The 230,686-nt window shown below is 67.7% G+C and carries 184 protein-coding genes, 7 tRNA genes, 3 rRNA genes and 1 pseudogene (1 of these 195 only partly in view); 69 read left to right on the top strand and 126 right to left on the bottom strand.

From position 1 onward, the window contains the following. Window positions 1-287: 287 nt before the first annotated feature. The 17 genes from KTR9_RS11180 to rsmD form a co-directional block, all read right to left on the bottom strand. Window positions 288-1,358: an amidohydrolase family protein gene (locus KTR9_RS11180; protein WP_014926456.1), complete on the bottom strand. Its 1,071-nt coding sequence runs from the start codon at window positions 1,356-1,358 to the stop codon at window positions 288-290. Then, the gene (ffh, locus tag KTR9_RS11175) at window positions 1,355-2,917 is read right to left on the bottom strand and encodes a signal recognition particle protein (RefSeq protein WP_014926455.1); all 1,563 of its coding nucleotides are present in this window, start codon (window positions 2,915-2,917) and stop codon (window positions 1,355-1,357) included. Before ffh ends, KTR9_RS11180 begins: the two co-directional genes overlap by 4 nt. Window positions 2,918-2,954: 37 nt before the next feature. After that, window positions 2,955-5,495 (bottom strand): [protein-PII] uridylyltransferase, encoded by a 2,541-nt coding sequence (locus tag KTR9_RS11170; protein WP_010841592.1) that lies wholly within the window; start codon window positions 5,493-5,495, stop codon window positions 2,955-2,957. 110 nt (window positions 5,496-5,605) lie between these two features. Beyond that, window positions 5,606-5,944 (bottom strand): P-II family nitrogen regulator, encoded by a 339-nt coding sequence (locus KTR9_RS11165; RefSeq protein WP_004572306.1) that lies wholly within the window; start codon window positions 5,942-5,944, stop codon window positions 5,606-5,608. A 50-nt stretch (window positions 5,945-5,994) separates the two neighbouring features. Then, window positions 5,995-7,347: an ammonium transporter gene (locus KTR9_RS11160; protein ID WP_014926454.1), complete on the bottom strand. Its 1,353-nt coding sequence runs from the start codon at window positions 7,345-7,347 to the stop codon at window positions 5,995-5,997. 232 nt (window positions 7,348-7,579) lie between these two features. Further along, window positions 7,580-9,160, bottom strand: a complete 1,581-nt coding sequence (gene ftsY / locus KTR9_RS11155; RefSeq protein WP_014926453.1) for a signal recognition particle-docking protein FtsY — start codon at window positions 9,158-9,160, stop codon at window positions 7,580-7,582. Then, window positions 9,157-12,765 (bottom strand): chromosome segregation protein SMC, encoded by a 3,609-nt coding sequence (gene smc / locus KTR9_RS11150; protein WP_014926452.1) that lies wholly within the window; start codon window positions 12,763-12,765, stop codon window positions 9,157-9,159. Before smc ends, ftsY begins: the two co-directional genes overlap by 4 nt. Before the next feature lie 44 nt (window positions 12,766-12,809). Further along, window positions 12,810-13,115 (bottom strand): acylphosphatase, encoded by a 306-nt coding sequence (locus KTR9_RS11145; RefSeq protein WP_010841596.1) that lies wholly within the window; start codon window positions 13,113-13,115, stop codon window positions 12,810-12,812. Window positions 13,116-13,119: 4 nt separating this feature from the next. Continuing rightward, window positions 13,120-13,578, bottom strand: coding sequence for an OsmC family protein (locus tag KTR9_RS11140; protein ID WP_014926451.1), 459 nt, complete (start codon window positions 13,576-13,578; stop codon window positions 13,120-13,122). A 544-nt stretch (window positions 13,579-14,122) separates the two neighbouring features. Further along, on the bottom strand, window positions 14,123-16,891 hold the full coding sequence (locus KTR9_RS11135) for a TrlF family AAA-like ATPase (RefSeq protein ID WP_014926450.1): 2,769 nt from the start codon (window positions 16,889-16,891) through the stop codon (window positions 14,123-14,125). A 274-nt stretch (window positions 16,892-17,165) separates the two neighbouring features. Next, window positions 17,166-18,071, bottom strand: a complete 906-nt coding sequence (locus KTR9_RS11130) for a hypothetical protein (RefSeq protein WP_044507867.1) — start codon at window positions 18,069-18,071, stop codon at window positions 17,166-17,168. A gap of 480 nt (window positions 18,072-18,551) precedes the next feature. Continuing rightward, window positions 18,552-19,457, bottom strand: a complete 906-nt coding sequence (mutM, locus tag KTR9_RS11125; protein ID WP_014926448.1) for a bifunctional DNA-formamidopyrimidine glycosylase/DNA-(apurinic or apyrimidinic site) lyase — start codon at window positions 19,455-19,457, stop codon at window positions 18,552-18,554. Between the two features lie 36 nt (window positions 19,458-19,493). Beyond that, window positions 19,494-20,219 (bottom strand): ribonuclease III, encoded by a 726-nt coding sequence (gene rnc, locus KTR9_RS11120; protein ID WP_014926447.1) that lies wholly within the window; start codon window positions 20,217-20,219, stop codon window positions 19,494-19,496. Continuing rightward, window positions 20,212-20,859: a YceD family protein gene (locus KTR9_RS11115; RefSeq protein ID WP_148281273.1), complete on the bottom strand. Its 648-nt coding sequence runs from the start codon at window positions 20,857-20,859 to the stop codon at window positions 20,212-20,214. The genes rnc and KTR9_RS11115 overlap by 8 nt, the downstream gene beginning before the upstream one ends. 92 nt (window positions 20,860-20,951) lie before the next feature. Then, window positions 20,952-21,803: a DivIVA domain-containing protein gene (locus KTR9_RS11110; protein WP_010841605.1), complete on the bottom strand. Its 852-nt coding sequence runs from the start codon at window positions 21,801-21,803 to the stop codon at window positions 20,952-20,954. A gap of 118 nt (window positions 21,804-21,921) precedes the next feature. Beyond that, the gene (coaD, locus tag KTR9_RS11105) at window positions 21,922-22,410 is read right to left on the bottom strand and encodes a pantetheine-phosphate adenylyltransferase (RefSeq protein ID WP_014926444.1); all 489 of its coding nucleotides are present in this window, start codon (window positions 22,408-22,410) and stop codon (window positions 21,922-21,924) included. Window positions 22,411-22,426: 16 nt separating this feature from the next. Continuing rightward, window positions 22,427-22,978: a 16S rRNA (guanine(966)-N(2))-methyltransferase RsmD gene (rsmD, locus tag KTR9_RS11100; protein ID WP_014926443.1), complete on the bottom strand. Its 552-nt coding sequence runs from the start codon at window positions 22,976-22,978 to the stop codon at window positions 22,427-22,429. Window positions 22,979-23,142: 164 nt separating this feature from the next. On the opposite strand from rsmD, the gene ectA reads away from it, so the two are divergent. The 3 genes from ectA (at window position 23,143) to KTR9_RS11085 (ending at window position 25,602) form a co-directional block, all read left to right on the top strand. Next, window positions 23,143-23,670, top strand: coding sequence for a diaminobutyrate acetyltransferase (gene ectA / locus KTR9_RS11095; protein WP_010841608.1), 528 nt, complete (start codon window positions 23,143-23,145; stop codon window positions 23,668-23,670). 232 nt (window positions 23,671-23,902) lie between these two features. Then, window positions 23,903-25,174, top strand: coding sequence for a diaminobutyrate--2-oxoglutarate transaminase (ectB, locus tag KTR9_RS11090; protein ID WP_010841609.1), 1,272 nt, complete (start codon window positions 23,903-23,905; stop codon window positions 25,172-25,174). Further along, window positions 25,171-25,602, top strand: coding sequence for an ectoine synthase (locus tag KTR9_RS11085; RefSeq protein WP_014926442.1), 432 nt, complete (start codon window positions 25,171-25,173; stop codon window positions 25,600-25,602). The genes ectB and KTR9_RS11085 overlap by 4 nt, the downstream gene beginning before the upstream one ends. A gap of 63 nt (window positions 25,603-25,665) precedes the next feature. Here the strand turns inward: KTR9_RS11085 and KTR9_RS11080 are convergent, their stop codons facing one another. After that, a complete protein-coding gene (locus KTR9_RS11080; protein ID WP_044506472.1) occupies window positions 25,666-26,511 on the bottom strand; it encodes an alpha/beta fold hydrolase in 846 nt (281 codons plus the stop codon). Between the two features lie 92 nt (window positions 26,512-26,603). Here KTR9_RS11080 and KTR9_RS11075 point away from each other — a divergent pair, with 92 nt between their 5' ends. Both KTR9_RS11075 and KTR9_RS11070 read left to right on the top strand, forming a co-directional pair. After that, the gene (locus KTR9_RS11075) at window positions 26,604-27,221 is read left to right on the top strand and encodes a TetR/AcrR family transcriptional regulator (RefSeq protein WP_044506470.1); all 618 of its coding nucleotides are present in this window, start codon (window positions 26,604-26,606) and stop codon (window positions 27,219-27,221) included. 21 nt (window positions 27,222-27,242) lie between these two features. After that, complete coding sequence (locus KTR9_RS11070; RefSeq protein WP_014926439.1) at window positions 27,243-28,121, top strand: Sir2 family NAD-dependent protein deacetylase; 879 nt, start codon at window positions 27,243-27,245, stop codon at window positions 28,119-28,121. A 16-nt stretch (window positions 28,122-28,137) separates the two neighbouring features. Here the strand turns inward: KTR9_RS11070 and proB are convergent, their stop codons facing one another. The 11 genes from proB to mobA all read right to left on the bottom strand — a co-directional run bounded on the left by proB (window position 28,138) and on the right by mobA (window position 42,154). After that, window positions 28,138-29,289 carry a glutamate 5-kinase gene (gene proB / locus KTR9_RS11065; RefSeq protein WP_010841614.1) on the bottom strand — a complete coding sequence of 384 codons (1,152 nt, stop codon included), beginning with the start codon at window positions 29,287-29,289 and terminating at the stop codon, window positions 28,138-28,140. Then, a complete protein-coding gene (gene obgE, locus KTR9_RS11060) occupies window positions 29,286-30,755 on the bottom strand; it encodes a GTPase ObgE (protein ID WP_010841615.1) in 1,470 nt (489 codons plus the stop codon). Before obgE ends, proB begins: the two co-directional genes overlap by 4 nt. A gap of 98 nt (window positions 30,756-30,853) precedes the next feature. Beyond that, window positions 30,854-31,117: a 50S ribosomal protein L27 gene (gene rpmA, locus KTR9_RS11055; RefSeq protein WP_004019626.1), complete on the bottom strand. Its 264-nt coding sequence runs from the start codon at window positions 31,115-31,117 to the stop codon at window positions 30,854-30,856. Between the two features lie 37 nt (window positions 31,118-31,154). Beyond that, window positions 31,155-31,466, bottom strand: coding sequence for a 50S ribosomal protein L21 (gene rplU, locus KTR9_RS11050; protein ID WP_004019625.1), 312 nt, complete (start codon window positions 31,464-31,466; stop codon window positions 31,155-31,157). Window positions 31,467-31,749: 283 nt separating this feature from the next. Continuing rightward, entirely contained in the window at window positions 31,750-35,298 is a 3,549-nt protein-coding gene (locus KTR9_RS11045) for a translation initiation factor IF-2 N-terminal domain-containing protein (RefSeq protein ID WP_044506467.1), read from the bottom strand. 427 nt (window positions 35,299-35,725) lie between these two features. Beyond that, window positions 35,726-36,142: a nucleoside-diphosphate kinase gene (gene ndk / locus KTR9_RS11040; RefSeq protein WP_010841617.1), complete on the bottom strand. Its 417-nt coding sequence runs from the start codon at window positions 36,140-36,142 to the stop codon at window positions 35,726-35,728. A 37-nt stretch (window positions 36,143-36,179) separates the two neighbouring features. After that, window positions 36,180-36,641, bottom strand: a complete 462-nt coding sequence (locus tag KTR9_RS11035; RefSeq protein WP_083888955.1) for a hypothetical protein — start codon at window positions 36,639-36,641, stop codon at window positions 36,180-36,182. Window positions 36,642-36,863: 222 nt separating this feature from the next. Continuing rightward, window positions 36,864-37,253 carry a DUF4233 domain-containing protein gene (locus tag KTR9_RS11030; RefSeq protein WP_010841619.1) on the bottom strand — a complete coding sequence of 130 codons (390 nt, stop codon included), beginning with the start codon at window positions 37,251-37,253 and terminating at the stop codon, window positions 36,864-36,866. Then, the gene (folC, locus tag KTR9_RS11025; protein WP_014926437.1) at window positions 37,250-38,782 is read right to left on the bottom strand and encodes a bifunctional tetrahydrofolate synthase/dihydrofolate synthase; all 1,533 of its coding nucleotides are present in this window, start codon (window positions 38,780-38,782) and stop codon (window positions 37,250-37,252) included. The genes KTR9_RS11030 and folC overlap by 4 nt, the downstream gene beginning before the upstream one ends. Then, on the bottom strand, window positions 38,779-41,469 hold the full coding sequence (locus KTR9_RS11020; RefSeq protein ID WP_014926436.1) for a valine--tRNA ligase: 2,691 nt from the start codon (window positions 41,467-41,469) through the stop codon (window positions 38,779-38,781). Before KTR9_RS11020 ends, folC begins: the two co-directional genes overlap by 4 nt. Window positions 41,470-41,536: 67 nt before the next feature. Then, window positions 41,537-42,154, bottom strand: a complete 618-nt coding sequence (mobA, locus tag KTR9_RS11015; RefSeq protein ID WP_014926435.1) for a molybdenum cofactor guanylyltransferase — start codon at window positions 42,152-42,154, stop codon at window positions 41,537-41,539. Window positions 42,155-42,224: 70 nt separating this feature from the next. Here mobA and KTR9_RS11010 point away from each other — a divergent pair, with 70 nt between their 5' ends. Further along, complete coding sequence (locus tag KTR9_RS11010; protein ID WP_014926434.1) at window positions 42,225-44,549, top strand: FdhF/YdeP family oxidoreductase; 2,325 nt, start codon at window positions 42,225-42,227, stop codon at window positions 44,547-44,549. Between the two features lie 74 nt (window positions 44,550-44,623). Here KTR9_RS11010 and clpX read toward each other — a convergent pair whose 3' ends face one another. The 5 genes from clpX to KTR9_RS10985 all read right to left on the bottom strand — a co-directional run bounded on the left by clpX (window position 44,624) and on the right by KTR9_RS10985 (window position 49,259). Further along, on the bottom strand, window positions 44,624-45,904 hold the full coding sequence (clpX, locus tag KTR9_RS11005; RefSeq protein WP_010841624.1) for an ATP-dependent Clp protease ATP-binding subunit ClpX: 1,281 nt from the start codon (window positions 45,902-45,904) through the stop codon (window positions 44,624-44,626). A 192-nt stretch (window positions 45,905-46,096) separates the two neighbouring features. Further along, window positions 46,097-46,792, bottom strand: a complete 696-nt coding sequence (locus tag KTR9_RS11000; protein ID WP_010841625.1) for an ATP-dependent Clp protease proteolytic subunit — start codon at window positions 46,790-46,792, stop codon at window positions 46,097-46,099. Between the two features lie 49 nt (window positions 46,793-46,841). Beyond that, complete coding sequence (locus KTR9_RS10995) at window positions 46,842-47,453, bottom strand: ATP-dependent Clp protease proteolytic subunit (RefSeq protein WP_014926432.1); 612 nt, start codon at window positions 47,451-47,453, stop codon at window positions 46,842-46,844. 276 nt (window positions 47,454-47,729) lie between these two features. Beyond that, window positions 47,730-49,097, bottom strand: a complete 1,368-nt coding sequence (tig, locus tag KTR9_RS10990; RefSeq protein ID WP_014926431.1) for a trigger factor — start codon at window positions 49,095-49,097, stop codon at window positions 47,730-47,732. 88 nt (window positions 49,098-49,185) lie between these two features. Next, a tRNA-Pro gene (locus KTR9_RS10985) sits at window positions 49,186-49,259 on the bottom strand. Between the two features lie 236 nt (window positions 49,260-49,495). Between KTR9_RS10985 and KTR9_RS10980 the strand changes: the two genes are divergently transcribed. Next, a tRNA-Gly gene (locus tag KTR9_RS10980) sits at window positions 49,496-49,569 on the top strand. 52 nt (window positions 49,570-49,621) lie between these two features. On the opposite strand, the gene KTR9_RS10975 is transcribed toward KTR9_RS10980, so the two are convergent. Further along, window positions 49,622-49,870 (bottom strand): hypothetical protein, encoded by a 249-nt coding sequence (locus tag KTR9_RS10975; RefSeq protein ID WP_044506461.1) that lies wholly within the window; start codon window positions 49,868-49,870, stop codon window positions 49,622-49,624. Window positions 49,871-50,118: 248 nt separating this feature from the next. Between KTR9_RS10975 and KTR9_RS26890 the strand changes: the two genes are divergently transcribed. Continuing rightward, the gene (locus KTR9_RS26890) at window positions 50,119-50,304 is read left to right on the top strand and encodes a hypothetical protein (protein WP_081637187.1); all 186 of its coding nucleotides are present in this window, start codon (window positions 50,119-50,121) and stop codon (window positions 50,302-50,304) included. A gap of 253 nt (window positions 50,305-50,557) precedes the next feature. Beyond that, a complete protein-coding gene (locus KTR9_RS10970) occupies window positions 50,558-51,316 on the top strand; it encodes a L,D-transpeptidase (RefSeq protein ID WP_014926430.1) in 759 nt (252 codons plus the stop codon). A 57-nt stretch (window positions 51,317-51,373) separates the two neighbouring features. Here the strand turns inward: KTR9_RS10970 and KTR9_RS10965 are convergent, their stop codons facing one another. The 4 genes from KTR9_RS10965 to KTR9_RS10950 form a co-directional block, all read right to left on the bottom strand. After that, window positions 51,374-52,303, bottom strand: a complete 930-nt coding sequence (locus KTR9_RS10965) for a PE-PPE domain-containing protein (RefSeq protein ID WP_014926429.1) — start codon at window positions 52,301-52,303, stop codon at window positions 51,374-51,376. Between the two features lie 88 nt (window positions 52,304-52,391). Then, a complete protein-coding gene (locus KTR9_RS10960) occupies window positions 52,392-52,829 on the bottom strand; it encodes a hypothetical protein (protein WP_010841631.1) in 438 nt (145 codons plus the stop codon). A gap of 104 nt (window positions 52,830-52,933) precedes the next feature. Beyond that, window positions 52,934-53,737 (bottom strand): Fpg/Nei family DNA glycosylase, encoded by an 804-nt coding sequence (locus KTR9_RS10955; RefSeq protein WP_014926428.1) that lies wholly within the window; start codon window positions 53,735-53,737, stop codon window positions 52,934-52,936. Between the two features lie 16 nt (window positions 53,738-53,753). Further along, on the bottom strand, window positions 53,754-54,236 hold the full coding sequence (locus tag KTR9_RS10950; RefSeq protein ID WP_010841633.1) for a ribose-5-phosphate isomerase: 483 nt from the start codon (window positions 54,234-54,236) through the stop codon (window positions 53,754-53,756). A 22-nt stretch (window positions 54,237-54,258) separates the two neighbouring features. Between KTR9_RS10950 and KTR9_RS10945 the strand changes: the two genes are divergently transcribed. Then, the gene (locus KTR9_RS10945; protein WP_044506457.1) at window positions 54,259-55,305 is read left to right on the top strand and encodes a M48 family metallopeptidase; all 1,047 of its coding nucleotides are present in this window, start codon (window positions 54,259-54,261) and stop codon (window positions 55,303-55,305) included. A gap of 32 nt (window positions 55,306-55,337) precedes the next feature. Here the strand turns inward: KTR9_RS10945 and KTR9_RS10940 are convergent, their stop codons facing one another. Then, window positions 55,338-55,958, bottom strand: coding sequence for a mycothiol-dependent nitroreductase Rv2466c family protein (locus KTR9_RS10940; RefSeq protein WP_014926425.1), 621 nt, complete (start codon window positions 55,956-55,958; stop codon window positions 55,338-55,340). A gap of 197 nt (window positions 55,959-56,155) precedes the next feature. Here KTR9_RS10940 and KTR9_RS10935 point away from each other — a divergent pair, with 197 nt between their 5' ends. Together KTR9_RS10935 and pepN are read left to right on the top strand one after the other, a co-directional pair. Further along, entirely contained in the window at window positions 56,156-57,445 is a 1,290-nt protein-coding gene (locus tag KTR9_RS10935) for a TetR/AcrR family transcriptional regulator (protein WP_014926424.1), read from the top strand. Beyond that, window positions 57,442-60,045, top strand: coding sequence for an aminopeptidase N (gene pepN / locus KTR9_RS10930; RefSeq protein WP_014926423.1), 2,604 nt, complete (start codon window positions 57,442-57,444; stop codon window positions 60,043-60,045). Before KTR9_RS10935 ends, pepN begins: the two co-directional genes overlap by 4 nt. Before the next feature lie 16 nt (window positions 60,046-60,061). Here the strand turns inward: pepN and KTR9_RS10925 are convergent, their stop codons facing one another. Continuing rightward, entirely contained in the window at window positions 60,062-60,742 is a 681-nt protein-coding gene (locus KTR9_RS10925; RefSeq protein ID WP_010841638.1) for a response regulator, read from the bottom strand. Further along, entirely contained in the window at window positions 60,739-62,298 is a 1,560-nt protein-coding gene (locus KTR9_RS10920) for a sensor histidine kinase (protein WP_014926422.1), read from the bottom strand. The genes KTR9_RS10925 and KTR9_RS10920 overlap by 4 nt, the downstream gene beginning before the upstream one ends. Window positions 62,299-62,413: 115 nt before the next feature. Between KTR9_RS10920 and KTR9_RS10915 the strand changes: the two genes are divergently transcribed. Then, window positions 62,414-63,850, top strand: coding sequence for a C4-dicarboxylate transporter DctA (locus tag KTR9_RS10915; protein ID WP_010841640.1), 1,437 nt, complete (start codon window positions 62,414-62,416; stop codon window positions 63,848-63,850). Between the two features lie 75 nt (window positions 63,851-63,925). On the opposite strand, the gene KTR9_RS10910 is transcribed toward KTR9_RS10915, so the two are convergent. From KTR9_RS10910 to KTR9_RS10900, 3 genes are all read right to left on the bottom strand, one after another. After that, complete coding sequence (locus KTR9_RS10910; protein WP_193363240.1) at window positions 63,926-64,420, bottom strand: DUF5130 family protein; 495 nt, start codon at window positions 64,418-64,420, stop codon at window positions 63,926-63,928. Beyond that, window positions 64,407-64,661, bottom strand: coding sequence for an aa3-type cytochrome oxidase subunit CtaJ (ctaJ, locus tag KTR9_RS10905; RefSeq protein ID WP_004019594.1), 255 nt, complete (start codon window positions 64,659-64,661; stop codon window positions 64,407-64,409). Before ctaJ ends, KTR9_RS10910 begins: the two co-directional genes overlap by 14 nt. A gap of 149 nt (window positions 64,662-64,810) precedes the next feature. Beyond that, window positions 64,811-65,371, bottom strand: a complete 561-nt coding sequence (locus tag KTR9_RS10900; RefSeq protein ID WP_044506454.1) for an HNH endonuclease — start codon at window positions 65,369-65,371, stop codon at window positions 64,811-64,813. A gap of 215 nt (window positions 65,372-65,586) precedes the next feature. Between KTR9_RS10900 and KTR9_RS10895 the strand changes: the two genes are divergently transcribed. Further along, complete coding sequence (locus tag KTR9_RS10895) at window positions 65,587-66,024, top strand: globin (protein WP_010841643.1); 438 nt, start codon at window positions 65,587-65,589, stop codon at window positions 66,022-66,024. 77 nt (window positions 66,025-66,101) lie between these two features. Beyond that, window positions 66,102-67,907, top strand: coding sequence for a glycoside hydrolase family 13 protein (locus KTR9_RS10890; RefSeq protein WP_014926420.1), 1,806 nt, complete (start codon window positions 66,102-66,104; stop codon window positions 67,905-67,907). 16 nt (window positions 67,908-67,923) lie between these two features. Here the strand turns inward: KTR9_RS10890 and KTR9_RS10885 are convergent, their stop codons facing one another. The 5 genes and pseudogenes from KTR9_RS10885 to ettA all read right to left on the bottom strand — a co-directional run bounded on the left by KTR9_RS10885 (window position 67,924) and on the right by ettA (window position 77,947). After that, on the bottom strand, window positions 67,924-68,613 hold the full coding sequence (locus tag KTR9_RS10885) for a hypothetical protein (RefSeq protein WP_014926419.1): 690 nt from the start codon (window positions 68,611-68,613) through the stop codon (window positions 67,924-67,926). Next, entirely contained in the window at window positions 68,613-69,104 is a 492-nt protein-coding gene (locus tag KTR9_RS10880; protein ID WP_010841647.1) for an acyl-CoA thioesterase, read from the bottom strand. The genes KTR9_RS10885 and KTR9_RS10880 overlap by 1 nt, the downstream gene beginning before the upstream one ends. Window positions 69,105-69,178: 74 nt before the next feature. Continuing rightward, window positions 69,179-71,437: pseudogene (locus KTR9_RS10875) on the bottom strand (molybdopterin-dependent oxidoreductase). A gap of 71 nt (window positions 71,438-71,508) precedes the next feature. Next, complete coding sequence (locus KTR9_RS10870; protein ID WP_014926418.1) at window positions 71,509-76,233, bottom strand: NAD-glutamate dehydrogenase; 4,725 nt, start codon at window positions 76,231-76,233, stop codon at window positions 71,509-71,511. Between the two features lie 40 nt (window positions 76,234-76,273). Then, the gene (gene ettA, locus KTR9_RS10865) at window positions 76,274-77,947 is read right to left on the bottom strand and encodes an energy-dependent translational throttle protein EttA (protein ID WP_010841650.1); all 1,674 of its coding nucleotides are present in this window, start codon (window positions 77,945-77,947) and stop codon (window positions 76,274-76,276) included. A 274-nt stretch (window positions 77,948-78,221) separates the two neighbouring features. On the opposite strand from ettA, the gene KTR9_RS10860 reads away from it, so the two are divergent. Genes KTR9_RS10860 through KTR9_RS10840 form a run of 5 tightly spaced genes read left to right on the top strand, consistent with a single transcriptional unit; the run spans window position 78,222 to window position 83,208 of the window. Then, window positions 78,222-79,214, top strand: coding sequence for a glycoside hydrolase family 26 protein (locus KTR9_RS10860; RefSeq protein WP_035717061.1), 993 nt, complete (start codon window positions 78,222-78,224; stop codon window positions 79,212-79,214). Beyond that, window positions 79,211-80,443 (top strand): PP2C family protein-serine/threonine phosphatase, encoded by a 1,233-nt coding sequence (locus tag KTR9_RS10855; protein WP_014926416.1) that lies wholly within the window; start codon window positions 79,211-79,213, stop codon window positions 80,441-80,443. The genes KTR9_RS10860 and KTR9_RS10855 overlap by 4 nt, the downstream gene beginning before the upstream one ends. Continuing rightward, entirely contained in the window at window positions 80,440-82,416 is a 1,977-nt protein-coding gene (locus tag KTR9_RS10850; protein WP_014926415.1) for a glycosyltransferase family 2 protein, read from the top strand. Before KTR9_RS10855 ends, KTR9_RS10850 begins: the two co-directional genes overlap by 4 nt. Then, window positions 82,416-82,754, top strand: a complete 339-nt coding sequence (locus KTR9_RS10845) for an STAS domain-containing protein (RefSeq protein ID WP_004019580.1) — start codon at window positions 82,416-82,418, stop codon at window positions 82,752-82,754. The genes KTR9_RS10850 and KTR9_RS10845 overlap by 1 nt, the downstream gene beginning before the upstream one ends. A 40-nt stretch (window positions 82,755-82,794) precedes the next feature. Continuing rightward, window positions 82,795-83,208, top strand: coding sequence for an ATP-binding protein (locus KTR9_RS10840; protein WP_014926414.1), 414 nt, complete (start codon window positions 82,795-82,797; stop codon window positions 83,206-83,208). 34 nt (window positions 83,209-83,242) lie between these two features. Here the strand turns inward: KTR9_RS10840 and KTR9_RS10835 are convergent, their stop codons facing one another. Then, complete coding sequence (locus KTR9_RS10835; protein WP_010841655.1) at window positions 83,243-83,671, bottom strand: single-stranded DNA-binding protein; 429 nt, start codon at window positions 83,669-83,671, stop codon at window positions 83,243-83,245. Window positions 83,672-83,829: 158 nt separating this feature from the next. On the opposite strand from KTR9_RS10835, the gene KTR9_RS10830 reads away from it, so the two are divergent. After that, the gene (locus KTR9_RS10830; RefSeq protein ID WP_044506448.1) at window positions 83,830-84,414 is read left to right on the top strand and encodes a chorismate mutase; all 585 of its coding nucleotides are present in this window, start codon (window positions 83,830-83,832) and stop codon (window positions 84,412-84,414) included. A gap of 12 nt (window positions 84,415-84,426) precedes the next feature. On the opposite strand, the gene KTR9_RS10825 is transcribed toward KTR9_RS10830, so the two are convergent. After that, window positions 84,427-86,451 (bottom strand): cytochrome c oxidase assembly protein, encoded by a 2,025-nt coding sequence (locus KTR9_RS10825; protein WP_014926412.1) that lies wholly within the window; start codon window positions 86,449-86,451, stop codon window positions 84,427-84,429. 135 nt (window positions 86,452-86,586) lie between these two features. Here KTR9_RS10825 and KTR9_RS10820 point away from each other — a divergent pair. From KTR9_RS10820 to KTR9_RS10810, 3 genes are all read left to right on the top strand, one after another. Continuing rightward, window positions 86,587-86,660: transfer RNA gene (locus tag KTR9_RS10820), tRNA-Arg, on the top strand. 109 nt (window positions 86,661-86,769) lie between these two features. After that, the gene (locus KTR9_RS10815) at window positions 86,770-87,147 is read left to right on the top strand and encodes a hypothetical protein (RefSeq protein ID WP_014926411.1); all 378 of its coding nucleotides are present in this window, start codon (window positions 86,770-86,772) and stop codon (window positions 87,145-87,147) included. Next, window positions 87,147-88,883 carry a hypothetical protein gene (locus KTR9_RS10810; RefSeq protein WP_014926410.1) on the top strand — a complete coding sequence of 579 codons (1,737 nt, stop codon included), beginning with the start codon at window positions 87,147-87,149 and terminating at the stop codon, window positions 88,881-88,883. Before KTR9_RS10815 ends, KTR9_RS10810 begins: the two co-directional genes overlap by 1 nt. On the opposite strand, the gene KTR9_RS10805 is transcribed toward KTR9_RS10810, so the two are convergent. Next, entirely contained in the window at window positions 88,866-90,185 is a 1,320-nt protein-coding gene (locus tag KTR9_RS10805; RefSeq protein WP_010841660.1) for a uracil-xanthine permease family protein, read from the bottom strand. The two genes, KTR9_RS10810 and KTR9_RS10805, sit on opposite strands and share 18 nt — an antisense overlap. A 140-nt stretch (window positions 90,186-90,325) precedes the next feature. On the opposite strand from KTR9_RS10805, the gene KTR9_RS10800 reads away from it, so the two are divergent. The 3 genes from KTR9_RS10800 (at window position 90,326) to cmrA (ending at window position 93,850) form a co-directional block, all read left to right on the top strand. Continuing rightward, a complete protein-coding gene (locus KTR9_RS10800; RefSeq protein WP_014926408.1) occupies window positions 90,326-90,874 on the top strand; it encodes a PadR family transcriptional regulator in 549 nt (182 codons plus the stop codon). A 64-nt stretch (window positions 90,875-90,938) separates the two neighbouring features. Further along, window positions 90,939-93,002, top strand: coding sequence for an NADPH-dependent 2,4-dienoyl-CoA reductase (locus tag KTR9_RS10795; protein WP_014926407.1), 2,064 nt, complete (start codon window positions 90,939-90,941; stop codon window positions 93,000-93,002). A 41-nt stretch (window positions 93,003-93,043) separates the two neighbouring features. Next, a complete protein-coding gene (cmrA, locus tag KTR9_RS10790) occupies window positions 93,044-93,850 on the top strand; it encodes a mycolate reductase (RefSeq protein WP_014926406.1) in 807 nt (268 codons plus the stop codon). 6 nt (window positions 93,851-93,856) lie between these two features. On the opposite strand, the gene KTR9_RS10785 is transcribed toward cmrA, so the two are convergent. Continuing rightward, window positions 93,857-95,452, bottom strand: a complete 1,596-nt coding sequence (locus KTR9_RS10785; RefSeq protein ID WP_044506446.1) for a helicase HerA-like domain-containing protein — start codon at window positions 95,450-95,452, stop codon at window positions 93,857-93,859. A 62-nt stretch (window positions 95,453-95,514) separates the two neighbouring features. Between KTR9_RS10785 and orn the strand changes: the two genes are divergently transcribed. The 8 genes from orn (at window position 95,515) to KTR9_RS10745 (ending at window position 104,538) form a co-directional block, all read left to right on the top strand. Further along, the gene (gene orn / locus KTR9_RS10780) at window positions 95,515-96,114 is read left to right on the top strand and encodes an oligoribonuclease (RefSeq protein WP_044506443.1); all 600 of its coding nucleotides are present in this window, start codon (window positions 95,515-95,517) and stop codon (window positions 96,112-96,114) included. A gap of 102 nt (window positions 96,115-96,216) precedes the next feature. Then, window positions 96,217-96,289: transfer RNA gene (locus KTR9_RS10775), tRNA-His, on the top strand. Between the two features lie 116 nt (window positions 96,290-96,405). After that, a complete protein-coding gene (locus tag KTR9_RS26525) occupies window positions 96,406-97,014 on the top strand; it encodes a hypothetical protein (protein ID WP_014926403.1) in 609 nt (202 codons plus the stop codon). A 566-nt stretch (window positions 97,015-97,580) separates the two neighbouring features. Beyond that, window positions 97,581-98,837: a hypothetical protein gene (locus KTR9_RS10765; RefSeq protein ID WP_044506441.1), complete on the top strand. Its 1,257-nt coding sequence runs from the start codon at window positions 97,581-97,583 to the stop codon at window positions 98,835-98,837. A 191-nt stretch (window positions 98,838-99,028) separates the two neighbouring features. Further along, entirely contained in the window at window positions 99,029-99,373 is a 345-nt protein-coding gene (locus tag KTR9_RS10760) for a YciI family protein (RefSeq protein ID WP_010841666.1), read from the top strand. 3 nt (window positions 99,374-99,376) lie between these two features. Then, window positions 99,377-100,690 (top strand): RNA polymerase sigma factor, encoded by a 1,314-nt coding sequence (locus tag KTR9_RS10755; protein ID WP_044506439.1) that lies wholly within the window; start codon window positions 99,377-99,379, stop codon window positions 100,688-100,690. A gap of 165 nt (window positions 100,691-100,855) precedes the next feature. Beyond that, on the top strand, window positions 100,856-102,154 hold the full coding sequence (locus tag KTR9_RS10750; RefSeq protein WP_014926399.1) for a dicarboxylate/amino acid:cation symporter: 1,299 nt from the start codon (window positions 100,856-100,858) through the stop codon (window positions 102,152-102,154). 332 nt (window positions 102,155-102,486) lie between these two features. Then, entirely contained in the window at window positions 102,487-104,538 is a 2,052-nt protein-coding gene (locus KTR9_RS10745) for a neutral/alkaline ceramidase (protein ID WP_014926398.1), read from the top strand. Between the two features lie 69 nt (window positions 104,539-104,607). Here KTR9_RS10745 and KTR9_RS10740 read toward each other — a convergent pair whose 3' ends face one another. The 3 genes from KTR9_RS10740 to KTR9_RS10730 form a co-directional block, all read right to left on the bottom strand. Further along, entirely contained in the window at window positions 104,608-105,822 is a 1,215-nt protein-coding gene (locus KTR9_RS10740; protein ID WP_014926397.1) for a L,D-transpeptidase, read from the bottom strand. A 297-nt stretch (window positions 105,823-106,119) separates the two neighbouring features. Beyond that, window positions 106,120-106,192, bottom strand: a tRNA-Lys gene (locus tag KTR9_RS10735). A 127-nt stretch (window positions 106,193-106,319) separates the two neighbouring features. Then, complete coding sequence (locus tag KTR9_RS10730; RefSeq protein ID WP_010841672.1) at window positions 106,320-106,544, bottom strand: DUF3618 domain-containing protein; 225 nt, start codon at window positions 106,542-106,544, stop codon at window positions 106,320-106,322. 154 nt (window positions 106,545-106,698) lie between these two features. Here KTR9_RS10730 and bcp point away from each other — a divergent pair, with 154 nt between their 5' ends. Both bcp and KTR9_RS10720 read left to right on the top strand, forming a co-directional pair. Further along, complete coding sequence (bcp, locus tag KTR9_RS10725; protein WP_010841673.1) at window positions 106,699-107,175, top strand: thioredoxin-dependent thiol peroxidase; 477 nt, start codon at window positions 106,699-106,701, stop codon at window positions 107,173-107,175. 10 nt (window positions 107,176-107,185) lie between these two features. Continuing rightward, entirely contained in the window at window positions 107,186-107,812 is a 627-nt protein-coding gene (locus KTR9_RS10720; protein ID WP_010841674.1) for a TetR family transcriptional regulator, read from the top strand. 16 nt (window positions 107,813-107,828) lie between these two features. Here the strand turns inward: KTR9_RS10720 and acpS are convergent, their stop codons facing one another. Next, window positions 107,829-108,221, bottom strand: a complete 393-nt coding sequence (acpS, locus tag KTR9_RS10715; RefSeq protein ID WP_033203568.1) for a holo-ACP synthase AcpS — start codon at window positions 108,219-108,221, stop codon at window positions 107,829-107,831. A 38-nt stretch (window positions 108,222-108,259) separates the two neighbouring features. Further along, window positions 108,260-117,535, bottom strand: a complete 9,276-nt coding sequence (locus KTR9_RS10710; RefSeq protein ID WP_014926394.1) for a type I polyketide synthase — start codon at window positions 117,533-117,535, stop codon at window positions 108,260-108,262. Between the two features lie 566 nt (window positions 117,536-118,101). On the opposite strand from KTR9_RS10710, the gene KTR9_RS10705 reads away from it, so the two are divergent. Together KTR9_RS10705 and KTR9_RS10700 are read left to right on the top strand one after the other, a co-directional pair. Continuing rightward, window positions 118,102-118,527 (top strand): HIT family protein, encoded by a 426-nt coding sequence (locus KTR9_RS10705; RefSeq protein WP_010841677.1) that lies wholly within the window; start codon window positions 118,102-118,104, stop codon window positions 118,525-118,527. Continuing rightward, window positions 118,524-119,333: an SIR2 family NAD-dependent protein deacylase gene (locus KTR9_RS10700; RefSeq protein ID WP_014926393.1), complete on the top strand. Its 810-nt coding sequence runs from the start codon at window positions 118,524-118,526 to the stop codon at window positions 119,331-119,333. Before KTR9_RS10705 ends, KTR9_RS10700 begins: the two co-directional genes overlap by 4 nt. A 35-nt stretch (window positions 119,334-119,368) precedes the next feature. Here KTR9_RS10700 and KTR9_RS10695 read toward each other — a convergent pair whose 3' ends face one another. The 3 genes from KTR9_RS10695 to KTR9_RS10685 form a co-directional block, all read right to left on the bottom strand. Next, window positions 119,369-123,562 (bottom strand): AAA domain-containing protein, encoded by a 4,194-nt coding sequence (locus tag KTR9_RS10695; protein ID WP_014926392.1) that lies wholly within the window; start codon window positions 123,560-123,562, stop codon window positions 119,369-119,371. Window positions 123,563-123,665: 103 nt separating this feature from the next. Next, entirely contained in the window at window positions 123,666-123,998 is a 333-nt protein-coding gene (locus KTR9_RS10690; protein WP_014926391.1) for a rhodanese-like domain-containing protein, read from the bottom strand. A 192-nt stretch (window positions 123,999-124,190) separates the two neighbouring features. After that, the gene (locus KTR9_RS10685; protein ID WP_010841681.1) at window positions 124,191-125,963 is read right to left on the bottom strand and encodes a DEAD/DEAH box helicase; all 1,773 of its coding nucleotides are present in this window, start codon (window positions 125,961-125,963) and stop codon (window positions 124,191-124,193) included. Window positions 125,964-126,199: 236 nt separating this feature from the next. Here KTR9_RS10685 and KTR9_RS10680 point away from each other — a divergent pair, with 236 nt between their 5' ends. The 3 genes from KTR9_RS10680 to KTR9_RS10670 all read left to right on the top strand — a co-directional run bounded on the left by KTR9_RS10680 (window position 126,200) and on the right by KTR9_RS10670 (window position 130,483). Then, window positions 126,200-127,987: an AMP-dependent synthetase/ligase gene (locus KTR9_RS10680; protein ID WP_014926390.1), complete on the top strand. Its 1,788-nt coding sequence runs from the start codon at window positions 126,200-126,202 to the stop codon at window positions 127,985-127,987. Window positions 127,988-128,057: 70 nt separating this feature from the next. After that, a complete protein-coding gene (gene opgC, locus KTR9_RS10675) occupies window positions 128,058-129,314 on the top strand; it encodes an OpgC domain-containing protein (RefSeq protein WP_044506433.1) in 1,257 nt (418 codons plus the stop codon). Between the two features lie 8 nt (window positions 129,315-129,322). Then, the gene (locus KTR9_RS10670) at window positions 129,323-130,483 is read left to right on the top strand and encodes a trans-sulfuration enzyme family protein (protein WP_044507860.1); all 1,161 of its coding nucleotides are present in this window, start codon (window positions 129,323-129,325) and stop codon (window positions 130,481-130,483) included. Window positions 130,484-130,502: 19 nt separating this feature from the next. Here the strand turns inward: KTR9_RS10670 and KTR9_RS10665 are convergent, their stop codons facing one another. Continuing rightward, the gene (locus tag KTR9_RS10665) at window positions 130,503-132,056 is read right to left on the bottom strand and encodes a DUF7782 domain-containing protein (RefSeq protein WP_014926387.1); all 1,554 of its coding nucleotides are present in this window, start codon (window positions 132,054-132,056) and stop codon (window positions 130,503-130,505) included. A gap of 46 nt (window positions 132,057-132,102) precedes the next feature. Further along, complete coding sequence (locus KTR9_RS10660; protein ID WP_148281182.1) at window positions 132,103-132,912, bottom strand: GmrSD restriction endonuclease domain-containing protein; 810 nt, start codon at window positions 132,910-132,912, stop codon at window positions 132,103-132,105. A 193-nt stretch (window positions 132,913-133,105) separates the two neighbouring features. On the opposite strand from KTR9_RS10660, the gene KTR9_RS10655 reads away from it, so the two are divergent. The 3 genes from KTR9_RS10655 (at window position 133,106) to KTR9_RS10645 (ending at window position 135,636) form a co-directional block, all read left to right on the top strand. After that, entirely contained in the window at window positions 133,106-134,728 is a 1,623-nt protein-coding gene (locus KTR9_RS10655; protein ID WP_238554095.1) for a hypothetical protein, read from the top strand. A gap of 112 nt (window positions 134,729-134,840) precedes the next feature. Next, window positions 134,841-135,200, top strand: coding sequence for a histone-like nucleoid-structuring protein Lsr2 (locus KTR9_RS10650; RefSeq protein ID WP_148281181.1), 360 nt, complete (start codon window positions 134,841-134,843; stop codon window positions 135,198-135,200). A gap of 154 nt (window positions 135,201-135,354) precedes the next feature. Continuing rightward, complete coding sequence (locus KTR9_RS10645; protein WP_014926383.1) at window positions 135,355-135,636, top strand: hypothetical protein; 282 nt, start codon at window positions 135,355-135,357, stop codon at window positions 135,634-135,636. A 7-nt stretch (window positions 135,637-135,643) separates the two neighbouring features. Here the strand turns inward: KTR9_RS10645 and KTR9_RS10640 are convergent, their stop codons facing one another. The 3 genes from KTR9_RS10640 to KTR9_RS10630 all read right to left on the bottom strand — a co-directional run bounded on the left by KTR9_RS10640 (window position 135,644) and on the right by KTR9_RS10630 (window position 138,517). Next, window positions 135,644-136,975: an outer membrane protein assembly factor BamB family protein gene (locus KTR9_RS10640; RefSeq protein ID WP_238554093.1), complete on the bottom strand. Its 1,332-nt coding sequence runs from the start codon at window positions 136,973-136,975 to the stop codon at window positions 135,644-135,646. A 54-nt stretch (window positions 136,976-137,029) separates the two neighbouring features. Continuing rightward, window positions 137,030-138,373 carry a hypothetical protein gene (locus tag KTR9_RS10635; protein WP_014926381.1) on the bottom strand — a complete coding sequence of 448 codons (1,344 nt, stop codon included), beginning with the start codon at window positions 138,371-138,373 and terminating at the stop codon, window positions 137,030-137,032. Between the two features lie 62 nt (window positions 138,374-138,435). Further along, window positions 138,436-138,517, bottom strand: a tRNA-Leu gene (locus KTR9_RS10630). Window positions 138,518-138,616: 99 nt separating this feature from the next. On the opposite strand from KTR9_RS10630, the gene KTR9_RS10625 reads away from it, so the two are divergent. From KTR9_RS10625 to KTR9_RS10605, 5 genes are all read left to right on the top strand, one after another. After that, the gene (locus KTR9_RS10625; RefSeq protein WP_014926380.1) at window positions 138,617-139,054 is read left to right on the top strand and encodes a glucitol operon activator; all 438 of its coding nucleotides are present in this window, start codon (window positions 138,617-138,619) and stop codon (window positions 139,052-139,054) included. Next, entirely contained in the window at window positions 139,051-139,401 is a 351-nt protein-coding gene (locus KTR9_RS10620; protein ID WP_010841693.1) for a DUF3817 domain-containing protein, read from the top strand. Before KTR9_RS10625 ends, KTR9_RS10620 begins: the two co-directional genes overlap by 4 nt. Before the next feature lie 49 nt (window positions 139,402-139,450). After that, entirely contained in the window at window positions 139,451-140,557 is a 1,107-nt protein-coding gene (locus KTR9_RS10615) for a glycosyltransferase (RefSeq protein WP_044506431.1), read from the top strand. Between the two features lie 199 nt (window positions 140,558-140,756). Beyond that, window positions 140,757-141,374, top strand: a complete 618-nt coding sequence (locus KTR9_RS10610; RefSeq protein ID WP_014926378.1) for a TetR/AcrR family transcriptional regulator — start codon at window positions 140,757-140,759, stop codon at window positions 141,372-141,374. Continuing rightward, window positions 141,371-142,009, top strand: a complete 639-nt coding sequence (locus tag KTR9_RS10605) for a GNAT family N-acetyltransferase (protein ID WP_014926377.1) — start codon at window positions 141,371-141,373, stop codon at window positions 142,007-142,009. Before KTR9_RS10610 ends, KTR9_RS10605 begins: the two co-directional genes overlap by 4 nt. Before the next feature lie 28 nt (window positions 142,010-142,037). On the opposite strand, the gene rdgB is transcribed toward KTR9_RS10605, so the two are convergent. From rdgB to clpS, 11 genes are all read right to left on the bottom strand, one after another. Next, complete coding sequence (gene rdgB / locus KTR9_RS10600) at window positions 142,038-142,652, bottom strand: RdgB/HAM1 family non-canonical purine NTP pyrophosphatase (protein ID WP_014926376.1); 615 nt, start codon at window positions 142,650-142,652, stop codon at window positions 142,038-142,040. After that, window positions 142,652-143,407 carry a ribonuclease PH gene (rph, locus tag KTR9_RS10595; protein WP_010841698.1) on the bottom strand — a complete coding sequence of 252 codons (756 nt, stop codon included), beginning with the start codon at window positions 143,405-143,407 and terminating at the stop codon, window positions 142,652-142,654. Before rph ends, rdgB begins: the two co-directional genes overlap by 1 nt. A gap of 35 nt (window positions 143,408-143,442) precedes the next feature. Continuing rightward, window positions 143,443-144,207: a cyclic nucleotide-degrading phosphodiesterase gene (locus KTR9_RS10590; RefSeq protein ID WP_010841699.1), complete on the bottom strand. Its 765-nt coding sequence runs from the start codon at window positions 144,205-144,207 to the stop codon at window positions 143,443-143,445. A 78-nt stretch (window positions 144,208-144,285) separates the two neighbouring features. After that, window positions 144,286-145,092: a glutamate racemase gene (murI, locus tag KTR9_RS10585; protein ID WP_193363265.1), complete on the bottom strand. Its 807-nt coding sequence runs from the start codon at window positions 145,090-145,092 to the stop codon at window positions 144,286-144,288. After that, a complete protein-coding gene (locus tag KTR9_RS10580) occupies window positions 145,092-145,721 on the bottom strand; it encodes a rhomboid family intramembrane serine protease (RefSeq protein WP_014926375.1) in 630 nt (209 codons plus the stop codon). The genes murI and KTR9_RS10580 overlap by 1 nt, the downstream gene beginning before the upstream one ends. A gap of 26 nt (window positions 145,722-145,747) precedes the next feature. Beyond that, window positions 145,748-146,719 carry a PLP-dependent cysteine synthase family protein gene (locus KTR9_RS10575; protein ID WP_010841702.1) on the bottom strand — a complete coding sequence of 324 codons (972 nt, stop codon included), beginning with the start codon at window positions 146,717-146,719 and terminating at the stop codon, window positions 145,748-145,750. A 2-nt stretch (window positions 146,720-146,721) separates the two neighbouring features. Then, window positions 146,722-147,009, bottom strand: coding sequence for a MoaD/ThiS family protein (locus tag KTR9_RS10570; RefSeq protein ID WP_014926374.1), 288 nt, complete (start codon window positions 147,007-147,009; stop codon window positions 146,722-146,724). Between the two features lie 2 nt (window positions 147,010-147,011). Next, window positions 147,012-147,419 carry a Mov34/MPN/PAD-1 family protein gene (locus KTR9_RS10565; RefSeq protein ID WP_010841704.1) on the bottom strand — a complete coding sequence of 136 codons (408 nt, stop codon included), beginning with the start codon at window positions 147,417-147,419 and terminating at the stop codon, window positions 147,012-147,014. 149 nt (window positions 147,420-147,568) lie between these two features. Next, entirely contained in the window at window positions 147,569-148,669 is a 1,101-nt protein-coding gene (locus tag KTR9_RS10560; protein ID WP_014926372.1) for a P1 family peptidase, read from the bottom strand. Next, window positions 148,666-149,241 carry an oxidative stress transcriptional regulator AosR gene (aosR, locus tag KTR9_RS10555; protein WP_014926371.1) on the bottom strand — a complete coding sequence of 192 codons (576 nt, stop codon included), beginning with the start codon at window positions 149,239-149,241 and terminating at the stop codon, window positions 148,666-148,668. The genes KTR9_RS10560 and aosR overlap by 4 nt, the downstream gene beginning before the upstream one ends. Window positions 149,242-149,283: 42 nt before the next feature. After that, entirely contained in the window at window positions 149,284-149,607 is a 324-nt protein-coding gene (gene clpS / locus KTR9_RS10550) for an ATP-dependent Clp protease adapter ClpS (RefSeq protein ID WP_010841707.1), read from the bottom strand. A gap of 19 nt (window positions 149,608-149,626) precedes the next feature. Here clpS and KTR9_RS10545 point away from each other — a divergent pair, with 19 nt between their 5' ends. The 5 genes from KTR9_RS10545 (at window position 149,627) to glgB (ending at window position 158,229) form a co-directional block, all read left to right on the top strand. Continuing rightward, a complete protein-coding gene (locus KTR9_RS10545; RefSeq protein WP_014926369.1) occupies window positions 149,627-150,931 on the top strand; it encodes a nicotinate phosphoribosyltransferase in 1,305 nt (434 codons plus the stop codon). Between the two features lie 95 nt (window positions 150,932-151,026). After that, on the top strand, window positions 151,027-151,638 hold the full coding sequence (locus KTR9_RS10540) for an isochorismatase family protein (protein WP_014926368.1): 612 nt from the start codon (window positions 151,027-151,029) through the stop codon (window positions 151,636-151,638). Window positions 151,639-151,756: 118 nt separating this feature from the next. Further along, window positions 151,757-153,835: an ATP-dependent DNA helicase gene (locus KTR9_RS10535; protein WP_014926367.1), complete on the top strand. Its 2,079-nt coding sequence runs from the start codon at window positions 151,757-151,759 to the stop codon at window positions 153,833-153,835. 163 nt (window positions 153,836-153,998) lie between these two features. Beyond that, window positions 153,999-155,999 carry a maltotransferase domain-containing protein gene (locus tag KTR9_RS10530; RefSeq protein ID WP_014926366.1) on the top strand — a complete coding sequence of 667 codons (2,001 nt, stop codon included), beginning with the start codon at window positions 153,999-154,001 and terminating at the stop codon, window positions 155,997-155,999. A gap of 7 nt (window positions 156,000-156,006) precedes the next feature. Beyond that, entirely contained in the window at window positions 156,007-158,229 is a 2,223-nt protein-coding gene (glgB, locus tag KTR9_RS10525) for a 1,4-alpha-glucan branching protein GlgB (protein WP_014926365.1), read from the top strand. 25 nt (window positions 158,230-158,254) lie between these two features. Here the strand turns inward: glgB and KTR9_RS10520 are convergent, their stop codons facing one another. From KTR9_RS10520 to KTR9_RS10505, 4 genes are all read right to left on the bottom strand, one after another. Further along, window positions 158,255-159,199: a tetratricopeptide repeat protein gene (locus KTR9_RS10520; protein ID WP_083888952.1), complete on the bottom strand. Its 945-nt coding sequence runs from the start codon at window positions 159,197-159,199 to the stop codon at window positions 158,255-158,257. A 95-nt stretch (window positions 159,200-159,294) separates the two neighbouring features. After that, complete coding sequence (locus tag KTR9_RS10515; protein WP_014926363.1) at window positions 159,295-160,449, bottom strand: MFS transporter; 1,155 nt, start codon at window positions 160,447-160,449, stop codon at window positions 159,295-159,297. Window positions 160,450-160,541: 92 nt separating this feature from the next. Then, on the bottom strand, window positions 160,542-160,937 hold the full coding sequence (locus KTR9_RS10510; protein WP_014926362.1) for a DUF3817 domain-containing protein: 396 nt from the start codon (window positions 160,935-160,937) through the stop codon (window positions 160,542-160,544). Window positions 160,938-160,998: 61 nt separating this feature from the next. Continuing rightward, window positions 160,999-162,201 carry an acetyl-CoA C-acetyltransferase gene (locus tag KTR9_RS10505; protein ID WP_044506428.1) on the bottom strand — a complete coding sequence of 401 codons (1,203 nt, stop codon included), beginning with the start codon at window positions 162,199-162,201 and terminating at the stop codon, window positions 160,999-161,001. Window positions 162,202-162,285: 84 nt separating this feature from the next. Here KTR9_RS10505 and mce point away from each other — a divergent pair, with 84 nt between their 5' ends. Beyond that, on the top strand, window positions 162,286-162,756 hold the full coding sequence (mce, locus tag KTR9_RS10500) for a methylmalonyl-CoA epimerase (RefSeq protein WP_010841717.1): 471 nt from the start codon (window positions 162,286-162,288) through the stop codon (window positions 162,754-162,756). Window positions 162,757-162,951: 195 nt separating this feature from the next. Then, a complete protein-coding gene (locus KTR9_RS10495) occupies window positions 162,952-163,920 on the top strand; it encodes a hypothetical protein (RefSeq protein ID WP_014926359.1) in 969 nt (322 codons plus the stop codon). A 15-nt stretch (window positions 163,921-163,935) separates the two neighbouring features. Here the strand turns inward: KTR9_RS10495 and nucS are convergent, their stop codons facing one another. After that, window positions 163,936-164,619 (bottom strand): endonuclease NucS, encoded by a 684-nt coding sequence (gene nucS / locus KTR9_RS10490; RefSeq protein WP_010841719.1) that lies wholly within the window; start codon window positions 164,617-164,619, stop codon window positions 163,936-163,938. Between the two features lie 68 nt (window positions 164,620-164,687). Continuing rightward, window positions 164,688-166,121: a glutaminase A gene (gene glsA / locus KTR9_RS10485; RefSeq protein ID WP_014926358.1), complete on the bottom strand. Its 1,434-nt coding sequence runs from the start codon at window positions 166,119-166,121 to the stop codon at window positions 164,688-164,690. A gap of 90 nt (window positions 166,122-166,211) precedes the next feature. On the opposite strand from glsA, the gene KTR9_RS10480 reads away from it, so the two are divergent. After that, entirely contained in the window at window positions 166,212-167,090 is an 879-nt protein-coding gene (locus KTR9_RS10480; protein WP_014926357.1) for a universal stress protein, read from the top strand. Between the two features lie 91 nt (window positions 167,091-167,181). Here KTR9_RS10480 and rrf read toward each other — a convergent pair. The 3 genes from rrf to KTR9_RS10465 all read right to left on the bottom strand — a co-directional run bounded on the left by rrf (window position 167,182) and on the right by KTR9_RS10465 (window position 172,521). Next, window positions 167,182-167,298 (bottom strand): 5S ribosomal RNA (rrf, locus tag KTR9_RS10475). A gap of 120 nt (window positions 167,299-167,418) precedes the next feature. After that, window positions 167,419-170,554 (bottom strand): 23S ribosomal RNA (locus tag KTR9_RS10470). Between the two features lie 444 nt (window positions 170,555-170,998). After that, window positions 170,999-172,521, bottom strand: a 16S ribosomal RNA gene (locus tag KTR9_RS10465). Together the 16S, 23S and 5S rRNA genes form the textbook arrangement of a ribosomal RNA operon. A gap of 730 nt (window positions 172,522-173,251) precedes the next feature. On the opposite strand from KTR9_RS10465, the gene mftM reads away from it, so the two are divergent. Then, complete coding sequence (gene mftM / locus KTR9_RS10460) at window positions 173,252-174,115, top strand: mycofactocin oligosaccharide methyltransferase MftM (protein WP_044506424.1); 864 nt, start codon at window positions 173,252-173,254, stop codon at window positions 174,113-174,115. A gap of 38 nt (window positions 174,116-174,153) precedes the next feature. Here mftM and KTR9_RS10455 read toward each other — a convergent pair whose 3' ends face one another. From KTR9_RS10455 to murA, 7 genes are all read right to left on the bottom strand, one after another. Further along, complete coding sequence (locus KTR9_RS10455; protein WP_010842994.1) at window positions 174,154-174,810, bottom strand: MadR family response regulator transcription factor; 657 nt, start codon at window positions 174,808-174,810, stop codon at window positions 174,154-174,156. After that, a complete protein-coding gene (locus KTR9_RS10450; RefSeq protein WP_014926354.1) occupies window positions 174,807-176,186 on the bottom strand; it encodes a MadS family sensor histidine kinase in 1,380 nt (459 codons plus the stop codon). Before KTR9_RS10450 ends, KTR9_RS10455 begins: the two co-directional genes overlap by 4 nt. Next, on the bottom strand, window positions 176,186-177,361 hold the full coding sequence (locus KTR9_RS10445) for an iron-containing alcohol dehydrogenase (RefSeq protein ID WP_014926353.1): 1,176 nt from the start codon (window positions 177,359-177,361) through the stop codon (window positions 176,186-176,188). Before KTR9_RS10445 ends, KTR9_RS10450 begins: the two co-directional genes overlap by 1 nt. A 64-nt stretch (window positions 177,362-177,425) precedes the next feature. After that, a complete protein-coding gene (madC, locus tag KTR9_RS10440; protein WP_044507852.1) occupies window positions 177,426-178,970 on the bottom strand; it encodes a MadC family VWA domain-containing protein in 1,545 nt (514 codons plus the stop codon). 5 nt (window positions 178,971-178,975) lie between these two features. Further along, a complete protein-coding gene (locus KTR9_RS10435) occupies window positions 178,976-180,079 on the bottom strand; it encodes a MadB family AAA-type ATPase (protein WP_014926351.1) in 1,104 nt (367 codons plus the stop codon). Between the two features lie 77 nt (window positions 180,080-180,156). Next, entirely contained in the window at window positions 180,157-181,428 is a 1,272-nt protein-coding gene (gene mdo, locus KTR9_RS10430; RefSeq protein ID WP_010842989.1) for an NDMA-dependent methanol dehydrogenase, read from the bottom strand. Between the two features lie 138 nt (window positions 181,429-181,566). Continuing rightward, window positions 181,567-182,823 (bottom strand): UDP-N-acetylglucosamine 1-carboxyvinyltransferase, encoded by a 1,257-nt coding sequence (murA, locus tag KTR9_RS10425; protein WP_014926350.1) that lies wholly within the window; start codon window positions 182,821-182,823, stop codon window positions 181,567-181,569. A gap of 96 nt (window positions 182,824-182,919) precedes the next feature. Here murA and KTR9_RS10420 point away from each other — a divergent pair, with 96 nt between their 5' ends. After that, the gene (locus KTR9_RS10420) at window positions 182,920-183,537 is read left to right on the top strand and encodes a cob(I)yrinic acid a,c-diamide adenosyltransferase (RefSeq protein ID WP_010842987.1); all 618 of its coding nucleotides are present in this window, start codon (window positions 182,920-182,922) and stop codon (window positions 183,535-183,537) included. A gap of 46 nt (window positions 183,538-183,583) precedes the next feature. Here KTR9_RS10420 and KTR9_RS10415 read toward each other — a convergent pair whose 3' ends face one another. The 16 genes from KTR9_RS10415 to rpmE form a co-directional block, all read right to left on the bottom strand. Then, window positions 183,584-184,024, bottom strand: coding sequence for a DUF2550 domain-containing protein (locus KTR9_RS10415; RefSeq protein WP_010842986.1), 441 nt, complete (start codon window positions 184,022-184,024; stop codon window positions 183,584-183,586). Between the two features lie 216 nt (window positions 184,025-184,240). Further along, window positions 184,241-184,621 (bottom strand): F0F1 ATP synthase subunit epsilon, encoded by a 381-nt coding sequence (locus KTR9_RS10410; RefSeq protein WP_004021258.1) that lies wholly within the window; start codon window positions 184,619-184,621, stop codon window positions 184,241-184,243. A 9-nt stretch (window positions 184,622-184,630) separates the two neighbouring features. Next, complete coding sequence (gene atpD / locus KTR9_RS10405; RefSeq protein ID WP_010842985.1) at window positions 184,631-186,079, bottom strand: F0F1 ATP synthase subunit beta; 1,449 nt, start codon at window positions 186,077-186,079, stop codon at window positions 184,631-184,633. Between the two features lie 70 nt (window positions 186,080-186,149). After that, window positions 186,150-187,073, bottom strand: coding sequence for a F0F1 ATP synthase subunit gamma (locus tag KTR9_RS10400; RefSeq protein ID WP_014926348.1), 924 nt, complete (start codon window positions 187,071-187,073; stop codon window positions 186,150-186,152). 45 nt (window positions 187,074-187,118) lie between these two features. Then, window positions 187,119-188,747: a F0F1 ATP synthase subunit alpha gene (atpA, locus tag KTR9_RS10395; protein WP_010842983.1), complete on the bottom strand. Its 1,629-nt coding sequence runs from the start codon at window positions 188,745-188,747 to the stop codon at window positions 187,119-187,121. A gap of 91 nt (window positions 188,748-188,838) precedes the next feature. Beyond that, a complete protein-coding gene (locus KTR9_RS10390) occupies window positions 188,839-190,263 on the bottom strand; it encodes a F0F1 ATP synthase subunit B/delta (protein WP_010842982.1) in 1,425 nt (474 codons plus the stop codon). Between the two features lie 2 nt (window positions 190,264-190,265). Continuing rightward, window positions 190,266-190,754 carry a F0F1 ATP synthase subunit B gene (locus KTR9_RS10385; RefSeq protein ID WP_014926347.1) on the bottom strand — a complete coding sequence of 163 codons (489 nt, stop codon included), beginning with the start codon at window positions 190,752-190,754 and terminating at the stop codon, window positions 190,266-190,268. Window positions 190,755-190,801: 47 nt separating this feature from the next. Continuing rightward, entirely contained in the window at window positions 190,802-191,053 is a 252-nt protein-coding gene (locus KTR9_RS10380; RefSeq protein ID WP_004021252.1) for a F0F1 ATP synthase subunit C, read from the bottom strand. Between the two features lie 136 nt (window positions 191,054-191,189). After that, window positions 191,190-191,939 (bottom strand): F0F1 ATP synthase subunit A, encoded by a 750-nt coding sequence (atpB, locus tag KTR9_RS10375; RefSeq protein ID WP_014926346.1) that lies wholly within the window; start codon window positions 191,937-191,939, stop codon window positions 191,190-191,192. Then, window positions 191,936-192,349: a hypothetical protein gene (locus tag KTR9_RS10370; protein WP_010842978.1), complete on the bottom strand. Its 414-nt coding sequence runs from the start codon at window positions 192,347-192,349 to the stop codon at window positions 191,936-191,938. The genes atpB and KTR9_RS10370 overlap by 4 nt, the downstream gene beginning before the upstream one ends. A 285-nt stretch (window positions 192,350-192,634) precedes the next feature. Further along, entirely contained in the window at window positions 192,635-193,831 is a 1,197-nt protein-coding gene (locus KTR9_RS10365; protein ID WP_010842977.1) for a glycosyltransferase family 4 protein, read from the bottom strand. 51 nt (window positions 193,832-193,882) lie between these two features. Then, entirely contained in the window at window positions 193,883-195,127 is a 1,245-nt protein-coding gene (glyA, locus tag KTR9_RS10360) for a serine hydroxymethyltransferase (protein ID WP_014926344.1), read from the bottom strand. Next, window positions 195,124-195,783 (bottom strand): L-threonylcarbamoyladenylate synthase, encoded by a 660-nt coding sequence (locus KTR9_RS10355; protein ID WP_014926343.1) that lies wholly within the window; start codon window positions 195,781-195,783, stop codon window positions 195,124-195,126. The genes glyA and KTR9_RS10355 overlap by 4 nt, the downstream gene beginning before the upstream one ends. Window positions 195,784-195,820: 37 nt before the next feature. Further along, window positions 195,821-196,690, bottom strand: a complete 870-nt coding sequence (locus tag KTR9_RS10350) for a N5-glutamine methyltransferase family protein (RefSeq protein ID WP_014926342.1) — start codon at window positions 196,688-196,690, stop codon at window positions 195,821-195,823. Then, a complete protein-coding gene (gene prfA, locus KTR9_RS10345) occupies window positions 196,687-197,772 on the bottom strand; it encodes a peptide chain release factor 1 (protein WP_010842973.1) in 1,086 nt (361 codons plus the stop codon). The genes KTR9_RS10350 and prfA overlap by 4 nt, the downstream gene beginning before the upstream one ends. Before the next feature lie 120 nt (window positions 197,773-197,892). Beyond that, window positions 197,893-198,105, bottom strand: a complete 213-nt coding sequence (rpmE, locus tag KTR9_RS10340; protein WP_010842972.1) for a 50S ribosomal protein L31 — start codon at window positions 198,103-198,105, stop codon at window positions 197,893-197,895. 315 nt (window positions 198,106-198,420) lie between these two features. On the opposite strand from rpmE, the gene KTR9_RS10335 reads away from it, so the two are divergent. Together KTR9_RS10335 and KTR9_RS10330 are read left to right on the top strand one after the other, a co-directional pair. Beyond that, entirely contained in the window at window positions 198,421-199,629 is a 1,209-nt protein-coding gene (locus tag KTR9_RS10335) for a sulfite reductase subunit alpha (protein WP_014926341.1), read from the top strand. Window position 199,630: 1 nt separating this feature from the next. Then, window positions 199,631-200,563 carry a heme transporter gene (locus tag KTR9_RS10330; RefSeq protein WP_044506420.1) on the top strand — a complete coding sequence of 311 codons (933 nt, stop codon included), beginning with the start codon at window positions 199,631-199,633 and terminating at the stop codon, window positions 200,561-200,563. A 291-nt stretch (window positions 200,564-200,854) separates the two neighbouring features. Here the strand turns inward: KTR9_RS10330 and rho are convergent, their stop codons facing one another. The 6 genes from rho to argS all read right to left on the bottom strand — a co-directional run bounded on the left by rho (window position 200,855) and on the right by argS (window position 209,776). Beyond that, on the bottom strand, window positions 200,855-202,960 hold the full coding sequence (rho, locus tag KTR9_RS10325) for a transcription termination factor Rho (protein WP_014926339.1): 2,106 nt from the start codon (window positions 202,958-202,960) through the stop codon (window positions 200,855-200,857). Window positions 202,961-203,299: 339 nt separating this feature from the next. Beyond that, window positions 203,300-204,310: a homoserine kinase gene (gene thrB, locus KTR9_RS10320; protein WP_044506418.1), complete on the bottom strand. Its 1,011-nt coding sequence runs from the start codon at window positions 204,308-204,310 to the stop codon at window positions 203,300-203,302. Further along, window positions 204,291-205,376 carry a threonine synthase gene (gene thrC, locus KTR9_RS10315; protein WP_010842967.1) on the bottom strand — a complete coding sequence of 362 codons (1,086 nt, stop codon included), beginning with the start codon at window positions 205,374-205,376 and terminating at the stop codon, window positions 204,291-204,293. Before thrC ends, thrB begins: the two co-directional genes overlap by 20 nt. Beyond that, complete coding sequence (locus tag KTR9_RS10310; protein ID WP_014926337.1) at window positions 205,369-206,709, bottom strand: homoserine dehydrogenase; 1,341 nt, start codon at window positions 206,707-206,709, stop codon at window positions 205,369-205,371. The genes thrC and KTR9_RS10310 overlap by 8 nt, the downstream gene beginning before the upstream one ends. Continuing rightward, window positions 206,706-208,127: a diaminopimelate decarboxylase gene (gene lysA / locus KTR9_RS10305; RefSeq protein WP_014926336.1), complete on the bottom strand. Its 1,422-nt coding sequence runs from the start codon at window positions 208,125-208,127 to the stop codon at window positions 206,706-206,708. The genes KTR9_RS10310 and lysA overlap by 4 nt, the downstream gene beginning before the upstream one ends. Further along, window positions 208,124-209,776, bottom strand: a complete 1,653-nt coding sequence (gene argS / locus KTR9_RS10300; protein WP_010842964.1) for an arginine--tRNA ligase — start codon at window positions 209,774-209,776, stop codon at window positions 208,124-208,126. The genes lysA and argS overlap by 4 nt, the downstream gene beginning before the upstream one ends. A gap of 151 nt (window positions 209,777-209,927) precedes the next feature. Between argS and KTR9_RS10295 the strand changes: the two genes are divergently transcribed. From KTR9_RS10295 to KTR9_RS10285, 3 genes are all read left to right on the top strand, one after another. Next, window positions 209,928-210,752: a DUF3105 domain-containing protein gene (locus KTR9_RS10295; protein ID WP_010842963.1), complete on the top strand. Its 825-nt coding sequence runs from the start codon at window positions 209,928-209,930 to the stop codon at window positions 210,750-210,752. A gap of 84 nt (window positions 210,753-210,836) precedes the next feature. Further along, on the top strand, window positions 210,837-211,715 hold the full coding sequence (locus KTR9_RS10290; protein WP_014926335.1) for a DUF305 domain-containing protein: 879 nt from the start codon (window positions 210,837-210,839) through the stop codon (window positions 211,713-211,715). Window positions 211,716-211,728: 13 nt separating this feature from the next. Continuing rightward, window positions 211,729-212,160: an SAM-dependent methyltransferase gene (locus KTR9_RS10285; RefSeq protein WP_044506416.1), complete on the top strand. Its 432-nt coding sequence runs from the start codon at window positions 211,729-211,731 to the stop codon at window positions 212,158-212,160. A 12-nt stretch (window positions 212,161-212,172) separates the two neighbouring features. On the opposite strand, the gene KTR9_RS10280 is transcribed toward KTR9_RS10285, so the two are convergent. The 10 genes from KTR9_RS10280 to KTR9_RS10240 all read right to left on the bottom strand — a co-directional run bounded on the left by KTR9_RS10280 (window position 212,173) and on the right by KTR9_RS10240 (window position 223,380). Then, complete coding sequence (locus KTR9_RS10280; protein WP_044506414.1) at window positions 212,173-213,045, bottom strand: alpha/beta hydrolase; 873 nt, start codon at window positions 213,043-213,045, stop codon at window positions 212,173-212,175. A 455-nt stretch (window positions 213,046-213,500) separates the two neighbouring features. Then, window positions 213,501-214,439, bottom strand: a complete 939-nt coding sequence (locus KTR9_RS10275) for a PA domain-containing protein (protein ID WP_148281180.1) — start codon at window positions 214,437-214,439, stop codon at window positions 213,501-213,503. Window positions 214,440-214,510: 71 nt separating this feature from the next. Further along, window positions 214,511-215,542 (bottom strand): hypothetical protein, encoded by a 1,032-nt coding sequence (locus KTR9_RS27290; RefSeq protein WP_148281179.1) that lies wholly within the window; start codon window positions 215,540-215,542, stop codon window positions 214,511-214,513. Window positions 215,543-215,571: 29 nt separating this feature from the next. Next, complete coding sequence (locus KTR9_RS10265; protein ID WP_014926330.1) at window positions 215,572-216,231, bottom strand: MspA family porin; 660 nt, start codon at window positions 216,229-216,231, stop codon at window positions 215,572-215,574. Window positions 216,232-216,692: 461 nt separating this feature from the next. Next, window positions 216,693-216,854 (bottom strand): HNH endonuclease, encoded by a 162-nt coding sequence (locus KTR9_RS27940; protein ID WP_238554091.1) that lies wholly within the window; start codon window positions 216,852-216,854, stop codon window positions 216,693-216,695. Beyond that, window positions 216,845-217,270 (bottom strand): hypothetical protein, encoded by a 426-nt coding sequence (locus KTR9_RS10260; protein ID WP_014926329.1) that lies wholly within the window; start codon window positions 217,268-217,270, stop codon window positions 216,845-216,847. The genes KTR9_RS27940 and KTR9_RS10260 overlap by 10 nt, the downstream gene beginning before the upstream one ends. Before the next feature lie 203 nt (window positions 217,271-217,473). Further along, window positions 217,474-217,549 (bottom strand) — tRNA-Arg (locus KTR9_RS10255). Between the two features lie 56 nt (window positions 217,550-217,605). Beyond that, window positions 217,606-220,587 (bottom strand): AAA family ATPase, encoded by a 2,982-nt coding sequence (locus tag KTR9_RS10250; RefSeq protein ID WP_014926328.1) that lies wholly within the window; start codon window positions 220,585-220,587, stop codon window positions 217,606-217,608. Continuing rightward, complete coding sequence (locus KTR9_RS10245; protein WP_014926327.1) at window positions 220,584-221,774, bottom strand: exonuclease SbcCD subunit D; 1,191 nt, start codon at window positions 221,772-221,774, stop codon at window positions 220,584-220,586. Before KTR9_RS10245 ends, KTR9_RS10250 begins: the two co-directional genes overlap by 4 nt. A 79-nt stretch (window positions 221,775-221,853) precedes the next feature. Continuing rightward, the gene (locus KTR9_RS10240) at window positions 221,854-223,380 is read right to left on the bottom strand and encodes an MFS transporter (RefSeq protein WP_014926326.1); all 1,527 of its coding nucleotides are present in this window, start codon (window positions 223,378-223,380) and stop codon (window positions 221,854-221,856) included. 104 nt (window positions 223,381-223,484) lie between these two features. Between KTR9_RS10240 and KTR9_RS10235 the strand changes: the two genes are divergently transcribed. The 4 genes from KTR9_RS10235 to KTR9_RS10220 all read left to right on the top strand — a co-directional run. Then, window positions 223,485-224,579, top strand: a complete 1,095-nt coding sequence (locus KTR9_RS10235; RefSeq protein WP_044506411.1) for a glutathione S-transferase family protein — start codon at window positions 223,485-223,487, stop codon at window positions 224,577-224,579. Next, entirely contained in the window at window positions 224,576-225,334 is a 759-nt protein-coding gene (locus KTR9_RS10230; RefSeq protein ID WP_010842952.1) for a hypothetical protein, read from the top strand. The genes KTR9_RS10235 and KTR9_RS10230 overlap by 4 nt, the downstream gene beginning before the upstream one ends. Then, on the top strand, window positions 225,268-229,251 hold the full coding sequence (locus KTR9_RS10225; RefSeq protein ID WP_238554089.1) for an ABC transporter ATP-binding protein: 3,984 nt from the start codon (window positions 225,268-225,270) through the stop codon (window positions 229,249-229,251). Before KTR9_RS10230 ends, KTR9_RS10225 begins: the two co-directional genes overlap by 67 nt. Window positions 229,252-229,434: 183 nt before the next feature. Then, window positions 229,435-230,686 carry the start of a multifunctional oxoglutarate decarboxylase/oxoglutarate dehydrogenase thiamine pyrophosphate-binding subunit/dihydrolipoyllysine-residue succinyltransferase subunit gene (locus tag KTR9_RS10220; RefSeq protein ID WP_044507846.1) on the top strand. It continues 2,576 nt past the right edge of the window, so 1,252 of the gene's 3,828 nt are visible here — the first part of the coding sequence; its start codon is at window positions 229,435-229,437; its stop codon lies beyond the right edge, outside the window.

Genomic DNA, 230,686 nt, shown 5'->3' with positions numbered 1-230,686 from the left:
GTCGGAGGCGCCGATGTACCGGCATGTGGTCACCCACCCCGCGAGGACGACCACATGCCGTACGTCGCTCTTCCGTCACTCATCGGTGTCGGCTCATCGGTGTCCGGGCTCGCGACACCGCCGGAGCCTCCCTCGACCCCTGGCTCCGACGGTTCCGCGTCGCCGAACCCAGGCTGAGAGGATCCGGCGTGGACTGATCCGGTTCGCAAATAGGAGAACCGTTGCAACGCCGTTGCTACGTTACGTGGCGGTAAGAACGCCAACCAGAGGCCGTCGTGTGTCGTTGCTCACACGATGTGGCGCCCCGACGACACCACTGCTAGCGGGTGTCGCAGGACGCCCAGATCGTCGCAGGGGTCGGCCGCATAGACCACGAAGTCGGCGCGATGCCCGTCCTCCAGGACGTCGGCGCCGAGCCAGCGCCGGGCGTTCGTCGAGGCGGCCGCGATCGCGGCCGCGGGACCCAGGCCGATGCCGGACAACGCCTCGATCTCGTCGACGATACGACCGTGCTCGACGAATCCGCCCGCATCGGTCCCGGCGAAGATCTGCACTCCGGCCTCGCGCGCGGCGTCGAACACCTTCGGCGCACCGGCGTGCAGAGCGCGCATGTGCGCGGCATAGGTCGGGAAGCGCTCGGCGCCGTCGGCGATCCCGGGGAAGTTCTCGACCTGGATCATGGTGGGCACGAGGGCAATCGAGCGGTCGACGAGCTGATCGATCAGATCGTCGGTCAACCCGGTGCCGTGCTCGATGCAGTCCACGCCGGCGCCGATCAGGTCGACCAGCGCGTCCGTTCCGAAGACGTGGGCGGTGATCCGCGCGCCGTGCTCGTGCGCCACGGCGACCGCCGACTCGATCTGCGCACGCGTCCACAGCGGGGCCAGGTCGCCGACCTCGCGATCGATCCAGTCCCCGACGATCTTGACCCAGCCGTCGCCGGCCTGCGCCTGCCGGGCCACCTCGGCCGCCAGTTCGTCCGGATCGTCGAGGTCGACGCCGTAGTCGCGCAGGTACCGCTTGGGCCGCGCGATGTGCTTGCCCGAGCGGATGAAACGAGGGCACGCGGGATCGTCGTCGAGCGGGTGGGTGTCCAGCGGCGACCCGACCTCGCGGATCAGCAGCGTGCCCGCCCGGGCATCGGCATAGGCGAACCCGCGGGCCTGCTCGATGTCGACACCGAGGCCGGGTGCGATGCCCACATGATTGTGGGCATCGACGAGGCCCGGCAGGATCCAGCCGCCGTCGACCGCCGTCTCGGCGTCGGGAACCGGTGTGGCACTGATGGTGTCACCGTCGACCCAGAACTCGATGGGCTCGGCGGTCAGCGGGTCGGTGCCGCGATAGTGCCGGGTCACTTCTTCTTTTTGGGCTGCTGGAACTGCGACACGTCGAGACCCTCGAGCCCCGGCGGCAGCTGATCGAGGCCGGCCGGCATGTTCGACAGGTCCGGGAACCCGGCCGGCATGCCCCCGGGCATGCCCGGGAAACCGCCGCGCACCTTCGGCGGCGTGGGGCCGCGGCCCTTGCCCTTCTTGCCCTTGCCCTTCTTGCGGTTGGACTTGCGGTTCATCCCGCCCATGCCCATCCGACCCGACATCTGCGCCATCATCTTCCGGGCCTCGAAGAACCGGTCCACGAGCTGATTGACCTCGCTCACCGTCACACCGGACCCGTTGGCGATACGGATGCGGCGCGAGGCACTGATGATCTTCGGGTTGTCGCGTTCGGCGGGAGTCATGCCGCGGATGATCGCCTGGACCCGGTCGAGTTGTTTGTCGTCGACCTGCGACAGCACGTCCTTCATCTGGCCGGCGCCGGGCAGCATGCCCAGGATGTTGCCGATCGGGCCCATCTTGCGGATCATCAGCATCTGCTCGAGGAAGTCCTCGAGGGTCAGCTCGCCCTGCGTGATCTTGGCGGCCGCCGCTTCGGCCTGCTGCGCATCCCAGTGTTGTTCGGCCTGCTCGATGAGCGACAGCACGTCGCCCATCCCGAGGATGCGGCTGGCCATGCGGTCGGGATGGAAGACGTCGAAGTCCTCGAGCTTCTCGCCCGATGACGCGAACATGATCGGCTGGCCGGTCACCTCGCGCACCGACAGCGCCGCACCACCGCGCGCATCACCGTCGAGCTTGGTCAGCACGACGCCGGTGAAACCCACGCCGTCGGCGAAGGCCTCGGCGGTGGTCACCGCGTCCTGGCCGATCATCGCGTCGACGACGAACAGCACCTCGTCGGGCGAGGTCGCGTCGCGAATGTCGGACGCCTGCTTCATCAGCTCGGCGTCGATGCCCAGACGGCCGGCGGTGTCGATGACCACGACGTCGTAGTGTTTGCTGCGTGCCTCGTCCACACCGGCCTGCGCGACCGAGACCGGATCGCCCGCGGTCACGCCGAGCGTGCCCTCACCGCCCACGCTCGTGCCCGGATGCGGCGCGAACACCGGCACACCGGCGCGTTCACCGACGATCTGCAGCTGCGAGACCGCGCCCGGCCGCTGCAGGTCACAGGCGACGAGCAGCGGCGTGTGCCCCTGCTGCTTGAGCCAGTTGCCCAGCTTTCCGGCGAGCGTCGTCTTACCGGCGCCCTGGAGTCCGGCCAGCATGATGACGGTCGGCGGGTTCTTGGCGAACCGCACTCGCCGGGTCTCGCCGCCGAGAATGCCGACGAGTTCCTCGTTGACGATCTTGACGACCGTCTGCGCCGGATTCAGCGCCCCGGAGACCTCCGCACCCTTGGCGCGCTCCTTGATCCGGGCGATGAAGGACCGGACCACCGCGAGCGAGACGTCCGCCTCGAGCAGCGCGAGCCGGATCTCGCGGCAGGTGCGGTCGATGTCCGCGTCGGACAGCCGCCCCTTGCCACGCAGATCCTTCAGGGCACCGGTCAACCGGTCGGAGAGGGAATCGAACATGGTCCCATCCTTCCATGTGGGTCCCGGGACCGAACATCTAGGAGATGGGCACTCCGGACCGGCCGGTCCCGCCGTAGGACTGCGGCCCGTCGCCGTCTTCCTCGCGCACCGGCCGCGGAGGCGGACAGACCGCGACGACGGCCTCGGCCAGTTCGGCCCGCGCGTCCTCGGTGTCGGTCGCCAGCCGGAGGCCGAAGATGTCCACGCCGGTGGTGCCCAGAGTCGACACCTTGGCCCATCGGATGTCGGCGCCCCGCTGCTCCAGGACCGCGCTGACCCGGCTGAGCAGGCCGATGCGGTCATCCGAGCGGACTTCCAGCACCGCCTCCCCCGCGGGTGCGTCGAGCCACGTCACCCGTGGCGGTGCGACGGCGAACAGCGCGGGCACCGCGTTCTTCGGATGCCCGGCCCCGTCCACCTCGGGATCGGTGCTGCCCGCGCTCGCGCCGATCGTCACGACGGTGCCGGGAATCGTGCTGACCGTCCCGATCGTCGGGATCGGCGAGTCCCGTTCGCGTGCGTCGAGCCGCGCGAGGACGTCGATCTTGCCGTCGACGGCAGCGATGAGCTGCTGACGCAACAGGCCGGCATCGGGCGGACTCCCGAACATCGGGACCACCTGGAAGGAGTTGATCGCCTTGCCGTCGGCACTCTGCGCGGAGGCCGAGTGGGATCGCAACCCACCGAGGGCCAGCACCCCGGCCATCTTCGACAGCAGGCCGGGCTGGTCCGGCGCGACCATCGTGACGCGGTAGGTGTGCTGGCCGTCCGCCCGGACGAGCCGCACCGCGAAGTCCCCCTCGGCCGCCGTCGCGAGCTGTTCGGCGGTCAGCGGTTCCGGCGCGCTGGGCTCCTCCCCGTCGATGAGTCGCATCGATCGGCGGACGAGGTCGAGGATGAGCGAGGCCTTCCACTCCCCCCACACCCCCGGACCGGTGGCCAAGGAGTCCGCCTCGGCAAGTGCGGCGAGGAGTTCCAGGAGCACCCGGTTGTGTCCGAGGGTCTCGACGACGGATTCGGCGGTGGCCGGGTCGTCGAGGTCGCGACGGGTGGCGACCTGCGGGAGCAACAGGTGGTGGCGCACCATGTCGGAGAGGATCGCCACATCCTGCGGCCAGAGTCCGAACCGGTTGCCGACCTGGACCGCCAGATCTGCGCCGACGATGCTGTGATCGGCACCCCGGCCCTTGCCCAGGTCGTGGATGAGCGCACCGAGCACGAGGAGGTCGGGCCGGGACACCCGCGTGGTCATCGCGCTCGCATAAGCGGCCGTCTCCACGAGGTGCCGGTCGACGGTCCAGGTGTGGATGGCGTCGCGGGGCGGGAGGTCGCGGACCGCACCCCATTCCGGCAGCAGCCGTCCCCACAGTCCCGTGCGGTCGAGCGCCTCGATCGGGTCGACCATGTGGTGTCCCGAACTCAGCAGGACGAGCAGGTCGCTGCGCGCCTCGGCGGGCCACGGCTCGCGGAGTTCCGGCGCGTAGTCGGCCAGTCGGCTCAGCGTCGAAGCGCTGATGGGCAGGCCGGTGCGTGCCGACGCCGCCGCCACGCGCAGGATGAGGCCCGGGTCCTTGCTCGGGATCGCGTTGCGCGCCAAGACGATTTCGCCGCTGTGCTCGACCACGCCCTCGTCGAGCGGACGGCGGAGGGGCGAGCGCCGAAGCTTCGCCAGTCCGCGGCGCGGCAGGGCGTTGCCGGCGGTCCGCAGGCCGACGTCGATGGAGTAGCTGACGGTGCGGGCCGAGTCGCTGATGACCCGGGCGAGATCGAACCGGTCCCCGATCCGGAGCGCCGCCCCGATCTCGTCGGCGTCCTGCGCCTGCACGTGCTCGCGGGGACGCCCGGCGATGCGGTGCAGTTCGGTGCGGATGTCGAGGAGCCGGGTGTAGGCGACCTGCGGTCCGGCGCCGGGCGAGTCGGGGCGCAGGCTCGCCATCCCGTGGGTGAGCTGAGCGATCGCCAGTGCTCCCAGGAGCTGCACGTCGCGCAACCCGCCCCGGCCGTTCTTGAGGTCCGGTTCGGCACGGTGCGCGATGTCGCCCGCGCGCCGCCAGCGGTCCTGGGCGTGGGAGACGACCTCGGGGAACCGATTGCGGATGTCGTTGCGCCACTGCTGGCGGACGCCGCTGATCAGCAGGGTGGACAGGTCCTCGTCGCCGGCGATGTGGCGGGCTTCGAGCAAGCCGAGCGCCGCGGTGACGTCGTCACCCGCGACCTGCATCGCCTGCGGCACCGTCCGGACGCTGTGGTCGAGCGGGATGTTGGCGTCCCACAACGGATACCAGAGACCGTCGGCCACCTCGGACACCCGTTCGGCGGGCATGTCGTCGTGCAGCAGGATCAGATCGAGGTCGGAGTACGGGAGCATCTCGCCGCGCCCGAGTCCGCCGACGGCGACGATCGCGAAGCCACTATGCGGCTTGATGCCGAGTTCGGCGCCCTTGCTGGTCAGCCAGAACTCGTGCAGGTCGACGAGCACCTGGCGCAATGCCGGTGCGTCGAGTTTTCCCGAGCGGCCGGATTCGGTGAGTTGCCGTCGGGTCTTGGCCAGGTCTGCGGCGCTTACGACTGCCTCCAAAGTGTGAGGGAGAGAGGATGATTCGCGCTGTCGAATGGTACGGCCCCGCGCCCGACTGGTCGTCGGGCACGGGGCCGTTCACCGGAGTTCGTCAACGCAGCACGGGCTCGCTACAGAGCGTCGCCGCCACGCTCGCCGGTGCGGACGCGGACGACGGACTCGACGGGCGACACCCACACCTTGCCGTCACCGATCTTGCCGGTCCGAGCGGCCTCGACGATCACGTCGACCACCTTGTCCACGGCCGCGTCGTCCACGACGACCTCGACACGGACCTTCGGTACGAAATCGACCGAGTACTCCGCGCCGCGGTAGACCTCGGTGTGGCCCTTCTGGCGTCCGTAGCCCTGGACCTCACTGACGGTCATGCCGAGGATTCCGGCCTGCTCCAGTCCGGCCTTGACATCCTCGAGCGTGAACGGCTTGACAATTGCAGTGATCAGCTTCATTAGTTATCCCTCTCCACAGGAATCAGCGTAGTAGCGATTGGGCTCGAGCGTCATGCCAGCTCATAGGCCGTCTCGGCGTGTTCTGCCTCGTCGATGCCGGTCTTCTCGTCCTCATCGCTGACCCGCCAACCCAGAGGCTTGAGGACGAAGGCGATGATCGCGGTGAGCACACCGGTGAACACGAGTGCGAAGAGGGCGATGACGACCTGGACCACGAGCTGCTTGTAGTCGCCGCCCCAGAACAGGCCCACGTCCTTGCCGATGAGACCGATCGCGACGGTGCCCCACAGGCCGGCGACGAGGTGGACCCCCACGACGTCGAGCGAGTCGTCGTAACCGAACTTGTTCTTCAGCCCGATGGCCGTCGCGGCGAGGGCACCGGCGATGAGGCCCAGGATCAGCGAGCCGACCGGCGTCAGCGAACCACAGGCCGGGGTGATGGCGACCAGACCGGCGACGATGCCCGATGCGGCACCGACGCTCGTCGCGTGCTTGTCGCGGATGACCTCCACGACGAGCCAGCCGATGATCGCGGCGGCCGTTGCCGCCGTGGTGTTGACCCACACCTGTCCGGCGAGGAGGTCGGCGCCCAGCTCGGAGCCGACGTTGAACCCGAACCATCCGAACCAGAGGAGTGCGGCACCCAGCATGACGAACGGGATGTTGTGCGGACGGTATGCGGTACGACCGAACCCGACACGCTTGCCGATGATGAGCACGAGCACCAGCGCAGCGATACCGGCGTTGATGTGGACCACGGTGCCGCCGGCGAAGTCGATGGGTGCGACATTGGCCGACCCCTCCTCGTCGACGCCGAACATCTTGGCGGCCAGACCGTCCTCACCGGCGCCGAGCAGGCCGCCGCCACCGACGAGTCCACCCCACACCATGTGCGACAGCGGGAAGTACACGATCGTCGACCACAGCACGGTGAAGACGAGCCAGGTCGAGAACTTCACCCGCTCGGCGAGCGCACCGCTGATCAGCGCGACGGTGATGACCGCGAAGGTCAGCTGGAATCCCATGAAGACGATGGCGGGGATGCTGAGTCCGCCGGTGACGTACTGCTCGGTGTCACCCTCCCCGATGGTGTTCATGAGCTGATCCGACCCGAACAGCGCGAACGGGTTCGCGAAGATGCCGCCGATGTCGCTGTTGCCGGTGAAACCATCGCTGAACGACATCGAGAAGCCCCAGAGCACGTACACGACGCTCACCGTCGCCAGTGCCCCGAAGGACATCATCATCATGTTCAGGACAGACTTGCCTCGCGCCAACCCCCCGTAGAAGAAGGCGAGACCTGGGGTCATCAGCAACACCATGGCGGCCGACACGAGCATGAATGCCGTGTTGCCCGTGTCTATCGGGCCAAACGATTCGTTTGGCAACTGAGCCAAATCCACTACGAAACCTCCTCAGGATGCGCCGACGGCTCGGCGCCTCCAAAGAGATTGTCCGCAGTCGGTTTCAGCCGTGGTGCCCCGACGTTTCAGGCGCGTAACCCCCTGGCCGGTTTATATTTCGCCCATGTAACGCCCCAGTTCGGCTCTGAGCCGTCTCTCAGGTTCGGCGGGCGACCGCTAACACCAGGTTTCCGATCACAGATCCCGAATTCACAGCAGCACCCGCGGGAATTCACAGGAGGGCGTCGACGAACGCCTCCGGCTCGAAGGGTGCGAGATCGTCGGCGCCTTCGCCGAGCCCGACGAGCTTGACCGGCACCCCGAGCTCCTTCTGCACGTGGAACACGATGCCGCCCTTGGCGGTGCCGTCGAGTTTGGTGAGCACGACGCCGGTGATGTTGACGACCTCGGCGAAGACGCGGGCCTGCATCAGCCCGTTCTGTCCGACGGTCGCGTCGAGCACGAGCAGCACCTCGTCGACAGGCGCCTTCTTCTCGACGACGCGCTTGACCTTGCCCAGCTCGTCCATCAGTCCGGTCTTGGTGTGCAGGCGTCCGGCGGTGTCGATCATGACGACGTCGACGCCGGTCTCGATACCGCGGTCGACCGCGTCGAACGCCACCGCGGCCGGATCGGACTGCTCCTTGCCGCGCACGATCTCGGCACCGACCCGCTCGCCCCAGGTCTGCAGCTGGTCGGCGGCGGCGGCGCGGAAGGTGTCGGCGGCACCGAGCAGGACGCGGCGTCCGTCGGCGACGAGCACCCGCGCCAGTTTGCCGGTCGTGGTGGTCTTGCCGGTTCCGTTGACCCCCACGACGAGCACGACCGCGGGACGGCCGGCGTGCGGAAGCGCCCGGATGGACCGGTCGAGCGTCGGGTCGAGCTGGTCGACCAGGACCCGCTTGAGCAACGCGCGGGCCTCGCCCGCGGTCCGGACCGGATTGGCCGCGAGTTCGGTACGCAGCGTCTCGACGACGACGGCCGTGGTCGAGGCTCCGAGGTCGGCCATCACGAGGGTGTCCTCGATCTCCTCCCAGCTGTCCTCGTCGAGGTCGCCGGCACCGAGGAGTCCGAGTACTCCCTTGCCGATCGCGCCCTGCGACCGGGACAGACGGCCACGCAGGCGACCGATCCGGCCGGCCGTCGGCGCGATGTCGTCCAGCGGTGGCGCCGTGGTCGCCTGCGCGACATCGTCGGGCACCCGCGTCTCGGGTTCGACGGTCTCCGGTTCCGGCTCGGCCGTGACCGGCTCGGGCTCGATGACCTCGGGTTCGGTGACCCCGGGTTCGGTGACCTCGGGTTCGACGACCGCGGGATCGGCCGTCTCCGGCAGTGTGCTCTCGGGCGCCGCCGCCTCGGACTCCCGTGTCCCGGGCGCTGGTGTCTCGGGTTCGGCGATCTCCGGCTCTGCTGTGTCCGGCTCGGGAAGCGACACCTCGGTGACGCCGCGTCGGATCGAGTCGCGCGGGACCGCGGCGTCGTCGCCGACACCCGGCTGGCCGTCCACGTCCGTGCGGTCCCCCGCGGGCCGCACCACCTCGGGCGCGGGCGCCGGGGGTTCCGGTGTCCGGGGTTGCGGCTCGCGTCGGGGCGGTTCGGCGAGCGCGGTCTCCCCGCGGCTGAAGCTGAAGCCCGATCCGGCCTGGTATCCCCCGGACCGGTCGACCTGACGGGTCGTGCCGTCGACGACCTCCGGCTGCCGTTCGTCGGTGAGCGAGATGCGCCGGCGGCGCGACAGCACCAGACCGAGCACGATCAACGCGATCACGACGAGTACCGCGACGACGATGCCGATGATGATTCCGGTGTTCACTGGCTGGTGTCCTCCTGTTGACCGACGGGCATGTTCACTCCGCGCATGCGTTGCGAGATGACCGTCGTGATGCCGTCGCCGCGCATGCTGACGCCGTAGAGCGCGTCCGCGACCTCCATCGTGGGCTTCTGGTGGGTGATGACGATGAGCTGGGACTTCTCTCGCAGTTGCTCGAACAGAGTGATGAGTCGCCGCAGGTTGGTGTCGTCGAGTGCGGCCTCGACCTCGTCCATGACGTAGAACGGGGACGGACGCGCGCGGAAGATCGCCACCAGCATCGCGACCGCGGTCAGCGACTTCTCCCCACCCGACAGCAGCGAGAGCCGCTTGACCTTCTTACCGGGCGGACGCGCCTCGACCTCGATGCCCGTCGTCAGCATGTCGCCGGGTTCGGTGAGGACGAGTCGGCCCTCGCCACCCGGGAACAGTGTCTGGAAGACCTGGGCGAATTCGCGTTCCACGTCGGCATAGGCCTCGGTGAACACCTGCAGGATGCGGGCGTCGACGTCTTCGACGACGTCGAGCAGGTCTTTGCGCGCCGCCTTGACGTCTTCGAGCTGCGACGACAGGAAGTTGTACCGCTCCTCGAGCGCGGCGAACTCCTCGAGTGCGAGCGGGTTGACCTTACCGAGCGTGTTGAGGTCCTTCTGCGCCTTCTTCGCACGGGCTTCCTGGGTCGCCCGGTTGTACGGCATCGGGGCCGGGGCGACGACCTGCTCGCCGCGCTCCCTGGCCTGCTCGTACTCGGCCATCTCCAGTGCCGACGGGGGCATCGGCACGTCGGGACCATACTCGGCGATCAGATCGTCGGGGGCGATCGCGAAGGTCTCGAGGACCTGCTCTTCGAGCTGCTCGATCCGCAGCGCGACCTGGGCCCGCGCCACCTCGTCGCGGTGGACGGTGTCGCGCAGCGAGTTCAGGGTGGTGGTCAGTTCGCCTGCCCGCACCCGCAGCTCGTCCAGGGTCGCGGTGCGCGCGGTGCGGATCTCTTCGAGTTCGTCGCGTCCGGCCTGGGCCGACGCCACCGCGGCGGCGAGGCGTTCACTCACCTGGGCGCCGGCGCGTTCGACGGCCGCCGCGACCCCGGCGGCCTGTCGCCGGATCTCGTCCTGGCGACGGGCCCGCTCGCGTGCCTCCCGCTCGCGCTGTGCGGCGCGGCGCAGCGAGTCCGCCTTGCCCCGGACCGAGGCCAGGCGTTCTTCGGCGGTCCGCAGCGTCAGACGGGCCTCCATCTCCGCGCTGCGCGCCACGCCGACGGCCGCCGACGCGGTGGCGCGTTCGGAGTCGTCGGTCGACATCTCGGTCCCCGCGTCGGACTCGTCCCGGGCGAGCCGGAGTCGCTCGGTGAGTTCCTGCAGGGATTGCAGGGTGTCCGCGCGGCCTTTCTCGAGCAGGTTCCGCTGTCGCGTCAGTTTGTCGGCCTCGGCGCGAGCCGCCCGGATCTCCTGGCCGAGCCGGGCCATCTGTTCGTATGCCGCTCCGACGCTGGCGTCGGACTCGTGGAGGGCGGCGAGCGCCTCCTCGGCCGCCTCCCGGCGCTCGTGCTGTTCGGTCAGCGCCCCGTTGAGCGCCGCCTCCAGTTCTTCGACGCGTCGGCGCGTCGCGGTGAGTTCGGCGGTCGCCGCGTCGATGGCCGACTGGACCTCCAGCGTGGAGGGCCGGCGCGAGGAGCCACCTTCGACCGACGCCGCCGAGATGCGGTCTCCGGCGGGGGTCACCGCGCGTACACCGAGACGGCGGGCGAGCTCGAGCCCTTGCGCGGGATCGTCGACGATCACGGTGTCGGCCAGGACGGTGTCGATGGCGCCGCGGATCTCCGGCCGGGTGTCGACCACCGAGGCGGCCCACCTCGCCCCGTCCGGCAACGCGATCTCGCCCCGCCGATCCGGACCGGTGAGTCCGCCACAGATCAGCGCGGCCCGTCCCCCGTCGCCCGACTTGAGTGCCTCCAACGCCCGCACCGCGGCGACCCCGTCCACGGTGACGATGCCGTCGACCGCAGGTCCGAGCGCCCCGGCGATGGCGGTCTCGTAGCCCGGCTCGACGGTGACCAGCTCCGACATCGGACCGAGGAGACCGTCGGGCGCGTTCTCCAGCAACCACGCGCCACCGTCGCCTCGTTCGAGTCCCATGGCGAGCGCGTCGACTCGCGCCGACAACGAGGCGATGGCGTGCTCGGCCTCGCGGTGTGCGGCCTGCAAGGTGGCCACGCGCTCGTTGGACAGGTTCAGCGCGGCGACGCAGCGTTCGTGGTGTTCGTCGAGCGCACGTTCGGCGGCCTCCAGTTGCGCCAGCTCGCCCGCAGCCGAATCCTGTTGCGTCACAGCAACTTCGGCCCGTTCGACGGCGGTCGAGATCGCGTCGGTGAGGCGCTGGGCGTCGGCGTCGGCCGACTCCGAGCGGGTCCGCAGGTTGTCCACCTGGCCCTCCAGCCGCGCGAGCCCCTCACGCCGGTCGGCGATGGCCCGGACCGCGGCGAGATGGGCGGCCTCGGCCGCTTCCGCGATCGATTCGCGCTCACCGAGCACTTCTCTGGCGGTTTCGAGCTGCTCGGCGGCGATCTCGACGCCCTCGGTCAGTTCGGCTTCGAGTTCGGCCGCCTCGAGGGCTTGCTCGTCGAGCTCGTCGGGGTCGGGCCCAGACGTCTGACCCACCGGCTCACTGAGGTATCGGCTGCGTTCGGCGGCCACCCGGCGGGTCGCGTCGACGCGCTCGGCGAGCGCCGACAACCGGAACCACGCACGGTTCGCAGCAGCGGCGGCCGGTGTGATCTCGGCGAGATGCTGTTCGTGTTCGGCCACTTCCGCGTTCGCGCGGTCCAGCTCGGCGGCCACCTCGTCCTGCCTGCGGCGGACCTCGTCCTCGACGGCGGCGTGTTCGGCCATCTCCATCCGGCGGGTGACGAGGTCGTCGGCGGCCAGACGCAACCGGGCGTCGCGGAGGTCGGCCTGCACGGTCTGGGCACGGCGTGCCACCTCGGCCTGACGACCGAGCGGCTTGAGCTGACGGCGGAGTTCGGCGGTCAGGTCGGTCAGGCGCGCCAGATTGGCCTGCATCGCGTCGAGCTTGCGGACTGCCTTTTCCTTGCGCTTGCGATGTTTGAGGACACCGGCCGCCTCTTCGATGAACGCGCGTCGGTCCTCGGGCCGGGACTCGAGGATCGCCGACAGCCGACCCTGCCCGACGATCACGTGCATCTCGCGGCCGATGCCCGAATCCGACAGCAGCTCCTGCACGTCCATCAGTCGGCACGAACTGCCGTTGATCTCGTATTCGCCGGCCCCGTCGCGGAACATCCGGCGGGTGATCGACACCTCGGAGTACTCGATGGGCAGCGCCCCGTCGGCGTTGTCGATGGTCAGCGTCACCTCGGCGCGGCCCAGTGGCGGGCGGCCGGACGTGCCGGCGAAGATGACGTCCTGCATCTTCCCGCCGCGCAGCGCTTTGGCCCCCTGCTCGCCCATCACCCAGGTCAGGGCGTCGACGACGTTCGACTTACCGGAGCCGTTGGGCCCGACGACGCACGTGATACCCGGCTCGAAGCGCAGGGTCGTCGCCGAGGCGAACGACTTGAAGCCCTTCAGGGTCAGGCTTTTGAGGTGCACGACGGTACAGACTACTCACCATCGCGATGTGTTTCGGGCTCCGCTCACCGTTCGACGAAGCCGTCGAGCTCCCCGCGCGGTTCATCCACACGCTCGACCACCAGGTCCACCTGTCCCGGGGTGGTGCCGGACCGCAATGCGTCGAGCAGGGCGAGCGCCTTGTCTCGTGGCCCCTCGGCCACGACCAGCACCCGACCGTCGGCCTGGTTCGAGGCATAGCCCACCAGACCGAGTTCGAGGGCGCGGGACCGCGTCCACCACCGGAAGCCCACGCCCTGTACGTGTCCGTGGACATGCGCGGTCAGCCGGATGCGGTCGGTGCCGTCGTCGGTCCGGGTCTGGTCTGGCACCGTGTCAGTCCGTCTCGATCCGCAGATCCACCTCGGCACCGGCCTTGACGGTACGTCCGACGGTGCACACCGCGTCGATGGCGCGTTCGACGACGACGAGCAGGCGCGCCGCGGCCTCGGGTTCGAGCTCGGACAGGTCGATCTCGAGGATCTCCTCGATGCGCGGGTAGACCTCGTTCTCGCGGTCCGCGTCGCCACTCACCCGGATCGTCGCGTCGTAGTCGTCACCGAGGCGACGGGCCAGCGGCCGGTCCGACGACATCCCCGTACAGGCGGCCAGTGCGATCTTGAGCAGTTCGCCCGGGGTGAAGACACCCTCGACGTCCTGTGAGCCGATCAGCACCTCGGCGCCGCGAGAGCTTCGTCCGGTGTAACGGCGGGTGCCCGTGCGCTCGACCCAGAGGTCGGTGTGGACCTGGTCGGCAGGGACCCCGGACGTGGGGGCAGTGGCTTCGGTGGTCATCGAAGGCGGGTCCTCTCAGAGTCTCCGGCGGGCGCCGCCGGCATCGCGAACAATAGTAAGAGCTCCGGATCGGGAATTGTTCCCAGTTAGTGATTGCCCCCGCACCGCGTCGCAGCTCCCACACCGGCTCAAAGCCTGGGAAACGCACGATGCCCCTTACGCTGGATCCCCATATCGCCCCTAGAACCACTGCAACGCAAGTCTTCCGAGTTGGGGTCGGTCCTCCAAGAGAGCCGAGCGGCGGCGTCACGCACTGGACGAGAGGTTTAGCTTCGACTAAAGGCTGCGTGATCTGCGCGAGGTCGTCTGTGGCGGCGACGTGCAGGCCCTACGTCCGCAACCGCAACCCGAGGGAAGATGTTGCCCCACCCGCATCTTGATCGTCGCTTGCGACCAGACCGAGCCTGAAGTGGCGCGACCCGACCTCCGGCCTGTTACCACCCGTGGCCGGGTGATCGCGACGCAGCGACAAAGCCAGGCGACGTCCGTACCGCTGACCGCGACGCTCTAGGGGCACGCCTGAGTGGCGGCCGTGTTTGACGGGCTAGTCAAGGGATCCGATCAAGCGCCGATATCGTGTCTTGATGGCGTCTTCGCCACCCTCGAGAATCTCACAGACGTTCTCCCGCACTGCCGCCCGTTGCAACGTCCCCTCTGCCTCAACCACTGGCAACAGATCCCCGTGTTGCAGGACGATGATGTTCTCCGAGCCGGATGTCACGACTACGTTGGCATTGTGCGTCGAGATAATGAGTTGGCGATTCCGCTTTATGGTCTTGAGGGTCTGGACCGCCAAATGGCGGATCAATTTGTTCTCTAAGTCGTCCTCGGGCTGATCTAAAAGCAACGGATCCGTTCCCATTTGGAGGATGACCGTCAATAATGCTGCTGTCTTTTGCCCTGGAGATCCCCGATCGACGGGTACGAAGTTACCCGCGTCACGTAGTCGATAGCGAACCGAAACGAGGTCGTCCGGAAACCACAGCATGATGTCGGTTACAAGATCGAAAGTGTCGATGTTCGCAAACCTGTTGTAGAAACGCGAATCAACCTTGAACCCAGATGCAATCTGCGCACCGACCCCATCTTCAACCAGCTCGACGAGCTTCTCCTTAAAGTTGACGACGTGATCTGCGAATCCCGGGGACTTCGGTTGGTGGCAGTTCAAGAAGGACGCGATGCCATCCTTCGCAAATGCCGAGTCGAACGAGTCGGGACAGTTGAGTAAGTCGCGGAGCGAGCCTTCCAGCCTGCCGATGTCGCCCTGATGGAACACCTCCACCTTTGTGAGGGATCCACCGGAGTAGTTCAGGGCATTGGTAAATGCTTTTCGGCGCTCAAAGAGTTCACGTCGCTTGTCTATGACTAAGGTCAGAATCTCATCAATCACAGACTCTTGTTGTGCCCTGTGCTCATCAGAGTTCTCGACCGAGCGCAACTCCTTCTCCAGCTCGGCTTGTCGCTGGCGATCCAGTCGCGTCTGCTCCGGAGCAACGCGTGAGGGCCCGCCCTGGTCACTCAGCCACGTGTTGAGCTCAGTGACTCGCGCTTGCCATTGCTGATGCGCCGTTCCCGCCTCCCAAGCTGACCTCGCAGTACTCAACTCGCGCGAAGCTTCATCCATGAGGTCCGCCGCGCGGATGAGGGACGCCGCGCGGTCCGAGTATTCAGCCACATTAAGAAACTCGGTCGTAAGTCCGCGCAACATTGTCGCCTGACCACGGGCTTCGCGTTCGATCTTGACCGCCTCCTCCTCGGCGGACACGGACTGCCGAAGTCGGGTCTCGAGCGTCTCGAGCTCCTGATACTCACTACTCGCTTTGACTTCCTCGAGGTGACGCAGTCGGCCCCGCACTTCCTCCAGTTCGCCACGAATCCGATCAGCCTTCTCCGATTCAGCGAGCAGTTGCCGCAGCTTGTTTCTCTCACCTTTAAAACGAAGCTGGAGCGCCTCGTACTCCTCGTCCCACTCTGCTCGCCTAATCTGCGGCATGTCATCAAGGATGGCGAGAAAGCTCTGTGGCTGCGACGCCAACTCGTAGATCTGCTTCTGGCTGAAGACACGGACCGGCGCACGGTCGTACACGCGCCCAGCCTGCACCTCCCATTTAGATCCATCCCACAGTTCGATCTTCGAATGCGTAGGGTCCGACCCAAGCCATGTCACCTTCAGTGGACGTCCATCCTTCGTGTAATTGACAGTTATCCGAGTTCCGGAACCCCACCACTGCTGCTCCGGCTCGCATTGGGGATCGAACCTGACCAGATCGACTGCGATGCCCTGCGGTAATTCGCTGGACCGGCCCAGGGCCAACCGGAGGAGTTCGAGGACTGTCGACTTGCCAACTCCGCGGCCGCCGATGAGGCAGTTCATCCACGGGCCGAATCGATATGTTTCCGTCGCACCTTCGTGGCTGACCTCAAGCGAGTTGATGTGGCCGTGGTCGATGACATTTGGGTCGTCATAGTCCTTGAGGCACCGTCGGATCGACTCTTGCGGATCTGTGAGCGCCAGTCGCAGGCCTTGAAGGTTGAGAGTTTCGGCCTTCACGAGTGTGAGGTGCGTGCCTGGCGCCTTGGCCGAGGCCGGGTCTGGGTGTGAATCGACTGTGAGATGGTGTGCGTCGGACCCTAGCAGCGGCACCCAATTCCAAGGGGCGACAAGGTCGAGCGCATCGTCGTCGATTACCTCGACAGCGTAGATGTAGGGACTCTCGCCAAGGGATGCCAGCTCGCGCGAGTCCATCTTGAGTACGCCGTGCTTCTTATCCGCATGAGCGGGCACGAATAGGCCGCCCAGCTCGTCCACGATCTTAGCGGCGGCCCCAACCGTCACCTCGGCTGTTTGGTCGCTGGCCCCTCGAGTGCCCTTGTATTGGCAGAGCGTTAACGTTTGGTTGACGATCTCGGCCGGGCTTTCTGGGTCGAAGATAGCGAGAGCATGTATCCCGCCGGTCACTGTCAATTCCACGCCGGGGAAGATCACAAGTGTCGAGAACCTTTGGTCCTCGTCGATCAGCTCCGCAAGCGCAGCACGCGCTTGCTCGATCCCCTCGTGCGTGTTGTGATCAGCGACGACGATGCCATTGACGCCTGCGTCGCTATACGCCCGGATCCACTCTTTAAAAGTTGGCTTCGGAGCATCGCTTCGAACATCAGGGAGACCGCCGTAGTCGAACGACGCTGGCGAGTGCGCGTGGATGTCCAGACTCCACCAACGACCACCGACGCCTCGACTCGTTACGGAGAGGTTGGCGGCCCCGTGTTCGTCAGAAGCTTCAGCTGACGATTCGCTCAAATCAAGACTGGTCACGCCGAGTACGCCTTAGGTTGAAAATTCACAGCCCGCTGCGTGTTGATCTTGCGATTCGTCGCCCCTTCGCCTGTTTTGCGGCGCCGAGTCCGAGTAACGATCTTCGACATACACTCCCTTTCGAGACCCGGCGCACCGCAGATAGCGAGCACCTCATTGAGGAGTCATCGTATCGGTGGGTACCGACAGAGCTTGGGAGCCGAGACCGACTGCCTCAGAAACCATGTGGTCACTCAGTGCGTGACCATAGGCTCTGCAAGACCGACGGCGGGTATTAAGCCTGGCAGAGGGCGTATATGAACCCGATCGCGGACTCCACACGAATGCGCAGTGCGTTGAGCTGGGTGATCGTGAACTTTCCGGCGTGCCCGTGAGTGCCGTCGTTGAACTCGCGGAAGAGGCTGAGAACATTGTCCATGTCTTGCTCGACGAGGTCCTCAATGGACTTCTCGTCAATGCCCTTGCGCCGCAGGAGGTAGCCAACCTTGGCCCGTCGGGTCGGCACCCCCCTGTCGGTTCGGCTGCATGACGGATCGGCCTCGGCGACACGGGAGTCGGGAGCAGCGCCGTCGATCATCGCGATCAACACCTCTCGCGCGCTGGTGCAAAAGTGGCGGGCGGCATCGGGGTTGCGCGGGCTCAAGGAGAACAAGGCACCTGTCCACCGGTCAACGAGGTCCGGCCCGAACCTCAAGAGCTCAGTCTGCATACTCGGCCCGCGCAGCTGGTTCTCGGTCGGATCGTCCTCAGGCGCGCCGTCGCCGTGCATCGCATTGAGCAGGTAGGCACTGTTCGCAGCCTCCTCGCTGCCTCGGTCGACGAGCTCGCGTCCTGCTGACGAAATCGTCCGTCCGGAAACGCTCGCTTCGGTCGCCGCGTACGCCTGGGCAAGGGTCTCGACTGACGAGCGGTAGGTGACGAAAGTCGTGGCCGCCGGGCGAGAGTTCAGCCTCTGAATCTCCTGGTTGAGGCGTCGGCGCTGATTCTCGACCCGGGCGTTGTGCGCACGAGCCTTTGCGTTGTAAGTGCGCATGTCGCGGTTATAGAGTTTCACCGTTTTCTTCACCGCTGCGTTGTGACGGCGGACCTCACGATTATGGTTGTCGATCGCCTGCTTCTGTTGGCGTTGTTGCTTGTTCATCGCGGCCCTGAACTGCGCGGGCGTCATCTTCCGGACCATGACTTTGAGTATGTACGAAACCACCGACAGTTTTGATCGACGAGCGATACTCGTTGGATGTGCGCCATCCCGAACCGAGCATCTGCTCAGTCCGACGTCTCCGTGGGAGACGCGACAATGACTTCGATCGCACTTATAAAGGTTCGGTCGGCATCAGAACCTCCAGGCCACCAACGGTTACTTGACTTCGTAACGGGCTATCCCCGACCTTCGCGCCTTGACCGTGACAGGTAGGGGGTCAACGTGCCAGCCCTTGTACGGATGCTGCGCGTCCAGCGGATGCCGGGATCCGACCGCCCGAAGTCCCGCCCATGCTGTACCTGCAGTAGCTGGGGCTGCCGGGACCGATCTTGGCGAAGCGCGAGTGAACATCGAATCCTTCACCGGGCGCTTGCCGCCCGACGCGTAAAGCCCGCGCGAATCCGTGCGATGCCGTATTCGCGCCCGGTTCGACTCAGCCTCTGTACCGTCGCGGCCTTCTCAAGGCCTGCTCCCACTCCCGCGGCTCGGCGGTCGCTGGCAGCGCGGACAGAAGAACGAGCTGCGGTTCATGAACTGCTCCCTGCGCATGATCGCCCCGCACCGGCGGCACGGCTCCCCCGCCCGCCCGTAGGCGTTGAGAGACCGCTCGAAGTACCCGGACTGTCCGTTGACGTTCACGTACAGGGCATCGAACGACGTGCCGCCGACCTTCAGGGCCGACGCCATCACCTCGGTGACGGCGTCGATCAGCTCCCGCAGCTTCTTGCGACTGATCGTCTCGGCGATCCGCGCGCCGTGTAGTCGCGCGCGCCAGAGCGCCTCGTCGGCGTAGATGTTGCCGACCCCGGAGATCACGGTCTGGTCCAGGAGGACCCGTTTGATCTCGGAGTGCTTGGCGCGCATGCGATCCACGACCCGGCCGGCATCGAAGGCGGGGTCGAAGGGATCGGTGGCGATGTGCGCCACCGACATCGGGATGTCGGCGGGCGCTGCGCCGTTCTCGAGCGCATACGCATCCGGGGTGTAGTCGTCGAGATGCCAACCGCCGAAGGTCCGTTGGTCGACGAAGCGGAGTTCGTTCTCGTCGTCGAGGACGGCACGAACCCGCAGATGCGTGTGGTCGGGGGTCCCGGTCCGCGCGATCAGCATCTGGCCGCTCATCCCGAGGTGGACCACCAGCGCCGCCCGGTCGGCGGAGTCGGCGAGATCGATCCACAGGTACTTGCCGCGCCGGCGCACCCCGGTCACCTGTTTGCCGGCGAGCCGCCCGATCAGATCCGGTTCCCCGCCGAGGTGACGACGGATCGCACGCGGATGAAGGACTTCGGTCGACGCCACCACCCGACCGACGAGATGGGTCTCGAGACCGATGCGGACGGTCTCGACCTCGGGTAGTTCAGGCATGCATCGCCACGTGCGAGTCGTTCACGGGGTGGAGGTTCACGAGGCGGAGGCGCGCTCGGTGAGCACTCTCCACGCGTGCGCCGCGGCCTGCTGCTCCGCTTCCTTCTTGGTCCGGCCGACGCCCTCGCCGAGGCTCTCGCCGGCGACCAGCGCGGTGGCGGTGAACTCCTTGTTGTGGTCAGGACCGGTCGCACTGATCTGGTACTGCGGCGGGCCGAACCCGCGTTCGGAACTCAACTCCTGGAGCGAGGTCTTCCAGTCGAGTCCGGCGCCGAGACGACCGGCACGATCGATGCGTTCGTCGAAGAGCCGGAGGATGACCCGCTGTGACGTCTCGAGTCCATGGCTGAGGAAGACCGCACCGAACAGCGATTCCAGACCGTCGGCCAGGATCGAGTCCTTGTCGCGACCGCCCGTCATCTCCTCGCCGCGTCCGAGGAACAGGTACTTGCCCAGTCCGCCCTCGTCGCCGAGCCCGCGCGCGACGTCGGCGAGCGCGTGCATGTTGACGACGCTCGCCCGGATCTTGGCCAGCTCGCCCTCGGGCCGGTCGGGATATCGCAGATAGAGACGTTCGGTGATGACGACGCCGAGCACCGAGTCGCCGAGGAATTCCAGCCGCTCGTTGGTGGGCAGACCACCGTGCTCGTAGGCATAGGACCGGTGGGTCAGCGCCAGGGTGAGGAGGTCGTCGCGAATCTCGGTGTCCAGGGCGTCGAGCAGCGCGGCTCGCGGTCCGCCCTCGCGCACGACCTCAGTCACGATGTCGTTCCCGGTCGGAATCCGCGGTCTCGGCGGTGTCGCCGTCCGATGCCGACACCGAGTCGCCCTCGGCGAGGTCGGCGAACTTGTTCGCGAGGCCCGCCCAGCGGGGGTCGATGACCTCGTGCGAGTGCCCCGGCTCGGCGATGGCGAGCCGGACTCCGCAGACCTGGCACAGACCCTCACAGTCCTCGGAACACAGCGGCGACATCGGCAGTTCGAGTGCGACCGCGTCGATGATCGACTGTTCGAGGTCGATCCGGTCGTCGGCGATGCGATGGACGTCGTCGGCGTCGGTCGTCTGCTCGGTGGCGCTGTCCGGATAGGCGAAGAGCTCGGTGAGGAAGACCGTCACGGTCCCGTCGACCGGCTCGAGGCAGCGCGAGCACTGACCGACCGTCTCACCACACACCGTTCCGGTGACGAGGATTCCCTCGGAGACCGCCTCCAGGCGGAGGTCGAGGTCGACGTCGGAATCCGCCGGGATTCCGACCATCTCGACGCCGAGCCGCTCAGGTGTCCGCACGGTGCGATGCACCTCGGACATGGTTCCCGGGCGACGTCCCAGCGAACGCACATCCAGCACGAACGGCTCGCGCTTCGGAGTCGAACCGGGACCGCGCGACGGCTCTGAAGTCACAGCATGATCAGCCACAGACGCCTACCATACGCTCGCCTCCGGGAATGATCGACCGACGCCGGCGGCGCGTGAGAGCCCGGTCGACAGCCGTGTCACACCGCGAGCGGCGAACCGTGGTCGCGGTCGTAGGTGTGGCGGGCCGATGCCTCGCGCGAGCGCGATCCGTCACCACGACCCTCCGGCCGTGCGGACTCGTCGACGCCCCGGGGGTACTCGACGTAGTCGTGCATTCCGGCACCGGTGCGCAGCTGATGCCGCCCACGGTTCACCGACCGCAGCGTGCCGGTCAGGACCTCTTCGAACTGAGCGAGCTTCTCGTCGACGTAGACGTCGCAGTCACCGCGCAGGCGATCCGCCTCGGCGTGCGCGGCGTCGATGATCCGCTCCGCCTCGGACTTCGCCGCACCGACCACCTCTGTCTCGGAGACGAGTCGCTGCTGCTCGGCGATGCCGTCGGCCACCGACTTGTCGTAGGAGTTGTTGGCCGCGTCGATGGTGCGCTGGGCTTCGGCCCGCGCCCGGCCGGTGACGGCCTCGAATTCCCGCGCCGCGCTCGTCTGCAGGCGATGGGCCTCCTCGGAGGCGTCCTCGACGAGCGAGCTCGAGTGCGCACTGGCCTCGTCGACCATGCGGTCGGCCTGCGCCTTCGCCTCGGAGAGGATGCGGTCCGCCTCGGCGCGCGCGTGGGCGAGGACGGCCTCGGACTCCGAATCCGCCTTCGCCACCGTCGTCTCGGCGTGCTCGCGGGCGTCGCCGATGAGCGTGTCGCGCTGGTCGAGCACGTCCTGCGCGTCGTCGAGCTCGCCGGGGATGGAGTCCTTGATGTCGTCGAGCAGTTCCAGCACGTCGCCGCGCGGGACGACACAGCCTGCGGTCATCGGCACACTCCGTGCCTCTTCGACGATCGCGACCAGCTCGTCGAGAGCCTCAAATACCCGGTACACAGCCACCCCAATCCGGCGCTTGCCTGGTTGCAACAGTTGGTGAATCTGTGACTATTGTGCCGAATGGTGCGCTTGTGACTCGTGAAGCGAGTGGGGTGTGTCGCGATATGTCCCGAGATCAGGCCGACAGTTCGCCTGACAGCCGGCTCATCAGGCGGTCGTGCACATGTCCCGACAGGAATGGCGAGACGTCGCCGCCCAGCTTCGCCACTTCCTTCACCAACGAACTCGAGACGTGAGCGAAACGCGGGTCGGTGAGCAGGAAGATCGTCTCCACGTCGGCGAGCTCGCGGTTCATCTGCGCCATCGGCACCTCGTAGTCGAAGTCGACCGCGGAGCGCAGCCCCTTCACGATCGTGTGGATGGACTCTTGCCGCAGATAGTCGACGAGCAGACCCTCCCACCGATCGACCCGCACGTTCGCCAGGTCCGCGCAGTCCTCCTCGATGAGTCCGATGCGCTCGTCGACGCCGAACATGCCGCGCTTGTTGGGGTTGACCACCACGGTGATCACGACCTCGTCGAAACACGCCGCGGCGCGTTCGACCACGTAACGGTGACCAAGGGTGAAGGGATCGAAGGAACCGGGACACACAGCCGTCGTCATGGTCTGAACCTACCGGTCAGACCAGGCGGGCGATCTCCACCCGGGTGTCGCCGTAAGACTTGTCGACCACCACGTCGTACGACGCCGGCCACACCTCTCCGCGGGAACGGGCCGCCCGTTCGACGACGACCAGCGCGTCGTCGTCCAGGCGTGTGGTCAGGAGAGTGAGGTCTTCGGCTATCCGGTCGGCGGCGACGTCGTAGGGCGGGTCGGAGAACACCACACCGAAGCGCCGTTCCGGCTCGCCCGCGAGGTAGGCGGACACCGCGCGCGTATGTACGGTGGCGTTCGAGGCCACCCCGCACGCCTTCACGTTCGCGGCGATCGTGGCGGCAGCCCGGCGCCCCGAGTCGACGAACGTCGCGCCCGCGGCTCCCCGCGAGATCGCCTCGAGACCCAACGCGCCCGATCCCGCATAGAGATCGAGAACCCAGAGCCCGTCCAGATCGGATCGGGCGGCCAGCATGTTGAACACCGACTCACGAACACGGTCGGACGTGGGTCGGGTGCCTTCGCCCGGAACGCGCAGCCTGCGCCCACCCAGCCGGCCGGCGATGATCCTCGTCATGAGGCCATTCTGCAACCCGTGCAGCCACGCAAACCAATCCTGAATCACGTCTTTGTGAGCCACTTCACATTGCATGCCTGAACAGGGACAAGGTAGTGGTTCTGCAGGCCAATTTCCGCAGGTACATGACTTCCCCGACACGCGTTGTTAACGTCGAATGCGTTATGAGCCCTTCCCAAACAAGAACGGCCCCAACAACCACCCTTGCCGTCGACTACCGGACACCCACGGTCGACGACGGCACCCGACTCTGGGAAATCGCCTCGGACTCAAAGGTTCTCGACGTCAACTCGAGCTACTCCTACGTCCTGTGGTGCCACGATTTCGCCGCCACGTCCATCGTGGCCGAGGTCGACGGCCGTGCAGTCGGTTTCGTCACCGGCTACCGTCGGCAGAGCGACCCCTCCACCCTGATGGTCTGGCAGGTCGCCGTCGACGACGAGGTCCGTGGACACGGCATCGCCGCGACGATGCTCCATGAGCTGTTCGACCGCGCCAACCGCCAGGGCATGGTGGCCATGCACACGACGATCAGCCCGGACAACATTCCGTCGCAGCGCCTGTTCGGATCGGTCGCCAAGGCCCGTGGACTCCGATTCGAGCGCCGAGACTTGTTCCCCGCCAACGCGTTTCCCGACTCCCACGAGCCGGAGGACCTCTACATGCTCGAGCCGGAGATCCCCGAGCCCTGAGGCGAACGCCCCGAGCGCGCTTGCGCCGAACGCAGATCGGCGCCTGACGACCGGGTGCACCAGTGCAGATCGAACCGTCTGCCGACTCCGTGATCGGTTGTCCCGCCGGACTTCTCGAACACAAGCCGACCCCGCCCGTGGGACATATTCCACCTCGGCCATCGCAACGAAGCGCCTCCGAGCCGAGCACATCTGAAAACCCCACGCTGTCACACCAGAAGGAAGCAAAGAAATGCAACTTCTCGACACCCACATGGACGATTCCGTCTTCACCACCCACGAGTCGGAGGTGCGCAGCTACTGCCGTAACTGGCCTGCTGTGTTCACCACCGCGAAGGGTTCCTACATCACCGACCAGGACGGTCGTGAATACCTCGACTTCTTCGCCGGCGCCGGTTCGCTGAACTACGGCCACAACAACCCGATCCTCAAGAAGGCCCTCCTCGAGTACATCGAGGCCGACGGGATCACCCACGGTCTCGACATGGCAACCGTCGCCAAGGGCAACTTCATCCAGAAGTTCACCGATCACATCCTCGAGCCGCGTGGACTGGACTACAAGATCCAGTTCCCCGGACCGACGGGTACCAATGCGGTCGAATCGGCCCTGAAGCTCGCCCGCAAGGTGACCGGTCGCGAGTCGATCATCAGCTTCACCAACGCTTTTCACGGCATGACCCTCGGATCGCTGTCGGTGACCGGCAACTCGATGAAGCGCGCCGGCGCGGGCATCCCGCTCGTCCACGCGACCCCGATGCCGTTCGACAACTACTTCGGCGGGGTCATGGAGGACTTCCACTGGTTCGAGCGAGTGCTCGACGACTCCGGCAGCGGCCTGAACCGGCCGGCCGCGGTCATCGTGGAGACGGTCCAGGGCGAGGGTGGCGTGAACGTCGCCCGCGCCGAGTGGCTGCGTGCGCTGTCGGACCTCTGCGAACGGCGCGACATCCTGCTGATCGTCGACGACGTCCAGATGGGCTGCGGACGCACCGGTGAGTTCTTCTCCTTCGAGGAAGCCGGCATCAAGCCCGACATCGTCACCCTGTCGAAGTCGATCAGCGGTTATGGACTGCCGTTCGCGCTGACCCTGTTCAAGCCGGAGCTCGACGTGTGGACCCCCGGCGAGCACAACGGCACCTTCCGCGGCAACAACCCGGCCTTCGTCACCGCTGCCAAGACCATCGAAACCTACTGGACCGACGACGCGCTGACGCGTGACGTCCACGCCAAGGGTGAGCGAATCCACGAGGTCTTCACCGACCTGTGCAGCCGCTACGACGGCATCTCCACCCGCGGACGCGGCATGGTCCGCGGACTCGCCTTCGACGACCACACCGCCGCGGGCAAGGTCTGCGCCCAGGCCTTCGGCGCGGGACTCCTGGCCGAGACGTCGGGTCCGTCCGACGAGGTCGTGAAGCTGCTTCCGCCGCTGACCATTTCGCGCGAGGACCTCGACCGCGGCCTGTCCATCCTGTCCGATGCAGTCAAGGAGGTGATCGGATGATCGTCCGAACCACAGCCGAGATCACCGGTACCGATCGTGATGTCGCCGACCCCAAGGGCAATTGGGTCTCCAAGCGCATCGTCCTGGGCGGCGATCGGGTGGGCTTCTCGTTCCACGAGACCACCATCAAGGCCGGCTCGGTCAACGAGTTCCACTACGCCAACCACGTCGAGGCCGTCTGGCTCGTCGAGGGGACGGGAACGCTGCTCGACCGTGAGACCGGCGAGACCTATCCCCTCGCGCCGGGCACCATGTATCTGCTGAACGGACATGAGCGCCACACCGTGACCGCCGACACGCAGATGCGCATGCTGTGCGTGTTCAATCCCCCGGTCGTCGGCACCGAGGTGCACGACGAGAACGGCGTCTATCCGCTGGTGACGGTGCCCGCACCAACCGGCAAGCACGCCGAGGAAGCCGTTTCCTGACGGTCTGACCCTTCCGAACGATCGCCACTTCCGGTGTGGATCACCTCTCGCCCCCAGCGCGGGTCAGGTGATCGGCACCGGAAGTGGCGTTTGTCGGGCGTTCGACTCCCACAAGGCCAGAACTGCACCGGCGGTCCGAGCGGGTTGCTCGAGCGCCGGGATCACCCGGGCCTCGTGGACGGTGACCTCACGCGCATCGTGCATGGTGCGCGCCACCTCCCGCGCCTCCTCGGGCGTCCATTCGCCACGGTCATCGGTCGTCACGAACAGCACCGGACACGAGATCTTCTCGGCCGCCCACGCCAGATCCGTGCGGTGGAGAATCGCGGTCTCGATGGCCGGGATCATCGACCTGCCCGAGACGCGGACCGCCTCTCGCACGAGATCGACCGCCTCGGGATCCTCGCGGCGGGTGCGCTCGGTGAACAGCGTGGACACGATGGTCGACCACACCGGGCCGCGGGCTCCGATCATCCGGTACAACGGCAGCAACAGCCTGACCCGGCGCCGCAGAGCGGGCTCGATCGGACCGGTCGGTGCGCTCACCGCGACCAGGGTGTTCACCAGCGCCGGTTCGACGGCGGCCACATGCATACCCACGTGACCTCCCCACGCGTTCCCGACCCAGTCCACCGCAGCGGCACCCGTCAGTTCGCGAACTCTTGCGATCACGTCGAGTGCGGCATCGGCGCACGCCGCGATGTCGGCGGGCCGGGCGGTCTTCTCGCTCTGCCCGCACCACGGGGCGTCGACCAGGAACAGACGCCGCCTCTCCGCCAGTGCGGGTACCACCCGGTCCCAGCTCCGCGAATCGACGAACATGCTGTGCCACAACACAGCCGGCGGGCCGTTGCCCACATCGCGAACACGGAGTCGCCCCAGTCGCGTCGGGACATCGAACTCTTCCATCACTGCTCCCACCGGTGAGTGGTGACGCCCGAGCGGCTCACCGAATATTGACATTACACTGTGTATTTCCAATTTTGTCTAGACTCATCGTCGTGGTCAGGCCCTATTCATCCGAACTGCGGACAGAGCGAGCCCGCGAGAACCGTGCCCTGGTCCTCGCCACCGCCACCGCCATGTTCTGCGAAGACGGGTGGGTGGCGACGACGATGTCCGGGGTCGCGACCCGTGCAGGACTCACCCGTCCCACGGTCTACCGGCAGTTCGACAACAAACTCGACCTGCTCGACGCCTGCATCGTCGCCGCCCTGCGGCGTGACGAGGGCGTCCCGGTCCGCGACGGTGCCGACTACCAGACGATGGGCGAGGGCAGCAGACCTCGACGTATCCGCGCCGCGGCATCGTGGTTGCGCGATGCGCACCTTCGCTCGGCGGTCATCCAGCACGTACTCGACGAGGCCGCCGTCACCGACGACGACGCGGCGACGCTCCGGGATGAACGGGAGCAGACCCGCTGGAACGAGGTCCGGTTCGCACTCTCGCTGATCCTCGGCCGGCCGGCCGACGACGAGACCGTGGACTCGATGTGGATGCTCTCGTCGCGAACACTCTGGCTTCGTCTCGTCCGCGAACGCGGGTGGAGTCCGGACCGGTGGGAGGAGTGGTTCGTCGTACACACCACCGCCACTCTGGACCGGCTCGACGGAGCCTGAGTCGCGCTTATCCTGGGCAGGGTGCGTACTCGTCTCCAGCTCGGCACCACCCCCGCCGAACACACACCGCTCGACGACGACGTCGAGGACCGGATCGCGCTGGCCGCCGACATCCTCGCCGGTCGCCGTGTCGCGGTTCTGACCGGGGCCGGCATCTCCACCGACTCCGGCATCCCCGACTACCGCAGCCCCGGTTCGCCGCCGCGGACACCGATGACCCTCGAGATGTTCCTGTCGTCCGCCGACTTCCGCCGCCACTACTGGGCCCGCAACCACCTCGGCTGGCGGCACATGGACGCCACGGTCCCCAACCGCGCGCACCTCGCCCTGACCGAGCTGCAGCAGCGCGGGTGGATCTCGCGGGTCCTCACGCAGAACGTCGACATGCTGCACACCAAGGCAGGGACGCGCGGAGTCATCGAGCTCCACGGGTGTTACGGCCGGGTCCGTTGCCTGAACTGCGACTGGCGGATCTCGCGGCATCGGCTCGCCGAGCTTCTCGAAGGGGTCAACACCGAGTTCGCCCGCCGCGTCCGCGGGCACGGTGCCATCGAAGTCGCCCCCGACGCCGACGCCACCCTCTCCGACACCTCCGACTTCGTTATGATCGACTGCCCGAACTGCGGCGGGATCCTGAAGCCCGACATCGTCTACTTCGGCGAGACAGTGGCCAGAGACGTTGTGGACGAGGCATTCTCGGCGGTCGACGCTGCCGATGCGCTGGTGGTCGTCGGATCATCGCTCACCGTCATGTCCGGTCTGCGATTCGCCCGGCGCACACACCGGGCGGGCAAGCCGCTGATCATCGTCAACCGCGGAGTCACGCGTGCAGACGACATCGCCACACTGAAGATCGACCACGAGGCCGGGTTCGTACTCCCGGCGCTGGCAACCTTCTGATCACGCGGTCCGCGCCTCAGCGCGAGACGACCACCAGATCGTCGGCGTGGACCACCGGGCGCTGCAGCTCGGGGGGAAGGTCGACGGTCGAGCGGCCGACCATCGAGGTCACGTCGTCGATCCCGTAGGCCGCGACTCCCCGCGCCCGCACCGTGTCGTACTGGTCGACGAGTTCGACAACGTCCCCTTCGAAGAACCTGCCGGTCGCCCCGACGATCCCCGCGGCGAGAAGCGAACGCCGCCTGCGCGACACCGCATCGACCGCTCCGTCGTCGAGCACGATCCGACCGCGTGCGTCGGCGGCATGACGCACCCAGAAGCGTCGGGCGGACAGCCGCTCGGGCCGGGCGGCGAACACCGTCCCCACCGAGGCGTCGGCCAGCGCCTGCGCCGCCGACGAGGCAGCCGCCAGCAGCACGGGCACGCCGGCGTCGGCCGACAACCGGGCGGCGGCCAGCTTGGACGCCATGCCGCCCGTACCCAACGCGCCGCCGGATCCGGCGATCACCCCGTCGAGGTCCTCGGGTCCATGGACCTCCGGGATCAGCCGGGCGCGACGGCCGTCGATCCCGACCTTGCGCGGATCGCCGTCGTAGAGGCCGTCGACATCGGAGAGCAGGATGAGCGCGTCGGCTCCCGACAGGTGCGCGACGAGCGCGGCGAGGCGGTCGTTGTCGCCGAAGCGGATCTCGTTGGTGGCCACGGTGTCGTTCTCGTTCACCACCGCGACGGCACCCAGTGAACGCAGACGGTCAAGTGTCCGTTGGGCGTTCGCGTGATGACTGCGGTTGGAGATGTCGTCGGCGGTGAGCAGGACCTGACCCACCGTGCGGCCGTACCGCGCGAAGGACGTACCCCACGCGTGCGCGAGAGCCAACTGCCCGACGCTGGCCGCCGCCTGCTTGGTGGCCAGATCGGTGGGGCGTCGTTTGAGCCCGAGCGGCGCGATACCGGCGCCGATGGCACCGGAGGACACGACGATCACGTCCGACCCGGCCCTCATCCGTGCTTCGAGGGCGTCGGCCAGGCCGTCGAGCCGGTCGCGGTCGAGCCCCTCGGTGAGGTCGGTCAGCGCCGACGAGCCGATCTTCACGACCACGCTGCGTGCGTGCGCGATCCGGTCGCGCACCGACCCGTCGCGGACGCGATCGACGGACCCGGCGGTCACGGGAGGTCCCGCTCCCCGCCGTCCTCGTCCGGGAGACCGCGACGCAGGCGTCGTGCCTGCTTGCGTTCGGCGGCGCCCACACGATCGGAGCGGTCGAGTCGGATGTCGGTGCCGCGACCGGTGACCGGGACGTCGTCGCCCATCGGCGTCGACGGTTCCCAGTCGAAGGTGACGGGCCCGATCGTGACGGGTGCACCCGGTTCGGCACCGCGACGCACCAGTTCGTCCTCGACGCCGAGACGGTTGAGCCGGTCGGCCAGGTAGCCCACGGCCTCGTCGTTGTCGAACTGGGTCTGCGCGATCCAGCGCTCGGGGCGGGTACCGCGGACGATGAAACCGCCCTCGTTGTCCGGATCGGTCTCGATCGTGAAGCCCGTGTCGTCGACGGCCTTGGGCCGGATGATCGCGCGCCGGGCGACCTTGGGGGGCTGGGCCTCCCGGTACTCCCGCACCATCCGCGCCAGCGCGAAGGTGAGCTCACGCAGACCTTCGTGGGCGACCGCCGAGATCCGGAACACCGGCCAACCGCGTTCGGCGAGTTCGGGTTCGATGAGATCGGCGAGCTCGGCGGCATCGGGAACGTCCAGCTTGTTGAGGATCACCACGCGGGGACGGGACGCGAGGTCGCCGAGTCCGTGGTCGTCGTCGAGTGCCGGGACGTAGGCGGCCAGCTCGGCTTCGAGCGCGTCGATGTCGGAGATCGGGTCGCGGCCGGGTTCCAGTGTGGCGCAGTCGACGACGTGTGCGAGCACCGCGCAGCGCTCGAGGTGACGGAGGAACTCGAGGCCGAGACCGCGGCCGGTCGAGGCGCCCGGGATCAGACCGGGGACGTCGGCGATGGTGAACACGTCACCCGCGGTCTGCACGACTCCGAGGTTCGGGACGAGCGTCGTGAAGGGGTAGTCCGCGATCTTCGGCTTGGCGGCCGAGAGCACCGACACCAGCGAGGACTTGCCGGCCGACGGGAACCCGACGAGACCGACGTCGGCGACGGACTTGAGTTCGAGGACGAGCGAACGCTGTTGCCCCTCCTCCCCCAGCAGCGCGAAGCCGGGGGCCTTGCGAGCCTTCGACGCGAGGGCCGCGTTCCCCAGACCGCCACGACCACCCTGCGCGGCTTCGAAGACCGTGCCCTCGCCCACCAGGTCGGCGAGGATGGTCCCGCGATCGTCCAGGACGACCGTGCCGTCGGGCACCTTGAGGACGAGATCCTCACCGTTCGCGCCGTCGCGGTTGTCGCCCCCTCCGGGCCTGCCGTTGGAGGCTTTGGCATGCGGATGGAAATGGAAGTCGAGGAGGGTGTGCACCTGGGGGTCGACGACGAGTCGCACCGACCCGCCGTTGCCGCCGTTGCCGCCGTCCGGCCCGCCGAGAGGTTTGAACTTCTCCCGATGGACCGACGCGACGCCGTGGCCGCCGTTCCCCGCGGCGACATGGATGGTCACGCGGTCGACGAACCGAGACATCGAGATTCCTTACTTCAGTCAAAAAAGAACAGGGCGGGCGGGGTACGCGATGACCCTGCCCGCCCTGTGTAAAGGCTGTGTCGTGCCGGTTGCTCGGGTCAGACCGAAGCGGTTTCCGGGACGATGTTGACCGTCTTGCGGCCACGCTTGGAGCCGAACTCCACCGCGCCCGCGGCCAGCGCGAACAGGGTGTCGTCGCCACCGCGACCGACGTTGACGCCGGGGTGGAACTTGGTGCCGCGCTGGCGGACCAGGATCTCGCCTGCGCTCACCTGCTGGCCGCCGAAGCGCTTCACACCGAGTCGCTGGGCGTTGGAATCGCGACCGTTGCGCGAGCTGGACGCGCCCTTCTTGTGTGCCATGTGTCAGTCCTCCTGAGGTCTTCTCGAACTGGTCGAACTACTTGATGCCGGTGACCTTGAGGACCGTCAGCTTCTGACGGTGACCCTGGCGCTTGTGGTAGCCGGTCTTGTTCTTGAACTTGTGGATGCGGATCTTGGGACCCTTGACGTGGTCGACGACCTCGCCGGTGACCGAGATCTTGGCCAGCTTGTCGGCATCGGTGGTCAGGTTCGACCCGTCGACGACCAACGCGACCGGCAGACTCACCGTGCTGCCGATCTCTCCGTCGATCTTCTCGACCTTCACAGTGTCGCCCTCAGCGACCTTGTACTGCTTTCCGCCGGTCTTGACGATCGCGTACGTTGCCATCGAAGTTTTCCTCTTACTCGTCTACTCGGACCCTCGGGGCGCTGACGCTCCTGGGGCGTTTGTGTTGTGCGTGCCGGTGCGGGCCGCAGGGTAGCCCGTCACGTGGCCGGGGAAGCTGCGGTTCGCACCAGAGGGCCTCCGACGGGATTCGCACCGTTGCTGTGCCGAAGCGGGCAGAACAGCGCAGACCCTCCGCAGGAGGCGACTTTCCAAGATTACGGGAACGTCGGTGGTCGGGTCAAACTCGCCCACCGCCGGCCCGTGACCAGTTGCCCCACTCCGGTCAGTCCTCGGCCGGCGGCGGTCCCGCCGGACGGCCGGCGCTGCGTTTGCGCGGCCGGCGCCGGACCGCGACGGCCGCCTCACCGGTGCCGGACGACACCGGACCGAAGGTCGTGGTCGGGGTGTCCGGGACCACGTCGACCGCGGTCATCACCACGTTCTCGGGTGCCGTGGTCGTCTGCGCGGGACGCCGGACAACCCGGCGCCGACGCCGTGCGGCCGCCGGAGCCTGACCGTCGGACGACGTACCGGCAGACTCGGCGTCCGCCGATTCCGTCGCCGCCGGCTCCGTGACGGCAGCCTCTGTCGCGGCGGGCTCCGAGACGACGGGCGCTGAGACGACGGGCTCTGGGACGTCGGGCGCGGCGGCCGTGTGGTCCCCGGAGGTGTCTGTCCCGGCCCCCGCGGCCGATTGCTCGGACGCCTCGACCGTCGGCGCCGTGTCACCCTCGGAACGATGCGCAGAGTCGCCGTCGGGGTGTGGTCCGCCGTGGGCTTCATCGTGTTCGTCGTCGTGGGAGTGCGCTGCCATCGCCCGGAACATCGGATGTTCGGCGGGCTTGTGGGCGGGCGCGACGGCCGGTGCGGCCTCGGGCTGTGCGTCGGCCTTCTTCTTGCCCCGGCGTGACCGCTTCGACCCCGAACCCTCCGCGCGTGCGGAGTCGTCGGACTTCACCTCGACGGGATTCGAGTGCACGATGATGCCCCGGCCGCTGCACGCGGTGCAGGTGGTCGAGAACGCTTCGAGCAGACCGGTTCCCAGACGCTTCCGGGTCATCTGGACGAGGCCGAGCGAGGTCACCTCGGACACTTGATGGCGCGTGCGGTCACGGGCGAGGGCCTCGGTCAGCCTGCGCAGCACCAGGTCCCGGTTGGACTCGAGGACCATGTCGATGAAGTCGACGATGATCATGCCGCCGATGTCGCGCAACCGCATCTGCCGCACGATCTCCTCGGCGGCCTCGAGGTTGTTGCGCGTCACGGTCTCCTCGAGGTTGCCGCCCGAGCCGGTGAACTTGCCGGTGTTGACGTCGACGACGGTCATCGCCTCGGTGTGCTCGATGATCAGCGTGCCGCCGGAGGGCAGCCACACCTTCCGGTCGAGGGCCTTCGCGAGTTGCTCGTCGATGCGGTGCACCACGAACGAATCCGGCGCGTCGGCATGCGGCTTCTCGAACTTCTCGACGCGCTCCATCAGATCCGAGGCCACCGAGCCGACGTAACCCTCGACCAGGTTCCAGGCCTTGTCGCCCTCGACGACGAGCTTCTTGAAGTCCTCGTTGAACAGGTCTCGGACCACGCGCACCAGGAGGTCGGGCTCCTCGTACAGCGGCTTCGGGTTCGACGACCCGCCCTTCTTGGCCTGTGTGACCGCCTCGTCGATGGTCTTCCACTGCGACTCGAGACGAGCGATGTCGGCACCGAGTTCCTCGGCGCTGACTCCCTCCGAGGCGGTGCGGATGATGACCCCGGCCTCGTCGGGGACGAGCTTCGCCAGGATCTGCTTGAGACGTTTGCGCTCGACGTCGGGCAGCTTGCGGCTGATCCCCGTCGACGAACCACCCGGCACGTACACCAGGTAGCGGCCGGCCAGCGAGATCTGCGTGGTCAGTCGGGCGCCCTTGTGCCCCACCGGGTCCTTGCTGACCTGCACGAGAACGTTGTCGCCCGGCTTGAGCGCCTGCTCGATCTTGCGCGAACCACCGTCGAGTCCGGCGGCGTCCCAGTTGACCTCACCCGCGTACAGGACACCGTTGCGTCCCCGGCCGATGTCGACGAATGCGGCCTCCATGCCCGGCAGGACGTTCTGGACCCGACCGAGATAGATGTTGCCGACCATCGACGACGATGTCGCGGTGGTCACGAAGTGTTCGACGAGGACGCCGTCCTCGAGGACCGCGACCTGGGTGTAGTCCTCGACCGCGGCGTGTTCGTGCCCGTCGTTTCCGGAGATGCGGCTGTTGGCGCTGCGTTCGCGGACGACCATGACCCGGTCGACCGCCTCGCGCCGCGCCAGGAACTCCGACTCTGTCAGGATCGGTGGCCGACGCCGGCCGGCATCGCGCCCGTCGCGGCGACGCTGACGCTTGGCCTCCAGCCGCGTCGATCCCGAGATCCCCTGGACCTCGTCACGGGCGCGCTTGCTGCGCGGTTCGCGTTCGTGGACGACGGTGTTCGGCGGATCGTCGGGAGACACCTCTTCCGATTCGCCGCCACCCTTGCGACGGCGACGGCGACGACGGCGACGAGTCGACGACGAATCGCCGGAGTCATCGTCACCGGAGGCGTCGTCGTCCGACTCGTCAGTGGTGTCGGAGTCGTCGGTGGCCTCGTCGGCACGGTCGCCCGACGAGCTCGAGGACTCGGCGTCACCCGACTTGTCCGAACCCGACCGGCGGCTGCGGCGCCGTGTGCGCTTGCCCGACGGGCGGCCTTCCTCCGAGCGCGACTCGTCGGACGACTCGTCGTCGGCGGAGGTGTCGTCGGAATCGGTCTCGCCGGCGGTGCTGTCGGACTCGCGGGTCGCCTCGGCGCCCCGCCCGTCGGTGACGGCGGAGTCGTCTGCGTCGTCCGTGTCCGACTCGTCGGCGTCCGAGTCGTCCGTGTCGGACTCGCCGTCCGCGCCCTGGTCTCCCCGACCTCGCCCGCGCCCTCGCCGACCGCGCCGGCGCCGGCGACTCCGACCCGAACCCGAGTCGTCGCCGTTCGAGTCGTCGTTGTTCGAATCGTCGGCAGAGTCGTCGCCGTTCGAATCGTCGGTGTCATCGGGGGTCGAGCTGCCGGCGTTCGAATCGTCGGTCGTCGCCTCGCCCGCTGTCGCCTCGGACGCCGACGCCTCGCGACCCCGCGCGCTGGCGGGTTCATCCCCGGATTCCGGGGTCGCGGCGGCCTCAGGGGCGGCAGTGCCGGCCGATTCGTCCTCGGCGTTCGCGTCGCCGCTGGCGCTCGTTTCGACCTTGGGCTTGGCGCGCCCCGAGCGGGCGGTGCGGGGCTTCTCGGCCGGTGCCTGCGGCTGCAGGAACAGCGGCTGCACGCCGGCAGACGTGTCGGCCTCGCCGGCAGAAGATGCCACGGGCGCGTCGTACTGCGCCGACGCCGCCGAGAACAGTGTCGGGGCCTCGGCCGCCGGCGGTGTCGATGAGGCGTCGTCCGCGGGGGTCTGTGTCGGCTCGTCCGCGGGGGTCGGTGTCGGCTCGACCGCGGTCGGCTCCGGATCGGCCGACGTGATCTCGGCTGATCCGGTCTCGGCCGGTGCGGGCTCCGCCGAGGGCGCCTCGGTCGGGGTGTCGGCCGGCACTGTCTGCGCAGGCGTCTCGGCGTTCTCGTCGACGCCGGCCCGAACTCGTTCCGCCACGGCTTTCGCCAGGTCGCGGTCGACGCTGGATTGTGGGCTGCGGGTCTGCACGCCGAGATTCGCCAGGTGAGCCAGTACCTGTCGACTCGTCAGGCCCAAGAAACGCGCCAGGGCGTGCACACGAAGTTTGCTGGGAAATTCCTCCGCCGATTCCGACGCTGCGTTCGCGTCAGCCGGCGACCCGTTGTCGGTCACTCAGTCTCCTCGAACCCCCGGGCGCGTCGGGCTGACGCGGCCACGCGAGGGTCTGCTCTGTGTCCCGGTCCGTGTCGGACCGGTGTTGTGTGGTCTGCGCGTCGTCACGACGACCCGACCTGCGGATCACCCGACGACGCTCTTGCTGTGTCGATGACCGCGTCCCCGGACGCCTTCCACGCCACCGGGCACAGGCAGAACCTGAGTGTTCGGCTGCTGGCAGCAGTGCGAACTCGGTGGGGTCAGCTGCGGTTCCGTGGCGTCGCGGTGCGTCAGTGCCGCACCGCGACGCGCCGGAACCAGGGCGCGTCATCCGGTTGTCGTCGACAAAGTGTGTCGGCGATAACTGCACAAGTATCCCACACCGCGGTCGGATGACCGCAAAGGATGAGCGTTTGACCGCGCGCGTCGAGCTGGAGACCCCGTTTCAGCCCTCGAGTCCGGGAAACCAGAGGGCGATTTCACGCTGCGCCGATTCGGGCGAATCAGACCCGTGGACCAGGTTGTATTGCGTGTCGAGCGCGAAGTCGGCGCGGATGGTTCCGGGCACGGCCTTCTCCACCGGATCGGTGCCGCCGGCGATCTGCCGGAACGCGGCCACCGCGCGGGGTCCTTCGAGGACTGCCGCGACCAGCGGGCCCGAGGTGATGAACTCGAGCAGCGAGGGATGGAACGGCTTGCCCTCGTGCTCGGCATAGTGTCCGCGGGCGACCTCGTCGCCCGCGGTCTTGAGCTCGAGAGCCACCAGGGTCAAGCCCTTGCGCTCGATGCGGCTGATGATGTCGCCGACGAGGCCGCGTTCGACGCCGTCCGGCTTGATGAGTACGAGAGTGCGTTCAGTCACGCTGACACCCTATCGACCGGCCGTGATTCCGCACCGGTCAGGAGCAGTACTCACCCGCAACCGGGAAGAAACCGTAATTGAAGAGACTCCCGGTGCGGGAGCGCGGATCGACGATCACCTGAACGCATCCGCCCGGTGAGGCGAGTGCGCCGGCCAGCGCGAGGTCGAACTGTTGCGCCAGACCGAGATTCGCGGGCCGGTATTGAGCCGGCACAGGAAGACTGGCGATCGCCTCGGGCGCCTTCATCGAGGCGGCGCGCTCGGTGATCGCGTGTGTGGCGACATAGCTGTACTCCCCCGGCCCGACGGGCACCGGCGCATCGGCGACGGGCGCTCCCGTGAAGTTCGCGATCGCGACCGGGGGCTGCTCGTCCTCCGGAGCCGCGGCGGCCGATGCCGGGACGGCCAGCGCGAGTGCCGCGCCGGCCAGGACAGCCGCGGGGAGCACAGTGCGGCGGGTGCGGTCGAAGATGGCGGTCCGGGAGAGCTGCAACTGCACGTATGTCCTCACATCGGGTGTATCGGAATGGGGTTCGACAAGCTGCGAGGAACGACCTGTCGCCCCCGCGGCTTGGGCCATTGTTGCAGCAAGCACCCCACACCGGCCCGCTTCGGCGATAACGGTCCGGCCACAGGTCTTGCGGCCACCAAACCCCGGCCTGATGAACGCGAACACGGCTGGTCACATGTCCGGGGCCGGCGGCACCGCCCGATTTCCCGGTTACTCGATCGGCTCCTGGCCGGGCAGCATCCCGCGCTCGACACGCTTCTCGACGTCGGCCTTGATGTAGCGGATGTAGAGCCAGACCGACCCGAAGATGATCCCCACCACCGCGATCGACCAGTGGAAGATCCCGCCGACGATCAGGACCACCTGCAGGATGAGATCGAGGGTGATCGCGTACGGCCGTCCCTGGACCCCGGCGGCGAGGATCATCGCGATGACGACCAGCGTGAGGTACCCGCCCGACAACCAGGTCAGACCGTCGCCGAGGCGCCACACGATCGGGAATGCCAGGATCACGACGATGACCTCGAGGATCATCGTGCCGGCCATCACGCCGCGCAACCCCTTCCACGGATCGTTCGTGGGTGGGGTGTACCGGGTCATGAGGGTTCCTTACCGAAGAGGGTTCGCGCGGCACCGGCGGTCACGACGGACCCGGTGATGACCACGCCGGCTCCCGACACGCGCTCCCCGTCGGCCTCTTCGGCCAAGGCGATGGCCGCCTCGACCGCATCGGGCAGGAAGGGTTTGACGACCACGCGGTCCTCGCCGAACACCTCGCGCGCGTATTCCGCGAGCGATTCGGGATCGAGGGCACGGGGAGATCCGTTGTCGGTGACGACGACGGCGTCGAGCACCGGTTCCAGGGCCTCGAGGACCCCACGGGCGTCCTTGTCGCCGAGCACGCCGACCACGCCGACGAGACGACGGAAATCGAATTCCTCGGCCAGGGCCTGCGCGAGCGCGGCCGCGCCGTGCGGATTGTGCGCCGCGTCGGCGAACACCGTCGGCGCGCTGCGCAGCCGTTCGAGCCGCCCCGGGTTCTCGACTGTCGCGAAACCCGCACGGACGGCATCGATGTCGAGTTGCCGGTCGGCACCCGCACCGAAGAACGCCTCCACCGCAGCGAGGGCCAGCGCGGCATTCGCAGCCTGATGCGCGCCGTGCAACGGCACGAATATCTCGTCGTAGACACCGCCGAGACCCTGGATGGTGAGCATCTGCCCGCCGACGGCGATGACCGAATCGAGGACCGCGAACTCCGAACCCTGGCGGGCGACGATGGTGCCCGCGTCCACGGCCGCGCGCAGCAGGACGTCCATGACCTCGGGGCTCTGCTCGGCGATGACCGTGACAGGGTCGACGGTCCCGGCGGCATCGGGTTCGGCGGCCTTGATGATTCCGGCCTTCTCCCCCGCGATCGCGGTCAGCGTGTCGCCGAGATAGTCCGCGTGGTCCATCGCGATCGGCGTGATGACCGAGACCGTGCCGTCGATGACGTTGGTCGCGTCCCAGCGCCCACCCATGCCGGTCTCCACGACCGCCACGTCGACGGGCGCCTCGGCGAACACCGCGTACGCCATCGCGGTCAACACCTCGAACTTGCTCATCCGCGGTCCACCCGCCGTCGTCGACGAATCGTCGACCATGGTGATGTACGGCTCGAGTTCCCGGTAGGTGTCGATGTAGGTGCGGGCGGGGATCGGCCTGCCGTCCACCGAGATCCGCTCGGTGACCCGCTGCAGGTGCGGACTCGTGATCCGGCCGGTGCGCCGGTGCAGCGCGGACAGCAGGGCATCGACCATCCGGGTGACCGACGTCTTGCCGTTGGTTCCGGCGATGTGGATGGCCGGGTAACCGTGCTGCGGAGACCCGAGCAGGTCCATGAGCGTCGCGATCCGGGTCAGCGACGGCTCGATCTTCGTCTCGGGCCACCGGGTGTCGAGCTCCGCCTCGACGTCGGCGAGTTCGGCGAGCTCGTCGGCGCTGTCGGTGACGCGCAACGGCGCCGGCTCGGCATCGCGATCGGGTTCGTCCTCGTCCATGATCGCCGAGAGACCCAGGGGGTCACCCGCCGCATCCATTCCCAGGACGGCGGGGTCCTCTTCGGGGAAACCGTTGTCGTCACTCACGCGCCGGCCAGACTCGCCAGCTTCGCGTTCAGCCGCTCGACCTCTTCGGTCGCGATCCGCTGTCGGTCCCGGATCTTGGCGACCACGTGGTCCGGCGCCTTGGAGAGGAACTGCTCGTTGCCCAGTTTCGCCGACGTCGTCGACAGTTCCTTCTCGGCGACCGCCAGGTCCTTCGTGAGTCGCTTGCGCTCGGCCTCGACGTCGACGGTGCCCGAGGTGTCGATCGCGACGACCACCGTGGCCACGCTCAGGCGGACCTCGATGGTCGCGGTCGCACCGAAGTCCGGTCCGGCCGGATCGAGGCGCGCCAGGGAGGTCACGTACGGCAGCAGCGGTTCGAGCCCGGCTTCGCCGAGTCCGTCGAACTGGACGGAGACACGCTGACCCGGACGCAGGCCCTGATCGCTGCGGAAACGGCGGACCTCGGTGATCAGTCGTTGCAGATCGTCCACGCGGGCCGCCGAATCCGACGACCATTCGCGTCCCGACGTGGTCGGCCACGGTGCGACCACGAGAGATTCGCCCCCGGTGAGGGTCTTCCAGAGCACCTCGGTGACGAACGGCATCACCGGCGACAGCGCCCTCAGCAACGGTTCCAGGACCGCGCCGAGCACGAGCGCGGTGGATTCCGAACGGCTCTCGTCGTTCTGGGCGATCTGCACCTTCGCCAGCTCGAGGTACCAGTCGCACACCTCGTCCCAGGCGAAGTGGTAGAGCGCCTCGCAGGCCTTGGAGAACTCGTAGGACTCGAATCCGGCGTCGACCTCGGCGAGCACCTCATCGAGGCGGCCGAGGATCCACCGGTCGGCGTCGGTCAGCGTCTCCGCGTCGGGCAGCTCACCGACCTTCGCACCGTTCATCAGTGCGAACTTGGTGGCGTTGTAGAGCTTGGTCGCGAAGTTGCGCGACGACTGGGCGTGGTCCTCACCGACCGAGATGTCCGAACCGGGATTGGCGCCGCGGGCAAGCGTGAAACGCAGGGCGTCGGCGCCGAACCGCTCCACCCAGTCCAGCGGGTCGATGCCGTTGCCCTTCGACTTCGACATCTTGCGACCGTGCTCGTCGCGCACCAGCCCGTGCAGGAACAGGTTGTGGAACGGGATCTCGTTGCCCGGCCCCAGATCCTTGCCGACGTAGGTGCCGAACATCATCATCCGGGCCACCCAGAAGAACAAGATGTCGTATCCGGTGACGAGAACCGAAGTGGGATAGAACTTCTCGAGATCCGCGGTCTGGTCGGGCCAGCCCATCGTGGAGAACGGCCACAGCCCGGAGGAGAACCAGGTGTCGAGGACGTCGGTCTCCTGGACGTAACCCTCGGGGGCCTGCTCGTCGGGTCCGACGCAGACCACGTCACCATCGGGTCCGTACCAGATCGGGATGCGGTGACCCCACCACAGCTGACGCGAGATACACCAGTCGTGCATGTCGTCGACCCAGGCGAACCAGCGCGGTTCCATCGACTTCGGATGGATCACCGTCGACCCGTCGCGCACCGCGTCGCCGGCCGCCGCGGCCAGCCTGTCGACCGCCACCCACCACTGCATCGACAGTCGGGGTTCGATCGGCTCGCCGGTCCGCTCCGAGTGACCGACGCTGTGCAGGTACGGACGCACTTCTTTGACGATCCGACCCTGTTCGGCCAGCGCCTCGCGCACCTTGACGCGCGCCTCGAACCGATCCATGCCGTCGAATTCGGTTCCGGTGTCGGCGATCCGGGCCGAGGAGTCCATGATCGTCGGCATCGGCAGATCGTGTCGCTGCCCGAGCGCGAAGTCGTTGGGATCGTGCGCCGGGGTGATCTTCACTGCGCCACTGCCGAATTCCGGGTCGACATAGTCGTCGGCGACGACCGGGATCATCCGGTCGACGAACGGGTGCGGCAGTTCGGTGCCGACCAGGTGCGCATAACGGTCATCGTCGGGATGCACCGCGATCGCGGTGTCGCCGAGCATCGTCTCCAGCCGGGTCGTCGCGACGACGATGTGGGGTTCGGCGTCGTCGAGCGATCCGTAGCGGAAGCTGACGAGCTCGCCCTCCACGTCGGCGTAGCTCACCTCGATGTCGCTGACGGCCGTCTTGAGGACCGGCGACCAGTTGACCAGTCGCTCCGCCTGGTAGATCAACCCGTCGTCGAACATCTTCTTGAACACCGTGTGCACCGCGCGCGACAGACCCTCGTCCATCGTGAATCGCTCGCGGGACCAGTCGACGCTGTCGCCGAGGCGACGCATCTGCTCACCGATGTTGCCGCCGATCTCGGCCTTCTCGGCCCACACGCGGTCGATGAACGCCTCCCGGCCGAGGTCGTCGCGCGTCTTGCCCTCGGCGGCGAGCTTGCGCTCGACCATCGTCTGCATCGCGATCGCCGCGTGGTCCATGCCGGGCAGCCACAGCACCTCGTAGCCCTGCATGCGGCGACGACGCGAGAGCGCGTCCATCAGGACGTGCTCATAGGCATGGCCCATGTGCAGGGAGCCGTTGACATTCGGCGGCGGGATCACGATGGAGAACGGCGGTTTGTCGCTCGCCGCGTCCGCGGTGAAGTACCCGGCGTCCACCCAGCCCTGGTAGAGCGACGCCTCGTGCTCAGCGGGGTCCCAGGACTTGGGCAACCCGGTCTCGGGAACGGCAGTCCGGGACGACGCTGTGTCGGGCAACGCGGATGTCTGGTCGGGTGATGTCACGGGCGCTATTCTATGTTTCCGCCGGGCCGGACCTCGCCCGGGACCCGTCGGTGCACCCGCGCTCCCGCTAACCCGGCGACACGCGCAACCGGTGCAGGTCCTCGGGGGCGTTGACGTTGACGAGCCAGTCCGGTTCGGACACTCCGACGCGATGGGTGTTGAGCGCCTCGATCGCGCCGAGCATGCGTCGTTCGCCGCTCGCGACGAGATCGGCGATCTGCGCGGCCGCGTCCGTGCGGTAGATCCCCGCCATCGGATGATCCCGCTGCGCGTCACGCGCGATGACCGCCTGGGTGGAGCCCGTCATCCCCAGCCGCAGCTCGTCGATCAGCTCCGGGGCGATGAGCGGCATGTCCGTGGCACAGACGAACGCGTACTCGGCGCCCGCCGCGGCAGCCGCGGACAGACCCGCGACGAGACCGCCCAGCGGACCCGTCCCCTCCTGCTCGTCGGTCACCCAGTGCACCTTCGACGAATCGATACCCGGCGCCGCACGGTCGCGGATGTCGTCGACACCGCGGAACGCGGCGGACGTCTCGCCCGCCACGACCAGCACCGGATCGCATCGCTGCGACACCACGCGCACCACCCGGGCGAGCATGGGTTCGCCCTCCCAGTCCAGCGCGGCTTTGTCGCTGCCCATCCGCCGCGAGCGTCCGCCTGCCAGTACCAGAGCGGCGATCACCGATGTGTCCGATCCCGTGTGTTGAGTCACAGTGACCAGTGTGCGCGATGCGGCACACGATGGGGGCAAGATGGACATCATGAGCAACACGCACGACCGGAACTCCTCGACCCACGACGTCGATGACCCGCGCGAGGTCCGGCGCAAGCATCGGAAGTCCTACGCCGCCGGGGTCCCGGCCGTCGCGGTCGCCCTCAAGCGCGGGGTCGAGCAGATGGGCGCGCTCCGGACGGCGCAGACCCTGATCAAGCTCAATCAGCGCGACGGATTCGACTGCCCGGGTTGCGCCTGGCCGGAGACGCCGGGACACCGCAAGCACGCCGAGTTCTGCGAGAACGGCGCCAAGGCGGTCGCCGAGGAGGCCACGCGTCGCGCCGTCAGCCCCGACTTCTTCGCCGCCCACAGCCTCGACGACCTGCGCACGCGCAGCGGCTACTGGCTCTCGCAGCAGGGTCGTCTGGCCCACCCGATGTTCCTCGGTCCGGGTGACACCCACTACCGCCCGATCAGCTGGGACCAGGCCAACGCGGTCATCGCCGACGAACTCGCCGCGATGGACTCGCCCCACGAGGCGGTCTTCTACACCTCGGGACGCACCAGCAACGAGGCCGCCTTCCTGTATCAGCTCTTCGCCCGGAGCCTGGGTACCAACAACCTGCCCGACTGTTCGAACATGTGCCACGAGTCGTCCGGCGCCGCACTCGGCGCGTCGATCGGCATCGGCAAGGGTTCGGTGACCGTCCCCGATCTCGAGGCGGCCGACCTGATCCTCATCGCCGGCCAGAATCCCGGCACCAACCACCCGAGAATGCTCGCCACGCTGGAGAAGGCGAAGCACAACGGCGCCCGGATCGTCGCGATCAACCCGCTCCCCGAGGCCGGCCTGATGCGCTTCAAGGACCCGCAGAAGGTCGGTGGACTCGTCGGCGCGGGTACCAAACTCGCCGACGACTTCCTGCAGGTCCGGCTCGGCTCCGACATGGCACTGTTCCGCGGCGTCGCACGTCTGCTCCGCGATGCCGAACGAGCCGCGCCCGGAACGGTTTTCGACCACGAATTCCTCGACGAGTCGTGTGCCGGGGTCGAGGAGTACCTCGCCCTGCTCGACGACGTCGACCTCGACGAGATCGCCGACGTCACCGGCGTGACTCGCGCGCAGATCGAGGAGCTCGCGCGAACGGTCGCCACCTCGCGCCGCATCGTCTTGTGCTGGGCGATGGGCCTCACCCAGCATCGGCACGGCGTGGCGACGATCGCCGAGGGCACCAACGTGTTGCTCCTGCGCGGCATGATCGGCCGTGTCGGCGCCGGACTGTGCCCGGTTCGCGGGCATTCCAACGTCCAGGGCGACCGCACGATGGGCATCTTCGAGAAGATGCCAGAGTCCTTCCTCGCCGCCCAGGACGCCGAGTTCGGCATCACTTCCCCACGCGAGCACGGGTACGACACCGTCGCCGCCATCACCGCGATGGCCGCCGGAAAAGTCCGCGTCTTCGTCGGGATGGGCGGCAACTTCGTGTCGGCCTCACCCGACACCGAGGCGACCGCCGAGGCTCTCCGGCGCTGCGCACTCACCGTGCACGTGTCCACCAAACTCAACGAGTCCCATCTGGTCACCGGCCGCAGCGCACTCATCCTGCCGACGCTCGGCCGCACCGACCGGGACGTCATAGACGGTGTGGCGCAACGTGTCTCGGTGGAGGACTCGATGTCGGCGGTGCACCTCTCACGCGGGTCGCTGCCGCCGGTGTCCGAGCATCTGCGCAGCGAGGTCGCCATCATCTGCGATCTGGCAACCCGAGTCTTCGGCACCGGCCATCCGGTTCCGTGGCAGGAGCTCAAACGCGACTACGACCGCATCCGCGACCGGATCGAGCGGGTCGTCCCCGGCTTCGACGACTTCAACATCCGCGTCCGACGCAGTGACGGCTTCGTACTGCCGCACCCGCCCCGCGACACCCGGTCGTTCGACACCCCCAACGGCAAGGCCAACTTCGCGCTTCATCCGCTCGAATGGGTGGACATCCCGGCCGACCGCCTGATCCTGCAGACGCTCCGCAGCCACGACCAGTACAACACCACCGTCTACGGCCACGACGACCGTTACCGCGGCATCTCCGGCAACCGCCACATCGTGATGGTCAACCCCGACGACATCACGACCCTCGGTCTGCGCGCCGGACAGCTCGTCGACATCGTCTCCGAGTTCGACGGCGAGGGCGGGGTCGAGGAGCGACGGGTCCGCGGCTTCGAGGTCGTCCCCTACGACACGCCGCGCGGGAACGCAGCCGCATACTATCCGGAGACCAATCCGCTGGTTCCGCTCGGATCGGTGGCCAAGGAGTCGAACACGCCGGTGTCCAAGGCCGTGGTCATCCGCTTGGAACCCGCCTAGCCGTCGAGGACGAACAAGAGAGCCCCGCCCGGATTCGGGCGGGGCTCTCTTGTGTCTGCGAAAGATGTTGTGCGTCAGGCGGTCTTGTCGCGGCGTTCGTCGCTGGAGGCCTTGCGGGGCACGATCGTCGGCAGGACGTTGTCTCGGACGGTCTCGCCCGTCACGACGACCTTCTCGACGTCGTCCCGGCTCGGGATGTCGTACATCACCGGTAGCAGGACCTCTTCCATGATGGCCCGCAGGCCACGGGCACCGGTGCCGCGGTGGATCGCCTGATCGGCGATCGCCTCGAGCGCATCCTTGGTGAACTCGAGTTCCACGTTGTCCATGTCGAACAGGCGCGTGTACTGCTTCACCAATGCGTTCTTCGGCTCCGACAGGATGCTGACCAGCGAATCCTTGTCCAGGTTGGTCACCGAGGCCACGACCGGGAGCCGGCCGATGAACTCGGGGATCAGGCCGAACTTGATCAGGTCCTCCGGCATCACGTCGGCGAACTGATCCGACGTGTCGACCTCGTCCTTGCTCGCCACCTCGTTACCGAAACCGAGGCCGCGCTTGCCGATCCGCTCGGACACGATCTTCTCGAGTCCCGCGAACGCACCGGCGACGATGAAGAGCACGTTCGTCGTGTCGATCTGGATGAACTCCTGGTGCGGGTGCTTGCGTCCGCCCTGCGGCGGCACCGACGCCTGAGTGCCCTCGAGGATCTTCAGAAGCGCCTGCTGGACGCCCTCGCCCGACACATCGCGTGTGATCGACGGATTCTCGCTCTTGCGTGCGATCTTGTCGACCTCGTCGATGTAGATGATGCCGGTCTCGGCACGCTTCACGTCGTAGTCGGCGGCCTGGATCAGCTTCAGCAGGATGTTCTCGACATCCTCGCCGACATAACCCGCCTCGGTGAGCGCGGTCGCATCGGCGATCGCGAACGGCACGTTGAGCATCTTCGCCAGCGTCTGCGCCAGGTACGTCTTGCCGCATCCGGTGGGGCCGAGCATGAGGATGTTCGACTTCATCAGCTCGACGGTCTCACCCGTGCGGGAGTCCTTCTTCTCCCCCGCCTGGATGCGCTTGTAGTGGTTGTACACCGCCACCGCGAGAGTTCGCTTCGCGGTGTCCTGGCCGATCACGTACTTCTCGAGGAAGTCGCGGATCTCGGTCGGCTTGGGCAGCTCGTCGAGCTTGACGTCGCCGTTCTCCGCCAGTTCCTCTTCGATGATCTCGTTGCACAGGTCGATGCACTCATCGCAGATGTACACGCCGGGGCCGGCGATGAGCTTCTTCACCTGCTTCTGGCTCTTGCCGCAAAAAGAGCACTTGAGCAGGTCGCCACCGTCTCCGATTCGTGCCATCTCGCGCTGTACCTACTTCCTCGTTGCCGGACTGTCGTGTCTGGTCCGTCGCGTCGCACGCAGCCGGGCATGGGTCATTTGATCGACACTCGAATGCCAAGTAACCCGACGGTACCCGCGTGCCGCCCGAACTTCGACCGATAAGGCCAAATGTCGCGGCAGAAAATCACCGGGACTTCTGTACTGCCACAACTACTTCTTCATGGACTTCTTGCGATATTCGAAGACCTCGTCGATGATGCCGTACTCCTTGGCCGCCGCGGCGGTCAGGATGTTGTCGCGGTCGGTGTCCTTGCGGATCTTCTCCTTGTCCTGGCCGGTGTGGCCGGACAGGATCTCGTCGAGGCGATCGCGGATGCGCTCGATCTCGGCGGCCTGGATCTCGAGGTCGGACACCTGACCCTGGTACGCACCACCGGTGCGCGGCTGGTGGATCAGGACCGTGGCGTTCGGCAGCGCCGCACGCTTGCCGGGTGTTCCGCCGGCGAGGAGGATCGCTGCGGCCGAGGCCGCCTCCCCGAGGCAGACGGTGACGATGTCGCAGTGCACGTACTGCATCGTGTCGTAGATCGCGAGCATGTCCGGCACGCTGCCGCCCGGCGAGTTGATGTACATCGTGATGTCACGGTCGGGGTCCTGCGACTCGAGCACCAGCAGCTGTGCCATGACGTCGTTGGACACGACCTGGTCGATCGGGGTCCCGACGAACACGATCCGCTCTTCGAAGAGCTTCGCGTACGGGTCGTACTGACGCTGGCCGTTCGGCGTGTGCTCGATGAACTGCGGCAGGATGTACCGCGCCTCGATGTTCTTCAGCGCCAGGGCCGACGCAGGGATTCCGGCGGCGACCTCGGCGGGCAGGCCGTCGAAGGAAAGGGAATTGGTCATGTGATGCTCCAGTGAGTAGAGGTGGCTCGGAGATGGTCGGATCACGCGATCACGGAGTGGATCCCTGGCCCGGTCGCGAGATCACCTTGTCGACGAAGCCGTACTCCCGGGCCTCTTCGGCGGTGAACCACTTGTCGCGGTCGGCGTCGGCCTCGATCTTCTCGAGCGGCTGACCGCTGAACTCGGCGTTGAGCTTGTTCATTTCCTTCTTGGTCAGCGCGAACTGCTCGGCCTGGATCGCGATGTCGGCGGCGGTACCGCCGATGCCTGCGGACGGCTGATGCATCATGATGCGCGCGTGCGGCAGCGCGTGCCGCTTGCCCTTGGTGCCGGCGGCGAGCAGGAACTGCCCCATCGACGCGGCCATGCCCATCGCATAGGTCGCGACGTCGCACTCGGCGAGCTGCATGGTGTCGAAGATCGCCATGCCCGCGGTGACCGAGCCACCGGGCGAGTTGATGTAGAGGTGGATGTCCTTCTGCGGGTCCTCGGCGGCGAGCAGCAGGATCTGCGCGCACAGCCGGTTGGCGATCTCGTCGTCCACCTGGGTGCCCAGGAAGATGATGCGCTCGCGCAGCAGACGCTCGAACACCGAATCGGTCAGGTTCAACCCAGCCATACCCGAACTCATCGAGGGTGTGTGGATGGTCGGCTCACTCACAGGTTCCTACCTTTGCCTTGTTGTCATGACCTGTGCGTCATCTCGGATGACGCACACGCTCATCGAATACTTCTCTGATGACGTCCTCACCGACACTAACCAATCGAGACCCCCGGGCACTCCCGAGGACACGCCACTTCGCTGAGAGCAGAACCACTTCGGCACCGTGAACGGCTCGTGCGCGATGGTGGACCGACGGCAATCGCCGGCCCTCGTGGACGAGGACCGGCGATGTGCGTGATCACAATGCGGCACGCATGGCCGCGGTGGAGCCGATCAGTTGTCGGCGTCGGACTCCTCGGTTGCGGATTCCTCCGCGTCGTCCTTGCCACCGAAGTACTCGGCGGTGTCGACGGTGGTGCCGTTGGTGTCGGTGACGGTCACATCGCCGACGATGGCGGCCAGCGACTTGCCGCGACGGACGTCGGCGTAGACGGCCCCGACCTGGTTGGCCTGAGTCAGCTGCTGGATGAACTCCTGCGGCTGCATGCCGTACCGCTGGGCGGTGAAGATGATCTGCTGGGTCAGCTCGTCCTGGCTGACCTCGGTGTCCTGCTGATCGGCGATGGCGTCGAGAAGCAGCTGCTGCTTGACCGACTTCTCGGCCTCCTCGCGGGACTCGGCATTCCACTCCTCGCGGGTCTTGCCCTGCGCCTCGAGGAACTTGGCGACCTGCTCGTCGTCGTGCCCGAGGGCGTGGATGACCTGGTGCTGCTGGCCTTCGACCTCTTCGTCGACGACCTTCTCGGGCAGCGGGATCTCGACGGTCTCGAGCAGCTTCTCGAGCACTGCGTCGCGGATCTTGTTGGCCTGCTCCAGCTTCGCGGACTGCTCGACGCGCTCGGCGAGGCTGGCACGCAGTTCCTCGACGGTGTCGAACTCGCTGGCCATCTGGGCGAACTCGTCGTCGACCTCGGGCAGCTCGCGCTCCTTGACCGACTGCACGGTCACCTTCACGAGCGCTTCCTCACCGGCGTGATCGCCGGCGACGAGCTTGGTCGTGAACTCCTTGTCCTCGCCGGCCTTCAGACCGATGAGCGCCTCGTCGAGTCCGTCGATGAGCTGACCGGAGCCGACCTCGTGCGACAGGCCCTCGGTGGTGGCCTCCTCGACGGGCTCGCCGTCGACGGTCGCCGCCAGGTCGATCGAGACGAAGTCGCCGTTCTCGATGCCGCGCTCGACACCCTTGAGGGTGCCGAAGCGGGCGCGCAGCCCTTCGAGCTGCTCGTCGACCGCAGCCTCGTCGACCTCGATCGCGTCGACCTCGACCGACAGGGTCGAGTAGTCGGGCAGGGTGATCTCGGGACGGACGTCGACCTCGGCGGTGAAGGACACCGACTCGCCGTACTTCAGCTCGGAGAGGTCGATCTCGGGCTGGCCGATGGCCTTGGTCTCGGTCTCGGCGACGGCCTCGGAGTACTTGGCCGGGATGGCGTCGTTGACGACCTGAGCGAGGATCGAATCGCGACCGACGCGGGCTTCGATCAGCTTGGCGGGCGCCTTGCCCGGACGGAATCCGGGGATCCGGATCTGCTGGGCCAACGACCGGTAGGCCCGGTCGAAGTCTGCCGACAGCTCCTCGAACGGGACCTCGACGTTGAGCTTGACCCGGGTCGGGGTGAGTTGCTCGACAGTGCTCTTCACGCCTGAATACTCCTTATATCTGCGGTGGTGGAAGTTCGGTCGTTCGCGGGCCGTGCACCGGGTGACCGGTCGGGCCACATCGATCAAGTCGGGATGACAGGATTTGAACCTGCGACCCTCCGCTCCCAAAGCGGATGCGCTACCAAGCTGCGCCACATCCCGGGGTCCGAACACGCGAGGAGCACCCCGGAGGGCGACCGCGCATCAGGGCCAACAAGAGATAGTACGTGCCGCCGCTGCCGACCCCGCGCACGGGTGTCCGAAAGCGTCACGGAACCGGGGACGCCCGACGTATGCCGCAGCCGCGATACCGACCCCGATTTTCGGTTCCCGCCCCACTGCCGGTACAGTCACTGATCGCACGCACCACCGGGTTTTCGACGGCCATCGCGAGCAACGCGGGTGTAGCTCAATGGTAGAGCCCTAGTCTTCCAAACTAGCTACGCGGGTTCGATTCCCGTCACCCGCTCCACCGGGTCCGGAGGCATCACGCCTCCGGACCTTCTGCATTTCAGGGCGCCGTGTCAGAGCACCGGGGGCGCGTTCCACGGCAGCGGCAGCGGCACGTACTCGTACTCGATCTCGGGGGCCGGCTCCTCTTCGGGATGTCCGGGCGACGTCGGATCACCGGGGCCGGTCGAGACGATCGGCGGCGGGCAGGGCGCGAACTGGCCGTTGCCGATGGCCATCTTGCAGGGCTCGGCGTTCGCGAGTCCCGCGCCTCCGATGAATGCCGCTGCGGCGAATGTCAGTGTTGCAATGAGTCTGGTCATCGACTTTCCTTACAATGTCTCACCTCTCGTGCCGGAGAGGTTGCGAGATGTAGAAGCGCACTCCTTCCCGGGGCACCGCGTACCGCCCCCGCCATCGACGCTCCTCTGTCGTGCGCGCGTCACACCCGGTTCCGCTCCGGATGTCTCAGATCGCAGCCCGAGTCACCCGACCGGACCACACCCACGCGCACGATCACCGCAACCCGACCATCCTGTGATCCTCACCACACCAGGCGTACCGTTGACCCATGTCCTCCAGCCACACGAAAACCCAGCGCCGGTGCGGCTCCTGCGGCGCCCCCCTGTACGTACGCCGAGACGTCACCGAATCCGAGGCCGGCATCGGCCGCGTCGACGTGATGCTCGTCTGCCGGGACGAAGCATGCTCGCAACCAGCGCGGCATCTCCGGACCGAGCACCCACAACCCGCCTGACCGAAAACCCAACGAAGTCCAAAGCCCAAGTAACACTGGGACAAACGATCCTGTTGACATCGGCGGGACTTCGACGAAGATGAGTCCCAATCGTCGCCGTCCGGACATGCGACACCCCGAATGTGATGACCGTCACACGCAGTGCCCGCAGCTACGCTCACCTTGGGTTTTGCGACGTTGTACTCCCCGTTCGCGATCGCGGGGTCATTCAGCGTGCGCGACTCCTTGGACCCAAGACAACGGTTGTGTAACGATGGTGCAGCGCTCAGGCCGATGCGCGGACAGACCCATCGAACCGAAGGTACGACCTGTGTTGAACTCCCCAACGCCGACCTCGCGCGCCTCGCGCCGCCGCTCGGCTCGACGCCTCACGGCTGTCGTCTTCGGCGTCCTGGCGATGGCCCTCGCCCTTCCCGGTGTCGCGAACGCCGTCCCGGTGACCGTGATCCCCGGCCTGCCGCCGGTCGAGATCCCCGCCGTCCCGGGCCTGCCGACCCCGCCGGCGCCGAGCACTCCCGAGGCTCCGCAGCCGCCGTCGTCGACGACGACCGAGGAGAAGCCCGCCGACCCGGCCATCCCGAACGTGAAGACCGAGACCGGCTACATCGCGCTGGCCGACGACAACACCCACACCATCACCTGGTGGCACAACGGTGAGGTCGTGAAGAAGATGCCGATCTCGATGGGGTCCGACAAGAACCCGACCCCCCACGGCGTCTACTACACCAAGGAGAAGTACCGCGACATGTACATGGATTCGTCCACGTACGGCGTCCCGGTGGACTCCGCCGAGGGCTACCGGACCTACGTCGAGTACGCCACGCGCATGTCGTGGGACGGAATCTTCATCCACGCGGCGCCCTGGTCGGTCAACCAGCAGGGTCGCAGCAACGTCAGCCATGGCTGCATCAACGTGACCACCGAGTACGGCAAGTGGGTGTACGACAACGTCCCCCGCAACACCCCGATCGTGGTCCGCAACACCATCGGACCGAAGTACCAGAACACCTAGGTCAGCAACAGACAGCACAGGGGCCGGTCACCAGTGGTGACCGGCCCCTGTCGCGCGCTACGCGGCGGTGCGGGCGGCGAACGTCGCCTGCACCTGTAGCCATCGCGCGATCACCTGACAGCCGGTGGAGGCGGGATCGGTGACCGAGGCCCGCCGGTAGGGTTCGCTCCCGTAGGACGTGTGCCGACCGCCCGCGGCATTCGACACCCACAGACCGCTGATGCGCATCCGCGCCGGCAGGTAGCACCGGACCTCACGCCACGCAGCCGCCAGACGTCCCAGGTCGCGACGCCACTGCGCCGGCCGGACGGAGGTGCGTCGCGCGTTCTGCAAGTCATTGGCGCGCAGCACATCCCACGCACTCCTGCCCCATCGGCCGAGTCCGGCGAAGGTCATCGACCCGGTGAGGTCGGCGACGTCACGCACGAGTGAGTCCGCACCCGCGTTGCAGATCATGTCCTCGGCCGCGCCCACCCAGTGCACCGGGACCCCTGCGGGCAGGTCGACTCCGGGGCCGGCCACGCCCCATCCGCGACAGCCGGGCACCACACCGGGTGGCTGGTGCGGATCGGCGACCAGACCCACGCCGATCACCCGGTCCAGGGCGGGCGGCGTGTCGGTCGCGCTGCCGGCGGCCAGGTCGGCGAGGGCGGCGCGAATGACCACGGCTCCCTGCGAGTAACCCACCAGGGCAATCGGACCTGTCGAGGCACGGACGGCCGCGCGCAGACTGGATGCGCCGAGGGCAACGCTCTCGACGAAACTCATCCCACCCGGTGCCGGGGCAGGCCCGTAGCTCGCCGGGTATCCGATCCAGCGACAGACTAAGCGGTCGTCGAGTTCGTCCGCCACGCCTGCCAGAAGGCCCGACACGTCGGTCCGGGTGTCGCCCGCGAAGGACTCCCCCGTGCCACCGACCACGAAGACGGTGACCGCCGACGACGCGTCGCCCGGTCGTCCGGGACCGACTCCTCGACTCTGCTGCACCCACCCATCGTGGCGCCGGCATGTGTGAACCGGCCGCAGGGTCGCTGAGGGCTCGCTGAGAGTCCCTCCGCAGGTATGGCGACGCGGGTCAGGACGCCTGGGCAGGCGGCGGTTTCGCGACGTAGTCGGCGGTCTCGATGATCGCGACGAAGAATCCGCTTCCCTCGATCACGTTGGCGCTGTGCACCAGTCCGGCCGGGATGTAGATACTCGCCGGCGCCTCGACCTCGTAGACCTCGTCGCCGAGGGTGATCTCGTAGACGAGGCGGTCAAGGGACAACAGGATGTTAATCTCCGGGCAGTCGTGCACATGCGGCTCGCAGTAGTCACGGGCGGCAGCCGACACGGCGCGCATCTCGTGCGCCACGACACGCTTCTCCGCTTCCGGGAACAGATCGCCGCCGGCCAGCACACGGCGGGTGATCGGCGCATCGGCGGCCCCGTGGAAAGGTACGTCTTTCAGTGGGGACACCTCGCCCCGCGAGATCAATCCGGCATGAGACCGGATGCTTTCGCTGATTGTCACACTGCCCCCTCTGTCATCCCCGACCCTTCGCATGAGTAAGGAACTCACGGTCTTGCACGATGCTACTAAGGTTCGGCTACCCACACCGACCGGGCAGTAACTTGTTAAGTCTGACAGACGGGGCACCAATACAGTTTTCGCGCTTCGAGGTCGGCGACGAGGACGGGGGTTCGGCAGATCCGGCACGGCTCCCCGGCCCGCCGGTACACGTAGGTTCGCGGCCGGTTCGGCGCGTACGCCGGCGCGCCGGAATCGTCCTCGGGACGTATCACGTGGATGCGTCCACGACGTACACCGATCTTCATGAGGTCCATCAGATCGGCCCACAGCGCGTCGAATTCCTCACGGAGAACACGCTTTCCGGGACGCATCGGGTCGATGCCCGCACGAAAGAGGATCTCGGCGCGATACACGTTGCCGATCCCCGCGATGACTTTCTGGTCCATCAGGAGGGCGCCGACGGGGCGCGCGGACCGCGAGATCGCAGCCCATGCCCGTCCGGGGTCGGCGTCGCGTCGGAGTGGATCCGGACCGAGGCGGGCTATCAACGTCTCGAGGTCGGCGGGGTGGTAGATCTCACAGGCCGTCGGTCCGCGAAGATCCGTGGCGGCGGTCTCACTCTCGATTCGGAGTCGAACCTGCCCCACCGGTTCGGGCACGGGCACCGGGAGTTCGGTGAAGGCGCCGTAGAGGCCGAGATGGATGTGCACCAGACGCTCGGTGCGATCATCTCGGTATCGATGCACGAGGTGTTTGCCCCAGGCCTCGGCGGCGTGGAAGGTCAGTCCGTCCACCGCCGCCGCACCGTCGGCGAACCGCCCCTGCGGGCTGCTGACGCGGACCTGCGTGCCGCCGAACAGACGCTGCTGGCGACGCGCGAGCCGATGAAGAGTGTGGCCCTCGGGCACGGGCTGCGCCGGTGGCCTACTGGGCCGGGGCCGCCGGCACCTCGGGAGCCTCACCGGTTCGCTCGTACTCGGCGAGGATGTCGATGCGACGCTGGTGCCGCGCCTCCTCCGACCACGGGGTGGCGAGGAAGGCGTCGACGATGGCGAGCGCCTCGTCGGTGCTGTGCATCCGGCCACCGATTCCGATGAGTTGCGCGTTGTTGTGCTGCCGGGCCAGCTGTGCGGTCTCGACGCTCCAGGCGAGTGCGCAGCGGGCACCGGGGACCTTGTTGGCAGCGATCTGTTCGCCGTTGCCGCTGCCGCCCAGCACGATTCCCAGGCTGCCGGGGTCGGCGACGGTCCGGGACGCGGCGGCGATGCAGAACGCCGGGTAGTCGTCGGCGGGATCCATCACATGGGCTCCGCAGTCCACGACCTCGTGGCCGGTCGCCGCGAGATGATCGGCGATCTGGTTCTTGAGTTCGAATCCGGCATGGTCGGCACCGAGATAGACACGCATGGCGCCACTATAGATTGAGGGCGTGGACACGCCCCTGCCCATCCCCCGCGAGCCGAACGGCGGCGCGCCCGCCTCCGGGGCGCCGATCCCCAACGTGCCCGGTGTCGCCGACCCGCCACCACCTGCTCCCACCGACCCCGCCCGTCGGTGGCTGCGTCCGGCCCACTACGCGGCGAGGCCTCGGCTCCATCCCTGGGAGATCCCCGCACTCGTGGTGGTCATCCTCGCGACGGTGCTGGGATACGCGGCGATCATCGTGCTCGTGGCGCTCGGCATGCTCGACCAGCTCCTGCTGGGTGCGCTGCTGTTCCCGCTCCTGCTCTTCGTGATCCGCGGTCTGACCTACGCGTCTCCACGGGTGAACGGTGTGCAGATGACGCCGACCCAGTTCCCGGACGGGCATCGGATGGTCGTCGAGGCCGCGGCGCGCTTCGGCCTCGAATACGTGCCCGACGCCTACGTCGTCCTCGGCAACGGCGCGATCAACGCGTTCGCCTCCGGGCACGGGTTCCGACGCTTCGTCGTCGTGTACTCCGACCTGTTCGAGGTGGGTGGCGCGGCCCGGGATCCGCAGGCACTCGAGTTCATCATCGGCCACGAGGTCGGCCACATCGCCGCCGGGCACACCTCGTACTGGCGACAGCTCTCGACGATCGTCGGCATGAACATCCCGGTCCTCGGGGCCGCGCTGTGCCGCGCGCAGGAATACAGTGCCGACAACTACGGGTATTACGCCAGACCCGGTGGCGCACCCGGCGCCATCGGAGTCCTGGCCGCGGGCAAATACATGCTCTCGGCGGTGGACTTCGACCAGTTCGCCGACCGGGCGACCCACGAGCGCGGCTTCTTCACCTTCTTGACCAACGCCATGTCGTCGCATCCGGTGCTGACCTGGCGCGCGGCCGCTCTCCGCGACCGGACCCGTGCGGGCGCGATGCTGTTGCGTCCGCGCCGGATCGTCCGCGGTGTCGGCAGCGGGAACGTGGTGGCGGTGCCACCGCCACCACATCCCGCCGCCCTCGCGCCCGGCGGACTTCCCAACGGCATGGAACCCCCGCCACGTTTCTGACGCGGAAGTCCGTTGCGGCACAACCGAACCGGTCAGTCGAACTGCGGGTCCTCGTTCCGTGTGCGCTTGAGCTCGAAGAAGTGGGGGTACGACGCCAGCGCGCGCGCACCGTCCCACACCGTCCCGGCGTCCTCACCGCGCGGGATGCGCGACAGGACCGGACCGAAGAATGCGACGTCGTTGACGTGGATGGTCGGCGTGCCGACATCGTCGCCCACCTTGTCCATGCCGGCGTGATGACTCGCGCGGATGGTGTCGTCGAACTCGGTGCCGTCGGCGGCCTCCGCGAGCGAGGCGTCGAGACCGAGTTCGTCGAGCGCACCGGCGATGACCTCGTCGAGGTCTTTGATGCCCTGGTTGTGGATGCGGGTGCCCATCGCCGTGTACAAGGGCGCGAGGATCTCGTCCCCCTTCTGGGCGGCGGCGGCCGCCACGACGCGGACGGGACGCCAGGCGTGCTTGAGTCCCTCGCGGTACTCCTCGGGAATGTCCTTGCCCTCGTTGAGGACAGCGAGGCTCATGATGTGGAAGTTCACCTCGATCGGCCGGACCTGCTCGGCTTCGAGAATCCAGCGCGAGGTGATCCAGCACCAGGGACACAGCGGGTCGAACCAGAAATCGACGCGGTCGGTGGTCTGGGCCTGCACTGACATCGGAACGTCCTCTCGAGAGTCGGCTGTCTGTCGGGCGCCGGCCGTCCGGCCGGTTCCGCCGTCGGACGCCTCAACATCGCGGTGCGCCGAACTGTTCCCGGGTGCGTCGGACAGCCGGCCGGGGGCTGGGGATACGCACCGCCCGGGCCGCGCGTGATGTGAGATGGTGCATGGACCGCCGAGGAACAGGACCCGGGATGTCGCTGCCACCACCGTCTGATCCGGATCAGCCGATCCGGGCAGATCGGCGCGGCCACCCGGTCGTACCCAGATCCGTCGGGCAGAGATCGGCACAGATCGTCCGGGCCGCCACAAAGCTCTTCCAGGAGGCCGGGTTCCGGAACGTCAGCATCGAGCAGATCGGCGCCGCCGTCGGTCTCACCGGCCCGGCAGTCTATCGGCATTTTCCCGGCAAACACGACATTCTCTCGCAGGCCCTGACCACCCAGGTGGAGCTCGTCGCCCAACTGATGGCCGACGCGAAGAGCCGCGGCCGTTCGCCGGGCGACCAGCTCTCCCTTCTCCTCGACGGGCTCGGCGACCTCACCGCGCATCGAGACGTCTCGACGTTGTGGCGCCGCGAACAACGGCATCTGCAGCACGCCGAACTCGACGTGATGAAAGAGTATTTCGATGAGCTGAGCGAGCATGTCGCCTCGCTCATCGTCGCCACGCGGCCCGACCTCTCGCCGGCGGCCGCGGAGGTGCTGAGTGCGGCACTGCTCAGCGTGTTCTCCAACACCTCCGGCATGCGCGGCTCACTTCCGCCGGCCCGCCTCAAGCAGGTTCAGCGAGCGGTGGCGGACTCGCTCATCACCTGTGAGCTGCCAAGGGCACCCGGTCCGGACACCGGTGACCAGACCCCACCCGCGCGCCGGCGCCCCGCCGCCCGCCGCGAGCGGATACTCGACGCCGCCACCCGACTGTTCTCCGAGCGCGGATTCCCCGACGTGCGTATCGACGAGATCGCGAAGACCGCGGACGTCTCCATCGCGACCCTGTACCAAGAGGTCTCCGGCAAATCCGATTTGCTCCTGGCGGTCCTGTGGCGCGGCGTCCAGGGAATTCTCTATGTCTCCGGCCACGCTCTGGACCGTGTCGTCGCCGGCGATGCACTCGACGCGCTGATCCGGGTGTTCGTCGAGTATTCGCTGGGCGAACACGGTCGCATCATGCCGGTCTTCACCCGCGACCTGATGTACCTTCCCGACGCCGAGCAGACGCGACTGCTGAACGCTCAGGCGGACTATCGGGCCGAATGGATCGACGCGATCCGATCCCGCAACGGACTGCTGACGGCGGCTGACGCGAATGCGCTCGTGCAGGCGCTCTTCGGCTTCACCTGTGAGGTCATCGAGTCGCCACGGTTGCGGTCCAGGCCCCGGGGTCGCGGACGACCTCGAGGCGATCGCCCGGGCGATCCTGAACCCGGCCGGGTTGCGTTGAGCGCCGCCCGCGTCCGCACCTGGATAAGCTGGCCTGCGTGACTGCTCCGAACCTCACCAGAGACCAGGCCCGCGACCGCGCAGCGATTCTCGACGTGTCGAACTACCAGATCGAGCTCGACCTCACCGACGGTTCCGGCGCTCCCGGGACCGAGACGTTCCGATCCACGACGACGGTGCGGTTCACGGCGTCGGAAGGCAGTGAGACGTTCGTCGATCTCGTCGCCCCCACCCTGATCTCGGCCACCCTCAACGGCACCGACCTCGACGTGTCCGGCTTCGACGAGTCGATCGGCATCCCGTTGTCCGGCCTCGCCGCCGACAACACGCTCACCGTGGTCGCCGACTGCGCCTACTCCAACACCGGCGAGGGTCTGCACCGATTCGTCGACCAGTCCGACGACTCGGTCTACCTGTATTCCCAGTTCGAGACCGCCGACGCCAAGCGGATGTTCGCGTGCTTCGATCAGCCCGACCTCAAGGCGACCTACACCGTGACCGTCACCGCTCCCGCGGACTGGAAGGTCATCTCCAACGCGGCGCACGCGGAAGCTCCCGGTGACCCGGATGCCGCCACATCCGCTGTGGTGCATCGCTTTCAGGAGACCGTCCCGATGAGCACCTACCTCGTAGCGCTCATCGCGGGGCCCTACGCGGAGTGGACCGACGTCTACTCCGACGAGCACGGCGACATCCCCCTGGGCATCTACTGCCGCGCATCGCTGGCCGAGTTCATGGATTCGGAGCGACTGTTCACCGAGACCAAACAGGGATTCGGCTTCTACCACAAGAACTTCGGAATCCCCTACCCCTTCGGCAAGTACGACCAGCTGTTCGTCCCCGAGTTCAACGCCGGTGCGATGGAGAACGCGGGCGCCGTCACCTTCCTCGAGGACTACGTCTTCCGGTCCCGCGTGACCAAATACCTCTACGAGCGTCGCGCCGAGACGGTTCTGCACGAGATGGCGCACATGTGGTTCGGCGACCTGGTCACCATGCAGTGGTGGGATGACCTGTGGCTCAACGAGTCCTTCGCGACCTTCGCATCGGTGCTGTGCCAGTCCGAGGCGACCGAGTACACCAGCGCCTGGACGACGTTCGCCAACGTCGAGAAGTCCTGGGCCTACCGCCAGGACCAGCTGCCCTCGACCCACCCGGTCGCCGCGGACATCCCCGACATCGCCGCCGTCGAGGTCAACTTCGACGGCATCACCTACGCGAAGGGCGCATCGGTCCTCAAGCAGCTGGTCGCCTATGTGGGTCTCGAGGACTTCCTCGCCGGGTTGCGCAGCTACTTCGCCGCACACGAGTTCGGCAACGCCACGTTCGCCGATCTCCTGGGCGCACTGGAGAAGTCGTCGGGCCGCGACCTGTCGGACTGGGGCGCCCAATGGCTGCGCACCACCGGCATCAACGTCATCCGACCCGACTTCGAGGTCGACGACTCGGGCGCCTTCACCCGGTTCACCATCGTCCAGGACGGTGCCGCCCCCGGCGCCGGTGAGACCAGGGTCCACCGTCTGCGTGTGGGCGTCTACGCCGACAACGGATCCGGCGCCATCGAGCAGACCCGCAGCGTCGAACTCGACATCGAGGGTGAGCGCACCGATGTCGCCGATCTCGTCGGCGTGCACCGCGGAGATCTGGTGCTGCTCAACGACGGCGACCTGACCTACGCCTCGGTCCGACTCGACCCGGAGTCGCTGGCGACCGCGACCGCACGGATCGGCGACATCAGCGATCCGATGCCACGCACCCTGGTCTGGTCGGCGGCATGGGAGATGACCCGGCAGGCCGAGATGCGGGCCCGCGATTTCGTCGAACTCGTGCGTCGGGGAATCGCCGCCGAGTCGGAAATCGGTGTCGTGCAACGCGTCCTGCTGCAGGCGACGACAGCCATCGAGTCCTACGCCGATCCCGAGTGGGCGGCGACGACGGGCCGCCCGGGGTTCAGCGCTCGCATGCTCGAGCTCGCCCGCGCCGCCGATGCCGGCTCCGACCATCAGCTCGCGTTCGTCAACACGTGGCTGGCCGGCCGGATCAACGACGACGAGACCGAGGTGGCCCGCGCACTGCTCGACGGTGCGGACCCCGCCGAGCACGGCCTCGACGGTCTCGCCGTGGACACCGATCTGCGGTGGAAGCTGGTGACCGCGCTGGCGACCGCTGGGGCCATCGACACCGATCCGGCGTCGACCCCGGTCATCGACGCCGAGGCCGAGCGTGACAACACCGCGACCGGTACGCGGTCGGCGGCACTGGCGCGGGCGGCCCGTCCGCTTGCGGAAGCCAAGGCGGACACCTGGACTCGCGCCGTCGAGGACGACACGCTCTCGAACGTGTACACCCGCACCATGATCGGCGGGTTCGCCCGCCCCGGGCAAGGCGAACTCCTCGAGCCCTATGTAGAGAAGTACTTCGCCGCCGTACCGGAGGTCTGGGCACGCCGGTCCAGCGAGGTCGCGCAGACCGTCGTCGTCGGCCTGTACCCGAGTTGGGCGATGTCGCAGCAGGCCCTCGACCTCGCCGAGGAGTTCTTGTCCGGGGACCATCCGTCCGCGCTCAAGCGACTGATCTCCGAGGGTCGTGACGGCGTGGCACGCTCGCTTCGAGCACGCGCCTTCGACGCACAGGAGGGCTGAGCCGGCAGACGTGCGGTCAGCGTCGTCGCCACCGGTATCGCACCTGCGGGCGGCCCGCCGAGCCGTATTCGGTGTCGCGGTCGAGGACGTGGTCGTCGGCGAGCCGCTCCAGGTAGCGCCATGCGGTGACCCGCGACGATCCGAGGGCGCGGGCGACCTCGGAGGCGGTGAGTCCGTCGGGGCTGTCGCGGACCGCCCGGCTCACCGCGTCCTCGGTCTGCGGCGCGGCACCCTTCTTCGCCGACCGGCGGGTGTCGCTCGTGCGCAATTCGGCGAGCGCACGGTCGACGTCGCGCTGGCTGACCGCGTCGGCGTCACCGGTGAGGGCCTCGCGGTATCGCAGGTACTGCTCGATCTTCTCTCGGAACGCCGCGAAGGTGAACGGTTTCAGCAGGTAGAGCAGCACTCCGCGCGACATGGCGCTCCGGACGGTCGCGAGGTCGCGCTGTGCGGTGATCGCGATGACATCGGGCGCCGGGCGTACACCCGACAGCGCGGAGGCGAGGTCCACCCCGCGGGCGTCCGGTAGGCCCAGGTCGAGCAGGACCAGGTCGACGGGCCCGGCGCCGGCCATCCGCAGCGCCTCCTGCGCCGTGGACACGGCGCCCACGACCTCGAATCCCCCCAGACGGGCGAGGTAGTCCCGGTGCGCCTCGGCGATCACCGGTTCGTCCTCGACGATCAGGACGCGGATCACGGTGTGCCCGCCCGCTCGTCGGCGCGCACGCGCACCGAGATGACCGAGCCGTAGGTGTTCTCGGCGGTCATCGTGCCGTGTCGACGGGCGACGACCTGGGCGACGAGGGCGAGCCCGAGCCCGCGGCCGGCGGCGTCGCCACCCGACTTCGTCGAGTAGCCCCGGGCGGTCGCCCGCGCGAACAGTTCGGCGTCCATGCCGGTTCCGCTGTCGGCGACGATGATGTCGAGCACGCGGTCGTCCCCGACGACGGTCACCTCGACCCATGGGTCGGCCGGGTCGCAGGCGTCCAGTGCGTTGTCGATCAGGTTGCCCACCACCGTGATCATCTCGCCGGGAGTGAGGATGCCGGTGCCGGCGTCGCTGACCTGTGACTCCTCGGTCAACGACAGCGGGATGCCGCGTTCGGCCGCCTGCGCCGTCTTGCCGAGCAGCAGGGCGACCAGCGCGGGCTCGGCCACCGCCTGGGTCATCCGGTCGATGAGCTGTTGGGACAACTCGAACTCGGTGGTCGCCAGGCGGACCGCCTCGTCGGGCCGTCCCATCTCGACGAGCGCGACGATCGTGTGCAATCGGTTGGCGGCCTCGTGCACCTGGGACCGAAGTGCCTCGGCGAACCGCGTCATCGAGTCGAGTTCGCCCATCGCCTCCGCGAGCTCGGTGCGGTCCCAGATGGTCACCACCGACGACCGCCGTCGGCCGGACACCGGGGAACGGCTCACGAGCAGTACCCGGCCGCGGTCGGCATACGTCACGTCTGTCTCCTCGTCGCCGTCGGTGAGGAAGGCCGGCAGTTCGTCGGGCGACGCGTCGGCTTCGATGCCGAGCAGGCGTTGCGCTTCGGAGTTGACGAGGGCAGGTCGCCCGTCCTCCACCACCACCAGCCCCTCCCGCACGGACCGCAGCACGGCGTCGTGATGGTCGTACATCAGTCTCAGCTCCTCGGGCGCGAGGCCACCGGTCTGCCGTAGCAACCGTCGCCGAATCCACCACACGCCGCCGACCGCCGTGAGCAGGGCCGCGAACGCTGCGAGGGCGATCAGTGGCAGCTGGCCACGCCACGCCGATGTCAGCGTGCGTTGCGTGATCCCCGCCGCGACCATCCCCACGACGCGTCCGTCCGGCGTGCGGACGGGGACGATCGTGCGGATGGACGGTCCGAGGGTGCCGGTGTAGTTCTCGGTGATCGTCTGCCCTCGCAGCGCCGCGTCGATGCTCCCGAGATACGGCTCGCCGATCCGCGTGGGGTCGGTGTGGGTGAAGCGGGTCCGGTCCGGCGCGAGCACGGTGATGAAGGCGATCCCGGTCGCCGCGCGGACGCGTTCGGTCACCGGCTGGAGCACCGCACTCGGGTCCGGGGACGTCAGCGCCGCGACGGTCGACGGTGACTCCGCGAGGCTGACCGCCACGGCGGTCACCTCGGCCCGCGCCGCTCGGTCTGCGTCGATGCGGGCATCGACGGCCGCCAGAACGCTCTCGGCGACGACCACCGCCGCGAAGACCGACAGCGCGAGGGCCGCGACCTGTCCGGCGAGCGTTCGCGGGTACCACCGCATCCCTGCCGACCTCGTTCCCTGTCTGAACGTAATGAACACAATCGTGACCCGCGTCACCCCGTCGGGCCACAATCCTAATCACTGTTGTCCGAGGTGTATGAGGAGAGAATCACCGATGAACATTCGAGGCAGGTCCGGCGGCTCACCGGCCGGAGAAGGTTCCGATCCGATCGCGACCACGCCTGACGATACGGCCGGCGCGCCCCCGCGCGGTAAACGGGACCGTACCCACTGGCTCTACATCGGCGTCATCATCGCGGTGGTCGCGGGTGTGGTGGTCGGTCTCGTCGCGCCCGGCGTCGGCAAGGACCTCGGCGTGCTCGGCACCATGTTCGTCAGCCTCATCAAGATGATGATCGCGCCGGTCATCTTCTGCACGATCGTCCTGGGCATCGGATCGGTCCGCAAGGCGGCGACGGTCGGCAAGGTCGGCGGCCTCGCCTTCGTCTACTTCCTGGCGATGTCGACAGTCGCACTGGCCATCGGCCTGGTCGTCGGCAACATCATCCAGCCGGGCGACGGCCTGAACATCGATTCGGTGTCGGGCAAGGGGCAGGAGCTGGCCGACGAGTCACACGAGTCCGGCGGAACGCTCGACTTCATCCAGGGCATCATCCCGGACTCGATGCTGTCCGCGCTGACCGAGGGCAGCGTGCTGCAGGCCCTCTTCGTCGCACTGCTCGTCGGGTTCGCCATCCAGAGCATGGGCCGGACCGGCGAACCGATCCTGACCGCGGTCTCCTACTTCCAGAAGCTCGTCTTCAAGGTGCTGACGATGGTGCTCTGGGTGGCCCCGATCGGTGCGTTCGGCGCCATCGCCAGCGTCGTGGGCCAGACCGGCTGGGCGGCAGTCCAGCAGCTGCTGACGTTGATGCTCGCCTTCTACCTCACCTGCCTGGTGTTCGTGTTCGGCGTGCTCGGCGTGCTGCTGCGGACGGTGTCGGGTGTCTCGATCTTCAAGCTCGTCCGGTACCTCGCCCGCGAGTACCTGCTCATCTTCGCGACCTCGTCGTCGGAGTCCGCGCTGCCCCGCCTGATCGCGAAGATGGAACACCTCGGCGTGGAGAAGACCACGGTCGGCGTCGTGGTGCCGACCGGGTACTCGTTCAACCTCGACGGCACCGCCATCTACCTCACCATGGCGTCGATCTTCATCGCCGATGCGATGGGCGACCCGCTGTCGATCGGTGAGCAGATCGGCCTGCTCGTCTTCATGATCATCGCGTCCAAGGGTGCCGCCGGCGTCAGCGGTGCGGGACTGGCCACCCTCGCCGGTGGACTGCAGGCCCACCGCCCCGAGATGCTCGACGGCGTCGGCCTCATCGTCGGTATCGACCGGTTCATGTCGGAGGCCCGCGCGGTCACCAACTTCTCCGGAAACGCGGTCGCGACCCTGCTCGTCGGTTCGTGGACCAGCACCGTCGACAAGGAGCGCGTCGACGATGTGCTGTCGGGCCGGGACCCGTTCGACGAGACCAACATGGTCGACGACGAACTCGAGTCGGACGCCACCACCGCGCGCGGTGCACACGAGAAGGTCCTCACCCACTGACGCGGACACCACGGCAACGACGAGGCCGCCCCACCGGAAGGTGGGGCGGCCTCGTGGTCTGTGCAGAAGGGCGGGTCAGCCGGCGGCGGCCGCGGTGGCCATCACCCGCAGCGAGGCGATCAGCCCGTCGATCAGGTTGCCCTGACGAAAACCGGTGACCGCGGCGGTGACGCCGAGCGCCGCCACACGATCGTTCACGCGGGTGGAGACCGAACTGCCGGAGACGATGACCACGTCGCGCGAGTTCGGCGACACGGCGATCAGCGTGCCGTACGCGGGCTCGGGCGACTTCGCGAGGATCTCGCGGGCACTGGCCTCCACGTCGCCGTCGAGGTCACCGATGTACACCGAGAAACGGACGAGGGCCTTCTCGCTGGCGGCCTTGAGCGTGTCGTCGAGCGCGATCAGGTCCCGCTTGCTGAAGGGCGGCGTCGTCGGCGAGTCACCGGGGTAGCGAGCCGCGGAGATGCGGCCGCTGTTGGTGAACACCGCGCCCACCGGCAGCTCGGCGGCCGAACGGGCCGCGACCTCGGCGCTCACATTCGCGTGCGTAACCTCACCACTTGCCACTGGCCGAACTCCCGTCAACGTCGCTTGGTTCCGCGTGCCGCGGAAGTGCCATCGGTTCGATGTCGGTGGCACTGAAGAGAAGCGGTGCATGCTCCCACTGCTGGTCGAGGGTGTACTCCTTGACCTTCGGGTACTTGACCCCGGAGGAGAACACCATCGCGACAACACAGAGCAGCACGAAGAGCACCGTCACGATCGTGACTGGCACTCCGATGGGGACGATCAGGCTGTCGACGTCCATGTCACCCTTTCGATGGTCGCGCCGGACCCGCCCGGTTGTCGGCGCAGGTCATCGTTGATCAATCTAACCCACCGAACACCGCCCGGCGCACCGGGGCCTACAGCGCGTCGTAGACGCCCGGGGCGCCCCTGCAAGGCCTCCACGACGCCTCACGCAGCGCCGGAGTCGATGTACTGGAGCCAGGCCGGATCGATGTCCTTGATCGTCGCGAGCAACCGCCAGTGCCTGCCCTTCGGCGCGACCGGAACCGTACGCAGCGCCCACCCGAGCTCCCCGAGGAGTCGGTCCGCCTTGCGGTGATTGCACGACGCACAGCACGCGACGCAGTTCTCCCATGTATGCGTTCCGCCCCGGCTCCGCGGGACCACGTGGTCGATCGTCGTCGCCCGTGCACCGCAGTAGCCGCACCGCGCCCGGTCCCGACGCATCAGTGCGTCCCGGGTCATCGGGACCGTCGCCCGGTAGGGCACGTGGACGTATTTCCGGAGCCGGACCACGGTCGGGATCGGGACCGCGGTACCCACCGAGTGCATCGCACCGCCGTGTTCGTCGGCGTGCACGAGGTCCGCGCGACCGCGCAGCACGAGAACGACGGCACGCCGGACCGTGACGGCCGTCAGCGGTTCGTAGGTGGCATTGAGGAGCAGCACCCGACGACGTGTCCAGGTGCGGGTGCCGGTCGCGTTCTCCTCGGCGTCGACGTCCCGCATCGGTGTCGCACCGCCCGTTGCCCGCGACCTCGCCCTGCCGTGTGTCGCCCTCGCGTGTGATCTGTGCGTCATTTTCGCCTCCCACCACTCCGACGAGCACAAGTCCATCACGGCGGCGGTCTCCGTGGGAACCGTTTCGCGGTGTCGGGCCAGCTCAGAGCCCTGGAACCGGCGCGACGTTGAGAGGTGCGGCCGGGGTGAGGACAATGGCGTAGGTGACTGGCGAACCCAACACATCCCCTCCGACCCCACCGGCGCCGGAAACCCCCGCGCGGACCTTCTACGACGAGGTCGGCGGCGCCGAGACGTTCCGGCGCCTCACCGCTGTGTTCTACACCGAGGTGGCGCGCGACGAGGTGTTGCGCCCGCTGTATCCCGAGGAAGACCTCGCCCCCGCCGAACGCCGGATGCGGATGTTCCTCGAGCAGTACTGGGGCGGTCCGCGGACCTACTCCGACGAGCGGGGCCACCCCCGGCTCCGCATGCGCCACAATCCGTTCCGCGTCGGGCCGATCGAACGGGACGCGTGGCTGCGCTGCATGCACACCGCGATCGCCTCCATCGACGAGGAGACCCTCGACGCCCCGCACCGCCGAGCGTTGATCGACTACATGGAGATGGCGGCGCAATCGATGATGAATTCGCCCATCTGAGAGCGGTTTCCCTCCCGACACGCCGCCCGACTCGCCGACTGACCTGGATTTCTCCGAGAAAACTCAGGTAGGGCACAATGACCACGGTGAGCGACGAGACACCAGATGTTGTCCCCGCCGAGTCATCTGACGTGGGCCAGCCCGAGGACGCGCCGTACGACGACGGCGCGATCGAGTCCGATGTCGATGCGCTCGACGAGCCGACCCCCGATGAGTCGGTCACCGACGCGGCCGTCGTGGCCGCTGACGCACCGGTCACAACGCCCGTTGTCCCGCAGCTGGATCCGTCTGACACCTCGTGGTGGAAGTCCGCGGTGTTCTACCAGATCTACCCGCGCTCCTTCTCCGATCTCGACGGCGACGGGATCGGCGACCTCGCCGGGGTCATCGACAAACTCGGTTACCTCGAACTCCTCGGAATCGATGCCATCTGGCTGAGTCCGATCATGGCCTCCCCCATGGCCGATCACGGTTACGACGTCGCCGACCCCCGCGACATCGATCCCCTCTTCGGCGATCTCGATGTGTTCGACGACCTCATCGCCGAGGCCCACGAGCGCGACATCCGCGTGACGATGGACCTCGTCCCCAACCACACGAGCGACCAGCACGAGTGGTTCCGAGCCGCACTCGAGGCGGCCCCGGGCAGTCCCGAACGGGAGCGGTACATCTTCCGGGACGGCCGCGGCGACAACGGCGACGAGCCGCCGAACAACTGGCACAGCATCTTCGGCGGACCCGCCTGGACACGTGTGACCGAGGCCGACGGCTCGTCCGGCCAGTGGTACCTCCACATCTTCGCGAAGGAACAGCCGGATCTGAACTGGGAGAACCCCGACGTCTTCGCCGATCTGGAGAAGACACTGCGCTTCTGGCTCGATCGGGGTGTCGACGGTTTCCGCATCGACGTCGCGCACGGGATGGCCAAACCCGCCGACCTGCCCGACATGGACCTGTCGGCGACCAAACTCCTGCAGAACTCCGACGACGATCCGCGTTTCAACAACTATGCGGTGCACGAGATCCACCGCAAGATCCGCAAGGTCCTCGACGAGTACCCCGGTGCGGCCAACGTCGGGGAGATCTGGGTCAGCGACAACGAGCGTTTCGCCGAGTACCTGCGGCCCGACGAACTGCACCTCGGTTTCAACTTCCGGCTCGCCAAGGCGCCGTTCGAATCCGGCGCGATCCGCGAGGCGATCGAGAACTCGATCGACGCGGTGCTGTCGGTGTCGGGCACACCCACGTGGACGCTCTCCAACCACGACGTCGCCCGCGAGGTCACCCGCTACGCGGTGGTCGATCCGGATACCGGCGCACTCGACCTCGAACGCGGAACACGGCGCGCACGCGCGATGCTCGTCGTCGAAATGGCTTTGCCTGGAACCATATTCCTCTACAACGGGTCCGAACTGGGACTGCCCAACGTCGACGACCTGCCGGACGACGCGCTGCAGGACCCGGTGTGGGAGCGTTCCGGGCACACCGAACGCGGCCGGGACGGGTGCCGCGTGCCGATCCCCTGGGAGGGAACCGAGCCACCGTTCGGATTCAGCGCGTCGAACGAGACCTGGTTGCCGATCCCGACCTCCTGGCAGGCGCTCACCGTCGAAGCCCAGCTCGAGGACGTGGGATCGATGCTGTCGCTCTACCGCGCCGCCATCGACCTGCGAGTGTCCCGTCCGGAGTTCGCCGGCGAGCACATCGAGTGGTACGGCGCTCCCGAAGGATGCCTGGCGTTCCGTCGTTCCGAGGGGCAGCTGATCTGCGCCCTGAACGCCGGCGAGGTACCGGTACCCCTCCCGCCCGGCGAATTATTGCTCGTCAGTTCGCCTCTCGTCGACGGCCTGCTCGCGCCGGACGCGGCGGCCTGGCTGGTGTGACCGCCCACCTGCCGGGCTAGTTCAGGACCGTCACCGCGAGATCGCGGTGGCGACGTTGGTACACCGACCCGAAGCGGGCGTCGATCCGAATCCACGCCGCGGACATCCGGATTCGAACCGGCTCGTCGGCGGCGATCGCTCCCGTGTCGGAGGTCTCGGTGACCGCCCGTCCGGCCGCGTCGCGGATGAACCCCATACCGGTGAGGGCGAAGACCGACCTCATGCTCACCGCCGCCCGCAGGGCACCTTCCTCGGACGTCACCTCCAGGACGTCCTGATCGAGCAGACCCGTTGCGGGACCGTGCCCACTGCCCTCTTCACGGGCGACCCGTGCGCCCTCGCGGGACAGTTCGACGACGCTGCGCGCGGGGACGTCGTCGATGTGCCGGAAACCGACGGCGGCGGGAAGCGCACCGCGCCAGGCACTGTCGAGCGAGAACCCGGGATCGGCGGCGCCCCCGGGGACGGCGGCCTCGACGGCCGATCGCAACGTCGAGGCGTCACACACGATGTCGGCCGGCGCGACCCGGCCGGTCACCGAACGCGTGGCCAGCACGTCGAATCCGGTGTGCGCCCACAATGCGACCAGACCATCCGAACGCGCGACCACCCGCACGACCGCGGTCTCGTCGAGTCGCACCGCATGCGCGAGAAACGCGAGAGCGTTGGATCGGTCGGACGAGGCGATCTCGATGAACCGCTCCATCAGCTGGGTCCGTCGGCTCGCGTGGCGGGTTCCCCTGTCACACGGCGGAATCCGGCGAGGTACTCCTTCTGTTCCGGCGTGAGCCTGGCGATACGCTGCGCGGCGACGTCGAACGCGACGAGCTGGGTGCTGGCGACGACGGCCGGCTTCGACGCCGGGTCGGCGCCCGCGGCCCGGACCTCGTAGCCGACGGTGAAATCGACGGCACGCAACCGCTCCACGTACATGGTGACCTCGATCGGCCCCTCGGAATGACGCAGTTGCGCTTGATATCTCACATGCAGGTCGGCGACGAGACAGCCGTCGCGCAGGGGTGCGGTGGGCCGGCCGTCGTAGAACAGCCATGGGATGCGCGCCTCTTCGAGCAGCGTCACCATCCGGGCATGGTTGATGTGCGCATAGACATCCATGTCCGACCACCGCACCGGCACCCGGACCAGGTATCCATCGGCGGTCGTGGTCCCGGCGTCCTCGTTGAGCACGTGCGTCATCCCCTGTCAGGTCGGTGTCGTCGAAGCCGGCCCTCGCGGCGGCCTCGGTCCACCCTACGCACCCCTCGACCAGGTCAGGCAGGCGCGATCTCCACCGGAAGACCGTTGAGGACGACGGTTCCCGACAGCGGATCCAGCAACGCGCCGTCGTTCAGCTCGTTCACGTTCACCCCCGGCTCGGTGGCGGCGACGCCCAGCCGGGTGCCCTCGACATCGTGGCCCCAGCCGTGCGGCAGGGAGGCGACGCCCGGCCGGATGTCGGTGGTGATCTCGACGGGAACGGTCAGCGACCCGCCTGCGCCACGGATCTTGGCGGTGTCGGAGATCCCGAGCCGGTCGGCGTCGTCGGGGTGCATCAGGAGTGTGCAGCGATTGGTGCCGCCGGTGAGCGCCGGCAGATTGTGCATCCAGCTGTTGTTGGACCGCAGATGACGGCGGCCGACCAGCAGCAGGTTGCCGTCACCGACGGGAGTCGGGTCGTCGGCGACCACGGCGGCCCACAGGCGCGCGAGGTCGCCGATGAGCGGATCGGGAACGAGTTCGACCTTGCCCGACGCCGTGCGGAGCACCCCGGGCAGCCGCGGTCGCATCGGCCCCAGGTCGATGCCGTGAGGCGCGGCGAGCACATCCGCGAACGTCAGTCCGTCCCGCTCGCCGAAGGCGTCGCCGTACGCGCCGACCCGCAGCAGCATGTCCAGACGGCGCTGGTGTCCCGGTGCGTCGGGCAGCATCGCGACGAGTGAGTCGACCTCGCGACCTGCGACCGGCGAGTGCGGGTCGGTGACCTCCTTGGCCAGAGTCGCCGCGATGACCTGTTCGTCGACGAGCCCGGGGTCGGCGTCGACCCCGGCGCCGGACAGTCCCAGGATCAGCCGGGAGACGATCTCGATCTCGTCGGGACGGCCCGGTGGTAGCGGCAGTACCGGCGGTGAATAGCGAGCGGTGGCCCGGACCGCCAGGTTGTTCAGGATGGCGTCGAAGTGCGGACTCTGCGACGGACGCGGGGGCGGCAGCAGCACGTGCGCGTGCCGTGTCGTCTCGTTCAGGTACGGGTCGACGCAGACCACGAACTGCGCGTCGTCGAGTGCGCGCCCCAGTCGTCCGCCGTTGGGTGCCGACAGCACCGGGTTCCCCGACACCGTCACCAGGGCGCGCAGCTGTCCGTCGCCGGGTGTCTCGAATTCCTCGGCCATCGCGACGGCCGGCAACTCGCCGCCGACCTCGGCGTGGCCGGACACCCGGCTGCGCCAGCGCCCGGTGCGGAATCCGCGTCCGGCGCGGGCCGGACGCGGCGACGGCGCCGTCGGAGCGAGCGGGAACATCACTCCCCCGGGCCGGTCGAAGTTGCCGGTGAGGATGTTGACCACATCGATCAACCAGCTGCCCAGTGTGCCGAATTGTACTGTCGTGGTACCCATTCGGCCGTAGACGGCAGCCGAGGGGGATGCGGCGATCGATCGCGCGAGCGCCCGGATGTCGGCTGCCGCGACACCACAGAACGGCGCGACGCGTTCGGGTGTGAACGGGTCCAGCTCTCGACGCAGCGCGTCGACCCCGGTGACATGTGCGGCTATCCCACCGAGATCGTCGGCGACGAGTTCCTCGTCGAACAGGCACTGCACGACCGCGGCCAGCAGGGCCGCGTCGGTACCGGGCCGCGGCGCGAGGTGGGTGTCGGCGAGCTTGGCCGTCCGGGTGCGTGCCGGGTCGATGACGGTGAGGCGCCCGCCTCGCCGACGCAGTGCGGTGAGTTTTCCGGGGAAGTCCGCGGCCGTGGTGACGCTGCCGTTGGAGACCACCGGATTGGCTCCGATGATCACGAGGTGGTCCGTGCGATCGAGATCCGGGACGGCGAAGGTCCCCGCATGTCCGACCAGATAACCGGTGGCCGCCTACTTCGGCATCTGGTCGAGGGTGCTGGCGCTGAACACGTTGCGGGTGCCGAGGGCCCGGATGAGCAACGGCGCGTACATCGTGCCGGCGACGGTGTGCGCCGACGGATTGCCCAGGTAGAAGCCGATGGACTCGCCGCCGGAGGTCGAGATCACCTCGGCGAGCCCCTCGACGGCGGCCGCGAGCGCTGTGTCCCAATCGGTTTCGACGAACCGGCCGTCACGCCGGACGAGCGGCCGGTCGAGGCGATCGGGATCGTTGTCGAGCTGCGCGAAACTCGCGCCCTTCGGACAGAGGTAGCCGGCGCTGAACACGTCCTCGGCGTCACCGCGTGCCGCGACGACGATCTCGCGGCCGGTCGTGCGGTCCCGGTCGATGCTGAGTGTCAACCCGCAGGTGGCCTCGCAGAGCGGGCAGATGCGCGGTGCGGTTCGGGTCATGGGCCCAGGCTATGCCGACACGACACCCGACGACCGGAAAACGGGCAGGGGCGGATCGGCGGGTGCAGCCGTCAGCGGATCACGCTGCGCAGCTGCCTCGCCGCCACCGACAGGGTGGCCAGGCTCGTCGTCCCGGTCTCCTCGATCTCACGGAGCACGCTGCGCACCCGGCTCAGCCGGTTGGAGTGCGAGGACTCCCACTCGGCGATCTTTTCGGACGGGCTCTCCTCGGGTTCGCTGACCTCGAGGATCTTCAGGGTCAGCGCGCGCAGCGCACCGTGCATGTCGTCGCGCACGGCCAGCCGTGCCAGCGCGTGCCACCGGTCGCCGTAGTCGAGTCCCGACACCGCCGTCAGCAGCTGTTCGAGCCCGAAGTGTTCCATCACCGCGAAGTACAGCTCGCCGACCTCGTTGTCGTCGCGGTCGGCGATCTCGGCGGCGTCGATGATGTCGAGCAGGCAGAACCGGTGCAGGCTCGCCGCGACGGTGTGGGCGAGATCTTCGGGCACACCGTGATCGACGTAGGTCTGGGCGCGCTCGGCGACGTCGCGTCGCGAACTCGGTCCGTACCAGTCGCCGGCGACCGCCGACAACGCCGCCACCCGTTCGCCGTACCGGGTGATCTCGGCGGCCATCGCCAGGGGCTGCGGCCGGAAGGCGAGCAACCACCGCGAGGCCCGGAACAGCAGCCGGCGCGCATAGAGCATCATCTCGTCGACGGCCTCGACCGGCGCGGGCGCGTGCCGGATGCCCTCGAAGACCTCGTTCATGCCGAAGACCTTGTTGGACACCACGTATGCGCGCACCCCCTCTTCGGTGGTGCAGCTGCTCCCCTCGCTCAACCGGAACAGATGGGTCATGCCCGCGTGGTCGATCACGTCGTTGACCAGCGTCGTCGCCACGATCTGGCGGCGGAGCCGATGCCCGCTGATCGCGTCGGGGTATCTCGCACGCACCGCGTCCGGGAAGTAGCGCGCGATGCGGGGCGCGAACACGTCGTTGTCGGGAAGGTCGGTGGCCAGCAGGTCGGATTTGGACTCGAGCTTGACGTGCGCCATCAACGTGGCGAACTCGGGCGAGGTGAGACCACGGTGCAGCTCGCCGTCGACTCGCCTGCGCAGCTCGCGCGGTTCGGGCAGTGCTTCCAGCCGGAGGTCGACGCCCCGCTTGGCCGCGAGGTGTTCGAGCATCCGGGCGTGGACCTCCACGCGTGTCAGCTCGAAGGACCGGCAGAACCCGAGTTCGGAGTTCTGCGAGATGTTGTCGGCGAGAACGAGTTCGGCGACCTCGTCGGTCATCGACTCCAGCAGCGGATCCCGATCGTCGGGGTCGAGCTCGCCCGCGGAGACCGCCGAGTCGAGCAGGATCTTGATGTTGACCTCGTGGTCGGAACAGTCGACACCGGCCGAGTTGTCCAGGGCGTCGGTGTTGATCCGACCTCCGGCGAGGTCGAACTCGATACGTCCCCGCTCGGTGACCCCGAGATTGCCGCCTTCGCCGATCACCTTGGCCCGCACCTCGTTTCCGTCGACGCGGATCGGGTCGTTGGACTTGTCGCCGACGCTCCCGTGCGACTCGGTCGAGGCCTTGACATAGGTGCCGATCCCGCCGTTCCACAACAGGTCCACCGGGGCGAGAAGGATCGCGCGGATCAACTCGGGAGGCGAGAGTTCGTCGACGCCGTCGTCGATGTCCAGCGTCTCGGCCATCTGCGCGCTGATCGGGATCGACTTCCGGTCACGCTCCCACACCCCGCCTCCGTCGCTGATCAGCTCCGGGTCGTAGTCGGCCCACGAGGAGCGCGCCAGTCCGAACAGTCGCGTGCGTTCCGCGAACGACGCCGCCGCCTGCGGAACGGGGTCGACGAAGATGTGCCGGTGGTCGAAGGCGGCGACGAGCCGGATGTGCTCGCTCAGCAACATGCCGTTCCCGAACACGTCGCCGCTCATGTCGCCGATCCCGACGACGGTGAAGTCCTCCGATTGGGTGTCGGTGCCCATTTCGCGGAAGTGACGCTTGACCGACTCCCAGGCCCCGCGGGCGGTGATGCCCATGGCCTTGTGGTCGTAGCCGGCCGACCCACCGGAGGCGAAGGCGTCGCCGAGCCAGAACCCGTACGACTTCGACACCTCGTTGGCGATGTCGGAGAACGAGGCGGTCCCCTTGTCGGCCGCGACCACGAGGTAGGTGTCGTCGGAATCGAGGCGGACGACGCCGCGGGCGGGGATCACCTCTCCGGTCGTGAGGTCGATGTTGTCGGTGACGTCGAGCAGGCCGGCGATGAACTGCCGGTAGCACGCGATCCCCTCGTCCCGCTGCGCCTCCCGGTCCTTCGCGGCGTCACCGGAGGGCGGCGGCGGTCGCTTGACGACGAAACCGCCCTTGGCGCCCAGCGGCACGATCACCGCGTTCTTCACCGCCTGCGCCTTCGCCAGTCCGAGGATCTCGGTTCGGAAGTCCTCCCGCCGGTCGGACCAGCGCAGACCACCACGAGCGACCGAGCCGAATCGGAGGTGCACCCCCTCCACACAAGGTGAGTACACGAAGATCTCATGCAGCGGACGGGGTTTCGGGGTCTGCGGGATGTCGCGCGGGCGGAGCTTGAACGAGATGACCGGACTGTGGTCGGTGCCCGCGGACCGGCCGCCGACGAAGTAGTTCGTGCGGTCGGTCGCGGTGAGGACTGCGGCGAACGCGGAGACGATGCGGTCGGCGTCGAGATTCAGCACGAGTCCGATCTCCTCGTCGAGCTTGTCTCGCACCTGCTCCCGACGTTCCTCGTCGGCGGTGTCGGGGTCGAATGACGCCACGAACAGGTCGACGAGTCCGCGGGTGATGGCGAGATGCCGGCCGAGGACACTGGCGACGTGAGCCGGGCTGTAGGAGAACCCGCACTGGCGCAGGTACTGCCCGTAGGCCCGCAGCATCGCCGCCGACCGCCAGTCCAGGCCTGCCCGGATGACGAGTTCGTTGTAGGCGTCGACGTCCGCGCCGGCGAGCCAGATGCGCCGGAACGCCTCGGTGAACCGTTGCGCGAGATCGTCCGAATGGTCGAGGTCCACGGTCATCCCGGCGGCGAGTTGCACGCTGAATTCGTATGCCCAGCACACAGTTTCATCGAGACGGTGAATCTCGTAGGGATGCTCCTCCAGTACGTCGAGCCCGAGGCTGTGCAGCACCGGGAGGACGTCGGTGAGTGTTGCCGACGCTCCGCAGAGGTAGAGCGTGAAGGTCCACCGGTCCTGCTGTCCGTCACCCTCGGCCGCGTCGAGGGTGACGTCGATCTCGCCCGGTTGCAGGCCCACGACGCGGATGAGGTCGGCGAGCGCGGCGCGCGGTTCGCGGAGTTCCTTGTAGTCCTCCGACAACGAGGACAGGTGGCGCAGCAGCACATCCGGGCCGCCGTCGAGTCCCGGGATCTCGTCGGCGACGGCCAGTTCACGGACCCGTTCGTCCCAGCCGCGGATCGCGGCGACCAGCGCGGCCTGCATCCGTGCGTGCGTCGGCGATCCGGTGTCCAGGGAACCGAGTTCGGCCGCGGTCGCCGGGTCGATGCAGACCAGCACCTGCAGCAACGCCAACGGCATCTCGCTGACCCGCGCCGTGTATTCCAGTGCGGTCCCGCCCACTTCGGCGACCAGCGCGCGTTCGAGGGCAAGCCGGCTGTGGGTGTTGTAGCGGTCACGGGGCAGATAGATGAGCGCGACCGCGGTGCGTCCGTCGAAGTTGGTGCGCACGAACAGCCGCAGGGACCGGGTCGCCACCGCGTCGAGCATCTCGGTGACGCGGCGCTCGAGTTCGTCCTCGGTGGACGAGAACATCTCCACCAGCGGATAGTTCTGCAACAGCTCGATCATCGACTGCCCGGCATAGGAGTCCTCCTCGACGCCCGCCTGCGCGAGGACGGCGTGCACCTTGCCCCGCAGCACCGGGACGTCGAGGACAGCCTGATGGTTGCCCGCCGAGGTGAGCGTGCCCAGGAACCGCTGCTCACCGATGTGTTCGCCGCTCGCGTCGAACGTCGGAACCTGGAGGAGCACAGGGAAATTCGTACGCTGGATGCCGGTCGCAACGAACACCCGGCTGACCCTGGGTACCAGCGGCTGGTCGGTCACCGACGGGAAGTCACGGTCGATGGAGTCGGTTCGCCACACGCCGAGACGTTGGGTGTCGTCGGCGGACCCGTCCACCCCCACCCGCGAATAGCCCAGCGGATGGAAGTGGTTGCCCGCGAACCATTCGAGAAGCGCGGCGTACTCACCGCGATCCGCGTCGGCGGCCCCGGTCCGGCGCAGCGGCGCATCGGCCAACCCGGCGGCACACTCGGTCATGCGGGAGCGCATCTCCGACGCATCGGCATCGACGTCGATGACCCGCGAGACGACCTCTCGCAGGTCGTCGCGCAGCGGTTCCGGATCGATTCCGGGGTGTCGTGCGAGACCGTTGACGACGATCCACGACTCGAAGGTCGTCTCGCCGGTGTCCACAGCGACGAGCGTGCCGTCGGGATCGCGTCGTACCGGCATCACGGGATGATCCATGTGGTCGACGGTGAGATCGTGCGCCTCGACGGTGGCGAGAACGGCTTCGACGAGCATCGGCATGTCGTCGTTGACGACGAGGATCTCGACCGTCCCGCCCTCACCCGCGGTCACCTCGACGAGCGCCTGCCCCCGGCGACGGACCCGCGCGGCGTCGAGGTGTCTGACCACCTGGTCCGCAGCCGCCGCGCCGACCGACCCGTCGGTCCGCGACCTGAAGTAGTGGTTCACCGCGTCCGGCACGAGTGAGGTCACATCTGCCGATGCTAGTCACCCGTGCCGGACGGGGCCGGGATTAATCGCGAGTCAGTTTGCGGTGGGTGACCCGATGGGGGCGGGCGGCATCGGCGCCGAGACGATCGACCTTGTTCGCTTCATAGGCCTCGAAGTTGCCCTCGAACCAGAACCACTTGCCTTCTTCGACGTTGCCCTCCCACGCCAGGATGTGGGTACAGGTCCGGTCGAGGAACCAGCGGTCGTGGCTGATGACCACGGCGCAGCCGGGGAAGTTCTCGAGCGCGTTCTCCAGGGAACCGAGGGTCTCGACGTCCAGGTCGTTGGTCGGCTCGTCGAGCAGGATCAGGTTGCCGCCCTCTTTCAGGGTGAGCGCGAGATTCAGGCGGTTGCGCTCACCGCCGGAGAGGACCTCGGCCTTCTTCTGCTGGTCCGGCCCCTTGAAACCGAAGGCACTGACGTAGGCCCGCGAGGGCATCTCGTTCTGGCCGACCTCGATGTAGTCGAGTCCGTCCGAGACGACCTCCCAGACGTTCTTCTTCGGGTCGATGTTGGCGCGACTCTGGTCGACGTAACTCAGCTTGACCGTCTCGCCGACCTTCACGGTGCCCGAATCGGGCTGCTCGAGCCCGACGATGGTCTTGAACAGCGTCGTCTTGCCGACGCCGTTGGGTCCGATCACACCGACGATGCCATTGCGCGGCAGGGTGAAGGACAGATCCTTGATGAGAACCCGGCCTTCGAAGCCCTTGTCCAGGTGGGAGACCTCGACGACGACGTCGCCCAGACGCGGCGGCGTCGGGATCTGGATCTCCTCGAAGTCGAGCTTGCGCGTCTTCTCGGCCTCGGCGGCCATCTCCTCGTAGCGGGAGAGTCGCGCCTTGTTCTTGGTCTGTCGGGCCTTGGAGCCCGAACGAACCCACGCGAGCTCCTCCTTCAGGCGCCGCTGCAGCTTCTGGTCCTTCTTGCCCTGGACCTCGAGACGCTCGGCCTTCTTCTCCAGGTAGGTCGAGTAGTTGCCCTCGTACGGGTGCAGCTTGCCGCGGTCGACCTCACAGATCCACTGAGCGACGTGGTCGAGGAAGTACCGGTCGTGGGTCACGGCCAGCACGGCGCCCGGGTAGCTCGCGAGGAACTGCTCCAGCCACAGCACCGACTCGGCGTCGAGGTGGTTGGTCGGTTCGTCGAGCAGCAGGAGGTCGGGCTTCTGCAGCAGCAGCTTGCACAGCGCGACGCGGCGCCGCTCACCACCGGAGAGGTGGGTGACCGGGGAGTCGGCCGGCGGGCAGCGCAGGGCATCCATGGCCTGCTCGAGCTGCGAGTCGAGGTCCCAGGCGTCGTTGTTGTCCAGGTCTTCCTGGAGTTTGCCCATCTCCTCCATCAGCTCGTCGGAGTAGTCGGTGGCGAGCAGCTCGGCGATCTCGTTGAAGCGGTCGAGCTTGACCTTGATCTCGCCCATCCCCTCTTCGACGTTCTCCTTGACCGTCTTCTCCTCGTTGAGGGGCGGCTCCTGGAGCAGGATGCCGACGGTGGCGTCGGGGTCGAGGAAGGCCTCACCGTTCGACGGCTGGTCGAGACCCGCCATGATCTTCAGGATCGACGACTTTCCGGCGCCGTTGGGTCCCACGACGCCGATCTTGGCGCCCGGGTAGAAGGACATGGTGACGTCGTCGAGGATGACCTTGTCGCCGTGTGCCTTGCGAACCTTCTTCATCGTGTAGATGAACTCAGCCACGTGAAAACTCCTTAGGACCTGTTCGATGCCGTGTGATTGTCAGCCGCGGAGGCGGGGGGTGGGCGCTGAGAGCGCACACACAATGAATCCAGCCTAGTCGCCGCCGGTTGCCGGGCGGCGGCCCGGTGGGCTGCGACCGGTTCGCTGTGCGCCGACTTTCGCGGGTCGGCGCGCAAGTGAGACGGTTTGCCGGGACAATGTCGTGGGGAAAGAGGGAGGGGCTGGGGTGAGGACGCCGTGCCGGTGCACGGCGTCGAGGAGATGGGAGCGGTCGATGGGTGGGGTACCCAGGTGGACGATCGTGTCCGTGGTTGTGGGCGTGATGGTCGGCTCCATGGGTGTCATCGCCTGCGGCCCGCCGCCACGAGAGTGTCCGACGACGATCTCACCCCTGTCCGGCCCGGCCGGGGACTGCCTGAGGTTCGGAGTCAGCACCCCGAGCGGCCCGCTCCGGCCGGCCGAGGTCGCCGCGGTCACGGAGCTGGTCGGGGTACGGCCGACCGTCAATCTCTTCTTCGAGGACTTCACCGCCATCCCCCCGATCGCCGCCCTCGATGCGGTGGTCGCGGCGGGCGCCGAGCCGGTGGTCACCTGGGAGCCGTGGCGCCATCTCGGCGGCGACGACTACGACCGGGGCGCGTTCTCGATGTCCTCCATCGTCGCCGGGACCCACGACGACTACCTGTACCGCTGGGCCGATGAACTCCGCGCCTGGGGCCAGGTCGTCTACCTGCGGTTCGCGCATGAACCGAACGGCGACTGGTACCCGTGGAGTCCCGCGGGCGGGACGCCCCCCGAGCTCTACATCGCCGCGTGGCGGCATGTGCACGACCTCTTCGCCTCCAAGAACGCGAGCAATGTGAAGTGGGTATGGGCTCCGAACGTCCCCCTCGCCGACGACGCTCCCCTGTCCCGCTGGTATCCGGGAGACGGGTACGTCGACGTCCTGGGGATAGACGGTTACAACTGGGGAGCGGTGCCCGGCCATCGATGGACTCCGCCGGAGGAGCTGTTCTCCGGTTCGCTGGACCAGCTTCGTAACTTGTCGCCGGAGAAACCGATACTCGTCACAGAGGTCGGATCGGCGGAAGCCGGTGGTTCCAAGGCCGAATGGATCGCGGACCTGGTGACCTACCTCGACAAGGCCGACGACGTCACCGGCTTCGTCTGGTTCGACCACGACAAGGAAGCGGACTGGAACTTGGGCAGCACGGCAGCAGCGGGCGCGGCGATGGCGCGCGCACTCGAGGAAGCAGGACTCAGGTGACCGTGATGGACGCACACATCGACGCCGACCTCGAAGAGGCACGCCTGCACTCGATGCAGCAGCTGAACGTTCTCGACTCGCCGCCGGAGGACCGGTTCGCGCAGATCACTCGCATGGCGAAAGCCGTGTTCGGCGTACCGATGTCGACGGTGTCACTGCTCGACCGCGATCGACAGTGGTTCAAGGCGTCCGACGGCATCGACCTGCAAGACCTGCCGCGCGAGCAGACGGTCTGCCAGGTGACCGTGGCCCGCGCCTACGAGCACCCCGAGGACCCGGCCCTCATCATCCCCGACCTCTCGAAGGTCCCGACTTTCGCCGCAATCCCCCAGATCGCCGCCGAGGACGGCATCCGCTTCTACGCGGGGTATCCGCTGTACGGCCCCGGCGGGCACCCCGTCGGGACGTTCTGCCTCTACGACACCCGACCGCGCGAGCTGACCGCCGACCAGCACGCGGCCTTCCGCGAGATGGCCGCGTGGGCACAACGGGAGATCACCAACACCGACGACCTGGAACGCGCCGCGCTCGTGCAGCGCCAGTTGTTGCCGCCGCCCCTCGACGTCGTCCCGGGCTGGTCGATCGCGGCGATGTGCCTGCCCGCCTTCGCCGTCGGCGGAGACTTCTACGACCACTACCCGTGGAGCGGCGGCCTGGTGTTCACCGTCGCCGACGTGATGGGCAAGGGCCTCGGCGCGGCGATTCTCACGGCGACGGTCCGGTCGGCGATCCGCGCGGCATCCCGTGCCCTCGACGCCGCCGCGCGGGACGCGACCGACACCGACCTCGCACAGGTGGTGGGCACGGTCGCCGACCAGCTCGCCGACGACTTCGCCGGCACCGAGACCTTCGCGACCGCGTTCCACGCGCGGCTGAGCACCGACGACGGCCGGCTCGAATACGTGGACGCCGGACACGGCCTGTCGGTCGTCCGCCGGGTCGGCGGCCAGGTGGAGTCACTGAACGGCGGCGGATTGCCGATCGGCATCCTGCGCGACGAGACCTGGGACACTGAGCAGGTCGACCTGGGCCCGGGCGACATGCTGATCATCACCTCCGACGGTCTGCTGGACCTGCTGCCGTCCGGCGACGAGGCGGCGCTGCGCGCGCTCTTCGACGACACCGCCACACCCTCGGAGGTGTGCGCGATGGTGAGCGAGCTCGTGGCCTCGCGACCGACGATCGACGACGTGACCGTCGTGGCCATCCGGCGTGACGAGACCGGATGAGCGAGAGCGTGGAGGAGGCCACCCTCGCACGGACGGCGCCGTCGCCGTGGTTGCGCCTGCTGATCGTCGCCGCCGCGATCCTCGGACTCAACTACATCGTGTGGCGCTGGCTGGCCTCGGTGAACTGGGACGCGTGGTGGATCGCGGTGCCGCTCGTCGTCGCCGAGACGTACAGCCTGATCGACTCGTTGCTGTTCGGTCTGACGATGTGGCGGCTGCAGCACCGCCCCGAACCACCTCCCCCACCCGAGGGCGCCACGGTGGACGTCTTCATCACCACCTACAACGAGCCGCTGGATCTCGTGATGAAGACCGCTGTCGCGGCGAAGGCGATCACGTATCCGCACACGACATGGATCCTCGACGACGGTGACCGGGCCGAGATCGCCGACGCGGCGGAGCGGGCGGGCATCGGGTACATCACCCGGTCGTCGAACTGGTTGGACAAGCCGCGCCATGCCAAGGCCGGCAACCTCAACAACGCGCTGATGCAGACCGACGGTGAGTTCCTGCTCATCCTCGATGCCGACCAGATCCCCGAACCCCAGATCCTGGACCGGACGCTCGGTTACTTCCACGACGAGAAGATGGCCCTCGTCCAGACGCCGCAGTACTTCGTCAACGTCCCGCCCTCGGACCCGCTCGGCAGTCAGGCGCCGCTGTTCTACGGGCCGATCCAGCAGGGCAAGGACGGTTGGAACGCCGCGTTCTTCTGCGGGTCCAACGCGGTGCTGCGCCGGGAGGCGTTGATGCAGCTGGGCATCACCCAGTACGTCTCCGCCGTCGCCGACGGCATCGATCGAGCCCTGCGCACCGCGCGGTCGGTGCTCAAGTCGACGCGCAAACAGGTGGGGCGCGACAACCCCACCGTCACGGCCGCCCTCGATGTCGTCGACGCGGCGGTCAAAGACGCACGCGCACAGCTGAAGAAGAAGGAACCGCTGGCCGACATCACCTACCGGTTCCAGGCCCGCGTCGACGAGGCGGCGCGCGGCCTCGCCGACGCCGATGTCGAGGCGATGCGTGCCGATCTGGAGGCGATCGAGGCGCTCACCGAGCTGAGCGAACAGGAACCGGGCGCCGGCGCGGTCGACTACGACGCGCTCGCGGTCCTCGCCGAGCGCGAGTGGTCTCCGCTGGGTGCCATCGAATCGATCCGCGCCATGGTCGAGGCCGTCGACGTCGGGAGATCCGACGAGGCCCAGCCCATGCTGCCCCTCGCCACCATCTCGGTGACCGAGGACATGGCGACCTGCATGCGTCTGCACGCCCTCGGCTGGAACTCCGCCTACCATCACGAGAACCTCGCCTTCGGCCTGGCGCCCGAGGACCTGAAAACGATGGTGACACAGCGGCTCCGGTGGGCACAGGGCACGATCCAGGTGATGTTGCGGGAGAACCCGCTGGTCCAGAAAGGCCTCACCATCACCCAGCGGCTCATGTACTGGGCGACCATGTGGAGTTATCTCGCCGGGTTCGCGGCCATCGCCTACATCGCGGCACCGGTGGTCTACCTGGTGCTGGGCATCCTGCCCGTGCAGGCCTACAGCTGGGACTTCTTCCTGCGGCTCATCCCGTTCCTGTTGGTCAATCAACTGCTGTTCCTGGTGGTCGCCCGGGGTACGCCGACGTGGCGCGGTCAGCAGTACAGCCTCGCGCTGTTCCCGGTGTGGATCAAGGCCTGTACCACGGCATTCCGCAACGTCTACATGAACCGTCCACTCGGTTTCGCGGTGACCCCGAAGACCAAACAGTCGCAGGATGCGCTCCCGTGGCACATCGTTCGGCCACAGCTGATCGCGATGGCGGTACTCGTGGTGGCGTCGGTGATCGGCATCGTGCAGCTGTACCGGGGCGCCATCTCCGTTCTCGGTGTGGGTGTGAACCTGTTCTGGGTACTGTTCGACCTGGTGATCCTGAGCGTTGTCATCATCGCGGTGCGTTACCGCGGTCCCGATGAGGAAAGGCAGTGATGGCGAATTTCGCAACCCGCAGCGTCGACGGCGGTGCCGTGGTGATCCGACCCGAGGGCCGGCTCAACATGGTTGCCGCCCCACGACTGCGAGACCAGTTGCACGAGTTGGTCGGGTCGGGATCGTCGAGGATCGTCGTCGACCTGTCCGGCACCGACTTCATCGATTCGTCGGGACTGGGCGCGCTCGTCTCCGGTCTCAAGGTGGCGCGTCAGGCCGGCGGCGACCTGCGGATCGCCGCCCCCACACCGCAGGTGGTCACGGTGCTCGAGTTGACCAATCTCAATCGCGTTCTCCGCGTGCACCCGTCCGCCGATTCCGCATTCGACGGGGCCTGACGGGTATCGACCCGCTCACCCAGAGATCGAGGACCCCGCGATGACCGAGAACACCGCGACCCGCACCCTCGAGGAGATCACCTCCCTCGAGACGATGGACCACATCCACGCACTGCTCGCCGACCTCCTCGCCGAGTGCCCCATCGACGACATGGACGCCATGCAGTTCGAACTCGCGGTCGCCGAGATCGGCGCGAACATCGTCGAACACGCCCGTGAGGGCTCCACCGTCACGTTGCGTCTCGAACTCGAGGTCACAGCTGATCGGATCGAGGCCCGCTACTCCGACGACGGGAATCCTGCTCGCGTCGATCTCGACGCGGTCAGCCTGCCCGACGATTTCGCCGAACGCGGTCGAGGACTGGCCATCGCGATCAACGTCCTCGACGAACTCGCCTACCGCCGCGCCGACGGCAAGAATCACTGGCGACTGGTCCGGAACCGTTCGGCCTGAACCGTTTCCGCGTCACCAACCCCGGGCCCAGAGGTCACGCTGCCGACTCCTGGGTTGCTTGGGCGGTCGCCGGGACCGGTGCATCGGCTCCGCGCCCTTGGGCGGGTGTGCCCCGATAGGTGACGACACAGCGACTCAGGTCGAGTCCGACGGCCACCGCGGTCATCTCGAGGTCGGAGCGCCGTGACCCGTCCGGTGACGGGTACTCGTTGGTCTTGATCTGACCGTGCGCCATCACCGGCCTCCCCTTGGCGATCGCCAGGCCGACACCGGTGAGCAGGCGTCGCCAGCAGCTGACCGTGAGATACAGCGTCGGCCCGTCGCTCCACTCGCCGGTGCTCTTGTCGATGCGGCGCGAGGTGCACGCCACGCGGAAGGAGATCACGTCCTCGCCGGTGGTCGTCTGCCGCCGGCGGGGATCGGACACTACGGTTCCGATGACGGTCGTGTACGTCTCAAACATGGTCGTCTCCTACGGGTGTCGGCCACGGGAAGGTGTGGCCGCATCAGCATCACCCCCGACGACCCCGTCAGACGCCGAGCTAGCGCGGCTGTGGAGAACTCGGCGGGTTACCCACAGATCTCGGGTGCACCCGGCGCTCGGCGCCCTAGACTCGCGGAATGCGGATGCGAGTGTTCCTGGTCGGTCTGATCGCGGCGACCATCATGCTGGTTGCGCCGCCCCTCTCGGGTGCGGCCCCGAGTACACAGACTGCGTTGACGGGTCTGACCGAGGCGATCGCCGGCCGACTCGCACTCGCCGACACCGTCGCCGCGACGAAGTGGGCATCCGGCGCGGCGATCGACGACCCGGCACGCGAACAGGTGGTCCTCGACACGGTGTCGCAGTTGGCGCTCGATCGCGACCTCGACCCCGCCTACGTCCGCAGCGTGTTCCGCGACCAGATCGAGGCGAGCAAGACCGTACAGCGCGGGCTGTTCGCCCGGTGGCAGCTACCCGGTCAGACGGCGCCGCCCGCGACACCGGATCTCGGTCCGGTTCGGACGGCGATCAACGAGTTCAACGTCGCCATCGTCGACGAACTGGCGGCCGCGGGCGAACTCGTGACGAGTCTTCGGTGCCCACCGGCGCTGATCGCCGCATCCGCTTCGGCCGCAGACGGTTTCGACTTCGATGCGCTGCACATCAGTGCCCTGATCCAAGCCGGATCGTCGGTCTGCGCGGTGCCGACCGGGTCCGGCTGAGCCTGTCGGCGCTCAGCCGCGCTTGTTGAGTTCCTTGAGCATCTCGTTGTAGCTACCGAGATCAGCGTCGTGGTCGCGTTCCGCGTTGCGGTCGTAGCGTCGCGCCTGCCGGGTGTCGCTGCGCTGCCACTGAACGAAAAGCGCGAGCAGGACCACCACCAGCGGGATCTCGCCTGCGGCCCAGGCGATTCCGCCGCCGACGCGCTGGTCGTCGAAAAGGTCGTAGTTCCACGGGAGATTCAGTCCACGGTAGTAGGCCTCGGCGATGACCGCGGTCGTCATCATGAGCGCGATGCCGAAGAACGCGTGGAACGGTATCGAGGCCATCACGATGCCGAGCTTCGCCACCGGTGACACCTGACGCGGCGCCGGGTCGATGCCGATGACCAGCCAGTAGAACAGGTAGCCGCTGAGCAGGAAGTGGAGGTTCATCAGCAGGTGCGCCGCGTGATACTGGACCACGGCCTCGTACAGACCGCCCAGGTAGAGGACGTAGAAGCTGCCGACGAACATGATCGCGGCGATCAGCGGGTGGGTCAGGATCCGGGACGGCGCCGAGTGCACACCCAGCTGGATCCATTCGCGCGGGCCCGGCGGATTGCCCCGGCCGGCCGGCGGCAGTGCCCGCAGTGCGAGCGTCACCGGGCCGCCGAGCACCAGCAGTACCGGCACCATCATCGACATCAGCATGTGCGCGATCATGTGGATGCTGAACATCGCCGGGGCGTAGCGGCCGAAGCCCGACGACGTCGCCAGCAACAGCAGCAGACACCCGAGGACCCACGCCACGGTACGTCCGACCGGCCAGGCGTCGCCGCGTCGCCTCAGGCGGATCACACCGCGCAGATACACGACGGCGAGCACGATGGCCGCGAGCCCGAAGATCAGGTCGAAGCGCCACTCGGTGAGGAGGCGGACGAACGTCGGCGCGCCGTCGAGGTCGTACCCGATGGCGTTCTCGGTCGCGGAGATCTGCGCGGTGTCGACGACGGGCGGCGGCGTCCGGCCCAGCCCCACGGCGAGACCGAAGGTCGCCGCGAACACCGCGAGTTCGACGAGTCCGAAGCGGACGAACAGCGAGGGCCGTTCGTCGGTGTCCAGCTGCGCGATGGTCACCCGGCGATGCCAGGCGCCCAGCCCGCCGAGCACGACGAGGGCCGCCACCTTGGCCACGACGAGACGACCGTAGGTGTCGGTGAACAGGTCACCCAGCGGCACCCGGACCAGGGCGTTGACGACACCGCTGGCGCCGACGACGAGGATGCACCAGAACGCGACGCGCGAGAAGCGTCGGACCGCCAGGGCACGCCAGTGTCCATCGGCGAGGGCGTACACGACGACCGCCGCGAGGCCGCCGAGCCACAGCGTCGCGCCGACGATGTGCAGGATCAGGCTGTTGGTGGCGACGTCGTGGTTGCCACCCGACGAGGAGTGGCCTGCCAGGGCCGACGGCATCAGGCTGAAGACGGAGAACGCGATCACCGCGATCGTCGGACCCCAGTGCAGCGTCATCCGCGCGATGATGGCCGCGACCAGCGCGAACAGCGCAGTCCAGAACCACGTGCGCACTTCGGCGACCTGGCTGTAGGCGGTGAGCAGGTTGGCGGGTCGGATCGTCTCCGACAGGGGCGCCCCACTGACCTCCGAGGCCGACAGCGGCATGAGCAGCAGCGCACACACCGACCACGTCAGCGCGCTGGCCGCACCGATCCGGATCGCGCGGTATCCCCCGACGTCGAGGACGCCGCTCGCCTGGGGCGGCACGAAGAACGCGGCGAACACGGCCGAGCCGAGTGCGATCGCCGCGGCGAACTCGCCGACCGCAGTGAGCGCCGGCGCCCCGTACGTGGTCAGCGGACCGGGATCGGGCACGCCGGTCAGCCGGAGTGCCGACGCCGCGGAGATCGCGGTGACGGCGACAGCGACGATCGCGGCGAGCCAACCCGATGCCCACAGGATCGCGGTGACGACGCCGCGCGGTTCGTTCATCGCGTCGCGATGCTGCTCCGCGGAGGCGGGCGTCGACGTGCGGGTCATCCCTCAACTGTAGGACCGGCAACTGACGCGATCCCAATTCGACCTGGCCCGCGGTGGCGCACGGCATACCGGCGGCCGTGTCGTAGACTCTCTCTGCCCGACGCCTCGTGTCGCTCGTCACGCGCGCGCCGGTCAGCCTCCGTAGCTCAGGTGGATAGAGCAAGGGCCTTCTAATCCCTAGGTCGCAGGTTCGAGTCCTGCCGGGGGCACCTCACGTGTCTGTCGCGGACCGCGCGCGGCAGAACGGGAACCGTTCAGGCCACTCCGTGCGTCATAGTCCTGCCCCACAGATCGGTGGGTCGCGACCCCTGGAGGATCATGACGCTCCCCGGCCCACTCTCCGGTTTTCCGCCCCTGCCATCCGGTCCGCTGTCAGCGGGCCGACGTGACCAAACCGACTCGGCGACTTCGCTGTTCGGTGTCGATCCCGCCGAGGTCCAGGAGGTCGCCCGCGTCTGGCAGTCTGCCGGGATCGCCATCCACGCCGCTGATGTCGAGGCCATCGGCGCGGTCATCGGCCCGTCGAGCCGGGTCGCTCGGGCACTGTCCGCGACCGCCCACCCCGCGCGCTCGGCGGTCGACTCGATCGGCGAACGCCTAACCGTGATGGGCAGAATGCTGCGGATGTTCGACGCGTCGACGAGTGCCGCCGACGTCCGCTCGGGCGCGCGGTTCCGCGACCTCGAGGACCGCTGATGCGGCCCACCGTCTCGCAGTTGCGCGCGTGGAGTCCGCAGTCGTTCGCCGACGCCGGTTCTGCGGCGTCCGGTGTCGCGGAGTCCCTCGACGCCGGCATCGATACCGCGGTCCGAGCCTTCGACTCGGCGTCGTCGTGGTCGGGTGACACGCATGATGCGGCGCATCAGGTCCTCTGGGCGGAACACGATCATGCCGGCGAGATACGCAACGTGCTGCACATGGTCGCCGACGAGGCGACCGACGCCGGCGCCGACCTCGACCACGCGCGCGACTTCGCGCTGGGCGTCGTCCGAGGGGCAGAAAATCTGGGCTTCACCGTCTTCGACGACGGCACCGTCACCCACCCCGACGCCGGTCTCGCCGGACAGGCCACCCTTCTCGCGGGCTCCGTCTCCGACGCCCTCGACACCGTGGACATCCTCGACGAACGCTATGGCGAACGACTCGAGGGGTTCGCCGCCGATCTCGCGTCGATGAGCACCGGTCAGCCCGATGTCCGGCTGCCGGGCGGTACGGCATCCGATGCCGACGCGGCGGTCCGATTGTTGGAGACTCTGACGCCGACCCAGGTCCGGGACGTCGTGGAACAGATGAGCCCAGCCGATGTGCGCCGCCTGATGCAGGCGAACCCGCATGTCATCGGGAACCTGCCAGGTGTCCCGTTCGCGATCCGTGCCCAGGCCAACGAGATCAACATCCGCAACGCGCTCGCCGACGAGGTCGAGGCCGGCCGCGGACAGGGACGCCGAGCTCGGACTCTGCGGGGGCTGCTCGACCCCCTGCCCGAACCGAGCGCTGAAGCATCCCGCCGCGGCGACGACGGACTCGTCGAGCGGACCTTCATCACCTTCGTCAACACACCTCGGGGCCGCATGGTCGAGATGATCGGATCGCTGCGGTCCGACACCACCAACACCGCGACCTATGTCCCCGGTACCGGCACCACTCTCGACACCGTGGTCGGTCGCAGCCGCACGGCTGCAACCGATCTCGCGGCGCGTACGGGCGGCCCGGTGTTCCTCTACCTCGACGGTGACCTGCCGCCGGACCTGCGCGCGGCGGCGAGCACGAGCTTCGCCGCCGCGATGGCGCACCGTCTGGAGTTGTTCGGTTCCGAACTCGACGCCGAGATCGCTCGTCACGCGCCCGCGGCGACCACCACCTACATCGGCCACAGCTACGGCGGATCGGTCGTGGGCTCGGCCGAACAACTCGGCCTGTCCCCCGACCGGGTCGTCTACGCCTCATCGGCGGGCACCGGCATCTACGCCACCCCGCACCCCGCGGGCGTCGAGCGGTACTCGCTCACCTTTCCCGGCGACCCGATCCACTACGTGCAGTCTTTCCCCGGGAACCCCCACGGCCACGACCCCGACACCGCGCCCGGCGTGATCAGGCTCGACACCGGCACAGTCGACGTAACTGGCCGCCCAGTCGACGAAAACGGGCGCACAGTCGACGGAAATGGACGCACGGTCGATGGGGGTCTCGTCACGCACGGCGCCTACTGGAACGACCCGGAATCAACGGCCTTCCAGAACATGGTGAAGGTCATCACCGGCGCAGACCCCGACCTGTACGTGCCGCGCCGGCCCGACGTCCCCGAACTCCCGCCGCCGCCTCTCGGTGCGCCCGCTCCGCTGTGGTGGCTGTACCTCTTCAACGATCGCGCCGACGGCGACATCGATCTGCCGGGCCCGGTCCCCGACATCCCGTTACGTCTCCCGTGGTGACTGCCCATTTCTGCCGACGTCGACCGTCCCCCGCCATCGACCGATGAGTCGCATGGAGTGATAGATGACCAGCGCCGCGACCGACCCCAGGGAGATTCCGGCGAAGACGAGGTCGCCGACCTGCCAGGTGTAGTCGGCGATGCCGATGATCAGCGGGATCGCGGCGGTGAACTGGTTGATCGGCTTGGAGAAGTCGACCTTGTTGCTCACCCAGATCTGTACGCCGATCACGCCGACCAGACCGTAGAGCGCCGTCGTGACACCGCCGAGCACGCCGGGCGGAATCGCGGCGATCACGGCGCCGACCTTGGGCGACAACCCCAGCAGGATCGCGGCGCCGCCGGCCACCCAGTAGGCCGCGGTCGAGTACACCTTGGTCGCCGACATCACGCCGATGTTCTCGGCATACGTCGTCGTGGCCGAACCGCCGCCACTGCCGGCCAGCATCGTGGCCAGTCCGTCCGCAGCCAGCGCGCGCCCCATGGTGGCGTCGTAGTCCTTGCCGGTCATCATCGACACCGACTTGACGTGACCGATGTTCTCCACGACGAGCACCAGCACGACAGGGAGGAACAACGGCAGGACACCCAGATCGAAGGTGGGTGTCTGGAAGTCGGGCAGACCGATCCACGCCGCATCGCCGATACCGGAGGTGTCTATGAAGTCGTTGTCGCTGTCGATCCGGTCGAGGACCAGCGCGAGGACATATCCCACCACGACGCTCAGGAAGATCGCGAGCCGTCCGAGCAAGCCCCGGAACAGGACCGCGGAGGCGACCAGCAACACCAGCACGATGGTTGCGAGAACGGGGTCCTCGACGAAGTTGTTCTTGGCCGCCGGAGCGAGGTTGAGACCGATCAGAGCGACGATCGCGCCGGTCACCACCGGCGGCATCAGGGTCTCGATCCACCGGACGCCGGCGAAATGGCTGATGAGTCCGATGACCACGAGCATCGCGCCGACCGCCACCAGCCCGCCCAGTGCCGACGACGCACCGTCGGAGGCGACGGCGGCCGTCACCGGCGCGATGATGGCGAAGCTCGAACCCAGGTAGCTGGGCAGGCGGTTGCGGGTGATCAGCAGGAACAGGATCGTGCCGACGCCGGAGAAGAACAGCGTCGTCGACGGCGGGAATCCGGTCAGCACGGGTACCAGGAAGGTCGCGCCGAACATGGCGACCACGTGCTGCAGACCGATGCTGACCGTGCGCGGCCAGGTCAGCCGTTCCTCCGGTGCCACCACCACGTTGTCGGTCAGCTTCCACGACAGCAGATTCCGAGACCTCGTCTCCGGTTCGTCCATGCCGAACAGTCTGCGGCACGGAGGTCATCGTCGCCTCACTTCGGGTTCGGGCCTCCCCCGCGGCCCAGGCCGCGCTGATATGCAACTCGACTCATATACACCTTGTTGCATAGTGCGTTGTTGCACGGTATTTTGCTCTCATGGCGCTCGAACACGCGATTCTGGTGTCGCTGGCCGAGCGACCGGGAACGGGCTATGAGATCGGTCAGCAGTTCGATCGCAGCATCGGCTACTTCTGGTCGGCCACTCACCAGCAGATCTACCGGACGCTCAAGAAGCTCCTGGACGACGACCTGGTCAGCGTCGAATCGATCAGCCAGGACGGCCGCCCGGACAAGAAGGTCTACACGATCTCCGACGCCGGCCGTGACGCTCTCGCCGACTGGGCGATGAGTCCGACACCGCTGCAACCGCTTCGCAGCGACATCGGCGTGAAGCTACGGGCCGCGGAATTCGGTGACCTCGCCGCGATCATCGGCGAGCTGAAGGCGCACCGCGATGAACATCTCGCACAGCTCAAGCTCTACACCGGTTTCCAAGACGACTACTACCCCGATCCCGACGCGCTCACCGGTCGCAAGCTGCACCAGTACCTCGTTCTCCGTGGCGGTATCCGGCAGGAGCAGGGATACATCGAATGGTGCGACGAGGTCATCCACGGACTAGAACGCGAACTGTCCCAGAGCTGAGTTCGCAACGCCCGCAGCCCAACTACACAGCCCACCAAGGTTCACCGAGATGAAAGGTCGCGCCATGTCAGCCCCGACGGCACAACCGAACCAGCACTATCCGCACCTGTTCACGCCGTTGCAGATCGGCGGCATGACCATCGAGAACCGATTGGTCATGGGGTCGATGCACACCGGCCTCGAAGACCGGTTCTGGGACACCGACAAACTGGCCGCCTACTTCGCGGAGCGGGCCAAAGGTGGTGCGGGACTGATCATCACCGGCGGTTTCGGCACGAGCCGGACCGGCCTGCTCGCGTTCGCCGGCGGCAAGATGACCAACGTCGTCGACATGACCCGCCACAAGCGCGTGACCAAAGCCGTGCACGACGAGGGCGGCAAGATCGCCATGCAGCTGATCCACGCCGGGCGTTACGGCTATACCCCGTTCAAGGTCGCGCCCGGCACCGATCCGTCGCCGATCCACCCGTTCAAGCACCTTCGAATGACCGAGCCGATCATCCGCCACGTCATCAAGTCGTTCGGCCAGTCCGCCAAGCTCGCCCGCAGAGCCGGCTACGACGCCATCGAGATCATGGGCGGCGAGGGCTACCTCATCAACCAGTTCCTCTGCCCGCACACCAACGATCGCACCGACAAATGGGGCGGCAACACCGAGAACCGCCAGCGTTTCCTGGTCGAGGTGATCAAGGAGATCCGCCGACAGGTTCCCCGCGACTACCCCGTCATCCTGCGCCAGTCGATCGCCGACCTCATCCGCAAGGGACAGACCTGGGACGAGGTCGCACTGATGGCGCGCAAGGCCGAGCAGTACGGCGTCGACGCGATCAACACCGACATCGGTTGGCACGAGGCCCAGGTCCCCACGATCGTGACCTCGGTGCCCCGCGGCGCATTCGTGAAGTTCACCGAACGTCTCCGCGACGAGGTGTCGATCCCGCTGATCGCGGCCAACCGCATCAACACCCCCGAACTCGGCGAGGAGATCCTCACGAACGGACGCGTCGACGCCATCCAGATGGCCCGCCCGTTCCTCGCCGATCCCCACCTGGCGAACAAGGCCCGCGAGGGTCGGTCCGACGAGATCAACACCTGCATCGGCTGCAATCAGGCCTGCCTCGACCATGCCTTCGTCGGCAAACACGTGTCGTGCCTGGTGAACCCGATCGCGGGTCGCGAGACCACGCTCATCCTGGGTCCGACGCGAAAGGCCAAGCGCGTGGCCGTGATCGGCGCGGGCCCGGCCGGCCTGTCGGCCGCCGTAGCCGGCGCACAACGCGGTCACAAGGTCACCCTGTTCGAGGGCGGCGACGCGATCGGCGGCCAATTCTCCATCGCCTCAAGGATTCCCGGCAAGGAGGAGTTCAAGGAGACAATCCGCTACTTCACCCGCCAGATCGAGGTGCTCGGCATCGAGGTCCGGCTGAACACCCGCGCCGACGCCGACTCCATCATCGCCGAGAAGTTCGACGACGTGATCGTCGCGACCGGCGTCGTGCCGCGCATACCGAGCTTCCCCGGCGTCGACCACCCGATGGCGATGTCCTACGCCGACGCGGTGCTCGGGCATCGGGAGATCGGCAAACGTGTGGCCGTGATCGGTGCCGGCGGAATCGGTTTCGACGTGAGCGAGTTCCTCACGACCGATGAGTCGCCGACCTTGAACCTCAAGGAATGGGAACAGGAATGGGGCGTCACCGAGGACCCGGAGAAGCCCGGCTTCGTCACCAAGCCGCGGCCGCTCCCCCCGGTGCGCCAGGTCTACCTGGTCCAGCGCAAGGCCGGTAAGCAGGGCAAGTCGCTCGGCAAGACCACCGGCTGGGTGCATCGCGCGACGATGAAGATGAAGGGTGTCGAGCAGATCAGCGGCGCCACATACGACAAGATCGACGACAAGGGACTGCATCTGAGCTTCCGCGACGACGAGGGCAACGTCACCGACACCCGCGTCCTCGAGGTCGACAACGTGGTGATCTGCGCGGGCCAGGAATCGGTACGCGATCTCATCGACCCGTTGACGTTGGCCGGTGTCACCACGCACGTCATCGGCGGCGCCGACTACGCGGGCGAGCTCGACGCCAAGCGTGCGATCCGCCAGGGCACCGAGGTCGCCGCGGGTATCGACTGACGGTCGGCCTCGACGTGAGAGGCGGCGGCTACCATTGCGACATGCCGGTACCGCCGCCCTCCGCCACCGCCCGCGCCGTCGTCACCGGGGCCTCGTCCGGGATCGGACGGGAACTCGCACGCGCGTTGGCCGCTCGTGGCCACTCGGTGGTCCTCGTCGCCCGCCGCGGTGAGCTTCTCGAAGAGCTCGCCGGCGAACTGCGCACGGCACATGAGGTCTCGGTCGAGGTCCGTGCCGTCGATCTGTCCGACCCGACGAAGGTAGAGGTGCTGGCCGCCGAGTTCGCCGGTCGCGACATCTCGATCCTCTGCAACAACGCGGGCATCGCGACGTTCGGTCCGGTCGCCGACCTCGACGCCGACTACGAACGCGCGCAGGTCCGGTTGAACGTCAACGCCGTCCACGACCTCACCCTGGCAGTGCTGCCGCAGATGGTGAAACGCGGCTCGGGCGGCATCCTGATGGTCGGCTCGGCGGCCGGGAACATGCCGATCCCCAACAATGCGACGTACGCGGCGTCGAAGGCTTTTGTGAACAGCTTCAGCGAGTCGCTGCGCGGTGAGGTGTCCGGGCAGGGTGTCCACGTCACCCTCCTCGCACCCGGACCGGTACGTACCCACACCCCCACCCCCGACGAGGCGTCGATCGTCGACAAGGTCGTGCCGGACTTTCTGTGGCACTCGTCGGCCAAGGTCGCCGAGATGAGTCTGGATGCATTGGCGCACAACAAGATGCGCATAGTACCCGGCAGCCTGTCGAAGGCGATGTCGGTCGCCGGTGGATACACACCACGCGCAGTGGTGGCGCCGATCGTCGGCGGGTTCTACCGCAAGTTCAGCGCCGAATAACGGCTGTCAGCGCCGCCGGCGACGCCCCGTGCCGAAGATCGCGCGGCTGAACTCACGCCCGGCCGCGCTCGCCGCCGATCGCAGGAAACTCTGCATCGGCTTGCTCGTGAGCACCTCGGTCAGCAGCCCTGGTTCCTCCGGCGCGGGTGTCGGGGCGGCCGCAGGCGGTGGTGCCGGAACCGGCGCCGGCGCGTCGGCGGACTCCCCAGGTCCGAGGGTGTTCGCCGCGAGCATCTCGTAGGCGGACTCCCGATCGACCGGCGTGCCGTACTTCGCATACAGCGGTCCGGATTTCGCGGCCGCCGTGATCGCGTCGGCGCCGATCGCCTCCATTGCCGACCGTGGCGCTCGGATCACCGTCCAGGCGACCGGTGTCGGCGCGCCGCGCTCGGACAGCACCGTCACGATCGCCTCGCCCGTGCCGAGGGAGGTCAGCGCCTGCTCGAGGTCGTAGATCTCCGACACCGGATAAGTCTTGACCGTCGTGCGCAGCGCCTTCTGGTCGTCGGGGGTGAAGGCGCGCAACGCGTGCTGGACCCGTGCACCGAGCTGCGAGAGCACCTCGTTGGGGATGTCGGTCGGCAGCTGAGAGCAGAAGAACACGCCGACGCCCTTCGACCTGATCAGTTTGACCGTCTGGACGACCTGGTCCACAAACGCTTTCGACGCGTCGTCGAAAAGCAGATGCGACTCGTCGAAGATGAAGACGAGCTTGGGTTTGTCGAGGTCGCCGACCTCGGGCAGGAACTCGAAGAGGTCGGCCAGGATCCACATGAGAAAGGTGGAGAACAGGGCGGGTCGGGCCGCCTGGGTGCCGAGCTCGAACAGCGTGATGATTCCGCGCCCATCGGCCGCCGTCCGGATGAGGTCGGCGGGATCGACTTCGGGTTCGCCGAAGAACGTGTCACCGCCGTCGGCCTCGAGATTCGTCAGCGCGCGCAGGATCACGCCCGCGGTCTGTCGCGACACCCCGCCGATCCCTTTCAGTTCGGCCTTGCCCTCGTCGCCGGTGAGGAATGCGATGACCGACCGCAGGTCCTTGAGATCGAGAAGCGGTAGGCCCTTCTTGTCCGCCCAGTGGAAGATCAGGCCCAGCGTCGATTCCTGAGTCGCGTTGAGTCCCAACACCTTGCTGAGCAGAATGGGCCCGAACGAGGTGATGGTCGCGCGGATCGGCACCCCGATCCCCTCCGAACCCAGCGAGACGAACTCGACCGGGTGTGCCGCGGGCTGCCAGTCGTCGCCGGTCTGCTGGGTTCGGTCGATGATCCTGTCGTTGCTCGCACCAGCCCGGCTGAGCCCGGACAGGTCGCCTTTGATGTCGGCCATGACGACGGGCACGCCGTTGCTCGACAATTGCTCGGCGATCAGCTGCAACGTCTTGGTCTTCCCGGTCCCGGTCGCTCCGGCGACGAGTCCGTGCCGGTTCATCATCGACAACGGGATACGCACCTTGGCCTCGGGATCGACCTGCCCCGAGACCGAGACCGCCCCCAGTTCGAGTGTGGGTGTGGTGAACGCGTATCCGGCGGCGACACTCTGTGCTGGACTGCCCTGTGCTGGACTGCCCTCGGCGGGACTGGAGGCTTCGGTCACGAGCACACGATAGCCCGCGGGCGCCGATCTCCCGCGGATCTGCGGATGCGGTTGGCTAAGGTTGTCGGGTGCAGGACAAACTGGTGTGGATCGACTGCGAGATGACCGGACTCCGACTCGAGTCGGACAAACTCATCGAGATCGCGGCCCTCGTGACCGACAGCGACCTCAACATCCTCGGCGACGGTGTGGACGTCGTGATCCACGCCGACGATGCCGCCCTGGCCTCGATGCCGGACGTCGTGACCAAGATGCACGCGGCGTCGGGTCTCACCGAGGAGGTGCGGGCGTCCACGGTCACCCTCGCCGAGGCCGAGAAGCTGGTCCTGGACTACATCCGCGAGCACGTGACCACCGCCGGAGCGGTGCCGCTTGCCGGTAACTCGATCGCCACCGACCGCGGCTTCATCACCCGGGACATGCCCGAACTCGACGCCTACCTGCACTACCGCATGGTCGACGTCAGCTCGATCAAGGAACTGTGCCGACGCTGGTATCCGAAGGTCTACTTCGGTCAGCCGGAGAAGGGCCTCGCGCACCGGGCGCTCGCCGACATCCGCGAGTCGATCCGCGAGCTGCGCTACTACCGCGCGGCGGCGTTCGTACCCGCTCCCGGCCCGGACACCGATGCCCTCGCCGAGATCGTCAAGGACCTCGGCCCCGCGTGAACACGCTGGTCCGGTAACCGATTGGAGTTCTACGGCACCGACCCGCTAGAGTATTGATGGCTCTGAGGCCCGGCGCGTATGCCCAGGTTTCCGACGCCGATGGTGGATGTAGTTCAGTTGGTAGAGCACCAGGTTGTGATCCTGGCTGTCGCGGGTTCGAGTCCCGTCATCCACCCCGACGACAAGCAGCGCCCCACCTGATGAAATGCAGGTGGGGCGCTGTTTATATGCGTTATATGCGCGTCGGTGCAACGAGCTATGCAACAAGGGTCGATTCGGAGGACACCGAACGTGGGCTGGTTCTGGGATTTCTGGCACTGGTGGACCACTGCGCGGGTGGCGGCCACCGCAGCGGCAGCTGCGGGAACCATGGCAGTCGTGACGGGTACAACCGCCGTTCGTTCCCTGCGCCACGGCCGGCAAGCGGCCCAGCGCACCACCCGTCCGATAATGGTCGCCTCTCTGAAACCCAGCGGCACGATGAGCGCAGGCCTTGAGGTCTCCAACGTCGGCCCCTCGATGGCCCGCAACGTCGACGTGACTTTCGACCCACCGTTGCCAACCCACGACACAACCCCGGAGGGCGAGCCGAGTCTGCTCGTGTTCGTACGTCACCGGTTCTCTAGACCGGTCGGTGCCTGGCCTCCCGGCTACGTCGCTCGAAGCCAGTTCCTAATTCTCACAGGTGAGAAGGATGACGACGGCCAACCCGTGAACGAGGACGGCATTCCCCGCGATCAGTCAATTGTCTTCAACTACGCCGATGACGACGGAAACGCCTACAACGACCGGATCTCGCTAGACCCCACGCTGATCGAGGGAGAGAACTGGACCGTTACCAAGCGGCACCGAAACGGGCAGGAGATACTAATCCACGACGGTGCGCCCTGGATTCAGTGAAGGGCAGTCCGTCCTCTAGTTGCCGCGCTGAGAATCAGTAGACCGCGTCATATTCTTGGGCAGCGCCTTAATTTGTGAAGTCCGTTGCAATCGGCCATCATCCGGCCGAGGCGCGTCTGGACCGCAGTCGCCGTTTCCCCCTTGAACAACATCGCCTCGCGAACGCGTCGCGACGGTACCAATTGAAAACGGACTGCAAATTCCGGTCAATCTGTCCACGTGCCCACCTAGAAACCACCGACCATTTTAAGTACGAAGCATCTCGCAGAATCGATCCTGCGAGCGTACGGTCTATCACCCAGCTGATCAGGTTCGGTGTAAGGCTGTCGCGGGCCTGGCCGCGACTCGCCACGAACGTCACCCGACGCCGGCGACCGAAACCTAATTGCGCAGAAATGTGAAGCACCAGCCGAAGGAGCTACAAGCGCATTGCAGGTGGCGCACTCAATCGGCCCCAGCAACACCACCACAGGGGGCGTGAGGTCCGTCCGACCGACGCTGCGTCTGTAGTGCTGGCGCCGTTGCCGCGCGTCCCACGGGTCGGTGGTCGCCTATACGGTCAAGACATGACGGACACGCGGAGGGTGCGCCCCTACGGCTCAGCGCGCGACCTTCCCTCTATCAGAGAGATGGAGCAGCAGATGGCTGCGCTCAAGGCGCTCGGCTTTCTGCTACGGAAACATCAACGGCAACAGTTGCGAGACCTGAGGCGCGAGCACAACCACATTACGACTATGGTAGACACCTTTTACGCGCTCCTCGGGGAGCGGAATTGGGTGTTCACTAGCGACCTCAACCTACGCGCGTTAGAACATGTCGTCAGCGCAGATGACGCGGTCACAGCCGAGAAACGCCTCATCGAGTACTACAAGACGGCCACGAGGATTGAATTTCCGCTGCGCCGCTTGCTGCGCTTCGAAGCGATGCGCCCACGCCTTCCACTGCTACAAAATGCCTTAGACGACTACGAAAACGGCCGCTACTACAGCACGATTCTCGTCCTGTTGTCCGCGATGGACGGCTTCGTGAACGACCTCGAAACTGCGACTCGGCAGGGGTTGCATGCCCGCCCTGCGGAAGACATGGTGGCGTGGGACAGCGTTGCCGGCCACCATATGGGCCTTAGCCACGCTCATCAATCATTCGTCAAAGGCTTCTATAAGACCGACACGGCGGAGATCACCGACCTCTTCCGCAACGGCATCATGCACGGCACCCTCGTCAACTTCGATAACGATGTCGTCGCAACGAAAGCGTGGAACCGTCTGTTCGCCGTGGCCGACTGGGCAGAAGCGCGCGAACGTCAAACGCGGCCGGTCGAGCCGACACCTACAATGCGAGAGTTAATCGGTCGTTGGAAAATAGTCCAAGACCAGAGGGCCAAGATCGAAAAGTGGCATGCTTACCAGTACGAGCCGGGTACTTCGACCGACCATCCGTCCGAAGTTGCCACGGCGTCCGCTGACTTCCTAACGCGGTGGCAGAAGCAACAGTGGGGGCCTGTAGGCGCCCACTTCATGGAACTCAGGCTCAACCGATCCTCAGTTGGCAGGCTTGCGGAGGAGGCCAAAGATCTCTACAAGGGGCTCAGCCTAACCGCCTGGACAATTATCCGCGTGCGCCACGTCGCAGCCGCCGTTGCTCACGCGGACGTAGAACTCGTCGTGAATGGCAACACCTACCGAACAGACCTACGGTGGGTTCGCGTCGATGAAACTGGCGATACCGCAAGCGAATGGCAGCCTGGCCGATGGTTACTGTCCATGTACGGTCCCTCCAACTTCTTGACGCCCGAAGCTATCGTGACGCCCGGTTTCAACTAGTAGGCGTATGCGAGGCCGCGCTCCTGGCCTCTGATACACACGATCGAGTCCTCGGCCGATCGGCGTCTCGAAACTTTTTTCGTCTTGCTGTCGATACCCGTGATCGCCGTACGTCACCATGGTGTCGGACCGATCCGGTTCGGCACCGAGGCCACATCGGCAGAGAAGTGCGGCCGAGAACTGGAGGAACGATGAAGTACGCATTGCTGCTCATGGGACACGTCAACGATCCGGCGTGTGGTGAGGACGGGGGCGCGAGCCCCGAGGAGTTCTTCGCCTTCGACGAGGAGATCACCAAGGCCGGCGTCGTGGTCAATTCGTTCGCTCTGGAGGACGAGCGCGCGGTCGTGCACACCGACGACAGCGGTGAGCGGGTGGTGGCGTCGTCCGGGCCGTTCGCGGAAGTGCGGGAGTTCGTCGGCGGGGTCTATGTCATCGACGTCGCGAACGTCGACGAGGCGATCGAGTGGGCCCGACGCAGCCCCGGCTCGGCGCCGGGCGGTCACGTCGAGATCCGGCCGCTCGCACCGTACTGATCGATGACGAGTCCTCCCCACCGCCCGGCAACCACGGAGTCCGCGGAATCCGTGGCCCGCCGGGCGGTGTCCGCCGTCGACCGAGACGTCCGCGCGCGTGTACTCGCCACTCTCACCAAGAGATTCGGCGACCTCGACCTCGCGGAGGACGCCGTGCAGGATGCGATCGCGCAGGCGCTGACCACCTGGTCCCGAACCGGGCTACCGGACTCACCCGAGGCGTGGCTGACGACGACGGCCAAACGCAAGGCACTCGACGTGATACGCCGCGAATCCGTCCTCGCCGGGAAACTCGCCCGGCTGCACGCCGACACCGAACGCGTACCGGTGCATCCGGATTTCGCGGACCCGGCAGATGCGCCGCCACCGGAACTGCCCGACGAACGACTCGGAATGTTCTTCGCGTGCACCCACCCCGTGCTGCGCGCCGAAGACCGGATCGCACTCACCCTGCGTTTCGTCGCCGGGCTGACCACCGCCGAGGTCGCGCACGCCCTGCTGATTCCGGTCCCGACGGCCCAACAGCGAATCGTGCGCGCCAAGAAACGGATCGGCGCGCTGGGTGTTCCGTTCACCCCACCGCACGAGGACGATCTCCCCGCCAGGCTCGGCGGGGTCCTGCGGGTGGTCTATCTGATGTTCTCCGAGGGTTACGCCCGCTCGGCCGGCGACTCGCACGTGCGCGACGACCTCACCGACGAAGCGATCTCTCTCGCACGAACCCTGCGCTCGCTGCTCCCCCGCGCCGAGACGACCGGGCTGCTGTCGTTGTTGCTGCTCACCCAGTCCCGTCGTCCGGCGCGACTCGACACCGACGGGCGCCCCGTTCCGCTGGGCGACCAGGATCGCGAGCTGTGGGACCGGGACCTCGCCGTCGAGGGCATCACACTCGCCGAAAGCGCTGCGGCACAGCCCGATGCCGGGCCCTACACGATCCAGGCCGCGATCGCCGCGGTGCACGCCGAAGCGCCCACGGCCCCCGAGACCGACTGGACACAGATCGCGGTCCTGTACCGGCTTCTGGAAGCACACGATCCCGGGCCCGTGGTGCGCGTCGGTGGCGCCGTTGCCGTCGGCCGCGCCTACGGGATGGCTCGTGGCATCGAGATGCTCGATCGGTTGCGGTCGGACAAGCAGCTCGACCGCTTCCGGCCCTTCCACATCGCCCGGGCGCTCACGCTCTCCGAACTGGGCGACGACCGGGGCGCGGCCGACGCGTACCGTCGGGCGCTCGAGCTGCCCGGCAATGTCGCCGAGGACGACTATCTCGCCGACGCACTGTCCGGCCTCGTGAACGAGACGCCGTCCGATCGGTGAACTCCCATCAGGAGTCGCATTCTTCCGCCCGCCGACGTGCGACGAAACCCGGCCGTAAAACCGATGACACACCGTCGAAGCGACGTCGCACTAGCGTCTCGCCCACATTCGGCGAGAGGCCGTGACACGCGGCTGTCGGCCGCACCCTGCGTCCGAGGAGAGTCCGTGAAGGCGTTGAAGCATCCCGCGTTACAGATCGGGTTCGGTGCGATCGCCGGCCTGATCTTCGGGTTGGTCGTCGGTGAGTGGGCCGCCAACCTGAAGTTCATCGGCGACATGTTCATCCGCCTGATCCAGATGTCCATCGTGCCGCTCGTTCTCGCGTCGGTGATCGTGGCAACAGCGTCGATGTCGGGCGCGGGCACGGGCCGCATCGCCTTTCGGACCGTCAAGTGGATGCTCGGATTCTCGGTCGTGGCGGCGGTACTGGCATGGGGACTGAGTGTGCTGATCAGACCCGGCGCCGGGATGGTGTTCGACGGCGAGCTCGACCCGACTCTCGAAGACGAGGCCGGTCAGACCACAGGATGGCAGGACACGCTCCTCAATTTCGTGTCCAAGAACGTCTTCGAGGCGATGTCCACGGCCACGATGGTGCCGATCATCATCTTCGCGTTGCTGTTCGGCGTCGCGCTGCGCATGCAGATCACCAAGTCCGGCGACGACCGCGTCCTGACGTTCATCGACCAGATCCAGCAGATCATCCTGACGATGATCCGGCTGGTCATGTACATCGCACCCATCGGTGTGTTCTGCCTTCTCGCCTCACTCGCCGGCGACGTCGGGCTCTCGGTGGTGACCACCGCCGTCAAGTACCTGGGCACCACGGCGCTCGGCGTGGCGATCCTGTTCGTGCTGTTCGTCGTGGTCGTCACCGCCCGGACCCGCCTCAACCCGGCACGGCTGCCGGGAAAACTCGCGGAACAGACCACCATCGCGATCACCACGACGAGCTCGGCCGTCACCTTCCCCACCGTCCTCAAGAACACTGTCGAGAAGATCGGCGTGAGTCAGAAGATCGCCAACTTCACGCTCTCGATCGGCCTCACCATGGGTTCCTACGGCGCGGTTCTCAACTACATGATCGTCGTCATGTTCCTGGCCCAGGCAGGCAACGTCGAGCTCTCCGTCGGCGACATCGCGCTCGGAATGGGCCTCGCGATCCTGCTCAACATGGGCACGATCACTGTCCCCGGCGGATTCCCGGTCATCGCAACATTTCTCGCGACCTCACTCGACCTCCCGCTCGAAGCCGTGGGCATTCTCATCGCCGTGGATTGGTTCGCGGGCATCTTCCGGACATTCCTCAACGTCAACGGGGACACCTTCGTCGCCATGCTCGTGGCCAACGCCGACGACGAGATCGACCGCGACGTCTACAACGACAAGAAGACCGTGGTGTCCGAGGAGATCGATGTCAGCGAGTACTCCGGCGCGTTCGCTCGCGCGGACGACGCCGACTGACGGGGTTCCCGGCGGGACGGCGATTCACGGAGAGTCGACGACCCTCCGGGACCTTCGACCTCAAAAGTCTCCGAAGCCCGGCACATCAGGGTGGTGCGCAGTAACGTCCACTCCATGCCTTCCTACTGGGTCATGCCTGCCGTCGCGCTGATCTCGTGCATCATCATCGGGATCGGGTTCATCGTCGGAATCCCTGGCGGCGGCGACAAGGACTGAGGTCGGACGCTCCGCCGACCTGACCTGGACGGAGCCCACGCGGTCGCACCGTCGCGGTGCTGCCGCGATGACACCGCACGTCTGCCGGTGTCGTCCGACGCCCGGAAGGACGCCTCGTGGAACTCACACGCAGACAGGTGATGGCCGGTGCCGCGGCGACCGCCACCGCCGCGGGCCTCGGAACCGCCCTCACCTCTGGGCGCGCCGGCGCTTCGCCGCCGGGGTCGACGAACTACCTCGTCGGCTGCGGCATCGCCGACGTCACCGGCGCGGTCGCCGGCCACGGCATGATGGGCTACTCCAATCCCGAGCAGGTCGCGGCCGGGCTCCTGCAGCGCTGCTGGGCGCGGGCCTACATCATCGTCGACCGCGCGACCGGTGAACGCGTCGTCTTCCTCACCGCCGACCTCGCCTGTCTGTTCCAATCGCATCACATGGGCCTGATGGCCAAGCTGCGCACCAGGTTCGGGTCTCTCTACACCGAATCGAACGTGAACCTGAACGCGCAGCACACCCACGCCTCGTGCGGCGGCACGTCGTGGGACTACGCGTACTCCCTCGCCGCATTCGGGTTCAAGAAGAACTCCTACGACGCCGAGGTCGACGGCATGTTCGCCGCGATCGTGCGCGCGCACGACGACCTCGCGCCCGGCAGCCTCACCCTCGGCCGGGAGGAACTGCACGACGCCAGCCGCAACAGGTCCCGGGTGGCCTTCGACGCGAATCCGTCGTCGGACACCCGTCATTTCCCGAACGCGATCGACCCCCGGGTCACGGTGCTGCGACTACGGCAGCACGACGGTTCCGGCGGCCGGGATGTCGGCGCCATCACCTGGTTCCCGACCCACGGCACATCCCTCACCGACCGCAACGTCCTCATCGCCGGCGACAACAAGGGGTATGCGAGCCACCTGTGGGAACGTGCACAACCAGGGTTCGTCGCCGCGTTCCCCCAGACCAACTCCGGTGACATGACGCCGAATCTCGCGCTGGCACAGTTCCATCCGAACGGACCGACCTCGAACAACCGACGGAACTGCGAACTCATCGGTGAGCGTCAGTACGTCGCGGGACGGCGGGCCTTCGACAGCGCTCGCCCGATGACGCGCGGCGGCGTCGACTCGATCGTGCGGTACGTCGACATGTCATCGGTCACGATCTCGGGCACCTACACCCCCGACGGCCGGCCGGCTTCCACGACTCCGGCGATGATGGGTGCCGGTGCGGTGGCGACGAGCAGCGAGGACAACTACGAGCAACCGCTCCCCTTCCTCGTCGAGGGCATGACCAACCCTCTCGTCACCGCCCTCGGCGGCGATCGCGTCCCGCCGATCGCACCGTGGATGCGAGACATGCAGGCGCCCAAGCTGATCGCGTTCCCGCTCGGTCTGCTGCCGCCCTCCGGCTGGATCCCGTCGGTGGTACCGCTGCAGCTCATGCGTATCGGCGAGATCGTGCTCGTCGGCGTGCCCGCCGAGGTCACCGTCGTCGCAGGCCTGCGACTTCGACAGGTGGTCGCCGACGAACTGCGGATCGATCTCGACAACGTTCTCGTGCAGGGATTCTCCAACGCCTACACCCAATACGTGACCACGCCCGAGGAATACGACCTGCAGCACTACGAGGGCGGGGAGACCCAGTACGGCCGATACACGCTGTCCGCCTATCTCCAGGAGTTCGCCGCGCTCGCGGCGGCCATGGCATCCGGACGCGGGATCGGCCGGGGTCCCGCGCCGGTCGACAAGTCGGGCCTGCAACCCGATCTGGTGCCACCGGTCCCCGCGGACCGTCCGATACCGGGCCACCGCTACGGCGACGTCCTGTGCCAGCCCGAGGCCAGGTACCGCCCCGGCTCGACGGTGACCGTGCAGTTCGTCGGCGCCCACCCCAACAACGACTTCCGGAACGGGCGGACCTACCTGGAGGTGCAACGGCGCACCGGGTACGGGTGGACGACGGTCGCCGACGACAACGACTGGTCCACAGAGTTCCGGTGGGCGCGACCGGCCGGCAGCCCGGACACGTCGCGGATCACCATCACCTGGCGTCCGCCGGCGGATGCGTCGGGTGAATACCGCATCCGCTACTTCGGGGACCGACGCGATGCGAGCGGGACGACGAGACCCGTCACCGGCATGAGCCGTACGTTCCTCGTCGCGTCGCGCTGATCCTCCGCCCGACGCACGGACGCCACCGACCGCGATGCGGGTTCGGTGGCGTCCGGGAACTGTCTGGCGTCAGGCGTTGTCGGCGTTGCCCTTGCGCCACACCGACCACGGGATGTTCCAGTCACCGAGTCCGTCGGTGCCCGACAGGGTTCCGCCGGTCGTGTTCTTCACGACCACCGGGTCGCCGCGGAGGGTGTTCTCCATGACCCACAGCGCGTTCTCCGGGCTCAGGTTCAGGCAGCCGTGACTCGTGTTGGTGTTGCCCTGCGCCCACACCGACCACGGTGCGGAGTGGAAGAAGATGCCGCTGTAGGACATCCGGGTCGCGTAGTCGACCGGGGTGCGGTAGCCGTTCGACGAGTTGACGGGCACACCGTAGGTCGAAGAGTCCATGATGATGTGGTCGTGCTTGTCCGCGATCAGGTAGACGCCGTTGTCGGTCTCGTCGCCTGCCTTGCCCATCGACGTCGGCATGCTCCGGATGACCTTGCCGTCACGCTCGAAGACGACCTGCTTGGTGTTGTCGTCGGCGGTGATGATCATCGAGCGTCCCACCGTGAAGTTGGTACGCACGTTCTCCTGGCCGAACAGTCCGTCACCGAGGTCGATGCCATAGGTGTTGACCGCGACCCGCACCTTGGTGCCCGGCTTCCAGTACTCCGCCGGCCGCCACCGGACCTCGCTGGGGCTGATCCAGTAGAAGGCGCCCTCCACCGGAGGATCGGTGGTGATCCGGATGGCGCGCTGCGCCGCACGGCGATCCGCGATCGGCTCGTCGAACTTGACCGCGACCGGCTGCCCGATGCCGACGGTCTCGCCGGGGCTCGGGGTCAGGTACGCCTGCGTCAGGTTGTTGGGGCTGCTGGTCGTGAACGTGACCTTCTTGGTGACCGCTCCGCCGATGCCGACCGCGTCGGTCTCCAGCGTGTAGGTGCGGTTGTAGCCGAGGGCCTCGTCGCTGACCCACACCGTGTCGTTGTCCGCGAGGGTGCCCTTGACGGGAGTGCCGTCGGACTTCTTGATCAGCACCCGGCTGATGGTGCCCTCACTGGTCTTCACCTTGATGGGCGCGCCGGGCTGCACACCGACGGCGTTGTCGTTCAGGGGACGTTCGGCCCACTCGGTGATCTCGAGACCCGGCTTGAGCAGGTCGTCGAAAAGACTGGAACTGCTGACGTTGTCGGAGTACGACGCTTCCTGCGTGCACGACGTCACCAGCGCGACGATCGCCAACATCACCCCGCTGATGATCAGCGGCATCCGCCGAGTACGGCCCATCCCCATCTCACTCCCGCCTGTCGGCGTCCCGACCCCGAATCGGCCGGTCACGCTGCCCCGCAACCTGTGAAAACCTGACATCTGAACCCCGAACCGCCGAACACCGACATTCCGAACCCGATGTCGCCGACCAGTGTACGAGAAATCGCACCGATCGCTTCGCCGGTCATCCGTTCGAGTGGCGTGTTGCGCACGCGAAACGCCGGACGTTCACCTGCTGTTCATCAAGCACCCGCGCGCGACCGAAAACCTTCTGAGATGACACAAGACGCCCCGCTGAATGCGAGGCGTCTTGAAACTCTGTGCGCCATCAGGGACTCGAACCCCGAACCCGCTGATTAAGAGTCAGCTGCTCTGCCAATTGAGCTAATGGCGCTTGCCGGTGCGAGATGGAACCTTACAGGACCCGCGCGGCAGAAGTGAAATCGCCTGGTCGGCGCGGTTTCTGCCGCCCGACGGGCCTGCGCGGACGAGTCCCTGTCCCCACCGGCGGGATCACCGGATCACCTGGCGGCGACCTTGCGGACGACGATGAGCACCACCAGCGCACCCAATCCGGCGATCGCGTACTTCACCGCGGGCGTCTGCAGCGTGGCGAGGGCCTTGGACTTGGCGTCGTCGGCGAGCCGCTGCGGGCTGGTGCGTTCGGCCAGCGCGTCGAGCGTGCTGGCGAGGTCCTCACGGGCCTTGGCGATGTCCTGCTCGATACGTTCGGTATCTCCGGCCACGTTGCATCCTTCCGGCGCTTCTCGTTTGTCTTTCCGCTTCCCCGACCGGCCGATCGACCTTTCTCGGGGCCGGGGACGAACCGCCAGATGGCAGCGTCTCGATGCTACGACATCCCGGCATCCGGGCATGTGGCCATGCACTAGCCTGGCTCTCATGGCAGAGACCACCACCCGACTGTCCGTGGGCGACAAGGCCCCGCCGTTCACGCTGCCCGACGCGAACGGCGACCCGGTCTCGCTCTCGGACTACGCCGGACGCAAAGTCGTCGTGTACTTCTATCCCGCGGCTTCCACGCCGGGTTGCACCAAACAGGCCTGCGACTTCCGCGACAACCTGGGCGAGCTGAACGAGGCCGGAATCGCCGTGCTCGGCATCTCCCCCGACAAGCCGGCGAAGCTCGCGAAGTTCGTCGAGGCCGAGGGCCTCACGTTTCCCTTGCTCAGCGACCCGGAGAAGAAGGTGCTCACCGAGTGGGGCGCGTTCGGGGAGAAGAAGATGTACGGCAAGACCGTCACCGGCGTGATCCGGTCGACGTTCCTGGTCGATGCCGAGGGCACGATCGAACTGGCGCAGTACAACGTCCGCGCCACCGGACACGTCGCCAAACTGCGCCGCGACCTGTCCGTCTGAGCCGGCCCCGATGCCCGAGTCCGCCGAACCGCTGGTACCGCGCAAGCGGCCCACCCAGGAGCGCAGCAAACGCAAGTTCCAGGCGATGCTCGAGGCGGCCCGGGAGCTGTTGATCGACGTCGGTTTCGAGTCGCTGACGTGCGAGGAGATAGCGACGCGGGCCGAGGTCCCCATCGGGACCCTCTACCAGTACTTCGCGAACAAGTACGTCATCGTGTGCGAGCTGGATCGCCAGGACACCGTCGACGTGCGCGAGGAACTCACGGCGTTCTCCTCCGAGGTGCCGTCCCTGGAATGGCCGAGCCTGCTGGAGAAGTTCCTCGACCACCTCGCGGCATTGTGGCGTACCGATCCCTCGCGACGCGCGGTGTGGCTGGCCGTCCAGTCGACCCCGGCGACCCGCGCCACCGCGTCGCTGAACGAACGGGTGCTCGCCGAACAGGTCGCACGGATCATCGCGCCGCTCACGCCGTCACAGCGTGAGCGACGCGAGATGATGTCGCAGGTGCTCGTCCACACGGCCTACTCGCTGCTGAGCTTCTCGGTGCAGGACGGCCATGACCACGACGAGACCGTCGCCGAACTCAAGCGGATGCTCGCGGGCTATCTGCTCCTGGAGGAGTCCACGGCGGTCTGAGGCGCCGCCGGTGGGGCTACCTGCCCTCGAGGATGGCCACCGCCGCGGCGGTGTCGCCGTCGTGGGTCAACGACACGTGCACGTTCGTGTCGCGCAGGTGTTCACCGATCTCCCCGGACAGCCTGATCGCCGGCCGTCCCCAGGTGTCGGTCACGACCTCGATGTCGCTGTGCCGGATCAGCGGCAGCAGCGGCGAACGCGAGAAGCGACTCACCGACCACGCCTTCACGACGGCCTCCTTGGCCGCCCAGCGCGCGGCCAGATGCCGGGCGTCGTCGCCGGTCCCGGCCGCCGAGTCCCGACGCTCGCCGACCGTGAACCGGTCGGCGAACGTCGTACCCGGCTGCCGGAGTTGCTCGCCGAACTCCGGGATCGACACGATGTCGATCCCCACACCGAGGACACTCATCCCGCCGGAGTCGCCCGCACCGTTCGACACACCATGCGTCACCGGCTTCCCGCCGCCGTGACGCCGGCGCCGGAGACGTCGGCCCCGTACACGTCGTCACCGTCGAGCCGCGTCTGCGGATCGAGGAGCATGCCGGCCTCGGCGTCGTGCTCGTCGACCGACTCGTCGAAGCGGCGGTTCGGCGGGCGCTGGTAGGCCGGCTCGCCACCGCAGATCGACTGCAGGAACCGCTGGCTGCCCAGGCGGGTGCGCTCGTCGGCGCGCTGCCGATATGCGTCGCGCTCCTCCGGGTTCAGCGAGGCGATGAAGGCCTCCGGGTGCACCACCGCGATGAGTCCGGACACGTGACCGAAGCCCAGGCTGGTCAGCAGGCCGGCCTTGAGCGGGAACCGCTCGCCGAGCTGCAACGTCTCGCGCGGCCACACCAGGTGCGGGTACTCCGCCATCTTGTCGTCGACGCAGTCGAGGCTGCGGTTCGGCGGGATGACGCCGTCACGCAGGATCTGGCACAGGCCGATCAGCTGGAAGGCGGCCGCGCCGCCCTTGGCGTGACCGGTCAGCGACTTCTGCGACACCACGAACAGCGGTGCGCCCTTGCCGCGGCCGATCGCCGTCGCGAGCCGCTCGTGCAGCTCCGACTCGTTGGGATCGTTGGCCTTGGTGGAGGTGTCGTGCTTCGACACGACCGCCACGTCGTCCGCACTGACGCCGAGCGAACCCAGCGCGCGGGCCAGCGGCGAGGACAGCGACCCGCGAGCCGCACCCAGGGCACCGAGACCCGGAGCCGGGATCGAGGTGTGCACGCCGTCGCCGAAGCTCTGCGCCCACGCGACCACACCCAGCACCGGCAGACCCATCTCGGCCGCGACGTCGCCGCGGGCGAGCAGGATCGTGCCGCCGCCGGCCGACTCGACGAACCCGCCGCGTCGACGGTCGTTGGCCCGCGAGAAGCGACGGTCGTCGATGCCGCGCGCGGTCATCTTCGCCGAGTCGGCGGTCGCCGACATCGCGCCGAAGCCCACGATGCCCTCGATGCCGAGGTCGTCGAAGCCGCCGGCCACCGCGAACAGCGCCTTGCCGAGGCGGATCTTGTCGACGCCCTCCTCGACCGACACCGCTGCGGTCGCGCACGCCGCCACCGGATGGATCATCGCACCGTAGCTGCCCACGTACGACTGGACGACGTGTGCCGCAACGATGTTCGGCAGCGCCTCCTGCAGGATGTCGTTGGCGTTGGCCTCCCCGAGCAGGGTGTTGACGTACAGATCGCGCATGGAGGTCATGCCGCCCATACCGGTGCCCTGCGTGTTCGCCACCAGACCCGGGTGCACCCAGCGCATCAGTTCGCTCGGGGTGAAGCCCGACGACAGGAAGGCGTCGACGGTGGCCACCAGGTTCCACAGCGCGACCCGGTCGATCGACTCGACCATGTCGGGGCTGACGCCCCAGCGGGTCGGATCGAATCCGGTCGGGATCTGGCCGCCGACGGTCCGGGTCAGTGCGAACTGACGCGGGACGCGGATCTCGGTGCCCGCCAGACGCGTGACCTGCCAGTCGCCGTCGGCGTTCTGCGCGACCCTGGTCTTCTCCGGGTTGGCACTGGCGAATGCCCGCGCCTCGGCCTCGGAGTTGACCGTGAAGGTCAGATCCTCGTCGACGAAGACCGAGGTCAGCAGCGGCGAGGTGTTGTCGACCATCGCCCCGTCGTCGGCGTAGCGGCGGATACCGCAGCGCGAGACGACCTCGTCGTGGTAGCGCTCGGCGATCTCGCTCTCCGGCACCGGGTCTCCCGACGCGGTGTCGTACCAGCCCGGCTTCGGCGCCGAATCCCAGTGCACCAGTCCGGTGTTCCAGGCTAGCTCGAGAACGCCTGCCGCCGAGAGCTTCTCGTCGACCTCCATCTCGAAACGGGTACGGGCCGAACCGAACGGGCCGAGCTCGCCGGCGCCGACGATGACCACGAGGTCCTCGGGCCGGGCGTCGATCGCAGGCCACTCGGGACGCATCGCCTTCGGGGCGCGCGCCGGAGCCGGCAACGCCGCGACGGTCGTCGCCGGCTCGTCCTCGGTGTCCGCGGACTCCTCGGCGGCCGCCGCCGCGGTGGCGGCGAGGGCCTTGAGATCGGTCGAGCTGTCCAGCCCGCCGGTGAAGTCGGCCAGGACCGGCGCGCTCACCGCGCTCGAACGCTGCTCCGGCGTGCACAGGGTCAGCAGGTTCGCCGCCATCTCCTCGGTGCTCCAGGTGCGCACACCCGCAGCCTCGACCGCGTCGACCATCCCGTCGTTGTGACCCATCAGCCCGGTGCCGCGCACCCAGCCGATCAGCGCATGGGCGAGCGTCGTCTTGGAACCCCAGGACTCCTCGGCCGACCAGCGCTGCACGAGTGCGTCGAGCGAGGCCTTGCTCTCGCCGTAGGCGCCGTCGCCGCCGAACATGCCGCGGTTCGGCGAACCGGGGAGCACGACGTGCACCCGGGCCGCGATGTCGTGGTCGGAATGGACGTCGGCGAGACCGCCGATGAGGCGCTCGACCGACCAGAGGAGCACCTTCATCTCCAGCTCGGCGCGACCACCGGCGTCGGTGAGGTCACCGGCGACCCGCGGTGCGGCGAAGGGGAACAGCAGAGTCGGCTTCATCGCCGGCTTCACCACCGCGGTCGTGCCGCCGAGGTTCTCGGTCTGCTCGGCCGCGATCCACCCGACGAGATCGTCGACGTCGGCGTAGGAGGCCATGTTCGCCGGGGCGATCCACAGTGCGGCACCGGCCCGGGCGTTCTCGCGGTACAGCTTCTTGTAGAACGCCAGACGGTCGGAGTTCAGACGCGACGTCGTCGCGATCACCGTCGCACCACCGGCGAGCAGGCCGGCGACAACGCCCGCGGCGATCGAGCCCTTGCTCGCACCGGTGACGACGGCGATCTCGCGGCTGTACTCACCCTTCTCCGGGTTCTCCGCAGCATGCGCGATCGCGCCGAAGACGCGGCCGTGCACCGCATTTCCGGCGGCCAGTGCCTTGCCCTGCCACCAGGTGGCGTGGTCGGCGACGGTGTCACCGGCTCCGGCGAACCCGCCGACGATCTTGTCGAAGTCGGCGTCGAGATCGTGCTCGTCGGTCAGCCAGAGGCGGACGAGGTCCTCGCGGGCCGTCGCCCACCGGTCGTCGATGAGGACGACCTTGGCGGCGTCGAAGGCGGGAGCAACGGTACGGGCCCAGTCCGAACCGAGTTCGGCACTGACGAGCTCGGCGAGCTCGGCGTTCGGGTCCGCGGCGGTCTCGGCGAGGTCGGCGACCTCGGCGAGTCCGAGCTTGTCCAGCAGGGTGTACGCGGCCGAGGCCAGCGCACCGGAGCGACCGGTGATCTGTTCGGTGAACTCACCGAGCGCCGCGGCGTCGACCGTTGCGCCACCACCGGATTCGGCGGCGGGCTTGCCGACCGGGATGCCCTTGACCGCACCCACCGCGGAGACGGCCTTGTCGATGAGGGCATCGAGCGAGTCGGTGTTCGTCAGCGGACCGTCGAGCAGATTGCCCAGGGCCTCACCGCGGACGGACGCGCCGTCACGGGTGCCCAGCGCCAGCGCCACGGTGGTGTGCAGACCCCAGCCCGGGCCCAGCTGCCAGACGCCAGCGACCCGGTCGGTGATGTAGTTCTGGCGCTTGCCCAGCGGACCGAGCACCTTGCGGACCTGGTCGCTGACCGCGTCGGTCAGCACCGCACCCAGGGGACGATATCCCCGGGCGAGGGTCTCCACCGTCGACGACAGCGCGGTCATGTCGGCTTCGGCGGCACCGTCGATGGCACCGAGTCCGAGCTCACCGCCGATGTCGAGCAGCAGCTGATTACGACGCGAGGACACGCCGTCGCACAGCGCCTCGATCGTGTCCGCGGAACCGATCTGGTCGACGCGCATCTTGGTCCAGAGCGCGATGACGGACTTCACCGCATCCGAGGGGGTGAACGCGATGTCGTCGGGGCGCGGACCGCCCGCGGGAGCCGCGGGAGCGGCCGGGGCAGGCGCGGCCGCGGGTGCCGGGGCGGCATCCGCTGCCGAGGGCGCGGACTCCGCGGGAGCGTCGATCTCGTCCTCGTCGGGCTCGTGACCGGCGTCCTTGGCCAGGATCGTGTCGGAGTCCCGCTCGACGTTGAGGACCTCGGTGGTGGCCGAGGCGTAGTCGTCGAGCTTGAGGGTGTTGGTGGCCAGACCCGTCAGCGTCGGCGCGCCCTTCAGACCGATCTCGACGAAACGCTGGACCGCCAGCCCGTTCCGCTCGGGACCGCTGAACAGCAGTTCCTGGGTCTCGATCCACCGCACCGGGCTCGCGAACTGCCAGGCGAGCAGCTCGATCAGGATCACGCGGGCGAGTTCGCTCGGAGTCGCCTCCCAGGCATCCCAGTCGGCGAGGACCTCGTTCAGCGGATCCGACGGCACGAGTGCCGCGATCTCCTCGACGAAGTCGCGCCCGAGGTTGAACAGGCGCGGCACCAGGTTCGGGATGTAGCGGCCGACCAGGATGTCGATGTCGATGTCGGCCGGGAGCAGCTCGGCGAGCTTGCCGCGGAACTCCGGCACGCCGGCGCGCAGCACGCTGGAGTGGAACGGGACGTCGATACCGGGGATCAGGATGAAGGCGCGCTTGCCGCCGAACTCAACGCGGCGGCGGTCGATCTCGGCTTCGAGGAGTTCGAGGCCACGAACCGTGCCGGCGATCGCGTACTGCGAGCCGAGCAGGTTGAGGTTGACGACCTCGAGGAACTCCCCGGCCTGCTCGCCCACGCCGGACACGAAACCGGTGACCTCGGCGTCGGCCAGACCGAACTGGCTCGGCCGGATGGCCGCCATCCGATAGTCGCTGCGCCCCTTCTCATCTCGCGGGACGAGGTGGTGCATGGCCTCGCCGCGCTGGAACACGACTTCGAGGACGGCCTCGAGCGGGAGGACGCCGGCACACGCGGCGAGCGCGTTGTACTCACCGACCGAGTGACCACAGGTGATGGCGCCCTCGACGAACCCGCCGGACTCCTTGAGTTCGGCGATCTGTGCGACGCCGAGCGTGGCCATGGCCACCTGGGTGAACTGCGTCAGGTAGAGCACGCCGTCCGGGTGGTTGTAGGTGGTCCCGTTGGCGACGAGGGTGGTCGGGTTGTCGCGGACGACGGCCAGGATCGAGAAGCCCAGTGCCGCACGGGTGTGCTTGTCGGCGCGGTCCCAGATCTTGCGCGCGGCCTTCGACCGCGAACGTGCGTCGAGTCCCATGCCCTTGCTCTGGATGCCCTGGCCGGGGAAGGCGTAGACGGTCCGCGGCGCGGCCAGGAGGCCGGTCGCGCTCATCACCAGGTTGTCGCCGACCTTGGCGCTCACCTCGACGACCTCGCGGCCGTTGTCGAGGCCCACGCGGTCGACGCGCACGGTGATGCGATCCCCGAGCCGGACCATGCCGAGATAGCGGGCGGTCCAGCCGATCAGCGGACGAGGCGACGGCGTCGGGTTCTTGGCGTCGGTCGCGGTCACGACCTGCTGGGCGGCCGCGGACAGCCACATCCCGTGCACGATCGGGTCACCGAGCCCGGCGAGCTTCGCCGCGGCCGCATCGGTGTGGATGGGGTTGCGGTCACCGGACACGACGGCGAAGCCGTTCATCCGGTTCGGCGCGGTGATGGTGGCGGTCCGGATCAGCTTGCGGGTGGCCGACTGCTCGGCGACGGGCGCACCGCCGGCCCGGGCCGGGTCGGTGAGCTCGGCCGCGCCCAGGCGTCCACGGATCGCGAAGCGTTCGTCGAGCGTCGCGATCGGGCCGGACGGCCCGGCGATCTCCACCGAGACCTCCACGACCCGACCCACCTCGGCGTCACGGACTGCGCCGGCGCGCGCGGTGACAGTGAGTTCGGCTGCGGTGGAAGGGATCTCGCCGGTCAGTGCGATCGCGTGGTCGAGGTGGACCAGGTCGAGCAGACCCTCGACGACCGGATCACCGGCATCGGTCCGCGCGGCGCCGATGACGCTGAACACGCTCGGCCAGCAGGCGCCGACGAGTGTGTCGGGCACCGCGAAACCGAACGGGGCGGTCGGGGTCGTCGGACGCAGGTGCGGCGGCAGCGAGAAACCGGTGACCGCGGCGTGGTCGGCGACCGAATCGGGCTGCCAGGAGACAGTCGTGACCGACACACCGTCGTTCACCTCGGCCAGGCTTCCGCCGGCGGCCACGGTGAGGATCTCGCGCATCGCGTCCGAGGCGTCGGCGAGGCCGACCAGCGGCGAACCACCGTCGCGCAGGCTCTCACCGGCCAGCAGCGGGATGCGTACGGAGGCGCCCGAGATGGGGACGACGAGGTCGAAACGGGCGGCGTCGGAGTCGGAATCGGCGGCGACCTGCTCGAGGAACGCTCCGCTGACGGCGTGCTCGGCCCGCTCGGGTCCGACCACGGTCCAGGCGTCGCGATCGCCGAGCAGCGCGATCGGGCTCGCCACGATCCGGCCCGCCCAGCTCACGTCGTCGGACTCCAGCACCGCGGTCAGCACACCGGCTTCCTCGGCCAATCCGGCGCGGTGCCGGGAGGCGACGGCAGACGGGCGCTCCCCCGCGGCCTGCAGGTCGGCCGCGACCTGCGCCTCGAAGCGGTCGAGCAGCTCGCCCACGGGCTCGTCGACACGGGTGATGCCCGCGACGGCGACCGGCCCGGGGATGACGCACACGGCGTCGGCGCCGTAGCGCGGGTCGTGCGCCTGCCACAGGGAGTCACTGCGCCACCAGCGGCGCACGTCCTTGTCGATAACCGGCACGAAGTTGACGGGCTTGCCGGGGGTACGGCAGAGCTCGAGGAAGAACGCGACGTCGGCGGGATGCAGGACGTCGGTGTCGATCTCGGGGTACACGCTGCCGAGCGCGTCGATCGCGGCATGCGGATCGGCGGCAGCGGCGACCTCGGCGAACATCGTCGGGATGGGCCCGGAGTCCTGGGGATGCATGCGCGCCTCGGTGCGCTGCAGCATCTCCACGAAGCGTTGCTGCCAGGTGATGTCGGCCCACGGGACCTGCTCACCGCGGGCGTCGCCGACGGCCAGTGCCGCGTACCGGTCGAGCCACTCGCGGTAGGTCATGGCCGCGACGTCGCCGAAGTACGGCTTCGCGGTGTCGGCCATCGCGGCGATGATCTCGTCGCGGCGGGCCGACACGGCCTCGGCGTCACCGGCGACCTCGTCCAGCAACCGGCCGCAGCGCGACGCGGTGTTGTCGACCTCGTGGATGTCGGCGCCGAGCTGGGAACGGCCCGAGGCCATTCCGGCGGTGGCGTGACCGGCACCGATCCACTCGTCGATACCGACGGTGTCGACGAGGAGTTGCTTGACCTCGGGGGTGGTCGTCGCCTCCTTGGCCGCCATCGCCGCGGTGCCGATGAGGATGCCGTCCAGCGGCATGGCCGGGTAGCCGTGGGCAGCCGCCCAGGTGCCGGTGAGGTATTCGCTGGCGCGTTCGGGTGTCCCGATGCCGCCGCCGACGCAGATCACGACGTTGGGGCGGGCGCGGAGCTCACCGTAGGTCGCGATCAGCAGGTCGTCGAGGTCCTCCCACGAGTGGTGGCCACCGGCGCGGCCGCCCTCGATCTGGACGATGATCGGGTGGTGCGGCACTTCGGCCGCGATGCGCACCACGGACCGGATCTGCTCGACGGTGCCGGGCTTGAAGGCGACGAAACGCAGTCCGGCCTCGACGAACTCGTCGACGAGCGCGACGGCGTCCTCGAGCTCGGGGATACCGGCGGAGACGATCACGCCGTCGAGCGGGGCGCCCTGCGCACGCGCCTTCTGCACGATGCGCTTGCCGCCGAGCTGCAGCTTCCACAGATACGGGTCGAGGAACAGCGCGTTGAACTGCGCCTCGCGGCCCGGCTCGAGCAGGTCGGTGAGGGTGGCGATGTTGCGCGCGAAGATCTCCTCGGTGACCTGCCCACCGCCGGCCAGCTCCGCCCAGTGCCCTGCGTTGGCCGCGGCGGCGACGATGGCCGGGTCGACGGTCGTCGGCGTCATGCCGGCGAGCAGCATCGGCGAACGACCCGTGAGGCGGGTGAAGGAGGTCTCGACGACGGCGCGGCCGTCGGGCAGCTCGACGAGGGTCGGTGCGAACTGCGACCACGGGGTGGCGACCTCGGGGACGCCGCCCGGGCTGAACAGGTTGCGCTGTCCGACGCGCAGGGCCGCCGGAACCAGTCCGACGCCCTGTCCGCGGACGAGCGATGCGGTCAGACGGGTGGCGATGTCCCCGGGACCGAAGTCCAGGACCCACTTGGCGCCGCCGGCGACGATCTCGTCGACCGACGCGACCCAGTCGACGTGGCCGACGAGGATGTCATGGGCGTGACGGGTGGCGAGGTCCCGGTCGATGCCGCAGCGATCGGCCCACTGGCCGACCAGCTCGACGGCCTCGGCCATCGCGGGGTGGTGGAACGCGACCGACACCTGCAGCTGGTCGAACTTCGGCGCGAACGGTGCCCCACCGGTGACCTTGCGCTTGCGCTCGTCGGCCTCGGTCGCGGCGATCCGCTCGCAGAGGGCGGCGAACGCGGCGAGGTGCCGCGGCGCGCCGGACAGCACGACCGCGGTGCGGCTGTTCTTGATGGCGACGACCGGCGCGGTCGCCAGATCGTCTTCGTGCAGACCGTCCCGGTACCGGGCCAGGATCTCGTCGACGCGAGCCGGGCTGATGTTGGTCAGGGCGAGCATCGGGGTGCCGTCGGTGGTCACGCCCAGACCGCGGCGACGCGCGATCAGCGAGCCGGCGGCACCGATGAGGTGCGCCACGGCCAGCAGCAGACCCTGACCGGACTCGGCGATCCGGCCCTCGGCGCCGACCGCGTCGGTGGCCAGCGACCCCTGGGAATGCCCGACCACGGCATTCGGCGGGAGCACGGCGGTGTCCAGACCCTGCTTGCGGAGCGCCTCCACGGCGGCGAGCTGGGTGAGCAGCACACCCGGGCCGGAGAGGGTGAAGTCGGCGAGAGCGGCCTCGGCGGGGACGTCGTCTCCCGCGTCGTGCGCGTGGACCCAGGTGAGCGGGTGGAACCCGGACACACGAGCGACGACGAGCTCGTCGGCGACCGGCTCGACGAGCCGTTCGGCGGCATCGACTATTGCGGCGACACGGTGCTCGAGGTCGGCGTCGACGACCAGCTCGGTCAGCGTGGGCAGCCATGCACCGCCCTGCCCGCCGAAGCTGATCGCATAGGGCTCGCCCTGCGTGAGCCGCTCGATGAGCGTGGTGGTGGGGCGCTCTGCGTTGGCGGCGCCCTGCGAGCCGGAGCGGAACTGGTCGACTGTCACGGATACTCCTCTGTGGTGGTCGGTCTCAGAGTGTGGATTTGCGGAGTGTGTAGGTGCGGTAGATGTCGGGGGTGTTGTGCAGTTGGTGTGGATCTCGCGTCGGTCACGAGAAACGCTGTCAGCACCCGGTTTTCGTGCGCTGCCGTGAAAGGACTCGTCGACGGCGCGCGCACGACCGGCCGCCATGGCGACACTGCCGGGCCGAGCTAGCTGGTACAACAAATGAACACGCCTGCTGCACAACAGCATTGACGACAACCGACTCGTCGGGAGCCGGCGTCGGCGTGAACGTGACTCCTATGATGACACACGAAAGTGAGGGAACCCTCATGTTTGGCGGTGACCTGTCGGTATACCGGCCAGTAACCGCGCCGGTAACTTAGGGGACCATGTCAACCGGCATGGGAAGGGTCCGAAAAGCGCCAGGCCAGGCAACATACCCGGCGGTATGCCGATGGCCGAGTCTTCGCTCGGTCAACCGTTATGGAAACGTTATGTGATGTGAAGCACCCGCCGCGCGTCGTGACCCGACATGATCGGACAGCGAGTGACCTAGAGTCGGCCGCATGAGCAGTTGCATCTTCTGCGCCATCGTCGCGGGCACATCCCCGGGGCGCATCGTCTACTCCGACGACGACGTGGTCGGATTTCTCGACATCCGGCCCATCACCCGCGGACACACCCTCCTCGTACCCCGCGTCCACTCCGCCGGCCTCGACGACCTGGACCCGACGATCGGTGCCGCGCTCTTCCGCGCCGGCCAGCGACTGGCGACCGCGATGAAGACCGGGCCGATGTCGGCCGACGGTGTGAACCTGGCGGTGAACGACGGCCGAGCAGCCTTCCAGACCGTATTCCACACCCATCTGCACGTCGTGCCCCGGCACGACGGCGACAAGCTCAGCTTCGCCAAGGGCTTCCTCGTCCGCCGCGACTCCGACCCCGACGAGACCGCCGCCCTGGTCCGCGCCTGCATCGAGTCCGCCGGATGACCTTCGCCGGGCCGCCCGGCGCGGACTCCGGTACACCGATCCCGGCCGCGGTCACCGACCTCGTGCGCCGCGCGGAGTGGATCACGGTGTTCAGCGGCGCGGGCATGTCGGCCGAGAGCGGCATCGCGACCTTCCGGGACGTCCAGACCGGGTTGTGGGAGAAGTTCGACCCGGCCGAACTCGCCACCCCCGAGGCGTGGGCACGTGACCCGGCACTGGTCTGGGGATGGTACCGCTGGCGCGCCCGCGAAGTGCTTGCCGCGCAACCCAATGCCGGCCACCTCGCACTCGCCGAACTCGCCGCCTCACGCACCGTCATGGTCGTGACGCAGAATGTCGACGACCTCCACGAACGGGCCGGTAGCGACGTCGTCAGCCATCTGCACGGCAGTTTGTTCGCCCCCAGGTGTTCGGTCTGCGGGACCCCTTACGACGGACCCGGTGCGCGCCCCGATCCTGCCGACGACCAGCCCGGCGCGGCGTCGGACGACCCCCGTGTGGTCCCGCCCACCTGCCCGCGCTGCGGTGGGGCCGTGCGGCCCGGCATCGTCTGGTTCGGCGAAGCACTGCCCGAATCGGACTGGCAGCGTGCGGATCAGGCGTTTCGCGCGTCGGAGGTGGTGCTCGTGGTGGGTACCAGCGGGATCGTCTACCCAGCGGCCGCATTGCCCGAACGAGCGGTTCGCGCGGGCATCCCGGTCATCGAGTTCAACCCCGCGCCGTCCGCTCTCTCCGACGTCGTGACCCACAGCCTGCGGATGCCGGCCGCGGTCGGCCTGCCCGCGCTGCTCAGATCACTCGGCTGACCGACGGCGTCGGCGGGCCCGGCGGCAGAGGTGCGTCACTCCCCCGCGGTGAGGTCGATCGGTTGCCACCTGACGGCGTCCCGCACCGCGCTGTCCTGACTCTGCACCGCCACGAGCGAACCCGGCTTGCATCCGCGCTCGTCGAGGACGGTCGCGACGTGATCCAGGACGCGATCGGGATCGAGTTCGAACTCCGACTCCCGCACCCGCACGAATTGCCAACCGCAGCGGCGCAATTCACGCTCACGCTCCAGATCCGACCGTGCCTGCTGCCCGGTCCCGGCGAACTCGTCGGCGTCGCATTCGACGGCCATGCGCGCGTCGGCCCCCAACACGACCAGATCGACGACCCGGTTGTTGACCGTGACCTTCGGGCTCACGTGATAGCCGAGTGCCGTCAGACGGTTGAACACCCGCTGCTCGAGGAGGTTGTCGAACGGGGGCACGCGGCGATCGTCGGGGACGTCACTGGGCATCGCCCCGATCGAGGGTCCCTCGTTGGCCGTGACATAGGACAGCAACGAGTAACGAAGATCGTTGTGCCGCAGCTCGTCGAGACCGATCGAGTGGAACAGCCACAGCTGGTCCATGGCACGGGTCGCCGCGACGTTGACTCGGCGTTGGGACTCCGCCCGGCTCAGCGCCGAGATCGCGCCGGCGTCCGAGACGACCATCGACAGGAAGACCACGCGTCGCTCGTCGCCCTGGAAGTCCGGCGGGGACCCGACCCGGATACGCCGCGAACGCCAGGTGTCGGAGTCGATCTCGGCGCGTAGCGCCTTCTCGATCGCCTCGACCTGCTTGACGCCCTGCAACGCGATCACGCCGAAGTCCAGTCCGTCGTAGGCCGGATCGGCCAGACAACCTCGTAAGGCCTCGACGATCGCGGCCACCTCGGCGTCGTTGGTTACACCGTTGCCGGTTCCCGTCGCGGTCCCCTCGACCGCGACCGCCCGCAGCGGTTCGAGCCGGTCGGAACCGTACTGGCGCACCGGGATCAGCGGCGCGGAGCCGTAGAACTGGCGCGACGAGAACTCGATGATCTCCGGCATGGACCGGAAATGCTCGCGCAGACCGACGACGTTGCCGAATCGGCTGCGCAGCAACGAGAACAGACTCGACCGGGGCGTCAGCCCGTCGCGGAGGTAGGTCGGCAGATCGGGCAGCGCGGCATCGAGCTCGGCGAACGCCGAATCGAGTGTGGTGCCGCCCAGACCGGCGGGCGCGCACTGCTTGTCGTCGCCGACCACGATCACCCGCGGCGCCAGCCAGAGGAGGAAGGCACTCGTGATGTCGGCCTGCGACGCCTCGTCGACGATGACCACATCGAAGGAGTTGCGGCGCGGCGGCAGCGTCTCGGCTACCTGACTGATCGACATGATCCAGGCGGGGACGGCGTTCTGCGCCTCCACCATGGCCTCGCGCGCCGCGCGCCGGAAGCGATTGGCGTGCTTGCCCGATCCCTTGCCCAGGTTGATCATGTGGTCGCGATAGGACTGAACGGCCTGCAGCTCGCCGGCGGTGGTGCGCGCCAGCAACTCCCGGATGGCACGCGCGGACGCGAGACGGGTGGTCAGGGACGCGATGTCGACCTCGATCGCGTCGAGCGAGGACTGCAACCGGTCCTCGGCGAACGGATCACTACGGTCCTGTGCCCACGTGTGGGCGAACCGCCATGCCCACGCCGCACCCATGTCCCGAGCGCGCTCGATCCAGATCGGATCCCGCGCGCTCGCCCACATGGTCTTCGCGAGTTCGGGTGCGCGGCTGCGCAGTCGGAGTCCGAGCAACTCGAGGGCGTTCTGCTGCTCGGCCTCGGCCGCGGCGGCCGCGAACGCGCGGCGCGCGTCCCGGATCGCGGACGGGTCGGCCGTGCCGAGTGCCGAGACCAGCGCGTCCCCCTCCGGAGACGGCCCCTTCTCGAGTTCGGTCGTCAGTCCGTACACATGGTCGGCGAGCTCCTGCTCGGCGAGGACCGCGTCGTTGGCAGCGGCGACCGATCGCGCCTGATGAGCGACCTCGGCCACCTCGGCGACGGTGCGCGGCCTCGGCCCGCCAGGACTGACCGCCTCGAGTTCCCGCACCAGGTGTTCGCGCCCGGTGAGCAGCCGCGAGATCCATGTCAGCTGGGTGTCGAGGCGGACGAGGTGGTCGAGCTGTGCCGACCGCGAGCCCGAGGCGTCGACCGGGACGTGCAGGTCCGCGAGGATGCGATGCACCTGGTGGGTCGCGTCGACGACGGTGAGGTGATCGGCGACCCGGCGGAGGTTCGCCTCGTCCCGGGGCGGGCGACCGTCCACCGTGGCCCGCACCGGCGCGTCTTCCAGTGCGCGCTGCTGGGGTGAACGACGCAACCGTCCCCGCCACTGTCCGCCGTCGCGCAGGTAGTCGGCAGCGGCGTCGAACAGTGCGGCGTCCCCGGGCCGGTTCCCGTCGACGACGACGGTGTGCGCACCCAGGTCGCGATCCCGGCGAGCCGCCTCGGCGATGACCGGGGACAACGTCGTCACACGCGACCACAGATGTGCGGCTCGCCCGGCCAGCAGCCGGTCAGCCATGTCGATGATCGGATCCGGGTACGAGGCCACCTCGCCGGAGGCCACCGCCAGGTCATCGCAGATGTCCTTGATCCGGACCAGCCGGGCGCTGTCGACCCCGTCGAGCACGGACATCAGGGTCCCGGCACCGGCCATCGGCTCGCGGGGCCGGGCGGCGATCCGATCACAGATCGCGTCCATCTCCCCCGGCTCGGGCAGGTGGTCGTCCAGGTCGACGAAGCGCTGCGTGAGACGTGAATCGGAGCCCCCGGTGCTCGCGAGCAACTCCGCCAGCCGGACGAACTCGGCCGAGTCCAGCGGCGGAACGGCGCCGTGGACCGGACCCGGCAGCCAGTCGAACGCGGCGGCGTCGGCCCGCACCCGTCGGACGATCTGCGCCGGAGAGCCGCGGTAGTCCCCCGCGACCCATTCGTGGATCTCGGTCTCGTCCGCACGCAGGTCCCACAGTTCGCGCAGCGTCTGATCTCGTTGCCGCAGAGCGTGATCCCGGCGTGCAGCCAGATCCGCTAACTCGGCGTCCGCGACGCCCGGGGTGAACGACGCCTTGCGTTCGGCGAGCTCGGTCACCGCGTCGACAATGCCCTCGGAACTGTCCTGGGAGACATCGGCGATCGACACCGTGAGTGCCCGCAGCGCGGGCGGCAGCATGTCCCGGAGCACGTGGAGCGCGTGAGCCTTCTCGCTCACCACCAGGACGCGCTGACCTTTCGCCAGCAGCGCCGACATCACGTTGGCGATGGTGTGTGTCTTACCGGTGCCGGGCGGCCCCTCGACCACCACGCCGCTGTCGGCGCCGAGCCGGGCGAGCACGTCGCGCTGTTCGACGTTGGACGGCAGCGGGAACAGCGCATCGGCGACCAGCTCCGCGGGCTCGAGAACGCCGGGCGCCCGAAGTGCGGCGAGTCGGTCGGCGGCCTCGATCGGCCGGACGAGCTGCGCCAGTCCGACCGGCACCTCCGAGCTCTCGTCCCGTAGGTCGGCGATGATGGCGTCGTAGAAGGCGAGCGAGCTCTCCACCCCTCGGCGGCGCAGGACAACAGCCGGCCGGGCCTCGACCTCGAGGCTCACCCGTGCCGTGTCGACATCGATCGCCTCGCGCCACTCGGCCACCAGCTCGGTGGTCTTCGGAGACAGCACAGAGGTCTGCGCGGACAATTTGCCGCGGATCTTGACCGCTCCCGCGAGATCGAGTCCGTCCACCGCGGCCAGGAGATGCGTGTCGTGCACGGCCGGCGACGAACCCGCGCCGAGGGACAGCCGGATCGTGTCGTCCTCGTCGCGATCGACGACGAGCGCCTGGGTGAGAAGGTGCTCCCGGACGATCGGCGCGGCGTCGTCGTCCACGGCATCTCGTACCGTGACCAGCGCTGAGGCGACGACGAGCTCGAGCTCCTCGGGATTGTCGACGAGCGCGTCGACGAGGGCGCCGAGCCGGGAAGACGCAGAATCCGGTGACCCGGCGTCGGCCGCCTCGCGCTGGAGCTCCACCACCACCTGGCCTGGAAGGGCATTCGAGCGCACGGGCACCGATGTGGACGGACCGACCCAGACGTGACCGGGATGGTCGGTGATGTCGTGGACGTCACCGGAGCGGGACCGGACGAGGTCGGCCAGGAACGTCATCAGCCGGGTGACCTGATCGCGCAGCATCTCGCGAGCGTCATCCTGCATACCGATGTGTTCCTCTCGTGGCCGGCGACTCCTACGCTACAAGACGCTGGTCAGAGGAACCCGCGCAGTCGCGCGGGACGGCGTCGGATCACCAACCGGCGTCTCAACCGTTGGTGCGGGAACGCAGCGCGCGGTAGCCGCCGTCGACGTAGCGCACGTTGGTGTAGCCGCACTCGGCGATCTGCTCGGCGATCCGCGGAGCCTCCGATCGGACCGACACCACGGCGATCTCGGTGTCGCGGTCACGGATGACCGGGAAGGTGCCCGAGGGTGTGGGGGCGAACCGCGTCGGCACCTCGGTGGGATCGACCACGAGGGCACCCGGCAGGCTGCCCTGATGCCGCATCACCTGCGGACGTGCATCCACGACGACCGCGTTCCCCTCGCGGCTGTGACTCATTGCCTCTGCTGCTGAAATCGCATTCACCACTGACACCGGTGACTCACCAATCCTGTTGCTAGAAATATCCGTGTCTCATCATGCTCGCGTCGACCACCGCGTGATGATCCGCGCTTGGATGACCCCCGCTGACCAGGTTACGGAACGATCTCGGATTGACAAGTTTTCTCACACAGCTCTCAGAACTGCACAATTGTGCGCAACTTCTGGTAGGCGGGCGCCGACGGGTCAGGAATGACGACCGCGGCCGGCCACGCGCGGCGACGGACGCTTGCCCCAGCTGTCACCGCGACGACCGTCTCGTCCGCCTCCGTGACCCCCGGCGCCGCGCTTCGCACCACCACGTGTGCGCGGCGACCCCATGTCCTTGCGGATGTCGATCGGATTCTTGCCGATCTTCGTGTGCCGCAGATTGGACAGGGTCTCGTTGTCGAGGTCGTCGGGCAGTTCGACGAGGCTGAAGTCGTCGCGGATGCTGATGTTGCCGAAGTCGGCGCGGGTCAGGCCGCCCTCGTTGGCGATGGCACCGACGATCGCGCCGGGCGAGACCTTGTGTTTGCGGCCGACGGCGATCCGGTACGTCGCGAAGCTCGCGCCGGGGCGCCGCGGAGCACGCTCACGCTCCGGGCGCTTCTCGGACTGCGGCGGGTCCGGGGTCATCAGGAACCCGCCGTCCCGCGTCTCGAGTGCCAGCGCTGCGGCGATGTCGGCCATCGTGACATCGTTGTCCCGCGCGTAGTTCTCGATCAGCCCGCGGAACAGGTCGAGGTTCTCCGACGACAGGTTCTGCGTGATGGAGTCGGCGAACTTCGCCACCCGCTGGGCGTTGACGTCGTCGACACTGGGCAGGCCGATCTCGGTGAGCGTCTGCCGGGTGGCGCGTTCGATCGCGCGTAGCAGGTGACGCTCGCGCGGCGAGACGAACAGCAGCGCATTGCCCGACCGGCCGGCACGACCGGTGCGGCCGATGCGGTGCACATACGACTCGGTGTCGTGCGGGATGTCGTAGTTGACGACGTGCGAGATGCGGTCCACGTCGAGTCCGCGAGCGGCGACGTCGGTCGCGACGAGGATGTCGATCGAACCGTTCTTGAGCTGGTTGATCGTTCGTTCGCGCTGCGCCTGGGCGAGGTCGCCGTTGATCGCGACCGCGGAGAATCCGCGGGAACGCAGCTTCTCGGCCAGCTCCTCGGTCGCCTGCTTGGTGCGGACGAACACGATCATGGCGTCGAAGGTCTCGACTTCGAGGAACCGCGTCAGCGCGTCCAGCTTGCGCTGGTGGGAGACCTGCAGATAGCGCTGGGTGATGTTCTGCGCGGTCGCGGTCTTCGACTTGACCGTGATCTCCTGCGGAGAGTTCAGGTACTTCTGTGCGAGACGGCGGATGGCACTGGGCATGGTCGCCGAGAACAGCGCGACCTGCTTGGTGTCCGGGGTCTCGGCCAGGATGCGCTCGACGTCCTCGGCGAAGCCCATCGTCAGCATCTCGTCGGCCTCGTCGAGGACGAGGAACTCGAGTCCCGAGATGTCGAGGGTCTTGCGGTCGAGGTGATCGATGACGCGCCCGGGCGTGCCGACGATGACCTGCGCGCCACGACGCAGACCGGCGAGCTGGACGCCGTAGGACTGCCCGCCGTAGATCGGCAGGACCTTCACCTCGGGCATGTGCGCCGAGTAGCGGCCGAAGGCCTCGGAGACCTGCAGGGCCAGTTCTCGTGTCGGCGCCAGGATCAGGGCCTGCGGCGTCCGCGCCGAGGTGTCCAGCCGGGACAGGATGGGGATGGCGAAGGCCGCGGTCTTACCGGTGCCGGTCTGCGCCAGGCCCACCACGTCGCGCCCCGACAGGAGGGTCGGGATGGTGGCCGCCTGGATCGGCGACGGCGTCTCGTAGCCGACATCGGTGACGGCGGCGCGGACCCGCGGATCGATTTCGAGGTCGTCGAACGAGCCGACAGAAGGGTCGGCCGGGGCGTCGTGCTCGCCGTGATCGGAAGTACTCATGCGGCGGAAGTCTCATTCATCGCCCTCAACTGTAGTGGCCCTCCACCAGAAAGTCGGCATCGTGCCCGTGCGAGGTCGCATCGGCCCCGTGAGCAGGGCATGAACCACGATTGTCGACCGGTGTGATGCATCCCACGAATACTGGTACTGTCAGTGCCACTCATCCGGCCATCGGCCCCGGTCACACGCATACCGATGTCCGGAATGTCCATTTGTTCTCCCGTCTCAGGAGTGCCATGCAGCAGCAGTACGCCACCCCGTCCGATCTCACGATCGACGACAAGGCGACGACCGTCGACACGATCCTGCGCTACCGCGCGGAGCGCCCAACGATGCCGCTCTTCCGCAAGCGCTCGCACAACCAATGGGTCAACGTCACCGCCAAGCACTTCACCGACGAGGTGGACGCGGTCGCCAAGGGTCTCATCGCCTCGGGCGTGCAGCCCGGGGACCGCGTCGCGATCCTCTGCTCCACCCGCTACGAGTGGACCGTCCTGGACTACGCGATCTGGCGCGCCGGAGCGTGCACCGTCGCGATCTACGAGACCTCCGCGCCCGACCAGGTCCAGTGGATCCTCGAGGACTCCGGCGCCACGTTGCTGTTCGTCGAGAACCACGAGCACTACACCCGCCACCTCCGGGTCGTCGACGAGACGGCGACCCTCAAGGAAACCCTGGTCATCGACGAGCACGCGCTCCCCACGGTCACCAAGCGCGGCGCGAAGATCGCCGATGCCGACCTCGACCAGCGTCATGCGAACGCGTTGTCGTCCGATGCCGCCACGCTGATCTACACCTCGGGCACCACCGGACGTCCGAAAGGTGTGCTCCTGACCCACGCGAACTTCCTGGCCGAGACCGCCGCGACCCGCGACGCGGTCGGCGCCGGCATGCGCGAGGGCAAGTCGACGCTGCTCTTCCTGCCGTTGGCACACGTCTTCGCCCGCGTCGTCGCGGTCGGTTGTGTGGAGAACGGCGTGGTCCTCGGACACACCAATGATCTGACGAACCTCGTGGCCGACCTCGGCGTGTTCAAGCCGAACTACGTGCTGTCGGTGCCCCGCGTGTTCGAGAAGGTGTACAACTCCGCCAAGCAGAAGGCCTACGACGGCGGCAAGGGGTCGATCTTCGACAAGGCCACCGACACGGCGATCGAGTACAGCAAGGCGATCGAGGCCGGCAAGGTCGGACTCGGCCTGAAGCTCCGCCACGCAGTCTTCGACAAGCTCGTCTACGGCAAGCTGCGCGACGCCCTGGGTGGCCAGTGTGAGGGCGCGATCTCCGGTGGCGCCCCGCTCGGTGCGCGCCTCGGTCACTTCTTCCGCGGCGTGGGCATCCCGGTGTACGAGGGCTACGGACTGTCGGAGACCACGGCTGCGGTGACCGCCAACAACGAGGACAACCAGAAGGTCGGCTCGGTCGGCCGACCGATCCCGGGCGTCACCGTCGCCATCGCCGAGGACGGCGAGGTCCTGCTCAAGGGACCGGTCGTGTTCGGCGGGTACTGGAAGAACCAGGCCGCCACCGACGACGCCATCCGCGACGGCTGGTTCCACACCGGAGACATCGGCACACTCGACGACGGATACCTGTTCATCACGGGCCGCAAGAAGGAACTCATCGTCACCGCCGGCGGCAAGAACGTCTCCCCGGCCCAGCTCGAGGACACCATCCGGGCGCACCCGCTGGTGAGCCAGTGCCTCGTCGTCGGCGACAACAAGCCGTTCATCGCGGCGCTCATCACCATCGATGCCGAGGCCGTGCCCGGCTGGCTGGACCGTCACGGGCTGCCCGCCGACACCCCGATCTCGGGCCTGGTCGAGAACGCCGACCTCAAGGCGGAGATCGACGCCGCGGTGAAGGAGGCGAACACCAAGGTCTCCAACGCCGAGGCGATCAAGAAGTTCTCCATCCTCGACACCGACTTCACCATCGACACCGGTGAGCTCACCCCGACGATGAAGCTCAAGCGCAACGTGATCCACGACGCGCACAAGGAAGCGATCGCCGACCTCTACACCTGAGCAGAACTCATCACGACTCGCCGCGGCCCGGGATGCCCCCGGGCCGCGGTGCTGTCTATCGTGCAAGTCAATGAAACGAGACCTGGCCATCGACGCCACCCGTGGGGTGGCGATCTGGAGCATGATCACTGCGCATTTCGCGCATGAATCGACGCTGGCCACTCCGACTCACGCCTATCCCTACGTCGACGGCATGTCCGCGTTCGTGATGCTGTCGGGAATCGTCCTCGGCCTCGTCTACCAACGGTGGGTCACGCGTCACGGCCTCGCCTTCGCCTACAAGCGACTGGCCAAGCGGATCATCGTGCTCTATCTGTGCCAGCTGGCCATCGCGCTCGTCGCGGTCGCGGCCGCCCTGGCCGGCCACCGCTGGCTGACGCTCCTGCTGCCGGTCGACGGCTGGGGCGACGGCATCTGGCTCGCGCTGACGATGCAGTACCTGCCGAGCGGCGGCAACATCCTGCTGCTCTACATGGTTCTGCTGATCTCCGCGTTCGGACTCTTTCCGCTGTTGCGCCGGGGCTGGTGGGTCTGGGTTCTCGGCGCCTCGCTGGGTCTCTACGTGTTCTCGCTGATCTACTCCCCCGGGTGGTTCTACCTGAGCGCCTATCAGGCCGCCCCGCACATCCAGAACGTCGCCGGCTGGCAGATCATGTTCGTCCCCGCCCTGGTCATCGGCTGGAACTGGTCGCGCTGGCGGGTGCCGGAGTTCGTCGACCGGTGGCTCGTCGCGATCGTCGCCGTCGCCCTCGCGGTGGCGTTGTTCTTCCACTTCGGAATCGACTACGGCCCCTGGGCGCACCTCGAGCCGTACGTCGCCGACAAGCTCGACTTCCGTCCGGCGCGGGCGATCGGCGCGTATCTCGCGATCCCGGCCGTCTACGGGCTTTTCCGGCTATTACTCAAGTGGTGGCATCACGACTGGCTGCGTCCACTCGTCATGACCGGGACCCGCAGCCTCGACTCCTATGTCATCCAGGCCGTCGCTCTCGTCGTGGTCCCCATCCACATCGCGCACCGCCCGTGGGACACGGTCACGATGGACGCCGTCGCGCTGCTGGTGTTCGCCACCTGCTGGGGCTGGGCCGAGTTCCGCTACTTCGCCCACGTCGACAAACTGCACAAGCTCCCGGTTCGGGCGGTTCGCCTGATACGTCCGCACCGACCCGAGATCACCCCGGGACCCGGGCCCGGCGTACCCACCCCGGAGACGTCGGACGCCGGCCGGGGAGCCGGACCGCTCGTCGACGACCAATCGGAGGCGGACCGGACCAGACCGAGTCGAACCGGGGCACGTACCGAGGAACCGATGGGAGTGCATCCGTGACGGGTGAGATGACACGCAGTGTGCATGCCGGGAACGACTCGTCGGGCCCATCGGTGCGGACTCCCATCACGATGGCGAACTCGTATCACCTGCCGCCCGAACCCGAGACGATGAGCTGGTCGGGCACCGAGCAGCTGTTCTACACGCGCAACACCGGCGCCAACCAGGTTGCGTTGCAGGACAAGCTGGCCGCACTCGAAGAAGCCGACGACGCCGTCGTCCTCGCCTCGGGGGTGGCCGCCCTCCACGCCGTGTTCTTCACCTTCCTGTCCGCAGGTGACCACGTCGTCGTATCCGACACGACGTACGAGGCCACCTGGAAACTGTGGTCGGATCTGCTGCCGCGGAAGTACGGGATCGAGGCCACCTTCGTCGATGTCGGGGATCTCGACGCGACCCGCGCCGCCCTGCGCCCCGGAACCCGCATGCTGATCGCCGAGACGATCGCCAACCCGACGACCAAGGTCGCCGACATCGGCGCTCTCGCGCAGATCGCCTCCGACGCCGGCGCGCTGCTGCTCGTCGATTCGACCTTCACCCCACCCGTGCTGTACCGCCCGCTCGCCGACGGCGCCGACCTGGTCGTGCACTCGCTGACCAAGTACATCAACGGCCACGGCGACGCGATGGGTGGTGCCGTGCTCGGCCGGCCGGAACTGATCTCACAGATCCGGGAGCAGGCGATGGTCGACGTCGGCGGCGTGATCTCGCCCTTCAATGCGTGGTTGATCGCCCGCGGCGCGATCACCCTGCCGCTGCGGTTCGCTCAGCACCAACGCAACGCCGAGCGGGTCGCCGCCTTCCTCGACGAGGACCCGCGTATCGCCTATGTGCGCTACCCGGGACTGGCGTCGCACCCCGAACACGACCTCGCGGCACGACAATTCGGCGGTCGCGGCTTCGGGGGCATGATGGCGTTCGCGGTCCGCGGCGATCCGGCCACCCAGAACCGCTTCGTCTCGGCGCTGACGACGATCACCTCGGCGGTGTCACTGGGTCACGACGAGTCGCTCATCGTGCATGTCGGTGCCGACGGGCCGCGGGTCGCCGCCTACCCCCAACCGTTCCGCGAGTGGGGACACTTGCGGTTCTCGGTGGGACTCGAGGATGCCGACGATCTCGTCGCCGACCTCGCCGCGGCACTGGACGCGACCTTCCCGGTTCGTTGAGCCTCCGCCGCAACCACTCTCAGGTCGCCTCGTAGAGAATCCCCCGGCCGATCGCTTCGCGGACCACGGGCAGCGCGGCCTCGGCGAGAGCATCGGCGTCGACGCCGTGGAAGTCGGCGAGGAGTTCGAGCAGGACGCCCAGCGGAACCTGTCCCCGACAGCCGGCGAGCAGCGCGCGCGAGATCTCGTCGACGCCCATCACGGCGCCGGGCCCGCCGGGCCGCCGGACAGCCGCCGATACCTGTTGCCAGCCCTCGTCACCCGGCAGCGAGTGTTCCTCGAGCATGACCGGCGCCACCGACAGACGCCGCGCGAGCAGTTGTTCGTCGGAGGTCTCACGCAGGTAGCGACGTCGCGCCAGGAACGCCTGCGCCTCGTATCCGGTCAGCTCTTCGCCTGCGCCGGTGATCTCCTCGATCACGACGTCGGGGTCGCGGTCTTCTCCCTCCAGCGGGGCCCGGGCGGTGATCGACCCCATCCCGATGGCGACGATGCCGTGGGCGTCGAACCACTCGAGCCACTCCGATCCTCGTCGCGCGGCGGTCGATTCGTCCTCACCGGCATCGGACAGCCACAGGGAGACGTAGCTGATCGGGTCGGCGACCTCCCGCTGCACGACCCACGCATCGAGTCCGGTGCCGGCGAGCCACGAACCGACCCTCTCCTGCCACGCTTCGCCGTCGCGGATCACCCAGTTGGCAAGGATCTGGGCGGTACCACCGGGATTCAGATGCGCGGGCAGGTCGCGGACGAGTTGCTCGCACAGTCCGTCCCCGACGACGCCGGAGTCGCGGTAGATGTAGTCCTGTCCACCCGCGCCGACGACGAACGGCGGATTGGACACTATGAGGTCGAATCGTTCCCCGGCGACGGGTTCGAACATGCTTCCCGCGCGCAGATCCCACGACATCCCGTTGAGGCGGGCGGTCGCGGCGGCCAGCGCCAGCGCCCGCTCGTTGGTGTCGGTGGCCACGATCTGCTCACAGTGGGCGTCGAGATGCAGTGCCTGGATGCCGCATCCGGTACCGATGTCGAGCGCGCGGCGGACGGGTTCGCGGATGACGGCGCGGGCCAGCGAGATCGACGCGCCGCCGATGCCCAGGACATGGTCGCGAGCAACGGGTCCGGGCCTCATCGCGGCGTCCTGATCGGCGACGACGAGGTAGTCGCGGGTGTCGTCGGCGTGCGGGCGGATGTCCAGGCGGGCGCGGAGCCGCGAACCGTCGACCCGTGCCAGCACGCCCTGGGCGACCAGCACGTCCGTCCCGGACGTCGGAAAAGCCGCGGCGACCGCGTCGTCGGGTTCGTCCGAACCCAGCAGGAACAGTCGGACGAGAGTGGCGAGCCGACCGTGCTCGCCGGTGACGTCGCAGGTCACGGCGAGGGCCGGCCACCAGACGCCCCGGACAAGTGCCTCGTGGGCGTCGGTGCCGAGCAGGTCGGTGACGCCGTCGTTCGTGTATCCCGCCGACCGCAGATCGGCACCGAGCGCCGCGACCACGGTGTCGACGGTCAGCGGATGACCGGTCGCGTCGTCGGCGAGTGGCTGGGGTCGTCCCTGATCCGCGGTCACGATCGCCAAGGCTACCGACGAGGCGGCCGCCCGTGGCCGGACGGGTTCAGCACGACGCGAGGACCCGTCGCATGGCGTCGCGTTCGGCTGGGGTCACCCACAGTCCGTAGGACTTCTTGACCTCGATCTGCCGGCCGACGTAGGTACATCGGTACGCTTTGTTCGGCGGGAGCCAGGTGGCGGCGTCGCCGTCGCTCTTCTGCTGGTTCACAGTCCCGGAGACGGCCTGCAGATTTCTCGGATCGTTCGCGAACGCGATGCGCTTGCCCGCAGCCCATGAGGCAGCACCTTTCTGCCAGGCGTCCGACAGTGCGACGACGTGGTCGACCTGCACGAGCGCCGACGTCTCCTGTCCCCGCGTGAACGGGATCGTCGTACCGGTGTACGGGTCGGCCAGCGTGCCGGCGAGGACTCGACAACCGTCGGCGTGGAACGTGATCCCGGTGAGGTCTCGCCGCAGGATGTCCTCCCGGGTCCGGCAACCGTTGCGGCCGAATTGCACGTCGACCGCGTCGTCCCAGGCCCTGCCGAACCGGGTCCGCGCATAACCGGTCTTGAGCGCGCGACCCTTCACGTCAAGCGAGGCGAGGTCGGTCAGCGCACGATCGGCGGCGGGAGCCGAGGTCTGGGGTTGCGGTGACGGTGACGCAGACGAACCGATGGCGGGAGAAGTCGGTGCGGGTGGTCCCGATCCGGGCGCGGTGTCGATACCCGTCCCGGTCACGAACAGAGCGCTCGCCCCCACGGCGACCGACACTGCGGCGATCACCACCGACAACCATGCCGCTCGACGTCTCACCTCGGAATCGTTGCACGACGCACCGACAGTGCCGCCGGTCACCCGGTGCGCGGACATCCGCCGCGCACCTTAAGATTCGTTCGACTAACTTCCCCTTCGCGGACTGCACTGGTCGCGCACGACGCCGCGGTGGCGCACGGGCGTCGCTGTCGCCGGGGTACCAGACGACTATTCGGGTAGTGGGTGCATGAGTTCAGGTCGGGGCAATGCAGCACGGCGGGTACAGCCATGGGTTCTGCGGATCGTTGCCGTGTTCACGTTGACGATGTCGTTGCCCACCCTCGCCGGCGGGACGAGCACGGCCGCGATCCTCGGCAGCACGGCACCGTTCTCCGTGTCGCCGTTGCGCGCGACGCCGGTCCACGAGCTGACTCCGACAGTCGACCCGGAAACCGAGACCTATCGGGAACGGCTCGAGCGCATCGACAGCCTGACCCGCCCGCTGCTGCCGACGCCGAAGTCGCTCGACGGTGCCGAAACACGCTGCGCAAGCGGTGATTTCACAACCCTGTCCGTGGTGTACGACTCGATCTTCGAGTCGGTCTACGACGTCTTGCCGCCCTCCTTGCGGGCGTCGGCGCGCGCCAGCCGCATTGCGGCACACCGTGACATGAGCCGGTTGCACATCTCGACCCTCGCCGTGACCGAGCATCCGCTGACCCTCGGCGCCGACGACGACGATCCCGCACTCGACTACCGCGACCCCATCTCGCAGCTTCTCGTCTCTAACCTCCTCAAGATCCGCGACGGCAGACACGCCGAGGCGATCCCGCTCGGGAACATCACCGTCATCCAGGCCGTGGAAACGGTGTGGCTGTACATGTTCACCACCGTCCTGATCCCCGCACGGCTCCTCGTCGGGTCGGCACCCGACCTCGGCAGCCCGTTCGCCGGCACCGACGCCGACGGCCTGGCACAGTTCGTCACCTACAACTGGCTGATCTCCGCCTTCGTCTTCTCGGCCGAATTCGCCGTGAAGGCCCTCCTGCGCGCCACCGCGAAGACCGTTCTCGACCAGTGCGTCGCACGTGTGACCGAGGAGCAGCGCGCCCAGGCCGGGCGTCCGAGTGACACCGTCCGCTTCGACATCCCGATTCCGCCGATGGTGGCCGAGATCGCCGACCACCTAGCGCTGGCCGATGTCGAGACCTGCACGCCGATCGGCTCTCTCACGCTCGGCCGGCTGGTGCGGTACGTGTCCGAGCAGGCACAGGAGAACAACCCCGCCGATGCGCCGCGGATCCGCGCCGAGACCACCCGGATCCTCGGCGTCATGCGCGGAATCCGCATCCACCACAACCTGATCCCGCTCGACCCGGCAGAAGAACGATCGGTCGGCGAACTGGGCGCGTCATTGTTCGGCTCGCTGATTCCGGTCTTCGGCGGCGCCCCGCTCGACATACTTCTGGGCATCGGACACAACCTCGGCCATGGGGCGGACCCCTGGGAGACCGTCTCCCTCGACGAGCTCACGGTCAGCAAGCCGATCACCGCGGCGCATTACGCCTACAAGCTCGCGCTGCACCTGATCCGCGAGGTCGGCAACGTCATCGAGCCGTCGATCCTCGGTGACAGCCCGCTGCGTCCGACCCGACTGCTCGTGACCGTCCTGGGACTCCCGATGACCTACGGGCTGGTGACCGCGCATCACGTGATCCGGTCGATGTGTCTGCGTGTCGACGACACCTCCGGGAGCGGCTTGGGCGCCGAGGCGAATCGGCGGATGGCGACCGACTCCACCCCCCGTGCCAGTACAACTCGCAATCGCGAATCCCCTCGACCGTCGGCGTCGAGAAGATCAGAACGGCCGCGCGCGACAAGCTCCATTCCGCACCCCGAGCCGCCCCGATTCGGCATTCCCGGCCCGAATTGACGCATTCGATCCGCATTCGGCGGACTCATCTCGCGGCTATTCGACGTGAGTCCCGACACCAGGAATGCGGACGTCCATGATTCCGGCGAGTTGATCGACTACCGTGAACACCGTGTCGAAAATTCAGACGGTGACCTTTGTCGACGACCTTGACGGTCGCGAGCTCGATCCCCAAGACGCGCAAACGGTTTCGTGGTCATGGCTCGGAGTCGACTACGAACTCGACGTGTCCTCCGCCAATCTCGACAAGATCGAACAGGGAAAGGTGACCGTCGCGAAATTACTCAAGGCCTCGACTCGGGTCGGCGGCCGACGGCGGTCGCCATCAGCACGGACGAAGACGAATTCCGGCGGCAGTGGCCCGTCGGTGAATGCCTCCATTCGCGAATGGGCAGCCGACAACGGTTACGAGGTGTCGGCCCGCGGCCGCATTCCGAACGACGTCGTCGAGGCATACAACGCCGCGCACTGATAGAGGTACCTTCAACCTGATCGCCAGGACCCGCGAGGCGCCTGGCGATCGACGTCTTGTCACCGCACCAGCGCCATGCGGTTCACTATCGCAACCTAAATCTTTGTTACTGTGGGAGTTGCGTACGTGACACGGGACTGCGAGGGGGCGACTGATGAGCAAGGCTGACGACAGCGACACCATCGACGACCATGCCGGCGACGGCGGTGGGCCTGTCGCGAAAATCTCCGCGCGCGTACGTGTCACCCTCGACGACGGGTCGGTCCGCGAGGGCGAGATCGTCGACGACTTCGCCGACCTCGCACCCGATGACACCGCCGTCGAGGCCCGAATCGACAACGACCACGTGGCCCGGCTGCGGAGGTGGGCCATATCCACCGATGATCACGACATCGTCTTCGCCGATGACAATGCTGTCGAGGTCATTCCGGCATAGCCGAGGCTCACAGAGGTGCGAGCCTGATCATCTGACGGTCCGACGAGAAGATCCACCCGTCACCGTAGGACTCGAGCGCTCGGCCCGTTGCGAACTTCTCCGGGTCGGCATCGATGGCGAGGAACGGCGCGGTCCACGCGACCTTGCCGGTGGTCACGTCGACAGCCGTCAGTGCGACGCCATCACTGCCGGTCAGCAATCGATCGCGGTACGCGTCTGGAGTCACGGTGGCGTTCGTGTACTCGCCCCACACGTTGTGCCACAAGCGTTTGCCTGTCTGAAGGTCGATGCCACTCTCGCTGCCGCTGTTGCTGTCGAGGAGGTATGCAACGCCGTCGACGACCGCTGTCACCGTTCCCGTTGCGTTGGTGTCACCCGATACAAGATCGCTGTTGGTCCACAGGCGCTCGCCGGTCTCGCGATCGTAGGCGGAGTCGCCGAGTAAGACCGGGTCGGCGGTGGTCACGGACTCCAAGCCCGGTCGTTGCACGGCGGGGTGTGAGTTGGACACGATCACCTTCCCGTCCGGACCTCTCAGCAACTGCTCGGACGCACGACCGGCGGACTCGCAACCGGTGTCGGCGTGGACGAGAAACCCGCCCGCCAGCAGCGACGAGGTTCCGACGCATTGTGTGCGGTTGCTCCACAACTCGGCGCCCGAGTCGGCATCGAATTGGGCGACGTCGCCTCCGGTGCGGATCAGACCGACCCCGTCGATCACGGTGAGGGCCTCACTGCTGTAAACCTCTTCGTAGGATGCGCCGAGGTCGAACTGGCGGGTCCAGTGGGCGGACACATCGTCGAAGGTGCCCGAGTGGACTCGCACGTCGTCTTCTTCGACGCTGCCCTCGGCGACGTACAGGGCGTCCGGCGTGGTTGTGATGGCGAAGATGCTCTCGGCCACCGTGCGCCGTACCGACTTCCCCGAATCGACGTCGTAGGTGACGAGTTCGTACTCCTTGCGCAGTGCGTGGCAGTAGATCTTGCCGTGGAGCGGGACCTCACTGCAGCTGACGAGGTCGTGAGCCGGAGCCTGCCAGCGCACCCCTCCGGTTCTGGCGTCGATGCCGACCATCACGGGATCACCGAGAGTTGTTCCCTCATTGGGGGTTCCGACGACGGTGACGAGTGTGTCACCGGACCGGATGATCCCGGGCTCGCCGGCCGTGAAGGCAGTGCCCTCGCGCGGATCGGCGAACGCGGCGAACGGACGACCGAGGTCGTCGGCGGGATCGAGGGCCCAGGCGACACCTGGCGTATTCGCAGTGGTCCCGGTGATCTTCTTGACCGATGTCGGAGCACGATCCCACCACACCACCGTCGCCGCGGAGACGGTCACGACCGCGACCACCGCAGCGACAACCAGAGCCCGAGTACTTCGGTCCCGCATCTGTCAGAGTTCCAATCCTGGTGTCACAGCGATGTTCTCGAGCTCCTGAATCGACATCGGCTCGCTCGGCGAGGCCGCCGTGGAACTGACCGAGATCCGCGTGCCCGTCGGGCGGGTCACGACCACGGAATGGGTCGTCCGCCGAATGGGTTTCCGCGGGTCGGTCGTCGACGAACCCGATTGCCAGGTGACATCTGTCTGCACCACGGTCCCGTCGGCAAGTGTGCGAGTCTTCTTCTGACTGCCGCGGCCCGGAACCGGGCGTTCTCCAGCTGGGACCGGCTGACCACCGACGATCGTGACATAGATCCCCACATCACCTCCGAGATCCTCGACACCGGTGCACAGCATGCCTTGTGCGGACCGGCCGGCCGGCACCATCGGAGGCAACCGTGCGCCGCCCAGATCGACGGTGGCGAGTATCTCGTCGAGTTCGCGTGCTCGCTCACGTGTCACGGGTGGCCCCTCGTAGGACTCGAACCCAGTGACACAGTCTTCCATCGGCACCGGTGTACCCGGGGCGACCGGAGTGCTGACGCGTAGCCCCGGATCGACGACGATCCGCATCAGGTCGTCGATCGTCAACGGAACCGAGCCGCTGTTGTCCCGCTGGTTCGTACCGGTTGCGTCACTGGCCCACGCGGTGACCCATGATCCGTCCGGCACGTACGCGCGTGCCGTTCGGCTCAGGGCGCGGACTCCGTCCACTTCCTGCCAGGTGTCGTGGACGTCGACCACCACCCCGTCGGGCAGCGTGCGACGCTGGTCGAGTTGACCAGCGACACATGCCGGAACCGCGTCCGACGAGCGCTGGACTTGGACGGACACAGTGCCCCTGACGTCACCACTGACCACTTCTCCCGAGGCGACGGTAGATCCTCGGGGCTCAGGGTCCGGGTCACCGAGAGAGGTGATCGGCTGAAAGATCAGCGGTTGGCTGGGGCCCGCGAAGGCGATCTCGGCGCGGGCCGGGAGCGCTGCTGCGAGCGCGGCGGACATCGCGGTTGCTTTCGGCCCGCTGAACCACGGGAAGTCCGGATTGTCGTACGAAGGATTCCCCATCCCGGTAAACGTCGTGTAGCCAGACGCGTCGGGAACTTCGACGACGTCGCATCCGGGGATGGGCGCGTTCTGGTCAAACGGCTCACTGACCACATCCGGCGTCTCAGGTGCGGCGGTGTCGGTCGGCTGGGACTCAGACGACGGGGGCAGTGCGGTCGTGAGTTCGGGATCGGGTGACGGAAGCACGAGGCCGACAACCACAAACGCGAGAGCGACGACCGACACCAGTACCAACGCGTAAGTCCAGACCCGCTTCGATGGCGACGAACTCGTGTCGTCCACCATGTGCGCGCCCCGCTTTCGCCGACGGTCGCCGTCTCGCCGGGCGGCGCCGAACAAGTACAGAGTGCGCGAGGGGGGACTTGAACCCCCACGTCCTTAGACACTGGAACCTAAATCCAGCGCGTCTGCCAATTCCGCCACTCGCGCGTGGGCGTGACGCCGGCCGAGGCGGCGAGTCACGCAGTGTAACGGCGACCACCCTACCGGCCGCGTTCTGATCACCGCAGGCCAGGTACCGTCGTAGGCATGTCCCCCACCCGTCGCCGCACCCACCGGCCCGCGCTCACGGTCCTGGCCGTCTCGGCCGCCGTGGTGTGTCTGGCGCTCGCGTGGTGGCAATGGTCACGGTACGAGTCCGCCTCCGGTTCCGGTCTCAATCTCGGCTATGCCCTTCAGTGGCCGGCGTTCGCGGCGGCCGTGATCTACGCCTACCGGCGTTTCGTCATCCTGGAGAGCGATCCCGACGAAGCTCGCAAGGTCGGTTCCGGTGACTCGATCGCCGAGATTCCCGAGGGGATTCTCCCCGAGCGCCCGACGACGCCCAGTGCGTCCTCGCTGACGTCGTCGGACCGCGCGAACGACACTGCTCTCGTCGAGTACAACCGCTATCTGGCCGAACTCCGCGCCGCCGACGAACACTCGGCGGACGCCCGATCCGCTCCCTCATCGAAAGGCCCGCAGTGACCGAGACCGAATCCACCACCCCCGCCCTCGCCGCCCCGGTGGAGAAGGTCCGCGGTGCGTTGTTGCGGTATCGCGTCCTGGCCTGGATCACCGGCGTGTGGCTGTTGCTGCTCGTCGTCGAACTCGTCCTGACGTACGGCTTCGACAACCACGCACTGGACTTCGTGCCGTTCGTGCACGGGTGGGTGTACTTCGTCTACCTCATCATGGCGATCGACCTGGCGATCAAGGTCCGCTGGAGTGCGGGCAAGACCATCATCACGGCGATCGCCGGCACGATTCCCTTCTTGTCGTTCTGGTTCGAGCACAAGCGCACCCAGGAAGTGAAGGCGCAGTTCAACCTCTGATCTCCTCGCGCTGGACGTCTGTTCACCCGGGTCCGGCTGACTGGACCCCGTGCGGATCGTCCAGCTCGCGAACTTCTACGGCGGACGCTCCGGCGGTCTGCGCACCGCGGTGGACCGCTGGGGTGCCGGCTACGTCGAAGCAGGTCACGACGTCGTCCTGATCGTTCCGGGGGCCGACTCCGGCGAAGAGGTACTGGCCTCGGGCGTCACCCGGATCACCGTTGCCGCACCACGCATCCCGGCGTCGGGCGGTTACCGCCTGGCCTCGGCCCGACGCGTCGCCGACGTACTCCGCCATCTTCGTCCCGACGCCCTCGAAGTGTCCGACCGCCTGACGCTCCGCGGCTTCGGCCGATGGGCGCGCTCTCGGGACGTCCATTCGACGATGGTCTCCCACGAGCGTCTCGACCGGCTGCTCGGCCAGATCACGCCCGGCCCGACGGCACGCGCGCTCGCCGACCGCGCCAACGCGGCCACCGCCCGGGACTACGACACCGTCGTCTGCACCACCGACTTCGCCGCCGCCGAGTTCGACCGCGTCGCGGCGACCAACGTCGTACGCGCCCCACTGGGTGTCGACCTCGACATCTTCGACCCGCGACACCTCGACCCGGACTTGGGCGCGCGGTGGTCCGACGGCACCCGAGCTCTCATCGCCCACTGTGGACGCCTCTCGGTGGAGAAGCGTGCCGACCGCAGCATCGCCGCGCTGAACAGGCTCCACCGCTCAGGGACGCCCGCGCACCTGGTGATCGCGGGCGACGGGCCGATGCGAGCGCCGCTGCAGCATCTGGCGCGTGGACTCCCGGTGACATTTCTGGGTCACCTCTCGGACCGGAAGCAGGTCGCCGCACTCCTTGCCAGTGCCGACCTCTCCCTCTCCCCCGGACCGCACGAGACGTTCTGCCTGTCCGCACTGGAGTCGCTGGCCGCCGGTACACCGGTCATCGGTTCGCGATCGTCGGCCGTCGCGAGCCTCGTCGACGACACGTGCGGGGCGGCTGCCGAGGACTCCGGGTCGGGCTTCGCGAGTGCGATCCGACAGGTGCTCAGTCTGCCTCGCGTCGATCGCGAACGCGCGGCCCGGCACCGGGCCACCCAGTACCGCTGGCCCGACTCGGTCGCGCGGATGCTGGGTGTGCACGCGGGGAGCTGAATGCCCTCTGCCGCAACCGTGCACAGCGGATGAAATTCGACGCACGGTCGACGAATTACGACGCACAGTCGACGAGATCGAGCGCACAGTCGACGGAGCGGGTGCGTCCACCATCCCCTCCGCATCGGCCTGCTCTTGAAACTGTACCGTCTGGACGGTATAATAAGTCTCAGACGGGACAGATCAGAAGGAGGCCGAGATGGCACGTACGTCCGGGCGCACCGCAGCCGACACGCGACGGCTGATCCTCGACGCCGCCGCTCGTCTCATCGCGCGGCACGGTACCGCCGTGTCCGTCTCCGAGATCGCCGCCGCGGCGGGGGTGTCCAAAGGTGGACTGCTGTATCACTTCCCCGCCAAGGAGGGCCTTCTCGAAGAACTCGCGGCCGACCTGATGGCTCAGTTCAGGTCCGACGTCGACCGGGTCGCCGGCCAGGAGGACGACGCACCGGGACGGCTCACCAGGGCCTACATCCGGGTGAGCTTCGCCGACGCCAGGGACTCGGCCGGACTTCGTGATCAGATCGCCCTGGCGGCGAGCCTGATGTACGAACCAGGTCCCGCCGAGCTCGCTCAGCGAGACGCCGACCACTGGCGGGCCGCCTTGTCCGACGACGGCCTCGACCCCGCGATCACGAGACTGATCATCGCGGCCGCCGACGGCTCGAACACCGCCCCTCTCTGGGGCGCGGTCCTCGACGACACCGACCGCGCCGCGCTCGAAGCAGACCTCCTCGCCCTCACCTACGGCGCGGGGACGTTGTCACCCACCTCATCAGCCACACTCCACGACACACCCGCAAAGAAGGGATCATGACCGACATCACCTATCGCCCATACCGTTCCACCGACGCCGAGGACGTCAAGAAGATCATCGACGAGGCGTTCTACATCCACCGATACGTCCACGGTCGGCGCGTTCTCGACAGCGCGCTCGAGATCTATCTCCGCGAGCAGTTGGTGGCGAGCACCTGGAGTCGCGTCGCGGAGAAGGACGGCCACGTGGTCGGGATCATTCTCGGGCGAGTCGACGGCGAGCCGCACCTCGGCGAGCGGACGAAGAACCGCGCGCTTCTGTGGGCGCACACCGCGCGAGCCGCGTTGCTCGGTCTGCCCCAACGGAAGGCCCTACGTGCCCTCTTCGCCTTCGAAGCCGTGGCGCATCGGCTGGGCGCGCAGACCGGCGAGTCGCTCGACGATGAACTCACCCTGTTCGCCGTCGCCTCCTCGACGCGCGGGCACGGCGTCGGAGCGACGCTCTACCGTGCGTTCCTGGACCATCTGCGAGACCGTGGTCGGTCGGACTTCCACCTGTACACCGACTCGCTGTGCACGTTCGGATTCTATGAGCGGCAGGGGATGTCGCGGGTCGCAGCCGACGACATGGACATCCTGCTCGACGGCGAGCCACACACCTTGGGGGTCTACCTCTACACGGGCACCGCGAGCTGACCGCGGACCGGGACCGACCCGAACGGAGTCACCCCGCGAGTGCTAGCAGCGCCGGCACCAACTGCGCCAGCGCTTTTCCGCGGTGACTGAGACCGTCCTTCTCCCTCGGCGACAGCTCCGCCGCCGACCGGCCGTCGGCGATCTCGTCGTCGGGAGCGAACAGCGGGTCGTACCCGAAGCCGTGCGGCCCGCGTTCCTCCCGCAGGACTCGACCGCGCCACTCGCCGCGCACCACCGTCTCGGTCCCGTCGGGCAACACCAGTGCGCAGGCCGACACGAACGCCGCGCCACGGCGTTCGGCCGGGGTGTCCGACAATTGGGCGAGCAGGAGCGCGTTGTTCGCGGCGTCATCGCCGTGCCGGCCGGACCAGCGCGCCGACAGCACCCCGGGCATGCCGTTCAGGGCATCGACCGCGATGCCGGAATCGTCAGCGAGACAAGGAATTCCGATGGCCTTCGCGCCGGCGCGGGCCTTGATCAGCGCATTGTCCTCGAAGGTGGCGCCCGTTTCGGGTTCCTCCGGGTAGTCGGGTACGGCGTCGAGACCGACGACCTCGACCCCCGTGATGCCCGCGGCATCGACGACGCGCTGGAGTTCGGCGAGCTTCTTGGCGTTGCGGCTCGCGAGCAGGACCGAGGACATCACGCCCGCCCGGGGAGTTCGCCCGGGTACGGTTCGGCCAGTACCGCGCGCTGCGCATCGAACAACTTCTCGGTGCCGATGGCGGCCACGTCGAGCAGCGCGTCGAGCGTCGAGCGCGGGAACGTCGCCCCCTCGCCGGTGCCCTGCACCTCGACGAGGGTGCCGGCGTCGGTGGCCACGACATTCATGTCGACCTCGGCCCGCGAATCCTCCTCGTAGGGAAGGTCGAGCCGGACGCGGCCGTCGACGACACCGACGCTCACCGCGGCGATCGCGCACGAAAGAGGTTGCGGGTCAGACAGTTTGCCCGCCGCACGAAGATAGGTGACCGCATCTGCCAGCGCGACGTAGGCGCCGGTGATGGCCGCGGTTCGGGTACCGCCGTCGGCCTGCAGGACATCACAGTCGACGGCGATGGTGTTCTCGCCCAACGAGCCGAGGTCGATACACGCGCGCAGCGATCGACCGACCAGTCGGCTGATCTCGTGCGTACGCCCGCCGACCCGACCCTTGACCGACTCACGCGACGACCGGTCGTGCGTGGCGGCGGGGAGCATCGCGTACTCCGCGGTCAGCCACCCGAGCCCGGAACCACGACGCCACGGCGGCACCCCGTCGGTGACGCTCGCGGTGCACATCACGCGGGTCTTGCCGAACTCCACCAGGACCGAACCCGCCGGGTGGCTGGTGAAACCGCGGGTGAACGTGATGGGACGGAGTTCGTCGTCGGCTCTGCCGTCAGCTCGTGTGGTCACGGGTCTCACTGTAACGACCGAGGCGAACCCGTCTCCTAGGTGAGGTCGAAGACCTGTCCCTGGCTGACGAGCTCGGTCGGTCCGGAGAACGTACTGCGGGCCTCGGCGAGGATCTCCGCCGAATCCGACCACGGCGCGACGTGTGTGAGCGCGAGCGCACGGACGTTGGCCTTGGTCGCGGCCTCCCCCGCCTCGATCCCCGACATGTGCAGGTCCGGCGGGCGTTCGGAGGGTGCGTGCGTCCAGGACGCCTCGCACAGGAACAGGTCCGCGTCGGCCGCGAGATCGATCAGTTCGTCACACGGTGCGGTGTCCCCGCTGTAGGCGACGACCTGTCCCTCGGGGCCGGTGATCCGCAATCCGAACGTGTCGGGCGGGTGGTTGACGTTCATCGCCCGGATCCGCATCCCGCCCAGCGTGACCTCCTGGTCGTCGCTCCACTCGTGGACGTCGAAGGTGTCGGTGATGTCGTCGAGCTGTCCGGGGAACTCCGACGACCCGTAGCCGATCCGCATGGCGGTGCCGTGCGGGCCGTACAGCGGTGCGCGCTGCCTGGCCGGCTCCGGGGCGTATCGGCGCCAGACGAGCATCGCGGGCAGGTCGAGACAGTGATCGGCGTGGAGGTGACTGAGGACGACGGCGACGTCGTTGGGATCGGTGACCCGCTGCAGTTCGCCGAACACACCCGGGCCGCAGTCCACCAGGACCGGTTGTTCACCGGGGACGGAGAGCAGATAGCCCGAGCACGCTGCTCCCGGCCCGCCCACACTGCCCGAACACCCGAGGACCGTGAGACGCATAGGCCCCACTGTGCCACGATTTCGCACCCGGGCGTCGGCATACGGGTCACAACTGCGCGGCGAAGCGCCGGCGTCTCCTCACACGTGCTGCACGGCTCCGATGACCGGACCGAGGAATCGGTTCGAGAGCTTCGCGAAGAGGTCCGGATCCCCTGTCGCCTGGAAAACGCGGGTGGCGTCGCGGCCCGTGTGCGGATGCAGCAGGTCGGCCTCGGTGAGGACCCGGAAGAGGTCCTTCGCGGTTTCCTCGGCGCTCGACACCAAGGTCACCTCGTCGCCCATCGCGAGCTGGATCACCCCCGACAGCAACGGGTAATGCGTGCAGCCGAGGACCACGGTGTCCACCCCGGCCTGCTGCAGCGGCTCGAGGTAGCCCTGCGCGAGCCCGAGGATCTGCCGGCCGCTGGTGATCCCGCGTTCGACGAAGTCGACGAATCGTGGACACGGCACCGCGGTGATCACCGCGTCACGTGCCGCGGCGAACGAATCCTGGTACGCCCGTGAGGAGATCGTGGCCTCCGTGCCGAGCACGCCGATCCGGCCCGTTTTGGTGGCGACCACCGCGCGGCGGACCGCGGGCAGCACGACCTCGATGACCGGGATGGGCGCGTAACGCTCGCGGGCATCGCGCAGGCAGGCCGCCGACGCGGTGTTGCAGGCGATGACGATGGCCTTCACGCCGCGTTCGGCGAGATCGTCGCCGATCGCGAGGGCGTGCCGGCGGATCTCCGGGATGGTCAGCGGTCCGTACGGCCCGTTGGCCGTGTCGCCGATGTAGACGATGTCCTCGTCCGGCAGTTGATCGATGATGGCGCGCGCCACCGTCAGTCCCCCGACGCCCGAATCGAAGATCCCGATGGGTGCGTCCTGGCCGCCCGCCGCGATTATGGCGCCACCCCCGGTGTGCCGACCGCCGGTCTACGGCGGTCCCGCGCAGCCAGCGCCCACGCGGCGAACACACCGGCGATCGCGCCGAACAGGTGTGCCTGCCAGGAGATCAGCGGATCCGACGGCAAGACCCCCCAGAGGATCGACCCGTACACCAGGAACAGGACGAGCCCGCCGAGGATCTGCCACAGATCGCGGTTGAACAGCCCCCGGACGATGAGGAAGGTGAGCCAGCCGAACACGATGCCCGACGCCCCGACAGTCACCGAGTACGGCGCCGCGAACAGCCAGACCCCGACTCCCGACACCGCCCAGATGATGCCGGTGACGATGAGGAATCGCCGCGTCATGAGCACGAGGAAACACAGCACCGCGCCGGGCATCAGGTTGGCGAAGAGGTGCTGCCAGTCGCCGTGCAGCATCGGCGCCGACAGGATGCCGTCCAGTCCGTCGACCTGCCGTGGCTGGATGCCGTTCTGGTCGAGGTCGTAGCGCGTCGCCGCGTCGATCGCCTCGATGACGAACAGCACCGCGACGATGCACACCGTGATGATCGCCGAACGCAACCACAGCGGGCGCGCTCGCCGCGTGGGCTGCTGCCCGACCGGCGGGGTGTACGAGCTCATGGCCTAGGAGTTCCTCGGTAGCGGGGTCATGCCCAGAGCTGACCTTCGAGAGCCTGCTCCGCGTCGTCGAGACTACCTTCGTAGGCCCCGGTCGACAGATACTTCCATCCGGCGTCGGGGACGACGAACCCGATGTCGGCGCGGGTACCGGCCTTCAGCGCCCGCCTGCCGATGCCGCGGGCCGCCTGCAGGATCGCGCCGGTGGAGATCCCCGCGAAGATGCCCTCGAGTTCGATCAGTTCCCGGACCCGTGCGACCGCGTCGACGCCCGTCACCGAGAAGCGCCGGGTCAGCACCGAGTCGTCGTAGAGCTCGGGGATGAATCCCTCGTCGATGTTGCGCAGACCGTAGACCTCGTCGCCGTACCGGGGTTCGGCGGCGACGATCTCGACGTCGGGGTTGCGTTCGCGCAGGAACCGTCCGACGCCCATCAGGGTCCCGGTCGTCCCGAGGCCGGCGACGAAGTGGGTGATCTCGGGCAGGTCCTCGTACAACTCCGGTCCGGTGCCCTCGTAGTGCGCCGCGACGTTGGCCGCATTGCCGTACTGGTAGAGCATCACCCAGTCGGGGTTCTGCGCGGCGAGTTCCTTGGCCACCGCGACCGCGGTGTTCGAACCGCCCGCGGCGGGCGAGGAGATGACCTGAGCGCCGAACATGCGCAACAGCGAACGGCGTTCCTCCGAGGTGTTCTCGGGCATCACGCAGATCAGTTCGTAGCCCTTGAGTTTCGCCGCCATCGCGAGCGAGATGCCGGTGTTGCCGCTCGTCGGTTCCAGGATGGTCGAGCCCGCCCGCAGCAGGCCGTCGCGTTCGGCCTGCTCGATCATGCGCAGCGCGGGCCGGTCCTTGATGGACCCGGTGGGATTGCGGTCCTCGAGCTTGGCCCACAGCCGGACGTGCGGGCCCTCGTCGGAGTCGTCCCAGCGCGGTGAGAGCCGCTGCAGACCGATGAGCGGTGTGTTGCCGACCGAGTCGATCAGGGAGTCGTAGCGTGCCACGCTCAGCCGCCGGCGACCGCGGGCAGGATGGTCACCTCGTCACCGTCGTCGATCGGGGTGTCGAGGCCGCCGGAGAAGCGCACGTCCTCGTCGTTGACGTAGATGTTGACGAAGCGGTGCAGTTTCGCGGTGCCGTTCTCGTCGGGCGCGACGAGACGTTCCTTCAGGCCGGCGTTGCCCGATTCGAGGTCGTCGATCAGCGCGGCCAGCGTCGAACCCGACCCCTCGACACGCTTCTCCCCGCCGGTGTGGGTACGCAGGATCGTCGGGATGGATACGGTGACAGACATTCTCAGCTCCTGATCTCGATCTCTTCTTCGGTGACCGCACCGTCGACGATGCGATAGCTGCGGATCTCGGTGGCCTCCGGGTCGCGGGTGGACACCAGCACGTAGTGGGCGCCGGGCTCACCCGCATAGGAGATGTCGGTGCGGCTCGGATACGCCTCGGTGGCGGTGTGCGAGTGGTAGATGACCACGGGCTCCTCGTCGCGACGGTCCATCTCCCGCCAGACCGCGAGCTGTTCGGCCGAGTCGAAGCGGTAGAACGTGGGCGACCGCTCGGCGTTGACCATCGCGATGAAGCGCTGCGGATCGTCGGAACCCTCGGGGCCGGCGATCACCCCACAGGCCTCGTCGGGATGATCGGCGCGCGCATGCGCGACCATCGCGTCGACCAGCTTCTGCTCGATCTTGAGCATCGGTGTCCCGTTCTCCTGTTCAGCGATGTCCGCAAGGTCTCTCGCGGTTGTCCCCATTGTGGCCGATCTCCGGAACGCAACATCGGCGCCGCGACACCTATTCCGCCCCGCCTGGTCCGCCCCGACTGTTCTGCCCGACGCGAACGCGGTCAGCGGAACGCCGACGGCGCCGCCTGCGCGTAGGTGGGGATCGATGCGATCGAGTCCGCCGCGAGGACCGCGTCGACGATCGCCCGTTGGACGACGTCGGCCGCGACCCGGCACACCTCGGCGACGACCGCGACATCGGCGTGCATGCCCGCCGGCGCCGGAACAGGCGACGACGACCGGACAGCGCCGGTCGCGATGCCGAAAACGGTGTCGCCGTCCAGCGGCGAGTGCGCCGGCCGGATCGCCCGCCCGAGTCCGTCGTGTCCGGACATCGCCAGTCGCTTGGTCATCGGGGCGTCCAGGACGGCATCGGTCGCCACGACACCGATGGTCGTGTTGAGAACCGTGTGTTTCGCGGCGAGATCGGCGAGGCGGTCGAGGTCGGCGACCGACGGCCTTTGTAAACCGAGTTCGGCGAGTGCGGCCTCGCCCAGGTCCCACGGCAGCCCGGTCTGCGGGTCGATGACCGCACCGACCGGGTTCGCGACCATCAGTGCGCCGACGGTGATCCCGGCCGCTGGCCCGCTGTCGATCGTCACCGACGCCGTCCCGACCCCGCCCTTGAGTGCGCCCGCCCGGGCGCCGACACCCGCGCCCACGCATCCGACGGCGAACTCGGTGTCCGCCGCCCGGACCGCCTCCGCCCCGAAGTCCGCGTCGGGCCTGCGATCCCACGCGCCGACCGGCAGGTCGAAGATCACCGCGGCGGGGACGATCGGCACCACGTGGCCCCGATCATCGAGTGGTAGGCCGACCCCCTCGGCTTCGAGCGCCCGCATGACCCCGTCGGCGGCGGCCAGACCGTAGGCACTGCCTCCGCTCAGCACGATGGCGTGTGCGGTCTGCACGGTGTTCGACGGGTCGAGCAGGTCGGTCTCGCGCGTACCCGGACCGCCGCCGCGGACGTCCACCGCGGCGATCGCGCCGGGCGCCGACACCCGCACGACCGTCGTTCCGGTGGCCCAGCCGTGACCGTCGGGAGCCTCGGCCGAGCCGGCCACGCGCGCGTCGGCGTCGACACGATGCGCATGCCCCACCGAGATGCCGGCGATGTCGGTGATGCGGTTGCCGGCGCGGGCCGGTCGTCCGGCTGTGGTCACATCAGCGCTTCCACGAGAAGGTCCTGCATCACCGTGAGCCAGTGGTAGACGTCGAGATGAGCTGCGTGCGGGTGATCCGGCGGCAGCTGGTCGGGGGTGTCCTCGGAGATCCCGAGCATCGCGCCGAGGGCCAGCCGCACGTCGTTGAGCGCGGTGAGCCAGGCCGAGGCCTGCTCCGGGGTGAGGACGAGGTCCCCGCCACCCGCCGGGAGGGTGTCGAGCAGGATCCGGGCCGCGCCGAGCTTGGCGTCGATGATCTGCGGCTCGTGCACACTGCGCAGCGCCGAGTTCAGCTTTCCGTTGACGACCTCGGCGGAGAGCTGGTCGTCCTGGTCGGGGCGATGGAAATCCGGGAGAAGACGTCCCAGCGTGACGTCGTCGGGGGCCTCGTGGTGACCGACACGGATGCCGGTGAGCGTCGCGAGGTCGTCGCGGGGTGCGGAATCGGCCCGTTCGGTCAGCAGTTCACACATCGAGGTGACCATCGATGCGAGCAGTTCTGCCTCGTGCGCGTCGAGCTGCGATGCGATCCGCAACGTCTCGCCGCGCCCCTTGCGTTTCCAGGTGCGCACGCGTTCAGTGTGCCCGGGTCGTGCGGGAGGCGGACCGGCCGGTCACGAATCCCGCTGCATCGTGGCCCACAGACCGGCGGCGTGCAGCTTCGCGACGTCGGCCTCGACCTTCTCACGGTCGCCGGAGGACACCACGGCCCTGCCCTCGGTGTGGACCTGCATCATCAGTTCATTGGCCCGGGACTCGGAGTAGCCGAAGATCTTCTGGAAGACGAAGGTGACGTACCTCATCAGATTGACCGGGTCGTCCCACACGATCGTCATCCACGGCTTGTCGAGTCCCGGCGCGCCGTCGGCGACCTCGGGTTCGGCAACCGCCGTACCGCCGGGGGTAGCCTCGTGCGCACGAGTTTCGTCAGGCGCCATAGGGACAGGGTAAGCGATTGTGAGCATCGACAACACCGCGCTGCTGACCGATCAGTACGAACTGACGATGGTCGCGGCAGCGCTTCGCAACCCGGTTGCGCACCGCCAGTGCGCATTCGAGGTCTTCGCTCGCCGACTCCCCGACGGCCGTCGCTACGGCGTCGTTGCCGGGACCGGCCGCGTGCTCGACGAACTCGCGGCCTTCCGATTCGGCGACGAGGAGATCGCCGTCGTCGAACGATTCCTCGATTCCGACACGGTGGCCTGGCTGCGGGACTACCGCTTCTCCGGCGACATCGACGGCTATCGGGAGGGTGAACTCTACTTTCCCGGGTCGCCGATCCTCACCGTCCGCGCGACGTTCGCCGAGGCCGTCCTGCTCGAGACCCTCATCCTGTCGATCCTCAACCACGACAGTGCGATCGCCTCGGCCGCGGCTCGCATGGTCAGCGCCGCCGGGTCGCGGCCGATCATCGAGATGGGGTCACGGCGCACCCACGAGCGCGCGGCCGTCGCGAGTGCGCGCGCCGCCTACATCGCGGGCGTCGCGGCCACCTCGAACCTGGAGGCGGCGAGGCGCTTCGGCGTGCCCAGCGCCGGTACCGCCGCCCACGCGTTCACCCTCGGCTTCACCGGACCCGACGGGCCCGACGAGAAGGCCGCGTTCGCCGCGCAGATCGAGGCCCTCGGCGTCGGGACGACGCTGCTGGTCGACACCTACGACATCACCCAGGGCGTGCGCAACGCCATCGAGGTGGCCGGACCCGCCCTCGGTGCCGTGCGGATCGACTCCGGAGACCTCGGCGTGCTGGCCCGCCAGGTACGCGCACAACTCGACGACCTCGGGGCGACGGGGACGAAGATCGTGGTCTCCGGCGATCTCGACGAGTACGCGATCGCCTCACTGCGCGCCGAGCCGGTCGACACCTACGGCGTCGGGACGTCGCTCGTCACCGGTAGCGGAGCACCGACCGCGGGGATGGTCTACAAGCTCGTCGAGGTGGACGGCCTCCCGGTGGCCAAACGGGCGAGCCACAAGGAGTCGCGCGGCGGCGCCAAATCGGCCGTACGCGCCGCCCGGTCCAGCGGCACGATCGTCGAGGAGATCGTCTATCGCGCCGGTGGTACCCGCCCCGCACCGGAGAAACACCACGTGCGGGACCTGCAGATCCCCCTCGTCCGCGGCGGCACGCCCGTCGAGTCGCTGCCGTCGCTCGCCGATGCGCGCGCACATCTCGCGGCCGGGCTGGTCAGTTTGCCGTGGGAGGGTCTCGGCCTGTCCCATGGAGATCCCGCGGTCCCGACCCGCTACGAACTCGGCTGAACCGAACCGCACAGTCCCAACCCATCGACGCCGGCAATCGGCGATGGGCCCCGACGCCAGGAGGAACCGATGCCCCTCGACGACAGGAGAAACGGATGAGCGCCGAACGCAGCGACGGCACCCGGCCCGCCGACGCGCTGATCGTCGTCGACGTGCAGAACGACTTCTGCGAGGGCGGCGCCCTCGGGGTGAACGGCGGCGCCGCGGTCGCGCGGGCGGTCACGTCGATCCTCGACGAGTACCGGACCGTCGTCGCGACCCGCGACTACCACATCGACCCCGGTGACCACTTCTCCGACGACCCCGACTACGTCGACACCTGGCCGCCCCATTGCCGCGTCGGCACCGACGGTGTGGCGTTCCATCGCGAGTTCGACGCCGGCGCGGCGCACGAGATCTTCTCCAAGGGCGAATACAGCGCCGCGTACTCCGGTTTCGAGGGAGCGGCCGACGACGGGTCGACCCTCGCCGTCTGGCTACGCGAGCGGAAGGTCAAGACGGTCGACATCGTCGGCATCGCCACCGACCACTGCGTGCGGGCGACCGCGCTCGACGCGGTGGCAGCCGGATTCACCACGCGGGTCCTTCTCAACTTCACGGCCGGCGTCGCGCCGGAGACCACCTCGAAGGCGCTGTCGGCGCTGCGGGAGGCAGGTGTCGAACTCGTGGGCGACCTGCTCTACGACGGGTCGAGCCACACCGGGTAGCCCGCCGCGATCTCGACATCGAGGGAACCGACCGGGACCGCCATACGTCTGAACACAACACCCCGTACCCGGCCGCGTCTCCACCGCGACCACAGCAAGGACAACCGGAACCCACCTCATGCCCAACACACCCCCGGTGACCGACCTGCTCGACGCGGCGGTCACCGCACTCGGCGGTCGTCGCCGCGACGGCCAGGTCGCGATGGCCTCCGCGGTCGCGCACGCCATCGACACCGGTGAGCATCTCGCCGTCCAGGCAGGCACCGGCACCGGTAAATCGCTGGCCTACCTCGTGCCGGCCATCCGGCACGCGGTCGAGAGCGGCCGGACCGTCGTGGTGTCCACGGCGACGATCGCCCTGCAGCGCCAGCTCATCGAACGCGATCTCCCCCGCCTGGCCAAGGCGCTGAAGAAGCCGATCGGCCGCGAGCCCACCTTCGCGATCCTGAAGGGCCGCGGAAACTACTTGTGCCTGAACAAGATCCACTCCGGCACCGCCGATGAGCCGGACACCGAGCTGTTCGACCCGTTCGAGTTGTCGCGCACCGGCCGCGAGGTGACGCGCCTTCGGGAGTGGAGCAGCGACACCGAGACCGGCGACCGGGACGACCTGGTCCCGGGTGTGTCCGACCGGTCGTGGCGACAGGTCAGTGTCACCGCCCGCGAGTGCCTGGGCGCGGCCAACTGCTCCTACGGCGAGGACTGCTTCGCCGAGCAGTCGCGCCGGCGGTCCGGGAAGGTCGACGTCGTGGTCACCAACCACGCGCTGCTGGCCATCAACGCCACCAGCCCGGCGAACGTCCTGCCCGAACACGACGTCGTCATCATCGACGAGGCCCACGAGCTCGTCGACCGGATGACCTCGGTCGCCACCGACGAGTTGTCGGCTGTCTCGGTGGCGCTCGTCGCGCGCCGGTGCGGGAAGCTCGTCGACGAGGAGACCGCCGATGCCCTCCTGGGCGCCGGTGAACAACTGGGCGACCTGCTCGACGCGGCCCCGATGCGCCAGTGGACCGGTCTGCCGGCCGACGCGACCGCGGTCCTGGTCATGCTCCGGGATCGACTGTGGCAGGCACGCACCGCCATCGGCCCCGTGCGGATGGCCGGCGCCGACGACGGCGCGGCCGCCGCCCGATCCGCCGCGCTCACCTCGCTCGAGGACATGCACGACACCGTCGTCCGGGTTCTCGGTGCGTTCGACGAACCCGACGAGGCCAAACGGCGCGACGTCGTGTGGGCGTCGCTGGACACCTCGCGCCGCGGGACCGAACCCCGGCCGGTTCTGCACATCGCGCCGCTGTCGGTCGGCGGCCTGCTGCGCGCCTCGCTGTTCGCCGACGCCACCGTCGTCCTCACCTCGGCGACGCTCACGATCGGCGGGTCCTTCGACGCCCTCGCCGCCACCTGGGGACTGCCCGCGTCGGGGCGCGGAACCGACCGTCCGGTGACGGACGAGGCGAACGTCTCCGATGTCACCGCGAGCGGCAAGGCGGTTCCGTCCGATTCGGGTTCGGCCCGCTGGACCGGCCTCGACGCCGGTTCGCCGTTCGACTACCCGCGGTCGGCGATCCTCTACGTCGCGCGCCACCTCCCGCGGCCCGACCGCTCGGGCATATCGTCTCGGGCGATGGACGAGATCGCCGAGCTCGTGAACGCCGCCGGCGGTCGCACCCTCGGCCTGTTCTCCTCGATGCGTGCGGCACGCGAAGCGGCCGACGCAATCCGCGACCGCACCGACCACCCGGTGCTGTGCCAGGGCGACGACACCACTTCCACCCTCGTCCGGCGGTTCGCCGACGACCCCGCGACCTGCCTGTTCGGCACGCTGTCCCTCTGGCAGGGGGTGGACGTCCCCGGACCGTCACTGAGCCTGGTCCTCATCGACCGCATCCCTTTCCCTCGTCCCGACGACCCCTTGCTGACAGCCCGGCAGCGTGCGGTCGACGCGCGCGGCGGCAACGGATTCCTCTCCGTCGCGGCCAACCACGCCGCCCTTCTCCTCGCCCAGGGGGCCGGACGGTTGCTGCGCTCGGTCGACGACCGCGGTGTCGTCGCGGTCCTCGACTCCCGGTTGGCGACGGCCGGTTACGGCGGCTATCTACTCGCGTCGTTGCCCCCGATGTGGCGCACCACCGACCCCGCGGTGGTCCGCTCGGCTCTCGCCCGGCTCACCGATCCCGCGCGCTCGGTGGGCTGACCTCGACCGACCCCGGCAGTCCCCGTCCGGCCGACACGGCGCGCGGACCATGACAAGACAATCCCGTCCGCGGGGCACTAGGTTGGGAACCGGTGATACCAACGAAGGCGAGACCGACAGCGCACCCCGGCCAGTCACGGGAGCTGACGACAGGAGGCTCCACGTGATCGGGCGCATGGGTATCGACGACATCGCACCCCTTGTGTCAGCAGGCCAGCAGCCGGCAAAAGCTGTTGTGGGAGAATACTTCCCGGTCAGCACCACAGCCTGGCGTGAAGGACACGACGCCATCGGTGTCACGCTGCACGTCGAGACTCCCCGACGCGAGTCCTTCGACGTCCGGATGGTTCCGGCACCGGAGCCGGACACCTTCAACGCGGCCTTCGTGCCCGACGCCGTCGGATTCTGGACCTACCGCATCGAGGCCTGGAGCGACCCGTACGCCACATGGCGCTCGGCCGTCATCAAGAAACTCGATGCCGGGCAGGGCGCCGCCGACCTCGCCAACGACATCGAGACCGGGGCGCAGGTACTCGACACCGCCGCCGGACTCGTCGCGGGCGAGGACCGAGAGCTCCTGCTCGACGCCGCCCGCCAGCTGCGTGCGCGCCGACGCCGCGTCGAGAACCGGGTGGGCCTGGCGATCTCCGACGAGGTGGTCGAGCTGCTCACCGCGCACCCCGTCCGCGAACTCGTCACCAAGAGCCGTACCCACCGGGTGTGGGTCGACCGCACCCGGGCATTGTTCGGCTCGTGGTACGAGCTGTTCCCGCGTTCCACCGGCGGCTGGGACGGGGAGGGCAACCCCGTCCACGGCACGTTCCTCACCGCCGCCCAGGACCTGCCCCGCGTCGCCGACATGGGCTTCGACGTCGTCTACCTCCCGCCGATCCACCCGATCGGCGAGGTCAACCGCAAGGGTCCCAACAACACTCTCGTCGCGGGTCCCGACGACGTCGGCTCGCCGTGGGCCATCGGGTCCGCGGACGGCGGTCACGATGCGATCCATCCCCTGCTCGGCAGCGAAGAAGACTTCGAGTACTTCGTCGGCCGGGCTCGTGAACTCGGCCTCGAGGTCGCCCTGGATCTTGCGTTGCAGTGCGCGCCGGATCATCCGTGGGCGACCGAACACCCCGAGTGGTTCACCACCCAGCCCGACGGCACCATCGCGTTCGCGGAGAACCCGCCGAAGAAATACCAGGACATCTACCCGCTGAACTTCGACAACGACCGCAACGGCATCTACCGCGCGGTGCTGAAGGTCGTCCTGCACTGGGTCGGGCTCGGCGTCGACATCTTCCGCGTCGACAATCCACACACCAAACCGCCGAACTTCTGGGAGTGGCTGATCAGCGAGGTCAAGAAGCGGCACCCCGATGTGCTGTTCCTGTCCGAGTCCTTCACCCGCCCGGCGCGCCTCTACGGCCTCGCACGGCTCGGCTTCAGCCAGAGCTACACCTACTTCACCTGGAAGACGCTGAAGTGGGAGCTCGAGCAATTCGGCCGGGAGATCGCCGACCACGCCGACGAGGCCCGTCCGAATCTGTTCGTCAACACCCCCGACATCCTGCACGCGAGTCTTCAGCACGGCGGACCTGGCATGTTCGCCCTGCGAGCCGCTCTCGCAGCCACCCTCGCCCCGACGTGGGGCGTCTACAGCGGCTACGAACTGTACGAGCACGTCGCCGTCACCGAGGGCAGCGAGGAGTACCTGAACTCGGAGAAGTACGAGTTGCGGCCCCGTGACTACAAGGCGGCCACGAGCCGTGGCGAGTCTCTCGAGCCGTGGATCACCTCGCTCAACGAGATCCGCCGGCGCCACCCGGCGCTGCAGCAACTGCGCAACATCCACTTCCACCACGTCGACAATCCGGCGCTCATCGCCTACTCGAAGATCGACCCGGTGTCGGGCGACCGCGTCGTCGTCGTGATCAACCTGAACCCGTTCGGCGCCGAGGACTCCACGGTCTGGCTCGACCTGCCGAAGCTCGGCTTCGAGTGGTACGACCACTTCTCCGTCCGCGACGAGGTCACCGGCGAGGAGTACTGGTGGGGCCAGGACAACTACGTCCGCCTCGAGCCCTGGCGCGCGGTGGCGCACATTCTCGCCCTGCCGCCCCTCGACCCTGCCGCCGCACAGCAACTCGCCCTTCGGATCCAGTGAGGTATTCGTGACCGATCACCCCGATCCGCCGGACCTGCCGGACCCGAGCGCCACCGACCACGACCTCCGTCGCCTGGCCGCGCAGACCCATCCCGACCCGCACGCCTTTCTCGGTGCTCACGATGCGCCCGGCGGCACCACAATCCTTCGCACGTTGCGCCCGGACGCGACGTCGGTGTCCGCGGTCATCGGCGGGGTCGATCATCCGATGACCCGCCAGACCGACGACCTGTGGGTGGTCACCGTTGCGATGGCCGACCTCATGGACTACCGGTACCGCGTCGTCTATCCCGACCCCGCGGGCGGCACGTCGGAGTTCGTCGTCGCCGACGGTTATCGGTTCCTGCCGAGTCTGGGCGAGGTCGACATCCACCTGTTCAGCGAGGGCCGCCACGAAGCGCTGTGGAACGTCCTGGGCGCGCACGTGACGTCGTACACCACGACCGACGGCGACGTGCACGGCACCGCCTTCTCCGTGTGGGCACCGAATGCCCACGGCGTCACCGTGATCGGCGACTTCGACAACTGGACCGGACGGGTTGCGCCGATGCGCAAGGTCGGGGTCAGCGGCGTGTGGGAGGTCTTCATCCCCGACGTCGGCGACGGCACCCACTACAAATTCCGCGTCCACGGCGCCGACGGCGTCATCCGCGACAAGGCCGACCCGATGGCCTTCCGCACCAGCACCCCGCCGGCAACCGCCTCGCGGGTCACCGTCTCCGAGCACGTGTGGTCCGACGACGCCTGGATCGCGCGCCGGGAACGGTCCGCTCCCGAGCGCGAGCCGATGAGCGTCTACGAGGTCCACCTTGCATCCTGGCGGCAGGGCCTCGGCTACCGCGAACTCGCGCACGAGCTGGCCGATTACGCCGTCGAGAAGGGCTTCACCCACGTCGAGTTCCTCCCCGTCGCCGAGCACCCGTTCGGCGGCTCGTGGGGCTACCAGGTCACGTCCTACTACGCACCGACGGCCCGCTTCGGGACCCCCGACGACTTCCGCTACCTCGTCGACCATCTCCACTCGCGGGACATCGCCGTGATCGTCGACTGGGTCCCGGCCCACTTCCCCAAGGACGATTGGGCGCTGGCCCGTTTCGACGGCACCCCGCTGTACGAGCACGCCGACCCGATGCGCGGCGAGCAACTCGACTGGGGCACCTACGTCTTCGACTTCGGCAGGCACGAGGTCCGCAACTTCCTGGTCGCGAACGCCCTGTTCTGGTTCGGCGAGTTCCACATCGACGGCCTCCGCGTCGACGCGGTGGCCTCGATGCTCTACCTGGACTACTCGCGGCCGGCCGGGCAGTGGCGTCCCAACGTCCACGGCGGCCGGGAGAACCTGGAGGCGGTGCAGTTCCTCCAGGAGACGAATGCGACCGTCCACAAACACTTTCCGGGCGTGATCACGGTCGCCGAGGAGTCGACCGCGTGGCCGGGTGTGACCCGCATGACCGATCTCGGCGGACTGGGCTTCAGCTTCAAATGGAACATGGGCTGGATGCACGACACCCTCGACTACCTGTCACGCGACCAGGTGCACCGCAGCTTCCACCACCACGAGATCACCTTCTCGCTGGTGTACGCGTGGAGCGAGAACTTCGTGCTGCCCCTGTCCCACGACGAGGTCGTGCACGGCAAGGGCACCCTGTGGACGCGGATGCCAGGCGATTCGTTCGCCAAGGCCGCGGGCGTGCGCGTCTACCTCGCCTACATGTGGTCCCACCCCGGCAAGCAGCTGCTGTTCATGGGGCAGGAGTTCGGGCAGACCGGCGAATGGGCCGACAACCGGAGTCTGGACTGGCACCAGCTGGAGGGCTGGGAAGGCGAACTGCATTCCGGCATCTCGGCTCTCGTCACCGACCTGAACCGGATCTACCGCTCGCGACCCGCGCTGTACACCCAGGACATCGACCCGCTCGGATACGAGTGGATCGACGCCAACGACACCGCCAACAACGTGATCAGCTTCCTGCGGTACGGCACCGACGGCTCGGTCGTCGCATGCCTGTTCAACCTCAGCGGCTCCGATCGCGCCGATTATCAGATCGGGCTCCCGTCAGCGGGCGTCTGGGACGAGATCCTCAACACCGACGCGGCCGCCTACAGCGGCGCCGGACGGGGCAACATGGGGTCGGTGTCCGCGGACGGGCCGTCGTATCACGGCCGTCCCGTCTCCGCGCGGGTCATGCTCCCCGCCAATTCGGCGATCTGGCTCGTGCCGCGGGACTAGCCCCCGCGGCGCGCGCCTCACCCCGTCAGAACAGCGCGCTGGCGAGCTTGCGCCGTGCGCTCACGACGAACTGCTCGGCGGGATCGAAGAGTTCGAACAGCTCGAGCAACCGGGTGCGCGCACGGGTGCGTTCCTCGCCCGCGGTCACCCGGACGACGTCGATGATGCGGTCGAACGCGGCCTCGGGCTGTTGCGAGAGGAGCAGGACATCCGCGGCCGCCAGCTGCGCGTCGACATCACGCGGCGATGCCGTCTCCACGATCGCGGGGTCGTGCGCCTGTGCGCGCAGGATGAACTCGAGATTCCGCGCCGCGGACACGGCTTCGAGATTCTCCGGCTCGGCGTCGGCGATGGCCCGATAGTCCGCGAGGGCGCCGTCGAAGTCGCCGTCGTTCAGCTTCGCCTCGGCCGCGAGCAGCCTCGGGTCCTCGGGTTCCGGTTCGGGGGCCGGCCCGCCGGGGACGCCCGGCAGCACGTCGCCGACCTGGGCGAAGATGTCGTCGATCCACTGGGTGATCTCGGCTTCGGAGCGCACACCGTTGAACGCGGTCACCGGCTGACCCTGCACGATCGCGACGACCATGGGGATCGACTGGACCCGGAAGGCCTGTGCGATACGCGGATTCGCATCGACGTCGACCTTCGCCAGCATCCAGCGTCCGCCGGACTCGGCGGCGAGACGCTCCAGGACCGGCGACAGCTGCTTACACGGACCGCACCATTCCGCCCACAGGTCGATGACCACGAGCTGCTGCATCGACCGGTTGAGCACCTCGGCCTCGAACGTCTCCTCGGTGACATCGAGAACCGCTGCCGGCGCGGGACCCGAACCGGCGGCCGGTGGTTGCCCGCCCGGGACGGGTGCCTGACCGGCGTGGGCAGCCTGCGACTGTGCCCGTTGCGCCTGCGCGCGTTCGGCTTCGGCTCTCTCCTTGAGTCCGCCGAGATCCACTGCGCCGGACATGGCCATGGCTGCTGCCGCTTGCTGTCGGGCCGCGGCTGCGGCCTGCTGACGATTGGTTGGTCGCGTCACCCTTCCAGTGTGTCACGACCCGCGACGCGGAATCAGGTGGCGTCGGGCGAACGGGCGCCGTCCCCTACAGCGGTCGCGCGGGCCCCGTCGGGGCGGACGACCGGTGCGAGTGCGACGGCCAGGACAAGGGCCGCCACCGCGGCGAGCAACCCGGTGTTCAACGACGTCCGGCTGCTGATGAAGCCGACGACCGCGGGGCCGGCGAGCATGCCGAGGTAGCCGCATCCGACGACCGCGGAGATGGTCCGGCCACTCGACTCACTTGACAGATTGCCCGCCGCGGTGAAGATCTGCGGGATCAATCCCGCCAGGCCCAGTCCGAAGACGCCCCATCCCACGATCGCGAGCGCGGGTACGGGCGAGAGCACCGCGATCAGGATGCCGGCGGTGCCGAGCAGACCGCCGTAGCGGACGACGGCGACCGGACCCACCGACCCGACCACCGGGTCGATCACGAACCGTGCCACGGTCATCGTCGCACTGAAGGCGCCGAAGGCGATGGCGCCGACGGCTTCGGCGGAACCGAAGGTCTCGACCACGTGGAGGGCACTCCAGTCGTAGGCGGTGCCCTCGGCCAGCATCAGTGCGAAGGCGACCAGCGCCAGGAGCACGAGGCGGCGCCGATCCACCGTGTGCCACCACTTCGCGGGCGCGCCCCCCGCGGTGGACTCCGCGCGCCGGCTCGCATCGTCGGAGCCGACCTCGCGGTCGGCGAGCCCTCGTGCGTTCCACGCGACGACACCCACACCGGCCACCGCGGCGCAGGCCACCGTGGGGATGACACCGACATCGGCCCACAAGGTCGCGGCCACCACCCCGGATCCCAGCAGGCTGCCCGCCGAGAAGAATCCGTGGAACGACGACATGATCGGTCGGCGGTGGGCCCGTTCGACCACGACCGCCTGGGCGTTCATCGACACGTCCAGGCAACCGTTGGCGAAGCCGAAGGCGACGAGCGCGGCCGCGAGGGTGAGCGCATCGACGGCGAGCACCGGCGCGATGATCACCGCTGACAGCAGCAGCGCGGCCCCGATCGTCACCGGGCGAGAACCAAGGCGGTCGATCAGACGTCCGCAGACCTGCATCCCGATGAATGCCGAGGCGCCGAGAAGGAGGAGCAGGCCGCCGAGCTGATCGTGATCGACTCCGGTGCGCGCACTGATGACCGGGATGTGCGCCACCCACATCGCCGCGAGAAACCCGTTGAGCGCAAAGATCGCCCCGACGCTGCGGCGTGACCGGCGTAGCGTCGGGGCGATCGGAGGCGAGGTCGGGCCGGTCAGGCCGTGGCCTGCCTGGGTGCGCGGTCGGTGGACAGCTCGGCGAGATGACCGTTCCGTCGCGCCCACCACTCGAACACGATCGTGCCGAACGGCGGAATGCTCGACGCCAGCGCGAGCAGGGTCACGATCGGGATTCCGATCCGGCGCGAACCCACCGGCAGCTCCCACTTGACGGAGTTCCACTTGAGCTGCACGGCCGTGAGGAGAGCGACGACCACGAAGAGCACGAAGACGACTCCGTGGATCATTCCCGGCTTGGCGATCGCCTCGTCGTCGTCGTTGACCCGCTTGACGACCATCGCGACCAGCAGGACAGCCCAGGTGATCGCCTCGGCGACGGCGACGAACCGAAAGCGCTTGGCGGGTGTGGTCAGGTCGAAGAAAGACAGCATGGCCCTCATTGTGCCGAATCGGACAGGAAACTACTACGAGATGTCGTAGACATCTCGTTCATCACGCCTTGGGAACCCGGACGATCAGGGCGTCACCCTGGCCGCCGGCACCGCAGAGCGCGGCCGCACCGACGCCGCCACCGCGTCGCTTCAGCTCGAGCGCGAGGTGCAGCGCGATACGCGCACCGGAGGTACCGATCGGGTGGCCGACGGCGATCGCGCCGCCGTTGACGTTGACGATCTCCGGGTCGATCCCCAGCTGCTGGGTCGACGCCAGACCGACGGCGGAGAAGGCCTCGTTGATCTCGATGAGGTCGAGATCCGCGGGCGCGATGCCCTCGCGGTCGCATGCCTTGACGATCGCATTGGCCGGCTGCGCCTGCAGGGTGGAATCCGGACCGGCGACGACGCCGTGGGCACCGATCTCCGCCAGCCAGGTCACTCCGAGTTCTTCCGCCTTGGCCTTGCTCATGACCACGACGGCCGCCGCGCCGTCGGAGATCTGCGACGAGTTGCCCGCGGTGATCGTGCCGTCCTTGCGGAAGGCCGGACGCAGGCCCGACAGCGACTCGGTGGTCGTGTTGGCCCGGATGCCCTCGTCCTCGGCGAACTCGATCGGGTCGCCCTTGCGCTGCGGGATGGACACCGGGATGACCTCGTCGTCGAAGACGCCGTTCTTCCACGCGGCGGCGGCGCGCTGATGGCTGCGCGCTGCGAACTCGTCCTGCTGCTCACGGGTGAATCCGTCGGCGTCGTTGCCCTGCTCGGTCAGCGCCCCCATCGGCTGATCGGTGAAGGCGTCGAACAGTCCGTCGAAGGCCATGTGGTCGACGAGCTCGGTGTTGCCGTACTTGAAACCGCCGCGGCTGCCCGGCAGGAGGTGCGGCGCCTGGGTCATGGACTCCTGGCCGCCGGCGACGACGACGTCGAACTCGCCCGCCCGGATGAGCTGGTCGGCCAGCGCGATCGCGTCGATGCCCGACAGGCACATCTTGTTGATGGTCAGGGTCGGGACGTCCCAGCCGATGCCGGCCTTGATCGCGGCCTGACGAGCAGGCATCTGACCGGCCCCCGCCGTCAGCACCTGGCCCATGATCACGTACTGGACCTCGGACGCGGGAACCCCCGACCGCTCCAGCGCGCCCTTGATCGCGACCGCACCGAGGTCCACTCCGCTGAAGTCCTTCAGCGAGCCCAGCAGGCGGCCGAAGGGTGTGCGTGCACCGGCGACGATGACCGTTGTCGTGTCGGCAGTCGAAGTCATGAAGAGAACCTCCGGGGTGTGAAAAAGGGGGGCCAACCGAGCGCCCGCTCTGTGCGCTCAACACCTCAACGCTACCGTTGTCCCATGTCTTCCTCTGCAACGGACCCCAGCACCACCGCACTCATCTCCGACCTGATCGTCGCCATCGATCACGTGGGCATCGCCGTCCCCGATCTCGACGCCGCCAAAGAGTGGTATGCGACCCACCTCGGGTTCGAGACACTGCACCAGGAGACGAACGCCGAGCAGGGTGTCGAAGAGGCCATGGTCGGACCGGCCGGTGGCACCGGCGCGGTGATCCAGTTGCTCGCACCACTCGACGAGTCGTCCACCATCGCCAAGTTCATCGACCGCAACGGCCCCGGGCTCCAGCAGCTCGCCGTGCGGGTGACCGACGTCGACGCGGTCACCGCACGACTCACCGAAGCCGGCGTCCGCGTCCTCTACCCCGCCGCCAAGCGAGGCACCGCGGACTCGCGGATCAACTTCGTGCACCCCAAGGACGCCGGCGGCGTCCTGCTCGAACTCGTGGAGCCCGCCGCCACCGCGCACTGACCGGTCGCGACTGCCGAAAGTCGCTGCCCCGCTGACCAACTCAGCACGACCGGCCGGACGAACCCAACGACGGTCCGACCGGCCGGCGCATCCACGCGGTCGTCCTCGCGACGACCGCGTGGACTGCGAAGATCGTCGCGCGCGTCGTCGCCGACGCCGAGGAGATCGCGCGCGCTCTCCGATACACTGGCCGCCATGCCAGGTCCCGCACGGCAGTTGCCCTTCGCGATAGTGATGCGCGGTTATGACCGTGAGCAGGTCGCCGACCACCTCCAGCGGCTCGACGCCGATCTGCGCGTCCTCGCCGCCGATCGCGACGCCGCCACCGCCAACGCGCACGAACTCGCCGCGCATCTCGAGGACGCCCGCGAGGAGATCGCCGAACTCCGCCGCGAGATCGACAAGCTCTCGGTCCCGCCGACCACCGCACAGGGCATGAGCGAGCGACTGTCCCGCATGCTGCAACTGGCGTCCGACGAGGCGTCGGAGATGCGCGCCGAGGCCTCGGCCGAGGCTGCCGAGACACTGTCCATCGCCCGCCAGGAGGCCGCCGACATGCGGTCCTCCGCCGCGACCGACGCCGAGCGTGTCCGCGGCGAGGCACGCTCCGCCGCGAAGAAGCTCGTCGACGAGGCCGCTGCCAGGGCGCGGCAGGTCAAGGAGACCGCGGCCGCCAACGAGTCGGAATCCGCCCGCCTCATCGCGGAGCGCACCGCCGCGATGGAGGCCGAACACACCAAGACGATGCAGGCCGCGAAGGACGAAGCCCGTCGTCTCGTGGAGAAGGCCAAGGCCGAGGTCGCCGAGCTGGAGGCCGTGAGCGACGCCGAGCGCCGCGCCGAGCGCGAACGCCACGACGCCGAGCTGGCCGACCAGCGCGAACGCGCCCTGGACGAAGCCGCACACATCCGGCAGACCGCGCTCGACATCGCCACCGAGCGGCTCGACAGGTCTCGCGAACTCGCGCGGGCGGCCGATCAGACGCGTCAGGACATCGCCGCTAATCTCGGTCGGCTCCGCGAGAAGCTCGCCGAGCTACCGGAACTACTCGCCCAGCCCGACGACTCCGAGTACGCCGTCCTGTCCGACGCCGACGACCTCGAGCTCCTCGACCGCAAGCTGTCTCCGGAGGCACGGTCGTCGGAGGTGCGCTCCAACGCCTGACCGGCTCGGCGTGCTCTAGAAGAGCCGGAACTCCGTGCTTTCCGCTCCCCGCAGTTCGTCGTAATCCAGCACCACACAACGGATTCCGCGATCCTCGGCGAGAGTCCGGGCCTGCGGCTTGATCTGCTGGGCGGCGAAGACCCCGGCAACCGGGGCGAGCGTGGTGTCGCGGTTGAGCAGTTCGAGATATCGGGTGAGCTGCTCGACGCCGTCGATCTCACCGCGCCGTTTGATCTCGACGGCCACGGTGGCACCCGACGCGTCTCGACACAGCAGGTCGACCGGCCCGATCGCGGTCATGTACTCGCGACGGATGAGGGTGTGGCCCGGCCCCAGCGTCTCGACGTGCTCGGCGAGCAGTTCCTGCAGATGCGCCTCGACCCCGTCCTTCACGAGCCCGGGGTCGACACCGAGCTCGTGCTGGGAGTCGTGTTCGATCGACGCGATGGTGATGCGGAGTTCTTCACCGGCCTTGTTGGTGACGACCCAGTACGCCTGCGCCTGCGTTCCGTCGGGAACCTGCGCCTCGGTGAGCCAGCACGGCGGGCTCATCCAGTTCAGTGGCTTGTAGGCACGGTCGTCGGCGTGCACGCTCACCGATCCGTCGGACTTGATCAGCAGCAACCGCCGAGCCATCGGCAGATGAGCGGTCAACCGCCCCACGTAATCGACCTGACACTCCGCGATGACGAGACGCACGTGCCCACCCTAGGGCATCGGAATCGAGTTCCCCTCGACCCCCGGCGGTCGCGTCGCCCATGCCGCGGTCACTGGTCGTAATAGTGCTTCAGCAGAAACGTCTCGGCGTCGATGACCGCGTCGTCCATCGTCGAATGCACATGTGGAAGCGCAGGATCGAAGCCCTGGAGTTCCGGCGGCGCATCGAGATCGGGCACCGCCGCATCGTTGCGGTGCCGGTCGACACTGGAACGGACGACGCCGTCGGGGTCGACGAGAGCCGCACGCCGCCCGCTGTCGTCCAGCAGTCGTTTGATGCTCAGCACCATGGTGCGTGCGACGGCGTCGATCACCCCGATCCGCGAGATCTCGACGATGACCACGGTGTAGTCGTCGAGGTCGGCTTCGAGGCGTCGCTGCACGCTCTCGGCGCCCGCGAAGGTCAGGTCACCCTGCAGTTCGTAGACGCGGATCCGGTCGCGACACGTCCGAAGGTAGCTGCGCTCCTGTTCGCCCCACTCGGCGCTGACGGGGGTGTCGGCGAGGTCGTACACCGAGCGGATGGTCACGCGGCTCTCTCGTGTCACGTTGAACATGTGCAGCCCGAGATCTGTCGACAGATGGCGGCAGACATCCACTCCGCGGACGCTGTTGCCGTGGGCGTCGAGCCGTGGCGAGTACACGCCGATGCCGAGCTGGCCCGGGAGCACCGCGAGGATGCCGCCCCCGACGCCGCTCTTGGCCGGCAGTCCGACGGAGGTGACCCAGTCACCCGCGCCGTCGTACATGCCGCACGTCGTCATCACGCTCAGCAACCGCTGCGCGGTTTCATTGGAGAACACCGTCCGGCCCGTACGGGGATTCATCCCGCCGTTCCCGATGGTGGCGCCGATCCCGGCGAGGTCGTCGGTCGTCACCCGGATCGAGCACTGCCGGTAGTAGAGATCGAGCGCCGCGTCCGGACTGGTCTCGAGGGCGCCGAAACTGTCGAGCATGTAAGCGATGGCTCGATTGCGCGAACCCGTCGCGGCCTCTGAGGCGTAGACCTCCTCGTCCATGACGAGATGCCGGCCGGCACATCCCGAGTAGAACTCGAGCACCTCTCGGAAGGCGGCGTCCACCGCGGCGTCGTCGACGTCCCGCGTCGGCGGGAGGAGCATCGACGCGGCGAAGATGGCCCCGGCGTTGATCATCGGATTCTTGGGGCGGCGACGGTCGTCGACGCTGATCTCGTTGAACGCCTCCCCCGACGGCTCCACGCCGATCTTCGCGTCGACCGCCGCGGTGCCGTGCTTCTTCAGGATCATCGCGTAGGTGAGGGGTTTGGAGACCGACTGGATCGTGAACGACGTCGCGGAATCACCCTGCGAGTAGGTGTGCCCGTCGTGCACGCACAGCGACAGTCCGTAGCCCTCGGGGTCGACCGCGGCGAGTTCGGGGATGTAGTCGGCGACGTGCCCGGACCGATCCGAGTGGCATTCGTCCATGATGTGGCTGAGGTATCCGTCGACGAGGGATCGCATGCCCCCATCTAAGCGTGTCCCCCGACGTTGCGTCCCGATGACTAGGCTGGCGACGAACGGGGACCGGGATAGAGACGTTTGGGAGTACGGATGAAGCTGCTCGTCGCCTACATCGCCACCTCGGGGGGCGAGGACGCGGTCGCACTCGGTGCCTGTCTCGCGCGCACCTTCGACGCCGAACTCGAGCTCTGCATCGTCATCCCTCCCGAGCCCGAGAGTGCCGACCCGTCCGAACAGGTGTCGGTGGAACGGCTCTCCGACGCCCTGGACAGCGCCGCCAGACGTTGGCTCGACGCGGCCGCGGAGAAACTGCCCGACGACATCGAACTCACCACGACCATCGCCGAACACCCCAATCCGGGTGAGGGACTCATCGTCCAGGCCCAGCGGACCTCGGCGGACATGTTGGTGATCGGCGGCGCCGGCGGCGGCATCCGCGGGCGGCACACGCTCGGGACCGTCGTCAACGACATCCTGCACTCGGCGCCGGTGCCGGTCGCGGTGGCCCCACCGGGGTTCGCGCATCTCGGTGCCGACGAGGTTCGGGAGATCTCGGTCGCCATCGGCGATCGACCCGGGACCCCACTGCTGTTCGAGACGGCGCTTCGGAGCGGTGTTCGTGCCCACCGACCGATCCGCTTGATCTCGTTGGTGGCCGTCGACGACGTGCAACCATGGCGCACCGAACCGGAGGAGCGGGCACTCGATCATGCTCGCGAGCATGCGCGCCGCAGCCTGGAAGCAGCCAGAGAGCAGCTGCCACAGGACTTCCCGGTCAGCTCAGTGGTTGCCCAGGGATCCACGGTCGAGGAGGCCGTCGGTTCGCTGGACTGGCAGGACGGCGACATCGTCATGGTCGGATCCAGCCGGCTCGCGGCGCCCAACACCCTGTTCCTCGGCACGACTGCGGCGAAGATCCTCCGCGCTGTGTCCGTTCCGATGATCGTCGTCCCCAAGGGCACCGACTGAGTCTGGGGCCGAGTCAGGGGCACAGACCAAAATGATGTGGGTATGAGAAATGCCCCGCAACCTGGGGTTGCGGGGCATTTCTGGATGTTGTGTTCGGCGGTGTCCTACTCTCCCACACTGATTAAGGTGCAGTACCATCGGCGCTGGAGGGCTTAGCTTCCGGGTTCGGAATGGGGCCGGGCGTTTCCCCTCCGCTATAGCCGCCGTAACTTTGTGAAACAACCACACACGATTGCTTATTTATAGCTTTCGTGTGTTGTTTCAGAAGTACATAGTGGATGCGAACACAACCAGAAACCATGAATGGTCTGGTGATGTTGTGGGTGTTGTTGGTAAGTCCTCGGCCGATTAGTACCAGTCACCTGAACACATTGCTGTGCGTACAGTTCTGGCCTATCAACCCCATGGTCTGTAGGGGGCCTTAACCCCGCTGAGGGGGTGAGAAACCTCATCTTGGAACAGGCTTCCCGCTTAGATGCTTTCAGCGGTTATCCCTTCCGAACGTAGCTAACCAGCAGTGCCCCTGGCGGGACAACTGGCACACCAGAGGTTCGTCCGTCCCGGTCCTCTCGTACTAGGGACAGGTTTCCTCAAGTTTCTTACGCGCGCGGCGGATAGAGACCGAACTGTCTCACGACGTTCTAAACCCAGCTCGCGTGCCGCTTTAATGGGCGAACAGCCCAACCCTTGGGACCTACTCCAGCCCCAGGATGCGACGAGCCGACATCGAGGTGCCAAACCATCCCGTCGATATGGACTCTTGGGGAAGATCAGCCTGTTATCCCCGGGGTACCTTTTATCCGTTGAGCGACACCGCTTCCACTTGCCGGTGCCGGATCACTAGTCCCGACTTTCGTCCCTGCTCGACATGTACCTCTCACAGTCAAGCTCCCTTGTGCACTTACACTCAACACCTGATTGCCAACCAGGCTGAGGGAACCTTTGGGCGCCTCCGTTACCTTTTAGGAGGCAACCGCCCCAGTTAAACTACCCACCAGGCACTGTCCCTGAACCCGATCAGGGTCCGAGGTTAGAAGTCCAATACGATCAGAGTGGTATTTCAACAACGACTCCATGAACACTGGCGTGCCCACTTCACAGTCTCCCACCTATCCTACACAAACCGAACCGAACACCAATACCAAGCTATAGTGAAGGTCCCGGGGTCTTTTCGTCCTGCCGCGCGTAACGAGCATCTTTACTCGTACTGCAATTTCGCCGAGTCTGTGGTTGAGACAGCAGAGAAGTCGTTACGCCATTCGTGCAGGTCGGAACTTACCCGACAAGGAATTTCGCTACCTTAGGATGGTTATAGTTACCACCGCCGTTTACTGGGGCTTAAATTCTCAGCTTCGCCACCAAAGTGACTAACCGGTCCTCTTAACCTTCCAGCACCGGGCAGGCGTCAGTCCGTATACATCGTCTTACGACTTCGCACGGACCTGTGTTTTTAGTAAACAGTCGCTTCTCTCTGGTCTCTGCGACCCACACCAGCTCAGACAGTAAATGCCGTCACCAGGATGGGTCCCCCTTCTCCCGAAGTTACGGGGGCATTTTGCCGAGTTCCTTAACCACAGTTCTCTCGATCGCCTTAGTATTCTCTACCTGACCACCTGTGTTGGTTTGGGGTACGGGCCGTGTACCAACTCACTAGAGGCTTTTCTCGGCAGCATAGGATCATGGAATTCACCGCAACGGCTACGCATCACCTCTCAGGCTTAATGAACGACGGATTTGCCTATCGTTCGCCCTACAGGCTTACACCAGTACAACCACTGACTGGCCCCACTACCTTCCTGCGTCACCCCATCGCTTGCCTACTACCAGCCAAGGTCCCATGCATCACCCCAACTCGGCACCCGAAGGCACTCTCGTGAGGATCAGGATGGTTAGTACAACTGATTCAGCATGGGCGCGGATACACGGGTACGGGAATATCAACCCGTTGTCCATCGACTACGCCTGTCGGCCTCGCCTTAGGTCCCGACTCACCCTGGGCGGATTAGCCTGGCCCAGGAACCCTTGGTCATTCGGCGGCAGAGTTTCTCACTCTGCTTTCGCTACTCATGCCTGCATTCTCACTCCCACACCCTCCACCACTAGATCACTCTGTAGCTTCCACGGATGCAGGACGCTCCCCTACCCACCCACACACCTGGCCGGAACCCCGTAAGGCTCCGACGGGCTAAATGTGAGTGCCGCGGCTTCGGCGGTGTACTTGAGCCCCGCTACATTGTCGGCGCAGGATCACTTGACCAGTGAGCTATTACGCACTCTTTCAAGGGTGGCTGCTTCTAAGCCAACCTCCTGGTTGTCTTCGCGACCCCACATCCTTTTCCACTTAGTACACGCTTAGGGGCCTTAGCCGGCGATCTGGGCTGTTTCCCTCTCGACTACGAACCTTATCGCCCGCAGTCTCACTGCCACACTCTCACTTACCGGCATTCGGAGTTTGGCTGACGTCAGTAACCCTGTGGGGCCCATCGGCCATCCAGTAGCTCTACCTCCAGTAAGAAACATGTGACGCTGCACCTAAATGCATTTCGGGGAGAACCAGCTATCACGGAGTTTGATTGGCCTTTCACCCCTACACACAACTCATCCCCTCCATTTTCAACTGAAGTGGGTTCGGGCCTCCACGACGTCTTACCGACGCTTCACCCTGGCCATGGGTAGATCACTCCGCTTCGGGTCTAGACCCGGCGACTCAAACGCCCTATTCAGACTCGCTTTCGCTACGGCTACCCCACACGGGTTAACCTCGCCACCGAGCACTAACTCGCAGGCTCATTCTTCAAAAGGCACGCCATCACCCACCACCACAAGGGTGCGCAGGCTTTGACGGATTGTAAGCGTCCGGTTTCAGGTACTATTTCACTCCCCTCCCGGGGTACTTTTCACCTTTCCCTCACGGTACTAGTCCGCTATCGGTCACCAGGAAGTATTCAGGCTTACCGGGTGGTCCCGGCAGATTCACAGCAGATTCCACGAGCCCGCTGCTACTTGGGGACACCGTCACGCAAGACCATGTGTTTTCAGCTACCGGACTCTCACCGACTACGGCAGACCATTCCAGGCCACTTCACCTAACACACGATTTTCTGACTCACGCTTCCACAGGCAGATGGAAGAAGACGAACCCCACAACCCCACACACACAACCCCTACCCGGTATCACATGCGCATGGTTTAGCCTCATCCGCTTTCGCTCGCCACTACTCACGGAATCACAATTGTTTTCTCTTCACTATGGGTACTGAGATGTTTCACTTCCCCACGTTCCCCCCACACAGCCTATACATTCAGCTGGTGGTAACACGACATCACTCGTGCTGGGTTTCCCCATTCGGACACCCTCGGATCACAGCTCGTTTGACAACTCCCCGAGGACTATCGCGGCCTACCACGTCCTTCATCGGCTCCTGGTACCAAGGCATCCACCGAACGCCCTTACACACTTACAACAACACCTACAAACAACCCCCACCACACAACCCCACAAAGAGAGTTACGCCGCGAGGACCGAATGTAGACATCACCACAACAAACAAATCATTTTCTGCTAAATCACAGACCAACAAAAGTTGGTTTGAAATAAAGATGCTCGCATCCACTATGCACTTCTCAAACAACACACACCCACCCACGAATCCGTGCTCCCGCAACCATCACAGTCACGATCACCACCCGAACCCGCATCATGAGCTAGGTCAGAGACAACACTGGTGTGTTCCCTCAGAACCCCGATAGCGTGACGATGAACCCGCCGGCCCTCACGAGCACTGGCAGTCACCCCGCACCGACACCAGAAAGCGCCGAGCATGGATGTGTCTGATGTTTCACCCTCGAACACACACACGCCGCAGAACAAACGCCTGCTGAAACATGTGTTGTTGTGTGCTCCTTAGAAAGGAGGTGATCCAGCCGCACCTTCCGGTACGGCTACCTTGTTACGACTTCGTCCCAATCGCCGATCCCACCTTCGACAGCTCCCTCCCACAAGGGGTTAGGCCACCGGCTTCGGGTGTTACCGACTTTCATGACGTGACGGGCGGTGTGTACAAGGCCCGGGAACGTATTCACCGCAGCGTTGCTGATCTGCGATTACTAGCGACTCCGACTTCATGGGGTCGAGTTGCAGACCCCAATCCGAACTGAGACTGGCTTTAAGGGATTCGCTCCACCTCACGGTATCGCAGCCCTCTGTACCAGCCATTGTAGCATGTGTGAAGCCCTGGACATAAGGGGCATGATGACTTGACGTCATCCCCACCTTCCTCCGAGTTGACCCCGGCAGTCTCCTGCAAGTCCCCGGCATAACCCGCTGGCAATACAGGACAAGGGTTGCGCTCGTTGCGGGACTTAACCCAACATCTCACGACACGAGCTGACGACAGCCATGCACCACCTGTACACCAACCACAAGGGAACGACTATCTCTAGCCGCGTCTGGTGTATGTCAAACCCAGGTAAGGTTCTTCGCGTTGCATCGAATTAATCCACATGCTCCGCCGCTTGTGCGGGCCCCCGTCAATTCCTTTGAGTTTTAGCCTTGCGGCCGTACTCCCCAGGCGGGGTACTTAATGCGTTAGCTACGGCACGGATCCCGTGAAAAGGAACCCACACCTAGTACCCACCGTTTACGGCGTGGACTACCAGGGTATCTAATCCTGTTCGCTACCCACGCTTTCGCTCCTCAGCGTCAGTTACTACCCAGAGACCCGCCTTCGCCACCGGTGTTCCTCCTGATATCTGCGCATTTCACCGCTACACCAGGAATTCCAGTCTCCCCTGTAGTACTCAAGTCTGCCCGTATCGCCTGCACGCCTACAATTGAGTTGCAGAATTTCACAGACGACGCGACAAACCGCCTACGAGCTCTTTACGCCCAGTAATTCCGGACAACGCTCGCACCCTACGTATTACCGCGGCTGCTGGCACGTAGTTGGCCGGTGCTTCTTCTCCAGGTACCGTCACTCACGCTTCGTCCCTGGTGAAAGAGGTTTACAACCCGAAGGCCGTCATCCCTCACGCGGCGTCGCTGCATCAGGCTTGCGCCCATTGTGCAATATTCCCCACTGCTGCCTCCCGTAGGAGTCTGGGCCGTGTCTCAGTCCCAGTGTGGCCGATCACCCTCTCAGGTCGGCTACCCGTCGTCGCCTTGGTAGGCCATTACCCCACCAACAAGCTGATAGGCCGCGGGCCCATCCCACACCGCAAAAGCTTTCCACCAACCACCATGCGACAGTTGGTCATATCCGGTATTAGACCCAGTTTCCCAGGCTTATCCCAGAGTGCAGGGCAGATCACCCACGTGTTACTCACCCGTTCGCCACTCGAGTACCCAGCAAGCTGGGCCTTTCCGTTCGACTTGCATGTGTTAAGCACGCCGCCAGCGTTCGTCCTGAGCCAGGATCAAACTCTCCATGAAAAAACAGCGAAACAAAACCAACCCCCACAAAAGGGCCAGCGTTTCAACAAAATCAGGAAAGCACAACCTGACCAAAATAAACCTAGCAAAAATGTGACACCCAGACGGGGCCGAGCGCCACACAAAACAAACATCTACATCCACAAAAGATGCACGATGCCAAAAATGGCATCAGACAATTCATCATCACACTATCGAGTTCTCAAAGAACACACACCCACCAGCTACCCACCCAACCAGGGCTCTCACCAGCAGACTTGCATGTCAACCTACCAAGCCACCCCGTCTCCGAGGCAACTCTTCCAACCTACCAGACCCCATCCCCGACCCGCAACTCCGAAGAAATTCCGGACTGAAGGAGATCTGGCAACCCCAACCAACCCAGCCAAGACACAAAGTCCCAACCAGAACAATCAGGGGCGGTCAGCCACAAACCCGATCTCCACTCCCCGAACCAGACCCTTCCAGGCCCTCCGGGGCGGCGCCGTGGCGCGCTGACTTGAAGAAAGTTACGCAACGGGACCGCCAGGGTCAAATCCCCTGTTCGACGCGCGACGGTTGTGCCATATCTGCAGGTCACCGCTCACCCGACGGTACCGAAAAGCTCTGAAGCGCGCAGATTTCCGCGAATCACACCGATGTGACGTGCGTCGCAAACCACCCTTTCGGACAGGTCACCATCCCCAGTCGGCCAGTTATGCGCAGGTCAGGACGCTCCTACGGTCGATTCATGACCGCGACCGATCTGGCAACGACCTCGACGAGTGCGCCTGTCGAACCATCGCCGGCACTCCCGTTCGCACCGCGGGCGCTCCGATCCCCGCTTGTTCCATCGGGCTTCACACGTTGTGGGCTCCTCTCCTGGCGTCGACAGTCAGGCGCCCTGCTCATCGCGCATCCCTTCGACGAACGGAGCATCTCCGACGCGGTCGTCGTCGACGGTCTCGTCGCGCTCGTCGAGGCCGGGGTGTTGGCCGGCCAGGCGCAGTTCGAGTCCGCGGCGACGGGCATCATCCGCACCGCGGCGGACACGCCTGCGGATGCCTGGTCGGCCTTCTATGACAATTCTGTTCGCGAACTGCGCACGGGCGCTTGCGCATTCGCGCCGGTCCACCGGCGGGCACGCAGTCTCATCGCGGGCCGGAGTGTGCTGGAGGTGGGGTCCTGCTTCGGCTTCTTCGACCTCGCCTGCGCGCTGGACGGCCTCGAGGTCTCGGCCTGCGACATCTCGCCGGGTGCGGTGTCGTTGCTCTCCCGGGCCGCACGCCGAGTCGGACTCCCCGTCGTCGCAACTGTCGGGAACGCGACCGCACTCCCTTACGCCGACAACTCGGCGGACACCGTCACCCTCATCCATCTCCTCGAGCACCTCGACCCTGCCGGCGCACGCACCGCGCTCGGCGAGGCGCTCCGGGTCGCGCGAAAGCGCGTGGTCGTCGGGGTGCCGTTCGAGGACGAACCGAGCCCGCACTTCGGCCACCTCGTGCGGCTCACCGAAGACGACCTGTACGACTGGGCACGATCGGTGCCACACGCCGGTGCCGAGATCCTCGTCGACCACGGCGGCTGGCTGGTTCTCACGCCCGAACCCTGAGCCCCTAATGCTGAGCCCAGAAATGCCAAGACGAGGTCTCAGATGAGCCCGCGCTTGCTGGCGATGTAGACCGCGTCGGTCCGCTTCGACACCCCGAGTTTGCGAATGATGTTGCGAATGTGGAACTTCACGGTCGATTCCGAGATGTAGAGCGTCTCGCCGATACGCTTGTTGGACAGTCCGTCCGCGAGGAGTCGCAACACCTCGCGTTCCCGATCACTGAGTGCCTCGGACGTCTCGTTCTCACCTGACACCGCACGCAACACCACGGCCGCACTGCGCGGGTCGAACGCGCTCCCGCCACCCGACACCGCCTGGATCGCGCGCACGAGTTCGGTCGTGTCGACGTCCTTGACCACGTATCCCCGGGCACCCGCCCGAACGGCGCGCACCACGAGGTCGTCGTCGAGAAACGTGGTGAGCACCAGCGCCGCGACCTCCGGGTGGCGCTGCGCGATCTCCTTGATGAGACGTAATCCCTCGTACTCGGTGCCGGCGGACAGCTTGAGGTCGACCACCACCACGTCGGGACGTCGCGCGTTCACCTCGGCGAGCGCAGCGTCGGCCGTCCCCGCCTCGCCGACCACCTCGACGACGTCCTCGCGTTCCAGCAGCGACCGCATGCCCTGCCGCAGCAGAGCGTGGTCGTCGACCAGAAGCGTCCGGATGGGACGTCTGATGTCGTTGTCACTCAATCGAACTCCTTGGTTCCGAGCGGATCGTCGGCGATGGCGGTGTTCGTCGAGCCGACCGGCAGCGCCACCGCGACCCGGATGCCGCCGATCCGCGACCGTCGGATCCGCAGTTCACCCCCCAGCTCGGCGGCGCGATACGACATGTTCGCCAGGCCGCGGTGCCGTCCGGCGGTGAGATCGCCGAGCGAGGCGGTGCGCATCACCCGGCGCAGATGCTCGGGATCGCCCACACCGTCGTCGTCGACCGACAGTGCCACCGTGTCCGCGGAGTAGGTGAGAGTCACCGTGACCTGGTCGGCGCGGGCGTGCACAGCGGCGTTGAACAGGGCCTCGCCGGCGATCCGCAGCAGGGCGTGCTGGACTTCGTCGGTCAGATCCCGCGCCCGGCCCCGCACATGGACAGCCGTCGTCAGGTCCGGTGGCATGTGCAACGAGCACAGTTCGGTCAGGACGTCGCGCACGCTCGGCGACGGTGCGTTCGTCGCGTTGTTGAGCGCGTAGATGAACGACCGCAGCTGTTCGACGGCTTCCTTGGTCAGCCGGCCGGCCATCTCCAGGCGGTCGAGTGCGGGGCCCTCGACGAGGTCGCGGCACAGTTCGATCTGCACGCCCGCCGACAGCACCGACTGGGTGACCGAGTCGTGGAGTTCCCGGGCGATCCGTGCGCGCTCCTCGTTGAGCACGGTCGCACGCATCGCGGCCGACAGCTCCCGCTGGGTTCGTTCGAGCTCGGTGTTGCGCTTCGCCAGTTCGATTGCGTGCCTGTCTGTCTCGGAGAACAACTCCGCGTTGAGCAGCGCGACGATCGCCTGACTGGCCAGGATACGCAGAACGACGAGGTCGGTCGGGTCGACCATACGGCCGACCGGTGTCCAGGCCGAGAGCCCCCCGACGACGTTGCCGTCGAGTTCGACCGGGACATGGACGTGGTCCTCCTGCAGGATCGCGCCGTGCAGGACGGTCTCGTGTCCGCGCAGGATGTCGTTGAGCCGATTGAGGACTTCGTCGGGCAGGTCGTCGGGCGCGTCGGCCCGCTCGGAGCCCTCGAAGGCGTACAGCCGGCCACTTCCCGCGCTGATCAGGTGACGCGGGGCCGATTGCTCCAGCCGCCCATCTGCCAGCGCGAAGACGACCCAGTCCGCGCCCAGATGGTCCCGCGCAGCCTCGACAACCGCGATGACGAGCGCCTCGGGCCCCTCGGCGGTACGGACGAGAGCGCGTGAGATCCGCTCGAGTGCCCCGACCACGCGACTCAACCGCGCCTCGACCCCGCGCAGCGCCGCATAGTGACTGCCCTTGACACTGCGGAGGCCGACCAGGCTGTCGAGGTCGGCCTGTTCGGGGAGCGCGCTTCGCTCGGGCGACGGACCGGTCATCAGAGTGCTTCGGCGTAGAGATCTCGGATGCCCGCGGCCTGTGGTCGCCGCGGGTTGGTGGTCATGCACGAGTCCGCCAGCGCGTGGGTGGTGAGGCGGTCGAGGTCGGCGGTGCGGACGCCCAGCGGTTCGAGCGACGCGGGCATCCCCACCCGGGCACCGAGGGCGGCGATGGCATCGGCGAGCCGGTCCGCGACGGTCCGGGCGTCGCCGGAGGTCTCGACCCCGATGGCGCCGGCCAGGTCGACGAAACCGTCGGCACACACGTGGGCGTTGTAGCGGATCACATGCGGCAGCAGGACCGCGTTGATCGCACCGTGGGGTGCGTCGCAGTGTCCCCCGACCGGGTGACTCATCGCGTGGGTCGCGCCGAGGATCGCATTGGTGAACGCCATCCCGGCGCGCAGCGCGGCCAGTGACATCTCCTCGGCCGCCACCCGGTCCCGCGGATCGTCGACGAGACGCTCGAGATGCGTCCACACCCCGCGGATGGATTCCAGCGCAAGCGAATCCGTGAGCCGCCCGTGCGCGAGCGAGACGTAGGCCTCGACGCAGTGGGTCAGCACATCCATGCCCACCTGCGCGGTGACCTCGGCGGGCGCGGTCATCAGCAGGGTCGGGTCGCTCACGGTCACGTCCGGCACGAGTGATCGCCCGATGATGGTCACCTTCGTACGACGCTCGGCGTCGTTGATGATGCAGAACTGGGAGACGTCCGCGCCGCTGCCGGCCGTCGTCGGCACCGCGATGAGCGGCGGAAGCGGCCGCCGGGCGCGGTCGATCCCCTCGTATTCGAGGATGTGACCGCCGTTGGCGGCCAGTACGGCAACCCCTTTGGCCGCGTCGATCACCGAGCCGCCGCCCAGGGCGACGAGGCCGTCGGCGTCGTGCGCCTTGTAGGCGAGGAACGCGGCCGCGACCTCGCCGGACCGTGGGTTGGGCGACACATCCAGGTACGACGCCGCGTCGAGGCCGCCGGCCCGCAGCCCGGCGATCAGCTGTGCGTACCACGGCGTGCGTTCCAGACACCGGTCGCTGACCACGAACGGCCGGCGCATCCCGAGTCCCGCCGTCGCCACCGGCACCTCGCCGAAGGCCCCCGGTCCGAGAACGATCTCCGGCGTGTGGAACTTGGCGACCTGGCCCGATGTCCGCCGGCGCGCGTCACCCAGCATCCGACCTGCCTCCCATCCGTCCGCCCCGACCGCCCGGCTCACCGGTACCCCGACGCTACCCACGTCATCTGAGCGCCGCACCCAACTCGTCGCAGCGCGCGAGCATCTCGGCGCCGTCACGCACACTGACGACGCCGCTGCAATGGTCGGCGTAGTCGGCCATCGCACATCCGGACTGCGCCCAGTAGCGTTCGGGTTCCGGTGTGATCCAGGCGATCCGGTGAGATCGGCGACCCACCTCGGCGACCAGGTCGACACGCGGGTCGAGGCCGTTGCTGCGCGCGTCCCCGACGACGAGCACCGATGTCCGCCTGCCGATGAGGTCGCCGAACTCGCCCAGCAACTCGCCGAACATGCGCCCGTAGTCGCTGGTCGTGGCGAGGTCGAGGCCGTCTGCGGCGAGCACCGCCGCGAGTGCCGAGCCGGCCGCCGCGGTCCGCAGGGCGGTCGTGACACGCACCGGCCGATCGACGAATGCGATGACCTCACAACGGTCGCCGAAGCGGTGCAATGTCTGTGCGAGACGCAGGATGAACCCGGTGACCGGACGGACCGAGAGCGAGACGTCGACGAGGACCAGCATCCGGACGGGACCGGGCCGCCTGCGACGACGCCACAGTTCGGCGGGCACGCCGTCGGTCGCGACCGCCGCGCGCATCGTCGCCCGGATGTCGAGGGCCCCGCGGTCGACCGGGCGGACAACGCGCCGCGGCGCGCCCCGCATGCGCTGGATCAGCCGGTGACATGCACGGTCGATCTCGGCCTGGTCGACGTAGGCCTCGGCCGGACGGTCGACGCCTGACACCGCCTCGACGGCGCCGGCGTCCAGCCGCGCGACCAGCGCGTCCACGAAGGCACCGAGTGCACGTTCCAGTTCGGCCCTCCGGACGTCGCCGAGATCGTCGGTGCCGTCGACACCGTAGGCCTTGCGCGGATCGTAGGCGTCGAGAGCGGCCAGGATGGCCGAGGCACCGGCCAGCCCGAGTGGCCGGCTCGAGACCCGGGCCGCAGGTCCGGTCAGTTCGCCTACCGTCGACGAGTCGGCGGTGTCGACCTCGACGGTGTACGTCACTCCCCCGCCGGTCGTTCCGCCATCCGGGTCGACACCGAGCTGCTCGGCTCCGGCCGAGACGCTGAAGTCGTTCTCCTCACGGTGAGCGCTCTCGGCGTCGCGGTGGCCGGCATCGGGATCGTCCGCCATCAGGTCGCCGATCTCGTCGGTGTGCTCGTCGGCACCGATCTGCCGGGCAGCACCCTCGAACTCCTCGTCCCAGACGACGTCATCGGGCAGTTCCGCCGCGACCCCGCGCGGCCGGGGAAGGTCGTCCCCGTCCGCCGGATCGGGTTCGGCGCCGAGGAAGAACAGCTCGAACGCCCGCGCGAAACCTGCTGTCTCATGACCGTATTTGACGCAGACACTCTGCAGTGCCGCGCGCAGGACCGCCGGTTCGGCGGCCCCGACCATCGCCAGGGTGCGGCGGATCTCGATCACCTCGGCCGGCGAGGCCGCGACGCCGGAGCTCCGCAGGACCCGCCCGAACGCGACGGCGAACAGATCGAGCGGGTCCGCCCGCCTCGACGTGGCAACGGGCATGGAGGTCACCGCCATGGAGGTCACCGGCCCGGGCGGGCACCCGCGCTGCGGGCCCGTCCGGCACCGAACGCGCGCGCGGTCACCGACCCGCCGGGCGTCGACCCGTCGACCCCGATCGGCGATCCGGTCGCCCGCGCACCCCCGGCGTCGGACTCGGCGGACAGTGCGCGCCGGGCGATCTCACCGTCGGATCCGAATTTCACGAGCAGCGCCAGCAGCGCACCGTGATGGTGCGCGTCGATCGGCGTGCCCGGCTGCCCGTCCCGGCTTCGGAGATAGGAGGCGGCCCGTGCGGCGTCGATCACCTCGGCGATGGACGGGCTCTTGCGCAACGGGAGGTCCCGGAGGCGACGCGCGAGGTCGACCACCTCACCGATGACTGTCTCCTCGACGTCGGGTGCGCGGACCGCGACGATGTCGCGTTCGGTCTGCGGATCCGGATAGTCGACCTGGAAGTGCAGGCAACGACGCTTGAGCGCCGGCGAGAGTTCACGGGTGTCGTTGGAGGTCAGGATGACCCACGGCGACGATCGAGCCGCGAACGTCCCCAGTTCCGGGACCGTCACCTGGCGCTCGGCGAGGACCTCGAGCATCACCGCCTCCATCGCCTCGTCGGTGCGGTCGATCTCGTCGACGAGGAGGACCGTCGGCGACGGCGACGTGATGGCCGCCAGGAGTGGTCGCGCGACCAGGAAGTCCTCGGTGTAGACGCCGACCTCGGCGCGCGCCAGTGCCGAACTCGCGGCCGAGAGGGTCGTCTCGGCGGCGAGCTCGGCACTGATCCGGTCCCGCAGCATCTGCACGTGGAGAAGCTGTCGCGCGTAGTCCCATTCGTAGAGGGCGCGCGACTCGTCGAGACCCTCGTAGCACTGCAGCCGGACGAGCTCGCGACCCGACGCCGCCGCCAGCGCTTTCGCCAGCTCCGTCTTGCCGACCCCGGCCGGCCCCTCCAGCAGGAGGGGCCGGTCGAGGAGCGTCGCGAGATGGACGACGACCGCCAGTTCCGGACCGATCAGGTATCCCTGCCCGCCCAGGGCATCGGTCAGCTCCTCCACCGAAGGGAAGGAACGGCTGTCCGGGGTGATGTCCTCGGTTGCTGCCCTGGGTGCGCACACGTGCGTCATCGGATGTCGGACTCCTTGTCGGCCTACGGTTCTCGGTACAGGTGGGGATCTCGGATCAGGGTGCAGGCGGGCGCGCGTCAGTAGCTGCCGGTGAAGGCGTGCGCCACCATCGGGATCAGCGATTCGACGGTGCTCTCCCGCGGATTGCCCGGCGTGCACCAGTCGTCCATCATGTGCTCGGCGATCGCGCGGATCTGCTTGTCGGAGGTGTCCATGGTCTCGCCACGACCCTCGTACTTGCCGGTGTTCATCCGGTTCTTGTCGTAGCTGCTCGTCGACAACTGACCGAAGTTGTCCGGGATGCCGAGGTCCTTGGACAGCCGGATGGCCTCCTCGACGGCGGCGTCGGCGGCCTGGACCGTGGTCATCTTCGACGTGTCGACACCGAGGAGGGCCGCGATCTCGGCGTAGCGCTCGAAACGGGCCGGGAGGTTGTACTCCCACACGCGGGGCAGGGCGATCGCGTTGTTCAGGCCGTGATGGCTGTCGTAGAACGCGCTCACCGCGTGCGACAGCGAGTGCACGAGTCCGAGACCACCGGAGTTGAAGGCCTGTGCGGCGATGTACTGGGCATGCATCATGCCGGTTCGGGCTTCGAGATTGCGCGGGTCGTACACCGCGGTACGCAGATGGTCGCGGATCAGCTCGATCGAGTACTTGGCATTGCCCAGCGAGGGCGCGAAGTCCAGGCGCGACACGTAGGGCTCGCTGGCGTGGGCGAGCACGTCGAAGCCGCAGAACGCGGTGAAGTGCTCGGGGCACGTGTAGTACAGCAGCGGGTCGTCCATGGCGAGATCGACGAGACAGGTGTCGTCGAAGGCCACCCACTTGTGCGGCTTGTTCATGTCCGAGGTGTCGGTGATGACGTAGGCCCAAGAGGTCTCCGACCCCGTGCCGGCCGTCGTCGAGACCGCGATGTGCTTCGGGTTCTCCTTGTTGGTCGCCTTGGAGAAGCCTTCGAACTCGTTGATGTTGCGGCCGTCGTGGGCGATGACCATCCGCGCGCCCTTGGCGGCGTCGTGACTGGAGCCGCCGCCCACCGAGATGATGCCGTCGCACTTCTCCGACTGGTAGAGCGCTGCGGCGTCCATGCAGTTGTAGTCCTTGGGGTTGGACTCCACCTGGTCGTAGAGCACCACGTCGACGCCCTGGTACTCGATCTTGCCGATGAGCTCCTCGATGATGCCGGAGCCGCGCAGTCCCGTGGTCATCAGCAGCGCGCGGGTCATGCCCAGGTCCTTGGCCTCCACACCGAGCATGTCGTGTGCGCCGACACCCAGTTTCGCCTTCGGGAACGGGTGGAACTCCTTGATCGGGAAGTCCCAGATCTGGTTCAGCTCAATGGCCATGGTGGTGAACTCCTTGTGACGGTTGGGTCTGTCACAACGAGAATGTCGCCCAGATCACAACCGGGACAAGGGGTCCTGCCCGTACTCGACCACAGTGCACCCGCAGGGACGGGTCGGTACCTGCCCGATCGGACAGGTTCAGTCGCGCACGCGCTCGATCTCGCCCCCGAGACTGCGCAGGATCTCCACGAAATGCGGATAGCCCCGGTCGATGTGCTCGACGTCGTGCACCTCGGTCACGCCGTCGGCGACGAGTCCGGCCAGTACGAGGCCGGCTCCCGCGCGGATGTCCGAGCACCAGACCGGCGCGCTCGAGAGGCGGTCGATCCCGCGGATGACCGCGTGGTGACCGTCGGTCCGCGCGTCGGCACCCAGACGGATCATCTCCTCGACGAAGCGGAACCGGGCCTCGAAGACGTTCTCGGTGATGACCGACATGCCGTCGGAGATGGACGCGAGACCGATGGCCATCGGCTGCAGATCGGTGGGAAAGCCGGGGAACGGCAGCGTGGAGACGTTGACGGCGGTCGGACGACGGTCGTGCCGGACCCGGAAGCCGTCGTCGAAGGTGTCGACCACGGCTCCGGTGTCCACCAGTTTGTTCAGGACCAGTTGCAGGTGTTGGGGTTTCACGCCCCGGACGGTCACGTCACCGCGGGTCATCGCGGCCGCGATCCCCCAGGTGGCCCCGACGATGCGGTCCCCGACGACCCGATGGGTGGTCGGCTGCAACCGGTCGACGCCGACCACGGTCAGCGTCGACGTTCCGGCTCCGTCGATCCGTGCGCCCATCTGTTGCAGCATCACGCAGAGGTCGACGATCTCCGGCTCGCGCGCGGCGTTGTCGATGGTGGTCTGCCCCTCGGCCAGCACGGCCGCCATCAGGATGTTCTCGGTCGCCCCCACCGAGGGGAACTCCAACGCGATCGGTGCGCCGATCAGCCTGTCGGCTTCGGCGACCACACAACCGTGTTCGATGGAGCTGGTGGCACCCAGCGCGCGCAGACCCGCCTGGTGCATGTCGAGTGGCCGCGACCCGATCGCGTCGCCGCCGGGCAGCGCGACGACGGCTCGATGGCAGCGCGCCATCAGCGGACCGAGAACGCAGACCGAGGCGCGGAACTGCCGGACGGCCGCGAAGTCGGCGTGGAACTTCGGCTCCGCGGGGGCGGTGATCGACACCGTCTCGCCGTCCATGTCGACGACCGCACCCAGACCGCGGAGTACGTCGGCCATCAACGGGACGTCGGCGATCTCGGGTGCGTTGGTCAGCACGGTCGTCCCCTCGGCGAGGAGTGCGGCGGCCATCAGTTTCAGGACGCTGTTCTTCGCGCCGCCCACTGCCACCTCGCCGGACAGACGCGCTCCCCCGGACACCAGAAACCGATCACTCACGCCTGCCACCTTAACCGCCCGGGTTCACCGGCCCCCGGCCCGTACGTCCGACCCCGTGCGTCCGGCCACGCGGGTCCCGCGCAGTACATTCGACGCATGGCGGTACACCTGACGAGGATCTACACCCGGACCGGTGACGACGGTTCCACCGGACTGAGCGACTTCTCGAGGGTCCCCAAGACCGACCCGCGCGTGGTGGCCTACGCCGACTGTGACGAGGCGAACGCCACCATCGGTCTCGCCCTCGCCCTCGGCGGCGACGTACCCGGCGACATCCGGGAAGTCCTCACCACGATCCAGAACGACCTCTTCGACGCCGGCGCAGATCTGTCCACGCCCGTGGTCGACGATCCCGAGTACCCGCCGTTGCGCATCGCCCAGGACTACATCGACGCCCTGGAGCGCTGGTGCGACTCCTTCGGCGCCGATCTCCCCGCGCTCGACTCGTTCATCCTGCCGGGCGGGACACCCCTCGCCGCCCTGCTGCACCAAGCACGCACGGTCACCAGGCGGGCGGAACGGTCGGCATGGGCCGCGGTCGCCGCCCATCCGGACGACACCAGCGTGCTGCCGGCGAAGTACCTCAACCGGCTGTCGGATCTGTTGTTCATCCTGTCGCGGGTCGCGAACCGCACGACCGCGGACTCCCCCGGCGACGTCAAATGGGTGCCTGGCGGTAGCCGGCAACGGCCCCCGGCGAAGCCGGGATCCTGACACACAGGCGAAGCCGGGATCCTGACACACCGGCGAAGAACCGATCCTAGGCGCTCTTGCGCCGCTGCGATCTCGCGGACTGACGGGATTCCAGCCAGGACTGGAACGCGGTCACCGCGCCCGGCCCCATGGCCAGTTCGTAGTCGTCATCGGCCTGGCCTGCGGTCTGGACCTGCAGGATGAGCATGCCGTCCAGGATCTCGGTCTCGGTTCCTTCGGGCGCGCGACGACCGGAGATCTCCATCCCCTGTCGTGCGAAGGTCACGTTCGGTCCGGGCTTGAGGGACGTGAGGCGGTAGTACCGCAGCGAGTTGTCGCTGTAGTGCACCGTGCCGTGCCGCCATCCCTCGTCGACCGCCGCGGGCACGGTGCGCAGCAGGACCGGCGTGCCGGCACGCCGAAGCTGGGCGAGGCGAATGATCAGAAGCGCACACACCAGGACCGCCACCGCCAGCAGCACACTGAGCAACACGACCGCCAGCGACATCACCTACTCCTTCGTCCGGTCACCGCGTGCGAACGAAGCGTCGAACCCGGTAGGGCTCAAGACGGCTTGGGCTGCGCGCACGCGGGACAGGGGGCTGTGATCACAAGCATGCCAGAACCTGCACATGAGACGCCAAACGGCCTCGGCCGGCCACCGGGGTGATCCCGGTGGCCGGCCGAGGCCGGTCGTTGACCCGAACCGCTCCCGCGGTCCGTTCTAGCGTGAAAGGTGTTGTGCCGCAGTCAAACGCGCGTGAGCACGGTGGTACTCCGGCGAATCCGGCTCCGCTTCGTCGAGCGCGGTCTTCTCCGCGTTGACGTCGACGTCGTCAGCCCAGTCGGCAGACTCCGCCAGCACCGTGACGGCTTCGCCGGTGACGGAGAGGAATCCGCCCTCGACCGCTGCCGCGCGACGGTTGCCGTTCTCCTCGACGATCACCACGAAGCCACCCGGGACCAGCTGGCCCAGGAGCGGCTCGTGGTTGGCCAGGACACCCAGCTCACCGACGGTGGTCTGCGCGATCACGAACGTGGCCTCTCCCGAGTACAGGCTCTGATCCGCGGAGACAACCTCCACGTGGAAGGACTTCTCAGCCATGGCGAATCGCTACTTTCCGCTGATCTTGGCGGCGGCGGCCTCCACGTCGTCGAGTCCACCGCAGCTGTTGAACGCCTGCTCGGGCAGGTGGTCGAACTCGCCCTTGGCGACACGGTCGAAGGCCTCGATGGTGTCGGCGAGCGGAACGACCGAGCCCTTCTGGCCGGTGAACTTCTCGGCGACGAGGAAGTTCTGGCCGAGGAACTTCTGGATACGGCGAGCGCGCTGCACCGTGACCTTGTCCTCTTCGGAGAGCTCGTCCATACCGAGGATGGCGATGATGTCCTGCAGTTCCTTGTACTTCTGCAGGATGCGCTTGACCTCGTTGGCGACGCGGAAGTGCTCGTCGCCCACGATCGACGCCTCCAGGATGCGCGAGGTCGAGGTCAGCGGGTCCACGGCGGGGTAGATACCCAGCTGAGAGATCGGACGCGAGAGCTCGGTGGTGGCATCGAGGTGGGCGAACGTGGTGGCCGGCGCCGGGTCGGTGTAGTCGTCGGCGGGGACGTAGATCGCCTGCAGCGAGGTGATCGAGCGGCCCTTGGTCGACGTGATGCGCTCCTGGAGCTCACCCATCTCGTCGGCCAGCGTCGGCTGGTAGCCGACCGCGGACGGCATACGACCGAGGAGGGTCGAGACCTCCGAGCCGGCCTGCGTGAAGCGGAAGATGTTGTCGATGAAGAGCAGCACGTCCTGGTGCTTCACATCGCGGAAGTACTCCGCCATGGTCAGCGCCGACAGAGCCACGCGCATACGCGTGCCCGGCGGCTCGTCCATCTGACCGAACACCAACGCGGTGTCCTGGAGAACGCCCATCTCCTCCATCTCGAGGTGGAGGTCGGTGCCCTCACGGGTGCGCTCGCCGACGCCGGCGAACACCGAGGTACCGGAGAACTCACGCGCGATACGCGTGATCATCTCCTGGATGAGCACGGTCTTGCCGACACCGGCACCACCGAACAGACCGATCTTGCCGCCCTTGACGTACGGGGTCAGCAGGTCGATGACCTTGATACCGGTCTCGAGGATCTCGGTCTTGCCCTCGAGCTCGTCGAAGGCCGGCGGCTTGCGGTGGATGCTCCACTGCTCGCCGTCGCGGCCGAGGCCCGGGCTGTCGAGGCAGTCGCCGAGGGCGTTGAAGACGTGACCCTTCACGACGTCACCGACCGGCACGACGATCGACTTGCCGGTGTCGGACACCGCCGCGCCGCGGACCAGGCCGTCGGTCGGCTGCATCGAGATGGTGCGCACCAGGTTGTCGCCGAGGTGCTGGGCGACCTCGAGGGTCAGCGTCTTGGCGACCGAGGAGAGGGCGACCTCGGCGTGCAGGGCGTTGAACAGTTCAGGAATCGAGCCCCGCGGGAACTCGACGTCGACCACGGGGCCGATGATGCGGACGACCCGCCCGTCGGCGGAACCCGCCGACTGCGCGGAGGGGGTTTCTACTGCTGCGGTCATGGTGCTTGGGTCACTTCCTCTTTATCGAAGTATGGGTTCTCGTCGGTCCGGACTCGACTGGCGCAGACGGCTAGTTCGCCAGTGCGCTCGAGCCGCCGACGATCTCGCTGATTTCCTGGGTGATCTGGGCCTGGCGGAGCTGGTTGGCCTCGCGCGACAACGACTTGGACAGGTCCTCGGCGTTGTCGGTCGCAGCCTTCATCGCGGTACGGCGCGCGGCCGACTCCGATGCCGACGAATCCAGCAGTGCCGCGTAGACCCGCGTCGCCACGTACTTCGGCAGCAGCGCGTCGAGCAGCGTCTCGGCCCCGGGTTCGAAGGTGTAGTTGCGCGACGGCGTGTCGTCGGACGAATCGTCGTCGGTCGACACGACCAGCGGCGCGACCCGCCGGACCTCGGGCACCTGCGCCAGCATCGACTGGAAGCGCGTGTACACGAGGTGAAGCTCGTCGACGCCCTCGAGGCTGCCGTCGCCGCCCGGGCGCTCGACCTCGGTGCCCGACCCGGCCACGAAGAGATCCACGAGGAAGCTCGTCGCGGTCGCGGCGTCCGAGTACTGCGGGGACTCCGAGAAGCCCGTCCAGGAATCGGCGACCTCCAGACCCCGGAAGCCGAAGAACCCCACTCCCTTGCGTCCCATGACGAACAGGACGGCTTCCTTGCCCTCCTCGCGCAGGAGCGCGATGAGTTCGCGGGTCGCCTTCAGCACGTTGGCGTTGTAGCCGCCGCACATACCTCGATCGCTGGTGACGACCAGGATCGCGGCACGCTTCGGGTTCTCCCGCTCGTTGAGCAGCGGGTTGTCCAGCGAACCCGAGTTGCTCGCCAGCTCGGAGAGCACGGCGGTCATCTCCTGCGAGTACGGCTTGGCCGCGGCCACCCGTCCCTGGGCCTTGGTGATGCGCGAAGTCGCGATCAGTTCCTGCGCCTTGGTGATCTTCTTGGTCGACTGGACCGACCGGATGCGTGAGCGCAGCTCACGAATGCTGGCCATGAGCCCTCACCCCTTCCTTATCGCAATGTCCGTTGACGTCTGAGATCACTTGCGGATCTTGATCTCTTCGTTCTCGACGTTGTCGGCATCCATCGCCTCGGCCTCGGCCTCGTTGACGACACGACGGCCGTCGTGGGTGAGGTAGCCGTTCTTGAACTTGTTGGTCTCGGCGATCAGGGCCTCGGCCTGGTCGTCGGTGAGGACCTTGCCGCCGGCGATCGAGTCGTAGACACCGGTCGCGTTGTGGTGCAGGTGGCTCAGCAGCTGGGTCTCGAAGTTGCGCACGTCGTCGACCGGGACCGAGTCGTAGTGGCCTTCACCGCAGAGGTAGATCGAGACGATCTGGTCCTCGACCGAGAAGGGGGTGTACTGGTCCTGCTTGAGCATCTCGACCCAGCGGGCACCGCGCTCGAGCTGCGCCTTGGACGCGTCGTCGAGGTCGGAGGCGAAGGCCGAGAAGGCCTCCAGCTCACGGAACTGGGCCAGCTCCAGACGCAGCGAGCCCGACACCTTCTTGAGGCCCTTGGTCTGTGCGGCACCACCGACGCGCGACACCGAGGTACCGACGTTGATGGCGGGACGGACACCCTTGTTGAAGAGGTCCGACTCCAGGAAGACCTGACCGTCGGTGATCGAGATGACGTTGGTCGGGATGAACGCCGAGACGTCGTTGGCCTTGGTCTCGATGATCGGCAGACCGGTCATCGAGCCACCGCCGAGCTCGTCGGACAGCTTCGCGCAACGCTCCAGCAGACGGGAGTGCAAGTAGAAGACGTCACCCGGGTATGCCTCGCGGCCCGGCGGGCGACGCAGCAGCAGCGAGATCGCGCGGTAGGCCTCGGCCTGCTTGGTCAGGTCGTCGAACACGATGAGGACGTGCTTGCCCTGGTACATCCAGTGCTGGCCGATGGCCGAGCCGGTGTAGGGCGCCAGCCACTTGAAGCCGGCCGAGTCCGAGGCAGGAGCCGCGACGATGGTGGTGTACTCCATCGCGCCGGCCTCTTCGAGCGCCGACTTGACGCCCGCGATGGTCGAGCCCTTCTGACCGATCGCGACGTAGATGCAGCGAACCTGCTTGGCGGGGTCGCCGGTCTCCCAGTTGGCCTTCTGGTTCAGGATGGCGTCGATGCAGACCGCGGTCTTGCCGGTCTTGCGGTCGCCGATGACGAGCTGACGCTGTCCGCGGCCGATGGCGGTCATCGCGTCGATGGCCTTGATGCCGGTGGCGAGGGACTCCTCGACCGGCTGGCGCTCGAGCACCGATGCGGCCTGCAGCTCGAGGACGCGCTGCTCGTCGGCCTCGATGTCGCCCTGGCCGTCGATCGGGGCGCCCAGCGGGTTGACGACGCGTCCGAGGAACGCATCGCCGACGGGGACGGAGAGCACGTCGCCGGTACGGCTGACCTGCTGGCCTTCTTCCAGGGACTCGTAGTCACCCAGGATGACGGCGCCGATCTCATCCTCGTCGAGGTTCAGCGCGACGCCGAGGACGCCGCCCGGGAACTCGAGGAGCTCGTTGGCCATTGCGCTCGGAAGGCCGCTGACGTGAGCGATGCCGTCCGACGTATCGGTGATGATGCCGACCTCGTCACGCGACGCTTCGGCTTCGAACGACGAGACGTACTGCTCGATCGCTCCCTTGATCTCGTCTGGTGAGATCGTCAACTCCGCCATGGGTTCTCGTCTTTCCTTTGATGTGGCTCTGAGACTCAAAGGCTCTGAGCTCTGGGGCTTCGTGGGTTCGGGTGGTCGGGTGAGGAGCTCGTCAGCGCGGCAGTGTTTCCGCGGCCTTGGCCAGTCGCGTCGCGACATCGGCGTCGATGACCTCGTCGCCGACACTGATCCGGAGACCGCCGAGCAGCTCCGGCGCGACCTCGGTCTGCACCGAGATGGTCCGACCGTAGATTCCGCCGAGCACGCTCGACAGTCGATCGATCTGGGCGTCCGACAGCGGTGAGGCGGACACCACGTGGGCGACCGACTCGCCGCGACGGGCGGCGGCCAGCTCGGCGAGCTGATCGACCGCGACGTCCGCGGCCTGGCCGTGCAGCAGGCGCACGGTCGAGGACAGCAGCGTCCAGGTGTGGGTGCCGACCTTGTCACCGACCAGCTTCTGGAGCAGATCGACGCGCTTGTCGGCGTCCTTGCCGTGGTCCGACAGCAGCGAGGAGAGCTGCGGGTTGGCCTCGAGGACTCGGCTCACACGGAAGAGCTCGTCCTCGACCTGCTCGATGACCCCGTCGCGTTCGGCGGCGGTGAGCACGATCAGGGAGTTCTGGCGGCGCAGGCCGACGACGAAATCGCTCGACGACGACCACCGCTGGCTCGACGCGGTCGCGAGGACCTCGACGACGACCGGGGCGACCTTGCCGTCGAACAGCCGGTGCACCATGGCCTTCTTGCCCTCGGGGTTCTCGTCGTCCTCGACCAGGCGCTTGCGCAGCACCGGGTTCTCGCCGAGGAAGTTGATCGCCGCGGTGAGGTCACCCGACGCGGCGGCCAGTGCCGAACCGTCGAGATCGAGTGCCGCCGAATCGAACTGCTCCGACACGGCCAGTGCGGCATCGCGACTGGCGGCACGCATCGCGTGCAGCCCGACGAGCGAGGCGCTGGAGGCGACGGAGTTCGACGTACCCGCCGACATCTCCTCCAGTTCGTCGATGACCCGGTCGACGCTCGCCGCCTGGGCGGAGTCGTCGGCCAGGTGGTTGCGCACCAGTTCGCCGGCCTTGTCGACGGCGGTGAGTCCGAGATCGGTACGCAACTGGCGGACCAGGTTGGCGCGCACCAGGGCGACCTGGTTGCGGCCGTGCTCGGAGATGCGCTTGACCTCGTGATCGGCCTGCGCGCGGATGTCGGAGGTGATCGCCTCGGCGTCGGCCTCGGCGTCCTTCTTCAGCTGCTCGGCCTCGGCCTTGGCCTCGGCGACGGCCTTCTCGCGCGCCTGCTTGCCGTCGGCGACGCGCTTGGCAGCGGCCTCGCTCTCGGCGAGCTGCTGGCGCACCGTCTCCTGTCGATCCGTCATCATCTTCTGCACCGGCGGGCGGACGTACTTCCACAGCAGGAAGATGATGACCGCGAAGCCGAAGAGCTGAGCGATGAAGATCGCGGGGTCGAACGCAGCACCGATGTCGTGGAGCCAGGTGCCGATGGGCCCCTGGTCGGATTCGGTCTCAGTGTTGGCAGCCATGATCAGTTCACCGCTCCGCTCGTCGATCGGGTATCGGAAAGAGTGGCCGAGTCGACACCGAGCACACGCGCCGCAAGCGTCTTGGCGAGTGCGTCCACATCAGCTGCAGCCGTCGAGGCGGCCTGCTCACCCTGCGTCGCCAGCTCGGAGCTGGTCGACTGCAGAGCGGCGTCGGCCTCGGCGGTCGCCGCCTGCTTCATCTCGTTCAGCTGTTCACGACCCTGGGCGCGAGCGTCGTCGCGCTTGGCGGTGGCCTCACCGCGCGCTTCCTTCAGGAGCGAACGGAACTGCACGTCCGCATCCTCGAATTCGGCGGCGGCGGTGCGATTGTCCTCCACGGTGCAGTGGATCATCGCGTCCCGCTCCTCGAGGACCTGCTGGATCGGCGGAACCACGAACTTGCGGATGACCAGCAGCAAAATCACGAAGATGAGCAGGACAACGAAGAACGTTCCATTCGGGAGCAGGAAGTTCTCTGCAGCAAGCGTCATTGTGGTGAGGTGTCGTTTCTACTCGGCGACAAAAGGGAGAGCGACGATCAGCCGGCGCTGATCGGGGTGGCGAACACGAAGAGCGCCATGAAGGCCAGGTTGATGAAGTAGGCCGCCTCGACCAGACCGACGGTGATGAAGAACGGGGTGAACAGGCGACCCTGTGCCTCGGGCTGACGGGCGATACCGGCGATCAGCTGGCTACCGGCCAGACCGTTACCGATACCGGCACCGACGGCGCCACCGGCCATGATCAGGCCGCCACCGATGAGTGCGCCGAGGCCAATCATTGGATCCATTGTGATATTTCCCTTTCGTTGCTGACATCTGGTGTGTCAGGTCTGGAGGTTGCGCCGACAGGTGCCGGAGCAGGTCGTCGTGTTCGGTTGTGGGCGCGGTCGTCAGGTGCCCCGCGCGGGTGCCCGGTGTGGGCGGTCAGTGATCCTCGGTCTCCATCGACTGCGAGAAGTAGAGGATCGTCAGCAGGGCGAAGATGAACGCCTGGATCAGACCGACGAAGAGCTCGAAGGACTTCCAGATCGCATTGGGCGCCCACATGATGTACGGCGGGAACAGCGCGATGAGGGCGACCATCATGCTGCCGGCGAAGACGTTGCCGAAGAGTCGCAAGGACAGCGAGATCGGCTTGGTGAACTCCTCGATCACGTTGATCGGCGCAAGGAATGCCACGTGTCCCTTGATGATTCGCTTGGGGTGACCCAGCAGGCCGCGTGCCCGGAAGCCGGCGATCTGGTACCAGACGAACACGAACACGGCGAGGGCGTAGGCGAAGTTCACGTCCGCGGCCGGCGGCTTGAGGATCTCGTGGTGACCGACCTGCACCGGCAGGATCGACAGCCAGTTGGAGATCAGGATGAAGGTGAACAGCGACACCGCGAGCGGCAGCACGTACGGCGCGACCTTCATGCCGATGGCGCTCTCGACCTGACCGCGCATCTGGATGGTGATCGCCTCCCAGAAGAGCTGCACACCCGACGGCACGCCCGTGGAGGTCACCTTCGACTTCAGGTAGAAGGCCAGCGCGAGCAGGATCGCCGCCGCGAGAGCGGTCGCGATGATGGTCTCCAGGTTGAAGGTCAGTCCGAACAACTCGAACTTGGTGTAGTGACCCACCTGGATGGCCGGTTCGCCATCCTCTGCGGCAAGGTTGAAGGCGGTCGTCATGGTTGGCTACGAAGTCCTTTCATCACCGGAATGACCGTGTTCAGCACCAAGACCACTTGGCCGATGGCGAGTCCGAACATCGCGCCCAACCCGTCGGGTTGGACCAGGAAAGCCGCCAGCAGCGCGAGCGCCGTGATGGCACCGAGTCGCATGGCGGAGTTGAGAGCAAGCGCGGTTTTGCGCGGGTTGTCGTCGGCGACGACGACGTCGACGGCACGTCGGACGAGGATCGCGTTGACGAAGATCCCGGCGACACCGAGCAGGAAGAACACCGCGAAGAGCGGATGCCCGACGGCGAGCGAGACGGCGGCGACCACCACGACGAACCCGCCCGCGATGAGCGCGGGGCGGCGGAGTCCGGTCGGAGCCTGAGGATAGACGGGGGCCGATTCAGGGGCAGATGCGGTCATGTCCCTCTCCTCAGCTCTCCTACTCCATACCGATGGCACGGGGTACCCGCGTGCGTGCAGCAACACATGGCCGCTGGGCGTCAGCTCGCGTTTGGTGTGACCCTACCAACACCATTCCTGGCGTCTCACCGGGGGTCATACGTGGCAAGAGATGAATCCGGGGCTTTGTGTCCGGATCTGAGCTCTCACCGACTACTACAGGCGATAGTACACCAGTGTTTACGGTTTCCTTACCTTAGGCCCAGTGGCGGCATTCCCGAAAACCCCAGGACCCCGTCTCACCGGTCAGTGATAGGCCTTGGTCGCCGTCCGCAGTTCGGCGAAGCGTCGATGCAGGCGCGGCGCCATCGTGACCAGCATCGCGACGACGAGTCCCGCACCGAATGCCGGGGCGACCACCGACAGCGGGAACAGCGTGCTCGCCGCCGCCGAGAACGCCAGGACCCCCACCCACAAATAGATGATCAGGGCGACCCGGCGCTGCGAGTGCCCGAGCTCGAGCAGTCGATGATGCAGGTGCATCTTGTCCGGGGTGTAGAAGCCGACTCCGGCCCGGGTCCGCCTGATCACCGCCAGCAACATGTCGAGCATCGGGATGAAGACGACGGCGGCCACGAGGATCAGCGGGGACAGCAGCGTGAAGATGTCGGCCGGGCCGTAGGCGTTGACGGCAATGCGGCCGGACGCGCTGGTGGAGGCCGCGGCGAGCAACAGCCCGATGAGCATCGCCCCGGAGTCGCCCATGAAAATCCTTGCGGGAGAGAAGTTGTGCGGTAGGAACCCGAGGCACGCTCCGGCCAGCGCCACCGAGATCAGGGCCGGCGGGTAGTAGCTGACATCGCCGCCCTGGTCGCGCAACAGCCCCAGCGAGAACATGCAGATCGCGGCCGCGGCGATGAGTCCCAGCCCGGCGGCCAGACCGTCGAGGCCGTCGACGAAGTTGATCGCGTTGATCGTCGCGACCGTGATCGCGACCGTGAGCAGGCCGGCCTGCAACGGGTCGAGCACGAGCGTCCCGATGTTGGCGAACGGGATGTAGAGCTGCAGCCAGCTGATTCCGAGCAGCACCAGCACCCCGGCCGCGGTGAGCTGTCCGACGAACTTGGTCAGCGCGTCCAGCCCCCACCTGTCGTCGACGACGCCGACGAGGACGATGACCGTGCCGGCGGCGATCACCGCCGTCATGTCGGTGGTGTAGGCGAACCCCCGGTTGAGCGCGGGGAGGTTGGCGGCCAGTGCGATACCCGCGACCACACCCCCGAACATCCCGAGCCCGCCGAGACGGGGGGTGGGAATCACGTGCACGTCGCGGACCCGGGGCACGGCGACCGCGCCGGCGCGGATGGCGAAGACGCGTACCGCAGAGGTCAGCAGATAGGTCATGGCGGCGGCGGTCAGACCCACGAGCAGCAGCTCACGCAGGGGCACGCCCGTCCCTCCCCCATCCGCGGCGGCGAGCAACGCCGGTGCAGCACCGGTCATCGCGTCACCACCGGCGTCCGACGGGGCAGGGTCTCGAACATTGCGACCACGCTACCCGTAGGCCAGTTCGGCGATCTCGCGACGGATCCGCCGGTGCGTCTCACGATCGTCGGTCGACATCGCGTCGACCATCGCGTCGACGACCACCGGGTGCATGGCGGAGGTCATGCCCCGCTCGGTGACGACCGGAGTACCGATCCGGATCGCCGACCCCTCGGAGACCGGCCGGTTCTCGAACGGCAGGACTGCCTTGTCGACGACGATCCCGGCCGCGCCGAGCCGGTGCTGCGCCTCCATCCCGGAGATCCCCAAGCCGCTCACGTCGATGACCGCGAGGTGGATGTCGGTACCGCCGGACACCACCCGGGCACCACGAGCAGAGAGCTCCGCGGCGATCGCGCGGGCATTTTCCACCGCGCATCGCGCGTAGTCGGCGAACTCGTCGGTCCCCGACTCCGCGAAGGCCACCGCCTTCGCGGCGACGGAGTGCATCGCGGGACCGCCCTGCACGAACGGGAAGACGGCCTTGCGCAGCGCCTCGCCGTGTTCGGCGCGAGCGAGGATGACGCCGCCGCGCGGACCGCGGATCACCTTGTTGGTCGAGAAGGTGACGATGTCGGCGTGCGGCACGGGCGAAGGCAGCACGCCGGCAGCGACGTGTCCGGCGAGGTGCGCGGCGTCGACCCACAGGATGCATTCGGCCTCATCGGCGATCTGGCGCAGAACCGCGAAGTCGAACGTCCGCGAGTACGACGCGGCGCCGGCGACGAGAATCCGGGGCCGATGCACCAGCGCGAGATCACGGACCTGGTCGTAATCGACGAGTTCGTCGTCCGGGCGCACCTCGTAGTGCAGCGGCGAGAACCACCGGCCGGAGAAGTTCGCCCGCGAACCATGCGTCTGGTGCCCCCCGTGTTCGAGGCGCAATGCCAGCACCGGGTCGCCGGGCTGGGCGAAGCCGGCATAGACGGCGAGGTTCGCCGCGCTCCCCGACAGCGGCTGGACGTTGACGTACTCGGCGCCGAACAGCGCGCGGGCGCGGTCGACGGCGAGCTCCTCGAGTTCGTCGGCCACTTCGCATCCGCCGTGGTAGCGCGCCCCGGGATATCCCTCCGCGTATTTCGCGTCGAAGACCGACGCCATCGCGGCGCGCACCCCCGGCGTCGGCTCGGTCTCGCTGGCGAGCAGCTGCAGCGTGTCGCGACGCCGACCGGCCTCGCGCCCCAGCAACGTGTCGACCGTGGCGTCACCGGTGAGGGCGCCGCCGGGACCGAACCCGTGCGCGTCCGCGCTCATGACTCCGAGAGCAGTGTGGCCGGGTCCGTGTCGAGCACCTCGGCGACCGCCTCCGTCGAGACGGCGCCCTCACGCAGGATGCGCGGACTCGGACCGGAGACGTCGACGATCGTCGACGCCTGCGCGGCCGGCGCGGGCCCGCCGTCGAGATACACCGCGACCTCGTCCCCGAGTTGTTCGCGCGCCTCGTCGGCGGTCGTCGCCGGTGGACGCCCCGAGACGTTGGCGCTCGAGACGGCCATCGGACCCACCTCTCGCAGCACGTCGATCGCCACCGGGTGCAACGGCATCCGGAGCATGACCGTGCCGTCGGTGTCCCCGAGATCCCACGCCAGCGAGGGCGCCTGTCGGACAACCAGACTCAGGCCACCGGGCCAGAACGCCTCGATCAGGTCGCGCGCGGGCTGGGGAACGGAGAGGACCAGGCCGTCGATCGCGTGCCAGGAACCCACCAGGACCGGGACCGGCATGTCGCGCCCACGGTGCTTGGCAGCCAAGAGCGCGCCGACAGCGTCGGAATCGAAGGCGTCGCAACCGACTCCGTAGAGCGTGTCGGTGGGCATCACGACCAGCCGTCCGGCCTTCGCCGCCCCGACCGCCGCCCGAATCCCCGAGGAGCGGTTCTGTGGATCGTTGCAGTCGAAAACAGTGCTCACCCGATCATCCTGCCATGCCGTGCCCGACGGACCCGGCCTACCGTCGGCGTGCCGTCACGAACCTCGGCCGACCCGTCAGATCCGCGTGCCGGGTCACTTCGTCGAAGTCGCCGTGCGCGTGCAGGCACGCCACCACCGAGTCCGCGGTCGTGTCGTCGTGCTCGATCCCGACGACGCCGCCGGGGGCCAGCGTGCGGGCGATGACCGGCACCATCGGCACGATGACCGACATCCCGTCGGCGCCGCCGAAGACGGCGCGGGGCGGGTCGTGGGCGACCTCGGGTCCGACCGCGGCATCGAGTGGGACATAGGGCGGGTTCGTGACGAGGACCGACACGGTGCCGGCCGGGATGGACTCCGCGACCTGCTCGGGATCGGTGACGTCGGCGGCGACCACGTCGACCCGCGACCCGATCGTCTGCGCAGTGTCGGCGACGTTGCGGCGCAACCACACCAGGGCGTCCTCGTCGGCCTCGACCGCAACGACCCGCGTCGCGGGACTCATCGCCGCGATACCGATGGCCAGTGCACCACTGCCGCTGCAGAAGTCGGCAGCGGTACCCGGCGTCACGCGGAGGTGGCCGACCGCCCATTCGAGGAGATACTCGGTCTCCGGTCGCGGGACGAACACGCCCGGCCCGACGGCGAGTTCGACCGGGCCGAATGCGGCGGTTCCGATGATGTGCTGCAACGGAATCCGCTGCGCTCGCTGCTCGACCGCCGACCGGAACGCGCGCGCCGGAGCGTCATCGATCGTGTCCACCAGGACCAGCCGGCCCGTGTCGATCCCGAGCACGTGCGCCATCAGCCATTCGGCATCGCGGCGCGCGGAGTCGATCCCGGCGTCGGCGAGACGGGCGGTCGCCGCCCGCAGTTCGTCCGACCTCGGGGTCGGCGTGCCGGTCACGGCGTCTGTTCGGCTTCCATGCGGGCCTGGCGGTCCGCGGCGACGAGCGCGTCGAGGAGGTTGTCCATGTCACCGGCGAGCACCGCGTCGAGATTGTTCGCCTTGTATCCGATGCGGTGGTCGGTGATGCGGTTCTCGGGGAAGTTGTAGGTGCGGATCCGTTCGGACCGGTCCACGGTGCGGATCTGCGCGGCGCGTCCCTGCGCTGCCGCGGCCTCGGCTTCCTCCTCGGCCGCGGACTGGAGACGGGCGGCGAGGACCTGCATCGCCCGGGCCTTGTTCTGCAGCTGGGAGCGCTCGTTCTGGCAGGTGACGACGATCCCGGTGGGCAGGTGGGTGATCCGCACCGCCGAGTCGGTGGTGTTCACGCCCTGACCGCCCTTGCCGGACGAGCGGTAGACGTCGATGCGCAGTTCGGATTCGTCGATCGTCACCTCGGCGACCTCTTCGGGCTCCGGGTAGATCAGCACCCCGGCCGCCGACGTGTGGATCCGCCCCTGCGACTCGGTGACCGGTACGCGCTGGACGCGATGCACGCCACCCTCGAACTTCAGCCGCGACCACACCCCGTCGCGGACGGCCTCCTTGGACTTGATCGAGAAGGTGGCCTCTTTGTACCCGCCGAGATCGGACTCGGTGACGCCGAGGACCTGCGCTTTCCACCCGTGTCGCTCACAGTATTTGAGGTACATGCGGGCCAGGTCCGACGCAAACAGCGCCGACTCTTCGCCGCCGGCACCGGATTTGATCTCCAGGACCACGTCGTCGGCGTCGTGGGGGTCGCGCGGGGCCAGCAGGTCGGTCAGGGTGGCGTCGAGCTCGTCGACGGTCTTCTCGAGCGCGGGGATCTCGGCGGCGAACGATGCGTCGTCGGCGGCCAGTTCGCGCGCGGCCTCGAGATCCTCGCGCGCCGCCTTCAGCCGGGTGTAGGTCGCCATGACCGGCGCGAGCTCGGCGAATCGCTTGCCCACGCGACGAGCCGCAGTCGGATCGTCGTGCAGGGCCGGGTCGGCCAGCTGACGTTCGAGGCCCGAGTGCTCGGCGAGGATGTCGTCGATGGCCGAGGGACTCTGGGTACTCATGAAGGCGACCTCACTTGTCGTCCGATGCCGTGCCGGCAGGCAGCGACACCGGGAAGAACACTGACCGGAAACACAGCGACGCCCGTCCCGACAATCGTCGGGCGGGCGTCGCAGCGTGGTCTACTTGGCGCGCTTGCCGTAGCGCTTCTCGAACCGGGCAACGCGGCCGCCGGTGTCGAGGATCTTCTGCTTGCCCGTGTAGAACGGGTGGCACTGCGAGCAGACCTCGACGTTGATCCGACCGTTGGCAGCGGTGCTGCGGGTCTCGAAGGTGTTGCCGCAGCCGCAGACGACGGTGGTCGTCGCGTACTCGGGGTGGATTCCCTGCTTCATGTCTGGCTGTCCCTTTCTGTGGTCGCCGGGTCACCGTCGCCTCTCGACGGTGTGAACCGGAACCGGACTCGACCGATCAGTATGCCACGTAGGGCATCACCGGGAAAAATCCCGGTCACCGCGGTCGCAGGTGCCTCAACGGCGGGCCGATCGAATCCATTCCCGGCAGGTCGGGGTACGGCCCGGCCGCACGCCGGACACGTGACACAGGTCGCGAACCTGGTAAGGGTTGCCTAAGTGTAGTAGTGTGGCCTCGCCCGCGGGTACGGTCCGCGGCGCCCGCTCCCGAGTACGACGTCTCCGAAGGAACCATCGATGTACGACGCCGCCTCCACCGGCAGCAGCCTCGCAGTCGACACCGCACCCGCCTCCCCTGCTCGCCGCACCGGCAAGACGGTGCGCTCGCCATGGAACCGGCGCAATCCCTACCCGGCGACGGTCGTGACGAACGAGGTGCTCTCCGGCCCCGGATCGGCCAAGGAGGTCCGGCATCTCGAACTCGACCTCGGCGACAGCGGCATCAGCTACGAGCCCGGCGACGGAATCGGCATCGCTCCCGCGAACGATCCGGCGCTCGTCGACCTGCTCCTCAACCGGCTCGGCGCTGCCGGCGACGAGATCATCGCCGACCGAAAGGCCACCTACACGCTGCGCGAGGCGCTGACCAGCAGGTACGAGATCTGCGCACCGTCGAAGTATCTGGTCCGGGTGGTCGCCGACCGCACCGGGCACCCCGAACTGTGCCGACTGCTCGACGCCGGCGACCCACAGGCACTCGACGCGTGGCTCCACGGGCTCGACGTCCTCGATCTCCTGCATCTCGACCCGACGTTCACCCCGACCCCCGAGGAACTGCTCGAGGAACTGAGTCCGCTGGCCCATCGGGAGTACTCGATCTCCTCGAGCCCCCGGGTCCACGGCGATACCGTGCACATCACGATGGCCACGGTGCGTTACACCGTCGCCGACCGGGATCGCGGAGGTGTCTGCTCGACGCACCTCGCCGACCGGTGCGCTCCCGGTGACACCGTGCCCGTCTTCATCTCCCCCAACAAGAAGTTCCGCCTGCCCGCGGAGGATGTGTCCGCCATCATGATCGGCCCGGGCACCGGCATCGCCCCCTTCCGGGCCTTCCTGCATGAGCGGGCCGCAACCGGTGCCACCGGCAGCAACTGGCTGTTCTTCGGTGACCAGCACCGTGCGCACGACCACCTGTACGCCGAGGAACTCGATCGCCTCGTCGCCGGCGGCGTGCTGGATCGGCTCGACCTCGCCTTCTCCCGCGACCAGGAACACAAGGTCTACGTCCAGGACCGGATGCGCGAGCACGGATCCGAGCTGCTCGCCTGGCTCGAGTCCGGCGCGCACCTGTACGTCTGCGGCGATGCCGCGACGATGGCCGACGACGTGGATGCGGCACTGCACGAGATCGTCGCCGAACACGGCGGTCTCGACGCCGAGGCAGCCGCGGCGTATGTCGAGCGCCTGCGCTCGGATAATCGCTACCTCCGCGACGTCTACTGAGATGACCGACTCCACCGGGGACGATCCGCCCGCCCGCAGCGATCTCGAGATCCTGCTGCGGACAGCCGGATTCGGAGACTCCTCGGTGAACCACGACGTCCCCGCGGTCGCTGCCCGACTACCGGGACTCGCCCAGGTCGTCGGCGTCACGGTCGCCGGTCCGGTGATCATGAACGCGGTCGGGGTCCACGACGACCCGGTCTCGGTCGGCGGTCCGATTCGGGTGGACCCACACCGAATAGCTCTGCGGCTCAATCCCTCTCGCTTGTCGTCGACGTTGCTCAGCGATCCCGCCGCCCACGTTCCGCCGACCCTGCGGTTGTTCGACCATCGCGGCAACACCGCTCACGCCACCTACCTGACCGAGAACTCCGATCGCCTGGCATTCGAGGCCATGGCGCTCGCCGGCGGAGCCCCGGGCCTGGACGGGCCACTCTCGGATTCGCCTGCGCCACAACGTACGACTCCGACGGCATCGACCGGCGACGACCAGCTCGCACAGCTCGACGCGATACTCACCGACGGTGGCGCCGCCCGGCTGAGGAGCCTCCCCCGCCTCGACTGTCCGCGCACCGCCCGCGTCGACAACCGCGCGGTGATCGCCGCGCTCGAGCACGCGTCACGGCTCGGGATGACGGTGACGTTCGCGACGGCGGCGCCGGGATGCATGCAGATGCGTCAGGATCGCCTCGACGGCGCCCACGAGCATCGGGGCCAGATGGTGCTGGCGTCGGGCGCCACCCGGGTGATGATCAATTTCGATCTGGTCGGCGAATGCTGGGTCACGTGGCCCCACGGGGTGTCGGGCCGTACCGGGTCACTGGAGATCTACACCCGGCGGGGTGAGTGCGCGCTGGTCGTGACCCAGACCGGAGCGCTTGCCCCGGCACTCGGCCAGGCCTGGGAGCACCTGACCGCCGATCTCGCCGGCTGACCCTTCGTGACGCCCCTCCGCAAGCTCCGGGGCTCCTCAGGGAACAACGGCTGACGCCCCTCCGCAAGCTCCAGGGCTCCTCAGGGAGCAACGGCTGACGCCCCTCCGCAAGCTCCGGGGCTCCTCAGGGAGCAACGGCTGACGCCCCTCCGCAAGCTCCGGGGCTCCTCAGGGAGCAACGGCTGACGCGACTCCGCAAGCTCCGGGGCTCCTCAGGGACCTGTTACGAGACACGGCCCCGATCCGCGGTGAGCGCGGGTCGGGGCCGTGTCGCGAGAGTGCCGGACGAACTCAGTCGTTGCCCGCACCCGGTGCGGTCTTCTGCACCGACATCAGGAACTCCATGTTCGTCTTGGTTTTCTTCAGCTGACTGAGGAGCAGATCGATGGCCTGCTGGGAATCGAGACCCGAGAGCACACGACGCAGCTTGTGCACGATGGAGAACTCCTCGGGCGACAGCAGCAACTCGTCCTTACGGGTACTCGACAGGTTCACGTCCACGGCCGGGAACACCCGACGTTCGGAGATCTTGCGGTCGAGCTTCAACTCGGCATTGCCCGTGCCCTTGAACTCCTCGAAGATCACAGTGTCGCCGGTCGAGCCGGTCTCGACGAGCGCAGACGCGATGATCGTGAGCGACCCGCCGTTCTCGATGTTGCGCGCCGCGCCGAGGAACCGCTTCGGCGGATACAGCGCGGTCGAATCGACACCACCCGACAGGATTCGGCCCGACGCGGGCGATGCGTTGTTGTACGCACGACCCAGTCGCGTGATCGAGTCCAGCAGCACCACAACGTCTTTGCCGCTCTCGACCAGTCGCTTGGCGCGCTCGATCGCGAGCTCGGACACCGAGGTGTGATCTGACGGCGGCCGATCGAACGTCGACGCGATGACCTCGCCCTTGACCGAACGCTGCATGTCGGTGACCTCCTCGGGACGCTCGTCGACGAGGACGACCATGAGGTGGCATTCGGGGTTGTTGGTGGCGATCGCGTTGGCGATGTCCTGCAGGATCGTCGTCTTACCTGCCTTGGGCGGCGACACGATCAGGGCGCGCTGCCCCTTGCCGATCGGCATGATCAGGTCGATCACACGGGTGTCGAGCCGCTCGGGAGTGGTCTCCAGCCGCAGGCGCTGGTTCGGGTACAGCGGCGTGAGCTTGTTGAACTCGGGGCGGCGCTTGGCGGTCTCGACGTCGCCGCCGTTGATGGTGTCCAGCCGCACCAGCGGATTGAACTTCTGGCGCTGGTTCTGCTGGTCGCCCTCGCGCGGCACCTTCACCGCGCCGGTGATCGCGTCGCCGCGTCGAAGTCCGTTCTTGCGAACGAGGTTCATCGACACATAGACGTCGTTCGGCCCCGCGAGATAACCCGACGTGCGAACGAAGGCGTAGTTGTCGAGCACGTCGAGGATGCCGGCGACGGGCTGCAACACGTCGTCGTCGGAGACCTGCGGCTCGTTCGGGGTGTCGCGGTTCTGGCCACGGCGACGCTCACGGAACCGGCGACCGCGCCGGCGACCGCCGCCCTCCCCGTCGTCATCGCGGTCCTGGCCCCCGTCGCGGTTCTGACCGCCATCGCGATTCTGGTTGTCGCGATTCTGGTTGTCGCGGTTCTGACCGCCGTCGCGATTCTGCTTGTCGCGGTTCTGGCCGCCCCCGTCGCGATTCTGGTTGTCGCGATTCTGACCGCCATCGCGGTTCTGGTTGTCGCGGTTCTGGTTGCGGTTGCGACGAGTGCGCTGCTCACCACCGTCGGAGTCGGCTGCGGCGTCGCCCGCGCCGTCGCGCCCGCGACGCCGGTCACGACCCGCGCCGGCCTCCGTCGAGTCGGCCTCGGGGGCACTGCCGCCCTTGGCGGCATCTGCGGCCGGGGCGTCGGATGTCGTCGCGTTCTTGGCGACGCCATCGGTGCTGGGGCTGTCGGTCTTGTTGTCGGCAGGCGTGCTGTCGCCGGCCGGCGCCTCGGCGCTGATCGGTGCATCGGCATCGGCGGCCTTCCGGCCGGCACCGCGCTGAGTGCGCGTCCCGCGGGGAGCGTCGGCCTTCTCGGCCGTCTCGCCACCGGCGGGAGCCGGGGAGTCGCCGCCGATGGTCAGCTGCTCGTCGGCCGCAGCAGGCTTCGACGAGCCCGCCTTCGACCGCGTCGGGCCGCTCTTCGCGGCCGGGGCGTCGCCGCCGGCCTGGCGCTCCTTGATGGCGGCGATCAGATCGCCCTTGCGCATCCCGGATGTGCCCTTGATGCCGAGTTCACCGGCGACGGTCCGCAGTTCGCTGAGCACCATGCCGGACAGGCCGGTGCGTGCACGTGTCTTGGTCGCCGGTCGTCCCGAGTCGGGGCCGGCCGAACCCGCGGATTCCTGCTCGGCAGGTGCGGTGATCAGGTCCGTATCGGTCACGGAAGTCCTTTCGTTCCTCCCGCAGACAAGAACTGCGTGAGGTCTACGTTTCCCTGCGTCTGTGCGTCAGGGAGTCCGTCCGCGGTGGACGGTGAGAATGTGCGGTCCGCTGCGAGCGAGCTCGGAAACACCTGCGCTTCGGCACCGTCGACAGAGATCCATGACCCCGGCCCGGATACACAGCCGGTCATCTCCGATCGGTGAAGGATGAGAAGCGGCAGGACAAGCCTGCGCGGCTAGACCAGAATATGGTAACCCCGTTCGCATGATAGGGGCAACACGCCGGTAGCGCCAAACGAACGTGCGACGGCCGGCGAATCCACCGGCGTACGACACCGGTCAGCCGACGGAGATCTCGACTCCGCCGGCGACGGCCACCGAACGGGCCTCGAATCCGAGGCCCTGCGCCAGCTGGCGGATGTCCGACGGTACCGGCGCGGTACCGAGCACGAGGACGGTCGGCCCGGCTCCGGACACCGTCGCGGCGTGTCCGCGGGCTCGCAGGGCGGTGACGAGGTCGCTCGTCGGCGCCATCGCCGAAGCACGGTACGGCTGGTGCAGGCGGTCCTGGGACGCGGCCATGAGGTTGCGTGGGTCGGCCGTCAGCGCCACCACCGCGAGCGCCGAACGGCTCAGGTTGAACACGGCGTCGGCACGCGGGACCGCATCCGGCAGCAGTCCGCGGGTGAAGGACGTCGACGATTCGGTGTCGGGGACGAAGACGGTCGCACAGATGTCGGGATGCACGGTGAGCCGGTGTGCGTGATACGACGCGACCCCGTCGGCGGATTCGGTCCACGTGAGGACCGCCGAGCCGAGCACACTCGCGGCGGCGTTGTCGGGATGGCCCTCGAATTCGCTGGACAGCTGTACCAGTTCGTCGAGCGACAGTCCGGGTCCGAGACCGGCGGCGGTGATCAGTCCCGACGCGGCGGCCAGACCCGAGACCGCGGCGGCGGCGGACGACCCCAGACCCCGGGAGTGCGGGATCTGGTTGATGCAGCGCAACTTCAGCCCGGGTGCGCGGAGACCGGCGTGTGCCAGTCCACGGTTGAGCGCGCGCACGACGAGGTGCGATGCGTCGCGGGGCACGTCACCGGCACCCTCCCCCTCGACCTCGAGGGCGACACCCTCTTCGACGGTCTCGACGACCACCTCGTCGTAGATCCCCAGAGCCATTCCCAGACAGTCGAATCCGGGCCCGAGGTTGGCACTCGACGCCGGCACCCGGACCCTCGTCGACAACCCGACCGGCACCGTACCCGCCGCAGATGCGGAACCGGTCACGTCGCCGTCGGCGTCCGATCCGACGACCGGACGGCCGGGCCCGTCAGCCGACACCGAGAGCATTCGCGACCGCCACCGGATCCACCGGAATGGCCTCGACCTCCGGGATGCCCGCCAGGGCGGTGTCGGGGTCCTTCAGGCCGTTGCCGGTCACCGTGCACACCACGGTCGATCCCGGCTCGATCCAGCCATCGGCGCTGGCCGCGAGCAGACCCGCGACGCTGGCAGCCGAGGCCGGCTCGACGAACACGCCCTCCTTGCCTGCGACAAGGCGGTAGGCCTCGAGCAGCTTCTCGTCGGTGGCCGCGCGGAACTGGCCGTGCGACTCCTCTTTCGCCGCGACGGCCTGGTTCCAGCTGGCCGGGGACCCGATGCGGATGGCGGTGGCGATGGTCTCCGGGTCCTTCACCGGCGCACCGTTCACCAGCGGCGCGGCGCCCGCGGCCTGCACCCCGAGCATGCGCGGCACCGACGACGAGACGCCGTCCGCGTGGTATTCGGTGTAACCCTTCCAGTACGCGGTGATGTTGCCCGCGTTCCCGACCGGCAGCGCGTGGACGTCGGGGGCGCGGCCCAGGACGTCGACGATCTCGAACGCGGCGGTCTTCTGGCCCTCGATCCGCGCCGGATTCACCGAATTGACGAGCTCGATCTCGGTGAACTCGGAGGTGGCCTTGCGCGCGAGCTCGAGGCAGTCGTCGAAGTTGCCCTCGACCTGGATGATCTTGGCGCCGTGCATGACCGCCTGCGCGAGCTTGCCCATCGCGATCTTGCCCTGCGGGATCAGCACCGCGCAGGTGATGCCGGCCCGGGTGGCGTAGGCGGCGGCCGACGCCGAGGTGTTGCCGGTCGAGGCGCACAGGACCGCGGTCTTGCCGTTGTTGACCGCATTGCTGACGGCCATCGTCATCCCGCGGTCCTTGAACGAACCGGTCGGGTTGAGGCCCTCGACCTTCAGGTACACCTCGCACCCGGTCAGCGACGACAGGTGCGGCGCGCTGATCAGCGGGGTGCCGCCCTCGAGCAGCGTGACGACCTTCCAGTCGTCGCCGACAGGCAGCCGCGACCGGTATGCCTCGATCAGGCCGGGCCACGCGCGGTGGACGGGCGTAGAAGTCGCTTCAGTCATCGGTACCTTCCAATCGCAACACACTCGACACCTTGATGACGGCGTCCATGTCTTCAAGCGCCGCAACACAATCCGATTGCGCACGGTCGGGCGCGCGGTGGGTCACCACGATCAGCCGGGCGTCGTCGCCCGCGCCCTCCTGGCGCACCGCGGCGATGCTCACCGACCGCTTGGTGAACTCGCCGGCCACCTGTGCGAGCACACCCGGCCGGTCCTCCACCCGCATGGAGATGTAGTAGCGGGTGAGAACGTCGTCGATCGGGGCGACGGGCAGCGAGGCGTAGGTCGACTCGAGGGGTCCCCGGCCACCGTGCACGCGGTTGCGAGCGGCCATGACCATGTCGCCGAGAACGGCCGACGCCGTCGGCGCACCTCCCGCGCCCTGGCCGTAGAACATCAGCCGCCCGGCGTTCTCCGCCTCCACGACGACGGCGTTGAACGCGCCGTTCACCGTCGCCAGCGGATGGGTCAGCGGAATGAGCGCGGGGTACACGCGCGCGGAGATGCGCTGCGAGCCATTGGCATCGCGGACCCGCTCGCAGATCGAGAGCAGCTTGATCGTGCAGTCGAACTTCTTGGCCGCGACCAAGTCGGCGGCGGTGACCGACGAGATCCCCTCGCGGTGGACGTCGGCTGCCGTCACCCGGGTGTGGAAGGCGATCGAGGCGAGGATGGCCGCCTTGGCCGCGGCGTCGTAGCCCTCGACATCGGCTGTCGGGTCGGCTTCGGCGTATCCGAGCCGCCCGGCCTCGGCGAGGGTGTCGGCGTAGTCGGCGCCCGTCTCGTCCATCGCGGAGAGGATGAAGTTGGTGGTGCCGTTAACGATTCCGTTGACCCGCTCCACGGTGTCGCCCGCGAGCGACTGCATCAGCGGCCGGATGACCGGGATGGCACCGGCGACAGCGGCCTCGAAGTAGAGGTCCACCTTGGCCTCGGCCGCGGCGGTCGCGAGTTCGCCGGTGTACTCCGAGAGCAGCGCCTTGTTGGCGGTGACCACCGATTTCCCGCTCTCGAGCGCGGAGCGGATCAGGCCGCGGGCCGGGTCGATGCCACCCATCAGCTCGACGACGATGTCGACGTCGTCGCGGGCGACGAGGGATGCGGGGTCGTCGGACAACAACTCCTGCGCGATCTTGCGCGGGCGCCCCAGATCGCGCACCGCGACCCCGCGGATCTCCACCGGCGCCCCGACGCGCGCACGGAGATCATCGGCGTTGTCGGTGATGATGCGCACCACCTCGGCGCCCACGTTGCCCATTCCGAGCACCGCTACACCGATGGTGCGTGTGTCCACCTCGGTTGCGCCGCTGGTGTTCTCCACTGATCCGGTCACTGGCCCACCTCCAGGCTGAGGAAGTCTTCGATGGTCTCCCGGCGGAGCAGCAGCCGAGCGTTTCCGTCGGCCACCGCCACCACGGGCGGTCTCATGGTCATGTTGTAGCGGCTCGACATCGAGTAGCAGTAGGCGCCGGTGGCCGCGACCGCGATCAGGTCCCCGGGCCCGAGATCCTCTGGTAGCCAGCAGTCCTTGATGACGATGTCGCCGCTCTCGCAGTGCTTTCCGACGACGCGACAGACCACAGCGCGCGCCTGCGACACCCGCGACACGAGCCGTACGTCGTATTCGGCGTCGTAGAGGACGGTGCGGATGTTGTCGCTCATGCCGCCGTCGACCGAGACATAGCGTCGTACGGCCCCACCGCCGAGTGCCACGTCTTTCACGGTGCCGACGCGATACAGGGTGACCGTACCCGGACCGGCGATGGCGCGGCCGGGTTCGACCGCGATGATCGGCATCGGCAGACCGACGGCCGCCGACTCCCGTTCGACGATCGCGGCCAGGGTCTCCGCCACCTTCGCAACCGGCAGCGGTCGCTCCTCGGGAAGGTACGAGATCCCCAGTCCCCCACCGAGATCGACGATCGACATCTGCGAGGTCTTCTCGACGCCGAACTCGCCCACCACATCGCGGAGCAGTCCGAGCACACGATGGGCGGCCAGTTCGAAGCCGTCCATGTCGAAGATCTGCGAACCGATGTGGCTGTGCAGACCCACGAGCCTCAGGTTGTCGGTGGCGAACACGCGTCGGATGGCCTCCATCGCGACTCCGCCGGCGAGTGAGAACCCGAACTTCTGGTCTTCGTGTGCGGTCGAGATGAACTCGTGGGTGTGCGCCTCGACACCGACGGTCACGCGGACCAGCACGTCGGCGACGACACCGCGCTCGCGGGCCACGGCGTCGAGCCGCTCGATCTCGATCATCGAGTCGAGGACGACGTGCCCGATCCCGGCGTCGACCGCGGCGCGCAGTTCTTCGACGCTCTTGTTGTTGCCGTGCAACGCGATCCGCTCCGGCGGGAAACCGGCGCGCAGCGCGATGGCCAGTTCGCCGCCGCTGCAGACGTCGAGCGACAACCCTTCGTCGTCCACCCAGCGGGCGATCTCGGTGCACAGGAACGCCTTCGACGCGTAGTGCACTCGTCCATACGGACCGAACGCGGCCATCATGTCCCGGCAGCGCGACCGGAAGTCGGCCTCGTCGACGAAGAATGCGGGTGTCCCGAACTCCTCGGCGAGCTCGCTCACCGGCACACCGGCGAGCCGCAGTTCACCCGAGTCGTCGCGAGATGCGTTGCGCGGCCACACCTGCGCGGGGATCGCCGCGAGCACGGCCGGGTCGTTCGGGCGCTCGGCGAGGTGTGGCGCGGCCAGCAGTTCGGCGTGCCGGGGACCGGCCGGGTGCGCGTTCACATCTGCTCCGGTGCGGTGACGCCGACCAGGCCGAGGCCGTTGGCGAGGACCTGACGGGTGGCCTCGCACAGGGCGAGTCGGGCACGGTGGATGTCCGCGGGCTTCTCGTCGCCCTGCGGCAGGACGCGGCACTTGGCGTAGAAGCGGTGGTAGGTGCCGGCGAGGACCTCGAGATAGCGGCACACCCGGTGCGGTTCCCGCAGGGTGGCCGCCGTTGCGACGACATCGTCGAAATCGCCGATGGTGCGGATCAGTTCGCCCTCGGCGGGATCGTCGAGCAGGTCGAGATGGTCCAGCGACGACACGACGCCCAGATCGGCGGCGTTGCGGGCCAGCGCCGACATCCGCGCGTGGGCGTACTGCACGTAGTACACCGGATTGTCGTTGGACTGCTTGGTCAGCAGATCCAGGTCGATGTCGATGTTGACGTCGACGGAGGAACGGATGAGGGAGTAGCGGGCGCCGTCGACACCCACCGCGTCGACGAGGTCGTCGAGGGTGATCACCGTGCCCGCACGCTTGCTCATGCGCACCGGCTTGCCGTCGCGGACGAGGTTGACCATCTGACCGATCAGCACCTCGACGGTGGCCGGATCGTCGCCGAGCGCCGCGGCGGCCGCCTTGAGACGGCTGATGTAGCCGTGATGGTCCGCACCGAGCATGTAGATGCAGAGGTTGAAGCCGCGGTTGCGCTTGTCCCGGTAGTAGGCGATGTCGCCCGCGATGTAGGCCGCGTTGCCATCGCTCTTGAGGACGACCCGGTCCTTGTCGTCACCGAACTCGGTGGACCGCAGCCACCACGCGCCGTCCTTCTCGTAGAGGTTGCCGTTGGCCTTGAGCTCGTCGATGCACTCGTCGACCAGTCCGGTGGCGAACATCTTGTCCTCGTGGGTGAAGACGTCGAAGTCGGTGCCGAAGTCGTGCAGGCTCTGCTTGATGTGGGTGAACATCAGGTCCACCCCGACCGAGCGGAACGTCTCGAGCCGATCGGCCTCGGGCAGCGACAGGACGTCGGGGGCCGCCTCGACGACCTTGGCGGCGATGTCGGCGATGTAATCGCCCGCGTACCCGTCCTCCGGGGTCTCCTCACCCAGTGCGGCCGCCTCCAGCGACCGGGCGAACCGGTCGATCTGGGCGCCGTGGTCGTTGAAGTAGTACTCCCGCGTGACCGCTCCGCCACGGGCGGCGAGAACACGTCCGAGTGCGTCACCGACGGCGGCCCAGCGTGTACCGCCGAGATGGATGGGTCCGGTCGGGTTGGCCGAGACGAATTCGAGGTTGATGACCGATCCGGCGAACTCGTTCCCACGGCCGTAGTCCGCACCGCGCGCGAGCACGGCTGCGACGACGGTGTTCTGCGCGGCGGCACCGAGCCAGACGTTGACGAATCCCGGACCGGCGACCTCGGTCTTCGAGATGCCCTCGGCAGCGGCGAAGGCCTCCGCGAGCCAGCCCGCGAGTTCGCGCGGGTTCACGCCGAGTCGCTTGCCCATCTGCAGGGCGACGTTGGTGGAGTAGTCGCCGTGGTCAGCGTGACGGGGGCGCTCGACGACGATGGAGTCGGGCACCAGGTTCTCGTCCAGTCCGCGGTCACGGACCACGGTCAGGGTCACGGCGCGCAGCAGCGCGGCCAGGTCGGCGGGAGTCACAGGACATCATCCTATTGGCCGTTGCCTGATCACCGACAATCGCACCCCGCTCGACCCACGGGGCCCACCAGTACACTCGTGGGCGCCGAGCGCGTGCCGGGGCATTCCGCCCGCCCGCCCGGCGCCCGCAGTCGGATGAGGAAAGAAGTCAATGGCGCGCAAACCAGGGGCGAACGTCCCCAAGTCCCGCAAACGAGCAGGCTCGGTTCCCTCGGCGACGGGACGGCAGATCGACTGGATGCTGATCGGCGCCGTCGTGGTGGTCATCGGTCTCATCGCGGGTCTCGCGATCTACCTCGTCCCCAAGTTCAACGAGCAGCGCGCCGAACAGAAGGACGACGTCGCCGTCGAGTCGGTGTCGGAGTTCGTGCCCACCCCGCAGAAGCCGGACCCGGCGTCCGACATCCCCGGTGTGACGAAGCGGTACTACGAGGCCGCCCGCCACGTCACGGCCGACCAGCGCGTCGCCTATGACCAGTCGCCGCCGTTCGGTGGTCCCCATGACGAGATCTGGGCGACCTGCACCGGCGTCGTCTACCCGAATCCGCTGCGCTCGGAGAACGCCGTCCACGCGCTCGAACACGGCGCGGTGTGGATCACCTACAACCCGGACACGATCTCCCCGGAGGACCTCGACTACCTCAAGCAGCTCGTCCGCGGTGAGCAGTACCTGTTCCTGTCGCCCTACCCCGGACTCGACAAGCCGCTGTCCCTGCAGAGCTGGGGCCACCAGCTCAAGCTGGACTCCGCCGGCGACCCGCGCGTCAACCAGTTCATCACCGCGTTGCGCCGCAACATGATGCCCGGTGTCTACCCGGAGAATCCGCAGACCGCCGCCTACCCGGAGACCCAGGCCACCTGTACCGCCATCCCCGGGTTCGATCCGTCGAATCCTCCGCCGGCCGACCAGGGCGAGCCCGGCCCCGATGCGGTCCCGATGGACGGCGGCAGCGGCGCCCCGACGCCCGCGGGCTGACGCGGTTCACACCCGAACATCAGTCCGGCCACCGGCCCGGCCCGACGAGACGACCCCGGCCTGACGAACGACGAGGACCCAGCGATGACCGACAGCAGCGAGCGTCCCGAAAACCCGGACGACACAACGACTCCCGTGGCAACTGACGACGCTGTCGAGACGTCGTCGCGTCCCCGGATCCTGCTCGCGCTGGGCGGGGCGGCGCTGCTTCTCTTCGGTGTCGGCCTCGGCCTGCTCATCCAGGCGAGCCTCGCCGACGACCCCACCGGCGAGGACTCGCCCGCCGCGAACTCCGCGGCTGTCGGATTCGCCCAGGACATGACCCGCCACCACGAGCAGGGAGTGGAACTGGCGGCCATCGAACTCGAACACGGCACCGACCCCGAGGTGCGGAGCATGGCGTTCGACATCCTCACCGCCCAGAGCAACGAGATCGGCCAGATGCAGTCGTGGCTGTCGCGATGGGGCAGGCCCGTCACCAACCCCGGGGCGACCATGGCCTGGATGGGCCACGGGGGGTCGGACACCGAGGGACACGACCATTCCGATCCCGCGGATCACACCGAGGGCGGTCATGATCACGGCAGCATGGACCACGGAGACGGCGGCCACGGGGACATGGACCACGGGGACATGCCGATGCCGACGTCCGGCGCGCCCGCCTCGGGAGCGCCCGAGTCCGACGCCGAGCAACCGGCGATGCCGGGTATGGCGACGTCGACGGAGATGGAGCAGTTCCGCGCGATGCGGGGTCCCGAGGTGGACATCCGGTTCCTGCAGCTGATGCTGCGCCACCACGAGGGCGGTCTGCACATGATGGAGTACGCCGCGGACCCGGCGAACGTCGAGCAGACCTACGTCCGCGACCTGGCGTCGAGCATGAAGCGAACCCAGGACAAGGAGATCGCCATCATCACCCAGATGCTGGCACTACGTGGTGCACAACCGCTTCCGATGAACTGAGCAGCGCCGAGACGTGCTCTCACCACGACTCGCCGCCGCCGTCGACGCACTGCCCCTGACCCCCGGTCTGCGAGTCCTCGAGATCGGCTGCGGGCCCGGGGCAGCGGCACGCGAGGTGGCGCGGCGCGTGGGCCCCGACGGATTCGTGCTGGGCATCGACCGGTCGTCGCGGGCCGTGAGCGCCGCACGTCGTACCGCGCTCGCCGACGGGCTGCGCCCGGACCGGCTCGACTTCGAATGCGGCGCGATCGAGGACTTCGTACTGGGCGACCGCATACCGTTCGACGTGGCCTTCGCGCTGCGGGTCGGCGCTCTCGACGGTCGACACCCCGAGCTCTACGACGCGGCCGTGCAGGCCGTGGCCCGTGCGCTGCGCCCGGGCGGCGAGCTGTTCGTGGACGGCGGTGGCCCGCTGCGGCGTCTCGGGTTACCGACGGATCATTGATATCGCGTTCGGTCAGTCGTGCGCGAGCGCACGTCGGACGGCGTCGCACTGCCTGGCGAAAAAGTCCTGTGCGATCGATGTTCGGGGCGCGACGATGTCGAATCCGTGAAATGCGCCGCACACCTCGTCGACCTGGCACTCGACCCCCGCCGTGCGAAGGCGGTCGGCGTAGCCACGGTCCTCGGTGGAGAACAGGTCGAGGGTGCCGACCCCGATCCACGCGGGCGGCAACCCCGCGAGGTCGGTACGTCGCGCCGGGACCGCCTCCCCGGTGTCGGCGCCACCCAGATAGCTCGACCACCCGAAGACGTTGGCCGAGGCGTTCCAGAGTCGGTGCCGCGGATCGGGTTTGCGGGTTCGGTCGTCGAGCATCGGGTAGGTCAAGAGCTGCAACCGCAGCTCCACCCCTTCATCGCGTGCGCGAAAGGCCAGTGCCGCTGCCAGTCCCCCGCCGGCGCTGTTGCCGCCGATCGCGATCCGGGTCGCGTCGATGTCTGGCTGGTCGATCATCCACCGCAGGGCGTCCAGACAGTCCTCGATCGCTGCCGGATACGGATGCTCCGGCGCGAGGCGGTAGTCGACGGACACCACCTCGATTCCGACACGTTCGGACATCGCTCGCGCCCAGCGATCGTCCTGGGCGGCACTGCCCATGACATAGCCGCCGCCATGAATCCACAGAAGTCCGGGCAGACGTCCCGACGAGTGTGCCGGACGAAAGACCCGCACCTCGACGCCGCTCGGCGTGGTCACGGTGGTGACGGGCGTCCGGCCGTTGCGCACTCGGGAAAGCCGTCGGACAACGGGGAGCGTGCGTCGCGACACGATCTGTGCGGGCGCGATCAGCGCCAGCCTGCGCAGGTCCGGCGCGAAGTCGTTGCGCATTCTCCAGCGGTTCAGCACAACGTGGAGACTATTCGCCCGATCCCGCCTACACGCTGGATTGCGGTGATTCCGTGGCGACTGCAACAAGCCCTGTCTGCGCTGTGTACCGAGAAACAGAAGCGCCACTTGAGATCATGTGCGCCGGTTGTAACCGGCGCTTCTGATCCCAAGTGGCGCTTCGGCGGCAATGGTGCGCCTCCGTGAATCTCTTTCGATCCAAACCGACGAGTTCGCACGCCTGCACGCGGCGGTCACGACCATGCCGATCGCGGAGGTCCCTCCCACAGCGCAGGAGCGGTCGGGGATCGTCCCATCAGGCCAGCACTGAACCTCGTAGCGAAACAGGCGGTAGCGTCCCAAAGCCTGTAGTCCTAGGGGCCGCTGACCGTCACACCGCGGTCCAGTCCTGGGGGTGCACTCCACGCTGGCAGTTAAGTCCGCCGAAAATTCACCCATCATTCAGCAGGTGTCTGATTGACCGAAGCGTCGAAACTCGCAGTTACGGAGGCTCCGTCCACGAGTCGTCGCACGGAGTCTGGGTCGTCGGTCACCAGCATGGGGATGGTTGTCAGATCGATCGGCGGGATCTGCCAGCGCCCATCTGGAAGCGGATCAGAGGAGGTGATCACGAGGCCGGACGCACCAGCACGCTGAGCGGTTTCGTACTTCCGCTCGAAGGTGCAGCCACCGCGCGGCAAGACAACGAACTGCCCCTCGACGTCTGAGTCGTTCTCTGAGCATCCGTCGCCTAGGGCCGCAGACAGCCGTACATCAACCGCTTCAGCACCGACGGAAAACGGGAACGGCCTCAGTTGGACCGGCGCACCGTCGACCATGGCAACGACATCGGACGCCACATACTCATACTTCGTCGGAGCCGGTAGCGACGACGAAGGCGATGCGGCGCCGTTAGTGACCTCGCCAGCATCTGTCGTGCCGCCGCACCCAGCCAAGACTGTGGAGGCAACGAAGGCAACTGCTATCGACGTTTTCACGGCAGTCGACTTACTCATGAACTCCCCTAGATCTCTCACGGTTCCAACAGTTTCTAAGAGGCCGACTGTCTGATCGCCCAGCTCCGTGTCCAGCGCGGCACGCCATCGTATGGCACCTGCCTTGTCCGACAGGACGAGTGGGTAGTGGTGCGGTTCGACCATTTCGAATGCCAGTACGTGATAAGCAGCAGCCTCCACATCCTCAGTCGGCAACTGTCTGAGGTCGCAGACAATACCCACTGGCTGGTCGGGGTTCGGCAGAACTAGCGAGCGGAAGACGACGAAGAGGAGCGATTCGTGCGACCAGCAGGCAAGCAGAACGACATCCCGCGTGCTCGGCCCCGACACCGCAGCAATACGCACAACCTCAGCTGCAACCGGAGAGACCTCACTGGTCACTGTCGGCCCCCAAGTACTCAGATACGCCCTGCTCAATTGTGTCCGTCACGAAGCACGTCAGAGATTTCATGTCATGCGACCGGCGCATCCCCACCATCATTTCCATTCAGCGGTATGCCGCTGACCTTATCGATCTGCTTGGGCGATGACATCCAACCCGGACACTCCACATGGCCTTCGCAGTACGCCGTGGTGACACCGGACGCGCCACCAGGGATCTTCTCACCGTTCGGCAGCGTGTCCGACATTTGAACAACGGCACGATAAGTCACCGGGGGCGGCTTCTTCTCACAGATCAATGTTCCGGGTGTCAGATACGAGCACTCCTGGCGGTAGAAGTCTTGTCGATAGATCAAGGTCCGGCCACGGGTGTCATTCTGATCATGCTCGCCGCAGTTGGATTCGATCGTCTCTTGGACAACGTCCATGTTCGTCATCTTGTGGTAGTGGTAGATCTTGTCCCAGCCGCGGCCGCGCTTTCCATTCCAATATCCACGCCGCAACGGAACCTTGTTGCCGCACGTGTCTTCCCAAGGGCCGCCGACGATCTCGTTTGTGTCGTAGTCGTCATCTACATTGTGCCGGAACGAACGGAGGTCGGGAATGGGTAGATCACGAGGCGGGGCAGCCGGCGCGTCGCCCCCCTCCCGATCGCGATCGCCATCGAGGTCACGAGCCCCGGTGGTTGGCACCGGCACAATCGGCGTCGAGCCGGGAGGTGGGATGTCGGTGGGCGCGTGGGCTCCCATGTCGGGACCTGGCCCCTCGGGCACGCTGGAGTCGCTCGGCACCGTCGGCGCCGTCACCACCGGCGGCTGAGACGTCGTGGTGGTCGTTGGCCCCGGATCGTGACAAACATAGGGCACCGGGGGCGGCGGGGCTTCTGAGGCCGTGCGGCCATTGGAAGCCGCCCAGGTCTGCGCCCAAGCACTGTTGTAGGCGGCCGTCTCACGCGCACACCGCTCAGCTGGGGTTTCCGCGCTCGCCGGATCAGCCGGCACCACCAACGATGCCAGGACAGCCAGTACCGAGACTGCCGCGACCATGACGGCCGCGAGCACTCCCCTGCGCCCGATCATGCTCCTCAGACGAACATCGCTCATCACTCGATCCCCCGATCGTCGCCTGGTGGTCAGAGCCACATACGGGCGGAGTGGATGTTGATCGTGTCGTCAGCGGTCGGTGTCGAAGCCGAGAACCGCACGATCACGCGGACCGTCGTCGGACCGACGCAACCATCCACCCTGACGTGGACTCGCTTGGCGCGGATCGAGGCGCGGTTGGTTTGCAATGTCTTCTTACCCAACGAGATCTCAGTGATCCGGCCCGGCTTGAGCTTTACCGAGATCGACGGGCTCACCGACGCCGACCCGCCGACCGTCACGCCAGGAACGCCACTGATCGTGACGTTCGCGTTCGGCCCGATCGACGAGCCGAACCCGAACGTCGCCCCGTCGCTGACATCGACCTGGCACCCGACGACCAGAAACTGCTCGAGGATCGCAGACTGCACCGGCTGGGACGGTCGGCGCCCCTTCGCCGGGGTGATGAGGGCACCGACCCGTGCCGACACCCAGCCCTCACGCGAGGCAAAGCTGTTGGCGATGTTGCTCATCGGGTTGACGACCAGCTCGCTGGCACGCAGCTCGATCTTCCAACCGTCATCGGTGATCAGCGAGTCGTACTTCGTCGCCAGCGACGTCGGGGCGGCTGAACCAACTCCCACGCCAAACACGAGAGACACCAATGCAATACACGTCGACGATACGACGACCAATCTACGAACAAGCATCCCGACCCCTTCACCCACGAGTGAGCGGCGCCAGATCACACTGTGCAACTTGGAGCACTGACACTGGTTCAATACTCACGATCGCGAACTGGGTTTTCAGAACACCGCACTACCGGCGGTAGGTTCGCACACCCCACCCAAATCCACAACAGCAAATATCAGGTTCGAGATGGACTTCTATGCCGAGACTGAAGCCCGCCTGGCCGGGACACCCCCGTCAACCAGCCAAAGCGCGCTCAAGCGATGCCCGGACGGACGACGAAGAGTGTCGTACGTCACACTGCGGACCCCGGTCTGCCCGCCTTCGGTGGGTCGCTTTGGCCCCGCGTAGAACGGCAGCCGCACTCTTGAGGGTGAGAGCGAGATCGCGGGCCATCTCGCGATACCGTTGTCGAATATGCGATCATCGTTGAGAGGGCGATGGCTGACATGTTCTGCGCGCTCGCTCGATCTGCGGTGGCTCAGCGCGCACCAATTCTGTTCGACTTGGACCGGTTGCGCTTCCAGCACAGGGTTTGAAGGTTCTCAGGAGTCGACAGGCCACCTCTTGACACCGGCACAATGTGGTCGACCTCAAGAAGCAGGTGACGCTCGACGGCGACCGATATCGAGATTATCGGCATGCGTAGTTGTCACGCGACTTGATGAACTCCCGGAGCTTGCCCGTCATGAGGGCACGTTGCCCGGCGGCGCTCTTTCTGTATCGGATCTTCTGGGCAAGGGTTCCGATGAGGGCGTCGATCGTTGGTGTGTTCAATGTGATTCGTGCACGCCGAGAACTGTTGCCGCCAGCACTAACGTACTCGAAGAGGTACTCCGGGTACGGGACCGTGATTGGTGATAGCCGAACTCCAACGTGCTGCATGAATTCCGCCATGTAGTGCTTCAGTATGAACTTTGGCGGGTCGATCCAACGGGTGATGCTGGCCTCCCGTTGATGGAGGTTGTGAACCGCATTCTCCAGTCGCGCAACATCTTCGCTGAGCTTCTCAACCTCAGCCAGGGTGGGTTCATCGGGTCTGACGTGGAAGTACTTCATCAGATACCTGACAACTCAGAAGGACCGCTTGCTCACTGAACGCACTCAACTCCTCCGCGCGCACCAAACCGTTCGAGTCCATACGAACCGCCGCCTCGACGGTCTGTCAGAAACCTGCGGAGTCTCCGGCCCTCGGAACCCAGGCGACCTCGAGAAACAGAAGAAACCCGCGCACGTGGTCGCGGGCTTGAGAGAAACGGTGTTGGTGCCCCCGGCAGGATTCGAACCTGCGGCCTTCTGCTCCGGAGGCAGACGCTCTATCCCCTGAGCTACGGGGGCTCATCGGGCGGGACTCAGCCTAGCGCACGGTCCGGCCGGCAGCCCAATCGGGCAGCTCACGACACGCCGAGGGGGCTCTGCACGCGCACCGACGACCCGTGCTCGCCGCGCAAGACGTGCAGCTGGGCCGGGATTCGCGCCCGCAGTTCGTCGACGTGGCTCACGACGCCGACGACGCGCCCACCGGTCCGCAGATCGTCCAGGACGCCCATCACGAGGTCGAGCGCCTCGGGATCGAGGGTGCCGAACCCCTCGTCGATGAAGATGGTGTCGAGCACCCGTCCGCCCGACTCCGCGGAGACGACGTCGGCGAGTCCGAGCGCGAGAGCCAGCGACGCGAAGAACGTCTCCCCGCCCGACAACGTCGTCGTCGCGCGGAGCGCGCCGGTGTACTCGTCGCGCACCTCGATGCCCAGGCCACCGCGCCGGCCCCGGACACCAGCCGCGTCGGTGTGGACGAACTCGTAACGACCCGAGGACATCTCACGGAGCCGACCGGACGCGGCGACGAGGACCTCGTCGAGGCGTGCGGCCAGCACATACGACCGCAGCGACATCCGCCGCGAATTCTGTCCGCGCCCGCTGACCAGTTCGGCTAATCCCTGGAGTTCGGCGTGGCGTTCCTGCATCGGCGCCAGCGCGTCGAGAGCCGCCCAGAACTGGGTGACGTACTCCTCCAGACCGGTGACCTGTCGAGCGGTGACGGCGTGTTCCTTCGCCGCGGTCTCGAGGCGCCGGCGAGCGGCCTCACGCTCCACGGTCAGCCGTTCGAGATCCGGCTCGGGGGCCGACATCGCGGCCCGCACGTCGTCGTCGGCGAGGGTCTCCTCCGCCGCGGCGCGCAGACTCGACGCCTCCTGCAACATCGTGTCCCACGCCGCGATCTGGGTGTCCGGGGCGAACGCCGCGCGAACCGCGGCGACATCGTCGAAACCGGCATCGAGGCAGGCCGCGGACAGCCGGGCCGTTGCTCCGGCGACCCGGTCCCGCGCACGCGCGGCCTCCTGCCGGGCGTCGCGGAGACGACGTGTACGGCGAACCAGTTCGGCGAGTTCGCGGCGGCGCTCGGCGACGCCTCCGCGCCCGCCGGTCGCTTCGCGAACCGCGGAATCGAGCTCGGTGAGGTTCTGCCGCAACGAGTTCAGGCGCTCGCGCCGGGCGGACTGGGCCGACTCGGTGTCGGCGATGGTGGTGCGCCATGCGTCGATCTCGGCGTCGACCCGATCGACGGCCTTCTGCAGTGCAGGCACTCGTGACGCGGCACGCTCGGCGGCCGCTAGATCGGCGCTCACCCGGGCCAGGTCGGCGTCGACGGCCTCGGGGTCGGCGCCGCCGATGACGGCGTCGAGATGCACGCGACGCTCGCCGAGTGCGGCGACCGCGGATTGGGCGATGGCCTTCATCGCACTCGCACGCTCTTCGGCTTCGGCCGCCTCTTCTTCATCGGCGACCGTCTCGACGGGGCCCGCGGCGGTGGCGGGCCGCGGGTGTGCGACCGAACCGCACACGACGCACGCCTCACCGTCGACGAGTTCGCCGGCCAGCTCCACCGCCATCCCGGCGAGGCGACGCTCCCGCGCGTCGAGCACCCGCTCACGGGCGGCGGCATGAGCATCGCGGGCGTCGAGCAGGTCCTTCTCGGCGGCGACGAGCCGGACCAGCACCTCGTCCCGGTCGGTCAGGGCGTCGCGGACACGGCGGAGTCCGTCACGCTCGGCCCGCAGCTTCGGGGCCTGCAGGCGAAGGTCCTCGGCCGCCCGCAGCGCGCCGGCGGCCTCGGCACGCCGACCCGGCGCGGCCTCGAGCGACTCCCGTGTCTGCGCGACCCGGCGTTCGGCGTCGGAGATGGTGGCATCGAGTGCATCGATCTCGGTGACCAGCGCAGGCCGCTGCGCGACCCGTTCGGTAAGCGGTTCCCAGCGCCCCGATTCCTCGGTCCAGCGGTCAATGGCCGCATCCAGGAGCGCGTCGAGGTCCTCGCCCGTGTCGACGGCACACAGGATCTCGCCCTCCGGCAACCGGCCCAGTTCGGCGCGGGCATCCGCAACGGCCTGCTCTGCGGCCGTCAGATCGCGCACCGCACGATCGGAGTCGTCGGCGAGCGGAACGATCGGTGCGGCCCGCAGAGCGAGGCGGCGTGCCCGGCCCGCGTCCGCAAGCGCCTGCTCACCCTCGGCAAGCCGGGCGAGGCGCTCGGTGGCCGCATGCCCCCGGCGTCGCAGCTCGGCGACCCGGCTCCCGCCCTCGTACGCGGCCTGGGCCTGGTCTGCCGCGGCCTGCGCCGCACCCGATTCGACGAGGGTGCGTTCCGCGGCCACCCGCGCACGCTCAAGACATTCCTGCGCCCAGTCGAAGTCGGGCTCGGCGATCGGCTCGGCACCGCCGACCGCGACGATCTGGCCGGCGATCCGGTCGAGCACCGCGGTCTGATCGGTCAGCGTGGCCGCGCTCTCCCGAGACCGTTCGCGCAGCCACTCCTCCAGGTCACCGAATCGTTCGGTGTCGAACAGCCTCTCCAGCAACGCTTCCCGCTCGTCGGAGTGCGCCCGCAGAAACCGCGCGAAGTCGCCCTGGGGCAGCAGCACGACCTGGAAGAACTGGTCGGCACTCATGCCCAGCAGCCGTACCACCGCGTCACCGATCTCGGGGATACGGGTCAGGTCGGGCCCCGACCCGTCGACCCACGTCAGCGTCGCCCGAGCGTTCACCCTGCGGGTGCCGTCCCCGCGCTTCTTGGGTCGCTCGTGCTCGGGCGAGCGCGTGATCCGGAGCCGCCGGGACGCAATCGTCGCCTCCAGCTCGACCTCCGGGACCTCGTCGGCCGCTGCGTGATCCGAATGCAGTCGCCGGTTGACGTCGCGCACGCCCGGGACCCTCCCGAACAGCGCGAAGGCGACAGCATCGAGGACCGTGGTCTTACCCGCGCCGGTCTGTCCGTGCAACAGGAACAGTCCGTCACCGCCGAGGTCGTCGAAGTCGACGGTGATCTCCTCGGCGAACGGACCGAACGCACGGACGCGCAAGCGGTGCAGCCTCATGCGGACTCCGCGACGATCGCCTCGATGTCGAAGAGGGTCAGTTCGGCGGCGTCGGACTCGGGTTCGCCGACGACGGCGCGGAGTGCGCGCTCGAGGAGAACCCGCTCCCCCTTCGTCGGTTCGTCGCGCACGTCGGAGATGAACGAGGCGACGATCTCGGCGTCGGTGCGCCCACGCACACGGGACCGATAGTCGACGCCGATGCCGGAGTGCGGACGCTCCCACTGCACATGGACCGCGAAGGGGAAACGCTCGCGTAGGCGTCGCATCGCGTCGGTGGGGCGGACCGGGTCGGTCAGCGTCACCTCGACATAGTGGTCCTGCGCCTCACCGAACCGGTCGTCGGTCAGCAGATCGGCGAGAACGCCGGTGAGAGAACTGAGTTCGCGGACGACGGGCAGCTCGTGGACCCGGACCTCCGCGACACCGCGGGCGTCGAGATCGACCACCAGCGCCGCCTTGCGATGGGTTCGTTCGCCGAAGGAGTACGGCAGCAGCGAACCGCTGTAGCGGACGGTGTCGGTGACGCGCTGCGGTGAGTGCAGATGACCGAGCGCGACGTAGTCGGCACCCGAGAACGTCTCGGCGGGAACGGTTTCGACACCGCCCACACTGATCGAACGCTCCGACCCGGAGGCCGCGGCCCCGCTGACGAAGGCGTGCGCCACCACCACGGACCGCACCCGGCGGGCGGCGAGGTCGGCACGGACCCTCGCCATCGCGGCGTCGAGCACGGCGGTGTGGCCGCCGACCGACTCGACGCCGAGGTGGCGGCGGGCGGTGTCGGGTTCGAGATACGGGATGCCGTAGATCGCGACGTCTCCGTGGGTGTCCGCGAGCACGACCGGCCGGTCGATGTCGGCGATCGAAGTCCGAAGGTGCAGTCCGCCGGCGGCCGCGAACCCGGAGCCGGCACCGAGGCGGGTGGGCGAATCGTGATTGCCCGACGTGACGACGATCTGCGCTCCCGCAGCGGCGATCTCGGCCAGCCCCTCGTCGTAGACCCGGACCGCGTCCGCGGACGGGACCGACCGGTCGTAGACGTCCCCGGCGACGATCACGACGTCCGCGGACTCCGCGGCGACGAGCTCGGCCAGGTGGGACAGCGCGCGGCGCTGGTCGGCGAGCAGCTCGACCCCGTGGAACGTCCGGCCCAGGTGCCAGTCGGAGGTGTGCACGATGCGCATGGGCGCAACCTTACGGTCGGGTCCCGACAGATCGTGGGACGCGCGCTCTCGGCGACCCGGCCCCGGGCGGCCGGGTCCGCTACCGGGCGTCGGTGGCGACGGCCTGCGGGTCGACGACCTGCGGTGGAACGTTCTGGTGCGCGGGACGGACGAAGAAGAACGTCGCGACGACACCGATCAGCAGCGCGGCTGCCGGTAGGTACAGCGACTGGCCCATCGCGGTGGCGAAGCCCTCGCGGAGGAACTCCGGCAGCTGGCCCGTCCCGCCGTCCTGCGCGTTCTCGGCGTCGACCCCGGGCAGCTCGGCCGCGAGCCGGGTCTGCAGGAGCGCCCCGATCATGGCCGACCCCAACACCGAGCCGATGACCCGCAGCGTGTTGTACACACCGGCACCGGCGCCGGCCTGGTGCCACGGCAGGTTGCGCGTGGCCGTCGCCGCCAGCGGCGCCCAGATGCCGGCCGAGGCGACACCCATCAGGCACAGCGGGACGACGATCAGCCAGACCGGGGTCTCCGGACGCGCCACGAAGCCCAGCCACGCGATGGCGATCGCATTCAGCAACAACGCCGAGGAGACGATCGTGCGTGGATGGACGCGGTCGACCATCCGACCCACGAACGGGGCCAGGACGCCGGTCAGCACGGCCATGGGCACCAGGACGACCGCCGACTCGGTCGGCGACATCCCGCCGACGAGCTGGAGGAAGAAGGTCAGCGGGATCATCAACCCCGACACCGCGAAACCCATCGAGGCGATGCCGATCGTCGACAGCGAGAAGTTGCGGTCGCGGAACAGTGACAACGGGAGCAGCGGCTCCGTGCGAATCCGGGACTGCCAGTAGACGAAGACCCCGAGGATCACCAGACCACCGACGATGAGGAGCCAGATCCAGGCATCCCAGTCGAAGGTCTCGCCTTCCTGGATGCCGAACACCAGCGCGGACAGACCGACGGCGGACAGCGCGACGCCGATCCAGTCGAACTGGTGGTCGTTGGTCTCGACCCGGGGGACGAGAACGGCGGCGAGGATGAGGCCGACGACGCCGACCGGCAGGTTGATGAAGAAGATCCACTCCCAGCCGAACGCGTCGGTCAGCACGCCGCCGAGCAATGGTCCGACCAGTGTCGCGACACCGGCGACGGTGCCCCACACACCCATTGCGGCACCGCGCTTCTCGGCCGGGAAGATGCGCGTGATGAGCGCCATCGTCTGCGGGGTGATGAGGGCCGCGCCGACACCCTGCAGGGCGCGCGCCCCGATCAACTCACCGATAGACGACGACAGCCCGCACCAGAGACTGGCGACGGTGAACACCGCGAGACCGATCTGATACATCGTCTTGGGACCGAATTTGTCGCCCAGCCGGCCGGTGATCAGCAGCGGCACCGCGTAGGTGAGCAGGTACGCGCTGGTGACCCAGACGACGCCGTTGACGCTCGTGTCGAGATCGGCCTGGATGCGCGGCTGCGCGACCGCCACGATCGTCATGTCGACGAGGATCATGAAGAAGCCCACACAGAGCGCCAGCATCGCGGCCCATGGCCGGGTCGTGACCATCTCGTCGGTGCCCGCGTTCTCGCCGCGGGTGGCGTCGCTCGATCGCATTTCCCCGATGCTAGACCTGTCCGTTTCAGCGACGACCCGCACGACGCGGGGTTCGGCGCCGCAGCTCGCCGTGTATGTCACGGCGGATCATTACTGTGGAACCCATGAGCACCGAGACCGATCACAGCACCGGGTCCGCGTCCGACCCGAGCGCGGCATCGACGAGCGAACAGGGTTCGTACGTGATGACCGGCGAGGAGTTCGTCCGGGACACGAAGTACATCGAGACACGCATCACCGCCGACGGCCGGGACGGCTATCCGGTGGAGGCCGGCCGGTACCGGCTCGTCGCCGCCAGGGCGTGCCCGTGGGCCAACCGGACACTCATCGTCCGGCGGCTCCTCGGACTCGAGGACGCCATCTCACTCGGTCTCTGCGGTCCCACCCACGACAAGGACTCGTGGACCTTCGATCTCGACCCCGGCGGCGTGGACCCGGTGCTGCAGATCCCCCGGCTCAAGGACGCCTACGAGAAGCGGATCCCCGGCTATCCCAAGGGGATCACCGTGCCCGCGATCGTCGACGTGCCGACCGGAGCGGTCGTCACCAACGACTTCCCGCAGATCACCATCGACTTCTCCCTGGAATGGACCGCCTTCCACCGCGACGGCGCGCCCGAGCTCTACCCCGAGCGTCTACGCGACGAGATCGACGAGGTGAGCCACGGTGTCTACACCGAGGTCAACAACGGCGTGTACCGGTGTGGATTCGCCGGCAGCCAGGAGGCCTACGACGCGGCCTACGACCGGTTGTTCACCAAACTCGACGAGCTGTCGGACCGATTGTCGACGCAGCGCTACCTCGTCGGCGACACCATCACCGAGGCGGACGTGCGCCTGTTCACCACGCTGGCGCGGTTCGACGCGGTCTACCACGGCCACTTCAAATGCAACCGCAGCAAGTTGAGCGAGATGCCGGTCCTGTGGGCCTACGCCCGGGATCTGTTCCAGACACCCGGCTTCGGCGACACCACCGACTTCACGCAGATCAAGCAGCACTACTACATCGTCCACACCGATGTGAACCCCACGCAGATCGTGCCCAAGGGCCCGGACCTGCGCGGCTGGCTCACCGCGCATCATCGCGAAGACCTCGGTGGACGCCCGTTCGGCGACGGCACACCCCCTGGCCCCCCACGACCCGCCGAGGTCGTGCCCGAAGAGGATTGGGTACCCCAGCGCATGAGAGACCGGACATGAAAGACAAGTCGACACAAGGGGTCTCGACGAACAAGGGCCGCACGCCACCCGGCAAGGCGGTCGAGGTGACCGGCGGACTCCTGGACCGTGCGCAGCGACTGCAGGCGCCTGCGGTGAAGAAGTACGTGGACTCGCTGCGACGGAAATACCCCGACGACTCACCCGCGCAGATCGTCGAGCGGCTCGAGAAGCGCTATCTGAACGCGGTCACCGGGTCCGGCAGCGCCGTCGGCGCGGCCGCCGCGGTGCCCGGGGTCGGCACGATGACCGCGTTCGGAGCGATGACCGGCGACACGGCGTTCTTCCTCGAGGCGTCGGCCCTGCTGGCGCTGTCGATCGCCGAGGTGCACGGCATCCCGGTGCACGAGTCCGACCGCCGCAAGGCACTCGTCATGACCGTCGCGCTCGGCGAAGAGGGCGTGCTGGCACTCGGCCGGGTGGTCGGCACCGGCGGCGGCGCCCTGCGCAGGCTCGGCGGCGCGGCTCTGCCGTCCGGAGCGATCACCAAACTGAACAAGACCCTGGTGAACAAGCTCGTACGGAAGTACGCGATCCGGCGGGCGCCGCTGATCTTCGGCAAGCTGATGCCCGCGGGCATCGGTGCGGTCATCGGCGGCGCGGGCAGTCGCGCCCTTGGCCGCAAGGTGGTGCACAACGCTCGCGAGGCCTTCGGACCTGCTCCCCGTGCATGGGTCATCGACGTCGACTTCACCGAGACCCCGACCCCGGATCCGCTCCCGCCCGGTTCGTGGTGATCGCGGCGTCCCCACCGCCCACTCCGTCCGCGGCGGCGCCCGGCTGGATTCGCCGGCTCGTCGGCGAATCGTGGCGATACCGGCGCGTCGTCGTCATCACGATGACCGTGACCCTGATCGCGGTCGGGGTCGACGTGCTCATGCCGCTGCTCACGAAGGCCGCGATCGACCATGCCACCGGCGTCGTCGACGACGGTCTGTCACTGCGGACGATCATCGTCGCGCTGGTCGTCCTCGCCGCCATTCGCTACGCCTGCCATGTCGGCCGGCGGGTGTTCGCCGGACGACTGGCCGTGAGCGTCCAGAACTCGCTGCGACTCCGGCTGCTCGACACCCTGCTGCACCTCGACGGGCGCAGCCAGCACCAGATCCGCACCGGTCAGATCGTGTCCCGGTCCATCACCGACATCCAGGTCGTGCAGAGCCTGCTCGCCATGGCGCCGCTGTCGCTTGGCGCCGCGGTGCAGATGGTCGTGGCGCTGGCGATCATGGCCTATCTGTCGCCGCTGCTGACCGGGGTGGCACTGCTGATCGTCCCGCTGATCGCCCTCGAGGTGTGGCGGACACGGCGTCGCCTGTTCGCCGCGACCTGGTCGGCCCAGCAGTCCGCGGCCGACGTGGCCCAGCACGTCGAGGAGACCGTCACCGGCGTCCGGGTCGTGAAGGGCTTCGGACAGGAAGAGCGCGCCGTCGACGACCTCGTCACCCGGTGCCGGACGGTGTTCGCGCGCCGACTACGGGCCGCGCGGATCAACTCGCGGTTCGCCCCGACGCTGGCCGCCATCCCGCAACTGGGCATGGTCGGGGTGATCGTGGCGGGTGGGTACCTCACGATGACCGGCGCGATCACCGCCGGCACCTTCCTCGCGTTCAGCACCTACGTCGCCACCATGACGGGCATCGCACGCCTCCTGACGAACCTCGTCGTCAACGCGCAACTGGCTCGCGCGGCGGTCGAACGCGTCTACGACGTCATCGACCACCCCCACGATCCGGGCGACACGGCCACCGGCTCACTGCCAGACGGGCCTCTGGGCGTCGAACTGGCCGGCGTGGCGTTCGCCCACCACACACACGACGCCGACGACCCGCCCGCTGTCCTGTCCGGGATCGACCTCCGGATAGAACCGGGCGAGTGTGTGGCGATCGTGGGTCCCCCCGGTTCCGGCAAATCGACCATCGCCGACCTGGTCAGCCGGTTCGAACGCCCCGACACCGGGACGATCTCCCTGCTCGGTGAGAGCACCGGGGACGACGCGGTCCGGACCCGGTACCCCATCGACGAACTGGCACCCGAGGCCCTCCATCGGGCCGTCGCCGTGGTCTTCGACGAGCCGTTCCTGTTCTCGGACACCATCACCGCCAACATCGCCATGGGCCCGGGCGCGGCGGACCCCGATGCCGCCGACCGGGTGCGGGCGGCGGCCACCGCCGCCGACGCCGCAGAATTCATCGACGCGCTCCCCGACGGGTACGACACCGTCATCGGCGAGCGCGGACTCACCCTCTCGGGCGGCCAGCGCCAGCGCATCGCCCTGGCGCGTGCGCTCTTCGCCGATCCCCGCGTCCTCGTGCTCGACGATGCGACATCCGCGGTGGACGCGACCACCGAGTCCCGCATCCTGGGCGAATTGCGCAACCGGCGGGCCACGATGCTCGTCCTCGCCCATCGCCGGTCCACGCTCGTTCTCGCCGATCGCGTCGCCGTGCTCGACGACGGCCGGATCACCGCGCTGGGGACACTCGCCGAGCTCGAGGCGACCTCACCGCGATTCCGCGAGCTGATGTCGAGCCCCGCGCACACGGCCCCCGACGGCCACACGGGACCAACCGCGGTCGCCGACACCGCGCCACCGCTGCGCGGGCCGACCTCAGCCGACCTCGAAACCCTGTGGCCGAGTGTCGAATCCGATTCCGCCGAGGTCGCGGCCCGGACTTCGGTCGCGGCCGGGGCGGGCTCGCGGACCGGTCGCGGCGGCGGCGTCGCCAGCGCCCTCGGTTCGATGCCGGCCACACCCGAACTCCAGGCGTCGGTGGATGCCCTCCCGCCCGCGGTGGAGCAACCCGAGGTCGACGTCGACGCCGCTCGGCACGAGAACCCGGTGTTCACCCTGCGCGGACTTCTGGCGCCGGTCCGGTGGCTGCTCGCCGCCGCGTTGCTGGCCATCGCCGTCGACACCCTCGTCGGTCTGGCCTTCCCGAGCATCGCGCGGGCGGTCATCGACGCGACGGGCCACGCCGAACGGTCGACGCTGGTGTGGGCCGCGCTCGGCGGGGTCGGGCTCGTGGGCGTCGGCTGGGTCGCCGCGAAGTCGATGACCATCACCTCGACCACGGCGGGCGAGCGCGTGCTGTTCGGACTGCGGATCCGCAGCTACGCCCACATCCAGCGGCTGGGACTCGACTACTACGAGCGGGAGCTGTCGGGTCGGATCATGACGCGCATGACGACCGACATCGACGCCTTGTCGACGTTCCTGCAGACGGGGCTCACCTCGGCGATCGTGGCGGTGCTGACCCTCGTCGGCGTCGGGGTCGCACTCCTGGTGACCGGTCCCCTGCTCGGATTGCTGGTGCTACCCGTCTTCCCGCTACTGATCGCCGCGACGATCGTCTTCCGCCGCGTCGCGAGTCGGGCGTACACGCGCTCACGCGAACTGATCAGTGTCGTCAACGCCGACTTCCAGGAGAACATCGCCGGCATCAAGACCACCCAGACCTACCTGCGCACCGACAGCGCCCAGACGCGGTTCGCCCGGCGCTCGGCGGAATGGGTCGAGGCCCGGATGGTGTCGCAGCGGGCGATCGCGACCTACTTTCCGCTGATCCAGCTCATGTCCGACATCGCCACCGCGATCGCGCTCGGTGTCGGCGCCGGTCAGGTGGCGTCGGGCTCGCTCTCGGCGGGCACGCTCGTGGCCTTCGTCCTCTATCTGACGATGCTCTTCGGCCCGGTGCAGCAGCTGTCGCAGGTCTTCGACGGCTACCAGCAGGCGGCGGTGGGTCTCCGGCGCATCGGCGACCTGCTGCGCACGCCGAGCTCGTTGCGCACCTCGGCGCGGGCCGAGTCCCCACCGGACACCGGTTTCGACGGCGTCGTCGACTTCGACCGGGTCGGATTCCGCTACGAGGGCTCCTCGACGGACGCGCTGTCCGGCGTCGACCTGCACATCCCGGCCGGGTCGTCCCTGGCTCTGGTCGGCCGGACCGGTGCCGGGAAGTCGACGATCGTCAAACTCCTGGCCCGCTTCTACGATCCGACCTCCGGGCGCGTCGTCGTCGACGGCACTGACATCGGCGACTACGACCTCGCGGGCTACCGCCGCCGTCTCGGTCTCGTCCCGCAGGAGCCGCACCTGTTCACCGGCACGGTCGCCGAGAACATCGCCTACGGCCGGCCCGGTGCCGATCGGGTCGCGATCGTCGACGCCGCGGCCGCGGTCGGCGCGCTGCGCATGATCGCCGCCCTCCCCGGTCGGATGAACCACCCGATCGGCGAACGCGGCCAGGGGCTGAGTTCGGGGCAGCGCCAGCTCATCGCGCTCGCGCGAGCCGAACTCGTCGAACCCGACCTGCTGCTGCTCGACGAGGCGACCGCGACCCTCGACCAGGCGACCGAGGCCCAGGTGCTCGCCGCCGGGCGCGCGGTGACCCGCCACCGCACCTCCGTGATCGTCGCGCACCGGCTGGCGACCGCCGCCCGCGCCGACGCCATCGCGGTGGTCGACGGTGGGCGGATCGTCGAGCTCGGAACACATGAGGAGTTGCTGGCGTTGGGAAAGAGGTACCGCGGCTTCTGGGATGCCGGTGTCGATCCCGACGAGCCGGCGGTGCCCGACACCGATGCACCGGCTCCGACCAGCGCACGGACCGCCGCTGTGACGGTCACGCGGGCCACCTCGGAACTGACTCCGTAGTAACAGGTCGGTCAGCGCGAGCGAGTCGGCGACGCGTAGCATCGTCAGGTGGTTCACCGATAGTCTCCACAAGAGACGACGCGTGGCAGAGAACCCGGCACCTTCAGGGAATTGAGGCGAGATACCGCTGTGAGCAGCAGTTCGATTTCAGACTTCGGACAGAACACGTGGCTGGTCGAGGAAATGTACCAGCAGTACAAAGAAGACCCGAACTCGGTCGATCCGAGTTGGCACGAACTACTGAAGAACTACGAGCCCGGCGACAACGGTAGCCCCGCCGCGTCCGCCTCTCCGCCCTCGAAGTCCGTAAAGCCCTCCGCCACAACGTCTTCCGCCACAACGGCGTCGACTTCCGCCTCGTCTTCGACATCGGGTTCGTCGACCAACGGGTCCGCCCGCAGCAACTCCGCACCTGCCGCCGAAGCCGCGCCGCGCAAACAGGTCACCCTGGATCAGACCCCCGCACGCACCGCGCCGCGCAAGCCCACCCCCGCCAAGGAGTCGACCGCGACGAAGGCCGCGTCCGGCCACAGTGTCGCCAGCCGCGACGGTTCGGCGCGTTCGCAGCCCAAGCAGACCAAGCCGGAGGCGGGCAAGGCGTCCGCCGCGCAGAAGTCCGAGAGCACCGACAGCACCAAGGTGTTGCGCGGTCCCGCCGCGGCCATCGCGAAGAACATGGCGTTGTCGCTGGAGATCCCGACGGCCACCAGCGTCCGGGCCGTGCCGGCCAAGGCGATGATCGACAACCGCATCGTCGTCAACAACCACCTCGCGCGCACCCGTGGCGGCAAGATCAGCTTCACCCACATCCTGGGCTACGCGATCGTGCAGGCCATCAAGGCGTTCCCGAACATGAACCGGCACTACGCCGAGATCGACGGCAAGCCGAACGTCGTCACGCCCGCGCACACCAACCTGGGCCTGGCAATCGACCTGGTCGGCAAGGACGGCAACCGGACGCTCGTCGTCGCCGCGATCAAACAGTGCGAGACCATGGGTTTCGCCGAGTTCTACACCGCATACCAGGACATCGTCCGCCGCGCGCGTGACGGCAAGCTCGGCGCCGACGACTTCTCCGGGGTCACCATCTCGCTGACCAACCCGGGCACCATCGGCACCGTGCACTCGGTGCCGCGCCTGATGAAGGGTCAGGGCGCGATCATCGGCGCCGGCGCGATGGAGTACCCGGCCGAGTTCCAGGGTGCGAGCGAGGAGCAGATCGCCGAGCTCGGCGTCGGCAAGCTCATGACGCTGACGTCGACCTACGATCACCGGATCATCCAGGGCGCGGAGTCGGGCGACTTCCTGCGCACGATCCACGAGCTGCTGATCGACGACGCGTTCTACGACGAGATCTTCACCGCGTTCCACGTCCCCTACGAGCCGGTCCGCTGGCGTCGCGACCTGCCCGCCGGTCTGGTCGACAAGAGCACAC

The organism is Gordonia sp. KTR9 (genome assembly GCF_000143885.2).
In the GTDB taxonomy this organism is placed as follows: domain Bacteria; phylum Actinomycetota; class Actinomycetes; order Mycobacteriales; family Mycobacteriaceae; genus Gordonia.
The sequence above is the reverse complement of the archived record's forward strand: the minus strand, read 5'-3'. Positions and strand labels throughout refer to the sequence as shown.

Excerpts from the sequence above, each read along its gene's own strand:
- ffh (WP_014926455.1), bottom strand. The coding sequence starts at position 2,917 with ATGTTCGATTCCCTCTCCGACCGGTTGACCGGTGCCCTGAAGGATCTG.
- KTR9_RS11165 (WP_004572306.1), bottom strand. The coding sequence starts at position 5,944 with ATGAAGCTGATCACTGCAATTGTCAAGCCGTTCACGCTCGAGGATGTC.
- KTR9_RS11140 (WP_014926451.1), bottom strand. The coding sequence starts at position 13,578 with ATGACCACCGAAGCCACTGCCCCCACGTCCGGGGTCCCTGCCGACCAG.
- KTR9_RS11130 (WP_044507867.1), bottom strand. The coding sequence starts at position 18,071 with ATGGTCCGGAAGATGACGCCCGCGCAGTTCAGGGCCGCGATGAACAAG.
- mutM (WP_014926448.1), bottom strand. The coding sequence starts at position 19,457 with ATGCCTGAACTACCCGAGGTCGAGACCGTCCGCATCGGTCTCGAGACC.
- coaD (WP_014926444.1), bottom strand. The coding sequence starts at position 22,410 with ATGACGACGGCTGTGTGTCCCGGTTCCTTCGATCCCTTCACCCTTGGT.
- rsmD (WP_014926443.1), bottom strand. The coding sequence starts at position 22,978 with ATGACGAGGATCATCGCCGGCCGGCTGGGTGGGCGCAGGCTGCGCGTT.
- ectA (WP_010841608.1), top strand. The coding sequence starts at position 23,143 with ATGAGCCCTTCCCAAACAAGAACGGCCCCAACAACCACCCTTGCCGTC.
- ectB (WP_010841609.1), top strand. The coding sequence starts at position 23,903 with ATGCAACTTCTCGACACCCACATGGACGATTCCGTCTTCACCACCCAC.
- KTR9_RS11085 (WP_014926442.1), top strand. The coding sequence starts at position 25,171 with ATGATCGTCCGAACCACAGCCGAGATCACCGGTACCGATCGTGATGTC.
- KTR9_RS11080 (WP_044506472.1), bottom strand. The coding sequence starts at position 26,511 with ATGGAAGAGTTCGATGTCCCGACGCGACTGGGGCGACTCCGTGTTCGC.
- obgE (WP_010841615.1), bottom strand. The coding sequence starts at position 30,755 with ATGTCTCGGTTCGTCGACCGCGTGACCATCCATGTCGCCGCGGGGAAC.
- rpmA (WP_004019626.1), bottom strand. The coding sequence starts at position 31,117 with ATGGCACACAAGAAGGGCGCGTCCAGCTCGCGCAACGGTCGCGATTCC.
- rplU (WP_004019625.1), bottom strand. The coding sequence starts at position 31,466 with ATGGCAACGTACGCGATCGTCAAGACCGGCGGAAAGCAGTACAAGGTC.
- KTR9_RS11030 (WP_010841619.1), bottom strand. The coding sequence starts at position 37,253 with ATGACCCGGTACACCCCACCCACGAACGATCCGTGGAAGGGGTTGCGC.
- KTR9_RS11010 (WP_014926434.1), top strand. The coding sequence starts at position 42,225 with ATGGACATCATGAGCAACACGCACGACCGGAACTCCTCGACCCACGAC.
- clpX (WP_010841624.1), bottom strand. The coding sequence starts at position 45,904 with ATGGCACGAATCGGAGACGGTGGCGACCTGCTCAAGTGCTCTTTTTGC.
- KTR9_RS11000 (WP_010841625.1), bottom strand. The coding sequence starts at position 46,792 with ATGACCAATTCCCTTTCCTTCGACGGCCTGCCCGCCGAGGTCGCCGCC.
- KTR9_RS10975 (WP_044506461.1), bottom strand. The coding sequence starts at position 49,870 with ATGACCAGACTCATTGCAACACTGACATTCGCCGCAGCGGCATTCATC.
- KTR9_RS26890 (WP_081637187.1), top strand. The coding sequence starts at position 50,119 with ATGTCCTCCAGCCACACGAAAACCCAGCGCCGGTGCGGCTCCTGCGGC.
- KTR9_RS10970 (WP_014926430.1), top strand. The coding sequence starts at position 50,558 with ATGGTGCAGCGCTCAGGCCGATGCGCGGACAGACCCATCGAACCGAAG.
- KTR9_RS10950 (WP_010841633.1), bottom strand. The coding sequence starts at position 54,236 with ATGCGTGTCTATCTCGGTGCCGACCATGCCGGATTCGAACTCAAGAAC.
- KTR9_RS10940 (WP_014926425.1), bottom strand. The coding sequence starts at position 55,958 with ATGTCAGTGCAGGCCCAGACCACCGACCGCGTCGATTTCTGGTTCGAC.
- KTR9_RS10935 (WP_014926424.1), top strand. The coding sequence starts at position 56,156 with ATGTCGCTGCCACCACCGTCTGATCCGGATCAGCCGATCCGGGCAGAT.
- KTR9_RS10920 (WP_014926422.1), bottom strand. The coding sequence starts at position 62,298 with ATGCGGTGGTACCCGCGAACGCTCGCCGGACAGGTCGCGGCCCTCGCG.
- KTR9_RS10915 (WP_010841640.1), top strand. The coding sequence starts at position 62,414 with ATGAACATTCGAGGCAGGTCCGGCGGCTCACCGGCCGGAGAAGGTTCC.
- ctaJ (WP_004019594.1), bottom strand. The coding sequence starts at position 64,661 with ATGGACGTCGACAGCCTGATCGTCCCCATCGGAGTGCCAGTCACGATC.
- KTR9_RS10900 (WP_044506454.1), bottom strand. The coding sequence starts at position 65,371 with ATGCGGGACGTCGACGCCGAGGAGAACGCGACCGGCACCCGCACCTGG.
- KTR9_RS10890 (WP_014926420.1), top strand. The coding sequence starts at position 66,102 with ATGACCACGGTGAGCGACGAGACACCAGATGTTGTCCCCGCCGAGTCA.
- KTR9_RS10885 (WP_014926419.1), bottom strand. The coding sequence starts at position 68,613 with ATGGAGCGGTTCATCGAGATCGCCTCGTCCGACCGATCCAACGCTCTC.
- KTR9_RS10880 (WP_010841647.1), bottom strand. The coding sequence starts at position 69,104 with ATGACGCACGTGCTCAACGAGGACGCCGGGACCACGACCGCCGATGGA.
- KTR9_RS10860 (WP_035717061.1), top strand. The coding sequence starts at position 78,222 with ATGGGTGGGGTACCCAGGTGGACGATCGTGTCCGTGGTTGTGGGCGTG.
- KTR9_RS10850 (WP_014926415.1), top strand. The coding sequence starts at position 80,440 with ATGAGCGAGAGCGTGGAGGAGGCCACCCTCGCACGGACGGCGCCGTCG.
- KTR9_RS10845 (WP_004019580.1), top strand. The coding sequence starts at position 82,416 with ATGGCGAATTTCGCAACCCGCAGCGTCGACGGCGGTGCCGTGGTGATC.
- KTR9_RS10840 (WP_014926414.1), top strand. The coding sequence starts at position 82,795 with ATGACCGAGAACACCGCGACCCGCACCCTCGAGGAGATCACCTCCCTC.
- KTR9_RS10835 (WP_010841655.1), bottom strand. The coding sequence starts at position 83,671 with ATGTTTGAGACGTACACGACCGTCATCGGAACCGTAGTGTCCGATCCC.
- KTR9_RS10830 (WP_044506448.1), top strand. The coding sequence starts at position 83,830 with ATGCGGATGCGAGTGTTCCTGGTCGGTCTGATCGCGGCGACCATCATG.
- KTR9_RS10825 (WP_014926412.1), bottom strand. The coding sequence starts at position 86,451 with ATGACCCGCACGTCGACGCCCGCCTCCGCGGAGCAGCATCGCGACGCG.
- KTR9_RS10815 (WP_014926411.1), top strand. The coding sequence starts at position 86,770 with ATGACGCTCCCCGGCCCACTCTCCGGTTTTCCGCCCCTGCCATCCGGT.
- KTR9_RS10810 (WP_014926410.1), top strand. The coding sequence starts at position 87,147 with ATGCGGCCCACCGTCTCGCAGTTGCGCGCGTGGAGTCCGCAGTCGTTC.
- KTR9_RS10805 (WP_010841660.1), bottom strand. The coding sequence starts at position 90,185 with ATGGACGAACCGGAGACGAGGTCTCGGAATCTGCTGTCGTGGAAGCTG.
- KTR9_RS10800 (WP_014926408.1), top strand. The coding sequence starts at position 90,326 with ATGGCGCTCGAACACGCGATTCTGGTGTCGCTGGCCGAGCGACCGGGA.
- KTR9_RS10795 (WP_014926407.1), top strand. The coding sequence starts at position 90,939 with ATGTCAGCCCCGACGGCACAACCGAACCAGCACTATCCGCACCTGTTC.
- cmrA (WP_014926406.1), top strand. The coding sequence starts at position 93,044 with ATGCCGGTACCGCCGCCCTCCGCCACCGCCCGCGCCGTCGTCACCGGG.
- KTR9_RS10765 (WP_044506441.1), top strand. The coding sequence starts at position 97,581 with ATGACGGACACGCGGAGGGTGCGCCCCTACGGCTCAGCGCGCGACCTT.
- KTR9_RS10760 (WP_010841666.1), top strand. The coding sequence starts at position 99,029 with ATGAAGTACGCATTGCTGCTCATGGGACACGTCAACGATCCGGCGTGT.
- KTR9_RS10755 (WP_044506439.1), top strand. The coding sequence starts at position 99,377 with ATGACGAGTCCTCCCCACCGCCCGGCAACCACGGAGTCCGCGGAATCC.
- KTR9_RS10740 (WP_014926397.1), bottom strand. The coding sequence starts at position 105,822 with ATGGGGATGGGCCGTACTCGGCGGATGCCGCTGATCATCAGCGGGGTG.
- bcp (WP_010841673.1), top strand. The coding sequence starts at position 106,699 with ATGGCAGAGACCACCACCCGACTGTCCGTGGGCGACAAGGCCCCGCCG.
- KTR9_RS10720 (WP_010841674.1), top strand. The coding sequence starts at position 107,186 with ATGCCCGAGTCCGCCGAACCGCTGGTACCGCGCAAGCGGCCCACCCAG.
- acpS (WP_033203568.1), bottom strand. The coding sequence starts at position 108,221 with ATGAGTGTCCTCGGTGTGGGGATCGACATCGTGTCGATCCCGGAGTTC.
- KTR9_RS10705 (WP_010841677.1), top strand. The coding sequence starts at position 118,102 with ATGAGCAGTTGCATCTTCTGCGCCATCGTCGCGGGCACATCCCCGGGG.
- KTR9_RS10700 (WP_014926393.1), top strand. The coding sequence starts at position 118,524 with ATGACCTTCGCCGGGCCGCCCGGCGCGGACTCCGGTACACCGATCCCG.
- KTR9_RS10695 (WP_014926392.1), bottom strand. The coding sequence starts at position 123,562 with ATGCAGGATGACGCTCGCGAGATGCTGCGCGATCAGGTCACCCGGCTG.
- KTR9_RS10685 (WP_010841681.1), bottom strand. The coding sequence starts at position 125,963 with ATGAGTACTTCCGATCACGGCGAGCACGACGCCCCGGCCGACCCTTCT.
- KTR9_RS10680 (WP_014926390.1), top strand. The coding sequence starts at position 126,200 with ATGCAGCAGCAGTACGCCACCCCGTCCGATCTCACGATCGACGACAAG.
- opgC (WP_044506433.1), top strand. The coding sequence starts at position 128,058 with ATGAAACGAGACCTGGCCATCGACGCCACCCGTGGGGTGGCGATCTGG.
- KTR9_RS10670 (WP_044507860.1), top strand. The coding sequence starts at position 129,323 with ATGACACGCAGTGTGCATGCCGGGAACGACTCGTCGGGCCCATCGGTG.
- KTR9_RS10660 (WP_148281182.1), bottom strand. The coding sequence starts at position 132,912 with ATGTCCGCGCACCGGGTGACCGGCGGCACTGTCGGTGCGTCGTGCAAC.
- KTR9_RS10645 (WP_014926383.1), top strand. The coding sequence starts at position 135,355 with ATGAGCAAGGCTGACGACAGCGACACCATCGACGACCATGCCGGCGAC.
- KTR9_RS10635 (WP_014926381.1), bottom strand. The coding sequence starts at position 138,373 with ATGGTGGACGACACGAGTTCGTCGCCATCGAAGCGGGTCTGGACTTAC.
- KTR9_RS10625 (WP_014926380.1), top strand. The coding sequence starts at position 138,617 with ATGTCCCCCACCCGTCGCCGCACCCACCGGCCCGCGCTCACGGTCCTG.
- KTR9_RS10610 (WP_014926378.1), top strand. The coding sequence starts at position 140,757 with ATGGCACGTACGTCCGGGCGCACCGCAGCCGACACGCGACGGCTGATC.
- KTR9_RS10605 (WP_014926377.1), top strand. The coding sequence starts at position 141,371 with ATGACCGACATCACCTATCGCCCATACCGTTCCACCGACGCCGAGGAC.
- rdgB (WP_014926376.1), bottom strand. The coding sequence starts at position 142,652 with ATGTCCTCGGTCCTGCTCGCGAGCCGCAACGCCAAGAAGCTCGCCGAA.
- KTR9_RS10590 (WP_010841699.1), bottom strand. The coding sequence starts at position 144,207 with ATGCGTCTCACGGTCCTCGGGTGTTCGGGCAGTGTGGGCGGGCCGGGA.
- KTR9_RS10580 (WP_014926375.1), bottom strand. The coding sequence starts at position 145,721 with ATGAGCTCGTACACCCCGCCGGTCGGGCAGCAGCCCACGCGGCGAGCG.
- KTR9_RS10570 (WP_014926374.1), bottom strand. The coding sequence starts at position 147,009 with ATGTCTGTCACCGTATCCATCCCGACGATCCTGCGTACCCACACCGGC.
- KTR9_RS10565 (WP_010841704.1), bottom strand. The coding sequence starts at position 147,419 with ATGCTCAAGATCGAGCAGAAGCTGGTCGACGCGATGGTCGCGCATGCG.
- clpS (WP_010841707.1), bottom strand. The coding sequence starts at position 149,607 with ATGGCGCCTGACGAAACTCGTGCGCACGAGGCTACCCCCGGCGGTACG.
- KTR9_RS10540 (WP_014926368.1), top strand. The coding sequence starts at position 151,027 with ATGAGCGCCGAACGCAGCGACGGCACCCGGCCCGCCGACGCGCTGATC.
- KTR9_RS10535 (WP_014926367.1), top strand. The coding sequence starts at position 151,757 with ATGCCCAACACACCCCCGGTGACCGACCTGCTCGACGCGGCGGTCACC.
- KTR9_RS10520 (WP_083888952.1), bottom strand. The coding sequence starts at position 159,199 with ATGGCCATGTCCGGCGCAGTGGATCTCGGCGGACTCAAGGAGAGAGCC.
- KTR9_RS10515 (WP_014926363.1), bottom strand. The coding sequence starts at position 160,449 with ATGTGGGTGGCGCACATCCCGGTCATCAGTGCGCGCACCGGAGTCGAT.
- KTR9_RS10510 (WP_014926362.1), bottom strand. The coding sequence starts at position 160,937 with ATGCTGTCTTTCTTCGACCTGACCACACCCGCCAAGCGCTTTCGGTTC.
- KTR9_RS10505 (WP_044506428.1), bottom strand. The coding sequence starts at position 162,201 with ATGACTTCGACTGCCGACACGACAACGGTCATCGTCGCCGGTGCACGC.
- mce (WP_010841717.1), top strand. The coding sequence starts at position 162,286 with ATGTCTTCCTCTGCAACGGACCCCAGCACCACCGCACTCATCTCCGAC.
- KTR9_RS10495 (WP_014926359.1), top strand. The coding sequence starts at position 162,952 with ATGCCAGGTCCCGCACGGCAGTTGCCCTTCGCGATAGTGATGCGCGGT.
- glsA (WP_014926358.1), bottom strand. The coding sequence starts at position 166,121 with ATGCGATCCCTCGTCGACGGATACCTCAGCCACATCATGGACGAATGC.
- KTR9_RS10480 (WP_014926357.1), top strand. The coding sequence starts at position 166,212 with ATGAAGCTGCTCGTCGCCTACATCGCCACCTCGGGGGGCGAGGACGCG.
- mftM (WP_044506424.1), top strand. The coding sequence starts at position 173,252 with ATGACCGCGACCGATCTGGCAACGACCTCGACGAGTGCGCCTGTCGAA.
- KTR9_RS10450 (WP_014926354.1), bottom strand. The coding sequence starts at position 176,186 with ATGACCGGTCCGTCGCCCGAGCGAAGCGCGCTCCCCGAACAGGCCGAC.
- KTR9_RS10445 (WP_014926353.1), bottom strand. The coding sequence starts at position 177,361 with ATGCTGGGTGACGCGCGCCGGCGGACATCGGGCCAGGTCGCCAAGTTC.
- madC (WP_044507852.1), bottom strand. The coding sequence starts at position 178,970 with ATGGCGGTGACCTCCATGCCCGTTGCCACGTCGAGGCGGGCGGACCCG.
- KTR9_RS10435 (WP_014926351.1), bottom strand. The coding sequence starts at position 180,079 with ATGACGCACGTGTGCGCACCCAGGGCAGCAACCGAGGACATCACCCCG.
- mdo (WP_010842989.1), bottom strand. The coding sequence starts at position 181,428 with ATGGCCATTGAGCTGAACCAGATCTGGGACTTCCCGATCAAGGAGTTC.
- KTR9_RS10420 (WP_010842987.1), top strand. The coding sequence starts at position 182,920 with ATGGCGGTACACCTGACGAGGATCTACACCCGGACCGGTGACGACGGT.
- KTR9_RS10415 (WP_010842986.1), bottom strand. The coding sequence starts at position 184,024 with ATGTCGCTGGCGGTCGTGTTGCTCAGTGTGCTGCTGGCGGTGGCGGTC.
- KTR9_RS10410 (WP_004021258.1), bottom strand. The coding sequence starts at position 184,621 with ATGGCTGAGAAGTCCTTCCACGTGGAGGTTGTCTCCGCGGATCAGAGC.
- atpD (WP_010842985.1), bottom strand. The coding sequence starts at position 186,079 with ATGACCGCAGCAGTAGAAACCCCCTCCGCGCAGTCGGCGGGTTCCGCC.
- KTR9_RS10400 (WP_014926348.1), bottom strand. The coding sequence starts at position 187,073 with ATGGCCAGCATTCGTGAGCTGCGCTCACGCATCCGGTCGGTCCAGTCG.
- atpA (WP_010842983.1), bottom strand. The coding sequence starts at position 188,747 with ATGGCGGAGTTGACGATCTCACCAGACGAGATCAAGGGAGCGATCGAG.
- KTR9_RS10390 (WP_010842982.1), bottom strand. The coding sequence starts at position 190,263 with ATGGCTGCCAACACTGAGACCGAATCCGACCAGGGGCCCATCGGCACC.
- KTR9_RS10385 (WP_014926347.1), bottom strand. The coding sequence starts at position 190,754 with ATGACGCTTGCTGCAGAGAACTTCCTGCTCCCGAATGGAACGTTCTTC.
- KTR9_RS10380 (WP_004021252.1), bottom strand. The coding sequence starts at position 191,053 with ATGGATCCAATGATTGGCCTCGGCGCACTCATCGGTGGCGGCCTGATC.
- atpB (WP_014926346.1), bottom strand. The coding sequence starts at position 191,939 with ATGACGACCGCCTTCAACCTTGCCGCAGAGGATGGCGAACCGGCCATC.
- KTR9_RS10370 (WP_010842978.1), bottom strand. The coding sequence starts at position 192,349 with ATGACCGCATCTGCCCCTGAATCGGCCCCCGTCTATCCTCAGGCTCCG.
- KTR9_RS10365 (WP_010842977.1), bottom strand. The coding sequence starts at position 193,831 with ATGACCGGTGCTGCACCGGCGTTGCTCGCCGCCGCGGATGGGGGAGGG.
- glyA (WP_014926344.1), bottom strand. The coding sequence starts at position 195,127 with ATGAGCGCGGACGCGCACGGGTTCGGTCCCGGCGGCGCCCTCACCGGT.
- prfA (WP_010842973.1), bottom strand. The coding sequence starts at position 197,772 with ATGAGTACCCAGAGTCCCTCGGCCATCGACGACATCCTCGCCGAGCAC.
- rpmE (WP_010842972.1), bottom strand. The coding sequence starts at position 198,105 with ATGAAGCAGGGAATCCACCCCGAGTACGCGACGACCACCGTCGTCTGC.
- KTR9_RS10335 (WP_014926341.1), top strand. The coding sequence starts at position 198,421 with ATGTACGACGCCGCCTCCACCGGCAGCAGCCTCGCAGTCGACACCGCA.
- KTR9_RS10330 (WP_044506420.1), top strand. The coding sequence starts at position 199,631 with ATGACCGACTCCACCGGGGACGATCCGCCCGCCCGCAGCGATCTCGAG.
- thrB (WP_044506418.1), bottom strand. The coding sequence starts at position 204,310 with ATGCTCTCGGTGTCGGCTGACGGGCCCGGCCGTCCGGTCGTCGGATCG.
- thrC (WP_010842967.1), bottom strand. The coding sequence starts at position 205,376 with ATGACTGAAGCGACTTCTACGCCCGTCCACCGCGCGTGGCCCGGCCTG.
- KTR9_RS10295 (WP_010842963.1), top strand. The coding sequence starts at position 209,928 with ATGGCGCGCAAACCAGGGGCGAACGTCCCCAAGTCCCGCAAACGAGCA.
- KTR9_RS10290 (WP_014926335.1), top strand. The coding sequence starts at position 210,837 with ATGACCGACAGCAGCGAGCGTCCCGAAAACCCGGACGACACAACGACT.
- KTR9_RS10280 (WP_044506414.1), bottom strand. The coding sequence starts at position 213,045 with ATGCGCAACGACTTCGCGCCGGACCTGCGCAGGCTGGCGCTGATCGCG.
- KTR9_RS27290 (WP_148281179.1), bottom strand. The coding sequence starts at position 215,542 with ATGAGCGATGTTCGTCTGAGGAGCATGATCGGGCGCAGGGGAGTGCTC.
- KTR9_RS10265 (WP_014926330.1), bottom strand. The coding sequence starts at position 216,231 with ATGCTTGTTCGTAGATTGGTCGTCGTATCGTCGACGTGTATTGCATTG.
- KTR9_RS27940 (WP_238554091.1), bottom strand. The coding sequence starts at position 216,854 with ATGCCGATAATCTCGATATCGGTCGCCGTCGAGCGTCACCTGCTTCTT.
- KTR9_RS10260 (WP_014926329.1), bottom strand. The coding sequence starts at position 217,270 with ATGAAGTACTTCCACGTCAGACCCGATGAACCCACCCTGGCTGAGGTT.
- KTR9_RS10250 (WP_014926328.1), bottom strand. The coding sequence starts at position 220,587 with ATGAGGCTGCACCGCTTGCGCGTCCGTGCGTTCGGTCCGTTCGCCGAG.
- KTR9_RS10245 (WP_014926327.1), bottom strand. The coding sequence starts at position 221,774 with ATGCGCATCGTGCACACCTCCGACTGGCACCTGGGCCGGACGTTCCAC.
- KTR9_RS10240 (WP_014926326.1), bottom strand. The coding sequence starts at position 223,380 with ATGCGATCGAGCGACGCCACCCGCGGCGAGAACGCGGGCACCGACGAG.
- KTR9_RS10235 (WP_044506411.1), top strand. The coding sequence starts at position 223,485 with ATGAGCACCGAGACCGATCACAGCACCGGGTCCGCGTCCGACCCGAGC.
- KTR9_RS10230 (WP_010842952.1), top strand. The coding sequence starts at position 224,576 with ATGAAAGACAAGTCGACACAAGGGGTCTCGACGAACAAGGGCCGCACG.
- KTR9_RS10225 (WP_238554089.1), top strand. The coding sequence starts at position 225,268 with ATGGGTCATCGACGTCGACTTCACCGAGACCCCGACCCCGGATCCGCT.